Below are 230686 nucleotides of genomic sequence, written 5' to 3'. Positions count from 1 at the left end.
TCTGAGGGCGTCATCCGCGACCTGGTGGGAACCGTCTGGATTGATGAGGCAGATGAAACGATGGTTCGCGGCGAGGGGCACTTCCTCAACGACTTCAAGATCGGTGGCGGCCTTATCGCGGACGTTCACAAAGGGGCGGGCTTCAGCTTCCGGGCGCAGAAGGTAAACGGCGAAGTCTGGTTGCCGGCGCAGCTCGACGGCCAGGGTAATATCCGCGTCCTGCTGTTCGCCGGGATCAATGGCCGGATACACCTCGTAACCTCCGACTACCGCAAGTTCCGCGCTACGTCGAGGATTCTTGGCAGCAATGGCGTTATCGGACCGGATGGCCAGCCAGCGCCCGACCAATCCGCTCCAACCTCAACACCCGATCAGAGCGCGCCGCCGAAGCCAGACGAAACACCCAAGCCCTGAATCTGGTTATATGCCCTGTGGGCCTGTCAAACCACGAAGGGCGAAATGGGCAATGCTCTCAAGAGCCTGCCTCTCTGCTCCAGCCTTCGCAGCCACCTTCATCCCCGCAAGCGTCGCGCTCAGAAACCGCGCGGCGGCCTCTTCTTTCATCGTCTGACTGATCTCTTTTTCAACCTTCGCCCGGCGAAGCGCCTTCCGCAGCGCAGCATTCAATCGATCGTTTTCCAGATCGCCCAGCGAGCTAACCTCTGCATCAGATCGGCCGAACTCGCAGATCGCATTGATACCCATGCAGCCGACGACTCCCTCTCGCTCCGCCCTGATAGCGAAGGCAAGAAGCATCTTCTCGATTCCGGCGAGCGGGGAAGAGGTCTGTTCCAGATAGCCGATCTGCTCGCTGACACTATCGGCAATATAGCGACTAAATGCCTCCAGGTAGAGCTGTCGCTTGTCTCCATAAGTGTCATACATGCTCTGTCGGCTGATCTTCATCGCCCGCATCAGTTCATCGGTAGAAGCCGCAGCATAGCCTTTCTCGCAGAAGACTCCAATCGCCTTTTGCAGCGCTTCGTCGCGGTCGAACTCTTTCGGCCTGGCCATGATTCGTGTCTTCTCTCCGTGCGTGGCTGGAACGTGGCTGTAAACAGGGTATCTGCTCAGTGTGACGTCTCGCAGCCCTGAAGAGGCCGCGAGACATCACGCTGTATCGCAACTTACGCCAGATAACCGCCATCGATCGTCAGGCTTGCTCCCGTAATAAAGCCTGCTTCCGGCCCAGCCAGATAGGCGACCAGGCTGGCGACCTCATCGTCGGTACCAAACCGCTTGATCGGCAGCAGATTTCTGACGATATCGACATGAGGCCCATCCGCTGGATTCATATCCGTCGCCGTCGGCCCCGGCTGTATGTTGTTGACGGTAATGCCACGCAAGGCAAGATCAATGGCGACCCCGCGCACCAGACCCGCGACAGCCGATTTGGTCATTCCATAGACACTGGCACCTGGGAAAGCGGTTCGCTGGGCGACGACGCTCCCTACCGTCACAATGCGGCCGCCCTCGGTCATATGACGTGCCGCCGCCTGAATGCCTACAAAGACGGAACGCACATTGACCGCAAGCATTCGGTCCAGATCTTCCAGGGAAAACTGGTCGATCGTGCCCCGCAGCAGGATACCCGCATTGTTTACAAAGACATCTAGCCTGCCGAAGGCTTTCACCATCTGCTCAATCGCACCTTGTACGGCGGTAGCCTCCGCACTATCCGCCTGAATCGCCAGGGCTTTTCCTCCTGCGGCTTCGACAGCTTGTACCAACTTCGCTGCCTTCTCATGCGAAGCCGCATAAGTGAACGCGACAGTCGCCCCCTCTTTAGCCAGACGTCTCACAATCCCCGCCCCGATGCCGCGCGAACCACCGGTGACCAAAGCCACCTTGCCTGAAAACACTCCCGAACCAAGACTCATCCTTTTCTCCTCTGTAGAACTGAACTGGAATTATAGATAATTAAATCCAGAATAAGATGCAGGACTTTTCGATGAGAATGCCGACGCTGACATTCCCCTCTTCTATAAGGTTTTTAAACAGGAAAAGGGCAGCCGAAGCCGCCCTTTTCACAAAGTTAGTGGAATTCAATCTTCCGATACAGCTACTTCAAGCCGAAGCTTAGAGAGGCTGTACGTCGGATGCCTGCCAGCCCTTCGGCCCCTTAACTACGTTGAATTGAACCGCTTGACCTTCCTGCAGGCTTTTAAAGCCGTTGGAGTTGATGGCCGAGTAATGCACGAACACATCCTCACCGTTCTGCCGGCTGATAAAGCCGAAACCCTTGGCGTCGTTAAACCACTTCACTGTTCCCTGTTCCATATCTCGCAAATCCTTGTGTGATTGACTTTGACGCTGAATCCAAATGGGGCTCCGGCGGTGAATCTAATGCAGAAAGCCAATCTGTTTCAAACGATGGGGAAATGTTAGCACGACTGACAAAATTTCCACGTAAAAAATTACTGGGGTGTAATCCTGCACCAAAATTAGTGCAACTGAGGCTCTGCAACATGCGATCGAACGATCGCTTCAGCCGCCGCGAGCACCTCATCCAGCGTCATGGAGGTCGAATCGAGGATAATCGCGTCCTCAGCCGGCCTTAAAGGCGATTCAGCCCGGTTGCGATCCCGCTCGTCGCGTTCCTTCAGCTCACGAACCATGGCTTCCTCGGTGGTCGAGGCTTGTTCCGTGAACTTCGTCTGGACGGGGCCGCTCTGCCGGTAGCGGCGGTTGCCGCGAACCTCGGGAGCAGCGTCAAGGAAGATCTTGACCTCGGCATCGGGAAAGACGACCGTGCCGATGTCACGGCCTTCCATCACAACCCCACCCTTCTGTCCCATCAGGCGCTGCTGATCGACCATCCAGGCCCGCAGCCGCGGATGCACGGAGACCTTGGAGGCCGCAGCCGTCACATCGGCCTCACGCACACGCCGCGACACATCGACGCCGTCCAGGAAGACGCGATTGCCTTCCAATTGCGGTTCGAGCACGATACGCGTCTCGTCCGCCAGCGCAACCAGCGCGTCCTCGTCCTCAAAGCCAAGATCGTTATCGATGGCTTTGAAGGCGAGGGCGCGGTACATGGCCCCGGTCTCGAGGTTGAGAAACCCGAAGCGGCGCGCAAGATGCGCCGCCATCGTGCTCTTCCCCGCACCGGCGGGTCCGTCAATCGCGATCACGGGACGTTCGCGCTTCGGGGTGGGACTTTCGTTCATTGCTATTCCTCGGACTCCGGCTTACGAGCAGCAGGCTTGAAACCGCCTGCCCCTGCCGGGCGCTTGCTGAAGCCACCCGCAGGCTTTCCGCCGAACGGACGCTTGCCGCCAAAGGACGGACGTGGGCGATCTCCTGATCCGCCCTCGCGAGGCGTGAAGGGACGCTTGCCGAAACCACCTGGTTTGCGCGACTTGCTCTCGCTACGCTCCGGCTTGTGCTCCGGCCATGGACGGACCGGACGATCAGCCAGATCGCCTTCCTTGCGCGGGAACGGCCTCTTCGGCGCGCGCGGCGTGCTGTCACTGCCACCGTAGGCTGGACGCTCGGGGCGATCGCCTCCACCGTAGGACGAACCTGCGCCCTCATCGCGGCGAACATAAGGACGCTTCGGGGCAAATCCGCCCGGCTTGCTGGAGAAGTCCCTGGACTTACCAGCGAAGCCGCCAGACTTGCTTACATAACCACCAGGTTTACTATCGCCACGATCGAAACGTGGCTTCGAGAACGGACGATCTCCCGTGGGCCGTGGCGTAAAGCTCGGCTTGAAGCTGGGACGGGGGCTTGAGCCTTCGCCCTCATCGCGGCGGAAGGGCTTGCGATCTCCTTCGGGTTTGCGGAACTTCGCGAACGAGTCGCGTCCACCCGGCTTCTCGCCATAGCTGCGGCGAGGAGCATCCGAAGGCGCTGCGCCTTCGCGACGTGCATAGGGCTTGCGCTCTCCGTCCTGCGCAAAGCGTGGCTTGGCGGCAAAGCCTTCGCCACGGTCCTTGCGGAAGGCAGGCTTGTCGCCAAAGCTCTTGCGAGCCGGTCCACGGTCGGAGAAGCCGCCTTCACGCTTGGCAAAGCCTCCCGGAGCGGCTCCTTCGCGACGCACATAAGGACGCTTCGGTACAGCGCTGTCACCCTCTGCGCGAGGCGTAAAGCCCGCACGGTCAGGACGCGGCTTGCGATCCTCGCTCCACGGACGCGTAAAGCTCGGCTTACTGCCTGCAGAAGCTCCATCGCGGTTGAAGGGACGGCGTTCGCGATCCGGACGGTCGCCAGTGCGCGGCGTCGAAGGCCTGGCTCCACGGGTGCCTGTTCCACCCGATCCTCCGGCCCTCTCCCCAAAGCTGCGGGCAGGCTTGCCCTTGAACTCTCCGCGCGGCTTGCTGCCTGCGCTCGGCGTAAACCGCTTGATACGGCCTTCGCCTTCGAGGCTGGCTGCAGCAGCAGCGGCAATCTCTTCTTCCGTCGGCTCAGGCTTCGCGATGGCCGGGAACTCCGGCAGTGTGCCGGGGATATGCAGCAACGACTTCCCTTCGAGCACGATGGTTTCAAGCTGGCGCGACGACGTAAGCGCGTGCAGCACCTCGCGAATGCGCGAGCGTGCGGCCAGCGGCGAAAGGAACGTCTCAACCTCGTCCTCGGTCGCAAGCAGCGACTGGGCGAGATAGAGCGAGATCAGTGCGGAGAGCGCCTTCGGCTGGCCGGCGTTGATGCCCGCCTTGATGGCCTTGGTAAAGCGCCGTGTAGCAAGCTCCCAGAGCGTTGAGGCCTCACCCATCTGCGGCAGAGGAATTACGCGCAGCAGGGACCAGAGCTCGTTGAGCGTGCGCAGGATGGCGCCCTCGGTGACCTCGCGGCCAAGCTCTGAGGCAAGCTCGGCAGCGGTCATCGCACCGCGCTCGGCAAGCACCTCATAGACGCGCAGGCCCAGCGGCGAGACCTTGACCGCACCGGTCGTCGAGGGTGGCAGCTTCCAGGCCTTGTCGCCGCGCATGGTGAAGATGTAGCTGAAGATCTGTGCCGAGACGACAAAGTCCGGAAGCTCGCCCGGAATGCCGAGCAGGTTCAGGGGCAGCGCGTTGCCCTCGGAGACGAGCCGCACGAGGATCGTCCTTGCGGCTTCGATCTGCGCAGGGGTTGGGCCAACGTTGGACGAGCCGAGTGTGGCTTCGACGAACGAGGGAGCAGGCGTCGGCAGTTGCAGCGAACGCGGCGTGAAGAGCACGAGACCGGCCGTAGACAGCCACTCGCGCACGGCATCCAGTGTGAGCAGCGGCTCACCGGTTTGATGCCATACTTTGGCGCGAGCAGCGGTTAGCTGCTCCGCATTAAACTCAGGTGTTGAACTCAAGACGTACCCCTTTGTGCTGGCGGCGAGACTACCGCACACAGCAGAAACCTCCGTCGAGCGGAGGCCTATGACTACAGATCGAAACAACCGATCAGGAAAGACTGCGAAGCCGGAACATGAAATCGGCAGGAGCGGGCTAAACGCTACAGCTAAATCCGGCATGGGAAGCCTAGATACGCTGGAACGCCCGCTGAATGTCTTTTAAAGAATACCGCAATGCGATGGGTCGGCCATGCGGACAGCTCGTCGGATGCTCAGTTTTTCCAAGTTCTGTGAGCAACCAGTCGATTTTTGCCGGTTCCAGGGGCATATTAATCTTAATTGCCGCGTGACAGGCGATGGAAGCGGCGATACGCGTCCGCCTGGCCTCCTCGTTTTCGACCTGCTGCTCGCGCTCGGTTACAGCAAGAACCTCTTCGAGCATCCGCTCCAGTTCCCGGCCCTCCAGCCCTACGGGCGTGGCCTTTACCGCCAGGGTGCGCGGTCCGAAAGGCTCGGCCTCGAAGCCGTTGCGCTCCAGTTCCTCGGCAATCGCCGCAAAGGTGACCATCTGCTCCGGCAGAAGCTCGACCAGCACCGGCATCAACAGGCGCTGGCGCTGGACCTGCTCGACCTTACGTTCGCGAAGGATCTTCTCGAACAGGATGCGTTCATGCGCCACATGCTGGTCGACGATCCAGAGGCCCTCTTCGTTGGTTGCAAGGATAAACGAGTCGCGGAGCTGGCCAAGCGGCTTGAGCGTGGCCAGCGAGTTCAGGGTCGGTTGATGTTCAGAAGTTCCACCTGAGACCGCTACAACGCTGCTCTCTGCCCCCTCTACGGAGGGCCGGTCATAGCCCACGGACATACCCGAACCTTCAAAGCTCAAACGGCCCGGCGACGCGGGGACCACAGGGGCCCGCAGATCGAAGGATGCCGTGTCCTGGGGTTCGATAAAGGACTCACTTCCGGCAACGAGAGCCTGCAAACCTCCATTCGGAGCAAAGACCGCCGGATCGACTCCCGGCAGCGGGCTGACATCCACCAGCAGCGACGAAGCCAGCGTGGGAACCGAATTGAGTGCGGCAAAGAAGCTCGCGGCAGGACGGGCGTTCATCTGCGCCGTGCGCACCGCATCGCGCACGAAGTCATGCACAAAGCTGCCCTGGCGGAAACGCACCTCGGTCTTGGCCGGATGCACGTTCACATCGACCTCTTGCGGCGGCATCTCCAGGAAGAGCAGGACCACCGGATACGACGTGGGAGGAATGATATTGCGATAGGCCTCGGTGAACGCGTGCAGGATGAGGCGATCGCGAATCAGGCGTCCGTTGACGAAGACGTAGATCGAGTTTCGATTGAGCTTTTGCAGCTCCGGCTTGGAGACGAAGCCGGTCAGGCGAATAAAGCCGGGTTCGGGGGCCTCGTAGTCTTCCCCGCGCTTCCAGGGCGGCGGCTCGGGCAGGCCTGCACGCGAGAAGTCGAGTTCGGCAGCGACAGGGATGAGGCTCTCAAACGTCTCGCGGCCGAAGATTTGATACAGCCGCTCTCCCGCGTTGGCGACGGCCGGAGCGACGAGCAGCGACTGCGTTGAGGAGTGCAGCTCAAAGTGTTTGTCGGGATGCGCCAGCGCGTAGTGCGTCACCAGTGCGGCGACGTGGCCCAGCTCCGTCTGCTCGCTGCGCAGGAACTTGCGCCGTGCAGGCGTATTGAAGAACAGGTCGCGCACAGCAATGGTCGTTCCCGCAGGCAGGCCGGCATCTTCGACGCGCAGCAGGTTGCCGCCGGCAATCTCCAGCATCGTACCGACTTCGTCTTCGACAGCGCGAGTCTCAAGACTTACCCGCGCGACCGACGCGATGGACGGCAGCGCCTCGCCGCGAAAGCCGAGGGTGGAGATGGAGAGCAGGTCATCGGACGAGCGTAGCTTGGAGGTCGCGTGCCGTTCGAAGGCGAGCAACGCGTCGTCACGGCCCATACCATGTCCGTTGTCGACGATACGAATGAGCTTGCGGCCACCGGCCTCGATCTCGAGGCGAATGCGCGTGGCTCCAGCGTCGAGTGAGTTTTCAAGCAGCTCTTTGACTACGGATGCGGGTCGTTCGACGACTTCACCAGCAGCAATTTGGTTCGCTACCTGGTCCGAAAGTACGCGAATCTTTCCCATGGTTCGATTGTAGCCAGTCTGTCAGGAAAGCGTTCCTATTAGCTGATATTGGGTCAGTTTGAAGTTCGAGTTTTGCCCCCTTGCGGAGGTTCCCTCACTCGCCAATCGAACGAATCACTCTCGCTGGATTTCCTCCGACAAGGGTGTTCGGGGGAACGTCCCTGGTGACGACCGAACCCGCCGCGACGACCGAGTTCTCGCCTACGGTTACGCCACCGATGATGGTTGCACCCGCTGCGATCCACACGTTCTTCTCAATCACGATAGGCCTTCCGATGGTGGCGGCGCGGCGCAGAGAAGGTTCAAGGGGATGGCCCGCCGTAATGAGGCTCACGTTCGGCCCGATCATCACGTCGTCCGCGATGTCGAGGCCGCCAAGGTCATAGAAAGTGCAGTTCTGATTGACGAAGACATTACGACCGACGCGGATTTCGTCCCCACCGGCGGTAAAAAATGGGGGGATCAGTAAAAAGCTCTCGTCTACCTTCTTACCGATCAGTTCGCTGAACAGGGCCCGAACTTCGTCCGCGTCGTTGAACGTCAAGCGGTTCAGCGCCGCGGTGATCGCCATGGCTCGTTTGACGTTTGCCAACATGGCCGCCGATTCCGGCGTCCTGCGGTAAATGATCCTGGTGCGATCGTCATTCGGCATTCGTTATTTTGCTCGGGCTACAGTTTAGCGTGCGTTCGGTGCACGAGGGCAGCACCGGGATTCGCTGAATGTAGCGCAGAGGACGCGAAGGTCTCACGTCCTCTGCACAAAAGCTCTACCGATCGCCCACCAGGTGCAGCCGCATGAAGTTCGTCGCGCCGGTCTTCGTCGCCGTTCCGGCCACGATGCCCACCACCTGCTTCGACTTCACAAAGCCACGGGTTTCAAGGATGTCCTCGGCCATGTTCACGAGCTTGTCGGTGCCGATAAAGCGCTCGCACTGGATCGGATAAGTACCCCACAGAAGCATCGCGCGATGCACAACATTCTCGTCCGGCGAAAGCGCATAGATGGGCGCGTCGGGACGGTACTTGGAGAGCAGCCGCGCCGTGTTGCCGCTCTCGGTAAAGATTGCGATAGCAGCCAGATCAAGGTCCTGCGCCGAGTGGGCCATACACTCACAGATCGTCTCAGGTACAGTGAGCGCCTTGCGCGGGTGACGCAACACGGCCAGCTGCGGCTCCAGGTGCATCTGGCTTTCAGTCTCGGTGACGATCTTGTTCATCATCGCGACCGACTCCACCGGATACTTGCCGGCAGCGCTCTCCGCCGAGAGCATGACGGCATCGGTGCCGTCGTAGATGGCGTTCGCCACGTCAGAGGCCTCGGCCCTTGTCGGACGCGGGTTATCGATCATCGACTCCAGCATCTGCGTCGCCGTGATCACGGGCTTGCGATATTCCGCCGCGCGGCGGATGATGTGCTTCTGAATAGCCGGAACCTTCTCGGGCGGAACTTCAACACCGAGATCGCCACGCGCCACCATGATGACATCGGCAGCCTCAAGGATGCTGTCGAGATGATCGATGGCCTGCGGCTTTTCGAGCTTTGCGATAACCCACGCGTCATAGCCCAGCGCCGCGATGCGGCTCTTGACGTAGCGCACATCGTCAGCGGTCTGCACAAACGAAACGGCGATGGTATCGGCGCCCGCCTTGAGCGCGAACTCCAGATCGATCTCGTCCTTCTCGGTAAGAGCAGAAACCTTGATCGCAACGCCGGGAAGGTTGATTCCCTTCTTCTCACCCAGCATGCCGCCGTTGATGATCTCGGTTACGACATCCGCGCCCTGCAGTTCGAGCACGCGCAGCTCGATGAGGCCATCGGAGAGCAGCACCTGATCGCCCGGCTTCAGATTTTCCGCCAGCGTGGTAAAGACGGTGCTCACGCGCTCGGCGGTGCCGTCGATCTTCTCCGGCGTAATGGTCAGACGCTTGCCCGCTTCGAGCATCACCGGCTTGTGGTCCACCAGCGTTCCGGTGCGGATCTTGGGGCCCTGCAGATCGGCGAGGATGCAGATGGGCTTGTTCTCTTCGCGGGCGACCTTGCGCACCATCGCGATCAGTTCGCTCTTCTGCTCGTGCGATCCATGCGAAAAATTGAGCCGTGCCACATCCAGGCCTGCGCGCACGAGTTGGCGGAAGGTCTCTTCCGAACTCGAAGCCGGTCCCAATGTCGCGACGATCTTCGCGCGCCGCATGTTTTCACCCAAACCTGCGCCTAAACCACCACTCATAACAGCCATCTGCACATGTCCTTCCACCGGAGGCTCCTTGAAGCCCCGGCTTAATCCTTTTCTTGCCTGTCAGTCAGCCATTCTACCTGCCCGACGTGGTGCCTAGTTTGAAAGCCCGTCAACTGCGGCCTCGGGATCTGAATTTCTGCGATGCGCAACGAGCTGCGCATTGAACTCCGCGCCCGCCAGCACGCACAGAGCGATGATGTACAGCCAGAACATCAAAGCGATAGCCGCTCCCAGCGAGCCATAGACCCGCGAATAGTTGGCGAAGCGCGTGACGTACAGGCCAAAGATAAGCGTGGAGACGAACCAGAGCAGCGTCGCCACCATCGCCCCCGGAAGACTCGCACGCCAGCTCCAGTCCATACGCAATGCAAGCCAGTACTCGACATGCTGCCGCATATGCCGGCTCACGTCCGTGCCCAGGTGATAGATAACGGCAATAATGCCAACGCTGCCGGCCAGCGCGATCGCCCAGCGAAGGGTGAAAGCCAGGATATAGACCAGCACATGCTCTCCAGGGGGGAGCTCTCCGGCCAGCCAATGCGTGATCAGGTGACCGAAGACCACGAGCGCGCTGGCTGCGGCCATCGGCACCAGAGACAAGGGCACCAGCACCAGTGCACGGATCCGTCGGGGCCAGAAACTCGCCTTCGGAAGCGGCAGATTGTGCGCCCGGCGGAAGCCTTCCATCAGGGTCACCATGACATTGGCCGCACCGGTGATACTGACCAGAAGCGAGCCGAGCAGTGCCTGCGCCGTCTGCTGGTTTTTCTGCGTGGTCGCAAAATAGGCATCGAGCAACGGACTTACATTCGAGGGCAGGACACGATCGAAGAACAGCGCCATCTGGAAACGCAACGGCATGGTATCCGGGAGAAGAGTCACGATGGCCGCCGCTACGATCAGCCCTGGAAACAAGGTGACCATCGCCGAATAGGCCGTAGCCTGGGCGAGCGTCAGCACATCATGTTCGATGGACGCAGCAAAGGTGGCGCGCAGCAACACCCCGAACCGGAGTGCCCGATGCGTCGGCATGAGGCAGACGTTTCTCCACAAAACTCCGGCCATTCCAGCCGATGTGCGCGCCATGATGTTCCGTCGTTAACGCTTCCACTTTTCCAGAAAGGCAGTGAGGTCGGAAGACTGCATGTGGCGCATGTCCGCGAAGTCGCCAGTCGTCTGCGCGAAGAGCACTTTGCCCTGTTCGTCCACCACAGCCAGTGCGGGAACTCCTCTTTTCAGGGGCACGCCAAATCTCTCGGCGACGTCGAAGTTCGCATCGATACGGCCGATGTTGACGTTTACCTTGACGAAGTTCTTAGCCAGCAGGTCAGCGTTCGGGCTCTGGTGGAAGTAGATGTCCAGGACTTGGCAGTCGCCGCACCAGTCGCCGCCAAAGTCTATAAGCACACGGCGATGTGTGCGACGAGCCTCAGCCAGGGCCGCCTTGATATCGGCTGGAGCCGCTTCGATGGTGGGATAAATATGCTTCGCCGACATCTGAGCGTGAGCCGCGGCGGTAACCATGCCGCCCGTGCTCAGAAGTGCAGCCAAAACGACCGCTCCAAATGCCTTGCGCGTACCTGAAAGAAGAACCGACTTCGCCGTCATCGTTGCTGCTCCTTGGAAATATCTTCTCCATCATCTGCCAAAGTGGCGCACGGAGCAAAGGACAATGTCGTTTTCCCAGAACCTCGACTGGTTATGGAGAGCGTTTCGTCAAGGGCGCGGCTTCAGACATACCCGAAATAGATACTTGCCACTAGTATTTTTGAATACCAAACCAGTCTTTCCGCGTATCGTATCGGTATGACCGGTTCTCTTCGCGCTGGCTTGCTAGCCCTCCTCCTGCCCGCAATCCCCTTTGCGGCTTCAGCCCAAACAGCCGCAGCGCCATTAGCGCCACCGCCCGGTGGCTACACCTCTATCGAGGTTCTCTGGCCTGCTGGAGCCCCTGGAGCTCTCGGCACAACCGAGGAGGACGTCCCCAAGCTCTACTGCTATCCGGCAGCGGGAGACGGTCCGCACAGTGCGGTCGTCGTGCTGCCCGGCGGCGGCTATAAGCATCTCGTGATGGAAAAAGAGGGTGCCGCCGAGGCACGCTGGCTCAACGCGCACGGCGTCAGCGCCTACGTGCTGCAATATCGCCTGAGCCCGCGCTACAAGTACCCTTCGCCGATGCTCGACGGCCAGCGCGCCGTTCGCTTCGTGCGCAGCCACGCGACGGCGTGGAAGCTGCGGCCGGACGCCATTGGCGTCTGGGGGTTCTCGGCGGGCGGACACCTCGTGGGCTATCTTGCAACCGTTGACGATACGGCCAACCCCAGCGCTGCCGACCCGATCGACCATGCGAGCAGCCATCCGGACTTCGCCATCAGCAGCTACGGACGGCTCAGCCTCGACCCGAGCATCCCCGGCACCTTTGGGATGGAAGCTCTGACCGGCCCAGACGCCCCCAAGGAGCTGGTCGATACGCTCTCCCCCGTGCTGCACGTTACGGCCAAAAGCTCGCCCACCTTCCTCTATGCCAACGAGTCCGACAAGACCGTCAGCGCGCTCAATGCCACCTTGTTCTTCAATGCGCTGCTGCTCGCCGGTGTCCCGGCTGAGTTGCACGTCTTCGAACGCGGGCCACACGGTACGGGCATGGGACAAAACCTTCCTCTGACACCGGAGCTAGCCATTTGGCCCACCCTGCTGGAGCACTGGATGCAGGCTCATGGATTGATGGACAAAGGTCTTTAGGCTTTACTTGCTGCCCGCATAGTAGCCTTCACGCGTCTGCACGGTGAGCTTGCTCTTATTCTGCTGGCTAGCCATCTCCAGATCGATCTCGTGATACCCGTCTGAGGTTGCTGCCGTCTCTGGCGTAAAACCCAGCCGGTATTGCGAATGCAGCTCTTCGGCGATCTCCGCGTAGATGGCGTCTACGGTCTCTCTCTTCGACACCTCAAAGACGCGTCCACCGGTCTCACCGCACAGGCGCTCGAGGATCTTCTTGCCATCGACGGCGTGCGGCTCAGGCCCTCGGCTTCGTCCACCGCCACCATTGCCAGTACCGCCGCCAGGCCAGCCCCCGCCTCCCCCTGGGTAGCCACCCCCACCGGGATAGCCTCCACCGCCGGGAAAACCACCACCATGATGGCCTCCAGGATTCCCTGGGCCGTTATCGCGATGCGGCTCCTCGCCCTTGAAGTAGATCGCGTAAATGATCGTATCGGCGCGCTGAGCTGCCTCGATCGCCTCGGCAATCGACTCCTTGCTGTTGCGGTCGACGCCATCGGTAAGCAGAATGAGCGCGCGGCGCCCCTTCTGCCTGGAGGTTACCTCGTCCGCTGAAAGAAAGACTGCGTCGTAGAGAGTCGTTCCACCATGGGCGTGGCCGCTATCGTCACTGGTTGAAGAGGATGTTGACGGTGCTGTCGTATCAAGCTCTTTCAGCGCCTGCTTCAACCTGGACCGAGAGTCGGTGGGGTCCTGCAACAACTCCACTTCACGCGCAAACTGCACGATGAAAGCCTTGTCCGACTCGCGATTCGCGCTCGCGGGCGCAAGCATCTTGTCGAGGAAGGTGCCGCTCGCCGAGCGCTCGCTGTCGATCACCGTACGCTGGCTCTGGCTGGTATCGACCAGCAGTCCAAGCGTCAGGGGAACATCCGTGTCATGGTCGAAGTAGCGGATCGTCTGCGCCTTTCCGTCGACCTTCAGGGCAAAATCGTCTTTGCCGAGGCTCTGGACGAGCGCTCCATGCTTATCGCGAACCACCGTAGGAACAACCACGAGGCGGGCCTCGATTGACAAACTGGCGACCGGGGCAGAAGGCGTCGATTCTTGTCCGAACGCGCCTACGCACCCCGCCAGCAAGGCCATTCCGGTGAAAAGTCGCAGGGATTGCATGTACGTTTAGACGATCACGCTGCAAGCGGGTTTCAAAATAGGCCGATTCTGCCCGGATGACGAATGCACATGCGAATCTCCGCTAGCATCTTAGAAAGAGATTAAAAACAGGACAAGAGGTGGCGATGCGAAAGTTATTTGGTACCGATGGAATTCGTGCAGTAGCTGGAGAGCCGCCGCTGGATCGGCGCACGGTGCGCGCTGTGGGCGTGGCCCTGGCGACGAAGCTGAAGGATGAGGCTGCGGGTAAGCCGGTACACGTCGTCATGGGCATGGACACGAGAGAGAGCTGCCCGTGGATTGCGGCGACGATCGCCGCCGGATTGCGCGAGGGTGGCGCCGAAGTCGAGTCCGCCGGGGTAATCACGACCCCCGCCATCGCATTCCTCGCCCGGAAGCACGGGTTCAGCGCAGGCGTAGTGATCTCCGCCTCGCATAATCCCTGGCAGGATAACGGCATCAAGATCTTTGGCGGCGACGGCTACAAGCTACCCGATGCAGTAGAGCTGGACATCGAGGCCGAGATCGAGCGCGTGCTGGCAAGCAGCGCGACCGCTGCGCCTGCGAAAGAAGAACTCCCTGAGGTCAATGAGAGCTATCGCGCCGAGTACATCCGCTTCCTGCTCGAGGCGGTACCGGACATCTCTCTGGATAATCGCTCCGTCGTGATCGACTGCGCGAACGGCGCAGCCAGCTCGGTCGCTCCACAGTTGTTCGAGTCGCTCAAGGGAACGGTCGAAGTTACACACGCCTCTCCTGACGGCCGCAACATCAATGCGAACTGTGGTGCGCTGCATCCTGAAGTCGTCGCAGCCGAGGTGAAAACCCGCGGCGCGTCGATGGGGTTCACCTTTGACGGCGATGCCGACCGCGCGCTCTTTGCAGACGAGCACGGCAACGTCGTAAACGGCGATGCTGTGATGCTGCTCTGCGCCCGCGATCTGCAGGAGCGCGGCCTGCTTGCGGACAACCTCGTCGTTGCGACGACGATGTCGAACATGGGCCTGGAGGCTGCATTCAAACGCTCGGGAATTCGCATGCTGCGTGCTCCGGTTGGCGACAAATATGTCCTTGAGGAGATGCAAAACTCCGGTGCTTCCTTGGGCGGCGAGCAGTCCGGCCACATCCTGTTTCCAGCCAAGGCCACGACAGGCGATGGCTTGCTCACAGCACTGCTGGTACTCGATGTGGTGCATCGCTCGGGTAAGACACTCGGCGAGTTGATCGCCGATCTCAAGAACTATCCGCAGGTCATCCTGAACGTAAAGGTGCGCGAGAAGAAGCCGCTCGATTCCCTGACCTCGGTTGTTGTGGTGATTCAAGCCGCGGAAGAAGAGCTGAAGGACTCAGGACGCGTAGTCATCCGCTACTCCGGCACCGAAGCCCTGGCACGCGTGATGATCGAGGCCGAGAGCGAAGAGGCTATGCGCCGCCACGCCGAGGCGATTGCCGGAGCGATACGAGCAGAGCTGGGGATTTAGGCCCAGCTCAGGCGAAGATGACGGTCTTGTTCGCGTAAGACAGGATGCGGTGATCCAGGTGCCACTGCACAGCGCGGGAGAGCACCATACGCTCGAGGTCGCGGCCCTTCTGGATGAGGCTGGGAAGCTGATCGTTCTGCGAGACACGGGCGACATCCTGTTCGATGATGGGGCCCTCGTCGAGTTCCGCGGTGACGTAGTGGCTGGTCGCACCAATGAGCTTGACGCCACGGGCAAAGGCCGCATGGTACGGTTTTGCTCCTGTAAACGCGGGTAGAAACGAATGATGCACGTTGATAATGCGGCGCGGATAGGCATCCACGAACTCGGGCGACAGGATCTGCATGTAACGCGCGAGGACGACGAGGTCGATCTTGTGCTCATCCAGCAAGGCAAGTTGTTGAGCCTCTACCTGCGCCTTGTTCGCCTGCTGAACAGGCAGGTAGTGAAACGGAACATGATGGAACTCCGCCAGGGCTCGTGCACTCTCATGGTTGCTGACAATGAGCGCGAGGTTGCAACGGAACTCGCCGGTCTGGTGGCGGTGCAGCAGGTCGGCGAGGCAATGCAGATACTGCGAGACGAAGAGGCAGACGTTCTGCGGCGCATCAGCTAACTCGATACGCCAGTTCATCTGGAACTGCCGTGCGAGAGGTTGGAAGGCCGTGCGGAAGCTGAGTTCCTCGAAGCCTGCAGCCTCGGTGGCGAACTCAACGCGCATGAAGAAGAGGCCCAGCTCGGCGTCCTGATGCTGATCGGCGTTGAGGATGTTGACGTCGTACTGCTGGACAAGAAAATTGATGATAGCCGCGACAAGACCCTTGCGATCAGGGCAGTCGATGAGGAGCGTAGCGGTCTTGGTCATGGAGTTTAAGGGCTCGCCTAAAGGCTACTAGATGTCATGACCGATACCAAAAGAGGTGCGGCTTTGGCAGTAAGTTCATGTGTGGCCCTATGACGCGCGTTCGGAGGAATTTTGAGAGGAAAGATCTTTGAAGTGCAGCTCGCCCGATTACCGAACGTGACGCCTCGTTCGTACTCTCGCTATTCAAGAGAATTGCTTGAAGCCAGAACTTATCCCGAAATCAGGCGTCAGGTGCGCGATCTAGAGCTAATCCCCTGATGTTCGAAGATTATCCTTCCAACTTGTCAGCCAAATCGCGCAGCCCCCAGGCAAATCGTTCGTCGGAGAGTGGATGAACCGCCTCGTGCTCGGGATGATTCATGACATCCTCATATTTCTGAAATAAGATTGCAAAGCCAACGCTTCGAACCTGTCTTTGGTAGCAAACCTAGAGACATCCTCTCTGTTGTAGCTACAGAAGGTTTGTACGATCACGAACATGTCAATTACACGACACACCAAAGCAGCTTCGCGCATACGCAGCAGCCACGTATGAATAGATCTGAACACGTAATGCAGGCTGAATATCGTGTATGTCACATGATTCCAATCCACGGCTTTGATTAGCAAATTCAATCTTCATCAGGAGAACCAATCGTGTCTTTCCAAACTCCAATCACCATTCGAACGATCATCGGCAAGATTGCAGATGGGAAATACGCATTACCCTCTATCCAACGTGAATTTGAATGGAAAACAGTTCAAATCGAAAAGCTGTTTGATTCCGTCATGAGGGGATACCCAATCAACTCATTTCTTTTCTGGGAGGTTCCGCCATCAGACAGCAGCAAATTTCAGTTCTATCGTTTTCTCACTCATTATCATGAAAAGACAGCGAGACATAATCCTCCGTTTACTACGAGTGGCGACCATACCTTCACTGCAGTATTGGATGGCCAACAACGTCTCACCTCACTTGTAATTGGACTTACAGGATCCTATGCAGCCAAGCTCCCGAATAAGCGACGCTCGAACCCAAATGCGTATCCCAAGGAAGTGTTGCATCTGGATCTACTAAATCAAGTCGCCGTGAATCAAGATGAGGAGATGGAGTATGCCTTTTATTTCATGAAGCCCGAGGAGGCGGTGAAGAACTCCGACGAATATTGGATATCGGTTCCGGAACTTTTCGAAGCCGTACCCACTCTTTTTCAGGCAATGGAAGTGATGCAACGTCCTGAGATCCATGGAGCTTCCACTGAAAGACGAGCACATGCACAGAAATCGCTCGCCTGCTTTGTTCAAACATTCAGCAGCGATGCTGTCATCAACTACTTTCTAGAGAAACAGCCCAGCCTTCACCGTGTCCTCGACATCTTTGTTAGGACGAACAGTGGAGGCACCCGATTAAGCTATTCCGATCTTCTTCTATCAATGGCTACTGCGTCTTGGGCCGGACAAGATGCGCGTCAGGAAATTTTAACGCTTGTGGATGATTTGAATTCAATAAATGAAGACCTTAGCATCGACAAGGACTTCGTTATGAAGTCGTGCCTAGTATTGGGAGATGTGGACGATGTGAAGTTCAAAGTTGACAACTTTACCGCTGCAAACTTGAGCAAGATCGAAACAGAGTGGCCACATATAAAAACAGCACTTCATCTAACCATTTCGCTGGTAAATCTTTATGGATTTACAAATCGATCTCTTCTATCAAATAACGCGCTCATTCCGATTGCATACTACTTGAAAAAACGAGGTGCAACACCTAGCTATTTAACGTCGGCTTCGGACCGTGCTGATCGATCAGAGATTTTACGGTGGCTATCTGAGGCACTCCTTAAAAGGCTTTTCGGAAGCATGGGCGACACTATACTCGCAACTATGCGACAAGAAATCACCAAATCAGATGAGCCACTGTTTCCCAAAGCGGCAATCGATCAGAGGATGGGTGAACTAAACCGATCGATGTTATTTTCGGATGCCGATATTGAGGCGCTATTGGATTACGGCTACAGCGATCGGGAAGCTTTCCTCATTTTAAGCCTCATAACTCCCGATAGCGTCGCCGGAATGCCGGTACACGTAGATCACATCTTCCCTCGCTCTCTGCTGACGACACAAAAGCTCAAGAGAGAAGAACTGCCGGAGGATATTGCGCGGCAAATCTCGGATGAAAGAGATTCGCTGGCAAATTTAGCTTTACTCGACAGCGTTATGAATCAAGAAAAGTCTGGTAAAGCATTTGAAGACTGGTTAAACCTTTTTTTCGGAGCTCCTGACAATCGGAAAAGGTTTTTAGAATCTCGTTTCATTCCAGATAAAGAACACTACACAGCAGGCGAGATCCTTTCGGTTTGGGAAGCACGAGAGAGCCTTTTACTCTCGGCCCTAAAAGTACGACTTCAAGCGCCCAAGATGTCACCCCTAGTAATCACCTAATGCTCTACATATCATTTAGTGTCGCGCCTACTATCACTGAGTTCAACATCGGCGGCAATAGGCATGGAAAGCTCTGCCGCCGACTCCATTTCGGTCTTCACCAATTTTGCATCGCATCGGCTTCCTCGACAACAACATCAACAGTTGCTGAATGAAGAAAATTCAAAGTGCTGAAAGCGTGATTTATAGGCGGCAACATCTATAGGTCAGCCCTTCAGGCCTCTGGATCCTATTAGCTCCGCAACCCAGAGCGTTGCCCTAGGCTGGGATATACCGCCCCTTCGGGGCTTGAGTCGGCTCGGGGCAGGGACCTGCGTTCTGTGCGATTCACGATCTTGCACACGTTGTATGAGCTACTTGATATCCCGCCAGTTATCTCCAAGACCTACCTCCGCAACGATGGGCACACTGAACTCAGCCGCCGATTCCATCTCGGTCTTTACCAGCTCCTGCATCTCGTCGGCTTCTTCGGGGACAACGTCGAAAAGCAGTTCGTCGTGCACCTGTAGCGTCATCAGCGAACGCAGATTGCGCATACGAATGGCGGCGTCGATGCGGAGCATGGCGATCTTGATGAGGTCAGCGGCGGTGCCCTGGAGTGGCGTGTTGACTGCCGTGCGCTCCGCGAAACCGCGCTGGTTGGGGTTGCGGGATTGGATGTCGGGGATAGGACGGACACGGCCGAAGGCGGTCTTTACCGCCTGGTCGCGGCGGACGGTTTCGAGTGTCTGCTCGATGAACGTCGCGACTCCCTTGTAGCGATCGAAGTAGCGTTCGATATAAGCCTTGGCGACCTTCTGGTCGATGCCTAACTGAGCGGCCAGACCGAACGGCGAGATGCCATAGACGATGCCGAAGTTCACCGCCTTGGCGCGGGCGCGAGTCTCCTTGTCCATCGTTGCGGCGTCGACCTCGAAGACCTCCGCGGCGGTGAGCGTATGGATGTCCTTGCCGGTGCGGTAGGCGTCGAGCAGCAGAGGGTCCTGGGAGAAGTGCGCCATCAGGCGCAGTTCGATCTGCGAGTAGTCCGCGGACATCAGCAGATTGCCCGGCGCGGCGATGAATGCCGCGCGGATCTCACGGCCCACGGCGGTGCGGATGGGGATGTTCTGCAGGTTGGGGTTGATCGACGAGAGACGGCCCGTCGCCGTGCCTACCTGGTTGAACGTCGTGTGGATGCGGCCGTTCGCGTCCGTCAACGACGGAAGCTGATCGAGGTAGGTGGACTTCAGCTTCTGCAACTGGCGATATTCGAGGACGATCGCCGGAACCTCATGGTGCTGCGCGAGGTCTTCGAGGATGTCCTGAGCCGTCGAGATCACCTTGCCCTTGCCATGCTTGGTGGGCTTGGGCAGGTCCATCTTGTTGAAGAGCACATCGCCAAGCTGCTTGGGAGAGTTGATGTTGAAGCGATGGCCTGAGCTGGCATAGATGCGCTCGGCCAGGTCGTCGATGGTGACCGCGAGGCGTGAACTCATCTCGCGCAGGAGGTTGCTGTCGACGCGAACTCCCGTCTGCTCCATCTGCAGCAGGACGGAGACAAGAGGGAGGTCGAGCTGTTCGTAGACCTCGGACAGGGTGGAATGCTCGTTCAGGGGAGAGGTTTCAGGGTTCAGGGCCCTGCGCCCAGAAGACGCGCTCGCTGGGCCCTGAGCCCTGGGCCCTGCGCCCTGCGCCTTGTCCGCGAAGAGCATCTCCGTGGTGATCGCGCCACCCAGCGCGGGATCGTCCTTCGGAATCACGTGCGTTGTGGGAACTTCGGCGAGTTGTTCGCCCAACGTAACGGCCAGGCGCGCGATGGCCGCGGCGGCTTCCGGCAGGCGCTTGGGATCGTTGGGATTGTCTTTCGTCGGCTGGTGCGTCAGTGCCCTGCTGGTCGTGCGTGCGGCCAGGTCGATGAGTGTATGTGAGCTGTGCGTCGGGTTGAGGAGATAGCTCTGCAGCATCACGTCGGTGATCGGCCCGGCAAGTGTGATGTCGTGCGGCTGAAGCGCGCGGAGCACCGCTTTGAGGTCGTGGACCTGCTTGGGTAACGCAGGGTCGGCGAGGGCTTCGCGTATACCGGGGGTGTCGAGCGAGACCTCGATGGCATGTCCAGCGGTGACGGCAAGACCGAGACGGCAGGCGGGGTCCTGGGAGGGTTCAGGGTTTAAGCCCCCGGGTTCAGAAGACGAGTCCTCTGAGCCCTGAGCCCTGGGCCCTGAACCCTCATCTGCTCCGAAGAGCGACATCGTCTGCGGTGGTTCGGGTTCGGATTCTTCAACCTCGGCGTTGGCGCTGGCATCGGCGGCGACCTCTTCTGCGATGGCTTGTGTCGTTTCGGCCAGGGCGATGGCGAGGCCGCGAGGTAGCTGGTTTGTAATCGAGCTGTGAGCTTCGAGGTCGCGAGCTACGAGAGAAGGTTCGCGGGCTTCGGCGAGAAGTTTTGCGAGGTCGTCCGTGGTGGCCTTGATGTTGTAGGTGACGGGGGTGGCGTCGACGTCGGGAGCGAGCTCTTTGAGCATCGTCGTGAACTCGAGCTCGGTGAAGAGCGCGCGGCAGGCTGCGTTATCGACCGGCTGCGTTCGCATGTGATCGAGCGAGAACTCGATGGGCACCGCCGTGTGAATGGTAACCAGCTCTTTCGAGAGCAGGATGTTGTCGCGGTTGTTCTGCAGGGACTCGCGGTAGGTCTTCTTCTTGACCTCAGCGGCGCGGTCAAGCGCACCTTCCACGGTGCCGAACTGCTGGATGAGCTCGACCGAGCCCTTGTCGCCAATGCCCGGCGCTCCGGGGATGTTGTCGATGGCGTCGCCGCGCAGCGCCATCACGTCGACTACGTGCGCGGGCGGAACTCCCAGCACGTTTTCGACCCCAGCCGGATCGAGGATGAGGTTGTCCTTCATCGGGTTGAGGATCGAGACGTTCTCGTTGACAAGCTGCATCATGTCCTTGTCTGACGAGACGACATAGACGTGATGGCCAAGCGCGGAGAGCTGGCAGCTCAGCGTGCCGATGACGTCGTCAGCCTCGAAGCCCTCGTAGAAGAGAATCGGGATGCGAAAAGCCTCAAGCGCGCGGCGGATGTAGGGTTGCTGCTGAATGAGGTCGGGCGGGGTCTCGGCGCGGTTGGCCTTGTAGCCGCCGTATTCGATGGTCTCGAACTCCTGCGTCTTGATGTTGAACTTCTGGACGTCCTTCATCTGCTTGGCCTGCTCGTTGCGCAGCAGAGGGGCGCCGACATCGTAGACCGCGGCCAGGTACTGCGGCTGGAAGTCCTTACGCAGCTTGTTGATCATGTTGACGAAGACATACGTTGCCGCCGTGGGGATGCCGGTGCGCGTGGACATCGGGCGCGAGCGCTGCATCGCGTGATACGCACGGAAGATGAAGGCCATCGAATCGAGGAGGTAGATAGGCGGTTTGTCGGTCTTGTTCGGCATGGCGATTTCTTCTTTTGTCTGCATCACAGTCTCTTTATTGGATGCTACGTGATGAGCATGCAGTCGCCGTAGGAAAAGAAGCGATAGCGCGCCTCCACGGCGTGCGCGTAGGCAGCAAGCGCCTGTTCGCGACCGGCGAAGGCAGAGACCAGCATCAACAGCGTCGATTGCGGAAGGTGGAAGTTGGTCAACAGGCCGCCAACCAGTTTGAACTCCACCCCGGGAGAGAGAAAGAGGGCGGTGCTTCCCGAATGCGCGGCAATTTCGTTGCCATTGGTTTCACGGGCGATGTGCTCCAGGGTGCGCGTGGTGGTCGTGCCTACGGCGACGATGCGGCGGTCCTCGCGCCTGGCTCTCTGGATGGCTTCGGCGGTCGCGGCGGAGAGCGTATAGTGCTCGGCGTGGAGGCGGATGTCCTCTGTGCGTTCGACGCGGACGGGCTGGAACGTTCCGAGCCCGACGTGCAGTGTGAGGGTGGCGAGCTCTACGCCCCGCTCCCGGAGCTGCGAGAGCACCTCCGGTGTGAAGTGCAGGCCAGCCGTCGGCGCGGCGGCGGAGCCCTCGGCCTCGGTGCTGGTCAACTGCTGCGAGTAGACCGTCTGGTAGTGCTCGCGGTCTTCTGAAGTGTTGGGCTCCTGCTTGGAGCGATGAATGTAGGGCGGCAGCGGCAGGTGACCGATGCGCTCCAGCGCGGCGTGAAAGTCCTCGGCTGGATCGAAGCGCAGAGTACGCTCGCCGAACTCTCCGGCGGAGAGTACGGTGGCGCGCAGCAGCGGTGCGGTGGAGTCGTCCGGAGCGAAGAGAAGGGTCTCACCGGGTTGGATTTTCTTCGCAGGACGAACCAGCGCCGACCAGTCGTTATGGCCTTCAGCGGGGGCAAGGCGTTGCGTCAGCAGAACTTCGATGTGGCCGCTTGGCGCGGGGGAGTTGTGCTGGGTCGTGAGGCCGGCGCGGGTGGCAAAGAGGCGCGCGGGGATGACGCGCGAGTCGTTCATCACCAGCAGATCGCCCGGCTGGAGCAGCAACGGCAACTCGGCAAAGGTATGGTCGGCGAAATCACCGGTACGGCGATCCAGCGTCATCATGCGGCTCGTGCCGCGCACCGCAGGAGGCCGCTGCGCGATGAGTTCTTCGGGCAGGTCGTAGTGGAAGTCTGAGACAAGCATGGGGCTACTGCGATTGTAGGCGCGAGGTCATCGCGACCGCTTCGTCCAGGGACTGCTGCACGGGTGCGAGCTCCGGCGCGGTGTGCACGGGCCACGAAAAGGTCACGGTAGTGAAGGGTTTGGGGATCATGAAGCGGTCCCAGGAGCGCAGCTCCCAGGCGCGATCGGGCTGTCCGTGAAACGCACCGATCCAGTTCGCCCCGGTGAGCTCCGCGAGATGCACAGGCCCCGGCTTGGCGATGCGTGCAGGTCCCTTCGGGCCATCGGCGGTGAAGGCACAGATGAGGCCGTCGGTGTAGGCCTGCTGCATTCCGCGTAATGCCTGTGGGCCTCCGCGGGTGCTGGAGCCGCGGACAGCAACGAAGCCGAGCCGCTCGACGATACGCGCGATGAGCTCGCCGTCGAAGGAGCGCGAAATCAGGATCGCGATTCCCTTGTTGCGGAAGCGGTGCGCGCTGACCAGCAGCGCGCAATGCCAAAAGGCGAAGATCGTGGGGCCGGGGACGTCAATGCCGACAGGCGTGGCGGGAGCGTTGACGTCGCGATAGCGCAACGTCGCTCCCAGCAAGCGGATCAACGTTACCGCCAGCGGAGGCACAATCGCCAGTAGCAGACGTTGCTTTGGAGTGAAGACAGCCACGCAGATGAGTTTACTTGGAGGTGGTGGAGGAATGAATTCTTGGTTGCATTCGCATGCGGCGTGATCATCTCTCTAGCTTCGAAAGAATATGGAGGTCCCAAGCAGCGCGAAGCGCGTTCCCTGACGCTTCAGCGTCAGGGAGACGGAGGGAGCCGTAGCCTTTAGGCTACGGAATTAGAGGTTTAGCAGAGATGTGGCCTTTAGGCCCGGGCCTTCTTTCGGCTGCGAATAAAAGGCCCGGGGCTAAAGCCCAATTCTTGCCTGGCCTTTTATTCCGTAGCCTAAAAGCTACGGCTCCCTCCGCTCCGCGACGCTAAAGCGTCACGGTTTGCGCTTCGCGCCGTTGATGACAGGCGCGAAATGTATTGCTAGCTGTATTTCAGCCAGCGCAGGATTTCAGGCAGATTGGGCTTCTTGCCATACATGAGGATGCCGACGCGGTAGATGCGCGAGGAGACCCACAAAATGGCGAAGATCGTAGCCGACATCAGCACCACGGAGAGCCAGATCTCCCATGCCGGTACCTGTGTAAGCGAGATACGGAAGTTCATCAGCAGCGGGCTGCAGAAAGGAATGAGGGAGACCACACGGGCCAGGGTCGAGTTCGGCGCGCGGATGATCGAAAAGAGCATGACCATGCAGAATGCGAGCGGAAGAACCAGGAACATGTTGAGCTGTTGCAGCTCTTGTTCCGAGTTCGTCATGGCGCCGAGCGCGGCGGCAATACTGGAGTAGAGCAGGAACCCGAAGACGAAGTACAGCACAAAGAAGCCGATCTGTGTTGCGCTGATCAGTCCATGTCCCGTTGTCCCGATCAGGCTGGCCGCAAGACTGCTGCTGGAGAGCGCCCCCGCAGCAATCATCCAGATGCCTATTTGCGTGAGACCCACGGCACCTACACCCAGGATCTTTCCAGCGAGCAGTTCTTCAGGTTTGATCGTCGCCAGCAGAACCTCGAAGACGCGGCTGGTCTTCTCTTCGATGATCGACCGCGCGGTGTTCATGCCATACAGCATGATGACCATGTACATGAGGAAGAACAGCGTGTAGGCGGCGAAGAATGCCGTCGTCGTATTACCGCTGGCACTGGTATCGACCTTGACCGGGGCGACGAGCGCATCGATGTCGGAGCCGGCCATGCCCTTCGATTCAAGGTGCTCCCGCATCAGCACAGAGCCGAGGGCCGATTCGATCGCTCCCTGCGTGGCGATATCACCGGCAGAACGTGCTGTATAGGTGAAAGAAGGACGGTCTCCGGCGATCACCGGCGGCGTCACCCAGAGATAACCGGCAAGCGAAGAGGATTTGTCGTGCAGTTGGGCGTCAAGGACCGCGCGAGTCTCGTTGGAAGGCTGACTCAGGTCGACCTTCATGTCGCTGTCTTTGCCACCTTCAAGCTGATGCTTGAGGTCGGTACCGAGAGCGGAGTCGCTGGTGACGACAGCGATGTGCGACGAGGTCTTGGACTTCGACCCCATGTAGGCGCTGCCAAAGACCAGAGCCCCCATCAGCAACGGAATGAGCACCGTCGCAATGATGAATCCCTTGGTACGTACGCGCTCCAGGTACTCGCGCTTCGCGATCAGCCAAGTGTTATGCATCGACTCTGCCTCCTGCCTCTGCATCGCCGAAGCTTGCGCGGACGTTTTCGATAAAGATCTCTTCCAGCGTAGGCTCTATGACTTCAAAGCGATTGATGTGGGTGCCACGGGCGACGGCCTCGGCGAGAACCTGCTGGGCAACGGCTTCGTCCTGCACCTTGATCTCGGCGATGCCGGAGTAGTTCTTGGCCTCGACGATGCCGGGATGGCGAAGGAACGAATCGTCACCGGTGAAGACGATCTGCACGCGATTGCGCGGATAGTGGGATTTGATCTCGCGCATGCTGCCGGAGAGCAGCAGCTTGCCCCGTGAGATGAGCGCGATGGCGTCGCAGAGCTTTTCGACCTGGTCCATGCGGTGCGTCGAGAAGAGGATGGCCTTGCCCTCGCTGCGCAGGGCGACGAGGGTATCCATGAGCAGCGTCGCATTGACGGGATCGAGGCCGCTGAAGGGCTCGTCCATGATGACGAGGTCGGGCTCGTGCAGCAGCGCGGCGATGAACTGAATCTTCTGCTGCATACCCTTCGAGAGCTCTTCGGTCTTCTTCCCGATGGCCTCGGTGATCTCCATGCGCTCGCACCAGGCAAGTGAGCGCTTGCGGGCCGTGGCTTCGTCCAGACCATGAAGCTGGCCCAGGAAGACGAGCTGATCGATCACCTTCATCTTCTTGTAGAGGCCGCGCTCTTCGGGCAGGTAGCCGACGCGATGCAGCAGCGTGCGCGCAAAGGGCTTGTCGAAGAGGCGCACTGTGCCGGAGTCGGGCACGGTCATGCCGATCATCATGCGGATGGAGCTGGTCTTGCCCGAGCCGTTCGGCCCCAGCAGACCGAACATGGTGCCGGGTTCGATAGTCAGGGTCAGGCCTTCGACCGCGACTTTGGTGTCGTAGACCTTGCGGATGTTCTGGAGTTCAACGATAGGCATGCGGATGTGGCTAGTTTAGCGCAGGGATGGTGGGTAGCGCTCGAAGTACAGATAGGGCGCGGAGAAAACAAGAGGCGCGCCACATGGGCGCGCCTCTTGTTCTTGCAGATGGTTGTGTTTAGTTCTCGGCAGAGGGATCAGGCTGCTCGCCGGGACCACGCTCTTCGAGCTGCTTCTGCAGCTCTTCCTGCCGCTTGGCGCGAGCTTCGGAGCGCTTGGCTGCCTTCTCGCTTAGTTCCTGCTCGGCGCCGAGGAGCTCGATGAAAGCCATCTCGGAGGCATCACCCTTGCGGACGCCGGTGCGCACGATGCGGCTGTAGCCGCCGGGACGCGTGCTGTAGCGCGGGGCAACGATCTTGAAGAGACGGTCGACCGACTCAGGAGTCATCAGGTAAGCGAGCGCCTGACGGCGGGAGTGAACGCTGCCGTTCTTGCCGAGGGTGATCATCTTCTCGACGATGGGGCGGGTCGCCTTGGCCTTCGTAATGGTGGTGTGAACACGATCGTTCAGGATGATGGAGGTAACGAGATTGCGCAGAAGAGCGCGACGATGACTGGTGTTGCGGCCGAGTTTAAAGCCGCCATTACGATGACGCATTTTGATCTCCTTCGACCCGGACTTCTGCCCGGCTCGGAACTGCATACGAGGGATTAGGGATTAGGGACTAGGGATTAGGAAAAGCCCAAACTTCGCTCGTCAGAGGCCACGAAGAATTGACGCTATCATTTTGCCCACTTCGTTCGACAACCCCTCAGCGTTGTCGAGTGCCTGTGGACTTCCAAATCCCAACTCCCGTGCAATTACAAGTTGCGTTTGCACCTCTGAATTGGAGCCACGCGCCATGCCGAGAAACTGCTTATACTCGCCACGAGACATCCGCGCATAACCTTCTGCGATATTGCTTGCTACTGAAACTCCGGCTCGCCGGAGTTGACTGGAAAGGCCGTAAATCTCTTCTTTTGGAAAGCCACTCGTCAATTTGTAAACAGCGACGCTCATCTGAATAGAACGTTGCCACACGATGAGATCACGATATGATTCGCCCATTTTCGTACTGCTCCACTGAAAATGAAGGGACGGGAACAGGTTTTCTAATCCCTGTTCCCTAAGCCCTAATCCCTGCCTTTAGAAGTTTTCGGGCTCGTCGATATCGAGATCGTCGTCGTCCTCATCGTCGTAGCCGGCATAGCTGGCTGCGAGCGTTGCGGCCGGGAGAACCGAGGTCGGTCCCGGGACCGGGTTGCCCTGTTCGTCGATCTTCATGCCGAGCGAGAGGCCCATCTGAGCAAGGATTTCCTTGATCTCGTTCAGGCTCTTGCGGCCGAAGTTCTTGGTCTTGAGCATCTCGGCTTCGGTCTTCTGGATCAACTCACCGATGGTCGCGATGTTGGCGTTCTTCAGGCAGTTGTAGCTGCGCACCGAAAGCTCGAGCTCTTCTACCGAGCGGTTCAGGTTCTCGTTGCGAAGCAGCGGGCCGTCGTGATCGCCGGAAGCACCGGCCTCCATCTCCTCCTCGAAGTTGATGAAGATCGTCATGTGATCCTTGAGCAGCTTGGCCGAGAGGCCGAGAGCGTCTGCCGGGAGGATCGTTCCGTTGGTCCAGATCTCGAGCGTGAGCTTGTCATAGTCGGTAATCTGACCGAGACGAGCAGCCTCGACGAGGTAGTTGACCTTACGTACAGGCGAGTGAACGGAATCGACCGGAATGAAGCCGATGCCGAGGTCGCTGTCGAAGTTCTTGTCAGCCGAAACATAGCCACGGCCGCGCTTGAGGCGCATCTCCATGTCGATGCGGCCACCTTCGCTGATGGTGCAGATGTAGACGCTGGGATCGAGGATCTCGACGTCGGAGTCGGCCTCGATGGAACCCGAGGTGACGACACCCGCGGCATCGGCGCGGAGGTACAGGGTCTTGGGGCCATCGCCATTGAGCTTGAACGGGATCTGCTTCAGGTTCAGGATGATGTCGGTCGCATCTTCAACGACGCCGGCGATGGATTGGAACTCGTGCAGCACGCCTTCGATCTTGACGGCGGTAACAGCAGCACCTTCGATCGAGGACAGCAGGGTACGGCGCAGGGCGTTGCCGATGGTCGTACCGAAACCGCGCTCAAAGGGCTGAGCGGAAAATTTGCCAAAGGTGGGGGTCAGGGTCTCCGGATCGACAGCGAGACGCTTGGGCTTCTGAAAACCTCTCCAAAGCATGGGTGTTCCTTTCTTCGTTGCACCGCGAAGCATTTTGCGGGGCTAACGGTAGTGCGGTTGGTGTTGCAGACGTCCGGGTGATTCCCCACCCATCGCGCAAAGAACAGGCGATGAGTGGAGCACCCAGATTTGTGGATTACTTCGAGTAAAGTTCGACGATGAGCTGCTCGTTGACCGGCAGGTTGACGTCCTCGCGCTTCGGCAGGGCGATGATCTTGCCCGACAGATTCTCGCGGTTGGCATCGATCCAGCCCACGCGGTTCTGGCCGGAGAGGAAGTCCTGCGATGCTTCGAGCAGAACAAGCTTCTTGGAACCCTCGCGGATTGCGATCTCGTCGCCGACCTTGCACTGGAAGCTCGGGATGTTGACCTTGCGGCCGTTTACCTGCACGTGGCCGTGACGAACGACCTGGCGTGCCTGGCGGCGCGAAAGCGCGAAGCCGAGGCGGTAGCAGACGTTGTCGAGACGGGTCTCGAGCTGCTGGAGCAGGAGTTCGCCGGTGACGCCGGGGCGGTTCGCAGCCTTCTCGTAGTAGGCGCGGAACTGGGTCTCGAGCGTGAAGTAGATGCGCTTGGCCTTCTGCTTCTCACGGAGCTGCAGACCGTAGCCAACGACCTTCTTCTGCTTCTTGGACTGGCCGTGCTGGCCTGGGGGGAAGTTACGCTTCTCGACGGGGCATTTGTCGGTGAAGCACTTCGGGCCTTTGAGGAAGAGCTTGGTGCCGTCGCGGCGGCAAAGGCGGCAGACGGGTCCTGTATAACGTGCCATTTCTGTATCTCCTAAGTTGGGTGCTTCTGGTGTCGATCGCTTTACACGCTGGCAGCGCTTCGTCGCGATCCGGGATTGCAAGGGCTGAGGGCTTAGGGCCCAGGGTTCAGAAAACGTGTCTTCTGAACCCTGGGCCCTGGAACCTGAACCCAGTTCTTACACGCGGCGGCGCTTCGGAGGACGGCAGCCGTTGTGAGGCATCGGCGTGACGTCGCGGATCGAGCGAACCTCGATACCGGCGGCTGCGAGAGCGCGGATCGCGGACTCACGGCCGGAGCCGGGGCCTGCAACGCGCACATCGACCGAACGCAGACCGTGGTCGCGGGCCGCGTTGGCGGCGCCGACCGCTGCCTGCTGCGCGGCAAACGGGGTTCCCTTACGGGAGCCGCGGAAGCCGAGCGAGCCGGAGCTCTTCCAGCTCAGCGTGTTGCCGGTCTGGTCGGTGATGGTGACGATGGTGTTGTTGAAGCTCGCCTGGATGAATACCAGACCAAATGGAACGTTCTTCCGCTCGCGCTTCTTGAACTTCTTATTTTTGCCGACTTTTGCAGAGCCGGGCGCCTTGTTCTGTGACTTTGCCATGGCTTACTTAGTCGCTTTCTTCTTACCGGCAACGGTGCCCTTACGGGGGCCCTTGCGGGTACGAGCGTTGGTGTGGGTGCGCTGACCGCGAACCGGGAGGCTGCGGCGGTGACGGAGACCACGGTAGGACTGGATTTCGATCAGGCGCTTGATGTTGAGCGAGATTTCCTTGCGGAGATCGCCCTCAATGCCGCCTTCCTTCTCGATAACCTGACGGATGGCGTTGAGCTGGTCCTCGTCGAGGGTGCCCATCTTGGCGAGCGGATCAATACCCGCTGCCGTCAGAATGCGGAGGGCGCGGGGGTCACCGATGCCGTAGATATAGGTGAGGGCGATACGAGCCTGCTTGTTTCCTGGCAGGTCGACGCCGGCAATACGTGCCATGAGATTGCCTTTCGGTTGGGCTTCCAGACTGGCTGGGGAGCGGGGTTAGGGGTCATGCGGCTGACCTGATTGCTGTCTCCTCCGGGTTCATCGCAAGCCTTGACTTCGGCTAACTCGCCCGGTGGGGCCGCTAAAAACAGAGTGTAGAGAGTAGAGGATAGACAGTAGAGACTGCCTATTGCCACTCTTTTAGCCCTGGCGCTGCTTGTGCTTGGCGTTCTCGCAGATAACGCGAACGACGCCACGGCGGTGGATCACCTTGCACTTGTCGCAGATCTTCTTTACTGAAGCACGGACCTTCATTTGAATCCTCAGTTCTCAGTTAACAGTTGCCAGCTCTCAGAGAACGGACAACCTGCTGTTACTTGTAGCGGTAAACGATGCGGCCGCGGTTCAGATCGTAGGGACTGAGCTCGATGGCTACGCGATCGCCGGGGAGGATGCGGATGAAGTTCTTGCGCATACGGCCTGAGACGTGCGCAAGCACCTGGTGCTTGTTTTCGAGCTCGACCTTGAATAGCGCGTTTGGCAGGGTCTCGACGACCACCGCCATTACTTCAATTGCATCTTCCTTCGACAAACGCTCTCCTTCGATTGGGCCGTGAAGGCCCGATCTCATTGTGACCGCGAATCATTGCTTCGCGGCTTCCTATGCCTGTTTCGTGGGCTTCTGGTGCCTCCATCCAACCCCAATGGACAGACAGAGACGGCGGAAGGGACACGCACCATGTTTGAGTCTACCCGAAAACGGGGATTTGTGGAAGGAAGATCAGAGAAGGATTGAGTTTATCTTAGCGAAGATTCTGAAGATTCTTATCTTTCTGCTAGGCTGCAAGCCATGCAGACACCTCTCCGCCTGGCTTCCGTGCCGCTGCTTGCCCTTTTGTGCGTCCCGGTAGCGTCCGCCGCCCCCAAGATCCATACCGTGACACTAGGCGCCTCCCGGCGCGTGCCCTATACCCCTCCCGAGGCAAACCCGGACAACAAGAGCGAAGAGGCGACCACGTTGCGGGTCCGGCCCCTGCTGGTCGACACCACCCAGAAGGAGTGGACCGTCGGAGAGATCCACGACGTCACCGACCGGTCGTTCGTCGTGCGGAGGGCCCTGCGAATCAACGATTCCCTGCCCGGCGAAGCCCCGCGATGGACCTGGCAGCCCGGTCCGTGGCTCATGGTCGACCGCGTCACCGGCCACATTACCGCACTGCATCTGCCCGCGTTCGATCCGGCTGTTTCGGAGGCTGTATGGTTTCGCGACTATGCGGCCTACTGCGGCATCGCAACCACGGTCAGAAATGGGGGCCTGGTGGCCGTTGTCGCCGAACTTGGAGCACGCAAGGCTGTAGTTCAGAAGGTGATCGGGCCGTGGCCGCAAGCCAATGCACCCTACCCCGTGTGCACTGCCGCAAAGTGGCAGCGCACACCGATGCGAGCGACACTCCAGCTCACCGGCGGACAGGCGCTGACCTTTGATGTCGTCGGACTGAGTTCACTGGTAGAAGAAGGCGAAGCCGAGGAATAGAGAAAAAACCGGCGCGCTCACACATCGCTCCCCGCGATAAATTCGAAGCGACTAAGATGCGTTGACCCCGGCAAAGGTCGCTTGCGCCTTTCGCTATACGCCCAGCACGAGAAGAGATTGTGGGGGGTTACTGTAAAGGCGCGTTTTAATGAAGATTTGGGCGGAACTCCACAGGTCAGACGGGTTGACAAAGTAGTATCGTGGACGAAGCACGGGCAAAAGCTGTGGTGCGCAGAAGCGTAGCGCGCTCGGCCTGCGAAAGATCCCCTCCGGAACGAGGAAAGGAAGCAATACATTATGTGGAAACCGAACCAGACCGGCAGCTCAACCCCTTCAACCCCGGAGCCGGTACGTCCGGCGACGCCTACCGGCGGCGCAACGTTTGAAGCTGCACGTCCAGCATCCTCCGCAGCAGGCGCAATCCCTGCCGGCGAACAGGCAACGATCGGCAAGAGCCTTGTCATCAAGGGCGAGCTCTCAGGCTCCGAATCGCTTTATATCGACGGTAAGGTCGAAGGCACCATTACCCTCCCCGGCAACCGCGTTACGGTAGGCCGCAACGGACAGGTCGCGGCGAACATCTCCGCACGCGAGATCGTTGTACTCGGCAAGGTGCGCGGCAACTGCCAGGCCTCTGACCGTGTGGACATCCGCAGCGAAGGCTCGCTGACCGGCGACGTCATCGCCGCTCGCATCTCCATCGAAGATGGTGCCTTCTTCAAGGGCGGCATCGACATCCGCAAGCCGGGTTCCGAGGTCAAGGGCGGAGCAGCAGGTGCTCCCACCCAGGCAACGCTCGAGCCGGCTGGAACAGAAGCTTAACGATCCTGTTGTGCGCAAAGCCCCGGCGACGGCCGGGGCTTTGTCGTGTTTGCTCGCAATCGCAAGCGAAGATCGGCTGTCGCCTCGCGATGGCACGGCAGGCAGAGCGTGCGGAGGTTGTCGAGGTCGCACTGGCCTCCTCCTTCAGCGACAGGCCGAATATGGTCCGCATCCCACAGGGATCGACGAGTCTGAACAGTCTTGAGGCCCCAGACGGCAAGCGCCTCCACCCGCGCCTTGCCGCGACTGCGTTTGAGCGCAGCATACGCGGCAACAGTATCGGTACCGCAAGCCGTGCAGACACCGCAATCGCGAGCAAAGACCTGATCGCGCAGATAACCGGGGTCCGAGCGCAGCCTCCACTGATGCACGCAGTACTCCGAGCAGAAGGTACGGCGGCGGCGCGCGAGAATCTCCATCTGGCACCAGCGGCAGAGTGCCAGACCGTTCGGCCCCAGCGACAACGCAGCGCGTTGCGCTCGGCCGGCTTCGGAGAGGATTCGCGAGGGCAGCGTGGACATCGGTGAGGTTAAGAATACGACGTGGTCAGGCAACACAAAGGCCCTCGCAGTAGCGAGGGCCTTTGTGGAGACGACTGCAAGATTAGTTGATCGTCACCGTGAAGGGAGTAGATACCGTCGAGGCGGTTGTCCCACCGTTTCCTGTCACCGTGACGGTGTATGTACCAGCGCTGCTCTTCGAGGTAGATGATGTGGAAGACGATCCACCACCGCTACCGCCACCACAGCCGGAGAGCGATGCAATGCCCGCAAGCATCACCACGAATACAGCCAGGGAGCTGAGAGCTTTGCGACGGCGCAAGGAGGGGAAGAACAGCAGCATCGCGAGGAAGGCACCGCCACCAAGACCCCAGCGCTGCGCAAAATTTGCAGGGTCAATCTTCGCACTTGCCTGAGCAGTTGTCGACGTAATGGAGATTATCGAGGTGCCCGTACCACCTGCCGTAAGGGTGACACTCGCCGGAGCAGCGGAACACATTGGCTGGAAGGCTGCGGAGCTCGTTGAAATCGAGCAGGTGATCGCAACAGGACCAACAAAACCGTTGGTTGAAGTTAGCGTAAGAGTGTCAGAGTTACCCGTCGTGGCACCAGAAGTAAAGCTAAGCGAAGGTGCCGATGCACTGAACGTAAAGGTCGGGGCGGCGGGGGCTGTCACTGTAACTTTGATCGACGCAGTAACTGTGATCGCTCCATTGGAACCGGTAACCGTCACATTAAGAGCGCCGCTCGTGCCAGCCGTCGTATTGACGGTAAGTACGCTGGTCCCAGTTCCACCCAACGAGAGCGGAACCGAGGTGGGTGCCACGGCACAGGCGCCTGCCGCCGTCCCGCTGGTATTGGATACCGCGCAGGTCAAGGCTACGGCACCGGCGAAGCCATTCGTCGAGGCGAGCGTAAAAGTGTCAGTATTACCAGCCGTAGCACCGGCAGTGAGGCTAAGCGAGGGTGTCGCTGCACTGAGCGTGAAGCTCGGGACAGGAGGTGTTGTCACTGTCACCGTAATCGGCGACGAGGTAACGGTGATTGATCCACTGACGCCGGTAACTGTCACATTGAGAGTGCCACTAGTGCCAGTCGTCGTATTGATGGTGACCATGCTGGTCCCAGTTCCACCCGACGCGAGCGTAACGGAAGCGGGCGCTATGGCGCAGGTCCCCGCCGCTGTGCCGCTGGCAGTGGATACCGCACAGGTCAGGGCCACGGTACCTGAGAATCCGCTCAGTGACATAAGCGTTAAGGTGGAGGTATTGCCTGTCGTAGCTCCAGCAAGAAGAGTCAAGCTCAAAGGAGAAGGCGTAAGAGAGAACGAGGCGGGAGCTGGAGCGCCTCCCACTGCTGCTGCCGCCGTCAGAAAGTTGGCGACGTTGAGCGAGCCGAGACCGGTAGCCTCGTCGTAACCAGTACCGACTTCGAAGCCGGCCAGGCCACCCGTCAGCGTCGTGGGCCCCGGGGTACTGTTATTGCACATCGATGGCGTCGCCGTGGTGCAGCCCGTTACCCCCGAAGTGGCCACCGTTACGTCATTGAAAGCGCTTGGAGTAGCCGCCGCAATGGAATAGAGAAGCGGGTTGATATTGCCCTGGGCAACACCCAGTTTCGTATTCAGCAAAGCTGCAATGCCCGCCATAGAAGGAGCTGCAGCCGAAGTACCACTGAAGACGATGAATGGGATACCTGAGGATGACGAGACGCAACTTCCCTGACCGGCAGCGAAACAACCAAAATAGCCATCGTGATCGGCGGCCGAGAAAGCGACATCCGGCACATAACGGAACGAGCCGGATGGAACTCCTGTACCGACTTGCCAGCTAGGCTTGGCGATATAGACGCTTTCGCCGCCTCCACCTGCAGCGACCTCGTAGCCGGTCATGACGCCACTGCTGTTGGTAGCATCGGGCTCATTCCAGGCTCCCTCCGGGATGTAGGAAATCGCCGATTCATTGCCGGAATTGGAGTTCGTCGAAGACCAATATTTAGAGATGTCGGCAGCGTCGTTAAATTCGGTTCCACCGACGCAAGTCACATAGCCGCTGGCGCAAAGGGCGTTGATCCCCAGACTCTGCGGCGGGACCGCCGCGACGAAAGGCGTCTCGCAGCCTGCAGCGCCAGCATCACCAGCCGAGATAAACGTCGAGATGCCCAGGCCGGCAGCCGTCTGGAATTGGGTGTTCAACAGGTTCGTCTCTGCCTGGCCATTCGACGCCTCGCAGCTACCGAACGAGATCGTCATGACAGGATCGTGAAGCGTGTTGATGTTGTAAGCCATGGCAATATCGACGCCATCCTCGCTCTGGGTGCTTTTGCTGATAACGAGATCTACCTGCGCCCCGGGGGCGGTGCCGATGACACGCTGGACGTCCAGAGTGGCTTCCGACGCATCATCCGTGTTTGACGATCCTGGATCAGTACCCGCCAGCACGACGTTAGGCTGAACATTTCCCAGCCCTGCCAGGGTTTCGTAGTTGGAAATATCGGCAGCCGCGACGCGCGACCGGCCGATGACGGCGATGTGCTGTGGCGTGGAACCAATGGTCGCACCTGTATCGCCACCGCTGTAGACGCTTGCAATTCCATAGATGGTGGCAAAGTCATTGGGCAAAATATAATTCACGTTGTTCCCAACGTTTACCTGCGGCCGTGACGCAGTGGTGGCTGGCGACTGCCCTAATGACATCTTCGACTGCGGCGCATAATGCGCCTGCGTCAAACCATGCACCGATTGAATCACTGAGCTGAACGCCACCGGAATCGATGGTTCCGAGATGGCTGAGAATCTCGTCTCGGTCCCTAGGTTGAAGTAAGCGAAGCTGGTGTGGAAGACACTTGCAACAGCCGCAGTACTGCCCGTCAATTCCACGATGACGCGATTGGGCTGAACGGACACGAGCTTGAGCCCCTGTCCTGTTGCCCAGGAAGTGATTGCGTCCAGATCCGCCTGGGTAGGCCCATAGAGCGTGCCGATCTGCTGCGGCGTCAGCCACTGGTGATAATGCGGAGAGGCAGGATTCTGCTGGTCGGCGAGCAACTGCTCAAAGGCAGTCTCAACAGCAGGGTCCCGGCGCAGCACCAGGGAGATATTCATTGGGGCGCTGAGATCTACGGGAGTGGCTGTCTGCCGATTGGCTGTCGCCCAGGCCGGAATATGACCGGTGAGCTTTGTCTGCTGCGAGAGGTTGGCCTGCGCCGACACCCGGTTGGCCTGCGACATGGGTTGAAGCGCGGCTGCTGCGGAGTTTGCCGCTGTCTGGGCTTCCAGAGGGGCCTCCAAGGGGAGGCACAGCAAAGCGGCTAACAGCACAAACGCGGAAAACACCGGAGCGAGACTACGAAGATAAGGGCGCACAGTATCCTCTGGGAAGCCAGCACTGCAGAAAGCCAGCGACCGATTGAACTTTGGTCAAAGCATACGTTATCCACAACACGCGCGGAAACGGATTAATTGCTGAAACGGAGCAGATTTCATCGCGGTTAAATTTCTGCACCGATCACGTCACGCGTCATGGCTAGCAACAAGGACTGTAACCTCTGACGTGAAAAAGTCCCTCCATGTTTCACATCCTGTCTATCAGGACAGTCTCCCGCTCCGCGAATGGCCGTTATGATGGACGGTGGAGGGCTGCAATGTCCAGAATGGAATCGACGATGGTGAAGCTGGGGACGACTGCCCCGGCCTTCGAGCTGGTGGACGCGATCAGCGGCAAAGCGCTGGGCCGCGATGACATCTTCGCCTCAACCGGCGACGAGAAGCGACGCGGACTGCTGGTGATGTTCGTCTGCGTGCATTGCCCCTATGTAAAACACGTCGAAGCGGAGCTGGGACGGATCGGCCGCGACTATCTGGGCGAAAACGGCGAAGGTCCGATCGCCATCGCTGCCATCCAGTCCAACGACATCGTCGAGTACCCCCAGGACGGCCCGGAGTTCATGCGCGAGCAGGCGGCGCGCCTGGGCTGGAACTTCCCTTACCTGCTGGATGAGACCCAGGAGGTCGCCCGTTCCTACGAGGCCGCCTGCACCCCGGATTTCTTCCTCTTCGACGCGGATCTGAAGCTGGTCTATCGCGGACAGCTCGACGAGAGCCGCCCCCGGCGCGGAGACTTCGGCAACGATACGCCGGTGACAGGCAAGAACCTGCGCGCGGCCCTGGATGCGGTCGTCGCCGGCAAACGCCCTGACACTGACCAGCGCAGCAGCATCGGCTGCAATATCAAGTGGCGCGAAGAATAGATTCGTTCGTAACTTTCAGTACCCTAATCACAAGAAAGCTACAGGCCGCCTCATGGACGAAGTGCTCGAACAATTGAAAAAGGGTGTACGCCGGTTTCGGTCGGAGGTCTATCCGAACCAGGCCCACCTGCATGCGCAGGCTGCGATCAACGAACAGCGCCCCCATACGCTGTTTATCGCCTGCGCGGATTCACGCGTAAACCCCAATGAACTGACACATTCAGCCATGGGCGAGGTCTTCGTGACGCGCAACATCGGCAACATGGTGCCGGCGTATGGCGAGATGCTCGGCGGCGTCAGCGCGGTGATCGAGTACGCAGTGACCTCTCTGCGGGTGAGGCACATCGTGGTATGCGGCCATAGCGACTGCGGCGCGATGAAGGCACTGCTCAACCCGGACTCGGTCAAAGACATGCCTACCGTCAAGAGCTGGCTGACCAATGCTCGCGCGGCCCTCACGGTGGCAGAGACCATGCACACCAAGACAGAGTGGCGGCGCGAACTGCTCTCCGTGCTTGCGGAACAGAATGTTCTGTTGCAGCTTCAGCACCTGAAGACGCATCCGTCGGTGGCGGGGGCTATGGCGATGGGTGAGTTGACCGTCTCGGGCTGGCTATATGACATCGGCAAGGGGCAGGTGTCGATTGCCGAGGATGGCGAGCGGGGATTTACGGTGGTGGAGTAGGCGTAAGAACAAACAACGGTAGTGGTTTGCCGTTGTTTGTCCTCGTCGTTGCTTGTTTTTCGTCGTCATCCTGAGCGGTACGCGAAGGACCCCCGCATTCTGCACGATGCTCGTGGAGCGAACACCGCTGACGATCATGTGTTGCTACGTCTACATCATGGCCAGCAGTTTAAGCACCTGTGCTGGATGGGAGTACCTGGGCGAGAAGTCTTAGGTTGTCCTCTAATGATTTGTGGTGGTTCTGGCTGTTGGTGGTTCTGGGCGGCTGGGGTGGGGCCGAATGCGGGGGTCCTTCGCGTACCGCTCAGGATGACGGCGAAAAACAAGCAACCGCAACCGCAAAAGCAGATTCCCTGCGGGAATGACAACCAGAAAAGCAAGAACAACAGCAAAAGCAAAAACAGGCAACAGCGGTTCCGTGCCGCGGCTCCATATGGGTCGCGATTGACATCCGCGAGCGCCACGGATACGGTAGAAAGCAATGACCGTTCTTCTGCACCATCGTGGACAGCATCATCATCATGCGCAAAGCGTGTTGGCGGCTGTGTCCGGTGCGGTGAAGTAGCAAGAACGCACAATAGGACTACGAACAGGCCCGCTGACGCGCATATCGCGAGCGGGCTTTTTGCTGCGCCGCGATAGCTTCAACCAAGCACCAGATAGACAGCTTCAGCCGAACACAGAGGATGAGGAAGATGACGACAGTAGCAATCGATTTTGAAAAAGCCGGCGGCCTGGTCGCGGGCATCGTGCAGGACGCGAAGACCGGTGAGGTGCTGATGCTCGGCTTCCTGAACGAGGAAAGCTATAAAAAGACCACCGAAACAGGTTTCGTAACCTTCTGGTCACGTACGCGTTCGAAGCTGTGGATGAAGGGTGAGACCAGCGGCAACCGCCTGCGTGTTATCTCTGCCTCTACCGACTGCGACAGTGACGCGCTGCTGTTCCGCGTCGAGGTCGAGGGCGATGGCCTGGTGTGCCACGAGGGAAGCGTGAGCTGTTTTACGAAGCCCATTGCAATGGATGAGAAGTAGAAGCAGATTCCCTGCGGGAATGACAGAAAGAAAAGCAAAGGCAAAGGCGAAGAATCGACATGAGCAACAAACTGAAGCTTGGAATTCCGAAGGGCAGCCTGCAGGACGCCACCATCGCGCTGTTCGAACACGCCGGCTGGCGCATCTATGCCAGCGGCCGCAGCTACTTCCCTACCATCGACGATACGGAGATCGAGTGCATGCTCGTTCGTGCCCAGGAGATGGCCCGCTATGTGGAGCACGGCGCGCTGGATGCCGGACTGACCGGCAACGACTGGGTGCTCGAGAACCAGTCCGACGTCGAGCGGATTACCTCGCTCACCTACTCCAAGCAGTCCCGCACCCGTGTGAAGTGGGTGCTCGCCGTGCCTGAGGACTCGCCCTTCGAGAAGCCCGAAGACCTCGCCGGCAAGACCATTGCGACTGAACTGGTGGAGTTCACCAAGCGCTACTTTGCGGCGAAGAATATCCCCGTAAAGGTTGAGTTCAGCTGGGGTGCCACCGAAGTGAAGCCGCCGACCCTGGCCGATGCCATCGTTGAAGTGACGGAGACCGGAAGCTCGCTGCGCGCGAACCGCCTGCGCATCATCGAGACGCTGATGGAGTCCGAGACCCAGTTCATCGCCAACAAGGCGGCGTGGGCCGATCCCTGGAAGCGCTCGAAGATCGAAACGCTCTCCATGATGTTGAATGGAGCGATGGATGCACAGATCCAGGTTGGCCTGATGCTCAATGTACGCAAGGCCGATCTCGACAAGGTCATCGGAGTGCTGCCTGCGTTGAACTCGCCGACGATCTCGCACCTGCAGGACCCCGATTGGGTTGCGTTGAATACAATTCTCGATAATTCCCTTGTGCGCGATGTCATCCCTAAACTAAAGGCAGCCGGCGGCGCAGGGATCGTCGAATACCCTTTGAGCAAAGTAGTACTGTAATCACCCGAAAGGCATGCGTTGAAGATCGCAATTTGGACACTCGTCGTTTTGGCGGCCCTTACACCGGTCGTCCTGTATTTTTTTCAGCGCTGGCGGCAGCAGAAGGCCGAGCGTGAGGGCGTTGCGGTGTATGCCACGGTAATTTCAGTGGCGCCGATGAAGCGCTTCGGCAAGACTTTGCCCATCATGAAGATCGTGATGTGGATCCAGGAGCCGGGCAGCACCACCAGCCGCGAGGTGACGCTGAGTTCGCGGGTGGAACCTGGGCAAAAGATTACGGCGGGAGTACGCTTGGCCGTCGTGATCGACCCCAAGAATCCGGAACGCATCTATCCCGCGGGACCGGAAGCCGCGAAGCGCGTGGTCCTGACCGGTCCACGGCGCGAACGGCGGCAGATGCGTAAAGCAGGCTACAAGGATTAACGAGGCAGCATGAGAGTTTTGAAGACATTCGGCGAGAACGCGAAGGCTGCAGAGGATACTCTCCGGCAGCTTGAACAGCGCGGCGCCGCAAACACCGCAAAGGTGGATGGCGTTGTGCGCGAGATTCTCGCAGCCGTGCGCGAACGCGGCGATGTTGCGCTGCGGGAGTACACAGCTCGCTTCGACGGGCTGGCCGCCGAACAGCCGCTTCCAGTCAGCCGCGAGGAGATGCAGTCCGCGTGGGAGGCTACGAGCGAAGAGCTCAAAGCCGCCATGCGCCTGGCGCAGGCCAACATTCGCACGTTTGCTGAGAAACAATTGCCGCGCGCGTGGAGCTTTCGTCCCTCGGAGGGAATGGAGGTCGGGCAGATCGTGCGGCCTCTGGGTTCGGTCGGCTGCTACGTTCCGGGCGGACGCTATCCCCTGCCCTCGACGCTGCTGATGACCGTGACTCCGGCGCAGGTTGCCGGAGTGGAACGCATCGTGGTGTGCTCGCCGAAGCCCGCGAAGGAGACGATGGCTGCCGCTTATCTTGCGGGTGTGACAGAGTTCTACCGCGTCGGCGGAGCGCAGGCGATTGCGGCGATGGCCTTTGGCACTACGACGATTGCAGCCGTAGACAAGATCGTGGGACCGGGCAACCTGTATGTGACCGCGGCAAAGATTGCGGTCTCGCAGGAGACCGGCATCGACATGCCCGCGGGGCCGACGGAGATTGTTGTCACCAGCGAGAATGGCGACCCCAGCGGCATTGCGGCGGACCTGGTGGCGCAGGCCGAGCACGATCCCGAGGCGCTCGCTGTGCTCATCACCAGCAAGCACGAGTTGGCCGAAGAGGTCGCGCTCGAGACCAAGCGCCAGGCGCAGGGCAATGAGATCGCACAGGCCTCGCTAGCAGCGCAGGGATTTGCGTTCGTCACTAAGACCGTAGAGGAAGCTCAGGTGCTAACGAACCGGCTGGCTCCTGAACATCTGACGGTAGATGCGGGCGCCGACCTGCGCTGGGTGAAGAATGCCGGCTCAGTGTTTGTGGGTCATCACACACCACAGTCCATGGGTGATTACATCAGCGGGCCGAATCACGTATTGCCAACCGGCCGCAATGGCCGCGTTCGCGGCGGCTTGAGCGTGTTCGACTTCGTAAAGGTAATCACCGTACAGCAGTACACGCGCGACGCGTTGCGCGAGGTCGGCCCGCACACGATCGCGCTGGCCGAGGCAGAAGGTCTAGCAGGGCACGCCGAGAGCGTGCGCGTGAGGATGCGGTAGAGCTAGGGATTAGGAAGGCAAGGGCTAAGAGGATGGCTGTGTTGACGGAAACTGAGAACAAGGCAAGTGTTGCAGGGACTGTTCCGCAGCCGCGCGCTGCCGTGCTGGCGATGCCGGAGTACCACCCTCCGCTCGCAGGCCGCGATGCTCTGCGGCTGGACTTCAACGAAAACACCCTGGCACCGAGCCCCCGCGTGCTTGAGAAGCTCCAGAAGCTGACGAGCGAAGGACTGACGATCTATCCCGAACGGCAGCCTGTCGAGAAGATCGCCGCAGCCCACTTCGGACTCAGCGTGGATCAGGTGCTGCTGACCAACGGCGTCGACGAAGCGATTCACCTGATGGCCTGCGCGTTCCTCGACGAGGGTGATGAGGCGCTGATCTGCACACCGACGTTCTTCATGTATGACGTGTCGATCAGCATGATGACCACAGGGCTACGCAAGGTGCAGACCGACGATACTCTTGCCTTCCCCTTCGAACGCTTTCTGGCGGCGATTACGCCGCGCACCAAGCTCATCATCGTAGCTTCGCCGAACAATCCGACCGGCGCAACGATAAGCCGCGAGCAGTTGCTGGCGATTGCCGCCGCCGCTCCTCAGGCGGTGCTGATGGTCGATGAGGCTTACTTTCACTTTCATGGCGAGACGACGATGGGTGACATCGGCAGCGTGCCGAACCTGATCGTCGCGCGCACCTTCTCGAAGGCCTATGGGTTAGCGAATCTGCGCATCGGCATGGTAGCGGGCGATGCGCGGCTGATCGGATTTCTGCGCAAGGTGAGTTCCCCCTACAACGTGAACGGCGTAGCGCTTGCGGTGCTGCCTGAGGCGCTTGCCGATGAGGACTACCTGAACTGGTACATCCTCCAGGTACACCAGGGCCGTGAGCGAATGTACACCGCGCTCGAAGAACTCGGGGTGCGGACCTGGCCGAGCGCCTCGAACTTCATCCTGATGGATATCGGGCCGAAGCACAAAGAGCTCGTCGCCGCGATGCGCCGACATGGCGTGCTGCTGCGCGACCGCTCCACCGACCCGGGATGCGATGGCTATGTGCGCATCACCATCGGCACGGAAGAGCATGTAACACGCGGCATCGCAGCGTTACGCGCGTCGTTGGCGGAGATTGGCTGGACGCCGGCAGAAGGCCGCGCGCGCGCATGAGTGACCTGAACCTACAGCGAAAGAAAGTCATCCTGCTGGCGGTCGGTGTAGCGTGCATGAGCGGAGGATTTGTGCTTCTCAGGTCTGCGCTTCCTGGAGATTATCCGAAGCTCATGCTGGTGTGTGTTGCCTTCATCGTAGTCGCGTTGTTTTATACGATCTGGGAGTTTGTGAAGTTGAAGCGGAGTGAGAGATGAGTGATCTGGTAAATGAGTTGGGTGTCGCGCCGGTAAGCGACGAACGCATTGGCGTAGTGGAACGCAATACGACGGAGACGAAGATCTCGCTACGGCTCAACGTCGATGGACAGGGCAGCTATACGGTTTCGACGGGCATTCGCTTCTTCGATCACATGCTTGAGCTGTTCACACGGCATGGCGGCTTCGACCTGCAACTGAAGTGCGTGGGCGATCTTGATGTCGATCAGCACCACACGGTGGAGGACGTCGGCATCGCTCTGGGCGAGGCCTTTGCGGAGGCGCTTGGCGACAAGAAGGGCATTCTGCGCGCGGGATACTTTGTCATGGCGATGGATGAGACGCTCGCCGTGGCTGCGGTCGATCTCTCGGGCCGCGTGGCGTATGTCGTCGATGACCAGGTGACGGTGCCCGTTGTCGGCGATCTGCAGAGCGAACTGGTTGCGGATTTCTTCGATGGCTTTGCGCGCGGGGCGAAGGCCAATGTGCATGTAAAGACCATGTATGGGCGCAGCAACCATCACAAGATCGAGGCGATCTTCAAGGCATTCGCACGGGCGATGCGGGGAGCTTGTTCGCGGGATGAGCGGATGAGGGAGTTGCTGCCGAGCACGAAGGGGCTGCTGTAAAGATGATTGCAGTCATCGACTACAAAGCGGGCAATCTGACCAGCGTGGTCAAGGCACTGAAGCATCTTGGCGCGGACGGCATTGTTGTCACTCAAGATCCCGCTGCTGTACTGCGCGCGGACAAGATCGTTCTTCCCGGCGTCGGCCATTTTCAGTCGACACAACTGCTCGCCGACCTCGGCCTGACTCAGGCGACACGCGAAGCCGTCGCCAAGGGCACGCCGTTTCTTGGCATCTGCGTGGGGCTTCAGTGGCTGTATGAAGGTTCCACCGAAGCGCCGGAGACAGCGGGGCTCGGGCACTTTGGCGGCCAGTGCGAGCGCTTCCCTGCTGTCTTCGAAGGCGCGGAGCTGAAATCGCCGCATGTGGGATGGAACTCGCTCGAGAATGTGCGCGAAGACTCGCGGCTACTGGCAGGCGTTACTCTGGGGAGCTTCGTCTACTACACCCACTCGTGGCGTGCCCCGGTATCGGCAGACACCGCTGCGGCTACGATGTACGGTGGCGCGTTTACCGCCGCAGTCGAACGCGGCAATGTAATGGGCGTACAGTTTCATCCTGAGAAGTCGGCTGAGACAGGACTGCGCGTACTGCAGAACTTTCTCGCGCTGTAGCATCGAACCGGCAACACGTTCGCAGGAGGCACCTCATGATTACCGACACAACCCACGTCTCGCAGGGCACAGTAGAAATGGTGAAACCGGACGCAGCGGCAAACTGGACCGGCATGGAGTTGCTGCCGTTCGAGATTATCGCAGAACGCTTCCTCGATATCGAACATGAGAGCCAGACCGCAACCCTGACCGTCAGCTTCGGCAAGCCCTTTCACATCGAAGGCAAGGGTTGGGCGTGCCCCTACCGCATCAGCGCGCTGGGCCGCGAGCACATCACGCCCGCCGGCGGCGCGGACTCCGTGCACTCCATCCAGATGGCGATGTATATGGTGCACAACGAGCTCAGCGGCATGGCCCGGCACCACAAGATGAGCTTCCTCGGAACGGACGACTTCGGTTTCGGCCGCGTCGGCGGCAGCGAGGCCGCGGCGGAGAAGTGTCCGGTTGTGGGCATGAGTGTGAATTCGTGATTTGTATGGCTGCCAACCAAAAGCAGATTCCCTGCAGGAATGACAAAAAGAAAAGCAAAGACGGGATTTCATGCTGACTAAACGCATCATCGCGTGCCTGGATGTACGAGGCGGACGCGTCGTAAAGGGTATCCAGTTCGTCGATATCGTCGATGCGGGCGACCCGGCGGAGCTGGCGCATCGTCATGCGGCAGCAGGGGCGGATGAGATCGTGCTGCTCGACATTACAGCGACCCATGAAGGCCGCGGCACGCTGCTCGATACGGTGAAACGCACAGCCGCCTCGCTCTTCGTGCCCTTCACCGTGGGCGGAGGCATTCGGTCGGCGGAGGATGCAGCGGCTGTCTTCGATGCGGGCGCGGACAAGGTCAGCATCAACTCGTCCGCCATTGCACGGCCGGAGTTGATCGGCGAGATTGGCTCCAGCTTCGGCGCACAGGCAGTGATCGTCGCGATCGATGCCCGCCGAGGGGAGCATGGCGTAGAGGATGCCGAGGTGTATGTCAGCGGCGGACGCAAGGCGACCGGCTTGCGCGTCGTCGACTGGGCGCGGGAGGCTGAGCAACGGGGTGCAGGCGAGATCCTGCTGACCTCGATGGATACCGACGGCATGCGCAACGGCTTCGACTGCGAACTGACGCGGCTCGTGTCGGAGGCTGTGCAGATTCCGGTGATCGCCAGTGGTGGTGCGGGCTCAGCTGCGCACTTTGCCGAGGTGTTCAAAGCAGGTAAGGCCGATGCGGCACTGGCGGCGAGTATCTTTCACTTTGGGATTACGGATTCGCGGGCTCTCAAGGCAGAGGTTGCAGCGGCAGGGGTGCCGATGCGGCTGCCGTGTTAAGGCAAACTGCAAACGCGGAGTGCGCGAAGGACGCTAAGTTTGCGCAGAGTTTACTTTGCGTTAACTTGGTGTACTCGGCGCACGCTGCGTTTGCAGTTTGTTTCCGTCTACACTGAAAACATCATGCTGATTCCTTCGATTGACCTGATGGGCGGGCGCATTGTGCAGCTCGTGCAGGGTGAGAAACTCAAGCTCGCCTTCGACGACTTCGACTACTGGATCGAGCGCTTCTCCAAGTACCCGACCGTGCAACTCATCGACCTCGACGCAGCGATGCGGCAGGGCGACAACCGTGAGCTGATCGAGATGATCTGCAAGCGCCTGCCGTGCCAGGTAGGCGGCGGCCTGCGCACGCCGGAAGACGGACAGCGGCTGCTCGATGCCGGGGCGAAGCGGGTGATCTATGGCTCTTCCCTCTTCAACAGTGAGGGCGTGGATAAAGTCTTCGCGGCCAGCCTGAAGAAGGCGCTCGGTGAAGACGCTCTGTGTTTTTCCGTCGACACCAAAAACGGCAAGGTTGCCGTGAAGGGCTGGAAGGACTCGGTCGACCTGACGCCGGAAGAGGCTGTGACGTGGCTTGAGGATTACACCTCAGCCTTCCTCTACACGCACGTCGACACCGAAGGCACGATGCAGGGCTTTCCGATGGACGTCGCCGCAGTGCTGCGCTCTACGACTGCCCGGCAGCTCATCGTCGCCGGAGGGATCAAAGAACGCGCCGAGGTCGATTCACTCGATGCGATGGGTGTGGATGCCGTGGCGGGGATGGCCGTGTATTCGGGGGCGATGGAGGCTTAACGCTGCGAAAGGACAAAGGGCCGACGACACAGCGATGAGTCGGGCCTTCAGCCCTCAAATATCGTAGTGATCCTTGTACCTGGGGCGTTGCCCCAGGCTGGTATGAAACGGGCCTTTGGCCCTCCACAGACACTACGTCGACTGTGAAGCCGCTCAGTTGTCATCGCCACCGCCGACAATCGCATAGTACCCCTTGCGCGCCTGCACCTTCGCATCTTTCCCGCAGTCGATGTTGATCTTACGGAACTTGCCATCGGCGGCTTTGTTCTTGGGCGTATAGCTGACCAGGTACTGGGTGCGCAGCTCGTCCTGGATCTGGTCGAAGGCCTCTTCGAGCTTCTTGCCGTTGTTCCCGACGTTAATGACTCGACCGCCGGTTTCACGGGCCAACTGCTCCATCTGACCATCGGCATTAAACCCGTAGCTGAAGTTCGCGCGGTCCGCGATGAGGATGACGTAGAGGATCGCGTTGGCCTTCTGGGCGGCCTCCGTCGCGCTCTTCAGCGTCTCCTGCGATCCCTGATCGCCACCATCGGTCAGCAGAACAAGGATCTTGCGGCCGGTCTGCGACTGCAGCTTGTCGTGTGCGGCCAGGTAGACCGCGTCATAGAGCAGCGTGCCGCGCGGGTGGCTCGTCGGGAACGGGCCGCCACCGATTCCGGGAACGCCGGCGCTCGACGAAGCCGCATTGATGGAGGCCTTGTCGATGGCGCGCTTCAGCTCATGAGCGCTGTTGGTGTAGTCGGAGAGCAGGTCGACGTTGACGTCGAAGGAGATCAGAAAAGCCTCATCCTTCGGCTTTAGCACCTCGCTCAGGAAGCGCGCGCCCGAGTCCTGTTCGAGCGGAAGCACGTTCTTCTGGCTTCCGCTGGTGTCGAGCAGGATGCCGATCGTCAGGGGCAGGTTCTTCTCCTGCGTAAAGTTCTTGATCGTCTGCTGCTGGCCGTCTTCCCAAAGCCCGCAATCCTGCTGGTGCAGGCCCGTGACATAGCCTGACTTGTCGCGCACGGAAAAATAGAGGTCCACCAGGTTGACGTTGACCTTGAGGGTCTGGGTCTCAGGGTTCTGCTCCTGCTGGGCCGGCGCGGTGCTCGCCGGCGGCGGAGCGTCCGGCGAGGGGGCTTCCTGCGCGTGGAGGCCCGGCGCACAGGACAGGAGTGCGAACGACAGAGCGGGGATAAGACGCAGCCATAGGGGTCGCATAGGGCTATTAAACGCCGGTTTAGCCTTTTTGGGCGACTAATCTGGCCACCGCCGTCCCAATCGGATATTCCGGACGGAGAGAAGCACAACACAGGGAACCTCTTGTGCGTCTATAAGAAGTGTGGCCAAACATAGCAGAGGAGCGCACACACTGGTAGTCTCAAAGGGTGTGCCTTCGGCCCATCGGCCGCGGGGAACCGTGTTCAAGAAGAGGTTGACCTTAATGGTGTTCGGCAAGCAAACAGTTTGGGTAGGGGCGCTAACGGTTGCGCTGGCGGGCTTTGGCCCTGGTTTTGATCTCGCGATATGCGCTCAGAACCCACAGCAGAGCACTCCAGGTACGCAGCAACAGAACGTCCCGGATGCACCGCGTCCTCAGACCCTGCCGCAACTCAACACGATTACTCCGGTTGTGGCCCTGCCGGACGCTCCTCCGCCGGAGCAAACGTCTACCACCGAGGCTCCAGCCAGCGACGGACAGAAGGCTGTCGGCAGCACCCTGCCCTCTTCGCCCACGTCCGGCACACAAACGCCTGCCGACGACGATAACGCAGGCGCACCGCCACCAACGCTGGGTGAGGGTTCCATTCCCATGCTCCGTGTGCACGTTAACTTCGTCCAGCTTCCCTTCATCGTCAAGGACTCCAAGAACCAGTTGGTTCCGGGCCTGACATGGCGCGATGTGCGCGTCTATGAGAACGGCCTGCGTCAATCGATGCAGAACTTCTCAAGCGACCCCCGGCCGATGTCGGTAGCTCTGGTCATCGATCAGAGTGTCACCTTCGACACCATGAACAAGATCAACAACTCACTGCATGCGTTGCAGGATGCCTTTGCGCCCTACGACGAGGTCTCGGTCTTTACGTACAACAACGGCGTGAAGGAGCAGACAACCTTTACAGCGGCGCAAAGCGCGAGGCTGGGCGTGATCCTGGAGAGATCCAAGGGGCCTGGTCGTGATCCGAACATGAACTTCGGCAGTGCCCTCGACCAGACCACGGTGAAGAACAACCAGGCGGTCGATCCCCAGACGAATCGCGGCTCCCATGGCGGCATCATTATCAGCAGCGCGCCCAAGGAGTTCCACACGCTGCTCGACGCGATTCTCGCTGCGGCGATTGAGACGACCCGCGCGGACAAAGAACGGCTGCGTGTCATCTATGTCATCTCCGACGGCAAGGAATACGGTAGTACCGCAAAGGAAAAACAAGTCATCAATTTCTGCCAGACCAACAATATTCAGGTCTTCGCGACCCTCGTAGGCGACTCTGCGGTTCCGGGATTCGGCTTCATCGATCGTATTCATCTGCCCATGACCATGCGCGATGACATTCTGCCGCGCGTTACCGCCCTGACCGGCGGGCAGACCGATCCTGAGTTCCGCCAGGGCGGGATCGAAAGAAGCTTCGCCAACATCGCCAAACAGGCGCGCACCCAGTACACGGTCGGCTACTACAGCCACGAGCCGATTCTTGACGGTAAATTCCGCAAGACGGAGATTCGGGTGTCGAAGCCTAACCTGACAGTGATCTCCAAGGACGGCTACTATCCAACCCCCAGGAACAGCGCCCCCTTGCCGGTCACTCCTACAGCCACACCGTAGGCCAGATCGCTATAATTACAAGACAGGTTTCGTCAAAGGCGCGGCTTCAGCCGTGCCTTTGACGTTTTAATGGGTAGTCGCTGGACAAGTTTTAAACGGAAGACATTTCAATGAACTGGAACATACACAGCAATGCCTTGATCGCGCTGGCTTCGGCATTGGCCTGGGGAGGCGGAGACTTCTCCGGCGGTATGGGAGTCAAAGCTGCCGGAGGCTCGACTCGCTCGACGTTGCGGGTCATCCTGATGTCCCACTCCGTCAGTTTTATCGTGCTGGCGTCCATCATCCTGCTGCGCCATGAGCCGATACCCCACGGCGCTCTGTTGGGCTGGGGCGTGCTGGCCGGTGTCGCGGGCGGAATCTCTCTGACAGCGTTTTATATTGCGCTTTCACGTGGAGAGATGGGGGTTTCAGCCGCCATCAGCGGTCTCCTGGCTGCTGCCATTCCGGCGCTGGTTTCCAGCCTGCTGGAAGGTGCGCCCGGCACTCTGCGGATCGTCGGATTTGCCCTTGCGTTTATCGCCATCTGGGCAATCGCCGCGGGGCCTTCCCCCGAGGACTCCGGCCGCAGCACACTGAGCCTCGCTATCCTTGCCGGCTTGGGCTTTGGAGTGTATTTCGTCGCGCTGCGCATGGCCAACCCGCTCGGCATCTTCATGCCGATGGCGCTGGCCCGCATCGGCAGTCTCTCTACCTGTGGCCTGACGCTGATGGCACTACGCCTGAGCGGAGGCAAGGAAGACGGAGGCGCGAAACGGCTCCCCTCCGCCGCTATCCTGTGGGCCCTCTCCGTAGCGCTACTCGATACTGGCGGGAACATGCTCTTTGTCGCTGCGACGCGTCTCGGTCGGCTGGATGTGGCCGCAGTACTCGCTTCGCTCTATCCGGCGTCGACGATCCTGCTGGCGGCATGGCAACTGCACGAGCGGCCTACGCGGCGGCAGCTTGTGGGTATGGCTGTGGCTGTAGCTGCCGTGGTGATGGTCAGTATCTGAGGACCAGCCTGGAGAGATGCTTATCTCTGACATCGAAAGGCCTTGACGCAGAGGGCGCAAAGAAAAGAGGCAAGTTTCGCAACGGCAATCGTGGCGGAACTTGGCTCTTTTCTTTGCGTTCTTTGCGTCAAGGTTCCTACGGCTGCTTACGTCGCCTTGGTCGCGTCTACGGCGGGAGCGTCTTTGCTCTTGCGATTCTTGCGGGCCTCGACCTTCTTTGCAGTCGAATCCGCGCTTTCTTCCGTGAGCTTGATGCCGGACGGGTCGAAGGTGGGCTTCGGATACTCCAGCTTCAGGCCCTTCATGGCATCGACCAGAATCTGCGAGATCGCCACGTTGCGATACCACTTGTTGTCCGCCGGAATCACGAACCAAGGCGCATGCTTGGGGCTCGTATGCTGGAGAATATCTTCGTAGGCGTCGACGTATTTCGGCCAGAACTTTCGCTCGGCGAAGTCAGCGGGCGAGAGCTTCCAGCGCTTGCCGGGCGTATCGATGCGCGCCTGCAGGCGGCTGGTCTGTTCCTCGCGCGAGATGTGCAGGAAGAACTTGAGGATCACGACCTCGTTATCGACCAGCGTCTGCTCCCACCCATTGATGTTGTCCATGCGGCGGCGCGCTGTCTTTTCTCCGATCAGGCCGTGGACGCGCGGAGAGAGCACATCCTCATAGTGCGAGCGGTTGAAGATGCTGATCATGCCGCGCGGCGGCGTCTGTGCCTGGCAGCGCCACAGAAACTCATGACGAGCCTCCAGCGGTGTCGGCACCTTGAACGAGGCGACATCGCAGCCCTGCGGGTTGATCCCTGAAAAAATGTGCCGGATCGTGCCGTCTTTGCCGGCGGTATCCATGCCCTGCAGGACGATCAGCACCGCCCTGGACTGCGAGGCGTAGAGGACGTCCTGAAGGGCGTCGAGCTGCTCGCGATGTTTGGCCAGAACAGGCTCGGCGGCGTCTTTATCGTGAAAGTCGCCGGTTTCGCTGGTGGATAGATGCGAAAGCCGCACTTTGGTGTGCGGCTTTACAAGATAATCAGATTTTAGCTTCATAAATCGCTACGCTTCCGGATGCTTAGGGCAGTCCCATATACATAACGAACAGATTGAGGCCACCGTCAAAGCAGATGAACGAGGAAATGGCGTGACAGAAACGACTCCGCCATGAGGCTTCCTTCGACCCCTGTTTACTTGGGGGTCTCTTCGACCTTAGGAGTAGGAGTAACGGTGTGAACGGCATCCGCGGGCTTGACGTCTGCTTTCGCATCGTCCGTAATCCCCTTCATGCCCTCTTTGAAACCGCGCAGTCCTTCGCCAAGACCTTTGCCAAGCTCCGGCAGCTTACGACCGCCGAAGAGGAGGACAGCGACCAGGGCCACAATGATCAAGTGCCAAGGTTGAAAGATCTCCATATTGATTCTCCATTCGCCACACGCCGGTAAGACGTGTGAAAGCACCTCCATTGTCGCACGAACCTGTAGTCTTTGCTGGGGTATAGACAGGTTCTGACGTTCCCGGAATCCAGCTCTTACAGGAACATCAACGCCAATGCCCGGGCGCGTCCGGATCATGAAGCCGGTGTCGAGGATAACGCTCAACAAACTCGAAATTGTAGGAACTCAAGGGGATTCGCCTTTCCTTCTCAGTATTGGAGGTCAAAATCACCCATCCTGACGCGATGAACTTCCTGTCTCCAACTTCGTTTTTTATCACCTCAAGCCAGAGATTCTGTACCGTGCTTTCATCCAGTCCCTCGGCTCCAGCACTTGCGTGGGCCTCGAAATTTGCCTGCCACGAGGGATCATTGTCCACCACAACATGCCATCCGACAGGGATCTCCGCCAGACTATCGAATGCCCCGGCAGCCAAATGGACTTCCAGGCCGATCACTCGCGCACCTTTAGGGATCGGAAGGTCCTTCAATACCAGGCCACCATGTCTCTGCGACGGTATACCCTGGGAGACCGCCAAACCCGAAGCCCCAAAGAGAAACATCAGAGCCACAACGATCATTCCCTGCTCCCATTTCTTCACTTACAGCCTCCTGTACCGACCTGCGCCTGTGTTCCTCGTCCGCAACAAAACGGCGGATAAGCCTGCCCCGCCATAGCCTTCGCTGGATACAATCCGCAGGATTCGCCGCAAACCATGCCCGGCGTTATATCCTTAGACGGACGCACCGCGAAGGCGCGCACCTGAGATAACAGCGCGCTCCGGCGCCAGCAGCAGAGGACAATCTTCCACGTGACGAATCAAACAGCTTCATCCACGCGCCGCTGGCGCACGCCGATAGCGGCGTTTGTTCTGGCAGGAACAGGCCTTTTCAGCGCCATCAGCTTGCAGGCGCAGGTCGCCGCCCCTGGAACCAAGGCCATGAGCTCAACCTCAGCCATCACGGCTCCGGCGCTGGCACCGTCTACCGGACCGGTCTACAACAACAAGTGGGAGGTCTATGGCGGACTGAGCTACAGCAATGGCCAGGCCGGTCAGGCCCTGCCCAAGCACTACAACATGGGTGGCGTCGAGGTCATGGGCACCTACTGGCTCACCCGCCATCTGGGCGCCGTCGGAGACTACCGCATCCAGGCCGGAACGTCCCCCGTCAGCCCCCAGGCATCCGTCTTCGGGCTCAATCGCGTACTCGTGTATCAGAACATCTTCAGCGGCGGCGTACAGTGGCGCGGCTTCAAGAACCGCTATGCCGCCATCGACTACCACGCGCTCGCCGGTGCGACACACGGAACATTCGATACGGCCATTACCGGTTATCCGCCACCGCCGGGCGGTGGACAGGTTCCCACCACAGCTACCGCAGGGCTTTATTCCAATACCACCAGCCCCTATGGCGCCGTGGGCGGCAGCATCGACTTCAACTATGCTCCCCGCGTAGCTGTACGTATCCAGCCCGATCTCATCTTCGAACATTTCGGAACCGAGACCCGCGAGTTCTTCTCGATCTCGGCGGGATTGGTCTATAAGTTCGGAAAGCGGTAAGAGCAGAGTGGCAAGTGATAAGTGACAAGTGGTAAGTCACAAAGCAAAAACTGAGCGGCGCGGAATGATGATCATTCCGCGCCGCTTTTGTATTGCTACTTGTCACTTATCACTTGCCACTCTGCTCTTACCAGCCTTCGCTTACCTGCATGAAGTCCGGTGAGACCGGGTTCTCGTAGACCGAGTAATCACGCGTGACGACGGTGAGACCACTGGGCGTAACGAAGTAGTTTTTCTTGTCTTCGACCGGATCGTAACCGATCACGGTGCCGTCCGGAATATGTACGTCGCGGTCGATGATGGCGTGACGAATGCGGCAGTGGCGGCCCACATTGACGTGCGAAAAGATGATGCTGGAATCGACATCCGCATAGCTGTTCACACGGACATCTTGCGAGAGCACCGAGTTGCGCACCACCGAACCCGAGACGATCGAGCCGGCGCTGACAATCGAGTTGATCGCCATACCCGTGCGGCCCGGCTCACCAAAGACGAACTTTGCCGGCGGGTATTGATAGGCGCGGGTGCGCATCGGCCAAGCCTTGTCGTAGAGGTTGAATGTCGGGGCCACGGCGGCGATGTCCATGTTGGCCTCGTAGTAGGCTTCCAAGGTTCCCACATCGCGCCAGTAGAGAGCGCGCTGCTTGTTCTCATCGACGAAGTTGTAGGCGTGCACCTTGTAGCGCCCGAGCAGCTTCGGCAGGATGTCGTGGCCAAAGTCATGCTTGGAGTTCGGGTCTTCGGCGTCCTTCATCAGTTCGGGAATCAGCACGTCCGTGTTGAAGAGGTAGATGCCCATCGAGACGTCGACCATGTCGGGATTGAAGGGCGACCGGATGTTGGTCTCCTTCGGCTTTTCGACGAAGCCCTTGACCTCGCTGTTCTGCGCCACCTCGACGACACCGAACGAAGAGACCTGATTGGGGTTCACCGGCAAGGTGGCAATCGTGACGTCGGCACCCGATTCCGCATGCTGCTGCTTCATCAGCGCGTAGTTCATCTTGTAGATGTGATCGCCGGAGAGGATCAGCACATACGTGGGCTCTTCCGAGCCGATGGAGTAGATGTTCTGAAAAACCGCATCGGCCGTGCCCTGGTACCAGCTCTTGGAGACACGCTGCATCGGTGGCAGGATCTCGATGAACTCGCCCAGCTCGCTGGCCACTACAGGGCCCCAGCCTTCGCGAATATGGCGGTTAAGCGAGAGCGCCTTGTACTGCGTCAGGATGTAAACGTGGCGAAGATCGGAGTTGATGCAGTTCGAAAGTGTGATGTCGATGATGCGATATTGACCTGCAAAAGGAACCGCCGGTTTGGCGCGGTCGCGAGTCAAGGGGAAAAGCCTCTCGCCGGCCCCCCCAGCGAGTAGTACACCCAGCGTATCTCTCATGTAGTCCCTTACCTCTTCAAAATGCGTGCACAGCCGTTAGACGCAAAACAGGCCACGAGTCTAGCACACGGTCAAAACACTGAGGTAGATGCGGTTATACACCGTTGGTTGTATCGCCGCCGGCGCCCGATTCATGCTCTTCCGTTGTGATGCGTAAAGACTTGAGGAAGGTTAGATCGTTGCGCGTAAAGGGACCATGCGCGGCTTCGTTGCCTTCATCGCCTTCGGCAACCTCATCGTCGTCCTCAACCTCGTTCAGGCCGATGGTCGCTTCCAGCATCAGCAGCACGTCGAAGCCCTGCTCACGGATCTCACGAACCACACCCGCGATCGCTTCCGATTCAGCTACCGACTCATGAATCGCCTCGCCCAGTTTTTGGATAAGGTCTTTAACCTGTTGATTCAATGCCACCTCCCGGCTTTGTTCAGAACGCCCTGACCACGCACCGGGTATTCCCAATCGAATGATTGTCGGGAACGGCAGCTGCGGGTGCCACTGCCCTCAAGATTACGCTGATGTCGGCGGTGTCGCAAAACAAGATTGCGGAACGCTGTCTAAATCTCCGGGTCCTGGATCTCTGAGTCCTGGATCTCTGAGTCCCGGCCGTCGTCATGCTCTTCCCAGGCCTCTTCAAGCCGATGCGCCAGATCTCGTACAGGCTTTACGCGCTTCGGACCCAAAACCAGGAAGCCAACGGTGGCCGCGCACAGTCCTCCTACCACCCAGACCCACTTTTTGACGCTTCCCGTACTCTCGTCTTCCTCTTCCGCAGGCGCCATGTCTCTAGGATGCCAGAGAGGACAGCTTTGCTTCGCAAGTTTTCAAAGGGCCGCGATACACTGGGGCCATGGATAGGGTTCGCCTCGGTCGCGCTCTTGGCTATGGTGCGCGCCACGCCACAAAGACGTTGATCAGCGCTGTCGATGCCGCCACAGCACCGAATCCCTCAGGTGCAGCCTCTCAGCAAACAGCACGGTCCAATCCTGAGGCCACCACTCCACGGCCCTCCCCAATAGCCCAGGCGGCACAGGCCTATCGCAACGTTGCCGAAGTCCAAAAAGTAGCCAAAACACAGGCTCGCGGGCTAGGACGGTCCGTACTAACGCCGGTAAAACGGTTTTCCAGCGTTCTCTGGCTGGAGGTGACAGGTACCTTCTTCGCCCTGTTTGCGTTGGTCCTGGGTCAGAGCGTGTGGCGGCTGCGAGACAGCTTCAAGGCATCTGCAGGCTCGTCGGAAGCGCATAAGGCCTACTTCTATCTGCTCCTGTTCCTGGTCTTTGCGTACTTTTCGATCAGCAGCTTTGTGCGCGCGAATCGCCGGCAGAAAAGGTAGAACCCCACGAAGTTCTACCTTCTGACTCCGCGCAGCGGATTGAGAAGGCTGACTCCCGGAAAATGCTTTTCATTGTCTGTAACGACAACACAATCGTTTGCTTCCGCGATGGCTGCAACCACCATGTCGAACCCACTTCCAGGCTGTCCAGCCAATGTGCCTTCCGCCATGAGTCGGCCCCAGACAAGAGCTGCTTTCTCGTCAAAGGGCAGTACTCGTCCGGCAAAAAGTGCCTGAGGCCCCTCCGGTCCTGTAAACCATTCTTCAAGCTCTCGACGCTTTTTCCCGGCCGGCTTCGCCAGAACACCGCGGCGAATCTTAGCCAGGCTCAAGGAAGAGATAAACAGGTCGTCATCCGCCTGCTCCGACATCCACTCCAGCAGCGATTGCGATGGAGTGGGCTTCGTAACGTTGCTGATGATGTTTGTGTCGAGCAGGTACCGCGTCATAGATCGACTTTTCTGCCGGAATCGAACGGACGCTCAACCTCTAACTCCACCCCTACCAAAGGGGAGCGGCGAAGAGCCGCGAGAATGCCACCCTTCTTCCTGGGAGTATCGGCGACTGTCCGCGTCACTTCCACTCGAATGCGGTTTGCCTCCGGGTCATCCTGGGCAAGGCGTTTTGCGAGAGAACGAATCAGATCACGATCGGCTTCGAGTCCGAGTACCTCGAACCTCGCAACTCCACGCTTACGGAGGCGGGTACGATAGTTTTTAATCGCTCGCTTCTGGGCTGTATTGCTCATGCGGCTTCGCCTCCTTCCTATACCCTGTAATATATCCGGCATCACGATCCTCTCGCAAGGATTTGCTATCGTAGACAGTTGCCTCGCACCAATTGCCCCTACTGGTGCATCCTAAGGACAGACATGATGACGACAGAAACGCCTTCCGCCCTCCGCCGTACCGCCCTGCACGCCACCCACCACGCGCACAAGGCGCGCATGGTCGACTTTGGCGGTTGGGATATGCCCGTTCAATATCGCGGACTGATCGAAGAGCACATGGCCGTACGCACCGCGGTGGGCCTCTTCGACGTCTCGCATATGGGCGATATCCAGCTGCGCGGACCGAACTCGCTCGCCGCCGTGCAGAAGCTGCTGATGAACGACGCCAGCAAGCTCCAGACCGGGCAGGCCCACTACTCCGCGATGCTGTATCCGAACGGGACGTTCGTCGACGACGTGGTGCTGCATAAGCTCGGCGACAACGACTACCTCATCGTCATCAATGCCGGCACCCGCGAGAAGGATGTGCAGTGGGTACGGCAGGTGATCGGCGGCATGAGCGGCGTCCACGTCAACGATTTTTCCGACTACTACACTCAGTTAGCGATCCAGGGCCCGAAGGCCGAAGCCACCCTGCAGAAGCTGACCGGCGTCGATCTCTCGACGATCAAGAACTACTGGTTCACCTGGGGACAGGTCTGCGGCTGCCACAACGTGATGATCGCGCGCACCGGCTATACCGGTGAGGACGGCTTCGAGATCTACATCCCCTCCGACGAACCGACCAGCGCGCGCGTCTGGGGTGAGGTGCTCGCCGCCGGTGAGGAGTTCGGCATCATCCCCTGCGGGCTTGGAGCTCGCAACACCCTGCGGCTGGAGTCGGCGATGGCGCTCTACGGCCATGAGATCTCCGACACCATCAACGTCTTCGAGGCGAATCTGGGCCGCTACTGCAAGCTCGACAAGGACACGGACTTCGTCGGCCGCGAGGCGCTGCTCGAGGTTCAGAACAGCGGCGGCCCGTCGCGCAAGCTGGTCGGCCTGGAGATGGTCGACCGTGGCATCGGACGCGATGGCTATCCCGTCGCCACCCTAGACGGCACCAAAATCGGTGAGATCACATCGGGCTCGCCCGCGCCGTTCCTCAAGAAGAACATCGCCCTGGCCTATGTGCCCGTCGCCTATACGGAACCCGGCACCGAGCTCGCGGTCGAGATTCGCGGCCAACTGGTGAAGGCACAGGTTGTGCCGACACCCTTCTACAAGCGTCCCAAACCAGCAGCACCAAAGCTTTAACATTCTCCCCTGAACCGGTACACAGCCCATAATCCTCTACAATCTTCTTCGGAGAACCCTCAAATGTCCTATCCCGAAAACTACCGCTACGCGAAGTCTCACGAATGGCTTGAAGTCGATGGCAAGACCGGCATCATCGGCATCACCGACTACGCGCAGAGCTCGCTGGGCGATATCGTCTTCGTCGAACTGCCCAAGGTGGGCGACAAGCTTGATGCTGGCTCCCCCTTCGGCTCGGTGGAGTCCGTCAAGGCCGTCAGCGAACTCTATTCGCCCGCAGCCGGCACCGTCACCGAGATCAACGAGGCGCTCAACGACGAGCCGGAGACCATCAACACCGACGCGAACGAGACCTGGATCATCAAGCTGTCCCTGACCGGCGACGAATCCGATGACCTGCTCTCCGCAGCCGACTATGAAAAGTTCGTCGCTGAAGAAACCGGCCACTAGACCCGCAACCCACCGGGTGCCCAGGTCTCGACTCTGAGGCGTGGGCATCGCAGGATGCTCACGCTCCAGAAAGACCCCATGCGCTATCTTCCAAAATCTCCCGCCGACCGCACGGAAATGCTCGAAGCTATCGGCGTCTCCTCCATTGAAGCCCTGTTCGAGACGATTCCCGCCGAGTACCGCCTGAAGGGCGATCTCAACATCCCTCGTCAGCACAGCGAATCAGAAGTGCTCGACCGCTTTCGCGCCTTTGCTGGAAACGTCGCGAGCGGCGATGTGGCGGTTCTGGCCTCGCAGCCCGCCAGCAAGCAGTATGCGAGCTTTCTCGGTGCGGGTGCCTATCGTCACTATCGGCCCGTAGTCATCGATTCTCTCGTGCAGCGCGGCGAGTTTCTCACCAGCTACACCCCCTATCAGCCCGAGATCGCCCAGGGCACGCTGCAGGCCATGTTCGAGTTCCAGACGATGATCTGCGAGCTCACCGGCATGGAGATCGCCAACGCTTCGATGTACGACGGCTCGACCGGCGCAGCGGAAGCGGTGATGATGGCCGTGCGCGTGACGGGACGCAATGGTGCGGTCGTAGCTCGTACGGTGCATCCCGAGTACCGCGAGGTGCTGCACACCGCAACCCAGCACCAGGGCATTCCTGCGACTGAAGTCGGCTACGTCACCGAGACGGGCCGCGTCGATCTCGCTGCGCTCGATGCCGCGATCACCGACGACACCGCCTGCGTGCTGATCCAGTCGCCGAACTTCTTCGGAACGATTGAAGACGTTACGGCCATCGCTGAGATCGCGCATAAGAAGGGCGCGCTCCTCATCGTTTCTATTGCTGAGGCTGTCTCGCTCGGCATCGTGAAGGCCCCCGTAGAAGCGGACATCGTCTCGCTCGAGGCGCAGAGCTTCGGAGTGGCTGTGGGCTTTGGCGGACCGTACTGCGGCGTCATCGCCTGCAAGGAGAAGTTCCTGCGCCAGATGCCCGGCCGCCTCGTCGGTGAAACCAAGGACAAGAACGGCAAGCGCGGCTTCGTGCTCACCCTCTCGACACGCGAGCAGCACATCCGCCGCGAGAAGGCGACCTCGAACATCTGCACCAACCAGGCGCTCGTCGCCCTGATGACGACGATCTTCCTTACCGTCTACGGCAAGCAGGGCCTGCGTGAACTCGCCGAGCAGAACATTGCGAAGGCTGCCTATCTGCGCGACACGCTGACCAAGGCCGGAGCGAAGCCGCTCTTCACCGGGCCGAGCTTCAACGAGTTCGCGATCAACCTGCCGGAGAGCGCCGAGACAGCCAACACCAAGCTACTCGGCAAGCAGATCATCGGCGGTCTTGCACTGGCGAAGTGGTATCCGGAGCTGGGCGACAAGGCGACCTTGTGGTGTGCGACAGAGTTGACGACCAAAGTGCAAATCGACGCGGCTGCGGCTGTCATTTAGGGATCGTAAGGGGATAGTTCAGCGTAGAGCTACGAGTGAACCAGCTATGAGGGTATCTTGCTCAGCCCCTCATAGCTCTACGCTGAACTTATCCCCTTCACACATCATCACGGAGACCGCACCATGGACATCACCACCATCGAAGGACAGGAACTAACCGCCGTCGAGTTCGTCGCCGACTACGTCCGCCTGCGCTTCGACGGCCCGTTGTTCACGCTCTATGACTGGCCGCACGTACTGCTTGCGGACTTCAGCATTGCGTATGGTGAGCCGGAGTATCGCAACGCCCTCTGCGCGCAGATCGGCGAGACCGTTGCCAAGGCTGCGCTCGAAGAGATGGAGTCGCTGACGATTGAATTCGAGAGCGGCACAGTGATTGCGCTGAGTCTGCGCGAAGAAGATTTGGATGGGCCGGAGGCTGGAAGTTATTCGGTGGACGGCAGCGGCGAAAATGCAGAAGATTTTTAACATTCAGTTTCGAGATATGAGTTGCGAGTAAAAGGCAGGAAACATGGCAGATAAATTTGTTGGCACCCCTATCAAGGCGACCACGCACGTCAATCAGAACGAAGACCTGATCTTCGAGAAGTCCTCGTCCGGCAAGAAGGGCTATCGCCTGGCACAGCTCGACGTGCCCGCGATCGATGCCGCTTCCCTGCTCGGCGCGGCCGTGCGCACGGACGACCTGGGCGCGATGCCCGAGTTGAGCGAGATCGAGATCATTCGCCACTTCACGCGGCTCTCTACGTGGAACTACGCCATCGATCTCGGCATGTATCCACTGGGCTCCTGCACGATGAAGTACAACCCCCGCATCAATGAAGCCGTTGCCAGGCTTGAGGGTCTGGCCGAGGCGCATCCCTATCAGCCCGAGTCGCTGAGCCAGGGTGCGCTGGGCATCATGAAGCTGCTGTCCGATTGCCTCATCGAGATCACCGGCATGGACACCATCACGCTGCAGCCCGCGGCCGGCGCTCACGGCGAGTTCACCGGCATTCTGCTGGCCCGCGCCTATCATCAGTCGCTGGGCAATCCGCGCAAGAAGGTGTTGATTCCCGACTCCGCGCACGGCACCAACCCTGCGACGGCAGCGGTCTGCGGCTACCAGGTCGCGAACCTCAAGTCGAACGCGCAGGGCATGGTCGATCTGGCCGAGCTTGAGCGCATGGTCGATGAAGACGTTGCCGCCCTGATGCTCACCAACCCTTCGACCATCGGGGTCTTCGAGAGCGACATTCACAAGATCGCCGACATCCTCCACGCGAAGGGCGCCCTGCTCTACATGGACGGCGCGAACATGAACGCGCTCTGCGGCAAGACGCGCCCCGGCGACTTCGGCGCGGACGTAATGCATCTGAACCTGCACAAGACCTTCTCGACGCCGCACGGCGGTGGTGGCCCGGGTTCGGGACCAGTCGCCTGCAAGAAGATCCTCGAACCGTTCCTGCCGACGCCCGTAGTCAAGACCAATCCCGATGGATCGCTGGGCCTCGACTACAACCGTCCGCAGTCGGTGGGCCGTGTGCGTGCGTGGTACGGCAACTTCGGCATGTTCATTCGCGCGCTGGCCTACATTCTCGCCAACGGCCCTGACGGCCTGCGCCAGACCACCGAAGACGCTGTGCTCAACGCAAACTACATCCGCGCCAAGCTCGAGGGCACCTTCGAGCTGCCGTACAAGTCGCCGTCTCTGCACGAGGTCGTCTTCAGCGACAAGCTGCAGGCCAAGAACGGCGTCAAGACCGGCGATATGGGCAAGCGCCTGATCGACTACGGCTTCCACGCCTATACGGTCTCGTTCCCTCTCGTGGTCAACGGCGCGATGATGATCGAGCCGACGGAGAGCGAGTCGCGCGAAGAGCTCGACCTGCTGATCGACGCGCTGAAGCAGATTGCACGCGAGGCGGAGGAGAATCCTGAGCTGGTGCAGAATGCGCCGCACTCGACGCGCCTGCAGCGTCTCGATGAGACTACCGCCGCCCGTAAGCCGATCCTGCGCTGGAAAGCCCCCGTGGCCTCCACACAGTTGACGCCTGATTCAGCGGCGAAGGAGTGGTAGTCCTCCCCTGCTTTATCTTTACGCTATGTATTTGAGAAACAAAAAGCCTGCTCACCCGAGCAGGCTTTTCTGTTTCCATTGATCGCTGTTATTTTGCAGCTTCGACCTTCACCCACTCGTCGGTGTTCTCCCACTTCACATGCAGCTCGGTCGAGTTCCTCTTGGTCTTCTCGAAACCGATGCTCATGGACTCCTGCGGTGCCGCCAGGTGGCTGGCCTGCATCGGCGTGCGTCCGAGGTCCTGCTCCTGGTGGTACTCCGTTCCCCACTGCCCGTTCTGCTTGTTGATGATCAGCTGCCACGGCGTCCCCGGTGCGGCTGGCAGGCTGTAGATCGTATAGGTTCCGGCAGGAACGTCGAGCGTACCGATCTTCAGATCGGTGGCCGTCACAAGGGTCGTCGCCGGGTTGGCACCGGTACGCCAGACTTGGCCGTAAGGAACGAGATCACCCATGATCTTGCGGCCACGCATCGCGGGCGAGTTGTACTTGATGGACACGGTCTTACCGGCGAGGGTTGTCTCGGCGGTGGCCGCAGGGGAGGCAAGAGGTTTTTGGGCCACACTCACGAGGGTGAGCGGAGCAAGAGCAGCGGCGAGGAGGGCGGTACGAAGAGAGATCATAGTAAGCCTATGCTACGCTTAAGACACGCGCCCGTAGCTCAGCTGGATAGAGCGGCAGCCTCCGAAGCTGTAGGTCAGAAGTTCGAATCTTCTCGGGCGCACCATTTCCCTCAAAATTCAATCAGCGCCACGCGTCTACCGTGACGACGCGCCTGCCCTCACGGGCGAAACGCTCTAACAGCACCGCCGTAGCTTTCACGGTGCTGCTGCGGTCTGCGCCCAATGCGCGGTCGTAGCCATCGTGCAGAAGGATGTTCGCCCCGACGCCGCGACCTTGGATACTGGCCAGCCCCATCTCTACTCGGCTCACGATGCCATCAACGCCAATCGGCTCCCAGTCGGAGCCCATCACGTTCCACTGCACCGTCGTCAGGCCAAGTTCCCGGGCAAGGCGCATGACTGCAGGACGGCGGGCTCCGTGGGGTGGACGGAAGTAATGGACCGGCGCACCCAGCGCGTCTTCCAACGCCTCGTTGCAGGCGCGAAGCTCTTCCCGAATGACTTTCTCAGACTGCCAGGCAAGCCACGGGTGCGTCTCGGTATGGTTGCCGATGAGATGCCCCGCAGCCTGCACCTCGCGAACGATCCCGGGCCGTTGCCGCACAAAGCGACCGATCATGAAGAAGGTCGCGCGGGCATTGTGACGTGCCAGTACCTCCAACAGCTCGCCGGTCGCGGCATCGTTCGGACCGTCATCGTAGGTCAGAGCTACTTCGTTCGGATTGTTTCCCGCGATCAGCGTGCGACCGAAGAGCTGGGACTTCGGTCGCAGCGCGGCGTTGGCCACGGCATAGGCTGCTGTGGCCGCTACGGCTGCGCCGAGTACCAGTTCTTCAGGTAGGGTTGGAGCCATCACGATTACTTCTTCAGTAGCGCGAGGACCTCTTCGGCGTGGCCTTCGGGCTTGACCTTATGGAAGACGTGCAGCAGCTTCTGATCGGGTCCGATGACGAAGGTCGTGCGCTCGACGCCGGTGACCGGCTTGCCGTACATCGTCTTCTGCTTGACCAGATCAAAGCGGTTGACGATCGCCTGATCGGCGTCGGCAAGCAAGGGGTATTGCAGGTCATACTTTTCCGCGAACTTCTTCTGCGCCCTAACAGTGTCGCGTGAGATGCCGAGGACGACCACACCGGCCTTCTGGAGCTTGGCAAAGTGATCGCGGAAGCCGCAGGCTTCGATCGTGCAGCCTGGCGTGTCGGCCCGTGGGTAGAAGAAGAGCACAACGGGCTTGCCGCTGAAGTCGGTGAGGTTGACGATGTTGCCGTCCTGGTCGGGCAGGGTGAAGTTTTCTACGAGCTCGCCTACTTGCGGTTGCATGATGAATCTCCTCAAGGACTATGGTAGCGCGGGACGTTTCTCCACGGCCATGATTGCTGTTGCCTTCGGCGGAGTAGCGGCCTTTAGGCTGCGGTATAGGTTGAATAAACGGATGGGCTTTAGCCCTGGGCCTCTCTCCTGTGCGAGCAAGATGCCCAGGGCTAAAGCCCAATGAATTTCGTGCTGGCTTACGCGGCCTAAAGGCCGCTACTCCGCCGAAAACAATAGCAAGCAAACTAGCTATCGGCCAACAGAGCGAAGTGCAGCCGCCAGCACAGACACGCCCCGTCGCAACTCTTCGGGATTGCAGCCGGCAAACCCCAACAACAAACCAGGCTTCAGCGGCTGCTTAATGGAAAACTCCGATAGCCCAATCATCTCCAGCCCAAGCCTCCTGGCCTGCTCTGCTGCGACTTTGTCCGAGGTCCCCGTCTTCAGCCACGCCACCGTCTTCATGCCTGCGGCGGCGTTGGTTACATCGAGCAAGCCGTCCAGATGCTCGTCCGCGGCTTCCTTCAACACGGCCATTCGTTCCGCATAGATCTGGCGCATCTTGCGCACGTGATGGCCGAAGTGTCCTTCCGTTATGAACTCGGAGAGGATTGCCTGGTCGAGCGTCGGAGGATGGCGGTCCACCAGCGTTCTTGCCGCTTCAAAGGCGCCGACCAATCGTTGAGGTAGAACCAGAAACCCCAGGCGCAACGCATTGAAGAGCATCTTGGTGAATGTTCCGACATAGATCACAACACCGGAGCGATCGAGGCTTTGCAGCGCCGCCACCGGACGCCCGAAGTAGCGATACTCCGCATCGTACTCGTCCTCAACGATCCAGGCTCCCGCCTCGGCGGCCCATTGCAGCAGCTCTATACGGCGGTCGGCAGACATCGTTACTCCCAACGGAAACTGGTTCGCCGGGGTCACGTAGGCCATCTTCGCTCGCGGTGAGAGCTTGCGTGCTGCTGCCACGTTGAGCCCATCCTGATCGACAGGCACAGGGACGATGCGCGCACCTGCCGCACGCAGCGTCTGCCATGCTCCGGGATAGCCGGGGTCTTCCATCCAGACGGAATCGCCGGGGTCCAGCAGGAAGCGGCCCAGCAGATCCAGAGCCTGTTGCGCACCCGAGGTCACGATGATCTGCTCCGGCGTGCATCGCACACCGCGCGAGGAACCAATGTACTCGGCGATCGCTCGGCGAAGCGGCTGGTAGCCTCCGGCACTGCCGTGACCGTACAAGGAGCGCGGAGCCCGCCGCAGCACTCTCGCTGCCGTACGCGCCCACAGGTCGGCCGGGAAGAGATCGATAGCAGGCTCGTAGGCCCGAAAGGCTTTGCCCACCGAATGAGGCGCAGGCATCACCACCACATCTTTCAGCTGCGCCTGGGCACGCTTGCTCAGCGTGGCCGTTGATTGCGGTAAAGCAGGGACGGGCTTGCTGCGGGAGGTTGGCAGTGGACCATCCGGCAGGCCGGTTGCCACGTAGGTTCCGGAACCCACCTCCGTACGGATGTAGCCTTCGGCCTGCAACTGGTCGAAGGCCGTGATCACTGTGCCGCGTGAGAGCTCGTACTGCACGGCCAGGCTTCTGGTGGAGGGCAATCGAGTACCGGCCCTGAGACGGCCATCCAGGATCGCCGCACGGAGCTCGGTGTAGAGCCAGCGCCAGAGCTCCTTCTGGTTCGTCGAGGGATGGAGCGATAGATCCTGAAAGGTTTCCATCTTTGGCATCGCTGGATAGACACTCCGTTTCTTTTTCGACCAAGTGGACTAGCCAATATTTCAATTATGGACCTTCCTGACGGTCCACTTCCTGGCTATTCTGACAATGAAAGGAATCCCTGACATGAAATCGAGATTGGAACCCCAGAAGACCTCGCCCGCAGCCTACAACGCAATGCTCAACCTGGAGATGTTTATCCGGAAGTCCTCCAAGCTGGAGCCTTCGTTGCTTGAGTTGGTAAAGATGCGTGCCTCCCAGATCAACGGATGCGCCTACTGCATCGACATGCACTCGAAGGATGCTCGCGCGGAAGGCGAGACCGAGCAGCGTCTCTATGCACTGTCCGCGTGGCGCGAGACGCCGTTCTTCACCGACCGGGAACAGGCGGCTCTGGCGTGGACCGAAGCCGTGACGCTGGTTGCCGAAGGCCATGTGCCCGATGAGACCTATGAGGAGGCCAGGCAACGGTTCTCCGACGAAGAGCTGGTCAATCTCACCTTGGCGCTCATCACCATCAACGGATGGAATCGTATCGCCATCGCGTTCCGCATGGTGCCGGGCGAGTACCAGCCGGCTCCGCGCAAGGCAGAGGAAGGGAAATAATGAAGCGCATTCTTCTCTTCTTACTGGCGGCAGGAACCCTGACGGCCCAACAGCCAAAGATCACTCCGCTCCTGTCGAAAGACCTTACCGGCATTCCCGGCAAAGAGGGTGCAATGATCACCGTGGAGTTTGCGCCTGGCGAGGTCGATCCCGTTCATCGCCACAATGCGCAGGTGTTCGTCTACGTGCTCGAAGGCTCCGTGGTCATGCAGGCCAAGGGCGGAAAGGAACAGACGCTCAAGCCGGGCGACACGTTCTATGAGTCGCCGGAGGATGTACACCTCGTCGGACGCAACGCCAGCAAGACCAGGCCTGCGAAGTTTCTCGTGTTCTTCGTCAAGGACAAAGGCGCTCCGTTTCTGATACCCGTGAAGTAAGCCACACAACTGCCCCGGATCGGGGCCCATCCATTCCTCAGAACCCTCAGAAGGAGAGAAAGATGAATATCTTTGTCGCTGGTGCAAGCGGAGCGATTGGACAACCTCTCATTACGGAACTGGTTCGCAAGGGACATACCGTCACTGGTATGTCCCGCTCCGAGGCCGGAGCCCGTAGGTTGCGTGAGATCGGCGCAGCCGCTGCCATGGTGGATGCGTTCGATGCGGCTGCCGTTGAGTCGGCGCTACGGCAGTCGAGGGCTGAGGTCGTCATCGATGAGCTGACTTCCCTGCCGAAAGATCCGAGGGACATGCCCTCCTATCAACCCGGGGACCGCAAACTGCGGCTGGAAGGCGGCGGCAACCTGCATCGCGCGGCGCTGGCCTGCGGTGCGCGACGCTACCTGCAGCAGTCGACGGGATTCTTTCTGAAGGCTGGCGAAGGCCTGGCAGATGAGTCTGAAGGACTGGCCCTTGATGCGAGCCCGGACGTGGCTCTCAGTGCGCAGACCTATACCACCCTGGAGGCGCGTGTGCTCCAGCCCGGTGCGATGGAAGGTGTCGCGCTGCGCTATGGGTTCTTCTATGGGCCAAACACCTGGTATCACCCGGATGGCGGGGCGGCAGAGCAGTTGCGGCAGCAGCAGCTCCCTCTTATCGGCAAGGGGCAGGGCCTGTGGTCCTGGGTGCATATCGAAGATGCAGCACTGGCGACGGTCGCGGCTCTCGATTGCGAGCCGGGGATATACCACGTGGTAGAGGACGATCCTCCGCCGATGAGCGTGTGGCTGCCCGCATTTGCGAAGTCTGTTGGCGCTCCGCCACCGGCGCGCGTGACAGAGGAGCAGGCACGGCAGTCTGCCGGAGAAGATGCTGTCTACTACCAGACCAGGCTGCGCGGAGCTTCAAATGCCAAAGCGAAGCAGGTGCTTGGATTCAAGCCCCGGCGGCTGGAGTGGCTGTAGGTAAGATCAGGGCTTCCATCTACGGAAGATGAGGGAAGCATTGGTTCCGCCAAAACCGAAGGAGTTAGACATCGCATACTCCATCGGCACGGAGACACCCTTGTCACGAACGAGGTTCAGCCTGATGGCTTCATCGAGCTGCTCGATGTTCGTGGTGGGGGGCGCCATCTGATCCCTCAGGGCCAGCACCGTAATGCCGGCTTCGAGACTTCCCGCGCCGCCCAGCAGATGTCCTGTCATCGACTTGGTAGAGCTTACAAGCAGTTTGTCTGTATGCTCTCCAAAGGCCTCGGCGATGGCACGGGCTTCAGCGCGATCGCCAAGCGGAGTCGAAGTGGCGTGGGCGTTCAGGTACTGGATATCGCTCGGCTTTAGCCCTGCACGCTCGAGGGTGAGCTGCATCACTCGCCGCACGCCACGCCCGTCTTCCGGCGGAGCATTGGTGTGGAAGGCATCGGAGTTCGCGGCGTAGCCAACGAGTTCCGCGAGGATCGTTGCGCCGCGAGCCTGAGCACTCTCCAGCTCTTCGAGAACCAGTACCCCGGCGCCTTCTCCCGTAACGAACCCGTCCCGCTGTTTGTCCCAGGGGCGGGATGCGGTCTCTGGCTTGTCATTGCAGGTTGAGAGCGCTCGCATGGAGGCGAAGCCTGCAATCGAGAGGGGCGTCACCGCAGCCTCGCTGCCGCCGCAGATCATGACATCCGCATCGCCACGGCGGATGATGTGCCAGGCCTCGCCAATGCCGTGCGCCCCGGTAGTACAGGCTGTGGAGCACGTGAGATTTGGCCCCTGGGCACCGTACCTGATGGAGATCTGCCCCGACGCCAGGTTCGCGATAGTGGCGTTGATGAAGAAGGGCGAGACACGATCGGGGCCGCTGGCAAGGAGCTTCGCATGCTCGCGCTCGATCACCTCGAACGAGCCAATACCGCTGCCGACGTAGACCCCTACGCGCTCCGCATTCTCTTCTGTGATGCTCAGGTCAGCCTGCGTCAGGGCAAACTCCGCGGCAGCCATCGCAAACTGGATGAACCGGCCCATCTTCTTGATGTCTTTGCGATCGATGTACTTCTCCGGAACAAAGTCCTTTACCTCACCGGCAATCCGGCAGGCAAACTGGGAGGCATCGAATAAACGGATCGGTGCAATCCCCGATTCGCCCTTCAGTAAAGCGGCCCAGGTCTCCTCTGTGCCGATACCCACCGGACTTACGAGACCCACCCCTGTTACGACGACACGGCGTTGCTGATTCATATCGATTTCCTTTTCATACGACTGGAACAAGTGCATCAGTAGGAGTACTCAAAATCAAGATCTTTACGGGACGGCTTTAACCGCACTGGCCGATAGACGATCCATCGCGCCATCCAATGTCTTGCTGAGTGATTGCACTTCAGCTTTGCCCAATTGCTGCTCAACGCTTTGCTGAGCGGCGTGCCAAAGTGGTCTTGCGTCCGAGAGAGTTTTTTCACCGGCCCGGGTCAGGCACAAAGATTTGGCTCGCTTGTCGTCCCCTTCCTCAATTTCGATGTAGCCGAGCTTTTTGAGAGGCAGGAGATTGCGGGTAAGCGTTGTACGCTCCATCTGCAGAACATCGGCGAGTTCGGAGATGGAACTCCCTTGCATCGCGGCGAGAGTGGCCAAGATGCCAAATTGTCCGATGCTGATCCCCACAGGAGCCAGGAAATGATCGTAGGTGCGAGAGATCAGCCGTGCGGTCTGTCGCAGACGATAGCAGATGCAGCCCGGATCACCAGGGTGTAAGGGCATTCATCAATCTCCCAAGAATGATTGTATGCGTGTAATTACACGTATGTCCATGCGCCCAGACGGACGAAAGATGAGAGGGCAACGACAAAGGCGTCGCGAAGACGCGACGCCTTTGTCGTTTCTACGGTACCAATTAGACCAGCACGCCCTCGCGGACTTCGTCATCCACAATCACCTGATCGCTCGCAGCGACCGAGGCCGACTGCGGGAAGTAGGCGTTCGAGACATACTGGCCCAGTTGGCGATGCGTATTGAAGAAAGTGCCGTTGATCGCGATGCAGTGGCGGCGAACCTCAGCCCAGGCAGCCTTGTTCGCATAGAGAGGAGCGACAGAGTGCTCGATCTTGTAATAGAGCAGGCTGGCTTCCGCCGCCTCATCGTCGCAGTCCGGAATAGCCCAGCCGGTGATGTTCTCCGCGCAGCCTTCGATCCACCAGCCGTCGAGCACGCTCAGGCTGGGAACGCCATTCAGCGCCGCCTTCATGCCGCTGGTGCCGGAGGCTTCATAGGGCCGCAGCGGTGTGTTCAGCCATACATCAACGCCACCCGTAAGCTGCTCGCCCAGGTCCCAGTCGTAGTTTTCCAGATAGAGGATGCGCAGCTTCGAGTTGTTGATCTTCGCAGCGGCCGTAAAGACATCGCGAATCAGTCCCTTGCCGGCGCTATCCGCAGGGTGTGCCTTGCCAGCAAACAGGATCTGCAAGCCACCAATCTTTTCGGCGATCTCGACCAGCCGCTCGGGTGAGCGGAAGAGCAGGCTCGCACGCTTGTAGGTGGCTACGCGGCGGGCAAAGCCGAGCGTCAGGACCTTAGGATCAAGCTCAACGCCAGTGCGCTGTTTGACCGTCGCAAACAGACGTTGCTTGCCGAGCGCATGGGTCGCGTCGATGACCGCGGGAGCGATGCCGTAGACCGAGCGGAAGTACTGGTTATCGTGACGCCATTCGGGAACTTCCTTATCCAGAAGCGCCTGGAAGGGCTGCGAGAGCCACGTTCCGGCATGAACGCCGTTGGTGATCGAGTGTACCTGGTAGCCGGGAAACATCTTCTGCGAGACCTTGCCGTGCTGCATGGCGACACCGTTGACGTAGCGCGAGAAACGCAACGCCAGATAGGTCATGTTCATCAGGCCGTCGTGCAGACAGCCGAAGCGTTCGATGGCCGAGGCGCGGTCATGGCCCAGCACCGCAAACATCTGGTCGAGACCAAACTTGTCATGGCCCGCAGGTACCGGCGTGTGCGTGGTGAAGACGCATTGTTGGCGGATCGCTTCGGCGTCGGCCTCGGTGGCATCGCGGAGCGGAGCGCCGTTCAGGCGCTCTTCAAGGAGGCCGATCGTCAGCAGAGCGGCGTGGCCCTCGTTCATGTGGCAGACCTCGGGCTTGCAGCCAAGTGCGTGCAAAAGCTGCACGCCGCCGAGGCCGAGGATCGTCTCCTGGCAGAGGCGATAGTAGGTATCGCCGCCATAGAGATGGTCGGTCAGCTTGCGGTCCCAGGGGTCGTTGCCTTCGATATCGGTGTCGAGCAGAAAGACCGGGATGATGTGGCCGGTGACGCCGACCACGTCGAAGCGCCACGCGCGGACCGTAACCTCACGGTTCTGCATGGTGACGACAATCTCCTGGCCGACGGAAGGCAGGGTCGTTTCGGGCGACCAGATGACATCGCTCTCCGTCTGCTGACCGACTCCGTCGAGGTGCTGCTGGAAGTAGCCGTGGCGGTGCACCAGGGAGACGACAACCATGGATACGCCGGTATCGGCAGCAGAACGCAGGGTGTCCCCTGCCAGCATGCCAAGGCCTCCGGAGTACGTCGGCAGAGATTTGGAAAGTGCAATCTCCATCGAAAAGTAAGCGATCTTGCGTTCGGCGAGATCAATGGCGGGGGCGGGGGTGGCAATACGGGAAGAGGCGGAAAGATTCATTCGGAAGGAGGAGTCCTTTTCTCAACCGGGCAATCATCCCGGCGGCAACAACAACGATCAGGAATCGACAAATGCCCCTCCGGTCCAGCCTGCGTGGAGTAAGTAAGCAATCGTTTGACCGCTGATAGTGCTTTGCCTCTTAAAGACTAGCAAGAATCGGCCTCCCGGGCAGAAAAATCGTGGGTTCCGAGGCAGATTCAGGTTTGTGGAAAAACAGTCAAAAATAGGGTCAGGAGGCAGCCGAACCGACGGTGACCATCCCAAACTTCATCGCAAAACCAAGAAGGAGGGCCAGTACGAACGCCAGGGTGCTGAGAGCCCCGGAGCTGCGCAACCGCTTCCGGGCGGCTGCAATGGCAAGAATGACCAGGTAGAGCGCGATCATCAAAAGCAGGCCGTCGAGCACGAAATCGTGCGTGGCGCCAGCGCCCATCTTCCACATAGGCAGAATATTGAACACCGGAAGAAACGACCCGACGCCGAAGACGGCCAGCAGCAGGATCGTTTGCAGCACTACCGAAATCGCTCGTTTCAACAAGGGACTCTCCTTAGGGTCGTGATTTCCACGAAATATCTGGCCGGTGCGACACAAGTTTAGCGCATGAGCTAGTGGATAGAAGCTTCAAAGAGAGCGAATCGGCGTTCCAGTTCCCATTGTTCGGCGGCACGCTCGCTCGACTTCAACAGCACGGCACAGGCAGAGGTGGGATTGCTGATGGAAGTGATCGATGCAGCACAAGCAGCCTTGCGTCGCGTAAAGCTATCGGGCGCCGCCCAGAGGCTTTCTCCGGCGAGAAAGGCGTGCTCCAGCGAGGTGCGTGCCATCTGCTTGAGGTCGACATAGGTTAGGCCCTGCTCTTCCGCACCCTTCACGTACTCGTGCGTGAGGTCGATGCGGCTGACGCCTTCGTCGTCAGTGGAGAGCGCGACAGGCACATGCGCAGCGCGGTAGGCAGCGAGGGGATGGTCCGTCCGGGTGAGACCGAGAATCACATCGTTGGAGGTCAGGTTGATCTCGACCATGACGTGTTTGTCCGCCATCTCTTTCAACAGGGCGGAGGGATGATCTTCATAAAGCACATCCATACCGTGGCCGATGCGCTCCGCATGTCCGAGGTCGATGGCCTCGCGAATGTGGAAGCGCAGGCCATCCGGTGTCACCATGCCGGGAGCGATCTCGCCGGCGTGTAGCGACAGGCGAACCTTCGGATAGACCGAGTGCAGATAGTCAAGCATCTGCATCTGGAGGTGGTAGTCCTGCATGGAGACACGGCCGTCCTCCGGCATCACAAAGTTGATGCCGACGACATCCGGATCAGCGCTTGCGACTTCAAAACCGAGAAGCGTCTGGGCAAAGACCTGCTGGGGAGGAAACCCGCGCAGGACCTGGTAGAGCCAGTGCGTCTGGATCGTGCAGGGATCATGTTCCATCCCCTGGATCTGCACAGGGTTGGGCTGCGCGCCTTCACATCCCTCCATCGCACGACGTGCGGATTCCGCATCGGCAAGCTCTTTGCTGTCGACGCTAACCTCATCGCGCACACCGCCGGAGAGGAGGTCGGTGCGGAGCTTGGCGAGCTGTTGCGGAGTAACGGTCTTCTCTGCTCCCTCGGGCCAGCCGAGGTTATAGCCAAGTGTCGCAGCGTGGGTAAAGGTTGGGGTCTGCATCACCTCGAGGTACTGCTCGTTCTGCACAGCGGCACGCCTGACAACCTCATCCAACCACTCACCTGCATGAGAGCTATTGAGACCGCGAAAGTGATCGAAGGTGGAAAAGAACTGGTCGTGTCCACTGATCCCGGAGCTAGGGACAAAGCTGCGCATGGAGAAGGCATCGATGAGAGCGTCGTAGAGCTTCTGGTCCTTGAGCGCGGACGACGCAGGAAGATTGCCTGGGCCGCAAGGGGCGTCCTTCCCTGTCGCGGACGGCGCGAGCGCCAAAGCTTTGGGATCGACGCAAAGCCCCTGCTTGACGGCCTCGGCGATAAAGGTCTCCGCATAAACCGCGCCGGAGAGATGCATATGAAGATCGGCGCCTTTGGGCATCGGCTTGAGAAACGCATAAAGCTCCGGAGCTCCAAGCTTCTTTGCGGCCTCAAAGGCACGCGCAGTCCGGGCTTCGGAAGGCGTGAGCGGAGAGCCTGTCTGTGCAAACACGCCGCTACCGGCAAGGGCTGAGCCAAAGGCAAAGAGAACGGAGAAACGGAGCAGCCTCTGGATAGGGCTGTTGCAAAAACTCATCATGCCGGATGTACCTCGTCAGGGATTTATCGTACCGCGAAGACCGGGGAAAAAGATTTTGCACTTATCGAGGTTGGCGCGAGACGTAAGTCATTGGTATACTGGCCTTCGACGTTCTCGAAAGCCACACGCGGTAACGCAGTTGGTTATTCCCTCCCCACCTCAGGCAGGCGAAGTCGAAACGCACGAGCTTAACGGGCGCACTTGGCAGCCCGATAGGTGTTCCAGTGCCAAGGCCAGATAGCTCAGTGGTAGAGCGCGGCCCTGAAAAGGCCGGCGTCGGCGGTTCGATCCCGTCTCTGGCCACCACATTCTAAAGCACTTAGCAGCAACCAGAAAGTTAGTGTTTTAGCAGTCCGAACAATATCCGAACATTGCTATGCAATGCCCTGTTGTTCGGCCTCTTCCTGCTCTGTTTTCCTGTTCAACATGTTCCAGATCACCTTAGCCGTGTTGCCAGTTTTGGCGATGTGCGCGCGGCCCAGCTTGGCATAACGCTCGGTCATCTTAAATGTTCGCGTGACCGAGAATCTTCGCCAGTTCGTAGAGATCGCCGCCGTTCATCATGTATCAGGACGCGAAGGTGTGACGCAGATCGTGGAACCAGAAATCCCGAATCTTCGCTCGCTTGAGCAGGTCATCGAAACTCCCTTCCAATCTCTGACGCTTACTCTTCGGTCCACCCTTCGGCGGGAAGATTCGTTCCTCATCTATCACCGCCGGATATCGCCGAATCTCCGCGGCGAGTTCCGGAGCCAGAGGAACGTAGCGCTCCTTGCCCTTCTTCAGCTTTGCCCGGACTGCGATCAGACCTTCGCTGTACTTCACGTCGGACCATAGCAGCCGGTGGATCTCGGCGGAGCGCATCCCCGTCGATACAGCGATCAACACGATAAGCCTCATCCGAAGATTCGTCCGATTAGGGTTTTTGGTGCCCTTCTGAAGCATACGATCGTCCAGCTCAAGCTTCAGGCGGTAGAGCTCCTCTGCCGAAAGATACCGTTCTCTTGAATCGTCCGGGCGGTACATCTCGATCAGGTCGGCTGGATTCCGGTCAATGCCGGTTTCCTTGGACCAGAGCGTCGAAGCCTTCTCCATCATGTGGTGCATGACGTTGAAGTGCCGCACTGCCGTATTATCGGCAAGGCCGCGCTTGCCGGTAAGGTTTTCGTACCAGCGCTGGACGGCGACGCCGTCCAGCTCACGCACGAACTTCCGCCCCAACTCGGATCGAATCCCTTCCACAATGCTCATCTCGCGATCTGCCGAAGCTTTCTTGCTTCCGTAGTGCGTCCAGTAACGACCGATTAAGTCGGACATCCGATAGTTGATCTCCTTCTTCACGTCGAGGTGCCGATTTTCGTCTCGCGTCGACATCTTTTTGCGCGAGATCTTTCGTGCCAGATCTCTACTGCCATGAACCGTCTGGCTTTTATTTCGCCCTCCTTCCCTCCAACGAACCTCGTACAGCTCTTCATCCAACTTGTGTACAGACATTTCGCTTCTCCTTTAGTCGATGGTTTCGATTGAGTGCTGCTCGATATAGCGCTCCAGCGCCTTCACATCGAACCGCAACGATCGACCAACCTTGACGCAGGGAACCTCCCGCAACCTGGACTTCTTGTAGACCGTGTCCACCTCGATTCCCAGGTATTGAGCTGCCTCCCTGACGTTCAGGAGCCGCTTGGCAATGACTCCATTTGACACCTTTTCTGTCGATTTTTCGTGCATCATATTTGCCGCACCTCGGGGTTTATTCAGCAGGCGACGAGTCGAATTCCCTGCGACTAGACCGACGATAGGGTGAAATTAAGGCCCCGATTATTACCTTTCGCAACGCATGATTCCATCCAGAGCAATAATCCAGAACCACACTTTGTTGCGTTCCGACCACAGAATCGGAATTTAGGCGACTTGCTCTCTCTCACCGCCTGCGCGATGATCAACTCAACGATGAGCAGCGCCCCCACCAATCCGCCCGGAGGCCCGCCACTCATCCCTCCACTCTGGACCGAAGAGAAGGACTGGATCGTATTCATTACGTTTTTGCCCAGACATCATCCAGAGGTATTAGCACGAGCAACTGAGGCGATCGGCTACATGCTGGGATATGCTCAGATGACGAATACGCGCACGTTGGCTCTGTCAGGAGATCCGCAAGGCGATGCATACGAGCTACTATTCTCTTTCTCCTCTCCAAAGAACAAGGCTGAATTCCTTCATCTGCTGCGATCGAGTCGCAAGACAGAGTTCGAAGAGGAAGAGATTCTCGTACCTACTCAGCGGGAAATCGAAGCTGCAGAACCCCTTGGACGCGTCCTTCCCAAAGATGTCATGCAAGAGGTCACCATCATCGCAACCGATCTGTTCGCTGGACATAACAAGACCATCCAGTAGCTAAGTAGCCCTATCGCTCACTTTCGTACTGGAATCCTCCGTTCTGATACTTCTCTTCAGCGCGCGATTGTCGATACTGATCCCCCCGTTCCATGCCCCTTCCATCGCCCGGACACTGCTTCGGGCCTCTACCGCCGCCCTGCGGACTGCGCGTGTTCTGCTTCGGACTAACGGTCCCCCTGCGGGTTTCGGGTCCCTCCAAAACAATCTTCTGCAGAGAACGCAGAACATTCTTTCGGCCCTCCCCAAAATGCACCCGCTTGCCTTGGGAGGCGGGTCCCTCGCATCGCTTCGCGTGGTGTGTCCCGAGCGCCTTCAGAGGCAAGGGACCAAGAGGAAATTCCAGAACTGACAACCACGAGCGCAGCAAGCCCACAGCTGAGCAGCTTCAGCAACCAGATCCACCATGACGACTGCATCGAAGTCATGCGTCAGATGCCCACAAACAGCGTGGATTTCATCCTTACCGATCCGCCGTATCTCGTGAACTACCGCGACCGCACAGGGACCACTGCACAAGCGCAAGGTGGAAAGCTTGGCGACGATTCTGGAACGCACGACCGAAGCCAGCATTGCTGACTGGTATGAAGAGGTAGAAAAGGAAGATGCCTTAATGGCACTTCCTCTCAGCCGCGAAGAGCGTTGCAAGCATCTGCCTCAGGTCTTCCTTGACTTGGCAAGGCGTCTGCAAGTCTTTAAACCACTGGGCACCAAAGAACTGAAATCAGAATCTGCCTCGAATCATGGGTTGGAACGGCGCCGACAGGGATACACCGCAGCGATGATGGTGGAAGAGAGCCGCATTCTCCAGGTAACGATCTTCCATACACTCCAGAAAAATCTAGGCACCATCGACTTCAGCATCCTGCTTCTCGGCATCATGACGATTGCCGATGAGGTGGACTCGCAGTTGAGTCAAGCGATGGCAAGCTATATCGCGGAATCCATCCAAGATGAGTTGCCGACGTAAAACTATTTGCTCAATCGCTAGTGGAGGCGTGTCCTCGTCTCCGCGAGAATCTCGTGTGCAAATTCCTCGTCGTTGACCGCACGAGCAAGGATCAAAGCTCCGGTCATGGACACATACCAGTGGATCGCATCCCCACGAGCAGAGCGCCGAGACTTCCAGGGGAAATAACTCGACAACTTCTGAACGACATTAGACAATCCGCAAAGACCTGGGCCTCCACGATCTCAAAAAGGCAGGCACCCCATCTCCGCAAGACTGTAGCACCAACCGAAATAAAGAGCTTGCGTGTGTCTTTTGCGACTACCGTTCCCATTCGCTGCACGTCCAAAACATGGTTCATCGCGATGTTCCACATCGAAAAGAAGTTTGAAGCGGAACTCACCCTCCGAAAAGGTGAACCCCGCCCACTACATGCAGAATATTCCTAGAGAGGGTCGAATTCTGTTTGCAACTTGACGCTTTCATACAATGTCGGGGTCCTAGTCCTCGATCAGACTGGCGAAGGAGATTGTATTTGCCGTCCCCGATAATGTCGACTGCGGACTGCAAACGTTCCTCTCACACTCGCTGTTGAGGAGGCTGCCGCAAACTAGCAGAGGTATCTTCCTTAGCTACGGAGAGCGTTGCCCTATTACCCTGTAGCTATGCAAGTGCATTCTGACATGGTGCGCACAGTAGCCTTCGTCAATATCCGTTTGGCGGATGGCAGACTCGTGCCGAAGGGCACCGCATTCTTCACCGGGCACCTTGACCGCAAGACAGCGAAATTCCGTCTTTATGTCGTGACTGCGAAACATGTATTAGACATGATTCGAGACAGGACATCGGTCGATACGGTGGTCCTGACTTTCAATGGGAAGGAAGGAAAGGAAGAGCGGGAGTTTCCATTGAACGTCTGGCACTATCATTCCGGGCGCGATGGCGAAGTCGTCGATGTAGCGATTGCCCGATTCGAGTACCAAATGCCTGACGCGAGCCGGCCCTATCTAACGAATCCGCATGAGATGCGCTGCTGGATGCCGGAAAACATTTTTACAGTTAGTGTTTCGAGTCGAGCGCACATCTTGCCGGGACACGAAGTCGGGCTCACGGGACTATTTGTTCATCATCAAGGTTCCGAGAAAAACATCCCGATTATTCGCGTCGGCAGCATCGCGGCGTTGCCTGATGAACCCATCCGCACGAGAATGGGATTGATGACTGCATTTCTAGTGGAGGTTCGCTCTCTGGGCGGGCTCAGTGGTTCCCCTGTTTTCTCTACAGGAAGCGATGGCCGCATTAGATTGATTGGTTTAGTACATGGTCATTTCGATCAGCGGACAAGCGATATCGATGGTGTATCCGAGGATGCAGGTTCTCCCTTTCAAGAGGAACGCATCAATGCGGGAATCGCTATCGTCGTACCGGCAGATCGTATCCGGGAAGCATTGAAACCTCTGGTTGAAGAGGATTTTGCGACGTAGTCGAGGCATGGTGAAGAACCCGCTTCCCATGACAGTCAGCCTACTAAAGAAACTGACACGTTATTCGCCCGCCGAGCAAACCCGGATCTTTCCAAGCGTTGAAAGGCAGATCCTCATACAGTCAATGAGTTCTAATACCCACAAGCCCGACTAATAACCTGCTCTGCCCCGATAGGGTGCCGGAGACCACACGTTGCCCCTTGCCGCGCTCAGGATTCGCAGCCCCTAAGTGCTACTTTAGTTTGATGAATTGTTATCTTTCTCCTGTACGACTTGGGATCTTTTTGCTCGCCGCTTGCGCGGCCGGCGCTCTCGCCCAAAGCGGCAACCCCGCCCCCATCAAGCCCCTCGCCACACACGATCCTCGCCTCATGGATTTCTACGCCAACGCTACCAACACACAGGCCTTTTACTATTCCGCCATCCACACACAGGCCCCGAGTGACGTCGCCCTCTCCCCCGATGGAGCCACCGTCGCCTGGACCCTCGGCGATGACAAAAGCTTTGCCCTCCACCTCACCCTGCTCGCCCATCCTGATATGGCAGCCGAGAAGATCGTATCTCCCACCGATGTGGGGTCCTGCTTCAATACAAGTCCCGTTTGGTCACCGGACTCCAAGATCCTCGCCTACACCAGCACCTGCACCACCGAAAACACTGCAAAATCAGGGGATGCCCAGGCTCAGCTCTTCCTCTACTCCGTAGCTACCGGCCAGTCCCGCCAGCTCACCCACCTCACCGGCATTTTCCAGGCACCCGTCTGGGCCCCGGACGGCAAGTCTCTCGCCTTCCTCTTCGTCAAGAACGCCACCCGCCAGTCCAGTCCGCTCGCCCCCATAACCCCCTGGTCCGGCGTCATAGGCGAGGACGGCATCGAAGTCCAGCGCGTCTACTCCGTCGACACCACCACCGGCCAAGGCGCTTGGCTCACCCCCACAACCTTGCACGCCTACGAGTTTGACTTCGCCCCCGACTCCAAACACATCGCGTTCACCGCCGCTACTCCGCCCGGCGATAACAACTGGTGGATCGCCAAGCTCTTCACCATCGCCACCACCGAGAACTCCGTCCCTCAGGTCGCCTTCGATCCCAACACCACCTCCACTGCCATGCATGGATTGCAGATGGCCATTCCCCGCTTCTCTCCCGACGGCAAGCGCATCGCCTTCATCGGCGGCCTAATGTCCGACGAGGGTGCCAACGGCGGCGACATCTGGGTCGTGACCCCGAAGAACGACGACAACACCGCCCAGGACATCACCCCCGACATCGACGGTTCTCCCTCCTTCGAAATCTGGCTTACCAAGAACACCCTCGGCCTCGTCGAAAATCGCCGCGGCCATACCCTCCTCACCACCTACGACGCCGACAAGCAAGCCAGGATACCCGGCCATGTCCTCGACCTCGGTGAGGTCATCCTCGGCGGTTTCGGCCTAGGTGGCGAAGCACCCCTCTCTGTCTCGCACAACGGCGTCCTGGCCTTCGTCAAGAGCGGCCACGAGACCCCCGCCGAGCTCTGGGCCGGCCCCGGCACCGCCCTGCGCCAGATCACCCACCTCAATAACCCCGGCGCCCCTCACGCCCACATCGAGTCCGTCGAGTGGACCAACGAGGGCTTCCACGTCCAAGGATGGCTCACCTACCCCTCAAACTACGACCCCACCAAGAAGTACCCCGTCCTCGTCCAGGTCCACGGAGGTCCCTCCTCCACCGTTCCCACCGGATGGGGCCGAAGCCTCTGGTCCGAGCTCGGCTTCTTCGAGTTCGAGCCCAACCCCCGTGGCAGTTTCGGTCAAGGCGAAAAGTTCGCCGCCGCCAACCGCAAGGACTTCGGCTACGGCGACCTTCGCGACATCCTCAGCGGACTTGACGCCGTGGAGAAGCAGGTCCCCGCCATCGATTCCCATCGTGAAGCCATTACCGGCTGGAGCTACGGCGGCTTCATGACCATGTTCGCCGTCACCCAAACCAACCGGTTCAAGGCCGCCATCGCCGGTGCCGGCATCTCCGCCTGGCAGAGCTACTACGGCGAAAACTCCATCGACCAGTGGATGGTCCCCTTCTTCGGCAAGACCGTCTATGACGATCCCGCTGTCTACGCCAAGAGTACCGCCATCAACTTCATCCACAACGTCAAAACTCCCACCCTGATTCTCGTCGGCGACCGCGATGGAGAGTGCCCCACTCCCCAGAGCTTCGAATTTTGGCACGCGCTCCGCGCCCAGGGCGTCAAAACCCAGCTCATCGTTTATCCCAACGAAGGTCACCTCTTCGAGAACCCCGACCATCTTCGCGACCGCAGCGAACGCGTTCTGCAGTGGCTCAACAAGTACATGCCTGCCCAATAACCCTGGGGCATCTTCACCCCAAAAAAGGGGCACCGGAGGTGCTCCGTTGCCCCTTTTCTCATGCCGCGGTGAGACGAAGCAGTTGAAGATGCCGACGCTGCAGCGCTTGGGCCGTTTTAGTCACCGGCGAGTATGGCTGACAGTGGGGATTTGCGGTCCCCGGACAACACCGATGGGTTGCGTGGGAACGGGCCGATTCCAGATGGGGTTCTTGATTCGGAATACGTGGGGAAGACAGATCCGGGTGATCCGGTGTTATCGCCAATAAACGCTGACCTGCACGATAAGAAGAGTTCGAGGCATTCCATAGATGACGGCGGCATCGAGATCGTCATCAGCATTCTTGTTCCGTATGCAACCTACCTGCTTGGCGCTCGGATGAGGGTATCCGGTGTCATTGCAGTGATTGCGTGCAGCATGTACATGAGCCGGAAGAGCGTTTCGTACATGACTCCTGGCGTACGGCTTCAGGCAACAGCCGTATGGGATGCCCTGACCTTTATTTTGAACGGCATTGTGTTCGTCCTCATCGGCCTTCAGTTGCCGTATGTCATGGGACAGCTTCATGGAATGAGCCATTCCGTGCTTCTCCGATACGGCATAGGTTTCAGTTTGGCCATGATCGCAGTCCGTATGCTCTGGGTCTTCGGCGAGACATACTTTTCTTATTGGCTGCAGCGTTGGGTGCAGAAGGTCGATGTCGAACTTCCGAATCCCGGAGCTACCTTCATCATCGGCTGGGGAGGCATGCGTGGTGTGCTCTCACTGGCAGCCGCAGTCTCCCTGCCATACACTCTCCCACAAAGAAGCATGATTATTTATCTGGCATTCTGTTTGATCTTCGCCACTCTTGTGATTCAGGGCCTGACCATGCCCACGTTGATTCGCCTATTAGGGTTGTGCGGTGCGGAATCTTCACGTAAAGAGGAACAGGAAACTCGGCGAGTACTTCTTCGAGAGGCTGTTGCTCATCTGAGCCGCAGACGCGCTAAGAAGAAAACTCAGTCAGCCATGTTCAGCGAACTCATTGCCATGTACCAGAGAAGGCTCGACGCACTTCCAGCGGAGAATGAAATAGAACCTGCGGGTAACGTGGATTATTCCGAGCGAAAAGCTGCCATGATCGAAGTGCTTCAAGTCGAGCGAGACTCCCTCATTCGATTGCGCGACGACGGGCAAATCAACGAGGAAGTGCTACGCACACTTCAGTACGAACTGGACCTTACTGAGAGCCGCATTCACACTGCGGCCACGTTAGAGCGTTGATTCTCCCGCTCGGAAGATATCTCGTCCAGTCTGTGTATTGGAAACCTAATGTCCAATGCCACAATGAGCCCGAAAAGCCTCTCCCCGAAGATCGGCGTAACATGATAGGCCGGTACTGCACCTACTTCCATGGGGATGCATGCGATGGACACATTGGCTCTCAAAAAGATAGCGTTCGACCGGATTCTAGTCCCCAGCGATTTTTCCGAGCTTTCGATGCTCGCCCTGGAATATGCCAAGAGCATTGCCCGATGCTATAGCTCGCAAATTCTGCTTGAAAATGTGAGCCAACTCCCCAGTGGATACGCCCCATCCGAAATGCCCTGGGTGGACCTCGACATGGTGCTTGAAGGGATGCGCCAGAGCGAACAGAAGCTGGAAGAGCATGACACCCAACTGCGTGCTGAAGGATTTGCGGTGCAGACGATTCTGTCTTCAGGATCCTTACAGGATGAGATCGTCGCTACGGCGCACGACCGGAAGCCCGATCTGATGGTGCTCGGCACACATGCGGCGAAAGGCGTTGTAAGGCTGTTTTACGGTTCCAACGCCGAAGCCCTTGTGCGTCGGGTCGACTGTCCCGTACTGGTGGTCGGCCCTAAAGTTCAGCCAGTGAAACAGCCTGTCTGGTCGTTGCGCGATGTCCTTTGCGCCAGTGATCTGAATCCCGGCTCGGCTCGCACTCCCGCCTTCGCCTGTGTGCTCGCCGAAGATCATCATGCGGCCTTCACGCTTCTGCACATCGAGAATCCTGAGCGAGCAAGACACGTGCAACCACTCGATCCGGGACCGTTTCAAAACGCACTGGCAAGAGTCATGTCCGCGGAGCAGAGACTCTCCGGGTGCGATCCGATGAAGAGCCTGCAAATAGTCGTCTCTCGCAAAGAGCCCAGCTCTGAGATTGTTGGGTTAGCGCGGGAACGGGACTCGGATCTTATCGTGATGGGCGCGCACAGCGCAGCAGAGAAAGCAGATCACCTGCTGCGCGGCCTTATTCCCAGTGTGCTGGCAGAGGCGGTATGTCCGCTACTGCTACAGCATCATCCGTAGAATGCCCGCCCCAGGCGGAAACTCCATAGGCGTGCAGGACATCTTGCAGGGTCACGATGCCTTCGAGATTGTGAATATTTGTGCGGCTGACTACAGGCAGCATCGCCATCCCTGTAGATCCCATGCGGGCGAGAGCCACATCCAGCGATTCATCGACGTGAATGTGAAGAAAATCCTGAGCCTTGATCAAGGAGTCGAGCTTGCGGTCTGCGCCCGCACCCCGCTCCCCATCGAGTTGCGCAAGGCTGGCCACCCCGATGACCCCGCTGGAATCCAGTACGGGACAGGATTCCAGCGCAGAGGATTGCATCACCGTAAAAGCCTCCTGGATCGTCATATCCGCGCGCAGTAACTCGCCCGCAGGCCGTATGGCCGCACTGACCAGCCGTTTGCTGGACCCCAGGTTCCGTGCCGCCGCCGGCAGATGGATGCCGTCCTGCGCGGTCAATGCCTCATAGATCGATTCGCGTTGGAATTGGGACGCGATGAACAGGCTGACAAGATTTGCCAGCATCAGCGGAACAATGACCGCGTAGTCCTGCGTCATCTCGAAGATGATCAGAACCGAGGTCATCGGAGCGCGCACAACTCCGGCAAAGACCGCGCCCATGCCGACCAGCGCATAGGCTCCGGGCGTTGCCGTCAAGGCCGGCAGCAGATGATGCGCCACCGTCCCCAGTGATCCTCCAAGCATGGCTCCTATAAACAAGGCAGGGCCGAAGATGCCTCCAGCATTGCCCGAAGCGTAACTGGTTGTGACGGCGAAGAGCTTCAACACAACGAGTAAAAGCATCAGCTTGAGGGCGATACCGTTGTTGAGGGCCTGACCGACATAGAGGTATCCCACGCCCAGAACCTGGGGCACAAACCATCCCATCGCGCCGACCATCAATCCTCCGGCCAGGGGATGCAACCATGTAGTTTTATAAGGCAAGCGCAGAAAGGCTGCGCGCATGCCCAGCAGCAATCGGGTGAAAGCCGCTGAGACCAATCCGCCGGCCACGCCCAGCACCGCGTATAAGAGAAACTCAATCGGGCTCACCAATTGATATTCCGGAACCCGGAAGAGCGGATGATTGCCCAGGCAGGCACGCAGCACTACCCAGGCCGTTGCCGAAGCCAATACGACCGCCGCCATGACCGGTGCGTTCAGGTCGCCCATGATCTCTTCGAGGGCAAACAGCACAGCGGCGAGCGGCGTATTGAAAGCCGCGGCGATGGCGGCTGCCGCCCCCACCGGGATCAGCTTCTTCACCGTTTCAGGACTCAGCCCAAGCATGCGTCCAAGCACGGAGGCGATACCGGCGCCGACCTGCACCGAAGGACCTTCGCGTCCCAGCGGGATGCCGCTGGCCAGTGTCACGGAGGTGCAGAAGAACTTGCCCAGCACCGTACGCAGAGTAATGCGTCCGTCGCGTGCAAACAGTGCGGTCTTGGTCTGCGGAACGCCGCTGCCACGGGCGTTGGGAAAGAAGCGATAGAGCAGATAACCAATGCCAAGCGATCCTACCACGGGGAACAAGAGCCGCCGCCACGCAGCCCCGCCGGCCGGGTAGAGGTGCATGCCGAAGCGCTCAGTACAGAGGATGAAGGCGACGACCGCCAGGCCCGTCAGCGCGCCAATCACAACGGCCAAAATCAATAACACCTGATCTTCAGCCTGCCGCAACCTGGACCAACGAATCACAGGAAAAATCCCGACAAATTCCACTTTGAATGCAAACTGTTATTCATAGCGGCTGAACGCTCCATCAAAAGCATACATCCGATATCGGTCGATACTTAGTCCATTGGGGTATTCTACGGCGCGCAGTTCTCCGATCCTTTCATCATCCGGCGGGTAATTCCGCCAGGGCTTTGAGGAGTAGTGCTCTTATTTACTTGCAACCAGGACGACGCTCGAAGATCTTGAATTTGACGATTTTCGGTTCGACTTTGTGAAAGGTTTGGACCTTGAATGATCGGCCTTCTAGCAAAGTACCAGTACAAAAAGAAGGACGGAAGCGAGTTCACCTCGTTTGTCATTAGAGAACATTGGTCCGGTCCAGATGTTATCGAGAACTGGCTTGATGGAGTTGCCGCAATGAATGACCGGTAGCCAGATCGCCGCTTTCGATTTCCCTTTGCGATACAAGCTCAAAGATTTATGCGATACCCGAATTAAGACCTTCGCAACCTTCCGGATGGGGGCTTCGTATCGGCCGGACGTCCCTTCAACGCCGTTACGTTCAAGGAAAATCACGATATGGGCGGTAACGAAGTTGTCAACGACAAGATGCTCGGGCATTCCTTCATCTCACGCAGGACGGCTATCATCCTGGTGTCGACCTTCTCCGTGGTCGCGTTCTCCATTCTCGTCTGGGCAACCTCAATGGGCTGGCTCCTGCAGCACCCTCTTCCGGTGGAGCAGGACGCAGCCTAAGAAATCCTGCGTCATGCTCTTCAGCAGTTCGAGGCAGATTAGGCGCGGACAGCCTGAAAGAACGGCCCGCGCCTGTCCGCTTACCCGTTCTGGTTCTCAGCCTCCGGGCTGATCGTCCTATAGCTGACGTTACCCTTCGACCACACAGTCAACAGGAGGTCCTTCCCGGCACTATTGCCGTGGATCTCACCGAGAAACTGGTTTGCTGACGACGCCGGCTGGCGGTTTACTTCCAGAATCACATCTCCCGGTTGCAGGCCTGCGTCTTCCGCTGGACTCGCAGGACGCACACTCTGCACGACCACACCATGCAGTTGGTCAGGAGCGTTGATCTGCTGGCGCGTCTCTGCTGTCAATTCGCTGACCGACAGACCAAGTTTGCCGCTCTGCAGACCGCTGTCCTCCCCATGACCTTGAGCCACTTCCCTGTTGGCTTTGAACTGCCCGACCGTGATGTTTACCGTCATGGACTTACCGTTACGCAGGACACCTAACTCGATCTTCGTGCCCGGAGTGTCTTCGCTGACCGCAACCTGCAAGGCGCTGCCATTGTTGATCGGTTGACCATTCAGTTGATGAATCACATCACCTTGCTGAATGCCCGCACGGCTTGCCGGGGAATCCTGTGTCACCTGCGATACGATCGCTCCAGATGCATCCGGCAGATTAAAGAAGTGAGCGTTGTCTGGAGTCACGTCATTCATGCTGATCCCCAGATACCCGTGGTCCACCTTCCCGTGCGCGATCAATTGCGCTGTAGTAGCCCGCGCAATTTGCGCTGGAATGGCAAAGCCTGCGCCTGCAAACGAGCCGTCATTTGAGATGATGAAGGTGTTTATGCCTACGAGTTCTCCGTGGGCATTTACCAGCGGTCCACCCGAGTTACCGGGGTTGATAGCCGCGTCCACCTGGATATAGCCGCCCGGTTTCCGCGCATCGTCCGAGTATGGATTAGGACGATTGACCGCGCTCACAATACCGCGCGTCACTGAGAATTGGAAATATCCAAAAGGGCTTCCGAATGCGAGCACTGTTTGGCCCGGCTGCAACTTGCTTGAGTCTCCCCAAGAAATAGCGGGCAGGTTGGTCGCGTTCACCTTTACCACGGCGAGGTCAGTCAGCTTATCGACACCGACAACTTTGCCAGTCAACACGCGCCGGTCGTGAAGCGTCACCTTGATCTGCGTCGCGCCATCCACTACATGGTTATTCGTCACGATGTAGCCGTCCGGCGAGATGATGACACCACTTCCGATACCGTGCTGAAGTTGCGGCTGCTGTGGAGCCTGCATCCCACCACCCTGTCCGAAGAATTGCGCGAAGCCCGGGGGCACCTCCTGCTGTCCCTGTGCGGAGGTCTCTTCCTCGGAACCACGTGAAGTCACCGCAATATTGACTACTGCGGGTGTTACTCGAGCGGCAAGGGTCTCCATCGCAGTATCGAGCGACGTCAACGCAGCTACGCTGTGATCGTCCAATGGCGATGCCGTCACTGTAGAGGCATGAACACCGTAATGAGTGCTGAAAAGTGCGATCCCGAGTACGGTAGCGGCACATAGGGACAGTGGAAGGAAAGAGCGCTTTGCTCTTTCTACTAATTCATTAGTTGCAAGTGGCATGGGAAGCTCCATAAAGACAGGTTGGGGTTAGAGTTGAACGATTAGCCAGCCGCCACGTATGGGCAAAGCGGCGTAAGTGAATTGAGAATCTTCTGCCACCGCCCACCGAAGGCGATGCGAGTCGAGCCTCTCTTCGCGAACAATTGCGATCCTCTGGAAGGGGGCCTGTCTGTTCTCCCGTTTCACGACATCGCGCAAACGGGTCTGAGGCACTCGCCGCTTTCTGCTGGAAGTTGTCATGTCTTTGCATGGCATGAGCGCTTTCACGAGCGTTGGCCGAGCGAAACCGGTGTAGGCTGATGGCCTGTTTGCAGGCTCAATCGAGTCCGACGCCACTAAAGCATCGGGAGTTCGGAACGTGAGGATTGCCGGAACCTGCACACAAAGCACGGAAACCCCGGATACCACGGCCAGAATTAACCCCGCCGAAGCCACACTCCACCGTGACTTAGCGCTGCGTTGCGAGGGATTTAGGATGCGATCCACCCTCAGTTCCAACTCGGAACGGTGCTGTCCAGCACCCAGCGCGAGCAGCATGCTCCGCCGCATCAGTGATTGCTCCGCCAAATTCGTAAGACAAGTGGCATACGCCTTGCTGCTTCCAGTGAGCCGCAGGACACCATCGTCGCATGCCAGTTCGCGTTCGACACACAGTCGCCTCTCTAGCCAGAGCAGCGCAACGTTCAGCGGGAAGACGACCAGAGTCAGCTTCTGGAACAAATTCGTCCAGTCGTCTCTGCGCCCGAGGTGCTGCATCTCATGCAGGATGATTTGCCTGATATCCGCCGGCGACATCTCTTCGCCGAATACAGACGGCAGGAGAATCCGAGGTCGGAAGAAGCCAACGACACTCGGCACGTCGACATCCTCACAGGAACACAGCTCCGCGCTCCTGCGCGACCAATAAGCGGCCTTCCCTTGCAGCAAACTGGCAAGTTCAGCATCTGGCTTTATTACGCGAGCGTTCTTCGACAACAGGTGCAAACGCCACGCGCTATGCACTAATCGGGTCGCACGATAAAGCGAAGCTGCTGCCCAGGCCGTGCATATCAAGAAAGCCCACGCCATGGAAATGTGCATCCCAAGGTCAATCCCCGCCACTTTGGGAGACTGGTTGGTAACGATGGAAAAGAATGGCAGAATGGCCGCTACTCCAAAGACCGCCATCCATATCAAAGCACGCACACCAGTTCTCAGAGCTGGCAGAAGCCGCAGACACACTGCGGTCAACAATGTCAGTAGGCCGCCTTCCCACAGTGAGGTAAATATTGCGGTCGACAGAAATGCCGCTACGTGCGCCACAGACCCAATACCGGGAAGCTCCATCACTTTTTCCCCCTCGGCGGAAGGCTCGGCTCGTCACCAGGAAAAACATCCGCCGCTTCGTCAATAGCTCGTCGCAGTCGCAGCAATTCTTCCGAAGTCACATCGCCATCTCCCAGCAGCGAAAGCAGCAACGATTCCCGTGAGTTGCCGAAGAAACGCTGCAACACATGCCGCACCTCGGATCGGCTTGCTTCGCTTTGCGCAACACAGGGGACATAGAGAAACGCCCGCCCTTCCTGGCGGTGGGTGACGTACCCCTTCTTCTCCAGTATCCGAATGGTGGTCAATACAGAGGTATAAGCTAGCGGAGTCGATTCCGAAATCGCGGACACGATGTCCGCTACCGCGCACTCCCCGCGCTCCCACAGCACGCGCATCAGCCTCAGTTCGGCTTCGGTAAGCGTGATGGAGCGCTTTGGGGGCATCGAGTAGGCCGTCCTTCGAGTGGAGCGGTTCAGCTCTCCACACTATCCAGACGTTCGACTAATTGATTAGTTAGCAAGCACGGAATTGCGTAAGGATTATTCCTTGAGAGTCCGGAGGCGTCCGACATTGCTTCCTTGAAGCCACTCTTGATGAGCCACCAGTTCATCGGGTAAACCGTAGCATAACCGACGATCATTGCGATTTGCATCATCAGCCAGAATCGCGGATGGGATTTGACAGATGTCGCTCCTCACACATAGGTATGAGCGGATTTGGCCTGCCGACGTGCATTCAATACTTGGGCTCGATCACCAGGCTCGGCAGGTATCCGTCGGCTATTCATCTCTCATTAATACAGCAAGAGACGATAAGCCTGCTTGGATGACAACCGCTAGTCATTTACGTCTACGGCCTTAAGCGCGTTCGCTTTTCGTGGCCGTGCTTCGCATTCTGCTTTGATCTTCTCGTATTTTCTCTGGAGTTCATCCAGCTCTAGATCACTCAGATTCTCGATGTCGATCATCTGATCACGAGCCTTATCAATGGCACGGATAAGCTCGTTGAGCTTTAAATTGATTGCTCGTGCGTCTCGATTTTGCGTGTTCTGGATGAGAAAAACCATAAGGAAGGTGACAATGGTTGTGCCGGTATTGATGACCAGTTGCCAGGTATCGGAAAAATGAAAAATAGGGCCCACGGCGGCCCAAACCACGATCACCAAACCCGCTCCGGCGAATGCCCACTTCGATCCCAGCCACCCGGAAGCATGCGCCGCGAATTGTCCGAACCAATCGTTCGTGGTTCTTACTTGCACCTCAATAGGTTGTTTATCCATATTTGTCTCCTTCGAACTTACGACCGATCCACATGCCATTATTTCTGGCTATGAAACCTGCTTTCTCCTGGCCTGGCAGGAGTGACTCATTGACACCTGCTATTTGTACAGGAATCACAGAGCTCCTGATTAATCCCAAGAAGCCGAAGACCAACAAAGAGAAGTATTCAGCCAAAAAGAGCAAAGAGGATGAAGCCAAGGCAGCCCCATCGCTCTAGACCTAATCCAATTTCGCATCGACGCTGTCGAGGGCAAACCAATCATGGGCGCATCCGAGCGTTTCACCCGATAAACGGGTCACGCGATATTACCCGAATCATCAAATACGAGGAGACACTATGGGACACGGAATTATCGCTTGGATCATCATTGGTATTGTTGCGGGCTTTCTCACAGGGAAGATCATGAAGGGCTCGGGTTTTGGAGTCCTGGCGGATATGGTGATTGGACTCATCGGCGCCTTGATCGGCGGCTTTATCTCTTCACACCTCGGGCTCGGGGGCGTTGGAGAGCACGGGCTTATCATGAGCATCGTCATTGCAGTTGTTGGCGCGGTGATCCTCACGTTCCTCCTCCGGCTCATTACAGGAAATAAGTCCGCCGAACTTTAGCCGAATGCAGACAGCCAAGCTACGCAAAATTGCAGCTGGTGATTGGAAGCAACATTAAGTCGATCGTATAAGCATCAAAGAGGGAGCACCTTCGTGCGTGGGGCAGTATATCTCTCGTTCCGCGCGCGGAGAGTCCCTAAGAACAGGACTAGACGATTGACCCGAAGCTCCGTTGCCGATTGGCTGCTCGCCGACATTCGACTTCCGAAAGGCGTTCATAGCGCGCCATCTCCAGAGCACGTCTGGTGGCGCGTTATGTGCCTCACCGGTGTCGATTATTTCTCAACTCTTGGTTATCAGCCTGGCATCGCCTTCCTCGCTGCTGGAGTTCTTTCTCCAATTGCGACCTTCGTCCTTGTCCTTGTCACTCTCTTCGGGGCCTTACCTCTCTACAGCCGCGTTGCTGGCGTCAGTTCCAACGGACAGGGCTCGATTGCAATGCTGGAAAAGCTCTTCCCTAAGTGGGGAGGCAAGGCATTCGTTCTTATTCTGCTCGGCTTTGCGTCCACAGACTTCATCATCACGATGACCCTCTCCGCCGCTGATGCTGCTGCACATTTCACCCACAATCCCTACGCTCCGCGCGGGCTTTCCAGCCAGATGTTTGTCACCCTGCTGCTGCTCGCCATCCTCAGCGCCATCTTTCTCAAAGGCTTCAAGGAAGCCATCGGAATCGCAGTCGTGCTGGTCAGCGTGTACCTGCTTCTCAACGCTGTCGTAACCGCTGTGGCGCTCATCGCCCTCTTTCATCATCCGGAGGCCCTGCCAGCCTGGAAACATGCCGTTTTCGGCAGTCATCCCAACGTGCTTGGCATGATCGGCATCGCGCTCTTGCTCTTTCCCAAGCTGGCGCTTGGACTCTCCGGCTTCGAAACCGGCGTCGCCGTCATGCCGCTTATCGCAGGTAAGGATCTCGAAGATCGAATCCGTAATACGCGCAAATTACTCTCCACCGCAGCCATCGTCATGAGCATCTTTCTCATGCTGACGAGCATAGTCACGACCATGCTGATCCCGGCAAAGGCCTTCGCAGAAGGCGGAGAAGCTAATGGCCGTGCCATAGCCTATCTTGCCCATCAATATCTGGGAAATGGATTCGGTACTCTCTACGACATCTCAACTATCCTCATCCTCGCCTTTGCGGGTGCCTCCGCGATGGCCGGACTCCTTAACCTCATCCCCCGCTACCTGCCTCGCTTCGGCATGGCGCCGGAGTGGGCACTTGCGTCCCGGCCTCTGGTTCTCGTCTTTATGGGTACGGCGGTCGCTGTCACTCTTGGATTTCACGCAAACGTCGACGCCCAAGGGGGAGCCTACGCCACTGGCGTCCTTGTACTGATCACGTCGGCGGCTATTGCTGTGACCATACACGTCTGGGCCAGGAAGGTCCTCCGATTCGCCTTCGCGTTCATCACCGCGATCTTCATCTACACCACTGCCGTGAATATCATCGAGCGGCCCGAAGGAATCAAGATCTCCTCGTTTTTCATCCTCGCGATCATTGTGACATCCGTTCTCTCTCGCGCGATGCGCTCGACGGAACTGCGCATCTCCGAGGTGATCCTCGAGCCTACAGCTACAGCGCTTCTCTCAAAGGATGAAGACCAAATCATCCGACTCATCGCGCGCAGCCCCAAACACGACGACGACAAGAACTGCATACAGGAACTTGATGAGTTGGATGCCTTCGTACGCACGCGCTACGGAATGGATCCAACCGAGTGTCTTTTCTTTCTTGAGATCGATCGCACAGACGCCTCTGAGTTTGAACACTGCCTTTGCGTCGAAGGTCGTCAAGTCGGTCCGCACAGGATTCTTTGCGCGAATAGCCCTGTCGTGGCCAACTCCATCGCTGCCCTTCTGATCCATCTGGAGAAGACCACCGGACATACGCCTCATGCTTACTTCAAATGGAAGGAGGGCAATCCGGTCGCTAACATCGTTCGTTTTATCTTTCTAGGCGAGGGCGATACCGCCCCTTTGACTCATGAGGTTCTGCGAAGAGCCATTCGCGATCCAGCCCGGCGGCCCATCATTCACGTCAGCTAGAACTCTCCGGCCACCTAGCCTATTTGCGAAGACTCCGTGGACTCGGATTCCTGAATGCCTGACACCATCGTGTAACGGATCCGCGCCATACCAATGACCTGCGGACTATAGCCAGTTCTTGAATAATGTGTTCATCCCATCTGAAAGACCAGTTCCATATTCCTTGCTGTCCGCAGGCTAACTTCGCCCTATATTCACGCGACGTTCATGCGTTGCCAATAGTCGCAGGCATCGAATCAAGGACGAGGCAAACGCCACGGCCACATCGATCGACACCAGGCAGACTGATTTCTCCGAGATGGATAATGCGGGGATCTCCAAAGAGCATTGGAAGATCATGTTTATCTCAGGAGTTGGCTTCTTCACCGATGCCTACGATCTCTTCGTTATTGGCGTTGTCATGGCGCTGCTGAAACCCATGTGGCATGTCGGCAAAGTGGAAGAGGGTCTGGTTGAGTCCACGGCTTTGCTCGCCGCAGCTATCGGTGCGCTCCTCTTTGGTCGAGTTGCGGACATGGTCGGTCGCAAGCGGATCTACGGGGTCGAAGTCTTGGTTCTCGCCGCAGGCGCAATTGCCTGCGCATTCTCCCCGAATATCTGGTGGCTCATCGGCTTTCGTTTCATTCTCGGTATCGGCATCGGCGGTGACTATCCCGTCTCCGCGACAATCATGAGCGAATATGCCGGCAAGGCCCATCGCGGGATGCTCGTCACCCTGGTCTTCGCGATGCAAGCCGCCGGATTGATCGTCGGTCCTCTTTTCGCTGCGGCTCTGCTCTCCACTCATCTCTCGCATGACACCATCTGGCGCATTCTGGTGTCTTTCGGCGCTCTGCCCGCCCTAGCCGTCTATGGTGCGCGTCGTCATCTCAAAGAATCGCCCCGTTTTCTGAAAGCTGCAGGTCATGAAGAGGATGACTCCGGAAAACTGAAGAAGTCAGAGCATTTCGATAAGAAGACACACTCGGTCTCCTTTTGGGACGGCTTCCACCGTCTCATCGATAGCAGGATGGTTCTCTTCCGCTTGGTCGGTGCAAGTGCTGCTTGGCTCCTGATGGACTTTGCCTACTACGGCAACACTGTTTCCAGCCCGCTCGTGCTCTCGGCCCTTGGCAGCGATCACACGATCCTGCAGAAGACTCTGACTCAACTCGGCATCTTCGTTGTCTTCGCGGCGCCCGGTTATGCGGTTGCGGCGCTAACGATGGATAGGCTTGGCCGCAAGACGATCCAGGGCCTCGGCTTCGGCATGATGGCGGTGACCTTTGGCTTGCTCACCCTGATTCCCAGTGTCGAGAAGCTGATGTATCCCTTCCTGATTATCTATGGCTTCAGTTACTTCTTTACCGAGTTCGGCCCGAATGCCACTACCTTCGTCTACCCCTCAGAGATCTTTCCGGTAAAGGTCCGAACTACCGGTCATGGTATCGCTGCGGCCATGGGGAAGATCGGTGGATTCGTCGGAGTCTTTACCTTCCCGTTCTTTATGCAATGGCATGGCCTGCCCGCTGCCGAGGGTGCGGCAGCCATCGTCAGTGTCCTGGGATTGGCGGTCACAGTCTTCCTGCTGCCCGAAACCAAAGGGAAAAGCCTTGAGGAACTCTCTGAAGAGCCTTCCACTCCGATGGAAAAGGCGGCCGCCTAAGAGATCGGCTATCGAAATCGCGCCTGCTGTTGGGATGTCCTCTTCACTCGTTCCTTGATCTGCCGAAACCTCAGAAACTCAGAAAGCCAAATCATCAATCTCTGCGTCGACCCTTACCAATATTTAAGGCACGCGCCGGCCGGTTTCATGCTCAACTGTCACCATGGCCGTATTGTGGAGCCTCCGAGGATTGTCCTGGCGAGAGTTGGCTAAGCGAACGTGTCGCAACAGTTGGGAGCATGAAGTTTTCGGACAAGCAGCACGACTCGCATTCTACTATTTTCTGAGCATTTTCCCGGCCCTCCTGCTATTGCTCGTCTTCCTGAATTTGCTTTCCAGCACTGGATCCGCACTGCGTAACACGCTCCTGGATTACATTCAGCAGATCGTTCCTCCGGGAGCTTCGGCCCTGCTCACAAAGACCGCTGGGGAACTGAACTCGAGAGCCACCATAGGGGCGGGTGCTCTATGGGCAGTCCCAAGCGCAGCCTGGCGATCTTCAATAGCACCTGGGCAATGATGGTCGGCCTGAACAAGGCATATGGAGTTAAAGAAGAGCGCCAATGGTGGAAGATTCTGGCCATCGGCTCGGCACTGACGGTGGCGCTGGGAGTGATGGGACTGATGTCGCTCGCGGCAATGCTTTATGGCAGCCGTGCCGGAGCTTCCATCGGTCGACGGCTGGACGTGCATGCTCCCTCCGTTTTCTGGCATATCACGCAATGGTTCGTGGTCGTACTACTGCTCTTCTTTTCATTCGCTTCGCTTTATCGCTTTGGGCCAAACTTAAAGGATCGCAGATGGCAATGGAGTACACCGGGAGCAGTTGTAGCGGTCGTGTGGTGGGTCGGTTCCATACTGTTTCTTCGCATCACTCAGGAGTCTTTCAGCTCCTCCCAGAGAATCTATGCGGGAATGAAGCCAGTAGCTGCGCTTCTGTTGTGGCTATATTTCACGGGCTCAGCCATTTTTATTGGAGGCGAGACTAATTCTGAAATCGAGAAAGCTGCGACGGACGCGGGCGACTCTGACGTAAGGAGACCGGGGCAACGGCGCAGCGGTGGGAACGAATCCGCATAGGCATCGCATGCCGGGAGTTGCAAGCTCTATGGCGCCAAAGCGAAGATAGAACCTTGGATGGTGCGGGAACTCCGCATAGCCTTGCTATGAATCTCTAGCTTATCGTGTTGTTTGTTCCGCCGCGCCACAAGGAACAGCCGCATGCTCAGACCGCTGATCGCACTCAGCCGGCATCATATCGGTATCTACGCTTGAGGTACAACAATGCAGGAAGTTGCAGGCAAGGAAGCGTTCGGAAAGCCAGGAATCAAACCTCGTTGGACACGCAGCAACAAGGCAGGTATCGGCAATGCATATTCCGCCTCCAGCCATCTCTGGTTCACGATCTGGAATGGCATTGTCACTGAAACCTATTACCCTACTGTGGACCGTCCCCAGCTTCGCGACCTCCAGTATCTGGTTACTGATGGCAAGACCTTCTTTCATGAAGAGAAGCGCGATCTCACCGTCAGGATGGAGCGCATCTCTGACCATGTGCTCGGCTATCGCTGCACCAATGCAGACGCTGACGGCCGCTACACCATCACCAAAGAGATCATCGGCGATCCGCATTTACCCTGCCTTCTCCAGCGGACCCGCGTCAATGGCCAGGACAAGACGTTTCTAGCAAACCTCAGGATCTTCGCTCTATGTGCCCCCCATCTTGAAGTCGGCGGTGCCGGAAACAACGGTTATATCGCCTTTGCCAACGGCCAGCGCATTCTGATGGCGCGGAAGGGAAATACGTGGATGGCGATGGGCGCGACCGTTCCCTTTACGCATCTCTCCTGTGGCTACGTCGGCGCGAGTGATGGCTGGACCGATCTCCACGACAACTACAAGATGGACTGGGAGTTTGATCGTGCCAGTGATGGAAATATCGCCCTCACCGCAGAGGTAGACCTTGGCAAGACGCAGGAGTTTACGCTCGGCCTTGCGTTTGGGAACAGCGAGCACCGCGCTGTCGCCAATCTGCTGCAGTCTCTCGGCATACCTTTCGACGATCACCTGGCGAGGTACAGGAAGCAATGGGATGAGACCGCCTTGCACCTCAGGTCACTCCAGAGTACGTCCTTCGATAAAGGGAATCTCTACAACAGCAGCTACAGCCTCCTGCTCGCGCACGAGGATAAGTCCTTCGCCGGCGCTCTCATCGCAGCGCTCGCTATTCCCTGGGGAGAGGCTAAGGGGGACCACGATGAGGGCGGCTACCACCTTGTCTGGACGCGCGATATGGTCCATAGCGCAACCGCTCTGCTCGCCGCCGGCGATACCGCGACCCCGCTCCGCGCGCTCATCTACCTTGCCGTCGCGCAACTGAGCGATGGCGGCTTTCCGCAAAACTTCTGGGTCAATGGAGATGCTTATTGGAACGGTGTCCAACTCGATGAAGTTGCTTTCCCCATCATTCTGGCGTGGCATCTTCGCGGCGAGGATGGGCTGGCCGACTTCGATCCATTCAACATGGTCAGCAAGGCCGCTGCCTATCTGATCCGCAACGGCCCAGTCACGCAACAGGAGCGATGGGAAGAGGCTTCCGGCTACTCACCCTCCACGCTCGCCGCGAACGTCGCCGCTCTCGTTTGCGCATCGAAGTTCTTCCGCGAGCGCGGCGACGAGGAAACCGCGACCTTCGTCGAGGAGTATGCCGACTACCTTGAGTTGCACATAGAAGACTGGACCGCAACCGCGACAGGCTCTCTGGTCGAAGGCACATCCTCGTACTACATGCGGATTCTGCCGGAGCAGGTTGGCCAAAAACACCCCGCCGAAGACAAGGAATCCCGCGGGCTGCACATCGCCAATCATGCCTCCGGCGAGCAGAGTGACTTTCCCGCCCGCAATGTCGTCGATGGAGGCTTTCTGGAATTGGTCCGCTACGGTATCCGGAGCCCGGACGACCCCACGGTACTCGCCACCCTGAAGGTGATCGACACCGTGCTCAAGACGGACACCCCTGCCGGCCCAACCTGGCACCGCTACAACCATGATGGCTATGGTCAGCAGCAGGACGGCAGTCCCTTTACCCAACATGGTGTGGGCCGCGTATGGCCTCTGCTCAGCGGAGAGCGCGGTCACTATGAGCTCGCTGCCGGCCGGAGCACCGAGACGTACATCCGCACCATGGAAGATCTTGCTTCAAAGACCGGCCTCCTCCCTGAGCAGTCCTGGGACCAACCCGACCGGCCTGAAATCTACATGTGGCTCGGCCGGCCCACAGGTTCGGCAATGCCACTGATGTGGGCTCATGCCGAATACATCAAGCTTCTTCGCTCCACAGCGGACGGCAAGGTCTACGACACGATTCCCGAGGTGGCGGAACGCTACCTCGGCACGCGCGGCAAGAGAAAGCAGCTCGAGGTCTGGAAGCCGAGCCGCCATGTGCGCTTTATGCGCCCTGGCGAGGTCCTTCGCGTGCTGGGTGACATCGCATTCACACTCCACTGGTCCAGTGACAACTGGGAAACCACTCGGAACACACAATCGGCTAAGAACGCCCTCCAGATTGACTATGTTGATCTGCAGGACGTCACCACTTCCTCTGGCGTCTGCATCCGCTTTACTTTTCTCTGGGCTGAGAATAACCACTGGGAAGGGCAGGACTACGCAGTCACTGTACAGTGATCTGCATGCCACAATACCCGTGGATGGTCGTGCCACCTGAAACGGAGTTGGCTGGTGTGGCAGGAGCAATTCTTTGAGCAAGACTGTAGCCAAAGCCGATCAACGTCCTTCCATATCGACTCCGCGATCGGCATTCGAGCGCAACTGGCGCTTGTATATCTTCGAAGGCATCGAACTCGCGATCTTCATGATCTCTGCGTGTGTCTTTACCGTCTTTCTCGATAATCCCTCCTATCCGGCAGTCCATCTTATTCCGAATCCTGCCTTACGCCGCCTGCTGATGGGAATCGCAATGGGGATCACAGCAATCTTCATCATCCGCTCCCCCATCGGGAAGCGGTCCGGCGCACACTTCAATCCCGCGATTACGTTGACTTATCTTCGACTTGGCAAGATCGATGTATGGAATGCCTTCTTCTATGTGGCGTTCCAGTTTATGGGCGGCGTATCTGGAGTGGCAGTTTCAGCCATCGTGTTGCGCAACAGCCTTGCCGATCCGAGCGTGGATTACGCGGTTACATCGCCTGGGCAATATGGAACCGCAGCCGCGTTCTTGGCGGAATTTTTTATGGCGACGCTTCTCATGGGAGCCGTTCTCTGGATCTCAAATCGACCAGCTATCGCGAATTACACCAGTTACTGCGTCGGAATCCTGATCACACTGTATATTCTCGTCTTCGCCCCAGTATCTGGTTTTAGCATCAACCCCGCCCGCACCACCGGGTCGGCCGTCTTTGCCGATGTATGGACTGCAGAGTGGCTCTATTTCATCGCGCCGCTGCTCGGCATGATGATCGCGGCTGAGATCTACCTTCGCATCTACGGCGCGGATCGAATCCTCTGTGCAAAGTTACATCCTGATCCGAAATATCCGTGCCCGTTTCTCTGCCATTATCCATTGCATCGCCACGGGCCCGAGCCGCCTATGGAAGCCTGATACGCACCTCGCCACGCTTCAGATCTTCTTTTGAGAGAAAGGGCTGACATAGGCCTGGATAGGCGGCAGAGTTTTAGCTGTTCTTAATCCAGGAGAAGTCTCGGCTTGCATCTAACTGTCATGGCAATCGAATACGACGCGATCATCATCGGTACCGGAGCAGGTGGTGGAACCCTTGCACTGCACCTCGCCCAGGCCGGCAAGAAAATTCTGATTCTTGAACGCGGCCCCTTTATGCCGCAGGAAAAGCTGAACTGGGATACATCTGCGGTTTTCCTCGACAATCGCTACCACACGAAAGAGACATGGCAGGATAAGGACGGCAAGGAACTCCATCCCCAGCAGTCGTATTTCGTGGGCGGGCAGACAAAGGTCTACGGAGCTGCCATGTTCCGGATGCGTGCCGAAGACTTCGGCGTCATCCAGCACCAGGGTGGCATCTCTCCTGCGTGGCCGATCTCTTATGCCGATATCGAGCCTTACTATACCCGCGCCGAAGAACTGTTCCACGTCCACGGCGATCTCGGCACCGCACCCTCCGTACCTGGCGGATACGGCTCCTCCTTCGATCCCACCGAGCCCTTCCATTCCAAAAGGTATCCCTATCACGCATTCGCGAATGAGCCGCGCATGCAGTCCATCGAAAACGACGTTCGCAAACTCGGAGTCAACACTTTTCCAATTCCTCTGGGACTCAAGCGCAACGAATCTGATCCATTCGCCTCGAAATGCGTCCGCTGCGACACCTGCGATGGATATCCCTGCCTCGTTCACGCGAAGTCGGATGCCGACGTCAACTGCATTCGGCAGATCATGCATCTGCCCAACGTTACCCTGATGACAAACTCACGCGTTACACGCCTGCTCACCAACGCCAGCGGAACCGCAGTCACCGCGGTTGAAGTCATCCACTCCGGCTCTGTAAAATCTGGCGGCTCCGAACAGGAATTCATTGAATCCGATGCGCCTGCGGCATCGAGGAACGGCAACACCGCGATCTACACCGCAGCTTTCTTCGCCGTGTGCGCCGGCGCCGTCAACTCCGCGGTCATCCTGCTGGCTTCCGCCAACGACAAGCATCCGACCGGTCTCGCCAACCGTTCCGATCAGGTAGGACGCAACTTTATGTATCACCAGGCGGATGCCCTGCTCGCCATCTCGACCGACCGCAACGAGGACAGTTACACAAAGACCTGGGGTACGAATGACTTCTATCTCAGGGATTCCGACTCGAGCTATCCGTTCCCCCTCGGGCAGGTGCAGCCGGTTGGCAGCTTCCACTTCGAGATGATGAAGGGAGACGCGCCGCCTCTCACTCCCGGCTTTGTCCTGGAAGGAATGAAACACCATGCCGTGCCATGGTGGCTCACAACGGAAGATCTTCCCGACCCGGATAATCGGGTCACACTTCACAACACGACCCCGCTCTCGGTTGAAAACCGGCAGCCCGGCCTCGCTGGAGCCCATCCCGCAGGGGATACGGGCCGCACCAACGAGGCGGAGGCCGTGACGGACGCTGCGCCCAGGCGAATCCAACTCTCTTACACACCAAACAACGTCAAATCATTCGACCGTCTCAAAGATCGCTGGGTGGACGTTCTCAAGAAGGCTGGCCACGCAGCTACTTCTGTACCGCTCCACGCTTATTTCAAGAAGCGCATTCCGCTTGAGGGTGTCGGTCATCAGAATGGCACTTGCCGCATGGGCAGCGATCCCTCTATCAGCGTCCTCGACCCGCACTGCAAGGCCCACGACCTCGATAACCTCTATGTTGTCGATGCATCCTGCTTCGTCTCAGCAAGTGCTGTGAATCCATCGCTGACTATCATCGCTAATGCCATACGAGTAGCGGATCATCTGCTGTCAGATCGCCTTAAGTAAAAGATGCGCACATGCATGAAGAAATGCGAACCGAGACCTCACCTATGTTGGTGTAGTTTCTCGTTATCATCGCCTTGACGTTTACAAGAGCGCGCTCTCCGCTACTCCACCTTCCGATCATTGCCGCTATTGACTTTGGAAATGATGATTTTTGCGGAGTTAGCGGTGATAGGAAAAGTGAAATCGTGAGGGTCGTAGAAGTCTTAAGCTTGCAAAGGGCATCTGACCACCAGTGAGGTGATTTGTGAAGATCGGTTATCTAGGCAAACAGGACTCGTTTGCGGTGGAAATGTTGAGACAACTAAAGGCTAAAAATCCGCAGGACGACTTTTTAGCATGGCTGCCAAGCGAGAGGGCCCCGGCGATGGATTTGGAGGTGCTGCTTGCGATCGGCAAGGTGAGCGCCGCAGAATTGGAAGGGCAAACAAGGCTGGGTCTGCTGCAGACTGCCTCTGCGGGGTACGACGGGGTGGATGTAGAGGCCGCGACGAAGGCTGGGATCTGGGTGGCTTCTGCGCCGACAACGAAGACGGGCAACGGAGAGTCGGTTGCAGAGTTTGCAGTGCTATTGATGCTGGCAGCATCTCGCCGGCTGAATGAGTCATTGACGTACACACGGGATAGCGCGCTGGATCGTCCGGAGAAGCCAGAGATGAATATGGCGCTCTACGGCAAGACGATTTGCATCGTAGGGCTTGGGGGGATTGGGGATTTGCTGGTAGAGCGACTGCGCGGATTTGGGATGGTGCTGACCGGCGTAGACAAGTATCCAGAACATGCACCGGGAGGAGTGAAGGCATATGGTATCGATGAGTTGAAGTTCGCGCTGGCAAGTGCGGACTATGTCATTCTGGCGATGCCTGGGACAAAGGAAAACGAGAACATGATCGACGCAGAAGTGCTGGCGGTGATGAAAAAGGGTGCGGTGCTAGTGAATGTCTCGCGCGGAATACTGGTAGAAGAGTCTGCGCTGCTGGCAGCGGTGAAGAGTGGCCACCTTTATGGGGCAGGGTTGGACGTTGTGAAGGATGAGCCAGTGAAGCCGGGCAATCCGTTGCTGTCCGACCCGCGGATCCTTGTAACACCGCATATTGCCGGATCGACGGATGTAATGCTGGAGGGGACAGTGAAGTACCTGAGTGAGGTGCTGGCTAAATATGGAAAAGGCGTACGGCCAGAGGGCACGGTAAATGAACCAAAGGAACCACGGATATCTTTGCGCAAGAAGGCGTGACTGCCTCCAACGGCTTAATTGGCATGGTAAGGAATGAGATCATGGCGCCCCCTCCTCAGCACCTCGAACCTCGCCCTGCTCGCTGTCGGTGGATTGCGTCTGGCTCTTCCCGAATCGCTGCTCCTCACCGTTGTAGGACTGCTGTTGATTCCCTCGGTCTAGTCCCGTCAGCGTGGATTGGACGATCTCAATAAGGTCCTCGGGTATGTCGTAACGAGCGTCGTTACGATAGATATGATCTGGTGACTTTATTTGCTCGTGGCCGCGCTGCCTTCGCACAAAGAAGCTCCCCAGGATCTGTTGCGCTCGGCGGCGGCCTTGTGGATCACAAATATCCTCGTGTTCGCCTCGTGGTACTGGCGGCTGGACGCAGGCGGTCCCCGCGCCCGTGAATTGCGTGGTACGCACACTGATGGAGCATTCCTGTTTCCGCAGATGACTCTCAACCAGCAGGCCAGGGTGGCCATGGGGGAGCAAGGCTGGAGCCCTAACTTTGTGGACTACCTGTTTCTCGCCTTCAACACCAGCACCGCATTCTCGCCAACTGACTCGCCGGTTCTCTCGCGATGGGCCAAGGCTCTAATGATGGTGCAGTCGCTGATCTCTTTCGCAACCGTGGCGCTTCTGGCTGCCCGCGCCCGTCAATATTCTGTAGGACGATCCACCGCCGATGACCATGGATCTCATTTAAATCACATGTAACAACAACAGGACGAGTACGACCAGTACGATCAGGCTAAGACCACCTCCACCGTAGTAGCCAAGCCCAGGCCCCCAGGCGATAACCGCCAAAACCGAACACTAACAAAAGCACAATCAGCAAAATAATCATAGCGATCTCCAGTTAGAACACGTTCGGACGATACCCATCGCGACACGAAAACATGTCTTTCCATATGTGATGCGCCATCCTGCGTAGAGTCTGTTCCTAATTGCTCACAATTTTCCACTGGGATTGCCATATGAATATACGGAATGTATGAAGAAATCTATCTTCATGCCCCATGGAATTGAGGAACTTGATTTTTTGCTCGTGGTCATCGCTATGCCAGCTTGACGCGTCTGGCTGCCCAAACCGTGCAAAAGGCCACAACACGTCCAGAGGGTTAACTGTGATGCCGCACGGTTGACCTATATCGGAAAGTCGGCGGTCAGACCCGCGCCGATCGATACGATCTGGGGTCCTGAAGGCGAACAATATCTGCAATTCCTTATATCGACATATCGCATCCGGGTCTATATGCATCTCACTTAGACGAGGTGTCATATGAACAACGAACATGTAAAAGGTGCAGCGGAAAAGGGCGAAGGCAAGGTCAAGGAAGTAGTTGGCCATGTTACTGGCGACAGGAAGCTCGAGAATGAAGGTAAGGTAGATCAGGTCAAAGGCGCCGTCCACAGCGCGGTAGGAGATGTGAAGGACGCTGCCAAGAAGACCTTTCAAGGGGATTAAGTAAACACTGCGATTAGACATCGGAGTTTTGCATTGGCAAGACGGAGCCGCTCTTATTACAACGGGCGGCTTCGCTGCGTGGCGTTCAAGACTTAATTTGCGAGCTTCAATTAGCACTAAGTTCTCCGCGCCGTAATTAGGCAAAGCCATACAACCTCGGTCGGGCATGCGACAAAGCGTACGCCTTAGATAGCTGGGGGCACTCGGACACTCGTCTGCGACCACTTGGAGGTATCGAATGGCGCTGGCAAGGGTTTTAGTTGTTGACGATAACGAAGCGATCCGTTTGAGCCTCTGCGCCATTCTTGAGAATCACGGTTTCGATGTCACCTGTGCTGCCGACGTTAGTGAAGCGCTCAGATACATCAGTTCACACAAATACATGTCCTGCTGAGTGATTTACATATGCCGTAACGTTGCTCTTGAGTGCATTCCCAGAGATGTCCGCAGCCGCCAACGCGATCCTCATGCAAACGGACGAGATCCTGGTCAAGCCGATGAATGTCTCCGATCTCCTTGACGCGATCACGCGACAACTCGTCAAGGGACCGCTCCACAAGCGCAAGGTCGAAACGCTGGCCACCATTCTCGAACGTACGACCGAGGCCAGTATCGCTGATTGGTATGGAAGCATAGAGAAGGAAGACACCTTGATGGCAGTTGCTCTAACCCGCGAGGCACGCTACAAGCATCTGCCTCACTTCCGTGATCTTGGAAGACGCCTACAAGCCTTTAAGCCCCTCGGCACCAAAGAACTGAAGTCCGAATCTGCTTCCGATCATGGGTTGGAGCGGCGCGGACAGAATACACGGCCGCGATGATGGTAAAGGAGACCCGCATTCTTCAGGCGACCATCTTCCATACACTTCAGAAAAACCTGGGACGATCCACTTCAGCGTCCTGCTTCTGGTCAGGATGACAATCGCCGACGAGGTGGATTCTCAGTTGAGCCAGGCGATGAAAGCTACATCGCGGAGTCCGTTCATGCCTTACCCTCCTGAACGGCCGATCTGGCAGTAGTCGAGCCGAGACAAGATCTTAAGTCGCCTTGTGTGCATGGAGTGCGGCGCGAACTTTTTCGACGTGGGTCCCGTGACTACGGATAGCTTCGTGGAGTTGGTCGCCTGTGACATTGAACTCTTTAGACCAGTAGGCGATGTCGGAGGCCGTCTTGGGGTTGATCTCTTTTGAGTCGTGTGGGCCTTTGATGTGGTCTTCGTGGACGATATGAGGTTCGTGGACTTTAGGGGCGTCGTGGTGCTCAGACATACGTGTTCCCTCATTTTAGGTTCTCGTTAGATGGATGAGAAACGGCTGGGCGAAGATGTATACCAACAGTGGATTCGTGGATTGATAGCCAGAGGAGTTGACTGAAAGAGCGCCCCGAGTTGTGCCGGTGCACCTATCCTGTTGTCGCTGACGGAGACCAGTATCAGCGACGACAAGTGAACTTTTGTCTACTGATTACTGATCGAAGCTGAACTCAAAGGTCCAATAAGGGGATTTTTTTCGTGTAATCAGTGGCGTAAGAGTGTGGTCTGTACCATCTGGTTTCAATGAGTTGCGTGACCGAGCTCCACGAACAGGAAAGGCCCTGGTATGTCGGACGCGGGCAGTTCACACGCTGTGCGAGGATGCCGGCGATGTCGCTACGACCAGTCTGATCGAGAACTGGATTGATCAGGGGCAGAAGCGAAGCTGGTTTCTCTTCGAATCCTCGCTCTGTAGATAGGTGGAATCGAACCTAGATTTACACGGATTTATACGGAACCATCGGAGTTAGTTCTAGTTTCCTACGCCAATCCGAGATAATGGGAGTATGGCGAGCAGAAGGCGATAGCAGAGCAAAATTCGGCCAAAAATCTTGTCGTCCACGGGACAAACTGGCCAGCAGGGAGTCAATTTCATCGAGGGGGTTCTCTTGAAGATGGGCTCCCGCTGGACGGCCAGCGGACCGAACGAAGTGGGGATTGATGGTTACATCGAGCTCTTCGACCCCGCTAAGCGAGTCCCTTTGGGCCTGAATCTGGCCGTACAAAGTAAAGTTGTCTCGTCCATCCGTGATGCCGTCGACGAATTCCGTTATACCTGCGATCCGAGTGATTTGCAGTACTGGCTTAAAACCAATCTTCCGGTGATTCTGATCGTTTCCGATCCAGAGACGCAGCAGGGCTACTGGGTTTCCATTCCCGAGGTTTTCCGGGACTGGAAGCCCGGCGACAGCACCTCCATTCTTTATCGAAAAGAACAACACCGCTTTAGTACGGCGTCCCTGTCGGAACTCGTGCGCGTGGGCGCACCGAAGGGAGGGTTATACCTTCCGCCACGGCCCACTGCCGAACGTCTTTGGAGCAACCTACTTGCGATTGAAGGATTGCCCGCTGTGGTCTATGTGGCGGCGACGCAGTATCGGGACCCCACGGATATATGGGAGATTCTGAATCGGAAGAAGATTCACCCCGCGTCCGGATGGATTATTTGGGAGAAGAAGCTTGTCAGTTTCGAAGATCTATCGAACTCGGATTGGGACTCTATCTGCGAGCCTGGAACGGTCGAAGGGTTCGACACCGTGGAGTGGTCGGAGTCTGACGATCCCGAACGGACGCGCCTCTTCGTCCAATTGTTGAACAAGACGCTGCGCGCACAGGTTGACGCCCGTCTGCGGTTTTGGCCGAAGGACGACTGCTTCGCGATGGTTGGGGAAAAGCGAAAGCAATCCTACAAATCGCTCAAGCGGACGAGTGGCCTGAGCGTCGTTTCCCCATTCAGCAGCAAGGCCAAGGATGGAAGGGTCTTCCACTATCGTCGACACCTTGCCTTTCGCGGGCAATTTCGCTTTTTGGACGGTGCCTGGTTTCTTGAGGTCACACCGACCTACCGCTTCACCAGTGACGGTTTCAAACGTGACATGTTCCACGAGTCGCGATTGAAAAAGATCAAAGAGATCGAGGGAAATCGCGCCGTGCTGAGTTGCGTGCTCTTCTGGGCAAACCACCTTCAGCCGGAGGACGGACTCTTCGCCGGTCCTCAACCGCCCATCATATTCGGCGAGTTGAAAACGATCAATGTGAACATCGGAGTGGAGGACAAGTCCTGGCAGCAAAATGATCCAGACACGGCGGCGCTCGACCAGCAGAGCAGCTTGCAGGGCCTCTTGCCGATGGAGATTCCGATGGGAGAGGCCAAATGAAATTCGAATTCTTCGATGAGCCTGAACTCGAATTTGGCAATGGCGGCACTCATGTGGACATTCGCTATGGCCTCATAGAGCACGGGCCATTGGATCTCGGCGAGGCGACCGCACCGCAGCAGATCCGCGTGGGACTTGTCGGAACGGCAGAGAGCGTGGCCGCTGTGCGGGCATGGTTCGAAAAGTGTGAAGCCGGGATCGACGCCAAGAAAAGCCGTCTTGGGAATCTCTTTCCGCCTTTTCCGGGTTTTCGCGAGGATACAGCGTTCCGCTCGCAATTGATGTTTCACGACCGCTGGACTTCGACGATTCGTCAACGGGAGATCGACCCGCTGCTCCAGACGCCTGGGAGTCCTACCCTCGTACAGGACTTCGTCAAGCTTTTCATTGAACACGTGAATGCTGTGCGTGAAAGCGGTGGGCCGATGGTCATCGTGTGCGCGCCACCCAAAGATGTTCTCGATGCGGTTGATGCACGGGTCTCGCGTAAGGTAGACGCACAGGAGCAGGATCTGGATGAAAGCGCGGAGGCGACGGAAACAGACGTTCCGAGCCCCGCTTTCCATGACCTGTTGAAGGCCGAAGTCATGCGGGTTGGCGTGCCAATTCAGATGATCCGTCCTTCTACCTATGGCGGACAGGCGAAGCGCAACCCGAAATCAAGGGCCAGCTCTTTGCCTTTGCAGGATGAGGCGACACGAGCATGGAACATTCACGCCGCACTCTACTACAAAGCAGGGGGAGCTCCGTGGAGATTGCTGCGCAATCCGAGTGAACTGACGACGTGCTTTGTAGGCATCAGCTTTTATCGGAGTCTCGACGGGGACCGGATCATGACGTCCGTCGCTCAGGTCTTCAATGAGCGGGGGGAAGGTGTGATCGTCAAAGGAGCGCAGGCAGAACTTGATAAGAACGATCGGCAACCCCATCTAAAGAAGGAAGATGCCAAAGCGTTGCTAAAGAGTGCGATCGCTGTATATCGCAAGGAACATCACACTAGTCCGGCTCGGCTTGTGGTGCACAAAACATCGCGACTGACGGCTGGAGAGATGGAAGGCTTTCGCAGTGCTGCGAACGAACACGACATCGAATCGGTCGAAATGATTAGTGTCAAGCCTTCGTTCACTAGGCTTTATCGAGAAGGGACGTATCCTCCGCTGCGAGGCAGCTTCCTGAAGCTCCAAGAAAACAGTGGTCTTCTCTACCTGCGTGGAAGCGTTCAGTTCTTTGAAACCTATCCGGGGATGTATGTTCCAAGGCCGCTCGAACTATCCGTGACAAAGGCTGAGACGAGCGTCGAACAGATCGCGCGAGAAATGTTGTCGCTGTCGAAGCTGAATTGGAACAACACCCAGTTCGATGGAGGAGAGCCCATCACGTTACGAGCAGCCCGCCGCGTCGGAGATATTCTGAAGTGCATTCCGGAGAATGGCATCATCCTGCCCAGCTTCCGTTTCTTTATCTAATCCTATGACTATCCCTCTTTCCGATGCGGAGTTGGGCGCGAGGTTGGACGCCCGGAGGCAGCAAGGCGCTTTCTTGTGCCCATGAATCCGGTGGAAGGCGCCGCTCACAATCAATGCCACGAGAATGCAGAAGCCTACGTGCGACAGCATGTGGACTTCCAAGTAGTTCGAGGCTGGTTGATTGAAGATTTTGACAGCTTTACTTACTTCAACGCACACAGCGTCGTGCAAGACCCGTCTGGTGAACTCTTCGACCCAACGCCGATGAGGCAGCATTGCCGCTTCATACTGCATGAAGGCGATGAGGAGGAATTTGCCCTGCAACGTCACAATCGTCGGCGTATCCAGTACCCGGCCGTTGAACTGGACTGGCATGATCTGGGCACCCCAGTTGAAGATGATCCGGTGTATTGATATCGCAGCGAAGTGAAGCTGCTAAGCAGCGACTTGATTCGTCGGGGGGACTTTGCCGAAAATTCAACATTCGATTCCGATTTACCACCCCATGCAAATGCAAAATGTTGGAGCGGGAACCGCCTGCACTCTCACGATTGCGCGTTTCGAACGTACCGCTTTGCACGGCCGAGAAATTACATCTAGATTTCCGATGATCGCGAGCGTTCTTCCCGTGGGTCAGACTATGAACATCCGGTCAAGCCCCGACGGATTAGACGATGAGAACGCGAACATCATTGTGTTTTATGAGTCGATCTCTGGAGATCGATACTGCAGCACTTATTACACCGATGAAGAAGGCCCAATCCTCAACTACGAGGACAATCCCTGGTTTTGGCCGGATTAAACGAAGCGCAAGCCGAATACCGCGTGGAACAAGCGTTCACATCCCAAGATTGTTATCTACCGCTACAGCAACCTCCTGCTCGGATCCGAGATACCTTTCTGTCGTTTGAATCGAGCTGCCCTCCGCTGGAACTTGATTTGCTGCAGATCACCGCCGCTCTTTCAGCAAATCTTAGCGCAGGTCCGGCGGAGATCGTGGGCTCCGAACCGCTCAATCCCAATCTCTTTCGCTGAGTGCTCGATCACTGAACAGACCGACCAGTCGCTCAGACTCTTTCCTACCTTCCCGCCCTTGGAGATGGACCGCAGCAGTCTCCCTTCTTCGATTCCCCCCGTAGTCATCCAGGCATTGATTCTTTGATTGGCTGCGACCGTCCGAATGCGCCTTCCTCTCCCCTCAAGATCCGCCAGAACCCAGCGGCCTTCCCTAAGCTGGATAGTCTCAACCTCTAGAGTGGCCAGCTCGGGGCTTCGAACCGCCGATCATCGTCGTTTTTTCGCAAGCCAGCCTCGGGTGGACGACCAAGCGTTTTACGATCCAGTGGGTCCTGTAACGAGAAAAATCGATATACTTTGTCGTGTTAAAGCGCGGTTGGTGTCGTTCAATTCCAATGAGTTGCGTGCCGTTGTCGAAATGGCACAGAAGAGGTCATCAGTTTGATCTAGTGCCCACCATAACCAGAGGAATGGCTAATCCTAAGTTCTCCATCCCGTTCTAAAGCCGAGCGCTCTGTTAAGCGCAAATGGACCACAGCTGATTGCTCCGAGGTTTTGGCATACGTCGGGAACCTTACGATTGGCTCGCTGGGCCGATGGCCGTGATACTTCGGTCCTAACGACCGTTCGTTTTGCGGGATCTGCCAGCGCATATGCAATCAGAAAGGGATCACGTCCGATCTTCTCAACTTCGTCGTCGCTCAAGTCAGCGGCGTAGCCTGTGGAGACGACATGCTGCACCAGAGCAACATCAACGAGTTCATCGAGCAACAAAGCTGACTCAATCTCAGGAATGCAGATCCAGTCGAGCAGAGGATCATCATCCTTTCGTCCTGCCTTTATCTCTTCCATGATTTCGCGCGGAATCTTTAGCCGGTTAGACTCTGCCTGATGATGTACCCAACTCCAGAATTCTGGAACCTGATCAAGAGGATAATAGGTGCTGTTTGCGGTAATCAGGACGTTCGCGTCGAGGAGATAGAGCACTTACCGACCACCCCGCGTTCCGGCAGTGTAGATCAAGGGATCGACATTGCGAGGCTTAACACCGAGTACCTGGCTCGCCCTTGTGTATGTGAGAAATCCCTCGGCAAGCGAGTTCTTCACAAGATCCACTACGGCATGCCCTAGCCGATGTCTCTTCACAACGTAGTAGCTTGGGCCGCCCTCTTTTTTCTCTTTACTCGCTGGCTGCGCCTGCGCCGCATTCCATTCGTCCGCGTAGTGTTTGTCCAGCTCTCGCCATCTGACCTGAGTGATAATGTCCACGCGAAGAAGCTTGTAGGCAACCATCGCCCGGCTTATCTTCCGGCTAGTGGCGAACTGTGCGATCGCCCCAACAGTCTCGTCCAGAGAAGCACGACGCAGAAAGCGCAGGCCGGCCATTTCGGCCTCGGGCAACAGCATCTCCCCGGCCACACTATTGCAATAAACTTCGATTCGAGTGTCGGTATTGCCGCCACTCACGCCCGTCGTCCCAAGCCACAAATGCGTCAACTCGTGCAGTGTTGTAAAAGCCCATGCCACCGACGCGTCTTGGTCATTGACGACGATAAAAGGCGCGACCGGGTCCGCGATGGCATAGCCTCTGAAAACACCGCTGGGAATGTTCGTGTGATGGCTTCCCAGGTTGCCGAGCAGCAACACGAAGGCACCAGATGCCTCGACCTTTTCGCGCAGGTAGCCGAATGCCGCTGGCACATTCGCCTGCCTTCTGAATTCGTCGAGTGAGAAACCTAACCTGACTGTCATGCGGCGCGCCAACTCGACGGGCGAAATATCCATCGTTACCGATGAGACATAATCAACCCTCTTCGGATCTGCTTGATCGAGCAAGTCCTTAATGATTCCTTGCCGCCCGCGAATGTCACGGATCAGGGCATCAAGCGTAGGATCGTACTCAGTGGGGTTGGCACCGGGAGCCCTCCGAAAGTCCTGGCCCCGATCGCTTGTACGCGGCGGCTCGCTGAGATAAAAAACGAGCAACGACCGGTGATATACCCGCGCCATGTTCAGCAGAACACTACGCGACGGCTCCTCCGTCCCCGCCTCCATGGCTTGCAAGCGCTCTGCCGCGGTCCGTTCCTGAGTGTTCTTGAATCCGAGAGCGTGAGCAGCCTCATCGACTGACAAACCAGCCGCTTCGCGAGCCCATATCAGGATGTGGGGATTAAGTGCCATTTCTTTCTGATCCTAGCTTATCGAGAGGTAAAGACGACAGCGTCAATGATTCGCTTGTCGGGAGGCTTGGACCACATATTGTGGTCCAGTTGCGGCTCGTTTTCGTGTTCCCAGTGGCGTAGAGTGCGGCGTAGAGTGCGGTCTGTACGAGCCATCTTCAATGATTAGATTGGCGCGTTGCCCCAAAAGGCTCCGAACAATACCCGAACGTCGTAAGGTAGAAATGATCCGATTTCGTCCTAAGTGATCCTACACCCGCGTCGCCCTAAGCTACTCGTGCTCAGCAACTTACGCTAGTTCTAAGAGGCTTAGATACTTTGCCAAGCAGCCCTGAAAAGGCCGGCGTCGGCGGTTCGATCCCGTCTCTGGCCACCACATTATAAAAGACTTAGCGGAAGCCAGGTTTGGCTCCATATTAGTTCAAGACACATAGAGGACACATCTGCGATATCACGTGGGACCACTAGGTACCACGTGCTCAAGCTGAGCGTCCTATCTTCTTTTGCGCAACCTCACTCTCTTCCCTTTCTGACTGCGGTTCCAGCTTGCTCAACCGCTCGCCATGGAGAGCGGTTGATTGTTCCTGCCGTCTTAGGTGCCCTCTTCTCTTTTATGTCTAGAGGTTTTATGAGCATCGTTGGCGGTTCAACTCGTCGCATGAAAACCGTTTGGTTGTGCTCGCTTGGATTTATATTCGGCGTACTCTACTGCATCGCTTGGCAGGACAAAATTGCTTGGCTCTTCGGTTGGGCGGAAGCATGGAAAGCGCTTGCTGTTGTCTTCGCCATCGGGTCGATCTATCTCTGTAGGCGGCTGTTGCTCAAGCAGTCAGCGCAATCTGAATCCCAAGCTCAATGAAGCCATAGGCCATCTCTTCGGAGGCGGCCTTGCAGCGTCTGTGGACGCGTCACCGCCGTCCGTGGCAGCCCTGAAATCCTCTCCTGATCCAGCATGAGAAAGAGCACGCTGCTTCGCATCGGGAGTAGGGTGACACATCACCCACAACGGGAGCTGCTGAAATGACCCTTTCAGTGAGTACATATCCTTCAGTTAGAAAGTTGGCCTATCCGGTGAGTTGATTTTCGGCAGCCTCAGAGCTATTCGACTGCCGTCTGCGTGACCGTTCACCCCATAGTTGCTGAAGGAAGATGGCCAAGACCACGAAGACCAGAGGCTGGGTCTCGAGACGAAAGCGCATGTTCTCGCCCACCTCCAAGAGATTGCTCACCAGGAAGACATAGCCAATGGTCACCGACATCACCATGATGATCAGTTTGCGATGCGGGCTGTTGCTCCACATCGTCTGACGCCGCAGGGAGAGAAGAGCGGCGAGCACGATGAAGTAGGAGACAATGGCTCCCACACATATGCTCTGCAGCCGCGTCTTTACAGTCGCATGTCGCGGAGGCGGCGGCGCGCTAAGAATTGAGTACACCTCTGGCGGAATACCGAAGATGTTGCAGCAGAGGCGTCGTGTAGCGTGATCCAAGTTGACCACCGCAGCGTACTTAGCTGCATTGTCATCTTTTCTGTTAATTAAGTAGTAGTCGGAGGATGGTCTGAAGTAGTCGAAGACAGCGACGGCCACACCGAAGAAGTAAGGTTTCGGATGGTGGCGGATGAGAAAGGAAACGTCGCGTGCCTGAGCATCGTGCATGCGCAACATGGCACGGGAGTTCCAGTTGACGTCTCCACCAGTCTTTTTCACGATATCGTCCAGCTGTGGACTGCTACTTGGCTTTGCCTGCCAACGATCGCGCAGCCACGCTGCGAGATCCTGGTCGGAAACGATAGCCAATGGGAAGGTAGAAATTTTCCCTTCTTGACTCCAGCGTTCGAGGGATGGGTCGTTGCTCTGCCAATGCTTGGCAAGGCTGAAAGGAGCCCAGGTCGAGGATGTAAAGTGGTGAAACACGATGTAGTTTTTCACCGGCCAGAGTAGGGAAAGACAGATGCCGATGAGAGCTGCACTGAGGATGCGAGGTCTGGTGTTCTTCAAGTTCCACCAGAGAACGGCCAGTACAGCAAACATCCAGACCCATTGGTACGTGGAACGCACTAGGGTAAGGCAGACCATTAGACCTACCAACGACCAAAGAGCGAGGCTAGACCGGCTGCGTACAAAGCAGACGATTGCAAGCGTCAGTAAACAAAGCAGGGCGTAGCAGAGCTCTGAGTAAAGGGCGTCGAACTCATAGGTAATCTCAGTTGGATTGAAGATCAAGAGAATACCTACAGAAAGAGCCAGGAGGGGAGATATCTCAAGGCCGATCAAAGCAAGATAGATTGCCAGAGTGGCAGCGAGTGCAAGAAGCAACTGCGCGCCAACGATCACGTACCCATAGTGTAATCCTGCAGCCTTCTCGGCCAAGCCGACAAGTATGTTGAGCGCGGGAGGTTGGGAATGCAGCAGGTAAAGGCTGCGTAGAAGATGATGCTGCAGTAGATCCAGATCGAGCAGTTGCCAGAGACCAGTTGCCTCGTTCGTCGGATATCTTATTCCGGACATCCATACCCAGGTTCGAGTGGCAATGAAGACAAATGCGAGAAGCGCAATGTGGCTATATTTCACTTGCGATTTACGGAGAAATAATTTCATTCAAATATATGTCCGACCCTCAAAGTCTTCCCACACGATACCCATCCCTTTAGTGCTGAGTACATCCCACTCGGCACAAGCGTCCTTTGTTCGTGCCAAGTCGAAGAGCGACGGCTATGCGGAGGGATGCGGGTCGGGAGTTGCGGGTACCGGCTGGACTTGCGCAGATAGGTATTGTTCTATCCGGTCCAGTCGGCCGGCCCGCTGCAACTCCTGTTTCTCCTGCTTGTCCTGGACGTCGCGAGATCCCGTTTGAATCTCTAAGTGTTGCTCAGTTTTACCCGCGACCTACTGCTTCCGCCAACCATCAAACCGCTCGCGAAGCGTTTGCGCTCGGCTCGCTACGATTGTATGCTGAGTCGCATGGCTCGGTCGAATCCAAAGAGTATTCAGGAACTCGAAGCGCAGAAAAAGCGATTCGGGAAGCCTTCGGCCTCCTCCATCGGGTGAACGTCGCGACACTGAAGGTTTTCGACAAGCTGCGCCTCCAGAACTTCCGCGTCGGTCATCTCGCGGATGAGTGCGGGAATGGTTTCCTTCCCGGCCAGCAGAGAGGCACAGTAGCGCCGCGCTCCGAAGACGATCTGCAAATGCTCTTCCTTCGGTCGGGCAAGAATAGCCTGATAGATGCCGGATTTGCGAACGGTGTCCGCGAGTTCTTTCAAGTCGTCCTCGTCAAAATGCTGGCGAGGGTTCGTGGGAGATTCCACAAGCAAGGAAAGTTAGTGAAAACCCCTCAAAAACCTCACTCGCTCTCTACCCGTAATCGCCCGCATCCGAGGATCTAACTCCGGCGCCTGGCGCGCACTCCCATTGAGGTAGCGGGCATCAAGCAGGTTACGAATGGGCTGAGGAACACAACATCTCAGATGAGGAGCATCTGCGAGGAGGCGGGCGATCATTCCAACTCTCCATCATTTGCTGAGGGCTGCCTGGTTCGCTTCAGAAGACGATGGGGTGGTAGCCAACTGCCAGCAGGCTCGTTATAGAAGATGACAAAGCAATGACAAGCATCTCCAGTGTTTGCGTTTAGCTTGTTGTAGTACATTCAATTGCCGAATTCCTTAGATAACGCGTCGGTTCCAGGACCTTACGTGGCGAAAACACGCGATGGCAGAAAGTTTAGAGGAACCTGAATTCGCATGAAGGATTTTGATTTGCTTTTGCAAGGACGAGTATTTCGCTGTGGCGTCCTGGTTCTGCTGACACTCATTCTTCGGATAGCAAGCGCATCAGGCCCCTACTATGTCGATGCCTTTCGTCATATCCACTCCATCGAATCCGGAGTACTTGTCATCCATGCTCCCGGCTACTTTTTATTCAATGCAGTAGGCTTCTTTCTCTCTCACTTGCTGCATGTCTCACCTGGGAGTGCGCTGCAAGTCCTGAACATAGCCTTAAGCGCTTCAGGAGCTGCGGTCTTCTACCTTCTTGTGTCACGATTAGCCATTCCATCCCCTTTTTGGCTCGCTCTGGCGTATGTTTGTCTGCCAACCGTTTGGTTCTCGAGCGACATACATAGCACTTACGCCACCATGACGTTCTTTGCTCCTCTGCTTATTCTTGTTGTGGAGTGTGAGCAGGCTTTCATCTGGGGATGCATGATCTGGGCCGTGATGACAGGATTTCGTCCCTCCGATGGTGTCTTTGTACTTCCGTGGATGGTGCTCCAGGCTCTCCGGTTTCCCTTGAAAAAAACGGCTGATTGGTATCTCGGTCGCAATCCCTATTGTCGCGGCCTGGTGGATTCCGACAATGGAGCGCATTCGCGGCAACCTGGTCTCACCGTTAAGCTCTTCTGGCGATCAGGTACATAGCCTGGCCCAGGGTGTGTTGAGCGGGCAGTTTGGCATACATGCTCTCGTCAATGTGTTCCACGCTTTTGCCGGAACGATCATGACCTGGGGTGTGCTACTACCTTTTGTATGCCTCGGGATGGCCGCATTCATTCGGAACCCTGTTGCGCGCAGTATGACTGTATTTCTTGTGCCGGGTGCGGCCTTCTTTTTTCTCTATTTCATCTCTGACGGACTTTACTTTGCCTATGTGGCTGCGGCGGGGATGGTGCTCGCAGGAGTGTCCCTTGCAAGATGGCCTCCAAGGCAAAGGCAAACCGTTTATGCGGTCGCTATCTCCGCATCAATGCTTTTTATGATCTCCGCACGGACTGCTGATGGAAAAAGATCCCAGATAAGGGCCGTGGCTGACGCCTATTTCCTGAAGTATTCCATACCTTCGCTCAAAAGACAGAAAGACCCGAGGTTGGCTAGCTTGCTGGAGAAGTGTCACGACAGTTCGGTGCTGGGTATATGTAAGTAATGACTTAAGCCAGCAAGCCGACGGGGTGTAAGTCTCAACCGTATTCAAATCGGTTCCTTGGCTGAAGCTGCTTATGTCTATTCCTTCGTTTATTCCACCGGGATGAGCACTGTGTCATCGGCGAGAAGCGTTGCGGTTGCGCCGTACCTTGGCGGCTGTGAACATGGCGGACTGAAGCTGCCCATCTGAAGGTGAGTAATATCGATATCTGTGACAACTCTTCTTATTCTGACGTGTTAAGTTAGACAGGTTTTAAGCCTTAGGTGGCCCAATCATGCGTAGTTTTTTACCTCGTCCGTTTCTCCTTGGAACGCTGGCCCTTCCTCTTCTCACTGGTTGCGGTTCAAACGCTCCTTCCGGCTCCGGCGGCCTCACCGGAAATACAAACGTCACGCTTCTGGTCTCCAGCACCGCTAATGATCGTTTCCCGTCTTTCGGCATGACGATCCGCAGCCTTACGCTCACAAACAAGTCCGGCAAATCAGTCTCGCTCATCAGTTCAGCGGAGCAAGCTGAATTTATCCGCTCCAATGGCACAGCCGCCCCTCTTCTCATCGCCACCGTGCCTCAAGACGTCTATACCTCTGCAACCATCACCCTGGATAATCCTTATTTCTCATTTGTAACTCCCGATCCCGATGGCGGCATCGTGGATGAAACCTTCACTTTGGGGGGCAGGTCGAAACTCCCGCCGTTGCTATCCAGGCACCCATCACAATTACCGGCGACACCATGGTGCTCGATCTCAACCTGTTGGCAGCTCAATCCGGCACTTACGACGGAACCCTAACCGGCGTCGACACCATAACGCCCGCCTTTCAGCTAACCGCTGTCACGATCGCAAGCTCTCCCATCTCCGCACAAAACGGTAAACTTTCCAATCTCAGCGGAGACATCACAGCGCTATCCGGTACTACCTTCACCACGTTGTTACCTGGGACAATTCCCACCAGCGGCGGTATCGGCTCCTCGTATCTGCAAAGCACAACCAATGCACCGATTACAGTCGCCACCAACAGCAGCACCATCTTCCAGGGCGTCGCCAATCTCGCCGATCTTGCTGCGGGCTCACTGATCAACTTCGACGCTGCCATCCAATCCGACGGCACGCTTCTCGCCACGCGCGTCACGGCCTACGATCTGCCTGCACAGAACCTGGCCACCGGAGCTATCACCAACATCACCCCTACGCCTCCTGCTGGTGCATCCCCTCTTTTCGGCCTCGACCTCCTGGAACAACAAGGAAGCTATCTCTCCGCAAATCCAATCGGCCCTCCAGTCTTCACACTTAACAACGCAACCTTTCAGACTGCGCCGCAGATTACAAACGTCTCCTCTCTTCCCTTCACTGCCAGCTTCAGCCTCGCTAGCCTGATTCCGGGCCAGGAGGTCGCCGTCAGCACCGCTACCTTCTCTACCGCACCAGGCGTCTTTACCCCCGCCCGCACCGTTACCCTCGTGCCCCAAACAATCGATGGCAGCATTGTTTCTATTTCTTCCACCGGAAACTTTACTGTTTACACCTTGGCACTGAGTTCCCTTGACCCGATTCCCATCGAGGGCGGTCCATCCTTCGTCACAGCCTACGTCGCACCCGATGCCCTTCTTCTTAACACATCTTCCCCGGCGTTGAATAGCCCATTGCGTTGCACTGGACTCCTCTTCAATGACAATGGCACGTTACGTATGGACTGTAAGCAGGTAAATGATGGTGTTACTCCTTGAAGCCATACCCACCCCACAAAAGTAAATAACCGCACGGCCCTCCCCCAAAGCCGTGCGGTTCGTCCTGTACTTGAGCAGATATCTGTGCTGCAAGCTTAGCCTGTGCGATTCTGTCGAGATAGCGTAGACGCTTTGCGCGATGGAGATTCGAGGGTTCATAGTGCGTAGAGCGGCAACCTAAAAGAAGTCGAAGAGTGCCAATGATCACCGAATACTGAATCAATATTCGGCAGGTACAAGCGAACGGTCTTTCTCGGCCAGTATGCATAGAAGATATTCGCTCGAGCAATCTCCCAATCTGGCAGGTAAAATCGCGACATTGCATGGAGGTTCAACCTTTGAAATGGCTTCAGCTATTAATTCTGTTCGCCCTGACTTCGCAGGGGGCGAAAGCTAACGCCGAAGTTCGCCTCCCACACCTCTTTTCCGATCATGCTGTCCTGCAACGCGATCGTCCGATCCACGTGTGGGGTTGGTCGGCCCCCGGTGCGCACCTGGTGGCTCACTTCCATCAACAACAGGTTGCGTCGATTGCAGATGCCGGCGGGATATGGAGTCTCTATCTGCGCTCTGAGAGCGCCGGAGGGCCGTATGTCCTAACGATTACAGGCGACGGCGCGGATGTGGCAGTACACGATCTCCTGGTCGGAGATGTGTGGATTGCGTCCGGACAAAGCAATATGGAATTTCCGCTGCAAGGGTTCGGGCCAGACACGCCCCTGAAGAATCAGGAAAACGAAATTGCTGCCGCCACACAGCCAAAGTTGAGGCTGCTCCGGCTCGAGCATAAGAGCAATGACTTTCCACTCGCTGATCAACAAAACGTCTGGACGCTTTGTACGCCCGACACCGCGAGATATTTTTCCGCTATCGCTTATTTCTTCGGACGCGATATCTCGCATCAAGAGAACGTTCCAATCGGATTGGTAGACACGACCTGGGGAGGAACCCCCGCGGACTCCTGGATTTCACTGAACACGCTTGGCTCCAATGCTCAGCTTCTGCCTGCGTTCCTTAGCAGAGCCCATTTTGCCGACGAGCAAAGAGACCTCAACGCGATCCTTGCCTCGGAAAAGGCCGAAGACGAAGCGGCTCAGCACGCAGGCAAGCATCTTCCGAAGCACCCATGGCATCCCGCTGAGGAAGCATGGGTGCCGGCAGGGATATACAACGGCATGATCTCCCCGCTCGCGCCGATGACGATTAGGGGGTTCCTCTGGTATCAGGGCGAATCGAACTCCGCACATGATCGCGCTCCTTATTACAAATCTCTGTTTTCGGCGTTGATCGGAGACTGGCGGAGTCACTTTGCACAAGGTGATCTTCCTTTTCTCTACGTGCAGATTTCGAGTTTTGATTCTCCATCAGAGGATTGGGGTGCTGTCCGCGATGCACAGCGCCGGACGCTCGATGTCGCCAACACGGCCATGACCGTTACGCTGGATATCGGCGATGCAAAGAATGTCCATCCCAGCGATAAACAAACGGTTGGAGCACGTCTGGCTCTAACTGCTAGGCACCTGGTGTATGGTGAAGCCATTCTCTCGACCGGGCCGCTCTTTCGAGAAGCTACCAGGGAGAGCAATCCAGATGGATCGTTCAGCATGCGCGTTTGGTTCGATCACTCGAAGGGACTCACGTCCAAAGGAAAACCACTCAGCGCATTCGAACTCGCGGGGCCTGACCGCCACTTCATCGCCGCAACGGCACGTATCGATGGAGAGACCGTCCTTGTAAACGCGCCAGAAATCCTTCAACCTATGTATGTTCGTTTCGGATGGTCCGGTGTGGTGGACGGGAATATCTACAACTCAGCCGATTTACCGGCGTCAACATTCTCTTCCGAATTAGCTCCGTAGAGATGGCTAATATTGACTGGGCACTTCAACTACGGATATGCAAGATGATCATAAGAGGCATCGCCTGCAGTACCACATAGAACACCGCCGTTTTAATTCTGGAGAGGCCCTTGAACTTTTCTGTTGTTTCCCGTTGCACGATGATGACTGGATTACTGATGTGCGCTGCGTTGCTCACCGTAAACGCGTCCGCGCAGCGCGAACCAGCAGTGCCGCTCGTAACGCATGACCCGTACTTCAGCGTGTGGTCGATGACAGACAAGCTTACCGATGGCCCGACGCGACATTGGACCGGCACCGAACAGCCCATGCGTGGATTACTGCGCGTGGATGGAAAATCCTATCGCGTGATGGGAGATAGTCCGCGTGAAGTGCCCGCAATGAATCAGACAGCGATGGAGATAACGCCCACCCACACCCGTTATTCATTTGAAGGTGCGGGTGTGCGATGCGTGCTCACCTTTCTCTCTCCATTACTGCCAGACGAGCTTGATGTCATGGCACGACCGGTAACGTATGTCACATGGGAAGTATCTGCGACGGATGGTGCGAAGCACACAGTGGAAGCGTACCTGGATGTAGACTCGCGAATTGCGGTCAATTCACAGGACCAGTTTGTAGTTTGGGGGCGATCCGCAGCGAAGGGATTGCAGGTAATGAGCGTTGGATCTCAGGAACAGCGTGTATTGAATCGCAGCGGCGATAATCTGCGTGCCGACTGGGGCTATTTTCACCTGGCTATACCCACGGACGAGCAAGCAGCAAGCGCGATGAGTAGCGACGCGGTGAGGTCATTTGTCCATGACGGCACCTTACCGGAGGAAGACGATGTGAGGATGCCACGCGTACCGACGGATGGCGCGGTGCAGCTTGCAGTTGCCTTCCCCATGAATGTATCCGGAACGCATCCGGTAGAACGGCATGTGCTACTGAGTTTTACGCAGGATTATGCGATCGAGTACCTGAATCGCAGACTGCGGCCGTATTGGGCAAGAGATGGCAAGACGAGCGGAACGATGTTGGCCGAATCCGAACGTGACTATGCAGCCGTGGATGCGAAAGCGGTGAGGTTCGACAAAGAACTGGTTGCCGACATGGAGCGCGTGGGCGGCAAAGACTATGCGCGATTGACAACACTGGCCTACAGACAGACGCTGGCCGCAAATGGATTCGCTGCGGATGTGGATGGCAGGCCACTGCAGTTTCCGAAGGAAAACTTCAGCAATGGCTGCATCTCAACCGTAGATGTGCTGTATCCGTCTGCGCCGTTCTTTTTGTTCTTCAATCCTGCATTACTCGAAGCGCAGCTTAAACCGGTGATGGACTATGCTGCGAGCGGACGGTGGCGGTGGCCCTTTGCGCCACATGATCTCGGGCAGTATCCCCTGGCAGATGGGCAGGTGTACGGTGGCGGCGAGCGTACAGAAGAGGATCAGATGCCCGTCGAAGAGAGCGGCAATATGCTGATTATGATCGCCGCAATGGGTCGTGCCCAGGGCGATATGCACTTTGCCAAAACGTATTGGCTGCTGCTGACAAAGTGGGCCGAGTACCTGAAGGAGAAGGGATTTGACCCGGAGAACCAGTTGAGCACGGACGACTTTGCCGGGCATCTGGCACACAATGCAAACTTGTCGATCAAAGCAATTGATGCACTGGGCGCTTATGCCGAAATGGCTCAGGAACTAGGCCATACAGATAAGGCAAAAGCTTATGCCGGCCTGGCAAAGACAATGGCGGCACAATGGGAAACGATGGCGCAGGAAGGCGACCACTACAAACTGGCTTTCGATTCGAGCGGTACGTGGAGCCAGAAGTACAATCTGGTGTGGGACAAGGTGCTGCGACTAAATCTGTTTCCAACCAAGGTGCGAGAGACAGAGCTCGCCTTTTACGCGAAGCACATGAATCGCTACGGGCTGCCTCTGGATAGCCGCAAGACTTATACCAAGCTGGATTGGGAGATATGGACAGCAACGCTGGCGGATTCCCCGCAGCAATTTGAGAGTTTTACCGCACCTATCGCAGCTTGGCTGGACGATACGCCATCACGAGTTCCGCTGACGGACTGGTATGACACACTGAGTGGAAAGCAGCAGGGCTTCCAGGCCCGCTCGGTAGTGGGCGGGGTTTATATGAAGGCTCTGAGCGACGATGTGCTGGCAAAGAAGTGGCGTAACCGCGCGCAGTCTGGGGCATCTGTCTCGCATCTGCAGTAGTAAACCAATTGGAGAACAAGAGTGACCGACAGTCGATCAGCGACGTCTGCAGATTCCGACGGAAACATCCATGAATCAGCTATGTCTTCTTCGAAGATGATTCAACAGCCATCCCAGGAAAGATCCTCGGGCCGCAGCTATCGCATCGAGTCACTTGACGTCCTTCGCGGTCTCTTGATGCTGCTCATGGCGATCGATCACACACGCGACTATTTTTCGAACGCGGCCATCGACCCCGCCGACCCGATCCACTCCTGGCCTGCATTGTTCTTTACCCGCTGGATCACCCACATCTGCGCGCCTGGCTTCATTCTGCTTGCCGGTACCAGTGTTTATCTCCAGCGTCAGCGCAAGAGCGCTGCAACGCTCACCCGCGCTCTCATTCTGCGCGGACTATGGTTGATTGTTTTTGAAATCATAGTAGTAAGTTTCGGTTGGTCGTTCGGTTTCGGACTGCCGATTCTCCAGGTCATCTGGGTCATTGGTGTCAGCATGATCGCGCTGGCCGGGCTGCAATGGCTGCCTGTAGCTGCGGTTGGCGCATTCGGAGCGATCGTGATCTTTGGCCATGATCTTCTCGATCCCGTTCGTGCCGAGAATCTGGGACATTGGTCAAACGCCTGGCACCTCCTCCACGAGCGCGGAGTGTTGACCTTTCACGCGCATCCTGTCGCAGTGTATGGATATCCCATTATTCCCTGGGTGGGAGTGATGGCTCTCGGTTACAGCTTTGGCTCGATCGTTGCGAAGAATCCAGAGGCAAGACAGCGTATTTCACTCGTGGCCGGAACAGCGAGTCTTGGGCTCTTCGCACTCCTCCGCTTCACTCACGGCTATGGTGATCCCGGGCCAGTTTTTGAGCACCTTGGAACGCCGGGCCACACCGTGATGTCATTCCTCTCGGTACAGAAGTATCCACCCTCGCTCCACTACCTGTTGGCGACACTCGGAGTGGTGCTGGTGCTTTTCGCTCTGTTTGACAAAGTGGTCCTTGCCGGCCGGTTGGACCGCTTCCGTGCGTTCCTGAATGTCTACGGCCGGGTTCCGTTTTTCTTTTACATCGCCCACATCTTTGTCATTCATGCTCTCGCACTCGTTGTGGCACGCATTACGAACCCCAACTGGCGTTTCTGGATTACACCGGATGCCGTCTTTACGCGCCACTTCGACGGTTGGGGTTACTCTTTGCCGGTTGTCTATTTCATCTGGATGTCGGTGGTGTTAGCGCTCTATCCCCTGTGCGCCTGGTTTAGCCGCCTTAAGGATCGGAAGCGTAGTTGGTGGTTAGCTTACCTTTAAGGGTTTCGCATACTGCTCTTGGAAGCAGGGTTCACAGCCATCTAGTTTTTTATGCGCGATGCGAGAATGCTGTTTTTCACCGCGCTACCGCTCATGTTATTCGTTCCGAGAAGCACTTCGAAGTGCGGAATTTTGCCATCTGATTGACGTATCTGTTTCAAGAACAGCAGGAGTTGGGCGTCATCAGATACAAAATCCAAGGCAGATTCTGTGCCAGCAATCGTTGTGCCTTCAAGGATCAGGACGTTGCCGTTACCGCTCAGGTTGGGCAAATAAGCGACAACGCCGTAAACCTGGTGCTGCTTGTCAGTCTGAAACGAGTCCCATTGCCTGGGCTCATCTCCCTTGGGCGACCGATTGAGCACTGACGTCTTTTTATTCGCCCGATCATAAGAGTAGACAAAGTTCATGTCGCGCTCAAAGAGCTGGACCCAGGGATTGGCTTCCGGTGCTCCGCTGAGAATGATATTGCCCAGCTTCAAGTCATTGGGCCTTAGATCGCGCGTGTATCGTACCCCGAGTTTGCTCCGCTCGCTTTGCGAGATTTGAGAGAAATACTGGACCATTTCGACGTCGATCATCGATGTATACCGTCCGCGAGCTATCCCCAGCGCCTCTATCTGAAGTGGTGTGGCGGTTGGTGGGATCGTCGTCCTGTAGTCGCCGCTAAGATACTCCGCCAGGCCAACGTCTCGCTTCATTAATCCTTGCCAGACCACCAAATTGCTATCAGCCAGGACCAGAGTCGTTGGCTGGTCTCCGGCAAACATCAGGCTCCAGAATGGGTGACCGGCCGAGTGAATCGGTTGCACCTCCCTGGGAGCAATTGTCATCTTAAGCAGCAGCGCCAGAACTGTTATTGCAAGCACAACGATCAGGCCCCACATCAGTCCAGCGCTTCCGATACGTCGTTTTTCGATTCGCACCGGCTCTGCGAACGAGATCACCGGATCTGGCATGGGCGTCGGAGCAGGAACAACTACCTCTTTTTGGAGCCGCGGTTCGAAGAAGGGGACATAGCCACCTCTGGGAATCACGATCCTGATCGGCTCAGCTGCTCCCTCGCCGTCGAAGTAGAGGTCGAGTCTCTGCCGAAGGCGGCTCACCTGTGCTCTTACGATGCCATCGTTCGCGGAGTCGTAATCACGCGCCCTGCCGAAGACAGCCTCGCCAACATTCTGCTCGCTGAGTTCATCCGCCCTGCCGTCCAGTGCAACATCGCAGACATATAGAAGCAGACTCGAAAGACGTTCGGTCTTCGAGAAGGGCGCGGACGCAACGACACGGCCGACCAGCTCACGGCGAGAATCCGTCTCTGAAGCCCCGGAGTGAGTTTCCTCTTTATCAGCGAGAATCATGGCAACCTACAGAAATTGTAGTTAAGCAGGCTCATGTAAACCCCGCGTAAACAGGATTGAAACAGTCTATTCACTGTATCGGTTACATCCATGCCGGAACCAACCTTCGCATTTTCAGCGTGTTATGTCCTGTATCGGGGGTGTTGCAGTGATTTCCCGGCGAGTTGCAGTGATTTGCTTTGGTAGGTGCGAACGATGGTGCTAATCCTATGCGAGCTGACGAGTTGAGACATCTTGCAGGAATTGATCTCGCATCAGACGCGGAGCCAACAGGTAGCAGACTGACCGAATTGGTACATCCGGAATTCCCACCAACCATGCTTTAGGAGAGAGTGACGTGATCCGTAATCTTTGCTTCCAGCTTCTATTCTTGTTCGCAGTATTTCCTGTTGCGTCTTTCGCACAGGCAAATGCTGTGGACGCCGCCGTAAACGGCTACGTCTTAGATCCCTCAAAGAGCGCGATCTCCGGCGCCCATAATACGCTCACCAACGTCAGCACCGGTATCTCTCAAGCGGTGACGACCGACGAAAAGGGCTATTATCGCTTTCCCCTCGTGCCGGTAGGAGTCTATCGCCTGGTCACCGTCGCTGACGGATTTCAGACGCATACGCTGGAAGGCATTGTCCTGAGTGTAGGCCAGGAGGCCCGGCTGGATATCCCCCTTGTTGTTGGAAGCACCTCGCAGACGGTCCAGGTTGAGGCCGGAGCAGACATCCTTGACACCGGAACCTCAACGGTAGGTGCCGTGCTCGATCGGAAGGAGATCGAGAACCTGCCGATTCTCTCCCGCCAGGCTTACAACTTCCTGCTCCTCTCTCCCGGCGTTATTGGCATGCCGACCAGCACGTTTTCGACGACCCAGTTCACCTTCGGCGGAACGGAGCGCTCGCAGTGGAACCTCGATGGTCTCGATGACACCCAGCATGGCGGGAACAGGCAGATTCGCCTCATCATCGTCACTCCGGAGGCGATCGCGCAGACACAAACACTGGCCAACGGCTATTCTGCCGAGTTCGGCAGAGCTGCCGGAGGTCAGGTTAACGTCCTCTTGAAGTCCGGCACCAATCAGTTTCACGGCTCGGCACTCGGGCAATGGCGTCCCACCGACCTGCAGGCGATCCCCACGCTCGCCACCGTCCAGCCCAACCGTAGCTGGTATGACGAAGCCTTTACCCTGGGCGGCCCCATCGTCAAAGACAAGCTCTTCTTCTTTGGGCAGTTCGAGAACAACCCCTATACCCTTCCGAACGCGATCACGATCACTCCGGCCAGTGCCGCCGCACTCGCTTTGCCCAGCAACGAGATTGGTACTGCTCCTTTCGGAGAGACCTACCGTACGCTCGTTGGCAAGGTGGACTACACCCTGAACTCGAAGAATAGTGGCTATGTCCGCTATGCTCGTTTCACGAATCATCAGCCAAATAACGACAGCGGCCTCGCCATCGTCGACCGTGGCTCCTATTATGTTGACCACCAGAATGGTGGCGGTGTCCAACTCGCTACCGTTCTTTCCAGCAGCCTCCTCAATGAGCTGCGCTTCGGCACCATCCAGCGCGATACTGGAGATTTTCCAGTAGTCAACAACTCCCCTGCGGGGAATGTTCTGATCAACATTTCGAGCGTTGCGAACATTGGGTTCAGCCCACTGACTACAACCACCACCACCGAGCGCAGCACCAGCGCGCTCGACAACCTGACGTGGACGCACGGACGGCAGACGTTGAAGTTTGGTGGTGAGTTCGATCACGAACTCTTTGCCAACCTCTCTGGGACTGCTCCCACTTTTACCTTCAGTGGTCTGGCCGCACAGAACGGGCGCCCTGCTGTAAGCGCACTCAACCAATATCTCAACACCGTTGCCGGTGCAGTCGATCCGGCGACAGGCTTACCCTACACCTATACCAACCTCACCTCTTACTCTGGCAATCCAGAGATTCGGATCGCATTCAACTTTGTGAATGGATTCGTGCAGGATGAGATTCGCATTACTCCTAACCTGAATATCAACGTGGGCGCACGCTACGAAGTAATCCTCTTTCCTACCTTTGATGCTCTTGCGCCTTATCCGCTTTCGCGTAGCGTCCCCAACGACTACAAAGATATTGCGCCGCGGTTCGGCCTCACCTGGTCTCCGTTCGGCAGCCATAAGACCACGGTGCACGCGGCCTATGGCATGTACTACGACGTGCCCGGCTTAGGAACTTTCTACAATGCCGCGCAGGTCAACGGCCATCGCCTGCTCAACTATCTCGTGACTGGCAGCACCCCGGGGTCGCCGACGTTTCCGAATGTTCCACAATTCAACGGCGGCGCATTTGAGGTCCCTCCCAGCATTACGGCCTTCGATCAGGACTTCCACAACGCCTACCAGCAGCAGGCCAATCTGCAGATCCAACAGGAGCTTGGCGCCAACTTTCAGCTCACGATCGGCTATCAATTCGCAGGTTTGCGCCACGGGCTCTACTATGCGGATACGAACCTTACTGAGACCGGACAGACACTGGCAGATGGACGACCGATCTTTGCCGGCACTGCCAAGCGCCCGAACCCCAACTTTGGCGCCATCAACCTGATCCACTCCGGGACGACCTCCAACTTCAACGGGGGCTTCCTTACCCTGCAGAAGCGGCTTTCAAACGGCCTTGAGTTCACCGTCAACTACATGTACTCGCATGCTCTTGACGACAATATCGGAGAGGGTGGAAGCATCAGCGATCCTACCAATCTCCGTCGCGACTATGGCAATGCCGACAGCGATATACGCCACAACCTCGTAATCCAGGGACTGTATCAGCCCAAATTGGCCGCCCCCTCTCTGCACTGGCTCAACGGTTTTGAGCTTTCAACGATTACCTATATAAACTCCGGCTTCCCTATCAACGTGACCGCAGGCACAGATCTTAACAACGATGGAGTCGTCAATGACCGGCCACTCTTTGAGAGCCGCAACAGCGTCTATGGCCGGGGATTCTCTCAGGTGAGCGCACAGATCAAACGTTACTTCGATATCGGAGAGCGCATTCATATGTCCGCGTTCATCGGAGCAGAGAACCTGCTGAACACCAACAATCTGAACTGCAATACGACCACCGGCTGTACTGGTGCCGTAATCAGTACAGCGAACTCAAGCGACTTGTTTCGAGAGACGGCTGCGGGCACCTCCCGCAATGTTCAACTAGGGGCAAGCATTAAATTCTAAAGTAGCGTGGAGGCTACCCTGGCAACTCGGTAGCCTCCACGCTCCATTTCGTTCCGATGATTCGGAGGAGACTTCAGCGGCCCATGCATCTGCGTCATCTTCAGATTTGTTTTCTCGCCCTGGCGATTTTCACTCCCCACAGCTTCGCGGAAGGCTCTCCAACGAGAAAGCCGTTAACTCTGCATGCCGCCATCCAGGACAAGAACTTCTACCTTCTGTCACTTTTTCAGGCGAACCCGAGACTTCGCGGCGCATTAGCGTCAGACAAGACGCTCAGCCAGATCAATTCGACGCGACAGCAGCGTCTCAGACAGGCGCTGCAAACGTGCCAACAGAAGCCAGAGTGTACGTTCCAGGCTCTTGTCTGGACCGACGAAGAAATTCACACCGTTTCACTGGCTCTTGCTCAGATTGATCGCAGCAACCGGCAGGTCCGGAAGATTCTTGACGAAGAACTACGAGCGAGCGGTGCCTATGAACACTACCAGGCACAAGATGGAGAAGGCCTTGTTGCGAGTGCATGGGAACTCTGTGCCCGTGGGCTCAATGAGGTGCTCACCGTTTATGGGGAAGGCGTTCGCCCTCGTTATCCAAGAATCGATTCCCTCTCCTTTGATATACACTCGGCTGATTTCCAGCAGCGCACAGCCTCGCTAACAGAGCAGTTATCGAACGAAACGCCGGAGCTCTTCTTTGAGTCCTCTCTCACGGCTGGACTGCAATTGCTCGCGATGAACCATCGCGATGAGGCAGGCCGTTTTGAACCTATGGAAGAAAGCGTCAATCGAGCGGCGGTGCAGGCTCTCCGGTCGATTCACTGGGACAAGTACGCCTACTCGGTCATTGTCGTACCCGGCGAAGGACCGGAAGATCCAAACGTTCCCCTCGCTGAGATTGGCCGTAAGCGGACTGCTTTGGCCGCCGAGGCGTATCACGCGGGCAAAGCCCCTTTCATCCTTGTCTCGGGGGGCTACGTTCATCCATCTCAGACACGCTTCTCAGAGGCTATAGAGATGAAGAAAGCTCTTCTGAGCGACTATCATGTGCCAGAAGAAGCGATTCTTGTAGATCCGCATGCTCGGCACACTACGACGAATATGCGCAATGCCGCGCGTGAAATCTACCGATACGACATCCCGATGGACAAGCAAGCCCTTGTCGTCAGCGATCCCTTACAAATCACCTATATCCAGAGTCAATCATTCGCTGATCGTTGTCGCTCCGAATTAGGCTATGTGCCGTATCAAATCATCACACGGTCCTCGGATACCAGCATTATCTTCCTGCCAAAGGTTGAGTCGCTGGAACAGAACCCTATGGATCCACTTGACCCATAGCAATTGTTTTCCCGCCTGTGAAATGTCCATCCCTTTCAGGTGTTACAAGCCCGGAACCATCCGGAATCACATGCCTCGCCAACACAATCACTGCCTGTATCTGGTCCTCGTTCGTCGCAGTACTCTTCTGTGCCCATGCTGGGTGAAAAAAAATAGAAAGGCAAACAGAATCAAGCTGCTCGCTTGGCTTTTGATATCGGTCCAGAGACAAAAATTCGGACGGAGCTTCTGCAGACAAGGTAAAGCTGGAAACATCCGCGACATAACCTCTCAGTGGCTCGGAGCCGACGCCGCTGGTGCGGCCGGACGAAGATCCTTCTCGTACTGCTTCAGATAGGGGGACAAATCCTCATACTGATCGGTAGCGATAAAGTTCACTCCTGCGGCGATAGCAGCCTTCCATCTCAGGATGACAGCTTCCTTCGAGCCAAAGTTGTAATACCCTCCCCACCCCTGGTCGTCCCCAGATTTGAAGCCATCGAGAGTATAGAAGCGGGTCCAGTAACCGAGTTGGTGAGCGTGATCGACGAGAGCGCGCAGGCGCGCGTCATCTGCCTGCGTCCAATCCCCCGCATGATTCTGTCCCCCCTCTTCGACGGGATACCAGGAGCTGTTCACCCATCGCCGGTAGTTGGTGGGGCGCTCCGTAAGTAGCTGTTCAGGAGGGGTCATAACGGCCCAGTGCATCAGCTCCTGCATCGGCATGCTTTTGGGGTTTACAGGATCATGTGCCGAGCCGAAGATGCGCAGCTTAGCGCCGACCGGCACCTGGTCGTAGAACACCTTCTGTTGATCGTCGGAGGCTTCGGTAATCGCCAGAATAGGCCTCCGCTCAATCGGAGAGAGCTGGTGAGGATCATCCGTCTTGACGGCGGTGGAAAGCCACGGCTCGTATTCGCCCAGCAACTGCCAGACGGCATTCAGAATCGCCGGCTGGTTATCCTTGAAATCGAAGTGCAGGACAACGAGCGGCCACTCCTTCTTTTTATTCTGAGCAATTGCCTTCTCGATGACAGGCCGAACCTGCTCAAAGAAATATTCGCGTAAGGTTGGCTCCTGGCCGGTGGGCTTGGGCGTATGCGAGACGACGACGCGGCCTTTCCCCGTCGCTGGATCTACATACCATGCCAGGTCCTGCTCGATAGAAACCGGAAATCCCGATCGCAACGCACGCTGTACCCGGTCGCTCCAATGCCCCTCATAGGGATAGCAGTTATGCGCATCCAGTATCGGCCGGTTGTGATTCAGAAAGTCCAGATCAGGGCCCTGCGCAACCGCCGTCGATAAAGTAGCAGCCATTCCTATCCACGCAAAGAAACACAGGTATTTTCTGAGTGACATCGTAAAACCCTTTTCTGCCATGAACTGGCATCCTAAGCTGGCTATGTCTCTAACCGATTCTGCAAAAAACAACGGTGCCAGTGTGTAAAGTAACGCTGATTGGCCCTTTGCTAGAAGGACAACCGCAGAGCGAACTGCATGAAGCGTGGATCGCCTGCAAGCGATGTAATCGTGCCAACGCCACTGTCGGTTAAGGCGGAATCAGGTTGCGAGAACAACACGCTGTTCGTGAGATTGAAGACCTCCCAACGGAACTGGAGCTTCGTCTCTCGATAGAGAGTGAAATCGCGCGTCAGAGAGAAATCAAAGACGTTCGTATGGGGTCCACGTAAAGTATTCGTGCCTCCATCGCCGTAGGGGTCGGAGCTTGAGGGTAACGACCATGCCGGGGAGGTGTTCGGAGAGAGCGCCTGGCAGGCCGCAGTCGGAGTGTAGAACCAGCAATTCGGGCTTCCAACGATCTTCGGTTTGCCGATGAGATTTGGAAGCGACGTCGCATTGCCATTCGTGTCAACGAGATCAGAGAGATTTCCCCCCGAGGTGACGGTAAAAGGAAGACCTGCTGAATAGGTATAGATACCGGACGTCTTCCAGCCTCCAAGCAGTTGAGATCCCACACCACGTGAAAGGAACGGCTTACCGTGACCAAAGGGCAACTCATAGAGGTAAGACGCGACAAGACGCTGCGGCACATCGGAACCGCTCAACGCATTCGTGAATGTCTGCTCGTAGGTGGTGCCTGTGTTCTTCGACCAGGTATAGGCCACTTCAAGCGACAAGCCACTCGAGTAGCGCCGCTGCGCGGAGACCTCGAGGCCGTTGTAATTCCCGACTCCATTCGCCCGAGAATATTCCAGATAGCCGAAGTTCGGATACGGCAAGGTGGTTGTCCCGCGGATGTATTGGTTTAGGTCCTGGATCACATCGAGGTGTGACGATTTGGTACCCACGTAATCGGTAGTCAATACCACCTTTCCAGGCAGTTGACGCTGGAAGCCGAAGCTCCACTCCTGGGAATAAGGGGTGGGTGAAGCTTGCTCCATCGCATGGATATGGAGCTGCGAATAGTTCAGATTGGCCGGACTGAGAGTGTCGGCAGGAAATCCCTGCTGGAGGAGGAAAGCCGGCTGGAACGCGGTCAAATTTGGGTACGCGGTTGATTCGATGAGATCCGGCGGGTTGAGAGCCAGTTGGTCTTCACTGCCGGCACGTTTGAACAGGAGATAGTAGAGGCCGTATCCGCCGCGAATCACGGTCTTATCGTCAGGAGAATAGGCTACGCCGAGACGCGGAGCGAAGTCGTGATTGTTTACCTGAACCAATGAGCGTTGCGACAGAGACCCAGCGGAAGCGAAGAGCAGCGACCCGGCACCTGCGGGGTCGAAGTTAGCTAACTGGTTTTTCGCCGAATAGGGCGGTGTGGCGAAGTCATAGCGCAGGCCAAGGTTGACCGTCAGTTTCGGCGTGACCTTCCAATCGTCCTGAGCGAAACCCGAAATCATCCAGAGACGCTGATCGACGAAGTAGACATTCGAGAGACCGCCTTCGTAGACCAGTCCAAGCAGCCCGTCGGCATAGGCCGAACCGTTTTTTGGAGTAGCGCTTTCGGCTGAGAAGATGCCAGCGAAGGCCAGGCCTCCGTTCATGTAATCCTCATCCTGATAGATGTTGCGCATGGGCGCGCGCAGGTCTCCACCGAAGCGGAAGAAATGCTTCCCTTTGGTCCAGGAGACAGTGTCTGTGTACTGAAATTGCTGCGGGACCTGCTGCTTGGGCAGATAAGCTGGAGACCCGATAGTGGCATTATTGTCAGAAACGTATTCGGTGATGCCAATACCGCCTGCGGTAGCCGGATTGTTTGGAACTCCCGGAATATACTCGTCAGGGCTGTTGAGTCCGAAGGGCTGCTGCCTGTCTTGAGAGAAGTTCCGGACGAATCCGAAACGGAAATCGTTAGTAAGCGCGGGACTGAGGGTGCGGGTCCAACCCAGCGCTATCGACCACGACTTCAAAGTGGAGTTGCCCCACGAAGAGGTGGAGCTGCCATCTGCGATACCGCCAAAATCTCCACCGACATCGCGGATTCGGTTGGAACCCGTGTAGCGGACGAAAACAAGGTCCTTGCTGCTCGGGTTCCAGTCCACTCGCGCGTCATAGCTATCCGTGTTATCGATGATCGGAGCCGTTCGCGCATAGTTATTGAAATCACCAGGCAGATTCGGGAGCGGGAAAGCATTGAGGATCTTTGCCCCGAAAGGATCGAAGGCCGCGGATGGAATCGTGTTATTCAGGAAGGGTTTGCCGGTGGAAGGATTGTACAAAGTCGCATAGGTGACGTTGGGAGCACCGGCCGCCGCGGCAGCCGCGCTGGTGAAGACGCCGGCGCGCTCATTCGCCAGCGGAACGGTGGAGATGCGATTCACACCCTGGGCGATGCGGGTTCCTTCGTAATTGAAGAACCCGAAGAGCTTGTCCTTGATGATGGGTGCACCGAGGGACCCGCCGAACTGGTTCTGGTCCAGTTCAGGCTTTGCGATATTTTCCTGATGGCTGAAGTAGTCGTTCGAATCGAAGATCTTGTTGCGCAGATATTCGAAGAGGAGGCCATGATATTGGTTCGTTCCACCCTTGGTGGATACGTCCACCTGGCCGCCGGGGCTGCGACCGTAGACCGCCGTATAGGCGTTGCTGATGAGCTTGAACTCACTGATTACGTCCACCGAAGGACGTGCCGCCGATGCAGAAAGTTCCTGCAGATTCTCGGAGAACGTATTGTTGTCGATGCCGTCGAGGATGTAATCGTTCTGCTCATCCCCGATGCCATGGATAACGAAGAGACCGGTGCTACCCGATACGCTGCTCCCGCTCTGCTGAGTGAAACGCTGCATCTGGACGCCTGGCATCAGACGAATCAAGTCATCCCAGTTACGTTGATAAAGCGGAGTCCCCACGATCGTCTGGTTATCGATAACCGTACCGATCGAAGCATCATCGCGAGATAGCTGCGGCTCTTCCACGGTGACATCCAACTGGGTCGTTCCGCCCGATACTTTAAGACGAAAGTCCTGCCGGCCGTCTTCCGAAGGGTCAAGCAGCAGTGAAACTTCCTGCTGCTGAAATCCCGATTGATTCGCAGAAACTCGATAATGGCCTACCGGAAGCCCCACAAAGGTGTAGTAACCCGAACGGTCCGTCGCTTTGGTACGAGATACCTGTGTATCGATGTTGGTTTCCGTGACCTCTGCGCCGGCCACGATTGCCCCGGAAGGATCCGTGACCCGCCCCGAGAGAGACGCTACGCCTGCCTGTGAAAACATCTTGAGAGGGAGTGATAAAAGACAAAAAGCAAACGCGCAAGAGCGGAATCGTGAAGCGATCATCGAGCACTAACCTATAGGTGGTGGGCTGGATAGCTACATTGATAGGGCAGGGCGATTGCCCTGCGGGACCGGCGATGATCCCACCCTAAGTCATCCAGAGTTCGACACCTGTGCAAGACACCGTATATTAACGTGCCGAATGTTTCACTTTAGGAATTAGTTCAGTTGGCTCAAGAGTTTATGCGTTTGTGAAAACTCGATGACCATCCGAAAACCGCCCAGGCGCTACGAGTGGATTGCGTCCGCTCTGGCACACCAGCAATCAAATCTGGCGGCAACGAATGTTTCAGCCTTTCATCCGGGCTTCGATGCTCCCTATCCGTCGTTCCATCCAGAGACGCAGGAGCCGGTTGGATGCCACCAAAGGCACCGAGGCCGCCATGATTCGGTACACGTCGCCCCGCCGGATCTTTGAAACCTTTGCCGGGTCCAGCCAGTGATCGTTGGACACAAGCAGCAACAGGGTCTCTAACCCAATAAGGATTGGCCACAAACAGGCCAACCGTAGCCGTACCGCGAATGCTGGAAGACAGAGCGTGTATTCGATTGCTTCTCGAAAGTTCTCGAGGGCCTTTTCCACGAGCTCGAATAAGAGCGGCCGTGCGGGCAGGGATGTTTCCGGTAACAGAAGATCTTGCGGACTTAAGCCGAATCGATCGAGCATTGTGGATGGCAGGTAGCAGCGTCCGATCCGCAGATCTTTGCCGCAGTCTCTGAGGACATTCGTCATCTGTAGCGCTTTTCCGAAACGAATCCCACGGCTCAACACGGCCTCAGGGTTGCCGGCAAACGTGCCAGGCACATGCACAAAGGTCATCTTCGTCCAGAACTCCCCCACACATCCGGCCACCATATAGGTGTATTGATCCAGTTCGGAGAACTCCCGAAGTGCGACGATCCGCCCTGACGCCTCATCAGGAAAGGTACGCAGGTCGAACTCCATCCCCTTCGTAAGAGTGGTGACGATATCGCGCACGGCTTCTCGATCGGACGGACTCAATTGAGAGAGCACCGTCAGTGCTGCTCCAAGTGATTCGAGCAGGACCTTTTCGTCTGAATCTGCCTGTTGAGAGCCAACCTCCGCCGACATGCGCTCAAGCGCTGCTTCATCGGGCACTCCGTTCACTTGATTGCGAAGGGACAAGAGTAGCTCCATTCGCTGTCCCGGAGAAATCAGTGAGGTATCGGCGATGGTGTCCGCGGCTCGTGCCAGGAGATACGCAAGGCCAATCGGATCACGCATCCCTGCAGGAAGCACGCGCAGGGTGATGTAGAAAGATCGCGAAACACCTTTCAGGAGGGGGCCGAGAAGCACGGCACGAGCTGGATTAGACATGAGTTCTGGTGGCCATTCCTTCATCCATTCTACCGGTAGACCAAGTTGAACGAAGCGACGACAGAAAGGGCCGTTTAGAGTAACCCTGCCATTATTTTGCAGCCGGGAGAGCGAAGTACATCCAGCTCCATTGGACCAACTGCGATACGACAATTGCATGTCAGCGAACTGGCTCACATGGCTGCAGGGCGCAAGTGTTCGATGCGGGCAAAAAAACGGAGAGGCTGCCATTTCGCAGACCTCCCCGATCTTCCGGCACGATGTGTTTTGGCTGGCTTGTGCGCTCTAGAAGGATAGTTTGAGAGCTAGTTGCACAAGGCGAGGATTGTTGACGGTGGAGTTGACCGCGCCGAACGGAGAAGTATTGGGTATCGAAGCACCAGCGGCTAAAGCCGAACCAGCGCTGATATCGTTTACGGGCATTCCATACTGCGGATGGTTGAAGAGATTGAAGAACTCGGCTCGGAAGTTCAAACCCATGTTCTTACGAGGCAGCGCGAACTGCTTGATGAGGGAGAAGTCCGTGTTGACGAAATCCGGCCCTACAACCGGAACTCGTGCAGCATTCCCTAGTTCGCCAGCAACGGGAGAAGTAAAGCAGGCCTGGTTGAGCCACTGATGCTTGCTGTGATCTGCTTTGTAGGGATCGCAACCGGCCACCTGGTCAGGACGGTTCCAGTTGTTACTATCACCACCATTGTCGAAGAAAACACCTGAGTTGTTCGAGGTGTCGATCAAGGGGACGGGGAATCCCGAAGAGATTCTTTCGATAAGCGTCACCTGGATGCCGCCCAGAAAGGTATTGGTCAAGCTGTTCCAATTGTTACCGAACTGCTTTCCACGGCCGAAGGGCAGATCATAGATGACACTGGCCGTAAAGCTGTTATCGAGATTGATCTGCGATAGGGACCAGTCCAGGTTTTGCCAGTTCGGAAGAGGAAAGTAGGGAGCACTCAGTTCAGAACCCAGGCCGTCGCTCAACCCGTTGTCATAGGTGCGGGAGTAGGTGTAAGCCACTAGGGCGTAGAGGCCATACTTCGGGGTCTTGGTCTCCGCCTTGATCTGAAGCGAGTCATAGTTGGCCTTACCCACATCGCCTATCAACAAAATGGCATTCCCCGTGGCATAGGACGGTATGTAAGGTGCTCCGCTGGGAAGGCAACCGAGCGTGTAGCCGGTCACCGTGCCGCATCCGGACGGACTTGCTGTGTTGAGATCGTTGCCGAGCATCAGGATGTGGGTACCGCGGGAACCGGCATAGCCGGCGGTCAGCACAAGGTTGCCGAACAACTGGCGTTCGACGTTCACGTTGAATTGCTGGACCCGGCCCAGTTTGAGGTTGGTGGGTTCATAGGTGAACGCACCCTGATAGGTAGAGACAGTGGGCGGCGTTGGAAGAAGTTGAAACCCACTGGAGAGACTGATGCCGGACGGCGTTTGGCTTCCTCCTGCCACAGAGGCGCAGTAGGAGGTTGCAAAGGCGCAGCCGGCGCCGGTGAAGTTGTCGGATTCGCCCAGGAAGGGCGGGTTCTGCCACAGGCCTTGTGCGCCCTGGCTCCAGGCAGAGTCGTGATAGAGCGAGTAGCCGGCGCGGAGCACCGTCTTCTCGCTGCCCAAAACCTTCCAGGCAGCACCGATGCGGGGCTCGAGGGCTGTCCAGTCCATGTTGATGCCCGCCGACGGGCCCACGCCATTTTGATTAGCAACGAGCAGTTGACCAGTAGGCGCAATGTAGTCGGCCATACGCCCATGCTCTTCAGTAATCGGAGTGGTCATGTCCCAGGCCAGGCTAAGGTTGAGCGTGAGAGAGGGCACAACCCTCCAATCGTCCGCGATAAAGGGGCGATAGATCTTCCAGCGGCGGCCGGTGACGGCTCCATCGTAGGTCTGGTCATGAATGGCTCCACCCGTGAGGCCGAGCAGGAAATCGGCCTCCGAATTGCCGGGGATGGCACAATTAGCAGCGCTCGAGGAAGTACATAGGCTTGAGGGCTCGGTGGTAGCGGTGAAGTTACCGCCGTTGCCGATAAGCCAGAAGCCATCTCCGAAGGCCTCCGAGCCCACGTTCATCTGATTGGCGCGGAAGTCGAGTCCCATTCTGAGGTCATGTTTGTGCAGGATGAGATCAAATGAATCTTTGAAAGAGTAGATGTTCGTTCCACCCTGGAACGGAGAGAAGCCGCGGTCGCCGAGGGCCCAATAGCCGCCGTTTGTAAATTCTGTCGAGGTCAGCCCGCAGCTGTAAGCGCCGGCAGCGCAGGTAGAGCCGCTGCCACATCCGAGATTGGCACCAGGAATCCCACCGGGAACGATCGTGTTTGAAGCACACGTCCCCGTGCCTTGCGACAAAATGTAGTCGAAGATGCGGTTGTAACCAAAACTAGCCTGGTTGAGCATCTTAGGCGAGAACACGTGGGTTTCGCTGAGGGCGACGTTACGTGCGTGGTTGGCGATCCGCTGATTGCTGCCGAAGGGGTTGGCTTCAGCAAATCCCGGAGCGCCACCCGGCACATAGGACGTGGCCTGATCGTAGCTGAAACGAGCGAAAGCCGTATCTTTGCTCGAAAACGTCTGGTCCAGACGCGTATCGAACTTGGTTTCGTTCAGGCTGCGCACGGGCTCGTTGACATAGTTGTAGTTCTGACCGGGATTATTGGCATTCGGTATGGGGTACAGGTTGATCATCGCCTGCCCGATATTGTTGATCAGGCCGGTTGGAATCTTGCCGCAGGGGATGCCTTGGGCCTGGCTTCCATCGGGATTGACAGGTAACGGAGCCCCAGACGCGTTGCACTGGAAATAAACGTTGGGGTATATGGCCGGATTCGTGGACGCGCCTATCATATTCGGGTTGACGATTCCAGGGACCGCTTGTGGTACCCCGGCTATGTTGACGGTGGCGGGACGGCCATAAGCGTCGTTGGAGAAATCACCGGAGCGCATAGCCAGCGAAGGCACCAGGCCTGTAAAGGTAATGCCCTCCCGTTGATATTTTTGTTCGCCATCCACGAAGAGAAAGGTCTTGTCCTTGCGAATGGGGCCACCGACTGAGCCGCCGAATTGGTTCAGGTTGAACTTAGTGGGAGTGGTTGCAAAGTAGTTCCTGGCGTCGAGGTCGGTATTGCGCACAAATTCGAAGAGCGACCCGTGAATGTCATTGGTACCGGACTTCGTGGTGACCAGTACGGTCGGGCCTGCGCGGGTGCCGTATTCGGCTGAGTAGGTGTAGGTCAGAACCTTGAACTCCTGAATGTCGTCGATCGAGGAGTAGATGCCGATACCGCCTGAGGTGAGCTCATTATTGTCGACACCATCCAGTATCCAGTCGGTGCTGTTGGGGCGCGAGCCACCCACCGATAAAGAGAGGGGGCCGCGTGCCGCCACTTCACTGTCAGCACCAGACACGAAGAAGCTGTTGGGGTTCGTTTCTGCCGTAGCGCCTGAGGTGAGTGTGGCCAATTGAACAAAATTGCGGCCATTCAAGGGAAGCTGCGACACCTCCTGCGAGGTGATGACCTGACCGAGAGAGGAATTGCCGGTCTCGACAACGACCGCGTCACCGCTGACGACCACCGTGGTGTTCACCGTGGCGGGTGAGAGCGAAAAATCCAGTTCGCGGGCTTCCTGGACCTGGAGCTGTAGCTCTTTGGAGACAGCGCTTTGAAAGCCTGCCGCGTCAACGCGTACGGTATAGCCCCCGACGGGGAGCAGTGGGATCAGATAGTGTCCGGCACTGTCCGTCTTGCTCACACGAGTGAGGCCGATAGCCTGAGAAACCACGGTGACGTCAGCCCCGGGAACACTCGATCCGGATTTGTCGAGAACATTCCCGGAGAAACTTCCAGCGGCCTGACCGTATAACGGTAACGAGCTCATCAGCACGATGAAGCAGAGGATAAGGAGGAAAAAGGCTTTGCGAATCTTTGTGCCGGCAGCGGCTTCTACCGATTGGGAACACTCTGCCGAAAACTTCATATGCTTCATGGTCTAACCCCCTGAGGCGCCTCGGTTGAGGTGGAGTGACTGCGATATATTGAAGGCTCGATATAGTGAAGGTTCGACTGTACGAAGTTGTTAACAGAAAGTCAACGCATTTCCTCGGTTGCAGCACAGAGGCCGTGGAGCGCGTGCATTAAGGATGCTCCTCAAGATCCGCACCCTTCCCTATCTTTCTGGAGACGGCAGAGGCGCGCCGGGAACGATAGCTTCGCGACGTTTGTTCTGAGGCAGATACGATGAAGTAATGTTTGAGAAGCGCAGTTCCGGTGCAGTTCAGATTGATCTGGAAACCGGGGAGCGTGATCCACGTTTCCGCCTCTTCAGCGCATCAGGCGGAAATTTTATGGCGGGTGGGATTACACAATCGTGAGTTCGATACCTGCTTCACGAATCGCTCTTGCATCTCTTTCCGGAAGCTGACTGTCGGTAATAATGTGATCGATCTCGGAAGCCGCCACGATCAAGGAGAGGCTTCTCCGGTTAAACTTGCTGGAGTCACAGACCACCACGACCTTCTCCGCAGCCGTCACCATGGCACGGTTGACACGGGCCTCAAGAACGTTCGGCGTCGTGAGGCCGGTCTTTAAGTCGAAGCCGTCAACACCGAGAAACACAATGTCTGCATGCATTTCCTTCAGGACGTCGTCCGCAAGAGGACCTACGACCGATAAGGAATTCTTACGCAATGTGCCACCAATCATGATGATTTCGAAGTCACTCCTGGCCAGGTCCGCAGCGATATTCAATGCATTGGTAATTACCGTAAGGTGCCTCAGCGAAGAGAGTGAACGAGCTATCTCCGTAGTGGTTGTCCCTGAATCAAGAATGATGCACTGGCCTTCGGAAACCATCGCCGCTGCGGCCTTCGCAATCTTCACCTTTTCATCGTGGTAAAGCTCTTCTTTTTCCTGAATCGTTGGATCGGATAAGGCTCCAGCGTGGGACGGCAAGGCTCCGCCGTGAGTTCTGATCAACAATTCCTTCGCTTCGAGATAGTCGAGGTCTTTCCGAATCGTGATCTTCGAAATATCAAGATCGTTCGACAACTCCTCGACAAGCACGCGACCCTCGCTTTGGATCAAGGAAAGGATATGCTGCCGGCGCTCCTCGATGAGCATGGGCGCTTTCGCTTTTTTCTTCATCATCATCAATTTCTAATCGGCACTCTGATTCGAAATGCTATAGCTCTCAACGAAAGAAGATATAACGCGATTGCTCTAGCCGATTCGTATTGCGAGAAGTGTAGCAAACTGATGGGTAAATTGAGCACTTTATCAAAGACTACGGAGCCGCCTGCGGTGGAAATCAATGCACCGCTTGCCTCTTGAAGACACTTATATATGAGCAAGTACGAACAATTCATCCTTGGCTGAATCTAAGTGTCTGAATCGGTATCCAATCCCAACAGCTTCCAGTCAGAGAACATTGAGATTTACCTCAGCTCTGAACCGAGATTTCTGAAGCGGGAGAACGAAGTAGTAAGAGAAGGCACGCAGTAGCAACTAACGGCAGCAGACCCGCTATGAAGAATGCTGGCGTATAGGAGAATCGGTCGATCGTGAGCCCCACAATAGCCGTGAAGCCGACACCAGCGATACCCGCCGCTAAACCACTTAGTCCTGTGACAGTTGCGACGATGTCCTGGGGAAAGAGATCCGAGGGCAGTGTAAGCCCCATCGTGGCCCACGCCGCATATCCCCAAAGAGCTACGCAAATCAGTGCCAAGGCAACGTAGGGATTATGAGCCCTTGCTGCGGGTATACCGGCGAGAATAGGCAGGCAGCTTACCAAACAAACCGCAGTCCTGGCGCGCACAATCGAGAGGCCACGACGAATACAGTATCCCGATAAGAAACCACCGGTGAAATTACCGAGGTCCGCAGCAACGAATGGCAGCCATGCAAAATAGGCAATTTGTTTCAGGCTAAATCCGCGCACATCACTTAAATATTGCGGCAGCCAGAATACATAGAACCACCAGATAGGATCGGTCAGCGCGCGCCCGAGAACGATAGCCCAGACGTTTCGATTCTTCGCCAGACGAAGCCAACGTTGCAGTCCCAGTTCCTGAGATTTCGAAGGCATCTCTTGCCCAGCCCGGATGAGATCAAGCTCCGGCTGTCCAACCCTGGGGTGACGATCCAGTGGATGATAGACAAGAAGCCACGCAATGAGCCACAGGAATCCAAGCAGTCCTGAGAAGATGAAAGACCATCTCCAACCGAATTCAATTGCGATCCATGGTATGACCATCGCCGCCAGCGCTCCTCCCACGCTGGACCCGCTATCAAAGATGGCGACTGCGACACTGCGTTCCTGGCTTGGAAACCATTCTGCTACCGTCTTGCTCGCACCCGGCCAGTTCAATCCCTCGCCGATCCCGAGCATAAAACGCAGAGCCATAAAACTGAAAACAGAACCGGCGAAGCCCATCATCATATTGACGAGAGACCACCAAATCACCGCGACAATCAAGCCAATACGTGTGCCAACCGCATCCAGAAAAATGCCGCCAACGAGCCAGGTAAGAGCATAAGAGATCTGAAACGCTCCAATGATCTTCGCAAGATCAGTGTGGCTGAGATGGTATTGCGCCGCAATAACAGGAGACAGTACCGAAAAGGTTTGACGGCTGATGTAGTTGATTGCCGTGGAAAAGAAAAGTGTCCAGACGATCCACCATCTCGTCCGCCCGACAGCACGTGTCTTTCTCGGCTCCGGTACTGAGTGCTGTTTGATCCATGCCGTCATCAGGCGATCCTCAACACAGAAGAACAGGTCTGTGTGTTGTCCTTTCTGTCCTAACTCCACCGTCTACATGAGCGGCAAATATTCACGACAAGATTCGCTTGTTGGCATTAGTTTTTACCACTTGATCTTCTCAGCAAGAGGGCAAAAAGTCGGTCAATTCAGAGGCGGAGTCGTTATCTAGGTAGATTGTCACGTCAGGATGTGTGCGAAGAATGGTAGCGGGACATGCGGTCGAAATCTCTTCTGTCAGCGAGCGCCGCATGATGCTTGCCTTCCGGGTGCCCGGCACCGAAACGATCAATTTGGGAACGCGAAGCATGGTTGGAATCGTCAGTGTAACGGCCCGTTCTGGAACGTCGTTGGCCGTCTTGAACCAGCCCTCTGCCGTTTGCTGGATACGGCACGCCTCATCCAGCTTCACGACCTTCACATCCAGAGGGTCATTGAAATCTGCAACAGGAGGATCGTTGAACGCGAGGTGCCCATTCTCTCCGATGCCCAGCAGACAAAGTTGTGGATTCGCAGCTCGAAGTTTTTCAGTGTAGGAACGGCAAACCTCGTCCAGGTCAACAGCGGTCCCATCGACCTCATTGAACTTTCCAATAGGCACCTTATCGGTCAGATTTTTACGTAGATAGCCACGAAAGGAAGCCAGATGCTCTATAGGAAGTGCGACGTACTCATCGAGGTGGAAGCCGGAAACTTTACTCCAGGGCAATCCGTCGATTTTCGTTAGTGCGTCGAGTGTTGCAAGTTGCGAGGCACCCGTAGCGAAGATGACCCCCATGACGTCTTGAAATAGTGCGAGTTGCTTCATTGCCTCCGCAGTGGCATGGGCAGCAGCCGCACCCATCGACTCACGCGACGGGTAAACCTCCACATTCATGGTTCCAACCTTAAAGCGTCTGATTGTATCGATACGGGCTTGAGTACTCACTCTTTAAACTCCTCTGGATGTGACGGAATGGGGTTGAAAGCTCAACCCGTGACAGGTCAACTATTCGAAAGTAGGTGTAGCTGCATCAGTTCTGCCATTCCGGCGAAGCCAATAAAGTCCAAGTCCGAGGGCGATCCACGTGAAGCCCAGAATCTGGGCATTTCTACCCAGGCTGAGCCAGATGAAGGCACTCACAATAAGGCCTGCAAGCGGTATGGTCGTTCGGAGCAGGACTTTCTCTGTCGAACGGAAGCGATAGTGGATGAGGGCAGCGGCATTGACACCCATGAAGGCAATAAAGGCACCGAAATTAAGCAACTCGGCGCCGCGCTCGTAGGTAAGCACAAAAACTCCAATAAGAGTAACGGCTCCCACTAAGAGCACATTGTTGCGCGGAATCGAGTTTTTTGGATTGAGTGCACAGAAGAACCGTTGTGGCAGAGCACCACCACGCCCCATTCCGTAAAGAAGACGTGCGGCTCCGAACTGAGCGGCGACTCCTGAGCCTAGATTGGCAATTAAGAGAGTTGCATTGAGTAGCTGAAAAAGAAAACTGCCACCTATGCGGCGCGCGACGTGAACGTAGGCAGTATCCACCTGCGCATCGGGGAAAGGCCCGTGGTACGGCCATGCGAGTTGAGCTACGTAGACCTCCCCGGCCGAGAGAACGCCAATAATCAGGCAGGTAAAAACAGTTGCGAGCATGATGTTACGGCGTGGATTCTCAACTTCCTCGGACATGGTAGAGATTCCGTCAAAGCCGATGTAAGTCAGAACAGCAATGGACGTTCCGCGAAGAAGGAGTGACGGAGAAAAAGCGGTTGGATCGTAGAAAGGTGTCAGCCATTGACCGCCAATTGGACGGGCAATAAGGGCAAGGTAGCGGATGGCATACGCAAAAAAGACCACAACAACAAGGCTCATGCCGATGGCGAGGATGGCATTCACTTGTCCTGAAGCCTTAACGCCACGCAGATTGAGTAATGTAAACAGCAATACAAAAGCGACAGCCCAGGCAGCGTAAGGAATATTAGGTAGAACATTAGCAGCCGCAGCGCTACACCAGATGGCGCAGATGATTGGATTCAGAAGATAGTCCATCAACATGGACCAGCCCACCACATAGCCGGCAAGAGAGTTAATCTCCCGTCCTACATAGGTATAGGCTGAACCTGCACTGGGATAGATGCGCGCCATACGGCCATAACTGACGGCCGTGAAGAGCATGGCGACCATCGCGATAAGGATTGTCGTAACCACATGCCCGCGCGCTACGTTGTTGACAACTCCGTAGATCCCCATGGGTGCAGTGGGTTGAATAATGACAATCCCATACACGATGAGATGCCAGAGCTTAAGCGATCGCTTCAGTTGAGGGGCCGGCACATCGGCTTCGAGGGTTTGCATCGTGATCGCTTTCAGGACATGAAGATAAAATACTTCTTTGCGTAAAACAGTTTCAATTGTGCTTACAGAAGCATTCCCTCGAATAATCGAATGAGGCGTCTATCAAGCCGGAGAAGTTGAACAAATCACTATTGCTTTGGTTCTGCCTCTTCCTCAAAACGCCGTTGACGTGCCGGTACAAATTTGGTCGCGACAGACCCAGTCGTCTTCACCGTAAATGTCTGGACATCCGGTTGAGGTGCAAAACCCGAGCACCGCAGACCTACTGTATAACTCCCCGCATGCGTATAGCTATGGGTTGTCTTCACTCCGGCTACAGTGATGCCATCACCAAAGCTCCAAGAACAATTTAGGATCGGGTTGCCCGCGTCTTTGGCGACCGCGCTAAAGCTCATAGGCTCCCCGGTCTTCCCCGAAGGCGCTACTGTTGCGTTGACCATAGGGGCCTCTGCCGGAATATCTGTATTGATGATTTTGAAGACACGAACCGAGTGAGCTGGCTGTTTTACATCGAGCGAAGCAGAGAGAGACGTAGAATCGCTCGGCGTAGTCAGAACTTCGGAGACTGTGTAATTCGCCTTCGGATCGAGCCCAAGAGCGGCTCGCGTAAGGCTATGTGACCGGGAGATCTCCGACCAGTTGAACACGGTAACGATAGACTGATGGCGTGTTTGCTGCAGCTCAAAAATGCTGGGTTGCAGATCTAGAGGATCGTACGTCATGAGGTCCAAAGGCACAGACGCACGACCCAGGCGCGCCATGTCGAGCAGATCACGGTTTTCTACCAATGCCAGACGATCCGGAGCTTCGCCTAGCGTCGGGAGATCGTCGCCAATCTCGTACAATCCACCAGACACAGCAGAGAGCACGATCGAGATCTTCGCTTCATCGAGCGTGAGTTGCTTCGTCCCACCATGCCAGTGCTGATCATCAACAGTCTGTGTCGAGACGGAGAAAGCATCAGGATCAGCAAGGAAATAGTTACGATTCATATAGTAACGCGCAGCTATACCAGTAGCCGCGTCTTTACTGGAGGAAAAGGTATGCCCGGTGTCCTGTGAAATGCGGCCGGTATCAACCAGGCCAACGGGGTTGAGGAGTTCGCAACCATCCTTATCAAGCAGCACATTGGGGCCGACAGCATCGCGAATTGTCTGGATGCCGATGCGTTGAGCCTCTAGTGCAGTGGTCTGGGGAACGTGATAAAAACCCTCAATAGCGCTGTCTTCCATGAAGTCCAATTTGATGTAGCGGAGACCCCACTCCCTTGTCAGCTTGGAATAAGTCGAGTGAAGATAGGCCTGCGCCCCTAAGTGGGTTGTGTCCAGGGCATAGAGATGATCGAGACTATTGGTAACGAAACCAATATGGATCGGCTCACCTTGTGCATTGTGAACAAGCCACTCTGGATGATGGGTATAAACCCAGGAGCGCTCCGATACTTCGAAGGGAGCCGTCCAAATGCCTGGGGTGAGTCCCTCATTGATGACCTTATGCTCCAGGGAGCCCATACCTTCAGGGAACAGTGATGCATCCGGCGTAGCGTATTCTCCGCGCGCAAACTGATAGCCCTCGTCGATGTGAAAGAAGTCATAACCCAGAGGCTTAAGGTGTTGAGAAAGCCACTGCGCATTGGTCAATGCAGTCCCCTGGTCCAGCCCAAAATAGTAGGCAGTCCAACTCCACCAGCCGATAGGCGTGGGTGCGGTCACAAGCGCATGATGGATGTCACGGATCAGATGAGCATAGGTTTCAAGCTGGCCATGATAATCCGTGCTAACTCCGAAAAGCATCCGCTCTGACGAGAGCTCACCACCTTGAGGCACACTAAGACTGAGCTCCACACGGTCCTTTTCAGAAGAACGGTGCAGGGAGTTTTCAATGAGAAGCTCGGTCGTTCCCGTGGAATCGACCTCGTAGGCATTCATGACACCAGCCGGGGCCATGTGAAGTCGAAGAACGCTGAGGAACTTATTGGAGGTAAGAGCACCGATAAACCAGCTCTGCTTGCTCTGCTGGTTATAGAGAAGTTGGACACCAACCGCACGGTGGACATTTGCCTTAGCGTCACTGAGATCGTGAAGCTGCATAGCGGGGCGGTCTTCACTGAAGCTATCGTTTAAGACGCGATCGGCTGAGGCCGACCCACCAAGAGTGATGAGGTCTCCTTTTAGACCACCTTCTTTACCCTGTTCCGATTCGAGAACACGTAAATCTTGAACTTCGATCGCATGACCTGTCGTATTGTGCGCCGTGAGCTGCATGTCGCCGAAAGGCGAAGCATCATAAGTCCGGAGCGATAGCAAAAGATCTGGAGCATCAGTGCGCCCAGTGTATTGAATGGTGACTAGCCTGCCGGCGCCGAGTTCACCATTTGCAATCTTAGTACTGACAAAGTGTTTTGGATAATCTGCGGCATGAAGCCATTTTCCATTGACCTTCGCCGCAGCCGTCGCCCGAAGAATAGGCACCGAGATACCTGGCGCACTGATGGAATAACTGCCATCGGTTGCATCCGGTTTCAACTGTAGCGACACGGCCTGCTGTTGCGCGCTTGCTGTGAATGCGAAAGGAATGGCGAGAGTTAGACCTAAGATGCGATAAAGATTTGCCTGCTTCATTTGACACTCGTTTCGTTTGAGAGACCAGTGATGATCTGATAGTGATGATGTCTTTTGACGGGATCTTCAACCTCTTGAAAAATGCAACATAAGACTGAATTATCGACACGCGTTATACAAGAAATTGAACCTTTGAGACCACATCGGATAACCATCTGGCCAACCTGCGCTGATCGGTTATTGGTCTGCAATACCGGGAATCCATTTAACTGCATTGCCGTGGTAGATTTTTTTGACGACTGAATTCGGTAAAGCCAGTCCCTTCAATCGGCGACCGCCATATTCGACTGTTTGATCAGTTGCCAGAAATCTCCAATCGTTGGCATAGGAAACCTCGGCCCTGGACACCCACGTACCGACTTCCGTTTCCGGGTAGATTGTATTATCTGTGCCATACAGCAGCCGATCTTGATATTTGGTTATAAAAGCAATTGCTTTTTCGCGGGGTAGCAGCATTAGATAGGGCATTCGGCCCGCAAGATCCACTGTGAAATTTGGGTAGCGGTCAAAATGCTGGGCCACCTGATCGATATCTGCTTCCATGCTACCGAGATGAGCCCCGACCACCCGCAGATCAGAGTTCATCTCGAGGAGATGATCACGCGCATCGAGTATTTTCTGTTTCGGCGGTGCATCCTTGATGTTGTACATATACCACTGCGGATTGTTTTTGAAGTATGAAAAATCAGGTGCACTCGGATTTGGCGCGGCCCAGGCCGTATTGGGGTCTCCAACGTGTGTGACCAAGGTCTTGTGGTGAGACTCTATATCTCTGTAGATCGGCTCCAATAATGAATTGTCAGGGAGGATATAGTTCCCTTTCGAATCTTTGACCTCCATCCCAACGTTCTTCCAAACCTTTACCGCAATTGCACCTCGAGCAAAACTTTCGTTGAGTTGATGGATGGCAGCTTCTGTAAAGCCAGGTTCGCTAATCAAATAGGGGTCAAATGTGGTGCAAACCGACACATGCCCGCTACTTTCTCTCGCCACCTCAAGCACATCATTATTTTCTTTTGTCAGATCTTTCCGTTCAGCGTTGCCGTTGTCTGAAACGTCCACAATATCGAGAGTATGCAGGTGAAGCTTGCGCAACATCTCGAATAACAGCGGATCGCTCTTGTAGATATGAGTGTGTATATCGATCGGTTCAAGTGCAGTAAATCGCAGAAGCTCGACTTCGCTAAAATCACGATTCACTGCCTTAGCTGGATCAGGCTCCACCTGTGTATGCAGATCGGGTCGTGATGTGCTGGGAATAGCCGATTGGGATGCGCCCGTAACCTTTCCGGAGATACTGGCTGATGGGAGCCGTGCAAAGGAAGGAGAAGTGCTCAGGGCAAGAACTAAGAGCGGGAAGAAAAGCGATCTACAGCGCACGATTCCTCCATGGGCATCTTTGCTCGTTCTGTATCGATTGCGATCTACACAAATACTTACAAGTTCCAAGCCCGTATTGAGACCTACTTGATGTTCTGTTTGTATCTTTTTAGATTTTTTAAAATCCAAGTGTCAACCTGAAACTTATGAAGATCTCTGAAGCTACCAACTTATAACTTGTCTTCTTGGTCAGACAAACGTGAATGATGAGCGGAACACAGAACCCAATTCGGGAGTAGCAGCAATCATTACCGCACTTCAAACTATCGCTCTAATCCGTTAGTGCATTACCTTATTACGGCTGAGACGGTGGATCAGTCTCTAACTAACGGGCTGGTCAGCTATTTCTTCAGTTTTCGGATTCCAGTAAAGCTTTTTTCCACTCCAATAAGATTGTGCGGCCATAATGACCACGATTGCATGAGAAAATCCGTGATTGACATTTGAGTTGGGCTCAGTTCTCGCCTGCATCGCTTTGAACCAATTCGTAACATGAACCACGCTATCGTCTCCCGGTCCTTCGGTATCTGCAGGTTGTGCACCGGCGACCCGTACTATTTCCTCTTTATCGGAAATAGGAGCAACGATCGGCAACCTGTCTGCTTTTACAGATCCCGCATATTCGTCTCTACCACCTTCGCGACTTACCGAAAATAGCGAGGCCCCTTCTCCTCCGTAGTTCACGATTGTGCCATCGCGCCCTTGTATTCGAGAAAAGCTACGGAAGCTGTTTCCAAATACTGTCTTGTAGGTATAAAGAAAGCCTTTTGGGTAAGTGACGGCCGCTACACAGGTGTCCGCATTCTCCCGACCGTCTTTCCATGCGAAGACTCCACCATTTGCTACGACGCTCTCCGGATACGTTTCGTCCGTCCAAAGGTGTACCAAGTCGCTGCCGTGGCTCATCCACTGGTCGAATATTCCCGAAGAAAAGTCCTTATAGAGACGGAACTCTAAATAGGTGTGCGGATCAAAGGGCCGGTAAGGTTTACCTAATAGCCATCGTTTCCAGTCTGTGTCCTCCTCCCGGAGCTTCGACTTTCGATCGAACATCCACTTGCGCCACTCCATGTTTCTGTCTTGTTCCATCTCAGCGGATCTTCCCGTATCCATAGGGACAAAGCGCCACCGTTCCTCATTGACATTCCACTCCTGTTCAATGTGAACGATACTTCCGATACGGCCGGAGCGAATAATGTCGCGAACGGCCAGTTGATACGGCTCGCTTCTGTGCTGTGATCCTACCTGGACCACCTGCTTGGAAGCCTTTACGGTGTCTCTCGCCTCTTTAGCCTCCGAAAGTACATTGGCAAATGGCTTTTCGACATAACAATCTTTGCCCGCTTTTACGACCTCTACACAAAGTTTGGCGTGCTGAAAGTCGCCTGTAGCGATCATGACCCCGTCAATATCTTTGCGATTAAGCATGTCTTCGGAGTACTTAAAAGATTGCGGCTCCAGATTGAAGGCCTTTTTGACCTGTGCAGCGCGCCGCTCGCGCGCCAGACTCCAGATGTCACACACTGCCACAGTTTCGACCGGCATTCCTTTCGAAGCCAATCGGACCATGTTGACATGTCCCTCGCTGCGGTCTCCACAGCCCAACTGAGCGATTCTGATTTTATCGTTCGAACCAATGACTCGCGCATATGAGCTTGCAGTCATGCCAGCCGAGGCAATCGCTACCCCAGCTTGTTTAACAAACGTTCGTCTGTCTACTAGCGGAAATAATTTGTCTGTCACAAACGATCCTTTACCCGGCTGGATTGCATCTTGAAACATGCAATGGTTTTAGTTAATTAGAATCAAAGCCCCTGGGAGTCTCCCAGGGGCCTCAGGATATTGGCTCAAAACATGATCTTCAGGGCCATTTGAAGAATGCGAGGATCTTGGGCCGACGTAATTTGGCCGAAGCTACTGTCTGTCAAACCGCCATCAGGCATACCGAAGTTCACATTATTTAGAGAGTTATAGAATTCGGCTCGGAATTGCGCTGAATATCGTTGATTGACTTTGAAGGTTTTGAGCAGTGCCAGATCCAGATCGAAATACCTCGGTCCGCGCAGTGCGTTTTTACCTGTATCGCCAAAAGTACCAATTTGGTTAGGCGCGAACGCAGATGTATCAAACCATTCATTGATCAGTTGCGAGTGTGAACGGCCGTTGCTCAATACGGCCTTTTTGATACTTGAGACAGTTAGATCTGCTCGATCAGCTCCAACCGAACTGAAGGAATTGTCGTCATCACTGAAGACTGTGAATGGAAATCCTGATTGCCAAGTTGCAATTGCCGACAAATTCCAACCATTGATTACATTTGAAACGAGCCCCTTCACAGGTATCGCAGGAAAGTCGTAATTTCCGGAAAATTTGAACACTTTATTGGCATCGCCTGCATCGGGGCCATAGTCAAAGTAGCGCCCACAGCTACAAGTGTTCGTCGCCAGTCCGCCGGGCTCTCCATTAGGACCGAAATCGTCGAGCGCTCGGGACCAGGTGAAATTCGCGAGGAAAGAGAGGCCCTTGCTGACGCGCTTTTCCAAAGATAACTGCAATGCGTTGTAGTTGCTGTTCACTCCGGAGTTAATCGAATCGACAAATCCAAAGGATGGATACAGCCGACGTTGTTGGACATTTGCTTCGGTGGATTGACCTGGAATGTAAATCGCCGGATTTAGCTGAAGAAGTCCTGCCTCCTGGTCGCCGGTTCCACCAAGATGAGTCCCCTTCACGCCCATATAGGCCACACGTGCCAGCCAACTTGCACCTAATCCTCTTTCGAGCGTCAGGTTCGTCATGAGAATCTGCGGAAGTCTATAGTGACTCGAGAAAATTTGAGTAAAGGATATATTTTGCGGGAATGTGGCAGTGGGACCAGGATTGGAAGGTCCAAATTGTCCGGGAAATGGATTTGCAACTCCCGCGCTTCCATAGGGGTTAGTAAAGTTCACTGCCGTCAGATTGACGATAGGTGCGAAGGGCGGAATCCCAACGACATCTTCAAAGGCAACGAGGTTGGGAGACTGATAGTAGTATCCAACTCCGCCCCGGAGACTGGTCTTCCCGTCTGCCGTAAGTTGAGAAGCAAATCCGAAGCGTGGTCCCACATTACCGAGGTTGTTATAGATAGAGGACTGCGGACAACCCGCATCATGATCGCTTCCTCCAAAGATAAGGCCTGTAGGCGCATTCGGAAAGCGCACCGATTGCGCTCCTGGCAGAAAACATCCCACTCGCCCTTCGCTATCCTTGTAGGGGATGAAGGGATCCCAACGCAGGCCAGCACTCAAGGTGAGGCGCGGGCTTACGCGCCAATCGTCTTGAACGAATGCGCTCCAGTTGATTCCGGTGAAGTTGAGATACAGGCCACCTCCCTGAGTGAAGCTGGATACATTACCCGAAACGAAGTCGGCCACGTTATCGCCCGTGAGACTGTTGTCGAAGGTGTAATTACCATCTGCTTGATAGGAGTTTCCCATCGGTGCACGAACCCGTACGGCTTCGCCACCAATCTCGATCTGATTGTTGCCCCTTATGACCGTGAGTATTTCGCGAAGCGATTGGTCTCCACGGTTCCACGTTCCAGTTGCAGGCTGTTGGCCAATCGAAAAATTACCGCTGATATCAATATTTAATGTTGGCTTGAAGTTGGTCGGCTGTGCGATCTCGGCACCCGCGTCCGCAATACTAAATGGTGCGGGTGACAATGTTGTGCCTGTTTGACTTGTATATCCGAAATAGCTATTCAGCAAAACGTTGCTGGAAATCGTATAGATGTCCACTACACTAATGTGTTTAAGTGCGAGATTTTGCGGCGTTTCCGTGTTTCCAGCCAGGATGTTAGTCGTCGGCGGCAAGATAACGGGAATCCGGTAATTCAACTGAAAATAGTGCCCGCTCAAGTGGTGCTTACCTGTGTTGTAGTCAGCCTTGATCAGGAACTCATCAGTGTCTTGAACGAGGGGCGCACCATTGTAGGTCAGTTGGCGGCCGGGGCCATTGGGAGCTGGGATATGTTGAAGAAGATAGGACGCGACCGTGTCGACCGGAACCTGATTATTGTTGTACGGCGCTCCCGTGGCCGGGTTCATCAACTGGGTGCCAGGCAGGAGATCTGAAAAATCTCCTGTCCGCTCGGCCATAGTCGGCACAAACGCGATCTGTCCATTGTTGGCCGTGTTGGTCCGCGTTCCTTGATAGGATCCAAAGTAAAATAGCTTTCCTTTGAGGATCGGCCCCCCGATCGTTGCTCCAAATTGATTTTGCTTCAAAGGATTTGGTGAAGTAGCGAAATAGTTCTTCGCATCCATTGCGTAGTTGCGGAGATATTCAAAAACATCTCCATGTATCTGATCGGTCCCCGACTTAGTCAGAATGTTGACCACTCCGCCTGTCGCATTTCCATAAGCAGCGCTAAGGTTATTGGTCTGAACATTGAATTCCTGAAGCGCGTCAGGACTGGGGAACGGAAGGTTTGTGTTGATGTAGGTATCGTTGTAGTCGACGCCATCTAGCAGATAGTAGACGCCATTGGCGCCGCCACCGTTGACCTTGGCATATTGCTCGCCTGGGAGAACGCCGCCTTCGCAGTCTGCACCGCAATTTTGGGTCGAAACATTCACAGCGCCCGGCACCAGGAATACGAGCTGTTGAGCCTCGCGGCCATTCATGGGCAAGCTTTCCATGCTCTTCTGATTGATCAACTGTCCGACTGCGGCATCTGAAGTCGTAACCAGAGATGAATTCTCATTGACAGTCACATCTTGAGTGACTGTTCCGACTCGTAACGTAATATTTTGGTTAGCCGATTGACCTACCGTCAGAACAATGCCGTGTTGAACGTACGTGTCAAAGCCGGCCATCTGAACTGTAAGCTCATAACTACCGACAGGGAGGCTTGGAAACACATACTCGCCCGAAGTTCCGGTTTTCACCGTCAGCTTGTAGTCGGTTGTGACTTGCTTGACGGTCACCGTCGCCCCTGCAACTGCGGCTCCCGAATTATCGACTGCGTTTCCAGCAAGTCGCGCAGTCGTATACTGAGCCGACAATGATCTCGTGAACAGCAACGATATCGCTAGGAAGAGCGAAAGCACGAGAAGGGATTGTGACGGCACCCTCCTCAAATTTTGAAATCTGCTTACCATTCCGCTGGTTTCTAATTTCATTGCGTTCCCTCACCGAGCTTATTTTTTGCGGCTGCTAGATTTTTGGTTGAGACCTTAACTCAGGTTGAGCATTAGCTTTTCCTGCCCCTGCAATTACGTTTAATATCGTTGATAGTCATTTATGATCGTTTTACCTTCCAATGTCAAGAGGAGATGAAGACAATAAGCTCTTTTCGGTAGAAATTTCTTGCTCCGCAACCGCGACTTTGATTTGGCGAGCCAGTTTTTCGTTGAATTTTAGAGTCGCTTTTTAAGCGCAGCGAAGAGCCTAATGGTCTTATCAGCATGGCAAGTCGATTTTGATCGGACTAGACAGGCAAAATGGCTGGAGTGAGAGGTTCTTCGAGGTCCCCTCTTAGCTGCTGGCGCAATCTCAGCAGAGATCGCCACGGCAGCCTGGAAACAATGCATGGAATTGGAACCTGTCTTCGACTTGCTACAAGCTATGCGAGTTTGACACACCCGTTGCTTTGAGCAGCTTCGGAATGTCTATGCCTTGGCTGCAAGCCGAAGCATAGGCATTTGTTATATCTCCGATAAGATTAACGATCAAAGAAACTCGATCGCTCGCAATCTCCTGCTTGCCCAGCCGCCAGTACTGTATTGGCAGGTAACGAACTGGACATGCTCTCAGGAATCTTTATTCACGAAAGATTGCAGGCTGCATTCTGGATAGCCGCCAAGCCGATTTACCTGGCCGTTGGTCGCTTTAACCAATACCAACAATCCTGCAATCTACTGCTTGTTCAATCGCCACACGAGTCGCCCCCTGTGTGCATGTACGCAGAACAGGCCCAATAGATGGCGGCTAGAATGCCACCCTTTCGTTAGGCAAAGCGCAACTGAAGCAAAGAAGACACGGTCTCTAATAGATCCTGAACTTTTGTACGACTCGATTAATCACACCACCCGGGCTGGGCGAGTCTGGCTTCAAATCACGAGCCACCGAACAGTACAGACCAAGGAGTTGGCCAAACATCACGTCCAAAATCGGCCGGTACGCATCAGCGACATCAGCTTCTACGGAAAGATAAGACTCGCAGTAAGGCTCGATTTCAGCATGCGTCGAAGGAACTCCCACTGCGATTCGCTCCGCAGCAATCCCCTTTTCTCCGATCTCTCGCAGCAAATCTCTCGCGTACCCAACTTTACGAGCCTCACCGGAGACAAAGCATACAAAAAGCGTCTCTGAGTCTAACGCCGCCATAGGTCCATGCCGAAGCCCAAGCACAGTCTGCGACATTGTCTTTACCTGGCCCGCCGTCATTTCCAATACCTTCAATGCGGACTCCCGAGCAATGCTGGCAAGCGATCCGATGCCAACCATGCAGACGCGAGAGAATCCAAGTAACGAAGTGCGTTCTGCCTCTTCTTCGGCGCGCGACAAAAAGCTCTGACCAGCAGCCACTAACCGCTCGACAATCTCCGAGTATTCCTCGATCGACCACGCATGTCCCAGGCATTGCCCCATCACGATCATGTTCGTAAAAGAGCTTGTCATCGCCAGACTGCGATCATTTACTTCGTCGTCCAACACCACCACGCACGACAGTTCGGCAGCTTCACAAACTTCAATCAGCCGGGCTTGAGCATTGCAAGTCACAATCAGGTGGGCAATCCGCGGATGCAATCGGACAGTCTGCTCTACAACGGCCACAGCCTCCGGCGAATCCCCTGACCTGGAGAACGAAATGAAGAGATATCTGCGCCCTGAAACAATGTAGTCGTCGAGGTTGGGCAGCAGTTCCGTGCTCGCACACACCAACACCTCGCAACTCCACTGCTGACGCAGCAGCAGTTCTAATGCCTGACCAATGTAATCCGAAGTTCCGGCTCCGGCCAGCACGATAACCGGTCGCAGTTCTAACTCATCTCGCAGTCCAGCTTTCTCTAAAAAGCTGCAAATCCGCGTCTGATGCTCTTTGAATATCTGTAACGTTTTCTTCCACGTATTAGGCTGCTGGGCAATCTCACGGGGAGTATAAAGTAGCCCGCGAGCTTTCTGCTCATCTACCGGTAAATCAACAAAATCTAAAAGAGATGTCACGCTAATCCTCTACACCGCACGTTTCGCACACGAAACTCGACAAATAGAAACAAAACACAACGAATAGTAACACAAAAGGTCCGAAGGCAATTGCAACTAATGATAGATCTATTATGTTTGCTACTCATTCGGAGACGCGCCCCAAAATGGGCGCTATCAAAAGGCATGTGATCGCATCGATCTTATTGCGTGAAAGCTCCTTCCACTAATAGCCGTCACTGATACGAATTTTCCCTAAGCTGTACCAGCCATCTATTCCGCGGCCCTCGATTGCCAACTGTATCGCGGGCAAGAACGTCACAGGATCCAGGAGTGCGACGCTTATTTGATATTCTCCGGCTGGTAGATCGCTTGGTACGAAGACAGGGTCTTCAAATACCGCATCCCCAGGAATCCACTTGCGCACTTCCGCATCGGTCCGGATCACTCTCGATTGGTTTGGCGAGCTCAGCCGAAACGCCAATACAAATGGCCGGTAGACCGGGGCGACCCCTTCATTGACCCACCATGTTTTTAAATGAAGCGCCTCACCGGCTCGAGCTTGTGTCTGCCACTCTCCTCGCCTCAAGACAAAGCGATACCCCATTTTTCGTTCGAGGTCCTCGAATTCTTTTCGCCACAATTGTGGAATGGCGCTGGATTTCACATTGATCGTACTCACGTGCCAGCGCAATGCTTCGCTGAGGATATAGTGCGCGTCCCAACCGTTCCGAAACCACGACTCAGGCACACCACAGGTCTCCATCGAAATAGGTGCCGATCTCCACACATCCTGAATGCCTGTCTCCGCAATCTCTTCGGGATATTGATCCAGCATCTCCGGCTCATGTTCCTTCATGTCACCGAGACAGTCGAAGCGCCAGCCTGCCCCATGGGAAGTTCCATACACCAGGGCTTCAGGCTCATCAAAGTTCATCAAGAGTTGAGTCTTATGAAACGCTTTGAAGTAGATGTCGATCAATTTTTTCTGAATCGGAAATTCGGGCATGTAGCTACTCCATCCTTCGCCCCAATAACCCACCGTTGAGATATCCACACTCTCCAGATCAGGGTGGCCATCATAACGTCGACCGGCCTCGTTGATCAAAGCACTCCAATATTTGAAATACAACGGATCACTAAAATCAGGCTCCCATATATTTCCATCGTTCGAGTTCGCGCGCCGCGCACCCGACTCGCGATACCACTTTGGCAATGGGTGTTTTGGATCATATGGCATGAGACGAATCGCGAGCCGCTGTCCGTGCCGTCTAGCTTCAGCAAGTGCAAGATCGATGATCTCCCAGCGAACTTTGCCTTGCGCCGGTTCAAGCGTTGCCCAATGCCACCGCACGTATGCAACAGAGGCGCCAGGAAAATCCGGTTTTTTCGCCTCGGATTTCAGAGGACCCACAGGCCCTTCCTCGGACCAGGTCACACCAGGATTCAACGAATCGCCGTTGTATCTCTGAAAGGTCTGAATCCCCATACCAGGATTGATCAGGATCTCATGAGTCTCTACCGGCCTTACAACAGTTGTAACTTCCTGTGTAAAACCAACAAAGGAGTTAGCTGCAAATGCCACGAGGAGCACCGCAGCGACCTCCCAAAGCGGTCTTCTTTTCGAGCTCTGCAAGCCTCTCATCGATAACTCCACCAATCTTTCGGAGACCGACAGCAAACGAACGCGTACCGAAAACTTTACAAGTTCCCAGACGCCGGGAGCATCTCGAACCAGCAGCGCAACCTCAAAAGGGGAAACTCTACGCTTGCAGCGCGATGGCGGAGACCTTCCTCTGCTGCCACTTCCCTCGCGTAAAGTCTGGAAAATCTTCCGGTTGGCTGCCGCGACTTACTGAGGAGACACTAAGCGGAGCCACAGCCGACCAGGCCGCGGCATCGTACACATCCATATCCGGGGGCAAGCCCTCTTTGACACATTGCAGCAAGCGATAGAGCATGATGTAATCCATGCCACCATGGCCCCCGATTTTTGTGGCTGTTCCTCCCTCCCGCTGCCAGAGAGGATGCGCATACTTCTTCCATGCATCAATGGATCCCCAGGACTCATCGCTGTTTTGGCCATCGAAGTAGATACGCGCAGGATAATCTTGAAATATGCCTTTGGTGCCGGCAATCATATTGACCCGATCATAGGGATGCGGTGTCGAGACAGTATGTTTAACTGTGATGGTCAGCCCATTCGCCGTCTTGATCAGAGAAGTATTCATATCACCGGTCACATAGCGTTCTGCCATACGCGGATCGCCTGGCTGTAAATGTTCTTTGCGATATTCATCGAATGATCTTTCCCTGCTGCTCATCGAGACAATATAGCCAAACCGGTCTCCACGCTGGATTCCCATGTAGTTCGCGACCGGGCCCAATCCATGCGTAGGATACAAATTCCCATTGCGCTTGGTGTGTTCGGCGCGCCGCCACAAGCCTTCGCCTTCATCGGAGAAAAGTATCTGGCGAAGGTCGTGTAAATAAGCACCCTCCCCATATAGAAGGTCACCGAACACACCGTCATGAGCCATGCGCAACACGAGCGTCTCGTTGTAGCCATAGCAGCAGTTTTCAAGCATCATGCAATGCTTGCGCGTCTCTTCCGAAGTGCGGACGATCCTCCAGCAATCCTCGATCGTATCTACTCCAGGAACTTCAATAGCGACGTCCTTGCCGTGTTTCATGGCAAAGATCGCCTGCTCAGCGTGCCAACTCCAAGGCGTTGCAACCAATACGAGATCGATGTCATTGCCCGTGAGCATGCTCTCGTAGTCATGAGGCCCATGGGTATAAAGTCTGGGCTTCGGCTGCCCTGCTGTAGCGACCAGCGAGGCAGCATGCTCCGCCTTTGCCGGAACAATATCGCATAAAGCAACGACTTGCCCATCTGCTGCAAGCAGGTTCCCCAACAAGGAAGTTCCGCGCCCGCCCAAACCGATCAATGCGATGCGAGGGTTTCGCTTCTCAAAGGGAACATCGATCATGGTGCGATGCTCGGTCTCGCTTTCAGCGTGTGCAAGGGGTGCCACGCTGATGCTCGCCGCGCTCGCCGCGGCTATCTGGACGAATCTGCGCCGCGTCCATGATTCGAGAGTCGGTTCATCCATAGTCATTTGAAATTCCTCGATCTGTAGATTGTGCGTCTTTACTCTTGATCGGAAACACGGGGATAAGTATGTTGGCGAATCGAAAGCAGGCTTCAAAGGCTAGCCATCACAGAAGCTCATACCCCTCTGCCATGAACGACAGCTTAGTGGGCAGAATCGGCACTGTCAAGATTTTTCGACGAAAAACGAAATAAAATGATTGAAATCGACTTAAAACATTGCCCATTATGCCTGCCTTATATTACCTTTCTGGTATCCGCAGAAAACTCTGCCGGGATTTGGATACAAAGTTTCCGGAAGTGATCTTCCACAACTGTTTGATTTTTTGATCCGAACAAGAGGCAAGCATGAGTGAATTGGGCACACCTGCAACAGGACCGCAACAGCGTAATTCTGCGGTCGATGCATATCGCGGTTTTGTGATGGCACTTATGCTCGCTGAAGTCTTTCGCTTTGCCTTTGTCGCGAAGTCCTTCCCCGATAACTTGTTGCTGCATATCCTGGCTTACAACCAATCGCATGTCGAGTGGACGGGCATGAGTCTGCATGACATGATCCAGCCGTCCTTCACCTTTCTCGTGGGGGTTGCGCTGCCCTATTCACTGCGCAGCCGGCAACGCAAAGGAGAAAGCTTTAAATACATGCTGGGTCATACCATTTGGCGGAGCTTTCTACTCGTCGCACTTGGTATCTTTCTTCGTTCCATTCACAGCACGGCGACGAACTTCACCTTCGAAGATACGTTGACCCAGATCGGACTGGGCTATACCTTCGCTTTTTTAGTGGCGCTGCGCCCTGCTCGCTGGCTATGGATTACGCTAGGAACAGTTCTCTTCGGCTACTGGCTAGCCTGGGCTTTATACCCAGTCCCCGGCCCCAATTTCCCATATAACTCCGTTGGAGTCCCGCCTGAATGGCATCAACACCTCTTCACAGGCTTCATGTCGCACTGGAATAAAAACAGTAACCTCGGACAAGCCTTCGATGTATGGTTTCTCAATCTTTTTCCCCGCCCCACTCCCTTTGTGTTCAACGACGGTGGATATCTAACACTTAACTTCATCCCCACGCTTGGAACCATGCTTCTGGGTCTTGCCGCAGGGCGCTGGCTTCTTGACGCTACCCCCAAGATTCCGTTTAAAAAACTTTTGCTTGCGGCCGCGGTGTTACTCGGCAGCGGTCTTCTATTTCACTTCGCCGGAATCTGTCCTATCGTGAAGCGCATCTGGACACCTTCGTGGACTCTCTTCAGTGGTGGCATGTGCTTCCTCTTTCTCGCCGCCTTTTCATGGGTTGTCGATGCGAAGAAACAGTACCGCCTTGCATTTCCGTTGATCGTCGTGGGGACGAATTCAATCGCCGCCTATTTGATGTCCTACTTAGCCGATAACTTCATCCAAAACAGTTTCCGCATCAACCTTGGGGAGTCCGTGCTGAATATATTCGGGAGCAATCTGCAACCGATCCTGCTCGGCGCACTTACGCTCGGTACCTATTGGATACTTCTGTTCTGGATGTTCCGAAAGAAGATCTTTGTTCGCATATAGGCTAAACATCCCTCTTTTCAGGGTGCTCTGTTTCATTTCCTAGCTCGATTGCCTTCTGGCCTTCAGATGAAGGCCAGAAGGCAATCGAAACCAATGAGGACGAATGCAGCAGTTGGTTGCTAACCCAGCCCGCAATCACAACCTTCACTCATGTCAGTGCGATTCTTGAGTGTTGTTGCCTATGTAGGTGACGTGCCAGACGGAGCGGGAGCCATCGTCCGTAACGAACATGCTGCCATCCTGAGCGATCGTGATGCCTACAGGCCGCCCCCAGACCCCACCGTCCTTCGTGACGAATCCGGTAAGGAAATCTTCGTAGGTGCCGTCGGCCTTGCCATTGTGCATGGGGATGCGAATGACTTCATAGCCCGCGCGATTGGCACGGTTCCAGCTTCCATGCTCAGCCGCGAAAGCATCGCCGAAATACTCCCGCGAAAAGCCTGAGGGGTTGGTGTAGAAAATCATCTCTAAAGAGGCCATATGAGGCTGTACGAGGACATCCGGGACGATGACTTTGCTGGAAAGGTCTACGCGCTTGCAGGAACCACCGTCAGGTGAGATTGCGGCAGCCTGCTGTTTGGCAGCAATGCCGTCGGCACAGGGTGCGGGGAGCCGCGGGTCGGAATGGGAACCGATGTAGTACCAGGGCCATCCGTAAAAGCCGTCTTCTTTCACGGAAGTAACATAGTCCGGGACCAGGTGGTTGCCAAGATTATCGCGCTCGTTGGTCGAGCACCAGAGCTGGCCGGTAGTCGGGTTAATGGCCTCGCCAACGCAGTTGCGTATGCCCGATGCGTAAACTTTGAGGAATTTGCCTTCAGGGGTGAACTCTAGAACGTCGGCGCGGTGAAACTCCTTGGAAGAGGTATCGGGGTTATCAATATTTGAGGCAGATCCTACGGAGACGAGCATCTTGCTCCCATCAGGAGTGAAGACGATATCGCGGGTCCAGTGGCCACCGCCGCGGAGCTGGGCGAAGCCGGGGAGCTGAGCGATGACCGTTTTCGCCGGGCCGGTAGCAACGAGGTCACCAGACTTGTAGGGGAAGCGAACGACGGAATCGGTATTGCCGACATAGACCCATTTGGGGTTAGGTCCAGCGGGGTAGAAGTTTATCCCGAAAGGCAAGTTCAGGCCGGTCGCGAAGGTAGAAATGGTTTTGGCTTTCCCATCGGGGCCAACTCCACGGAGAACGAAGATTTTATCGCCATGCGAATCGGACAGGAAGATGTCGCCATTGGGAGCGGTGCGGAGCAGTCTTGGCTCACGGAAGGTGCTACGCGCAACAGGAACAGCGGCTGGCTTGTGATCCTGCGAAGAGGAGGCCGCAGTCGGCGTGAAATCGCCGCCGGCATAGAGGGTAACTTTGAAGCCGGCAGGTGCTATAGGCCACGCGTCTTTCGGCCGGGGGATGAGGTGCGGACCATTATCTACGGCTTCTTTAGGAGCGGGTGCGGGGAGATCGGCAGCGGTAATTTTACGGCGCACGCCAGGTTGCTGCTGGTTCCAATCGGCAAAGGCCGCCTGGCCGGTCACGACTTGTTGGGCAGCGGCAGGGATAGCGGACGAGGCAATCATGGCGACGGCGACAATGACCTTAATCATGGTGGGCTCCAGTTGATCGTAGATACAAGGTTAAAGAATGGACAGAGGGTTCCCGCCCGGCGCCGTGAAGCTCTCGCCGCCGGGTTGAGAACGCCTCAACGAAGCTGCGGAAGAAGTTTCAGAGCGTTTTCGCGATAGACCTTTCGTAGAACATCCTCCGGCAGATAGAGCCCATAGATATTCCAGCGGCCCTGGCGCGAGGCGTGCGTGGGATATTCAAAATACTCATCGTCCGTTTCAAAAAATCGGTAGTAGAGCCGATACATCTCGATCTCCGGCACAAGATCTGCGCCAAAGAGAATACGGTCGGCGTAGCGTAGGAAGAACTTTCTTGACGAGTAGGGCTGACGCCCGAGTTCGGAGGCGCGTGCGCTGATATCGACGAGCACATTGGGGCAGGAGTCCAGCATGGCTGAAACTCGTTGCAGATCTTCGCTGTTCTCGGCAATGTGAGCGCCGACGAAGGTTGTGTTCGGATGCCTCTGGAAGACGCGATCCCGTTGTTGCAGCAAAGCATCTTTGCTGTACTGCGCGCCGTAGAATCCCCAGTCTGGATGAGCGGCGAGTTCCTCATACCTCTCGTTGTTGGCATCGATTGGCAGGAAGAACGCCTCAGGATCGCCGAGGTGAACCATGACGGGAATGCCGAGAGAACCAAGCCGCTCAAAGACAGGTGCGAGGCGTTCATCGTCGATGCGAATCAGTTCCCCACTGGCGTCACGCACTGTCAGTCCAAGGTCCTTCCAGAATTTGAAGCCAACGATACCGTGCGCCACAAGCCGGTCGATACGCTCCATCGTAAGCTTGATAAAGCCTGAGAAATCCGGTGAATCCGCACCGTTCCAATCCATCCAGCCAATCGTAGAGAACCGTTTCGCATCGGCGGTGCGATAACGTTCGATCTGCTCTACGGCTTCGTCGCCGACCTTCATCGTGATGTTAACGATGTGTTCGATGTCACAGGCATCCATAATCTTCAAGACCTCTGCCGGATCTTGCGCGTCGAGATGATTGTGGTAATCGATGACAGAACAGCGGGGGTGATGAACTTCATGCACGACGTTGTGCAACATGCTGCGCGGGTGAAATTCGCTGATGGGCAGCGATACATCCGCCTTAGCCGAGACCATCGCGATAAATTTGTCCTGCGCATTCGATTCTGACATGCTTGTCTCCTCAAATCCCCTGGGAACCAGGAGCCATTTCCCTGACCGCCAAGCTTCTTCTTGCAGCGCTTCAAATGCAGAATTGAATTGTAGAACGAAATATAAAGACATTTCTATATATTTCGTTTTATTATGAACACTCTAAAAGTTCGTGAAGGTGAGGCGTTACTCTATGATCCGCTTCGATTACTCCTGTGCTGCTGTGCTCCTGGCGATCGCCACCGCTCCAGCTATGTTGCCGCAAACGTATGACGTTGAAGCTGGCATGTTGCGGACCAGAGTTGCCGTGCATAACGGACGCTTCGATGGTGTGTCCGTAACCGACACCACCTCCGGACGAAGCTTCTCCATGAAGGAGGCGTTCGTCCTCGTGATGAAGGACAGGACGGAGCTACGATCAACAGAGATGCAGGTCTCACGCATCCCGGAAGCTGCCAGCGTGGCCGACCCTCACCTGGCGCTGCGCAGGACTTCGGACAAGGTCGCCAGGACGGAGGCGTGCTGGCAGTTCACCTCGACCGCGTCGTCAGGCAGCTTTGCCTGGTGCCTGAATGTTCGCCCGGGCAGCAACTATTTTCGTGAGTTACTGCGAATCTCAGCAGGCAATACAGACCTGCCAATCGCCGAAGTGCGTCTGCTGCAGTTTGCCGATGCGGGTGCCAAGGTTGACGGCTCGGTGAAGGGTTCGCCTGTTGTGGATGGCAATCTGTTCTTTGGGTTCGAGCATCCGCTGTCGGTCAGTGCGATTGACGGTGGCGTTGTAAGGACCTCTCTGTTCCGTGATCTCCCGCTCCGTGCAGGACAGGCGATTACCTACTCGGCGGTCGTCGGAACCTCGCAGCCGGGACAGATGCGACGTGCGTTCCTGGCTTACCTGGAGAACGAACGGCCACGGGCGTATGAACCGTTTCTGCACTACAACTCGTGGTTTGATCTGGGATATGAGAACCGCTTTGATGAGGCGGGAGCTATGGACCGCGTAAACGAATTTGGCCAGCATCTGGTGGTGGAACGACACGTGAAGCTCGACTCCTTCCTCTTCGACGATGGGTGGGACGATCCGAAGACGCTGTGGGGGTTCAATTCGGGTTTTCCGGACGGCTTCAAGAAGACCGGTGAGACGGCTGCGAAATACAACGCAGGCATTGGCGTATGGCTTTCCCCGTGGGGTGGTTATGCAGAGCAGAAGCGCGAACGCACTGCCTATGGCCGATCCCACGGCTTCGAAATTCAGAACGACGGCTACGCGCTCTCTGGACCGAAGTACTTCGACCGCTTTGAGCAGATATGCCTGGAGATGGTGGACAAGTACCACGTCAACCAGTTCAAGTTCGACGGTACGGGAAATGCCGATGGTGTGTTTCCGGGCAGCGCGTTCGACAGCGACTTCGACGCAGCGATTCATCTCATCGAACGGCTGCGAAAGGAGGAGCCGGAGTTGTTCGTCAACCTGACGACAGGAACGACCGCCTCACCGTTCTGGTTGTTCTATGCAGACTCAATATGGCGCGGCGGCGAGGATCATGACTTCTCCGGAGTGGGTGATTCGCGCCAGCGCTGGATTACCTACCGCGATGCGCAAACGTACAAGAACATCGTAGTCAAGGGACCGCTCTTCCCACTGAACTCGCTGATGCTGCATGGCATCATCTATGCCAAACAGGCGAAAGACCTGACGACCGATCCGGGCAATGACTTTGCCGACGAGGTTCACTCTTACTTTGGAAGCGGTACGCAACTTCAGGAGATGTACATTACGCCTGAGCTGCTCACCGAGGCCAACTGGAACACACTTGCCGAGGGTGCGCGCTGGAGCCGGGCGCACTCGCAGACACTGAAAGATACGCATTGGATTGGTGGCGATCCGGACAAACTGGAGGTCTACGGATGGGCGGCGTGGACTCCGGAGGCAGGTATCGTGACGCTACGAAACCCCTCCACGAAGCCCCAGCACTACAGCCTGAACCTTGCGGATACCTTTGAGCTGCCCAATAAGAGCAAGACTACCTACAAGCTACACAACGCGTGGAGTTCCGGCAGAAACTCACACTTCGGAGAGCAGCGGACAGTACAAAGCGGCAAACTGCTGGATGTTGAGCTGGCGCCGTTCGAGGTACTGACACTTCAGGCTGATCCGCTTCGCTAGAGCCTAAACAAGAGTGAGATTGATCCCGGCCGAGCGGAGCGCATCAGCAGTTGCAGACGGCAAGCCGGAGTCCGTAATGATGTGGTGGATTGCCGTGGCATCTACGATTTTGGATAGGCTGCGCCGGTTGAACTTGGTCGAGTCACATACGGCCACCACCAGCGAGGCAGCCTTCACCATGGCACGATTGACGCGTGACTCCATGACATTTGGTGTCGTAAGACCAACCTCAAGATCAAAGCCATCGACACCGAGGAAGAGGATATCGGCATACATCTCGTGCAGCATATCTTCTGCCAGAGGACCGACGAGGGAGAACGAGTTCTTACGCAGCGAACCGCCGGTCAACAGCACCTCAAAGTCGGTATCACGGAGTTCGCTGGCAACGTTGACTGCGTTCGTGATGATGGTCAGATGCGAGAAGCGCCTGAGAGCCTTGGCGACAGCCGTCGTGGTCGTGCCGGAATCAAGCAGAATGCACTGCCCCTCTTGAACCAGGTTGGCAGCGGCGGTGGCGATACGCAGCTTCTCCTGCGAATGACGCCCTTCTTTCTCCCGCAAGGAAGGATCAGAGATGGCTCCGTTACTTGGGAGTAGAGCGCCACCGTGAGTGCGCTGCAGCAATCCCTGACTCTGGAGATGGTCGAGATCCTTGCGAATGGTGATGCGCGAAATCCCGAGGGAGTCTGAGAGCTCTTCGACAAGTACGCGGCCGTGCTTCTGGGCCAGCCCTACGATATATTGACGGCGCTCTTCGATAAGCATTTCGGAACCACGTTCGGCCCCCGGAAGCATTACGGATCTTGCCTCAACGGATGATTTTTTTGACGGCATATGTGCCTCTACCCTGCTTGTTGCTCAACGAAGACTACATGCCACCTTATCTAATTGCAATTGGAAAGGGAATTCGAAGGAAAATATTCCTAAAAATTACTGAATCGCACAGGCTGCAGCATAGGAACGCAGTACATCACGGATATGGTCAAGGACGAGCGACTCCGGATCTCCGGAAATTTGTTTCTCCCTCAGGCGCAGATACTGCGCGGGCAGATAACGGCTCAACAGACTCTCAGGGATCTCCACAGAGGCAAGATTCGTCATGAGACGGTCGACAGCGTTCACAATCTCAGGATATCCCCAGTAGTAACGGACGCGATCACTATAGCTATAGCGGCGAAGCAATTTCTGCTGCTCGGGAGTTCCCGCATAGTAAGGCAGCCAGTTGTCCGGCTCGCTCAGCATGATGCGCTCGATCGCTTCGCTCAGTTGTGATCGACGCGACTCGCTTATGAGCTGGCATTCAATATCTTCAAGCGCTTCAAGCGCCTCTCGCATTGCAAACGTCACTCCGGGCCCCACCTTGAGTATGGCGAATCCGTCATCGACAAGCTTCGGGTAAGCGGGAGGGAGCTGATAGTCCGTTGAATGCGCCTCAAAGACGATAGATTCCGGCTGAGTGCGCAGCCATGCAGTGAGCTGCGCAGCCTTTGCGGAGTCATAGTTCACCACAGCATCGTGATCGAACTCTACCCCCGGCTGTACTACAAGAGCGATGACGCGCTCCCACACACCCGGAAGTTCCCGCTCAAAGATCTGTTTATGGACTGCGAGAGTGTGGGAGGCTGCCTCGGTCGATGTTGCGGGGAGATCATGAACAGAGTGCGTAGCCCCGCCCGGGACAGGAACCTCCGTACCGATGACGTACACAGGATGATCTCCCGCGACATAGGCAGACTCAGCCGCCTTGCATAGCGCGGCGGCACGGTGTGCAACCAGTTCATCTGATGGCGGGCCAGGGTCGTCTTTACAAGCCATACTGGCGTCGAGATGAATTTTTGTGAACCCCGCCGCTACGTACTCGGCCACCATTGTCTCGGCATGAGCCATGGCCTCTGCCGCTGGCAGTTTGCGCCAGGGGTTAGGCCCCAGATGATCTCCACCGAGAACAAGCTTCGTTTCGTCAAATCCAGCGGCCCTTACATGGTCCAATACAAAATCGCGGAACGCAGCGGGGCGCATCCCGCTGTAACCGCCAAACTGGTTCACCTGGTTGCTCGTCGCTTCCACCAACAAAAGCGAGTCGTCGTGGGCTGCCTGCTCTGCGGCCGCACGAATAACCCAGGGATGTACGGAACATACCGAATAGATTCCAGAGGGAACGCCGCTGCGCTGCTTCAGAAGATGCTGGTGAAGAACACGAGACATAAAAGCCCCCTAGTAGATACGAAATTTCTGAACAACACGGTTGATGACACCACCAGCGCTCGGTGAGTCCGGTTTCAGCTGATGGGCAATCGAGCAATACAAGCCAAGAAGCTGTCCGAAGAACACGTCCAGGACCGGCCGATACGCATCGTCTACGTCAACCCTGATCGGAAGATAGAACTCACAATCAGGAGAGAAATTCTCCTCGGCAGACAAGGGACCCACAGCGATGCGCTGGGCAACGAGGCTCTTTGCGCCAATCTCCCGCAGCAGGTCGCGAGCATATTGCGCCCGACGCGTATCTCCAGACACAAAACAAACGAACAGTGTTTCTTTGTCCAAAGCGGCCATGGGACCGTGACGCAGACCGAGCACTGTCTCCGACATCGTCTTGATCTGCCCTGCGGTCATCTCCAGCACCTTCAGTGCCGACTCCTTCGCAACGCTCGCGAGGGACCCGCCACCGACAAAACAGATACGCGCAAAGTGATGCTTAGCAATTGCTTCCGCCTGCCGTGCCGCACTCGACAGAAGGTCGTCGCCGGCAAGCACCAATTGCTCAAGCAGCGGCTTATAGCTTGCGATCGACCACGCGTTGGCAAGGCACTGCCCCATAACGATCATGTTCGTAAAGGAACTCGTCATCGCAAGACTACGATCGTTCACCGCGTCATCCAGAACGATGACATAAGCGTGATCCACGCCCTCGCACAGAGCTGCCATACGCGCCTCTGCATGGCAGGTAACGACGATGTGCGAGATACTCGGGTAGCGCTGAAGCACTTGCTCCAGAACCGCCACCCCCTCGGGCGAATCCCCTGAGCGCGAAAACGATATCCAGAGGTATTTACGGCCGCGAACAATATACTCATCCAGGTTTGGCAACAGGTCTGTGCTCGCCACTGCAGAGACTTCGCAGCCCCACTTGGAGCGCAGGAGAGATTCGAGGGCCTGAGCGACATAGTCCGAGGTACCAGCGCCGATGAGCACGACTGAAGGACGATCTTCAACCGAGGCACTCACACCAGCTCCATCCAGGAAGGCGGCAATCTGCGCCTGGTGCTGTTCGAAGATGCTCAGTGTCGTTCGCCACGTGTTTGGCTGCTGGGCGATTTCGGCAGGAGTGAAGAGCAGGCCCAGAGCTTCCTTCTGTTCAAACGGTAGATCGACAAAGCTCGAGAGAGCGGTCAAAATCAGAACCTCACAATAAAACACCCAAAGGGGCGAAATCGAAACTTAAACTAAGTAATAATAACATGCAAGAATCAAATGAGAACATCGAAACAATAGAGGTCGAAATGAACGCAAACTCCAGGAACAGCCATCAAAAACCGTTAGATATTTGCATCGTGGGAGAAACCAATCTGGATCTGGTCCTTTATGGACTCCCGGAGGAGATGCCCGTCGAGCGGGAGCTCCTTGGCAGCGGGTTCGAAATGACCTTAGGGGGGTCCTCTTCGATTCTGACGCACAATCTAGCCGTCCTTGGCACTCAGGTGGGATTTGTCAGCGACGTCGGGAACGACGCTATGGGAGACATCGCCCAGGGCTACCTGAAAGGAAGCGGCGTTGACCTCTCACACTTCCGGCAGAAAGCTGGGGCGAAGACGGGGGTCACCCTGCTGCTTCCCCATGGGAAAAAGCGTCACATTCTGACCTATCCTGGGGTTATGTCGGAACTGAGGGTAGAGGATCTCGACTTCGCCTATCTGACCTCGGCCCGCCACTTTCATCTCTCGTCCCTGTTTCTACAGACTGGCCTCCATCCCGGCCTGCCTCAACTCTTCGACGACCTTAGATCCGCTGGGTTAACCGTGTCGCTCGATACGAACGACGACCCGACTGGCGCCTGGCATGGCGTTCTTGATCTGCTACTGGATAAGGTAGACATCCTACTGCCCAATGAGGACGAACTCCTTCAGATCGCGGACGCCTCCACCACAGAACAGGCGCTCGATAAACTGGCGCCACGCCTGCCCTTGATTGTCGTTAAATGCGGCACTCGCGGTGCTCTTGTGCAACGAGGCAAAGAGCGGAAGTGGGTTCCTCCGTGCGTCGTCGAACCAGTCGACACGATCGGCGCGGGTGACAGTTTTAATGCCGGGTTTCTGAACGCGTGGCTTGCAGGAGAAGACCCCATGCGCGCGGCTGCCATGGGAAACCTGACAGGAGCGCTCTCCACACTGAGGCCTGGTGGCGTAGAGGCACATCGTGATGTTTCGCTACGAACGCAGTTCCTCGGCACGCACGCCCTCTCCTAACGATTTCGAGAGGGCGCAAAAACTACACCGGCTCATGTCGAGGGAGGGTGCTGAGTGGTGCCGGATAGTAAGAGAGTTCGCCTACGAGCGGGCGGACGTAATCACGGAAGGAACTTGTTACTGCGAGCGCATCGTTGCTGAGCCAGTCTGCGGGGATCTCGCGATGCGACCCTCCGGCCTCGCTCAGTGGTACTAGTTTGAAAGCGTGCTCAGATCGGACGTCAAGCGGGCACAGGGCTACCATCTTATCGGTTTCACCGGCAACTAGAGCACGAACGCCTGCCCGGCCAACGAGCTCCGCATCCTCCAGGTCCCGCCTGGAAACCTGTGCCGTACAGGATCTGCCGATCAGTCCGGGCTTTTCGCTGCGGCAGCGGATTCCCAGGCTCTCTCCCACAACACCGGACAAGTACTGCGCCACACCACCAATCAACGGACGATTCGATGAACTGTATTGAGAGGCGTTCTTCTGCTCAAAGACGCGGCTTCCATCCACATACTGGACACCTTCGGAGATGACGACAACCGCCCAGCCGATTCGGCTGACTACGTTGTCAAGATCGCTTAAGAACGCCTCCAGTGAGAATGGAATTTCCGGGATATAAACAAGGTGTGGAGCATCGTCCGCATCGCGTCTCGCAAGCGTCGAGGACGCCGCCAGCCAGCCGACATCCCGGCCAAGAGTCTCGAAGATCGAGACAGGTTGCGGAAGCGAACGAATATCCATACTCAGATCGAGCGTGGATTGCGCTACAAACCGAGCCGCGCTCGCGAAGCCTGGGCAGCGATCGGTCGCGGAGATATCGTTGTCAATCGTCTTTGGAATCCCAATGATCTGGATATCTAAATTCAGCTTCCGGCAGAATCTTCGGAAGAGATCCGCGCCCCTCATGGTGCCATTGCCTCCCATGAAGACGAGATATCGAATACCGAATCGCTGCAGGTGCTCGACGCTGCGCTCGAGGTCCTGTTCCGATGGTTGGAAACGGGATGAACCCAGAGCAGCCCCAGGGCTGTTCCGAAGCGACAAAAGATCACCCGGCCCCAGATGACTCAAGCCGACAATATCCGCGGAGGATAGACCTTTCATACCGGCTCGGGCTCCGTAGATCTCCCCAATGCGAGATTGGTGAAAGCTTTCCCTGATGATGCTCGCAAGACTGGCGTTGAAGACAGCAGTAGGGCCACCTCCCTGGACGATCAATAGATTTTGAGCAGACATTCGATGTTCCTCCAGGGCGGCCTGAGATGATTCTTTTCGGTCCTTATTGAAGTCTAGGACTGACTGTATCTATTTTGCTATTCGGGCCTGCGAGTGCGAGGCCTGGACCGTCGTAGATAGGAATTCAAGAAACGCGCGCGTCTTCGGTGCGAGGTATTGGCGCGAGGGATAGTAGGCATACAGGGGAAAACGTTCATCCTCCCAATCCGGAAAGAGGTTCACCAGCCGTCCGCTCGAGAGATGGGCGTCCACGCCGAGTTCGAGAACTTGAGCGATCCCATATCCTGCCACACACACAGCGTGCATCGTTGCGACGTCACTCAGCATGAGCTGGCTTTGCGTCTCAACCTTGATCTCCTTCCGCCCTCTACGGAATGCCCACTCGAAGGGACGGCCCGTCTCCGGGTCTCGAAAATCAATCATCCGATGCCGTTCCGCGACCAGTTGCTGTGGGTCGGCAGGGTGGCCGTGTTTCTTCAAGTAGCCGGGCGAGGCCACGGTAAGAACTCTCGTGTCCAGCAATCTTCGGGCGACAAGCGTGGAGGGGCGCGGCTCACCGAAGCGAATTCCCAGATCGTATCCCTCCGAGATCAGATCTCCGAGGCCCTCCCGCGTAACCATGTCCACCTTAAGCTCCGGATAGGCTTTGAGAAATTCACTGAGTTGCGGGCCGAGAATGAGCTGCGAGAAGTAAGGGTCCATGTTGACGCGGAGTCTACCCCGGACGGTCACTTTACCTTCGGCCAGAGCGGAGGTGGCGTCTTCGAGCGCCGACACAATCGGGCCAATGGTCTCGTAAAACCGCCTGCCTTCGTCCGTAAGGGAGACGGAGCGTGTCGTCCGTTCCAGGAGCCGGACTCCAACCTGCGCCTCGAGCCGAGCTACTGCACGGCTGATGCCCGGCTGGGAGACGTTCAAGGACCTCGCCGCGGCCGCGAAGCCGCCCGATCTCACCACAGCTGCAAGGGCGCTCACGCCATTCAGAAGTCGATCATCGAAACTCATGCACTTATGCTAATTGGTTATAAGTGAAATGCCGAGAAGATTAGTTCCGAATCAATCCCCGTGAGTCAGATAGTAGGAAGCAAGGAAAGGGAGGTAAGGAACATGGCAATTCATAGAACATGGGCGGTGCTGCTCGCTGCAGCAATATTGGGCATAAGCGGTCATGCGCAGGTGCCGGCACATCAGGGACTTACATTCAACGGCGACGGCGCGTTGCGTAATCACCAGATTCATTGGCCGAAAGGGTTCGAGCCCAGGCAGGCGGACCTCTTCGCGCACAATGAGATCGACATCCAGGCCGGATGCGAGGTTGCTTTCTCCAATCTTGTCGATGCAGAGGCTTGGCCCTCGTGGTACTCGAACTCGAAGGACGTCAAGGTCTTGAATACACCGGATCATCGGCTCCGGAAGAACGCGCGAATCTCGTGGGAGACCTTCGGATTCCACATCGAGAGCCGCGTGTGGGAGTTTGAGTCGAATAGCCGCCTCGGATGGTTCGGAGACGGTAAGGACGTCCAGGCTTATCACACATTCTTTCTTACCAAGACCCCTGAGGGGTGCCACATCGTCACGGAAGAGGTTGTGAAGGGCCCCGGTGCCATTCAGTTCCGTGAGCAGCAACCGAACGCCATGCACGAGGGGCATCAGCTTTGGCTGACGACCTTGAAGGACCGGTCGGAAAAGCACTAACACTCGTAACAAATCATTTTCAGAGAGGAAGGAGCAAGACTATGGCACGCATATTCATCACCGGATCTTCTGATGGACTCGGCAGGATGGCAGCGGAGTTGCTGATTGAGCAGGGTCACAGGGTCGTCCTGCACGCCCGAAGCCAGGCCCGCGCCGACGAGACAAAGAGGAACGTCCCACAGGCGGAGGCGGTTGTTATCGGCGATCTCGGCACCATTGCCCAGACTCGGAAGGTTGCAGAACAGGTCAACGCGCTCGGCACGTTCGACGCCGTCATCCACAACGCTGCAGTCGGCTACAAGGAGCCGAAGCGAATCGAGACGGAAGATGGTCTCCCACATGTCTTCGCGATCAACACGATTGCTCCCTACATCCTGACAGCCCTGATCTCGAAGCCGAAACGACTCATCTATCTCAGCTCCGGGCTTCACCGGAACGGCGATCCAACCCTGGAGGACCTGACATGGAAGGCTCGCGCATGGGACGGAGAACAAGCCTACTCCGACACGAAGCTACACGATGTATTCCTCGCCTTTGGCATCGCACGACGTTGGCCTGGAGTCCTCTCGAATGCACTGGAGCCAGGCTGGGTCCCGACGAAGATGGGTGGCGCCGAGGCAACAGATGATCTGGATGAGGCACATCGCACCCAGGTTTGGCTGGCTGCAAGCGATCAACTTGAGGCACTCGTAACTGGAGAGTATTTTTATCACCTGAGAAAGTGGGGTACCCTTCCAGCGGCCCACGACGTTGCCAGGCAAGATCGGCTGCTTGCAATCTGTGAACGCCTAAGCGGTATCGCTCTGCCTGAGTAGCAAGCTTGATACGAATCTTTTGGTGACAGACACCGCTTCGGTTGGCCGATGTCACCCATAACAACGATAGGAACAAGGAGATCAACATGTACGCAGTCATGGGAATCACAGGGAAGGTAGGCGGTGCCGTTGCGAGCACTCTTCTTGCAAAGGGCGAAAAGGTTCGAGGGATCGTAAGAAATCCCGAGAAAGCGGCAGAGTGGCAGAAACAAGGTGTGGAGCTTTTCAAAGCCGACTACGACGACGTGGATGCGCTAACGGCAGCGTTCACCGGTGTCGCTGGCGTGTTCGTAATGGTCCCTCCAAACTTCGCACCAACACCGGGCTTCGCCGAGACCAAGGCAACGTTGAAGGTCCTGCATGAGGCACTCTCAAGAGCTCTGCCGTCGAAGGCGGTTTATCTTTCATCCATCGGAGCGGAACAGGCCAGCGGATTGGGTTTGATCACGAGCTCTCATCTTCTCGAAGAGGCGATGGGCGATCTTCCGATCTCTCATGCCTTTCTGCGCGCCGCCTGGTTCATTGAGAACTCAGCCGGCGACGTAGAGAGCGCGCGGAATGAAGGCAAGGTCCTGTTTCAGCTCCATCCGCTTGACCGGAAGTTTCCTCTGATTGCGACTGCGGACATCGGCAAGGCAGGTGCGGAGACGATCACCCAGAGTTGGACCGGAATTCGCCATATCGAAGTTGCGGGCCCCGAGGCCTACAGTCCACTCGACATCGCAGAGGCTTTCGCGGATGCTGTTGGACACCCCGTCGAGGCGATCGCCGTTCCCAGGGCGGAATGGGAGACGCTATGGGTCTCACAGGGAATGCCGGAGGGGCGGACGGCGCCTCGTGCGGAGATGGTCGATGCATTCAATTCCACGTGGATTCACTTTGGCGTACCTGGAACAGAACATGTGGATGGAACGACGTCGCTTCGCGAGGTGATCACTCAGCTCGTGACTCGCGGCTAACACCACTGTCCTCAATTCGACTGATCCCTCAGCTCTGTTGCGGGTGGCATCGACGATGCCACCCGCAACAGAGCTTTGCCACGAATCGGAAGATCTTAGTCGCGCCAATCCAGTTCGGCGAACTGCTTGGGACCCATGATGAGTCGTCCCTATCACGGTCATAAGAACAAACAACAATCGCGAATCACCTGTGAAGAGTCCAACGTAGCGTGAGGCACAAAAACACATCCGCTGGATGAGAGCCGCACCAGCAGTGCCGATTCTTGGTTTTGAAACGCACCGCAGGACTCAACAAAGAGGAAACAGGAGCTAGTATGTTCAATCGATTCGCCGTATTTACCACGATGTTATGTGCTGCCGCTCTGTCGAGCGCACCAAACTTACAAGCTCAGAAGTCTGGAGTAAAAAATATTGTCCTCGTCCACGGGGCCTGGGCGGACGGTTCGGGCTGGAGGGGCGTTTACGACAATCTTGTCAGGGATGGCTTCAACGTCAGCATCGTCCAGGAGCCGGAGACCACCTTCCAGGATGATGTGACCGCCGTGAAGCGTGTCCTCGCCCTGCAAGATGGACCGAGCATCCTTGTCGCGCACAGCTATGGAGGAGCCGTAATTACGGAAGCCGGCACGGATCCATCCGTTGCTGGATTGGTGTATGTTGCAGCGCACATGCCAGACGCTGGAGAGAACGAAGCGGACGACGGAAAGCGCTTCCCGAGTGACCTCAGCAAGTCTGGTGCGATCAAGAAGACGGCAGACGGTTTCACGTACCTCGATCCCACCCAATTCCATGAATACTTTGCAGCCGATCTTTCTGCAGAGCAGGCCGCTTTCATGGCGCGATCGCAGGTACTGAACGCAGCGGACAACTTCAAGGCAGTCATCACCAGGCCTGCATGGAGAGAAAAGCCGAGCTGGATGGTCGTCGCCGGGGCGGATAGAACGATCAACCCCGACCTCGAACGGTTTTATGCCAAGCGAGCTCATAGCCACACAGTCGAAGTCGCAGGCGCCAGCCACTCAGTCTACGTCTCGCACCCGAAGGAAGTCGCAGAGGTAATTGAGAGTGCGGCCCGTGCGGTTTCAAAATAGTTCGGACTCCGCAAGGAGTCCCCACAGCCGGAGGAACCAAGTGAACATTCTCGAAATTCAGTCCTCGCCAAGAGGCGAATCTTCCGATTCGATCAGCCTCACCCAATCATTTATCGAGGCGTGCAAATCCGACAACACCTCAATCGTTGTGGATACATTGAACGTCTGGCATGAACATCTACCGGAGTTCGATTACGAGGCCATTGGGGCGAAGTACAAAGCAGTGAAGCACGAAACGATGACGGCGGCAGAGTCCAACGCATGGGAGCAGATTCAATCGCTGATTAAACGCTTTCAGAGCGCCGATAGAATCGTTATAGGAACTCCAATGTGGAACTTTGGCCTGCCTTACAAGCTCAAACAATTGATCGATCTCGTAGCACAGCGAAACTATCTGTTCACCTACGACGGCAAACAGTACGGCCCTCTCTTGAACGTGGAAAAGGCAATCGTCGTCTATACACGCGGTTCACGTTTCCTGGAGGGCACTCCTATACCGCCCTCGTTGTTCGATCACCAGGCAACCTATTTGAACTTCTGGTTGCACCTTGTAGGTGTTCGAGATCTTCGGAGCGTAATTGTTGACAACGCGTGGAATCAAGATCGTCAGGAATCAGAAGTGAGCCTGGCGAAGGGCAAAGCGACTTTGGAACAACTGGTTGAGTGGTTTCTTAACTAGTCGCAGAGCCGGGGTTGCGCTAGAACGCGCCCTTTCATTTGGGGAGAATGTACCCCAGTAGCTCTTCCGTTTTACTGCCTTCGCACAGAGGATCGCCGCTTGCGAAGTGGCCACTACCGGTGGAGCACCGATAAAGAGGAGAGAGCACGAGACCCGCAACCGATTGCGCATACATGTATCCATTGATGCCAATGATGTGCTGTCCTTCGCAGTTCCCATCAAGCGAAAGAAAAAAATCCACGTCGCCGCGTTTACAGCTGTACAGGGCAACGGTGGCTCCCTGCTGTGGAGATTTGTAGACTTCGCCCAGCGTCTCCTCGATCGAAAAACCTCCCGCCGGATCGATCCAGCCCGTTGTGACATCGTGTGAGATGCCGTTCTTGTACCGCTTTAAGTCGTACAGCGGTGGCTCCTTAGCTGACCATGTGTACTTCCCTATGTCCCACGTGTTGACAGCGGCCTGTGAGGCGGCGGAGGCAGGGGATGCATTCCAGGGAATCCACATATTGGAGAAAGAAGGAAAGATCTGAAGAGTACCGCTGTCGTCCTGATACAAATTCCCAGAAGGATCGCGTGCGAAACCGGCACCGGAGATCATTTCATACCCGGTAAGATTGGTGTCGATCGTCTTCAACTGGAGCCAGCCCGTCTTGCCAGCCAACAAATCGTTCTGCGGGATTCTGTAGACCTGGAAGCCGTAAGAACCCAACTCCTGTACGTTTCCTGTTGTAGCCAAGCTGCGCGTGGGGAAGTTGAAAGAAGCATACCAATAGCTATCGGCTGGGTTGTAGGCTATGTTGCCCCAACTGGCAAGAGTCGGAGGAATGTTCAGCCCATTTGTGGTCAGCGTGCCGACGCTGCTGAAATGTACTCCGTCCGACGAGACGGTCTGCACATGACTATTCGGCGCCAGGGGTGGTTCGTCATCCTCGTAGAACAACCAGATAGCCTGTTTTCCATCTGAGTTATAAGGCACCGGCTGCGCCGGACCATAGACCTGCTGATTGGTTGTCGGGATCACCGGCGAAGGGTACTTCTTCCAGTGGATGCCGTCGTTGGAAAAAGCGGCGCCGATGCTGTTGTTAATACCTGCCACCTCGGCCGTCCCTACGTAATACAGTGCGTATTTATAACTTGCGCCATCTCCCAGTGGGTTCGTGAACGTGCCCTGTACAACCTGTGGGTTGCACGTATACGCCGAGTCCCAGGCTCCGGGCGTCTCAGCCAGCACGACCTCAGGCCCCACTTGTTGGCCGGTGTCGAGATTGATCGATTCATACTGAATCGTGTCCGTATTTTGCGAATGGTCGGCTGGGTTCTGGCCCTGACCACACCACCAGAACTGCTGTACATGGCCAACCTGAATGATGGAGGGCGAGTAGTCATATACGCCGGCGCGGCCGACCACTGCGTTTGCAGGTGTTCCACTCAGCGTAGAGCATCCGCCTAAACAAAAAAGCGCGCAGACAAGCGCCACAAGGGTTGCCGCAGATGCGATGCCTCGACGGCTGACCGACGGGAGTTCCTCTTTCGTCAACATTGTGTCGCCGGGAGCGAGGCAAAAGACAGGGGTGCACGCACCGGCTTCATAACGATTCAGAAGGAGCTTCATGTGGCAATTGTAGCGACCCACCGGGGTGGCTATTGTTACAGATTTCCAGAGCGACCGTTGGGTGTGGCGGCCCGGCCACCGGATCGGACAAACAAAGCTGAGAGTTTCTGCCAACTTATTTGATCCGGGCGGTGGAAGCATCGATGAAAGACAGAATCGCCACGGGTTCTTGATCGAATACCGGACCGACCGGATTGGCATTGCCATAGATGTCGCTTGTTTATGTAGACAAGCCAATAATCCCAGCCACACTTCGGCTTTTTGGAACCTATGCCTGCCGAGTTAGAGAAGCAGATCCCGAATCATGGCTTGAACGCCTGTGGGAGAGTGACGTTCGTAGTGTTTTTTGCGCCGAAGCACGTGTGGCCAGCGACGCAGCCGGCTGAGGTCGAGCAGCGCCGCGCTCGTACGGGCATGATCGACTTTGGCCTGGATCTGGCCTCGAATCTGAAGCAGCTTCCTCTGCAGATCTTCCGATGAATCAGCCGTGGCTACTCTGAGCAAATCTTCAAACAGCTCGGCAGACGCGCGGTAGTCTTTCTGATTGCGCTTGCGCGAGAGCGCGAGATAGCCGCCCAGACCGTGCTGCAGGATATAGCTCCGCTTTTGTGCTGAGGTAATGGGAACGCCGATCTTTTGATTCTCGTGGACACGATATGCCACAAGATGTTCAGGACAGGCCAGCAGCTTCCCTGCCTGAGCCATCAGGAGAGCCAGCCATGCATCATGCGGCCAGCTCGCAGGCATAAGCCGGAGCTCATCCTTCCAGGTCCGGCGAAAGGCGAAGGCCATGCCGGTGACCACGTTTCGCTGCAGCAGCACATCAACCGCGTGGCCAGAGCGCAGCCGTTTCTGATCCACGTCGCGAAAGCGAAAGCTCGCCCAAAGGTCCCCTGGAAGCTTATGGGACTCACGATCGATCAGGTCTCCGTTGCTGAAGATTCCCTCTGCCTCAGGATGGGCGCTGAAAAGTTCCCTCAGCCGCGCCAGCTTCTGCGGATACCACAGATCGTCCTGATCGGATAAGGCAATCACCTCTCCCGAGCAGAGCGAGATCGCCTTGGCGAAGTTGCGACTGTAGCCAAGGTTCTCGGCATTGCGCACAATACGAACCGGAAAGGGAGCATGGCGGGCAAACTCTTCCGCGAGAGAAAGAGTGTTGTCGATGGAGCCGTCGTCGCACAGGATAAGCTCATCGGGTAGCCGGTGCTGGTCGACGAAGCTCTGCAGCTGTTCGTTCAGATAACGTTCGCCGTTGTACGTACACATGGCAACGGAGATACGAAGAACCTGGTCGGATAAGGCGGGCTGGGTCTGGCTCATGGCAACACTAGGTATTCTAGAAGAATTATCCAACTACAGGGAGTTTCCGGTCGGGCGCGTCTAAGACAGGTGCGGTGCAGGGCCAAGGATCTGCCGTAAGCCTTGTCAAATTCTTCGCGGTGACGCAGAGGGGCGGTGTCCTTCTGCCGCTAGCGATCACAGTGTGCAGGCCAGCGTCTGGTCGTCGCTCAGGTAAGTGATTTTCAACACGAGATCACTCTCCTAATCGAAGGCGAGGGCATCGGCCAAAACCACTGCCTCCTCGAATCATCTGCAAAAGCGTGAGTTCTTGCCGATGAACAGGCGAGCCCCGAAGGAGTCGTCTAAACTATAGGTTTAGGCTGCATTTAGTGAGGGTGTGTCAATGACAGGTCAACAGAGGGTACTGATAATACAAGCACGCAATCTGGGGGACGCTGTTATAAGCACCGCACTAGTAGAGACCATTGCGCATGGCTTCCCTGCGGCGAAAATCGATGTTTTAACCAGGCCAGAGATTGCTCAGATATTCGCCCATAATCCTCATGTAGAGGAGATCATTACGGGCCGCCTTCCGATGAGCTCACTTCACGATTTTGGACTAAAGGCGGCGCTGGTACTCCCTGGTTTAATGAACAAGTTGCGTCGCAAAGGGTATACAGACGTTGTCAATCTTACGGGTGATTTCCGCGAGGAGTTTATAGGACGAGTTATCACTCGCAAGAACAACTGGAGTCCAGCGTGGGCGGCTGATCACCCATGTCGTAAAACAATTCGACCATCGATCATTCGCTTGGCAAACCGGCCTATAACCATCCCGAGTACTACACCCAATATCCATGACGCGGCAGCGATCATAGGAACGGCCGTGACCAGTGGGACGGCTCAAAAACCCGCGCTTTACACCCCCGGAAAAAAGAGGATCACCTGGAATCCTCTGGAGCGAGCGGTGGGAATTCATCCCATGGCAAGTCAACCCTGGAGAAGATGGGAATTAGAGAAATGGAACCTGGTCGCAAAGGCCTTAATCGAGAACGAGATCGACGTGCACGTATTCGGCGCCCCTTCAGAGGCAAAAGAACTCACTCAGCATTTTTGCCAATTGGATGCCTCCAGGATAAGCATCGTGACAGGCAGCCTTTCTAACTACTTTGCAGCAGTCTCGAGAATGCGCGTGTTACTCTGCCCCGACAGTTCTGCTTCGCACGTTGCCTACGCTCTGGGCGTCCCGACGATTTTATTAAATGGAGCTAACGACGCAACGGCGTGGGCTCCTCCCGGAAGTACGGTTCTAGCCGCTGGCCCGGGATTGAGCTGCTACCCCTGCTACAACCGGCCCACATGCTTCGGCGGTGCCGATGAATATGCGTGTGTTCGTCGGATCCAGATGAAGTCAGTACTTGAAACAGTCTGGGAAGTACTGGAGAGCACAGGCCGGGAATTTATCTCCGTTTTGCCACAAAACTCCCGAAGTTAGGCAGATGCTTCTCTTATCCTACAGAAACATTCGGGGTCTGAATAGCAATGGACACCTTGTCACAGGAAACTTCCCGCGCGGATTAGCTAGATAGCACGCTGTTGCAGATGCGTGCTCGCCGAGGATTCATCGCGCCGTCGCGTCGCCCATGTACGCCACGCAGCGATCCGCGCCTTCCTTGTCGTGAAGAGTCGCCGCCTCAACTCCAAAACGGTCCGCCTGCGAAAATCGGCGGCTTCAGGTGTAAACAGCTCTTTAAGAGCTCTAACGGAGAACCGCACGACGCGTTCAAACCGCGCGAGCGGCCCCATGTACATGTCCCAGAAGGCGCAGTCGTCCAGAAGAGAGGCATCATACCGCTGGATGCTCATGCGAGTTTGCTTATTATGTAAAGCGAAGTCATGCCCCATCGAGAGATCTCCGGAAATAAACACCTGTTTGCCGGAAGCGTGGAGGCGATGGAAGAGACTGGTGTCGCTGAGATCAAGCGGAAACATGAGATCATAGCCACCAATCTCACGAACGGCATTCACCCTCAAAACAGCTCCGGAATTGGCGGCATAGACCGCGCCTTTCCAGATACCTACAAATCCTCGAGGGAACAACCGGGGAATCGCTTTGAAGATGAAGTGAAAAGGCGACATAATACGGCCACCCGCAATCACCTGTGGAACGATCGCCCCAATCTTCTCTACCGGGCCTAACTTACAGGTGAGATCCGATATCCTCTTCAGAAAATCAGCTGGCAAAAGCGAATCCTGATCCAGTGTAAGCAGCCATTCGTATCCTTCCGCTTCGGCCAGCGCCAGCACGTGATTATAGGCCAGCGCTAATCCGGGGTTCTCAGGTGCCGATACGTACGATACTCCATCCGGAAGCTTTTCAATCTCTTGACCGCCGGGAGTGTTGTCCCAAACAACGATCTTCAAATTAAGTTCTTCTGAAGATACATTTTTCGCTGTAGCGAGAAGAGTTTGCAGTGTAGAAGACTTGCTTGGACAAAGCTTGTAAACGACAACTACCGCAAGCAGGCTGCTAGCTGACGGCCGTTGAATGTCGTTATCTGCGATACGCATCCATTCATTTTACTGCATCATGATAGCTCTTACGCGAGTCTGGACAGTCCTGGCCACATGCGCGTGGCCCCGATGCGCTCGTTCATGCTTTCGCCAAGAGAGTCATCGCGGTATGCTTTCTGGTATGGCCGCTCCGGCAGCACCCTTAGTAGCACGCTTGGATTTTTCGCCATTTCTGGAGCGCGGCTTTGAATTTCTTTTCGGCCTGTACGTCTTTCTCACGATCTCTCTGCCAAGTAGTTCGATGTACGGCATCAATCTGAAGACCCCGCTTTACGCTTTTATGCTGCCGATGGCGGTCTACTGCTACTTTCGCCGTGGCCAGGCTTCGCGCGGGAGTATCGTTCTGATGGTCATCGTCCCGACCACCATGCTGCTGTGGATGGTCCTTGGGCTCAGCCAGGGTATTGAGCTGGCCGGTGCTGCGCGCCAATACCTCGACATCTTTCTCACCTTCCTCACCTGCTGGCTTGTCTTTGTTTTCTGTGGACAGAGCGAGCGACAGTTTCTCCGCTTCGTGAAGATCGTTGTTTATTCTGAAGCTGCTGCTGCTCTGTTCAAGTTCGGCATCATTCTGTACGCCTTCCGCACCGGCGTGTCCATCACCGAAGTTGTCTCCTCTGTCGATAAGATCTTCGGCGTCGACCTCATGACCATGGATATCGGCGATCTCTTCGGGCGAATCCAGTTCATGTCGGATGAACTCGTCCCGCTCTGCATTTATGTGATACTTCGCTATCGCGACCGTCTGGGCCTCAGCAGCTTTCGCTCGGCCGTGTTGATGCTGCTGCTGTTTGTTTCAGTTCTGATAAGTTTTTCGCGTTATTTTTGGGGTTTTACCGCACTCGCATTTGTGCTTGGGCTTCTTGTGGGCAAAAAAGACCGCTTCACTCTCGTGCTCGCGTCTGCGCTGGGCCTGTCGGTTCTGTTGAGCCTGCCCTTTCTCATCGATCTTTACCAGCTCCGCTTCTCTGCCGATCTCGCCGGCGGATCAGACGACATCCGAGTCGAACAGATCAGGGCGTTGGTCCCTTTCTTTCAGGATTCGCCGCTCTGGGGACATGGTTTCGGTAGCTTTACCCATCAGGTAATCCGGTCGGATGACAATCCCTATACGTATGAAGTGCAGCTGCTAGCGCTGCTCGGCCAGCTAGGCATCGTCGGAATGCTGCTCCTGGCCCTGCTCACTGCTTTTTACTACCGGACACTGTGGTGGAAGAGTCAGGTTCGAACCCTCGAGCGGGTGAGCATCCTGCTTCTGCTCATGGCATGGATTGCCGGTGGTTTATCTAACCCGATTGTGTTTCTTCCGATTGCCGGCATCAACTTCGCCGCCCTGAGGCTGCTCGCCGAGTGGGGCGCAGACAGCCGGGTTGCAAATGCCCGCCCCCTGCGGTGCTCAGATGAAAAGCTCCACCGTCTACAGGCCGGGGAGAACCTGCGCCAGTCAATTCCCTGAAGATTGTCGCCATACTCGCTTTTATGTAAGCGTCCATGTTTGATGGCTTTGTTTCTTTTACGATAGCAGAGAAGCGCTTTCCCCTTAGGACCTGGGCGCCAGTAACCCAAAGCAGACTGCGGCACGGAAAGCGCAACTCAGAAAAGCAGGAGCCATGCACGGAACAATGCAGCAACCAACTCCCGAAGAGCCTACCTTCGAATCCTCCCTGCCAACCTCGCTGGAGCCCGAAGCGATCTCTTTTAACACAATGCTAAGCATTCTCTTCGCCGAACGCAGGACTATTCTGTTAAGCGGCCTGGTCACCTTCGTTCTGGCTGCCATCTTCGCCTTTCTACTGCCTAACACCTACAAAGCGACCACTTCGTTCGTGCCGCCCGGCTCCAACTCCGCTGGCGCCAGCTCTGCCGCCATCATGGGCCAACTCTCCGCTCTGGGCGCCGGCGGCCTCCTCGCCGGTAAAGGCCAAGGAGATCTTTACGTCGGCGTCCTCAAAAGCCACACCATTGCCAGGAACCTCATTCAGCGCTTCCATCTCATGGATGTCTATAAGGTAAAAAAAGAGAGCGTAGCTGAGACCATCCTTGAGAAAAACAGCACCTTCACCCTGGGGACCAAGGACCCCATCGTTATCATCAACGTCGTTGACAAGAGCCCCGAGCGTGCACGAGATCTCGCCAACGGCTACCTGGAGGCTCTGCAGTCGACAACGACCGGTCTTGCTCTTACTGAAAGCTCGCAGCGCCGGCTCTTTTATGAACAGCGCCTCGCCAAGGAAAAAGATGAGCTCGCCAACGCCGAGGTCGCACTCAAACAGACTCAGGAGAAAAGCGGTCTCATTGCGCCTGCTGGCCAGACCTCCTCAGAGATCCAGACCCTGGCTCAACTCCGGTCTCAAACCTCAGAGCGCCAGGTAAGGCTTGCTTCGCTGCTGCATGACGAGTCAGACGAGAATCCCGACGTAATCCGGCTCCGGAACGAGATCGCCAGCCTCCAAACCCAGACCTCTCAGCTTGAAAACGGCCAGGGGCAGCGCCAGTTCGGACGCTTCTCCACCGTTCAGGTCCCGGAACTCGAGCTGGATTACATTCGCAAAGCTCGCGACGTCAAATATCACGAGACGCTTTTCGACATCATCGCCCGCCAATATGAGGTCGCCCGCATTGACGAAGCAAAGGATTCGCCTCTTCAGGTCCTTGATCAAGCCACCGTGCCCGACACAAAATCCGGTCCACACCGCACAATTCTGTCGGCACTTGGCCTCATCATCGGTCTTGTCTTCGGCGCCGCCTGGACCTTGCTCAAAACTCTCCGTGCATCTGCGGTCAGACCATAGATACAGGTCGGCTCTGTTCATTAGCCCTGGTTGCCGCGGCTAGATCGCGGCAAAAGGCCTCGAAGGCAGAGATCGAACTGTCCCAGCCCTGGCCCTTACATTCGGCTCATGCGATTCGGCCGAACTTCTCTGGGGAACCCCATCCGTCGAGGTCTGAGCGAACTCTGGCGTTCTTCCACGCCTGAGCCACTATACTGGCTCAGGTAAACCAGCGGCTCAAAGTAAATTTGACTTTTTAGGATCGTGAATGAGCATCAAGCAAGCCCTCAAGAACACCATTCCCACTTCCGTCTTCAACTACATTAGGGATGTTCCCTGGGTGATACGGGACTGGACGACGAAGAGCCCCACTGGATGTGGCCCTATTCCGTCTTTAAAGCTAATGTTCGACGGACCTCGAGACTATGAGCTCTTTCTGAAGCAGGGGCGTGAGACGCTTGGATTTTACAAGAACATCGCCGGCATGAAACCCGATGATGCGATCCTCGATATCGGTTGTGGTATCGGCCGCAAGACAATTCCACTGCTTGACTACCTGAACAGCAACGCGCTTTATGTCGGCATGGATCTTGATCGGAGAGGAATCGATTGGCTGTTGCGCAATGTAACTTCGCAGAATCAGCGCTTCGTTTTCCTGCAACAAGATATTTATAACAAGTTCTACAACCCTAAAGGGGCTCTCATTCCAGGGAAACTGGTTCTGCCTTTTCCTGATGCATCGTTCGATATGGTGGTACTGTGGTCGGTCTTCACCCATATGTTTCCGGAAGACATCGCGCACTATATGTCTGAGATTACTCGTGTGCTTAAGCCTGGCGGGACACTCGCGGCGTCTTACTTTCTTTACGACGACGAGATCCTGGCCCGAATGCAGCGTGGCGAAACCAAGTCCAATTTCAACCATGTGCTGAAGGATTGCCGGACGACCAATCCGAACATTCCGGAAGACGCCCTTGCCGTCAGTCGGGACTGGCTACAGTCGGTTCAGGACCAGGTAGGCCTGCAAACTCAGCAGCTGCTGATGGGAGCCTGGTCGGGACATACGCCGCCTCAGGGTCTTGAAATAACAAATCACCAAGACATCTTGGTAGCGAAAAAGCGTTAGTAGCTCGTTAAAGCTGCTAAGTAGAGGTCAAGGAACCTCAAGACCTGAGAACCTGCGTGACGGAACATCCGTTACGCAGGTTTCCCTTTAAAATCGAACTCCGGCATGATAGGCGGCGCATATTCGTTCGCAGAACGTCATTGCGGGAAACTGCTTTAGTCGCCGGCAAGTGAAAGCGGAACGTCGGCGCGATGGTCGCGGTGGGTCTTCCACAGTCCGTAAATCGCCACATAGATGTGTGCGATCAGCACGCAGATACTGGCGGCAAAGGCGAGAAAGACCGCGTCACGCGTGTTCTTTATACCGACCGCCACAAGAAAGGCGATCTGCACCGTGATGAGGAGCCCCACCTCCAGGAACGAACCGGACCAGAAGACCCAGGTGCGGGCCCGGTTCATCATCCAGATCAGGCCCGCGATGTAGTTGATGGCGGCTGCCAGAATGACCCAGCCCAGCACATCGCGCAGACTGCTGTATTTGGGGCCGATCAGGAGCAGAAACGCCTGCGGCCATGCAAACGCCGCACAGACAATCGGCATCATGAGAAGACAGGCGAGACCGGTAAGCATCAGAAAGGTCGGCAGCAGGCGACGATGGTTCAGCCGGGCAATATAAGGTTCCACTACGATTAAGTTGAAGGTCGCTAGCACAGTAAAGACCTGGCCGATGCGACCGAGCGCGGCCACCTGCGCGATGTAAGCGGTCTGGCCGCCGAAGAGGCTAATCAGTATGAGGGTGATCTGGGCCTGAAAAGCGGCGAAAATCATCGCCGGCGCGGCCGGCATGATGTAGCGAATGATCTTCTTCTCGGTCGCGGAATCATCGCCGGCAGGCCAGTCCATCAGCGGCTTGGCCTGATGCGCAAAGTATTCAGCGGTCAAGACGGTCGTCAGTGCGGCGATGACCGCTGCAACCCAAGCGTTCAGGCCTCCGGTAAGCGCCAGAACTACATAGCTGCCGAGCCGGACGGCAGCCGCGAGCACCTGAAGCACGTAGTAGGAACGCAGCTTGCCATGCATGAAAAGCGGTGCGGCGAAGTAAGAAGCCTTGCCGCCGGAATAGAGCGTCAACAGCACAGAGAACAGAAGAATAGCCTGGACACTCCAGGACCAGTGCTGGCGATGCATCAGACCGAGAAACGCAAAGGCAGCAATGGGCGCGATCCCGAGGAAGGCGCGGTCACGCAGATGCTTCGCCGCGCGGACATGGCGACCGACCAGCGCGCGGTCATTTTTCCGGTCGCCCACCATTGGGACAATTGTTCCGGCAAAACCAAGATCCATTAGCGTCAGGAACATCGTCTGAAAGCCGCTAGTCAAGCCGAACTGCGCATACGACTGCGTGCTGAGATGCCGTACGAGAAAGAGGCCGGCCAGCAGCGTCAACGCCTGGGACGCCCCCTGCCCGAGCAGGAAGCTGGTCACGATACCCGTGATCCGCCGTCCCCGGATGACCCATGCGCTGCCGAGAAGCGCCGGTCCCGGGTGCAGCGGCGATAAGGCCGTTTGCTCCAATCCATCTTCCGGCTGCATCGACATCCCGCTTTCCATTCTATAGAAGCTGCTTGCGAAGACTATCAGTGGCCTGAGCCTGGTGCAGGCCCGCCTCATGATGCAGCAGTAGCGCCGGCTTGAGCAGCACATTCGGGCATTGGAAGCGTGTGAGGATGTCGGCAGCCGACCGTAGAACTTCCAAGCTAATGCCACGTTCTAGGATGCGCCTGCGCAGCCAGCCTTTCCAACTGGTGGAAGACGGAGCCGGTTCAAGCTCCGGCCAAGCACGAAATAACTGCTGCGTCGCGGCCCCTGCGGTCATCATGCGGCGGCATGACCGGACGACATCGGTGGGATGGATGTGCTCGCCCACCGCGTCCGGCAGAAAGTGCATCTCTAGTTCGCCACGACGCGCAAGACGATACCCAAGCTCGATGTCTTCCATCGCGGCATGCGTAAAGCTCTCGCTAAAGGGATTCGCATGCAGGAGCTCGGTCTTACCGGAAAGATTGCTGGTGTAGAAGTGCTTCCAGGTGGGCTGCTCCCCTCGGAGCAGATCGGGATAAGCGAACTGGAGATTGCTGCCCTCTTCCAGCCAACGCATAAAGGGCGTAACCGTCTGGCCTTCATATCCCCATCGACTGTAGCCCAGCGCGAAGGCGGATCGATGAGGAAACAATCGGTGGAAGGCGAGATGCTTCTCCACCAGATCCGGGCGGGCCATGATGTCGTCGCCGATGATCAGGCACACGGGTGAGGTCAGCAGTGAGATGGCGTGGTTCCGTGCACGGGCGGGTCCGGCGTTCTTCTGGCGTACATAGCGGAACCGGAGCGTGGTGCGCGCCGCATACTGCTCCAGTAGCAGAGGCGTCTCATCCGTGGAGCCGTCGTCCACCACTACGAGCTCGAAATCCTTCCAGGTCTGCGATTCCAGGTGCTCGAAGCAGCGCAGGAGCACATCACTGCGATTATAGGTAGGGATGGCGAGACCGATGGCCGGAACCGCACCGGCCTGTTCGGCTCGCATAGACTTTGCGCCAGAGTTTAGGGATGCAGACATCTCAAAAACCATTCTAATTGGCGAGCGACTACAGCAGTGAGCCGCCCGGCCAAGCGGATGTATCAGGCGAATCCCATTTCACTATAATAAGCACGATGTGCGCTTTCATAGGGAAACAGCGGGGAGCAGGCATTCCGTCGAGGCGCGGTAACTGCGAATCGGCCACATGACGAATGCAGGATTGCAGCAGCAGCGCAAGACAGAGGTGCTTGTCGTGGTGGTGCTGTACCGGCTGTCACCTCACGAGAGTCCGGCGTTTCAGTCACTAGTGCGAAGTGTTGACCAGGCCCCAGGGATACCAATCGCCTGTGTTGTGTACGATAACTCACCGGCTGCACACGAGCTTCCAGTAATCCCTTTTGCCTGTACCTATCGCCACGATCCCTCTAATCCCGGTTTGGCCGTGGCGTACCAGTATGCGCTCGAGCAGGCGGAACGGGAGGGCATTTCCTGGCTACTGCTCCTGGACCAGGACACAACAGTCACCGCAGAGTACTTAGCCGAAGCATTGCAGATGGCAGGTGACCTCAGGGAACGGCCAGATGTAGGTGCCATCGTGCCGAAGCTTGTCCAGGACGGCCAGGTTCTGTCGCCGCACTGGCCCTACGGGAGCCGGTCGCGGCAGAGTTTCGGCGACCGTTTCGGCCTTATAGAGCCGAACGTGCGCGTATATAACTCCGGGTCGCTGCTGCGTGTCGAGGCGGTTCGCGCGGCCCAGGGTTTCCCGTTGGATTATCCGCTGGACTACCTCGATCACGCGATGTTTGCGCGGCTGCAAATACAGCAACGACGAATATTCCTGCTCCATGCGACATTGCCACATCAACTGGAGAGCAAGTCCCAGGATGTGCACACGGCTCTTAAGAACTCCTTACGGTTGCGTGGGATACTGGCAGCCGAGACGCGCTTTTACCGGCAGTATGGGTCACGCTTCGACCAACTGCTGTTGCTGCGACGCCGTACCAAGCTAGCCTTCGGCATGTTGCGACGCATGGAACTCCGTTCCTTGGTTGCGCTGATCCGTTGCACGGTTTGATCGGCCCCGAGAACATGGCCGCCGCAAACAGCAGATTATGGCAATGAACCGATTCGATGCTATTTCAGCTGTAGATCACGGCGGCAGAGTTCCTAAACAGATTCAAAGTCCATAACAGACTCTAGCCCACCTCTTCACGCACCCAATGAACTCCCATATCGTTGAGTACCCGTCGAATCGCTTCAAGAAGTGCCTCTATCTCAACGACTGTAATCCGTCCAATGCTTCCAATGCGAAAGCATGATTCGTGGGACAATTTGCCTGGATAAATCGCAAACCCTGCGGTCCAAAGCTTTTCATAAAAATCCGCAAATCGGAATGCGGGGTTGCTAGAGTATCGGAACGACGTGATGATGAAGCTCTGATCCTCCTCCGCAAGATAGACCTCAAAGCCAATGTCCTTCATGCCTCGGCATAAGGCAATGTGGTTCGCCTTATAGCGCTCCCCACGTGCATGGACTCCACCCTCCTCATCGAGTTCATTGAGTGCCTGCTCGAATGCCAGTAGAGTCTGGATCGGAGGGGTGAAGCGAAAATGTCCATTCGCTTCCATACTTGCCCATTGATCATAGAGATCAAGACTTAGCGTACGAGCATGTCCCTTCGCTGATTCCAAAGCTCGGCGATTGACGAGAATAAAACCGAACCCAGGAACTCCTTCGATACATTTATTGGCAGAAGAAATCAGATAGTCGATATGTGAAGCTGCCATATCAATGGGGACCGCCCCAAAGCTGCTCATTGCGTCCACGATATAACTCGCGCCGGCACGATGCACTACGTGTCCGATCTCTTCCACCTGGTTCAGGATGCCGCTTGTCGTTTCACAATGCACCACCGCTACGTGAGTGATACCGATGCGAGAGGACAAATATTCTGCAACAAGTTCAGGAGTGAACTTTCTATTTTCAGCTACTTCGAAGACATCCAGCTCGATACCGTGCACTCGTGCTGTCTGTGCTATCCGTCTCCCATAAGCACCGTTGACCAGAACCAGCAGCTTGCCATCGCGGGGGATCGCGGAGGAGATCACCGACTCAACGACAAACGTTCCGCTTCCCTGCATGAGGACGCATTCATAGTCCTCATGCGAGTAGGGGCCCAGGTCGAGCAGGCGTGTTCGAATATTGCGGATAGTCGCCAGGAAATCGCGATCCAATGATCCCAGATCTCTGAGCATAGCCTCTTTGACCGTGGCGCTCGTGATCAATGGACCAGGGGTAAAGAGCAACTTATCTGGACTAGTTGGGTACATTCTGGTTCTCCTCCTCGTCTCCATCTCCGTAATTTCCATCACCGTAATTGATCGGCGGAGGAGGGATCATCGCAACTGTTTTAAGCGGCGCTGTGTACACTTTTTGTCCGCCCAGATAAGTTGCTTCAAGAGGAATGTCCTTGATCTTGTTCGGCGCAACCTGGTGGGGGTCCTTCTGAAGAACTACAAAGTCCGCCAACTTCCCTGGCGTGATCGAACCCTTCGTGTCTTCTTCAAAGGTGGCGTAAGCACCATCCAATGTCCAGACCTTGATAGCTTCATCCACACTGACCCGCTGCGCTTCTCCAATAAGACTTCCCTGATTGCTCGTGCGTGTAACCATATCCTGAATTCTGAGCAAAGGATCAGCCGCGGAGATGGGAGAGTCAGAATGACCGGCCACGGGAATACCCATATCAATTGCTGTGCGATAGGCATGCATCATCGAGAGCCGCTTTGGTCCGTAAGAAAGCAGAATATCTCCGTACTCCCACATGTACGAGTGAAAAACCAGGATGACACCATCCTTCTTTGCACGATCCAATAGCGCCTGATTCATTACGCTCGCATGCTCAATCCGCCAGCGGGCATCTGGACGAGGATTTTTTGCTTCGGCACGTTCAATGGCGGTAAGGACCATATCGATCTCGCGATCTCCATTGGAGTGCGTCGCAACCTGCCAACCGGCATCCCACCATTTTTGATAGTCCTCATCCAGCTTCTCTTGAGTACGAGCGGGCGGGATACCAAAATAGTCAGGACGGTCTGAGTAAGCCTCGCTAAGCCATGCAGTACGACCGCTCAACGAATTTCCCTGGTAGGTCTTGAGTGCTGTAATGCGTAGATGGTCATCACCAAAGCCGCGCTTTATACCGGCCCCCTGGAGCTTGTCGAACGAGTCCGCACTGAACATGAATCCAACACGCACCGGATTCCCGCGATCGCGCAACTGCTGCATGATCTGGAAGGAAGAGGGGCTGCCTCCCGCAATGCCTACGCTGGTGATTCCCTTGGCGGAGTACTGCCGAAAGCAATTCATATACCCCTTCAGCTCTTCGTCCAGCGGAATGGCTTCCCGGTTGGCGCCGCCCGTTCCGCGCCGGATAAGGCCACGAGCACTCTCACGAATTACACCGTTGGGCGTTCCATCGGCATCACGGTCGAGGGCGCCACCAGATGGGTCCTGAGTATCTTTTGTGACGCTTGAAGCTTCCAGCACAAAACTATTCACTGCGGTGATATGGCCTGAACCATGGGTAATCACAACTGGCTGCGTAGTGGATACTTTATCTAAATCATGACGGTTGGGATGACGCCCCAGCAAAACATCGTCATAGCCATATCCACTGATCATCGCGCCCGGAGGCGTAACCGCGGCTTGCCGCTTGAGTGCCGCGACAAGCTCATCCATCGTCTTCACTCGGTCGGCGCCTAGCCACACCCGGTAGTGCGGCGTGCCTTCCGCGAAGATGGCCTGCGGATGCAGATGAGCATCGTTGAACCCGGGCGTAACAGTCATTCCCTTGAGGTCGATGACCTTCGTCTCCGGCCCTTTAAGTTTCAGGATTTCAGCATTGGTCCCAACGGCCGTAAAGCGGCCATTGTCGAAGGCGAAGGCCTGGGCAATGGGATGGTCTTTGTCTACTGTAATCACGTTGGCATTGATAACGATCGTATCGGCCGCGAACGCGATATTCGAGATAAGTGCCAGCAATAAACAGAGCTTCTTGATCATAATTTCTCCTTTGCCTGGGACTAAAACGCCAGGCGCATGCTGAGCTGAACGTTACGCGGTGTATTGCTCTGGCTTAGAGTGGCTTCCTGACCAAAGGTCGAGGAAGTAAAGCTCGTTGTAGGTCCAGAGAAGGTCACATTGTTGAGAGCGTTGAACATCTCAGCTCTAAAGGAAAGCGTGAAGCGGTTGGACAACTGAGTGCTCTTTTCGAGCATTGAATCGAGGTCCCAGGCCGTAGGGCTATTTACGTCAGACAGGTAGCGATTCGCTGTGCCGAAAGAGTAGGTGGGCGTTGCCGCGAAAGCAGCCTTATTGAAATAGATACCTTTGAGCTTGATTTGGGGACCTCCCGGCGCCTTGTCGGAGACTCCGGGAACGATATTTGGACGGGAAAGAGTACTGGAACTGCCTGTGTTGGCGACGTCGGTATAGCTAACCGCCAATGGGCGTCCCGTATCGATCTGGTAGATGGCACTCAAAGCCCAGCCACCCACGATGTGTTTGACAAAGCCCTGATTCAAGAAAGCCTTTCCGCTGCCAAAAGGCAGTTCATAGCGCGTACTCCAGCGAAGCACATGAGTTTCGTTCTGGTCGGAACGAGATCTATCGCATCGCGGGCAATACGTGTCCGTAAGAGCGCCCATGGTACCGGCAACACTGGTCATCTCGCCTACGTTATCTATCGCCTTGCTATAGGTGTAGGCGAAGACAACTGCAAGCCCGTGCCTAAGCCGGTGCTCTACCGTCAATTGACCAGCATGGTACGTAGAATGCCCTACTCCGACACCGGTCGCTTCAAAGTTTTGATATTGCGGATGCGGGCGAAGCAACTGCATATTTTGAACTGTCGGTGTATTGATGCTGGAGACAGGATCGATAAGACCATAGAGCGGGTTCGGAACAAGGGTTAGCAGCTTAGAACCGAGTGCCAGGTCTGCATCTGGAAGTTGGTTCAACTGCTCGTTCACCAGAAGATGCACGCCTTCATTCCCGACATAAGCGGCTGTCACAACGAAGTCACCAGGCAGAGTGCGCTGGATATCGAATGACCAGTTTTCCTGGTAAGGAACATTCTGGTGCCGCAGGGGCCCTTCGACGGAATCGCCAACGTCGATGCCAAGTCCAGCCGCGTTACCGGCAGGAGCAGGAAGTCCGAGAGGAAAGGGATTGCCGAGTTGGAAGCCGGGGAGAGGCGTCTCCTTATCTGCTTCCGTGTCGACCGAAGTAGAAGTGCGTATTCCACCATCTGCATTCGGAAATTGCTGCCAGGCCGCGGCAGGATGGCGGAAGATGCCAAATCCGGCATGCATCACGGTCTTATCGTTAAGCCTGTAGGCAACGCCTATGCGTGGATCGAAGCTCGTCTTCTCCGGATTCTGCAACTGTCTGCTTGTGCCTCCCAGGCCGGGGATACCCACACCCCCTGTAAGCTTCAACGAGGGGACCTGCGCCTGGAGCGGTGAAACTGCCGTGGTATTCAGATAATTCAACAAGTTATTTTTCTCGACATCGCCGGTCTCATAGCTGTATCTGAGTCCGTAGGTAACCGTCAGACGGGGATTGACCTGGAATGCATCCTGGACATAGACGGCACGGTAATCGTGGACAGACTGCGTCTCCGGCTCATAGCCAGAGCTTACAGATCCATAACCAAGGAGCAGCTCCGCAACGCCGTTGCCGGAGTCTGTAAGCGCTGTAGTCGTGCCTTTGGTGAAGCCGTCCGTCAGGCCTGCTCCGCCACTGACTGACATCTGTTCAGGGTCCCAGAGTTGGGTCGGGTAACGCCGCCAGTCAAGACCGAACTTTACCGTGTGGTTCCCTTTGACCCACGTCATCGCAGCCGCATATTGGTAGACAGAAGAGAAATTCGCCTCGAAGGGATAATCATTTCCCAGCGAGCTATAGCCACCTACAGCCCCAGGGCCGCTAATGCTGATCGAGGGGGTCAAGTTCGCTGTGATCCCAGGAGCCACGCTACCGTTGAATCCAAGAGACGCTGGGCTCTTTAGAACCGTTTCCGCTCTGTTCGACTCACTGTGCGCCCAGGAGAAGTGGTGTTCGAAGATCAGGTTCTGCTTGATGATCCAGGTATGGTCCACAGTGATGTTCTTGCCTGGAATGCGGTCGTTTGCATCTTCAGGCGAAAGCCCATTGCCGAAGTAATCGTTGTAATTGATGTGGTTTGTGAAATCCGTTATATGTCCAAAGATGCTCTGGTGCTCGCTAAACTTATGGTCGATCCTGATATCGAAGCTATTATTATCGTCCGTCCCCGGAGCATTGGAGAAGAAGTTATCCAGATCGCTCCCACCCGTTCCAGGCCTGTTAGGAAGCGGGTAAAGATTGACGATCGCGACGCCGATTGGATTAAGGGGCGTTGTGATTTTATTTGCGTTAGGCGTGTTCGCATTTAGTTTCGTCCTGGAGTACCCAGGCCCTGCAGTGTTTGTGGTGCTGGGATCATAGATATCGATTTGATTGCCATTGGCATCTTTCGTTTGCGAAAAATCACCGGTTCTTTCCAGCGCTGTGGGCACAGTTCCCAGGAACGAACCGGCGCTGGTGTCCCGCAATCCTTCATAGGAAACAAAGAAAAAAGTCTTGTCACGACCGTCGTAAAGCTTAGGAATCACAACAGGGCCTCCAAGCGTAGCGCCATATTGGTTCCTGCTGAAGTGGCCTCGCGGAGTAGGAGTTGCGCTGTTGTTCGCGTTGTAGCCATTCGCGTCGAGATCTTCATTGCGGAAGAATTCGAAGACCGATCCATGCAGCCGATTGGTTCCCGAACGCAGGGCATAACTTACTAATCCACCGCTGGTACGCCCAAACTCCGGAGCGTAGGCGTCTGTATAGACGCGAAACTCCTGAACCGACTCCACTCCCGGGATACCTGCATCCTGGTTGTAGTAGGCGGTGGTATTGGTTGCACCATCGATCAGTACATCCGTAGTCGCGGACTTAGCACCATTGATACGAAAGGTGTTGGTACGGCTTTCGCTGGTTGAATCCTGACCGGAAAGTCCATCATCACCCTTCGTTACACCGGCGGCGAAGTCAATAAGCTGCAAGGGATTTCGAATATTAAGTGGGATGCTCTGAACAAAAGTAGGTTCAATAAGAAGACCGCGGTCAGCGCTACTCGTGTTCAGCTCCGGCGGAGTGCTCGTAACTTCTACTGTCTGCTGTACAGCGCCTACCTTCAACTCCAGGGTCAACACCTTGGATTCGCCCAGCTCCAGCGTGACTCCCTTCAAGATGGTAGAAGTAAACCCTTGAGCTATGGCCTTGACCTCATAGTGCCCAGGCACAACTGGGGGGAGGATAAAGTTACCTTTTGTGTTCGTTTTGGTTCGTGCCTGCACCTGGGTCTCAGTGTTCATCAAGGTCACTGTCGCGTCGCTTATCACCGCATGTTGAGGATCGACGACTTGACCGCTGACACTGGCGTTCTGCGCAAGAAGTGGCGAAGAAAGACCTATGAGTGCGAGGAGGTATCCAGTGAATCTTATATATCGCATTCCTTACTCCATTTATATCCGAGGTGAGTTGAAAGTAGCGTTGCCATGGTTTCTGTCAATCAATGCGAGATGAAGGTGTTGAATCTACCGGGCCCCTAACGGTTTAGAAACAGGTCTGAACCTTTTGCAAGTACTGCTTTTGCATTACAAAGAGGGAACATTGAGCGTTTGCCTTTAGAAGATCTCCTGCAAAGTGGGTTCAGTAAATCGATTAGTGGTCTGGGTAGCAGCCCGGAGGTTCCAGAGAGGAAGCAGGACAAGGCCCGCAAGGAAAGCTGTGCCCGCAAAGATAAAGAAGAGCCGGTCCCACCCGTAACGTTCACTGACAAAGACGACGAGGTAGGGAGAGACAATTGCCCCAAGATGTCCGATACCGTCAATCAGCCCTGTTGCTGTTGCTGCGGCTCTGGTCTCACCGACATCCTGGGCAGCGGCTCCGGAGAGCAAGGTATCTGGCCCGTAAGAAAGAAAGCCGGCTAATGAGATTGCCACCCCTATGCCAGCAAGCCCCGCATGTACAAACATTGGCTGGCAGAGCATGACAAAACCCAGGCCACCGAGCATGACGGCGGAGACAGGAGCTCGCCGCGATTGATTGAATTTGTCCGAGATATACCCTGCGGCAAGGGCCCCGGCGATGCCTACCAGTTCATACAGAGAAGAGAGGTACCCTGCAGTCTGTACTCCATAGTGCAGTTGCCGCACCATGTAGTAGGGCAGCCAAAACATAAGGGCATACCGGCAAACTTCCAGGAAGAAGTAGGAGATGCCGATCGTCCACAAAGAGGGTTTGCACAGCAGCATTCCCAGGTCGGTCCAGCTTGTCTGGCTTAGAGTTGCACGCCGTAAAATTTCGCGCTCGCCGGAGGATTTCCCTCCATCGGCAGGCGCATCGGAGACATTGAGGAAGAACACCGGAACAATCAGGGCGAGCAGCAACGCGGGAAACAGGAATCCACGGGCTCCCCCGAGCTGCGGCAATGGGGAATGCGGCGAGACGGACCAGGTGGCAAAGGTTGTTGCCAGAAATCCCCCAAGGACATAATTTGTTCCCCACCAGGCCATCACGACCCCGCGATTCTCATAACTGAACCAATTGGCCATGGTCTTGACGAGGCCTGACCATCCTGTGGATTGCCCCACCCCGTTAAGGCATGCAAACAGCAACAGCCAGATGACAGAGGCATGAAGACCCATCATCACGTTGCAGACGACGATCGTCAGCAGGCCAGCGCCGACGACTCGCTTCGGGCCGATTCTGTCGGATAGAAATCCGAAACCAAACTGTCCCACCGCATAGAGAAAGCTGTAGCCAAAGACAATATTGGCTAACTGATAGCTGTGCAGCCCCGCGACGACGGCAAGCAGGGGGAGAACGATGCTGAGATTTTTGCGGCACAAATAAAAGCCCGCATAGGTAATCCAGGTGACACCAAAGGTCTTTCGTTGACCGGCGGTCATGCTCATCAGGTCTGACTTCTTTCAGGTAGGCTCTACGCATTGAAGCGTCGCATGCATCCTCCCGGCTCGAAACGTTTGGCAGGTTCAGCAGGCTTCGTCTTACCGTTAGGCGAACCGTTACACCTGAATGACCGTCAATTGATGAGTAAAAACCGCTGCGATTTTCATGTTTTTTACAACCTTGTAATAGGCCCCCAATAAAGTACCTATATTGATAGGGACAGATCGTGGACATGCATAGCTACACGGAGATTCCACTTTCGGAGCTATCTCCCTACGCAACCAACTTTCGGGAAACTCTTCAAGCGGTGTGTGAAAGCCCCGCCTTCAAGACCAGCCCAAAGAGTTGCGAATTTCTACGGCATATCGTCAGTCGAGCTCTTAGCGGCGATACAGATGAATTAAAAGAACGCCTGATTGGCATGAGCCTTTTAGGCCGTGAAGCCACATATGACACAGGCTCCGACGCGGGCGTGCGCGTACGCGCGAATGATGTGCGCAAAAGGCTTGGAGCCTATAACAAGGTACAGATAGAAAATAGATTTACTCTCGATCTGCCATCCGGATCCTATGTGCCCCGTTTTCTGACAAGGGCTGCCTTATCCACCCCTATCGACACGGACAATGAGGTTGGGCAGGGTCGATCTGACCTGTACGAAGTACAAGTGCCACTCACGCTTCAGCAATTGGCCGCACCAACCTTTATTGCACTCTTCTTATGCATCGTCTGTCTTCGATGGCAGATAGCTCGAGAACATCCTTTTACGACTTTTTGGCAGAGTGTCTTTCAGGGCCATAGTGTCAGGCTCTATCTTCCGCCGGCAGAAAATAATGATGGACGTGAACTCGTCGCAATCAATGAAATTCAGGCGACGACGCCTCTACTTAATCTTGCCGGACAATTTCATGGGGAGTTAGACCTTACTGGGGAAGCTGCGGCCAGAGGAGAAGAAACTATAATCTCAATCGGCCCGATGGCCGAAGGTCCGGCTGACACAAAGAGTTCTCAAGCCTCGATGGATAGTGCGGCACCGTCTGACTCAAAACGGTTTACGATCGTCAACACCGCAAACGGCCGCCGGGTCTTCGATCGCATTGCGTCGAAGATATACCCCGTGCCTGGGGGCTCGGCAGCGTTGTTGACGATCTCAGCCAGACCGGTTCGCACCATACGAATTGACGGCACAGATGAAAGCTCCATCGACTCGCTCGTCAAACTGCTATGCGAGCGGGACACCTTTCCGGAAGGTCTGGCTGACGGTTTGTCAGATTCCCTTACTACCCAGGCCATCTTCCCCATGGGCTCATCCTCTCAGCCGATACTCTTTCGCGATGCGCCCCCTCAGACACAGACTCCTATAGGAAAGACACCATGAACATCGAGAAAGCCTTCTGGGCGCGATGGAGAGGGCGCGTCTTTATCGCAGCCTGGACGCTGTATGCAGGCTTTTATGCGTGCCGGAAAGATATGGGTACGGGCAAAGGCGCGATCTCTTCCCTCGCCGTTAGCCTGGCGTGCTTCGGAGGAATGTACGCCGTAGGTCAGTTAGTGGGCGGTTCCCTGGCGGACCGTATCGGCGCACGGCGTACAGCCCTGATGGGCGCAGGAATCTCTATAGCTTGCACAATCTTATTAGTCTGGTGCGATCAACCTGTTCTGGTCCTCTTGCTCCAACTCGGCAATGGATTTGGCCAGGGCTTCGGTTGGCCAGCCCTGCTCAAATTGCTTGGAGGTTGGTTCCGGGCTGGAGAACGAGATGTAGTACTTGGTTGGTGGAGCACCAGCTATATTCTTGGAGGCCTCCTTGCAAGCGCTCTTACCGAGTGGCTTGTTCTCAATACCGGAATGGCCACACACAGTGGTTTTCATCCCGCTTACCTTATTTCATCGGCGGTCCTACTGTGTTCGGCATGTTTCTTTCTGAAAGAGACCGCCCGCCTGCCTGTCGCACCTCTTGGAGTTGCTCCTGCACCGCAGCCCTCAGAGGCTGTAGTGCAGGACCGTCCATGGCGTCAGCTCCTTGCAAATCCTAGAATTCGTCTCATTGCAGCTATGTATTTCTTCCTGAAGATGACGCGTTATACCCTTCTCTTCTGGCTTCCCAACTACCTGATCTCAGATCTTGGTTACCGGACTGTTTCCGCGGAACATATGGCCTCCTACTTTGAACTCTTCGGTTTTCTCGGGCCATTGGCAGTGGGATATGCCGTTCAGCGCCACTTCGGCCGGCGCAGAATGACCCTTGGCGCCTGCATGCTCTTTGCTCTCGCCTTTATCTGCCTGATTCATCCCATGCTGGCGGGCAGCGGCGGTGCGGGACTGGTACTCTCCATTGCGCTAACGGGCATCCTGATTCATGGAGCCGACATCCTCATGTCGGGAATGGCTGTTCTCGATGCCGTTCCCCACGAGCTGCATGGACGAGCCTCGGGTCTGGTCAACGCCATCGGATCGATCGGCCAGGCGTTGTCTCCCCTGCTCATAACGGTTTACGTCTCCCATCTCGGCTGGACGAAGCTATTCGACCTCTTTGTGTTCTTTGCCCTTGTGGCTGGCACGATTTGCGTGTTCGGAGCACGCAAGGAAACGCAATTTACGTCCCGGCCTAACCGTTCAATCCTTGAGACTGCGAGTTCTCCGTTGTAGTCTCCGCACATGAAGAAACAAAATTCGGACATCCTTATCGGAACTGGCATAGCTTCAGGCCTCGGAATCACGGCACAGCCTCTGGACCTTCTATCCGGACGAGGTACGGCATGAACCAATCTCCTCGCATCCGCGCAATCATGCTCGACTGGGCTGGTACAACGGTGGACCATGGTTCTGTCGCTCCCGTGTTGGCCCTCACCACTCTTTTCGCACGCCATGGAATCGCTCTTTCGATGCAGGATGCAAGACGGGATATGGGATTGCTAAAGCGTGACCATATCCAGGCCATTCTCGCGCTGCCCAATATCAGTGCGGAGTGGAATGCTCTCTTTGGAAAGCAGCCTGGCATGGAAGAGGTCACACGCCTCTTCGCGGAGTTTGGCCCGGTGCAGATGGATATCATCACCCAGCACTCACAACTCATCGAAGGTGTAGTCGACACCGTAAAGAAATGGCAGGATCGTGGACTCCTCATCGGGAGCACCACAGGCTACACCCGTGCGATGTTAGCTCCGGTTCTTGCTCAGGCTGCTGCCGGTGGATATCGGCCAGAGGCTTCGGTATGCCCGGATGAAGTCGGTGCCGGAAGACCCGCTCCCTGGATGCTGGCACGCAATGCACAACTCCTCAACGTGTATCCTCCATCCTCCTGCGTCAAGATCGGCGACACCCTCAGCGATATTGAAGAAGGAAAAAACGCTGGAATGTGGACGATCGGATTGACCCGGACGGGCAACATGATTGGACTCGATGCCGTGGGCTTAGAGCAACTTCCGATCGCACAAAAAGAGAGTCTCCTCAAGCAAGCCTCATCCGAGATGCTCAAGGCGGGCGCCGACTTTGTGGCAGAGGACCTTTCCGCCTGCGATCAAATCCTGCCAGAGATCGAGGCAAGATTGCAGGCCGGCACCTAGCTCAAGCAAATAAACGAGAAGTGCGTTTACGAGGAAAACCAACCTTAGCAACGCATAGCGCTCTACCCGGTTACAACAAGTTTGTGCTCATGACTGCGAGGGTATGTCTTGCGCCAACATGGAGAATAAAGATGGTGCGTGTGGTCGCAGACACCTGCGACCACACCTCTAAGTTCAAATGAAGGTAAAGCTCGCTATGGCTGCCTAAACTGTTTCATCATCCACAGTTGCTGTTGGCGCGTTTGTCTTACCGATTCGATCCCATGCTCCCGAGCCGATTCACTGCTGTAACTCTCACTGGAACCGATGACCTCTCCATTCGCAGCTTTGAGATTAAAGCGAGGATGCCCGGATTTATCGGTTTTCCTCTCGTATCGTTCATCCTGAGGCGCATTCTTCTTTACCGACTCGACTCCATTCAGAGCCGATGCTTTTGCCTTATATAACTTGCTGGTGAGAATCGTCTCTCCATTCCCAGCCTTGAGATTGAAAAAAAAATTGCCCGTCGGAGGATTTCTTGATGACAAACTTGCCAGCCATTGCGTGCCCTCGTTTCTATAGTCGAGAATCAGCTTCGCTACTGCTTGTTGAGAAACAGTCTACACATCTTGCACAGACCCATTAAAGAATTTTTCTGGGAACAGCCGGGAGCGACATTCCAGAGTAGAGGTATCGATTGACTCTCATCAGGTCAATCGATGCCTTGCTTGCCGGAAGACGAAAATGACGGATTGCCTTCAATCACCATTGCCCCTCCCCCATACTCGTGTACACAGTGCACCGCCCCACTACTCTGCTGACAAAGTTCAACTTCCCAGAACTTAGAACTTCAAAAGTCGAGGTGAACGGCCGCCAGCGCGTGTTGTGTCCGCGCACCGGCAAACCGTTCGCCTCGTCCAAGCGCTCTTCCCTACGGCTGAAACCTCCACAGGTCGTTGAGGTTTCCTCAGATGTGCCTTAATCTCCACAGTTGAACACCTGTTGAACCTCACAGTTAGTTCTTTGACGGCAGAATAAACGTCTTTTCCTGCAGGAAAACCCCTATTCCCTGCAAACCTCTGGAATGTTTCATCCGTCTTCTTCTAAGAAGAGAGTGATGGAACGCGGAGGGGACAGATGTCCTGGATAGCCCACGCAGCCCCGACAGGTACAGTCACGTTCGATTGGATCGTGACTTCAATTCAGTCATTTCTCAGTAGCCTTGGCGTAACCCAGCACGGTCATACGGTGGCGCTCTGGCTCTTCTTTGCGGGTTGTGGAGTGTTGCAACTCTGCCTGAGCTTTTTGGTCTGTACGCCCATCGAGCGATACTGGCCGCTTACAAGCTGGTCCCCACGGAATCCGATTGCAGCCGATGTGGCATATGCCTTTTTCGTCCGCCTGGTACTCTTTCCGCTTGTCGCTTTTTTTGAGTACAGTTGGCTGCAACAGCAACTTGATCGATTCTTCCTGGCACATTCGATCAGTCCACCGTCGCTGACTGCGCTCGTGCCTGCATTGGCTTCGTGGCCACTCCTGGTCTTTTTCTTATACTTCGCCATCCTCGACCTTTCCGATTACTGGAGGCATCGCCTGTCTCACAGGTATGGCTGGTGGTACGGTGTCCACTCCGTGCACCATGCGGAAGATCAGATGACGTTCTGGTCTGATGAGCGATCGCATGTACTGGAAGACACGATCACTTACCTATGGCTGATCGTGGTGGGCCTGTTGATTGGTGTCCCGGCCTTTCAGTTTCCCTTTGTCATTCTTGGATTTCGACTTGTAGGGAGCATGGCGCACTCCAATACACGCATCGGCTATGGATGGCTGGGCGACCACATCTTTATCTCCCCTCGTTTCCACCGAACGCACCACGCATTGAAGGCAGCAGGACGACGCAGTTGCAACTTTGGGACCGCGCTCTCCTGGTGGGACATTTTGTTTAGAACGGCCAAATTCCATGACAGCACAGTCGAGACCGGCGACGCCGGAGCAGAGCCTGCGATGGTTACCGGCTCGTGGGGAGAACAGCAGGCTGCAGGCTTTCGCCGAATGGTTCGGCTGGCTCGGCGTGCCAGAAAAGCAGACGCAGCAAAGGTCACATCATGATCAATACCGAAGTATCGCCGTGGATAAGTCGAGCTCTTCATCATGGCGTCTTAGGCATCACACCGGAGGAGAGTTGGAAGCTCCAGGCGTATGAATCCTACAGAACGAAACTGCAAGCAGCGAACTTTCCGTGTTTCTTTGGACAGGCAGGTGAGATTCGCGGCGAGATGATCTATACCTTCATCTCAAAGCACTTCCCGCAACAGTTTGTGAGAGACATGCAGGAATTCGTCACGCTGCTGGACACAGCGGAGTATGAGCGTTGCAGCCTGGTCGCATTCTGCGAACCCGATCCAAAGATTACGACGCACGCCGCTTTTGTCGATCGCTTCTGGGGACTGTTGCAGATGCTTCATAAGCATGACCGTCACCCCGCGCTTGAGAGAACGCCGAATGATCCACTCTGGGAGTTCTCCTTTGAGGAATGCGAGATGTTTGTTGTAGGGTCATCCCCGACCTATATCCAACGCCGCAGCAGAAATCTCGGCCCCGGTATCGTGCTTATCTTTCAGCCCCGAAGACTCTTTATTGATCCCGCTACCTCCCAGCCCATCGCAGCCGACGTGCGCTACAGGATACACAGGCGGATGCTGGCCTATGACGAAATGTCTGTCCACCCGGACATAGGCTTTTATGGTCAACCTACCAATCGTGAGTGGAAGCAATACGCACTTCCGGATGACAATGCGCCCGAGACTGGAAGCTGTCCCTTTCACACTCGAAGGCCTTGAAATTATTCTTTTTGGCCCTTGACACATTCCTAAATCGGAATATATTGAGTCCATGACGCGAAAGGCCTACCCGACGGACGTCTTCAGCGCTATTGCCGAACCACGGCGGCGCGAGGTCATCACCGTGCTGTCTGATGGCCAGGAGTACGCCGTCAACGAGATCGTCCTGCGCATGAAGATTGCCCAGCCTGCGGTTTCCAAGCACCTGGGTGCCTTGCGCAAGGCCGGCGTGGTGACGGTGGTCAAACGCGGACAACATCGCATGTATCGCCTTAATGCTGCGGGCCTGAAGCCGGTGCACGATTGGGTGAAGGTCTTCGAACGCTACTGGATGCATCAGGTCGACCAGATCAAGCAGCGTGCCGAGCGCAAGGCGCTGGAACGAATGATTCGCCTGGACGAGGGCCCAAATCCAAAGGAGGAGTAATGGCAACCACTGTGAAGGAAGGCGTATTACACGCCTTCGAGATCATCAAGGAAGAGGAGATCGCGGCCCCCATCGAGATCGTCTTTGAGACGATCCTCGAACAGATGGGGCCGTTGAACTCCACTCCAGAAAAACCGATGCCGATGGTACTTGAGGCCTGGCCCGGCGGGCGCTGGTATCGCGACCTGGGCAACAATACCGGCCACTTCTGGGGCACGGTACAGGCCATCAAGACGCCATCGCTGCTCGAAATTTCGGGGCCGCTCTTTATGTCCAACCCTGCTGTCTCGAACATTCAATATCGCCTGACCGAAGAAGACGGAGTGACACGCATGCACTTTGTCCATCGCGCGATGGGCTGGGTGGGCGAGCAGGAGCACGGCGTGGACGGAGGCTGGAACCAGTTGATCAGACGTATCCGCACAGCAGCCGCGGAGCGGGCAGGCAGGTAGCCATGTGTCCCTTCTGTGCAGGGATTGCGGTATGGATTGCGGCGGGCGCTGTCTCGACAGGCAGTATTTCCGCGCTCGCCGTGGCGAAGTTCTGGAACCGAAAAGCGCGCAAGCGCGAACAGGGAGGAAGTCATGAACAGCAATGAGCAGATCGCAGCGATGAAAAAACCTCCGGTCGTTTCGGCTGAGGAGTGGCAGAAGGCGTGGCAGGAGATGCTAGTCAAAGAGAAGGAGCACACCCGCTTGCGCGACGCGCTGGCGGCGGCGCGGCGGCGGATGCCGTGGCTCGCGGTCGAGAAAGAGTATGCCTTCGAAGGTCCGCAGGGAAAGGTCTCGCTGCTCGATCTCTTCGACGGCCGGCGGCAGCTCGTACTCTATCGCGCCTTCTACGATTCCGATGTCTACGGCTGGCCCGACCACGCCTGTGTTGGTTGCTCGCTCGGCGCAGACCAGATCTCGCACCTCTCACACCTGCACGCGCGGGATACCACGCTGGCCTACGCCTCACGCGGGTCGCAGGAAAACATTGCCCGCCTGAAACAGCGCATGGGCTGGGACAAAATTCCCTGGTATACCCTCACCGACGGCTTCGATAAGGACTTCGGAGTCGACGAGTGGCACGGGCACAATGTCTTCTTCCGCGACGAGAACGACAAGATCTTCCGCACGTACTTCATCAACAATCGCGGCGATGAAGCCATGGGCAGTGTGTGGAACTATCTGGACGTCACGCCCTTAGGACGGCAAGAGGATTGGGAGGACTCACCGGAGGGCTATCCGAAGACGCCACGCTACAAGTGGTGGCGCTGGCATGACGCCTACGGCAACGAGGATGCCAGGTTGGCCAACGTGATCGATAACGCGGTAGTGACGCTGAAGCTGTAACTCTACCGGGTGCCCCCATCTGATGACGATTTCGGCAGATGGGGGCCCAGTTCCGACACGTGGACGATTGCCCCACTCATCAGAAGGGCTAGGCGTGTCATCCAATTGCTTCTACACCTAAATCGAACAGTGCAAACAGTTTGTTGAGGCGCAAAGCGGAAGGAATCTGCGCCCCACTCCTACGGCCTGGCTGAAGCCAGGTCCTTCTGGTTTCTTGCTACAAGAAGTTATTTGCACCGCTCGAATAGCAGTTTGATGACACGCCTATAGCAAATCTCCTGTAGGTGTATAGCGAAACCACGACGCTTTAGCGTCGCGGGACGGAGGGAGCCGTAGCCTTTAGGCTACGGAATGAGAGCCAGGCAAGAATTGGGCTTCAGCCCCGGGCCTTTTGTTCGCAGCCGAAAGAAGGCCCGGGCCTGAAGGCCACATCTTTCCCAGCCCCTGAATTCCGTAGCCTAAAGGCTACGGCTCCCTCCGTCTCCCTGATGCTGAAGCATCAGGGAACGCGCTTCGCGTTGTGCTGAACAGACCATCAATTCTTTAACTAATTAACGACCCACCACTCTAGAAAAGTACAGTGGAGAGATGAAGATCAGTCAGGCCACGGCGCTGATTCGCACACCCCTCATCGAATGGTCGCGACCGCAATCCTGGTGCGATCTTGGTTGCGGCAGCGGAACGTTCACAACCGCGCTTGCGCAGTTGCTGGCTCCCGGTAGCACGATTCATGCCGTCGATCTGGACCAGAGAGCGTTGGAGCGCATTCCGAATCAGTATGACGGAGTCGAGATTCGTAAGATCCTGGGAGATCTGCAGAGCCCGAGCCTCCGCCTTCCATCGGTCGATGGAATTCTCATGGCAAACTCCCTGCACTTCATTCAGGAGCAACACCTGTTTTTGAGAAGGCTTTTGTCCGTGACAGATCGCTTCCTGATTGTGGAGTATGAGCGATCCAGGCCGAATCCGTGGGGACCTTATCCGATCGGCTTCAAAAGGCTTCGCGAACTCTTCCGTGAGTCAGGAGTGGAGCGTGTGGAAAGACTGGCAACGCATCCATCGCGGTTTGGGGGCACGATGTATTCGGCCTTTGCCGAACAGTCAAGAGCGTAAAGTCACGTGTATCTCTAAGGCCTGACTACCGGCAAGGCCGGCTGGCGTATCCTCGCCGGTGGTCCAGGCCCCGGAGCCTACGCGTGGGAGCGGACGAGACGGTCGAGTTGTCCGATAGCGTGATCGAAGTCGCGATATCGCAGTTCATAGGCAGGAACGCCGGATAGTACCTGCACGGCCTCTTCATGGATCGCACGAATTTCAGCGATAGGATATAAATTTTCTCGAATGCGCTCTATCGCAGCACCATCGGGTAGCGGTGTCAGTTCCCCCGTCTCTGACGGCCCTCGCTTGAGGTAGACGATAAAGTCGATTTTCGCCTCGCTCGCTGTAATGAGCCCGGGCAACTCGGAGGTAGGAACTTCAATGGACGGTTTGCCCTCTGCCCGCGGAGTGAGTGCACGGCCTTCCAGCTCCGGAAAGAGTGTCTTGGCCGTCGGCCGAAAACGTACCTGATGCGAGTTGCCGATGACCCGGGGATCATCCGTGCCATGCAGAAGATAGCTGGCGTCGTCAGAAGTATAGGTCCATCCGGCACGGGCACAGGCATAGGACAGAGAAGACTTGCCGGCCCCGGAGTCGCCGCACAAAAGAATACCTCGCCCGTACCGGCTGACACAGGCTGCGTGCAGAGAGGTTACGGCTGACGAGCAGAGAAGAATGTACGCAGCGCCTTCAAGAAAGTAATAGCGAAGATACAAACTGTGACGTATCGTCGCCTGATTCAGCCAGACGGCGGCAAAGCCTGCTTTAAGATCGACGATAGCCTGATTGTCTGTGTCCGCCACAATCGAAAACAAGTGACGGTTAGCCCGGGAAACAGGCGTGGGAGGGCACTCGGAACCGCCTCCTTCACTAACACTGATGCGGAGCTGCACCACGGAGTTCATCTGCCGCGGACGAAGATATCCCCAGCTATCGTTAGCGGCGTCCAGAACGGCTTGCTCATTGGTGACGATCTCGACAGGAAAGCCAAGAGGATAAAAGACACCACGGAGCGGCAACTCCATATTGCAAAGGAGATCCTCCTCTATCGTGCCTGGCTTGGGAGCGATAGTCGCCTCGGGAGATCCCTGTTTAAGAAGTTCGGTCGTCAACAATTTTCCCTTCCTGCACCTGGCTGGTTGAAGCTGAAAACTTCCATCTTCTGCATACCGGTTGACTAACAAAGTGTAGGAAGGATGGGTGATTGGTTTGTCACCACTTTGTCCGCGCTTCGTCACCATTTCCACGAACGAATTTGCCTGGAAAGAGCCTTCAACTCACACCAAACATAAATGACAAACTCCTGACAATTCGTAGACACCGATGTGACACGCTCTTAACAGCGAAACGGCAAGATCTCAATAGAGGAGCGTCGTCTATATGCCCAAGAACTCCGTCTCATCCAGGAAAATCGTCTTCTTCTTCCCTTCCTTCGCTAGTTCAGAAGCAACGGCGCCTCTAGGGATCCTGGCTGTCGCAACCCCGCTCATACGAGCTGGCTTCGACATCGTTCTCATTGACTCCACCATCACCCCCAACTTCAAGCAGCGTGTGCTCGAAGAGGTTCGTGACGCCGTCTGCCTGGGCATCTCGCTCGTCACCGGTCCCATGATTCGCGAAACGGTAGAGATCGCGCGTGCGGTTAAGGAATGGAATCCTGATTTTCCCATCATCCTCGGCGGATGGCATCCCTCTCTTCTTCCCGACCAGACTCTTCAGGCTGACTGTGTGGACTACGTCGTTCGCGGGCAGGGCGAGGATGCTCTCCTTGAACTCGTGCAGCACCTCCAGAGCCACTCCGCCCCTGACCTCATAGCAGGTATTGGTTTCAAACGCGGCGGTAAGCTCATCATGACGCCTGAGCGCCCCCTCAAGCCACTCATGGATATGCCTCCCAAGGCTTATCACATTGCTGATTTCGATGCCTACGAGCGCGGCTGCGGCAAGCGTTGGGCCATGTATACCTCCTCCCTTGCGTGCCCATTCAACTGCGGATACTGCACGAACGCCGGTGTCTACGGCCGCAAGTGGAACGCCCTGCCGCCCGAACAGTTCGTTGAAGAGACGGTCGATCTCACCCGCCGCTATAAGTTGGAGATGTTGTGGGTGGTCGACGATAACTTCATGGTCGATCTCGACCGCGTACGAGGCATCGCAGAAGGCCTTGTACGCGAGAAGTCACAATTCAAGTGGAGCGTGCAAGCCACGACAAATATGGTCGCCCGCCTCTCACCTGAGGATTTGAAACTACTCCGCCGCGCGGGCTTGCAGCAGATCTGCCAGGGCGTCGACTCCGGCTCCCCCAAGATCCTGCAGTTGATGAATAAGACGTTCCAGGACTTCGACCAGATCTACGAGAGCGCCGCACGCTGTCTTGCCGCTGACATCCGGCCCTCCTTCAATATCATCTTCGCTTTCCCGGGCGAGGGCCTGACGGAACGCCGCGAAACCGTCAACTTTATGATGGACGTCTGCCGCCGCTTTCCTGGCGCCGAGTTCTGGACAAACATCTTCACTCCCTATCCCGGTTCCCCCATCATGAAGCGCTCCGAGGAGATGGGCATAGAAGTTCCCAAGACCCTCGAAGGCTGGGCTGACTACTTCCCGCGTTATACCCAGCTTCCCTGGCTCAAGGGCAAAGAGCATGAACGCCTCCAGATAACGCGCGATTATCTCCGTATCGCCTTCGACCGTATCCCCATCGCAACGGACACGCGCGGCCCCATCACCCGTATCGCTCAAAAGAGCCTCTCGCTTCCGGCCCGCTGGCGCCTCGACCACGATGTCTATAAGTATCCCGTGGAGATCTGGCTCAACAACAAGCTGAAAAAGCGCATGTCGACAGCACAAAAACCCGCTGTCGATGCCAAGCGCCTCGCCAAGACTCCTGCGGAGGCTGCATGTTAGAGGTCTCTGATCGAACCGTCGCTCCAAGCCAATGCCTGCTAACCCAGTCAGTACCCTGCTCACAGTCCCGCGTATAACATCGAGCAATAGCCAAACATAGAAAAGGAGAGCTTGATGCCGGACCTTCTGCTTACCCACGGTTATTTTCTCTTCGATGATCCGAAAGAGATCCAGATCATGAAGCCCTATGCTCCACTGGGGATTCTCTATCTATGTTCCCATCTGCGCGCGCGGGGTTTTGACGTCGATGTATTTGACACGACCTTCTCCAGCAAGCCAGACCTCATTCATCACCTGCGCACCGAGACTCCAACGGTGCTCGGCATCTATGCCAACCTGATGACGCGGACAAATGCTGTAGAGATCATGGCAGTCGCGCGCGAAGCCGGCTGGCGTGTCGTCGTCGGTGGTCCGGAACCTGGAGCCTATGCGCAGGAATACCTGGAGTCTGGCGCGGAATTCGTGGTCTTCGGCGAAGGCGAGGCGACCATGGAGGAGCTGCTGACTGCCCTGCGCGCACGCGCAGACCAGACGGACGCCGACTGGAGATCCAAGATCGCCGGGGTCGCATTCCTCGATGAGACTGGGCACTACCATCAGAATCCGCCACGGGCCCAGATCGCGGATCTTGACGCACAGCCGTGGCCTGCGCGTCACGCCATCGATCTTCATCGCTATGTCGATACCTGGCGTACCCATCACCAACAGGGTTCCGTCAACTTCATCACCGCCCGTGGCTGCCCGTATAAATGCCGCTGGTGCAGCCACCAGGTTTACGGGCAGACCCACCGCCGCCGCGATCCGCTCAAGGTCGTCGACGAACTTGAGTTCCTCCTCCATGAGTACACACCAGACATCGCCTGGATCTCGGACGACGTCTTCACCATCAACCACGAATGGATCCGCAAGTATGCAGGCGAGATGCGTCGCCGCAATCTACACATCCCCTTCGAGTGCATATCGCGAGCCGACCGGCTCAATGAAGAGATGCTGGATCTGCTCGCAGAGCTTGGCTGCTTCCGCATTTGGATCGGGTCCGAATCAGGTTCGCAGCGGCTGCTTGACTCCATGGACCGCGGCGTAAAGGTAGAACAGGTTCAACGCGCCATCGAGCAGACACGCGCACGTAACATCCAGAGCGGCATGTTCCTGATGTGGGGTTATGAAGGCGAGGAGATGGAGGACATCGAGGCGACCATTCATCATGTCAGCAAATCGAAGCCTGACATCTTCTTTACTACCGTCTCCTATCCCATCAAAGGCACACCCTATTACCAGCAGATCCAGAGCAAGCTGGTGCAACTCGGTCCGTGGGGCAAGAGTTCAGACCGCGAGATCAAAATCAAGGGTCGTCATTCCCGCGCCTATTATGCCCACGCAGACAAGCTTCTCCGCGACGAAGTAGCACTCGCCAAACTCACAGACGGCGGAGGGCAAGACATAGCCCTCATAAACAATCTCGCACAGAGCATTACAGACTCACGCCAGGGCCTTCTGGCTACGCAGTACGAGGTAGAGGCATGATAGCTTCTCCTCTCTCCACCACTGTTCATGCTGCCGGAGCCGCCTTCGACCGTCTCGCCCCCGTCTATGACGATAAGTTCACGGACACACTCATCGGTCGCGCTCAGCGCAGCTCTGTCTGGAAGATCCTGCTCGAAACCTTCCATGCTGGCGACAACATTCTGGAGCTGAACTGCGGCACCGGCGAGGATGCCCTTTTCCTAGCCCAGCACGACATCTCTGTCATGTCCTGCGATGCTTCGCAGGACATGATCACGCACGCCGAGCAACGGCTCAAAGCTCAATCCGTTCCGTTGCCCGTCGTATTCTGCCATCTCCCCACGGAGCGTATCAAGGAATTTGCTCCCGCCCGTCGCTTCGACGGTGTCTTCTCCAACTTCTCCGGGCTCAACTGTATTAAGGACCTCGCCCCTGTCGCCGCATCGCTCGCCCCTCTCGTCAAGGATGGGGACCGGCTCCTGCTCTGCTTCTCAACCCGTGTCTGTCTGACGGAGATCTTCTATTACCTTGCTCTCGGCCAGAAGAAAAAAGCGTTTCGCAGACTGAGCGGTCATACACAGGCCACCATCGACGGCGTCTCGCTCGATGTTTACTATCCGAGCCTCAAGCAGATCCTTCGTAGCTTCAGCCCGCACTTCCGGCTCCGCTCCACCACTGGAATCGGCGTCGCGGTACCTCCTTCTTACCTCGAACCATGGGCTCGCAACCATCCGACTGCCTTTCGGCTTCTTTGCCGTCTTGAATCTCTTCTCGCCCGTGTGCCGCTCCTGCGCAGCACAGGCGACCACGTCCTGCTGTGCTTCGAGAAAGTCTCGCAATGATCATCCTCTACCATCCCCGCGCCACGAAGCCACGCAACAGCCGACTGCCTCTGGCAGTGCTTGCCCTCGCCGCCGTCCTCGAAGGGAAGGTCGACTACGAGATCGTAGACGGCAACGCGGAAGACAATGCGACCCAACGCATTCTCGACCTCATCTCCACCCACAACGTTGAGCTTCTCGGCGTCTCCGCGATGCCCGGCCCCCAGATGGTCGCGGCCATGGAGACCTCTCGCGAGATTCGCAGGCTCCGTCCCGAGGTCCCTATCTGCTGGGGCGGCTACTTCCCTTCCATCTATCCCGACGCCGCGCTCAATGCCCGTTATGTCGATTACGTGGTTCGCGGCCAGGGCGAAGACACCCTTCTGGAACTCCTCGACGCCCTTCGCGGTAACCGCCAACTCGACACCATCAAGGGTCTCTTATACAAGGACGTCTTCGGCCTGCGCCGCGACAACGGTGAGCGTCCCATGAAGGGGCCGGACGAGTTCCCCTGGTCCCCCTTCCACCGCCTCCCCGTTGAAAAATACCTTCGCCCATCCTTCTTCGGAAAGCGAACAGCCGTACATCACGCCAGCATCGGATGTCCCTTCAACTGCAGCTTCTGTGGAGTTCACGCAGCCTACGGCAACAAGGAAAAGTTCGAGTCCCCCGAGCGCACCATTGCCATACTTACGCATCTCGTAGAGAACTACGGTGCGGACTCCGTCCAGTTCTACGATATGAACTTCTTCCTTCGCGAAGATAAGGCCCGCGAACTCTGCGACGGCATGGCCCATCTGAACCTTCGTTGGTGGTGTGAAGCCCGTGTCGACATCATGTCTCGCTATTCAGACGAGACATGGGCCTCCATCAAACGCGCCGGCTGCGCGATGATCTTCTTCGGCGCGGAGTCAGGCTCCGACTGGGTGCTTGAGGAGATGCAGAAGGGCATCACCACGGCTCAGACTCTCGAGATCGCACGCCGCACTCGCCAGTTTGGCATCATCCCGGAGTTTTCCTTCGTCATCGGCAACCCCAACGATCCCGACCGCGATACCCGCGAAACCCTGCGCTTTATTCGCAAGATCAAGCGCATCAATCCGGACTCCGAGATCATCATCCAGCATTACACTCCCACTCCTCAGCCCCATCAGGCCGGTGATGGCATGTATGGCAACATCGAGGTCCCCTTCCCCGATACCCCAGCGGGCTGGGCTACCGAAGAGTGGATGAACTTCACCCTTCGTATCGATACCAATGCCCCCTGGCTCAAGCGGAAGACCAAGCTCCTCATCGACAACTTCGAGACCGTCGTCGCATCCCGCTGGCCCACGGTCCAGGACATCCGGGCGCCTCGCTGGAGTCGTATCTTCCTTCAGGTGCTGAGCGCGTGGCGTTATACGCTGCATCTCTATAGCTTTCCGTTCGAGCTCCACCTCGCTAACCAGTTCATCGCTCTGCGCAGACCAAAACGGGAAAGTTTGTGAACACCGGCACACGTGCGCTCTTCAATGATTGGGCTGAGGTCTACGACACTCAGCCCAATCCCCTGCTTCTGCTCGAACAGCGCACGCTCCCTCCGATGATGCCGCCGATCAAGGGCCTTGATGTCCTCGACATAGGCTGCGGTACCGGGCGCTGGTTAAAGCAAATTGAGCTCCTCGCCCCCAGGACTCTCACCGGCACGGACGCCTCCGACGCCATGCTGGAAAAGGCACGCGTCACGCTCGCTCTCACCACCGCCCTCCACCTCAGTGACTCCACCACCCTGCCCGCCGCCGACGCGTCCACTGATCTTATCCTTGCCTCTTTCGTGTTGAGTTACCTCGCAGATCTGGATGCCTTCGCAGGCGAGTGCGTTCGTATCCTCCGCGTTGGCGGACACATTCTCCTTTCCGATATGCACCCTACAACGGCTGCACAACGCCATTGGATTCGCTGTTTTTATCTTGATGGCAAGCGCATTGAGCTTCCCGCCAACCCGCTCACCATGACTGAGATCATTGCCGCCTTTAGCCGTCGCGGCTTCGAACTCCTCACACTCAACGAACCCGCCTTCGCCGAACCCGAACGTCATGTCTTCGAGCAAACAAACAAGCTGGCGGAGTACCATGCGCTGCACGCCGTCCCCGCCATCTACCTCATGAAGTTTCTGAAAGTTGAGGGAAGCAGCGAATCTGATACGGAACTCGCCAACCGCACAGAGGGACGCGCGGATACCTTTGGGAAACCAGCTTCGGAGGTTACTCCGTCATTCGTCGATCGGCGTTTAAGACGATGAGGTGCATGAGGTAAAGGAAGCTGAGGACATCAGGCTGCAGTTCCTTTGAACGCTGCGATATCGCGACGAGGAGGCATCGCGAACATGCGAGAGTACTCGCGGCTAAACTGCGAGGGACTCTCGTAGCCGACCTGAAATGCGGCTGTCTCCACGTTTGCTCCAGAGGAGACCATCAGTCGCCGCGCTTCAAGTAACCGTAGCTGCTTCTGGTATTGAAGCGGCGTCATGGACGTGATTGCCTTGAACTGGCGATGAAATGCAGAGGGACTCATTCGCGCTATCGCTGCAAGCTCCTCGATGCGAACGGACTCCGCAAAGCGATCACGCAAATTATGAATTGCGCTGATGACTCGTTGCGTGTGGGGATTGGTCAGCGTCATCTTTACTACGTCACCGCCCTGTGGTCCTGTCAGTAGCCAATAGCAAATCTCGCGCATGATTGCCGGATAGAGCATCGGAATTGCCTTAGGCGTGCCAAGCAGGCGCACCATACGCAAAGCGCAGTCCGCAAGGGGTCCGTCGAAGTCAGCCACACAAACACCCCTACTCACCTTCGGACTCGCCGTTGGCGGCGCTTCTGTCTCATCGATGACCTCGCGCATAATCGCGAGGTCGAACTCAAGAATGATGCCCAGATACGGCTCGCTTGGACTTGCTTCGACGACGGTGCCAAACGCCGGCATCTCGACGCTCACCACCAGCGCTTGCCCGGCACCATAATCGAACCGCTGGTCGCCGAACATGGCGGACTTGGCGCCTTGAACAGTGATGCACAGAGCAGGCTTGAAGATGAGGTGGTTCGGACGTTTCTCGTGATCCGATCGAAGAATGGTAAGCCCTGCGATCTCCGTAACAAACGGGCTCTGCCCGGTCTGCGCGTCCGTGTAATGCTTGACCGCCTGTACCAAATCACGAAGCATGTTCGCCCTTACTCCTGGATCAACCCTAGGCTTCTTAGCAGGAATAGGCAAGAAAAGGGAGAGTTTCGGCATTCTCTTCTAAGCACGCTGAACCTATCCTCAATCACAGGAAGATATGAAGGAGCGGAGCATGGCAGCAGAAAACAACGCATTTCGCAGTAGAGCAATCGCTATCGTAACCGGTGGAAGCCGCGGACTCGGCCGCAATACTGTACTCAATCTCGCCGAACGAGGGGTCCACTCGATCTTCACTTACAACTCCAATCGTGCAGAAGCCGACAAGGTCGTCGCCAAAGCCAGCGAGTTGGGAGCCAAGGCCATTGCCTTGCAGCTTGACGCTGGAAAAATCGGCATTTTCGATCAGTTCGTGCTGAGAGTGAAAGACGCGCTGTCGGAGCTTGGCGCGGAAAGCTTCGACTTTCTGATCAACAATGCCGGCACTTCGCACCACGCCGCCTTCGACAAGGTGACAGAAGAAGATTTCGACGGCCTCTACAACGTGCATTTTAAAGGCGTCTTCTTCCTGACACAGAAGCTCCTTCCGCTGATCAAGGATGGCGGAAAGATTTTGACCATCTCGTCAGGCCTGACCCGCATCATCTATCCCGGCAGCTCCGCCTACGGATCCATGAAGGGCGCAGTTGAAGTTCTTACCAAATACATGGCGAAGGAATTAGGCCCACGCAGAATTACAGTCAACTGCATCGCTCCAGGAGCGGTCGCTACCGATTTCAGCGGCGGTATGGTCCGCGACAATCCCGAGGTCAACAAGCAGGTTGCGGCGATGACGGCGCTCGGGCGTGTAGGCATGCCGGACGACATCGGACCAATGATCGCGTCCATGCTTTCCGACGACAATCGCTGGGTGAACGCCCAGCGTATTGAGGTCTCCGGGGGCATGTCCATCTAACCAGGATGCCGCGGCTCGCCGAAGACCGTGACCACGGTCTTCGGCGAGGACATTCAGCAGACGACTACACCCGTTCGACTTGCAGACCAGCAATGCGAGACGATCGATCACGCAGACGATATCAAATGATCAAACAGAGATTGGATCAGGTTGCGTGTGCTTCTCTGCGACTGTTCTGCGCCAAGGATTCTCTGGGTAACTGCCAGACCGTGAGCGAGATTGATGATAACCGTAATGAAATCATCCGGCATCAATTTCGAAGAGACTTCAGGAGCTTTCACAAGGTCTCTGATGAGATCACCTCCGTCGCGAATCTGCTGCCGATGCGCTTCAACAAAGCTTTGCCGGATACGTTCGCTGCGAAGAGCTCCGACCTCGAATTCGGCACGGAGTACGATCCAATCGTGGTCCGTCATCAGTTCGGCGATGGCGTCCCGCATTTTCTTCAACCGTTTCTTCCCTGAAGGCTCCTCCTTCAGCAGAGACCGAAAGAAATCCAGCCGATGCGCCTGTTCCTCCTGGATGACAGCGACAAACAATTCCTCTTTACCGCCGAAATTGGAATACAGAGCGCCCCGAGAATAACCAGCATCCTCCGCGATCTTCTCCGCCACGGCACCGCCAAGCCCGTAACGCAAAAAGTGCTTGCGGCCCACGGCGATCAGTGCAGCGCGGGTCTGCGCCTGGCTCTCCTCTCGGGTGAGCCGCTTCCGTGTTTTTGCTCTAGTCACAGGCATTTGGTTCCTTGGCCCTTAGGTTGTTCCCGCAATTCATCAACTGTTTCTGAGGCCATATGCGAATGCTGCGGATGTCCGATCACCTTCACATCGCTCAGATTCCAGACTGGATAGAATGAACACTCTGCATCCAGATACACTTATAGCCTATCTGCAGAGCACTCGCCAACACCGGCTTCGTGGGCGAACATTCGATTCCGCCTCGTCGATACACTTCCACATTCTGGGACCTGTGCGAAGGACTGGAAGCGTCAAAACAATTGCATCACCAGGACGACTGCTATGCACACAACCCCGGCAATCGCGAGAAGTACATACAACAAATAGACCATCGGAATATCTTCAACGTCGTCTTTCATGCTGTTTCCTCCTTAGCCCTTTTGCGCAGATAAGGTGTTCGCAGAGCGGAGTCAGGACTACGTCACTCCGCGGCGGACAAGCACCAATCCCATGACGAGGCACCCGGCTGCGGTTACCCGCAACGTCGGCACGTAAGCCGATCCCAACCATGCAAGGTATGCAGGAGAAACATTCTGATTGATCTTCAGGAAGGTTCCCCAGACCCCTGAGACGATGCAGGCGACGCCTAGCACCAGGCAGACCCACTGCTCGATAGCAACAATCAGTTTGAAGCGGGAGTCCTTTCGCTCATCCTCTCCGTTCTTCCACATCCCTTGTCCGGCACTCGATGTGTGCTCGTGGTCGAAGCCCTTGGCAGCTCCACGAGAGTCGCTGGTGCCATCGTGAACCGCGGAAATGCCTTTGGCTGCCAATATTCCGCCTGCGCCTGAGTCAGCCATCATTGGACCCTCCAGCGATGCTTCTTTACATACAATACGCTTTCAGATACAGTTTGTTTTTGAATGACGAATGACGTTAACGGATGAAACTGCGATGGGAAGTCTATAGGCGCATGAACGGGTATCAACGGACGTAGTCGGTGTGCGGAAAATCGCTTCACTGGAAAGGAATGTAATGGCAGCAGAGGTCTCTAGTAGCGGGCAATGGAAACCTGATGTCAACCCGTGGCTCATCGCAGCGACGGTTGCGCTGGCTGCCTTCATGGAGGTTCTCGATACCTCCATTGCCAATGTTGCCCTTCCTCACATTGCCGGCGCGACCTCGGAGCCAGCACGAGTCAGGGAACCTGGGTACTCACCAGCTATCTTGTTTCCAACGCAATCATTCTGCCGGTTGGCGCGTGGGCATCGAGCGTCATCGGCCGTAAGAATTTCTTTCTGCTCTGCATTACGATCTTCACCGCCGCAAGCTTTCTCTGCGGTATTGCGCCGACACTTCCGATCCTGCTTTTGGCTCGTGTTCTTCAGGGCGTTGGAGGTGGCGGTCTACAGCCAATGGCGCAGGCCATCATGGCAGATTCATTTGAACCGAAGAAACGAGGCCAGGCCTTCGCGCTTTATGGCCTTGTCGCTGTACTTGCGCCTTCCCTCGGACCGACGATCGGCGGTTGGATTACGGACAACTACTCATGGCGGTGGATCTTCTATATCAACCTGCCGGTTGGCATTCTTGCCTTCTTTCTGGTGAGCCGGCTGGTTCAAGATCCGCCCTGGATCAAGGCCGACCGCTCCAACCTCAAGAAGCTGGATTACATCGGCCTGGGTCTGCTGACCGTTGCCATGGCCGGCATGCAGATCATGCTCGATAAAGGTGAAGAGAACGACTGGTTTGCCTCCAACTTAATCCTCACCTGTGGCTTACTGTTCGTTGCTGGGATGGCTGGCCTGATCTGGTGGCAGTGGCGTGCTAAGAATCCCATCATGAATCTGAGGCTTTTCAAGTACAAGAACTTCGCCATCTGCTGCCTGCTCATGATTCTGGTCGGCGGTGTCTTGAATGCTGCAACTGTACTTGAGCCGCAATTCCTGCAACAGCTAATGGGCTATACGGCAACCCGCGCCGGAGAAGCGCTCGCGGGCGGAGGTGTTGCCCTGCTCGTCATTATGCCTCTGGCAGGAGTGGCTACCGGCAAGTTCCCGGCAAGGAACATGGCTGCGTTCGGGTTCGCTTGTTTTGCCGGTGCGTTCTATTACACCTCAACGCACTTCACGCTGACGATGACCTTCGGTTTTGCCTCCTGGTTACGCATACTTCAGATGTTCGCGATTCCTTTCGCCTTCATCGCCATCACCAACGCAGCCTATGTCGGGCTTCCGAAAGAGGCGAGCAACCAGGTCTCGGGAATCATCAACTTCGTCCGCAACGTTGGCGGCAGCATCTTCATTGCTGCCACCGGAGCGATTGTCACCAACCGCTCACTCTTCCATCAGGCACATCTGCAGGAGTATATGCAACCTGGTAATCCTGCCTTCGTCAGCCGGATCAACGCACTTACCTCTTACTTCGGCGGAAGCGGGAAAGGGCCGGGGCCGGGCTTCATGGCACGAGCTGAGATCTATCAGGAACTCAATCAGCAGGCAGCCGCCATGGCGTATCAGGATATCTACCGTCTGCTTTGTTGGATGGCAATGGGCATGATAGCGTGCGCCTTCATTCTAAGTAAGAACAAGCCCGGTCAGGGAGCTCCGAAAGGAGAAGCAATGCATTAGCAATACACCGAGTTATTATGCCGTTCCAGTCAGGAGATAGGTCCTTATGTATGACGAAAAAACGAACTCAATTGTTGAAGCTCAACAAACATCTGTTGGGATGGTTGCCGATCTCTTGCTGACGGCAGAAAAGGAGTTAGGAGCTTTTTATGGGGCGATTGCTGGAAGGTATGGCTCAGATGAAGCGAGAAAGGCCGCACGCGATTGGATAGAAGAGGTAGAGACGATGGATTGGCCTATGGCAGGAACGATCCCGAACTGGCGCCATGTGTCTATCGTCGCCGCCGGCTGCCTGGCCTCCAGAGTCATCCAGCGTTCTCTAAATCCATGAGGATCAGAAACCTCGCAGTTGGCCCAGCCCGCTCGAGTATGAAAGCGTTGCAACTTTTTATCTTTGGCAGGATACTGCCTACACGATGGCCTCGGCGTGGACAGCTTCCCCCAGATCTCCATGGCTCACACTCTCTGCGACGAACATCGAAGCAGATGGAATAGCGCGACCACCGGTCGTGACCCAGGTGCGAGTCCAGACGCGGGCGACGAGACGCATCACGATCAGGACAACGATGGCGAGGCCGGCGTACAGAATGAAGCCTGCGCTGTAAGAGCCAGTGTGTTGTTTGGATTGACCCAGGAGGTTCGGCAGGATGCCGCCACCAAGGGCTCCGATCTCGCCGATCATGCCGCCCGCGACCGCCGTAGTAAGGGGCCAGCGTAGCGGGACGAGTTGGAAGGTGGCGCCATTGCCTGCTCCAAGAGCGGCAAAGCAGAGCATGAAGAGCAGGGTCGTCGCGAGGAGAGAGGGAGCAGTCATGAGGCCGAAGAGTCCTGCGACCGCAATGAGGAAGACGACCGAGAGAGTGGTGATGCCTCCGACGCGATCCGCGAACCAGCCGCCTACGACGCGGGTAAGCGAACCGGTGAGAGTTGCGAGTACGGTGAGGCTGCCGGCTTGAACCTTGGTGACGTGAAACTGCGAGTAGTAGAAGGACGGCAGGAAGGTGGCGAGGCCGAGGAATCCACCAAACGTGATGATGTAGATGAGATTGAAGACCCAGCCGTCCTTCTCGAAGAGGCAGGAGAGATGTTGCCGAAGAGTCTGATGCTCAATATCGGGCGGCTCTTTGGCGAGAACAATCATGACGATAAGTGGAAGAAGCATCATCGCGGCGGCGAAGCCATAGACCCGCTGCCAGCCGAAGTGCATCGCGAGGCGCGGAGCGAAGAGAGCGGCTAAGGCCGTACCGCTATTACCTGCTCCGGCGATCCCCATAGCGAGGCCCTTGTATCGCTTCGGGAACCAACCGGAGCCCAACGATAAAGCGACTCCAAAGCTGGCTCCGGCGATGCCCAGCAGGACTCCCATGGCGAGGACATCGTTGTAAGACTTAACGAAGAGGAAGCCAAAGACGAGTGCCAGTACGATGGCCGACATCTCTACAATGGCCGCCTTCTTTCTCCCGATGTATTGAGAGAGGACGCCAAGGGGGAAGCGCATGAAAGCACCGGCGAGGGTGGGGACGGAGACCATCAGACCGACCTGGGCAGGCGAGAGATGAAACTGCTCGGAGATGAAGGGCCCCATGGCTCCGTTAAGTACCCAGACGGCGAAAGAAAAATCGAAGTAGAGAAAGGCCGCGAAGAGGGTTGGCGGGTGGCCCGATTTGAGGAAGGCTTTCATGTTTGCCATGGCTTAGAGCAATCTCCTGTTACTGTGAAGTGGAATCGGGCGTACAGCACCGTTTTTCTGGGGAAAAACGGCCATAAGCGTTGTGGTTTCGCGATACACCTACAGGAGATTTGCTATAGGGTCGCTCCGTTAGAGATTTTTGGGTGACGATGCGTGCAGTTTGTGGGGGTTGAGGTTGGGAGGAGCGGGTCTTCTCGATATCTGTTTGCGCCGGTCGCGCATGGGTGTGCGTTCGATACGAACGGCGCATTGTTTGAAGTTGGGCTCGCGCGAGATGGGATCGAATGCGCCGAGGGTGACGATGTTGGAGTTGGTCTCGGCAAAGTGAAAGGGCATGAAGACCTGGCCGGGAGCGACGATGCCCGTGATGCGGAGTTCAAGGTCCGCGACAGCGCCACGACGGCTATGGACGGTGACCCGATCATGGGGCTTGAGGTCGAGACGCGCCGCGTCGGCAGGGTTGATCTCAAGCCAAGCGTTAGGCACCATGTTGTCGAGGAGCTCTACCTCTGCGGTCTTGGTGCGGGTGTGCCAATGCTCCACAGTACGGCCGGTGTTCAGGATGAAGTCGTATTCAGCATCAGGCTGTTCGACGAAGGGTTCGCAGGGCACGAGATGCAGCTTGGCTCGCCCATCGGCGGTGGGAAAGACGCCGTCACGATAGAGCGATTCCCCGCCCCACTGGATACCGTTGGCATCGTCGATCTGCTGCCACGAAAATTTGCTGTAGTCACACATGCGTCCCGCAGAGACGCGCTGCCACTCCTGATACGCATCGCCTGGAGTCTTCCAGTTGGGATAAAGCTCATCGCGAACTCCCATTTTTTCCGCCAGGGCGAGAAAGATATCGAAGTCAGGGCGAGCTTCGCCAGGAGGACGGACGGCAGGATTGGCCTTGGAGACACGCCGCTCGGAGTTGGTGTAGGTGCCTTCCTTCTCTCCCCAGATAGCGGCAGGCAAAACGAGGTCCGCAAACTCGCTGGTGGGCGTGGGGTGGAAGCCGTCCTGCACCACAAGGAACTCGACAGAACGAAGAGCCTGCTCGAGTAGCTTGTAGTTGGGGAAAGAGACAGCGGGGTTGGTGGCGATGAACCACAGAGCTTTGATGCGGCCCTGGACGGCGGCTTCGATGATATCGGGATAAGCAAGACCGCGAGCGGTGGGGATGCGGTCGACGGGGATGTTCCAGATGCGAGCGAGATCTTCGCGGTCCTGCGGGTTATCGAACTTGCGATAGCCAGGAAGCGAAGAGGTGAAACCACTCTCGCGAGTGCCCATGGCGTTGCACTGGCCGGTAATGGAAAAGGGAGCGGCTCCGGTGCGGCCGATGTTGCCGGTGATCAACGCGAGGTTGTTAATGGCGGCAACCGTAACTGCTCCCTGCGTGGAGTGATTGACGCCCATCGTCCAGCCGATGAAAGCCGCTTTGGCGCGGCCATAGAGGAGGGCCGTCTCGATGATCTGGGCTTCGGTAAGTCCGGTCACAGCGGATACGTGAGCGGGGGTAAAGGTGGAGACAAACTCTGCGAACTCGGCGAAGCCGTTGGTGTGCTGAGCGATGTACTCGGTGTCGATGAGGCCTTCGCGGATGAGGATATGAGCGATGCTGTTGATGAGGGCAATGTCGCCACGCGGCTTGATGGCGAGATGGATGTCGGCCATCATCGCGGTCTTGGTCACGCGAGGATCGACGACGACGAGCTTGCGCGGCTTGGTGCCGGGACTGCGATCAACACGATGGCAGAGGATGGGATGATTGTCGGCGATGTTGGCCCCAATGAGCAGAATGAGGTCGGCTTGCTCCATGTCAGCATAGGAACCCGGCGGCCCATCGGAGCCAAAGGACAACTTGTAACCAGAGACAGCGCTTGCCATACAAAGCGTCGTGTTGCCATCGTGGTTGCGAGTGCGAAGCCCAAGTTGGACAAGCTTGCCGAGCGTGTAGAACTCTTCCGTGAGTAATTGGCCAGTGCCGACGACACCCAGGGACTCGTTGCCATGGCGCGACTGGATATCGCGAAAGCGCTCGACCATGGTGTCGAGCGCTTCGTCCCAGGAGACGGGAGTAAGGACACCGTCTTTGCGCAGGAGGGGTTGTTTGGAGCGGCCGGGATTTTCGAGAATGTGGTGTTCGGAGAGCCCTTTAGGACAGAGCTTTCCGCGATTGACCGGATGATCGGGATTGCCGCGCACGGCAACGGCCTTATTGTCCTTCACACCGAGGAGCATGCCGCAGCCTACCGAGCAGTACCCACAGGTGGTCTTCACCCACTTGTCGGGGACTCGTGAGGTGGCGGTGTAGCCGAAGGTGGCATCCTTGGCGTAGGTGTACTTCTCGCTGCGGATATCGATGCCGACGAGGCGTTTGAACTGGGTGAGGAGAGGGCTCATGCGTGGACGCTCCTGACGAAGGTGAGTGCCATGTTGAGCGGCACGACGGACACGAAGAAGAGATAGCGCGCGGAAAGAACTCCGGCGAGCGCAGCGGGCAACGCGAGAAGAGGCATTCCCGCAAGAGAAAGCATGATGGCAATACCGATGAAGGCAAAGCCCACGAGGAAGGTGCCGCGCAGGCTGTCCGTGTTGAGCAACGATGCGGCTGCGCGATGCTCGTAGGTTTCAGAGTGATGGAGGCGAATCGCCCGGGTGATGTGGTTCAGCATCCAAAGAACAGAACAAAGAACCAGCGGCCAGAGGGGAAAGGATCTTGCGGTTAGCGATGGAGCGATGAAGTGGAGCTGCGGGATAACGCGTTGAAGGTTGGTGGCTCGAAGGAGTAGGGGAGCTGCCGCGGAGCCAAGTACCCCAGAGCTGAGAAGGAAATCAATGGGAGTGTGAAGCATGTTCCACGCAGGACGCGCAGGAACAAGATAGATGTAGGCGCTAGCCAGGATGCCGGCGATGCCGAAGACAGGCGCGCAGACCTTGAGGAACAACAGGACGATGGGCGCGATGGGGAGTAGGTGCAGGCTGTCAATCCACGTGGCTGCGGTGAGAGTGGCTAAGGCCCCAAAGAAAAGACCGAAGAGTAGTACCTCGCGAGAGAGCCAGGAGCGCCGCCACATCTTGAGAGCACGCCAGGCATAGGCGGGACGTCCGAGGTGAAGCACAGAGATGTTGAGCGTAAACGCAGTGAGCGCGAGGATGAGCGTGAGAGTGATGGGACCATCGTGATGGGAGAGCAGAGCAGCAACGAGAGTTCCCGCGGAGAGTTGGATGAGTGAGGTCATCCAGACAAGAGACCAGTGCGGATGCTCAGGACGGAGAGTCTCGATGTCGACACGTTCCAGGCTGGCTTGAGCGCCTTCCGGAAGAGTAATGCGAGTGGTCGAGATCGTGACGCCCGCATTGGGCATACCGGGTGCATTGCCGGCAGCATAGTCACTTCGCCACTCGAGTTGATCGACGATCTCGATTTCGATAGCGGCCTCAGGGCAGGCGTTAACGCAGGCCGGTTCGAGCCCATCGGTAAGACGACCGTGGCACATATCGCATTTGCCCACAACGCCGCGCTCCGGATTGAACTGTGGAACGGAGTAGGGGCAGTTCCAGACGCAGTACTGGCAACCGATGCAGGCGTCGGCGGAGTGCAGGACGATGCCGGTGATGGAATCCTTCGTGTAGGCGTCGACCGGGCAGCCCTTGATGCATTCGGCGCTGAGGCAGTGGTTGCAGCCCATGGAGAGATAGAAGCGGTCGGTATTGGGGTAGGTGCCGCCTTCAATCTCGCCGATGCGCCGCCAACGCAAATCCGGTGGCGTGTTGTTCTGCTCATTGCAAGCGACCTCGCAGGAGCGACAGCCGATGCACCTGGTCATGTCGAAGTGAAAGCGATATTGCTCACCCGGTCCGAGAGGCCGTGCCGGAATAAGGCTGGTCTTTACTTCCGCTGCAGGCGCAGGAAAGAACTCGATGCCGTTCTCCGTCAGACGCACGATAGCGTTCGTGGAATCGTTGTGCGCGAGTTCGTGCAGCGGAAGAGACATTCGGTTTCCTTTAGCTCAGACAGAGGTGCTAGTAGACGTCCCGGTGGTAGCGGTGCTGATCTTTGAGAGCGTTGACGTATTCAGAGGCAGCGTCCGCAGACAAACCGGATTGCTGCTCGACGATCGCATGCAACGTGGCATCTACATCTTTGGCCATGCGCGAGGCATCGCCGCAGACGTAGAGGCTCGCGCCTTCTTCGAGCCATTGATAGAAGGTCGCAGCCTGCTCGAGCATGCGGTCCTGAACGTAGATCTTGTGTTCCTGATCGCGGGAGAAAGCGAGGTCGAGGCGTGTGAGATGGCCGTCAGCCTGCATGGCAAGAAGCTCATCGCGATACAGGAAGTCGGTGGCGGCGCTGCGCTCCCCAAAGAAAAGCCAGTTGCGGCCGGTGTGGCCGAGAGCGCGGCGCTGATGCAGAAATGCGCGGAAGGGAGCGATCCCCGTGCCAGGGCCGATCATGATGATGGGCGCCGCAGCATCCGCAGGAAGACGGAAGCGTTTATTCGGCTGGATATAGACAGGGAGAGCCTCGCCCGTGGCCGTGCGATCCGCGAAGAGAGTCGAGCAGACACCGCCACGTTCGCGATTATGCGAGCGGTAGCGGACGACAGCGACGGTGGTGTGTATCTCCCCGGTGTGGGCGTAGGGACTGGAAGAGATGGAGTAGAGACGCGGGGAGAGACGCGGCAGCATGGCTACCAAATCGGCAGGATCGTGCAGAATGTGGGGGTAATCGTGGATAAGGTCGATGAGGCCGCGATCGTAGGTGTACTTTTCTAGAAATCCCTGCTGCTCGGGGACGAGGAGGCTGGTGAGCATGTGGCACTGCGCCGACTGCTTTCCGATCGTGGCGTAGGCCTCGATCATCTTGCGGGTCAGGCGGGTGATCTGGAGATGGTTGAGGAGCGCATCGTAGAGTTTGGTGGCTCCGGATTTCGGGAGTTGTATGGGAACCGTTCCGTTGAAGTTGAGCGCATGAAGAATCTCTTCGACGAGACCGGGGTCATTCTGGGGAATGACGCCGCAGGCATCACCGGCATCGTACGTAACGTCTGAGCCGCTGATGTTGAAGGCGAGATGGAGCGTGAGTTTGCTGGATACGTCGTGGGTGAGAGGGCGCTTATCGACAAGAGGCGCAAGGTAAGGGTTTTCGCGCGTATGCGTAACGGCGATAGGCTCCTCGACCTTGCTGGCAGAGGCGATCGAGGCAGGCGGCGCTGTGTGAACAGGGCGAGCGGAGGCCATGTCGTCGAGCCCGGCGTAGAGAGCCTGCTTCCATTGGGCAAAGGGCTCATCAAGATCAACGTCGCAGTCGATGCGGTTGGCGATGCGAACGCCGCCTAGTGCGGCGAGCCTGGTGTCGAGATCGATACCGAACTTGCAGAAGTGTTCGTAGCTGGAATCCCCCAACGCGAGCACGGAGTAAGAGAGGTTCTCGTAACAAGGAAAGTGTTCGAGGCAAAGCTGCTCGAAGAAAGGACGCACGGCGTCCGGTGCGTCGCCTTCGCCATAGGTGCTGGCGATGAAGATGGCATAGCGTTCGGCGATAAGTGCTGCGGGCGTATAGCCCTCAAGCGAGATCAGTGATGCGATGTGGCCCTTGGCTTTGAGGTCCTTGACGACCTTGCGGGCCAGCCCCTCGGCGGTGCCGGACTGCGAAGCATAGAACACCGCGATCTTCAACGAGGGCGGCACTTCCGCAGCCTGGTTCGTTGGCGCGGTGGAGTACAGGCCCGCGAGGAAGCCATTGAGCCAGCCACGCTGCTCAAGAGTGAAGGGAGCGTTGTCCGGAATCAATGGAACTTGATGGGACATTCGTTCAGTTCTCCTCATAAACGCAGAACGCCTTGAGCTCTTCGAGATCGTGACGGCGGGTGAAGTCTAGAAAAGACTCTTCGCTATTTCTCTTGCCGATATAGGCCTGAAAGAGGCGATCCATCACCGGAGACAGATCGGAGAACCTGATAGCAGAAATCAGCTCGCGCGCAATTCCCTGTTGCTGGTCCGTGCCTCCGCCGAGCAAGACCTGGTAGCCCTCTTCGCCGCCAACCTTGACGCCCATCAGGCCAATATCGCCGACGTAGTGCTGGGCGCAGGAGTGAGAGCAACCCGTGACGTGAAGGTTGATCGGCTGGTCGAGCAAGGGAAAGTTTTTGTCGAGCTGACGCGCAAGAGCGACAGCGTGCGTCTTGGTATCGGAGGCAGCGAAGCGGCATCCCTGGTTGCCCGTACAGGCGATCGTTCCACTAAGAACGGTGCCGGCGTTGTAGTTGAGACCGGCAGCGACTAGCGCATCCTTTGCCGCTTCGAGATGCTCGCTAGAGATGTTGGGGATCAGCAGGTTCTGCCAAACGGTGAGACGCAGTTCGCCGTTGCCGAAGCGGTCCGCTATATCGGCCAGCGCTCTCATCTGGGAGACAGGAAGCTGGCCGACGGGGATGGAGACACCGATGTAGTGCGTTCCGGACTGCGCCTGGGGATGAACGCCAATGTGGCCAGCCCGGTCGATGGGACGACGTGGTTCGCACTCGGAGGCCGGGACATGGATGAGCGGAAAGGCGAGGAGCTTTTCTGTCTCAGACAGGAACTTTTCTACGCCCCACCGATCGACCAGATACTTCAGCCGTGCCTTCTTGCGATCGGTGCGGTCGCCGTGCTGAGTGAAGACGCGGACCATGGCAGCCGCAACCGCGACCGTCTGATCGGGCCGCAAAAGCAGGCCGCAGTCGGTAGCAAACTGGCGGTGTCCGGTGATGCCGCAGAGCAGCACGCGGAAGTAGACACCGGCAGGAACGCTTTGGCCTTCCCTGACCTCGACGGCGATGAAGCCGATATCGTTGGTATCCGCAACGACGGAGATCGCGCCGCCATTATCGAACGCGATATTGAACTTGCGCGGCAGGAGGTACATGTCCGGCGAGTTCGAGATGTAAGCCTGCATCGCGTCGGCCAGCGGAGCGACGTCCAGCAACTCCTGCGGATCGAGGCCCGTCGTGGGCGAGGCGGTGATGTTGCGGATGTTGTCCGCACCCGCGCCGCGTGAGGTCATTCCAAGCGACTGCAGGCGGTTAAGCACACGGACGATATCTTTGGGCTGGAACTCACGGATCTGAAGGTTGCTGCGCGTGGTAAGGTCAGCCCGACCGGAGCCCCATTCCTCGGCCATCTGGGCCAGCCCGCGGAGCTGGTGGGTAAAGAGAATGCCGCCCGGGATACGCAGGCGAAGCATGAATGAATCCTGCGCGGGAGCAACGTAGAAGAGTCCGAAGTATTTGATCCGGAAGCGATCGTCGTCGGTGGGTGGCTCATTCCGGTTCGCATACTGCAGAAGCTTGTCCCAGAGGGAGAAGGGATCCTGCTCGTACTTCCAGCGTTCTTCGCGAGCGAGATCTTCAACCGGGGTATTGAACCAGAGAGGCTCAGTAGCCTGATTGGGGTCGCTGGTGATGCGGCCATCCGCGGTGTGGCCCACGAAGGGGGCGAGGCCGCGCTGGGCTACTCCCGCGAAGAAGCCCTGAAGGTACTCCTTCTGCTCACTGGTGAACTCAGCCGAATTGACGATGGCGCTCGTGTCCATACCCAAGGTCCTCGTGAAGCGGTCGTCCGTGCGCAGAGGCGCGGAGTATTCGTGCGGTTCTTCCTGTCGCAGAGAAGGGCAACGGAAAGAGGGCGCAAGCCAGAGTGCGTACAGCAGAGATCCCTGTAGGGATTGCTGATTACGATCAAGGCTCTTCGTGGAGCTTGGAATGTACGGGGTGTTCTAAGTACCGGGCACGTCGGAGTGCCGCAACGCAATCGAGAGGTCCGAAAGAACGGCTCGATGAGCAAAGTGTAGGGCAAATCGGGTGCCAATGCAAGATGGAGCTTGAAATTGTGGGGAAATGGCTGGCAAACAGAAGGATCCAAGTCTTTGCTTTGAAGGGGCGGGGCTTCAGCCCCGCCGTTGAAGTCGCTACGTGCAGAGGCTAAACAGGCTGCGGAAAAACTCTTAGATGGGAAGAGAGTTTTGATCTTTAGGTCCAAGGGCCCGTTTCATCACAGCCTGGGGTGGAGCGCAGCAGCGAGCGGTTTTTAGCTCGCTGCAAGCGTAGCCCCAGGTACAGGGCCATACGGGAAGCAGAGGGCTGTAAACCCGATTCATAGTGCCCGCACGATGAGTCGGGCTTACAGCCCTCTGCTTCTACTCCTGCGCTAACCTGGGGCGTCGCTCCCGGAGCCACCACGCTGTTGCGTGGTGACCCTGTTCGCTTTGCCCCAGGCTGGGATGAAACGGGCCGTTGGCCCTAAAGATCAAATGGAGATGTTTGCGCAGCCTGTTTAGCCACGGGAGGAAACGATTCCGGAGCAGTTCCATCAGCAGGGCTGAAGCCCCGCCCTTTCAAAGCAGAGCCCTGACCCCTTCAAACCAGCGGTCTGACTAAACCTGGAACGAAATTTGATACACGTCCTCGTCTTAACCGGACGTATCGCCTTCTATTGGCCGCTTCTCAGAGTCGCGTCTATCATCAGGATACGGACTCTCGCTCAACCGAAGATTCCGTGCATCGCCCAAGTGCGATGCACGGGTAAGAGCCTGGACTCTGACAACTACAAACGTGGAGGAAGCGTTGGCACATGCAAGCTTCAATGGACTTCGGGTACTGGCGCTGGAATCGCGTCGTGCCAAAGAGGTCGAGAAGCTGATCCTCACCTATGGCGGCGAGCCAATCGTCGTGCCCGCCATGCGCGAGGTGGGTCTCGAGTCGAACCAGCACGTACTGGATTTTGCTGCCCACCTGCTGGAAGGGCGCTTCGATCTCCTCATCTTCATGACGGGAGTCGGCGTGCGGGCGATGCTCGAGATCGTGCAGACCCGCTACGACCGCGAAGACTTTCTGGCTGCGTTGCGGAAGATAAAGATTGCAGTGCGTGGAGCCAAGCCGAACTCGGCGCTGCGCGAGTTGAAGATAAACGCCGATGTGGTCTCGGAGGAACCGAGCACCTGGCATGAGCTTCTACACGCTATTGAAGCCGCCTACGGCGAGGCGCTGGGCGATATGCGCGTGGCAGTGCAGGAGTACGGAGCCTCCAATCCCGAGCTGCTCGCAGAGCTCAGCAGCCGCACCCGTGAGCTGACCAAGGTGCCCGTCTATCAATGGGCGCTCCCCGAAGATCTGCAACCCCTGCGGGAGTGTGTGCTCGGCATTCTGAGCGGATCCGTTGATGTGGTGCTCTTCATGACGGCCGTCCAGGCGATTCACCTGTTTCGCGTGGCCGAGCAAATGGGCGTTCGGGACGAGTTGCGCGAGGCGTTGGGCAAAGCGGTTGTGGTCTCGATAGGACCTACGACCTCCGAAGAGCTCGCCCACTACGGCCTCGAGCCGGACTTTGAACCTTCGCGCCCCAAGATGGGCTTCATGGTCAACGAAGCAGCGCAATACTCTTCAGGGCTGCTGGTAAAGAAGCGAAACGGCGAGATGGAAGCGGTCGCCTCGCAGCCTGCAGTGGAAGGCGAAAGAGAGACAACGCCCGCTAAACAGGTGCGCCGTGTAGCTGTCTCCACTCCGACCATGGCAGGCTTTCGCGATGGACTCGCGGAGATGGACTTCCTGCACGAGATCAGTAGCCGCATCGCGGCGGCAGATTCGCTGCATCTTGTACTTGATCGTATCGTCGACTTCATCTCCGGCGTGATCCCCTGCGATTCCTGCTTCATCTATGTGCTCGAAGGCGAACAACTCGTGCTGCGTGCCTCCAAGAATCCGCACGCGGAACTTATCGACCACATCGGCGTCCAGGTGGGACAAGGCGTTACGGGCTGGGTTGCGAAGCACCGGCAACCTGTAGCGATCGCCTCCGCAGCCTCCAACGACCCCCGCTTCAAAGCCTTCAAGAACATCCCGGAAGATCACTTTGAAGCGATGCTGTGCACGCCGATTCTCTGCGCCGGCCGCGTGGTCGGCGTTATCAACCTTCAGCACCGCATGACGTACCGGCACACCACCGAGCAGATCAGACTTCTCTCTACGCTTGGGTTTCTCGTCGGCGCGGAGATCGAACGCGCCAGGCTGGAGTCGGAGAACATGCAGCTCACAGGACGACTCGAAACCCGCAAGGCGGTAGACCGCGCAAAGAGCGTACTGCAACGCGATCTATCCCTGAACGAAGAAGAAGCCTACCAGATGATGCAACGCGAGAGCCGCCAGCGCCGCAAGTCCATGCGCGAGATCGCCGAGGCAATTCTCCTGGCGGAAGACTTCAGGCGATCGACAGGATGAGCCTGCGCAAGCCAGGCGTCGTCACCTTAGGGTGTCATCCGCCTTTAGGGCCAAGGGCCCGTTTCATCCCAGCCTGGGGTGGAGCGCAGCAGCGAGCGGTTTTCAGCTCGCTGCAAGCGTAGCCCCAGGTACAGGATCAACTCGAAAGCAGAGGGCTGTAAGCCCGATTCATCTTTTGTGCAGGCACTATGAGTCGGGCTTACAGCCCTCAACTTCCAATCCTGCGCTAACCTGGGGCGTCGCTCCCTGAGCCAACACGCTGTCGCGTGTTGACTTGGATTCGCTTTGCCTCAGGCTGGTATGAAACGGGCCGTTGGCCCTAAAGATAGATGACATACCATCGCACAATCCTTTGTTCTAGACCATTTTACTTTTGGGTATAGATCTAGATACTTTTCAATTGTTTGGGTTTGGGTGATTGTTAGGAGATGGCGCGAGCGTATAGCGATGATCTTCGGCGCAAGGTGTTG

The 230686-nt window shown here is 56.6% G+C and carries 196 protein-coding genes, 3 tRNA genes and 2 pseudogenes (1 of these 201 cut by a window edge); 99 read left to right on the top strand and 102 right to left on the bottom strand.

Annotated elements, in window-relative coordinates:
• Positions 1-414, top strand: the final stretch of a protein-coding gene (locus tag HDF15_RS10205) for a hypothetical protein (protein WP_184255184.1). It extends 588 nt beyond the left edge of the window; only the last 414 of its 1002 coding nucleotides appear in the window; its start codon lies beyond the left edge, outside the window; it ends in the stop codon at positions 412-414.
• A gap of 6 nt (positions 415-420) precedes the next feature.
• Here the strand turns inward: HDF15_RS10205 and HDF15_RS10200 are convergent, their stop codons facing one another.
• The 10 genes from HDF15_RS10200 to HDF15_RS10155 form a co-directional block, all read right to left on the bottom strand.
• Complete coding sequence (locus HDF15_RS10200; RefSeq protein ID WP_184255182.1) at positions 421-1014, bottom strand: TetR/AcrR family transcriptional regulator; 594 nt, start codon at positions 1012-1014, stop codon at positions 421-423.
• 113 nt (positions 1015-1127) lie between these two features.
• Positions 1128-1880: a 3-oxoacyl-ACP reductase family protein gene (locus HDF15_RS10195; protein WP_184255180.1), complete on the bottom strand. Its 753-nt coding sequence runs from the start codon at positions 1878-1880 to the stop codon at positions 1128-1130.
• A gap of 199 nt (positions 1881-2079) precedes the next feature.
• Positions 2080-2280, bottom strand: coding sequence for a cold-shock protein (locus tag HDF15_RS10190; protein WP_013581125.1), 201 nt, complete (start codon positions 2278-2280; stop codon positions 2080-2082).
• A 164-nt stretch (positions 2281-2444) separates the two neighbouring features.
• A complete protein-coding gene (gene cmk, locus HDF15_RS10185; RefSeq protein ID WP_184255178.1) occupies positions 2445-3173 on the bottom strand; it encodes a (d)CMP kinase in 729 nt (242 codons plus the stop codon).
• A gap of 2 nt (positions 3174-3175) precedes the next feature.
• A complete protein-coding gene (locus HDF15_RS10180) occupies positions 3176-5293 on the bottom strand; it encodes a hypothetical protein (protein ID WP_184255176.1) in 2118 nt (705 codons plus the stop codon).
• 169 nt (positions 5294-5462) lie between these two features.
• On the bottom strand, positions 5463-7439 hold the full coding sequence (gene mutL / locus HDF15_RS10175) for a DNA mismatch repair endonuclease MutL (protein ID WP_184255174.1): 1977 nt from the start codon (positions 7437-7439) through the stop codon (positions 5463-5465).
• 94 nt (positions 7440-7533) lie between these two features.
• The gene (locus HDF15_RS10170) at positions 7534-8091 is read right to left on the bottom strand and encodes a sugar O-acetyltransferase (RefSeq protein WP_184255172.1); all 558 of its coding nucleotides are present in this window, start codon (positions 8089-8091) and stop codon (positions 7534-7536) included.
• A gap of 115 nt (positions 8092-8206) precedes the next feature.
• Positions 8207-9676, bottom strand: coding sequence for a pyruvate kinase (gene pyk / locus HDF15_RS10165; protein WP_260330988.1), 1470 nt, complete (start codon positions 9674-9676; stop codon positions 8207-8209).
• Positions 9677-9769: 93 nt separating this feature from the next.
• Positions 9770-10708, bottom strand: coding sequence for a YihY/virulence factor BrkB family protein (locus HDF15_RS10160; RefSeq protein ID WP_150110496.1), 939 nt, complete (start codon positions 10706-10708; stop codon positions 9770-9772).
• A gap of 66 nt (positions 10709-10774) precedes the next feature.
• Complete coding sequence (locus HDF15_RS10155; RefSeq protein WP_184255170.1) at positions 10775-11284, bottom strand: thioredoxin family protein; 510 nt, start codon at positions 11282-11284, stop codon at positions 10775-10777.
• Positions 11285-11482: 198 nt separating this feature from the next.
• Here HDF15_RS10155 and HDF15_RS10150 point away from each other — a divergent pair, with 198 nt between their 5' ends.
• A complete protein-coding gene (locus HDF15_RS10150) occupies positions 11483-12418 on the top strand; it encodes an alpha/beta hydrolase (protein WP_260330987.1) in 936 nt (311 codons plus the stop codon).
• 3 nt (positions 12419-12421) lie between these two features.
• Here HDF15_RS10150 and HDF15_RS10145 read toward each other — a convergent pair whose 3' ends face one another.
• Positions 12422-13570 (bottom strand): VWA domain-containing protein, encoded by a 1149-nt coding sequence (locus HDF15_RS10145; protein WP_184255168.1) that lies wholly within the window; start codon positions 13568-13570, stop codon positions 12422-12424.
• Between the two features lie 125 nt (positions 13571-13695).
• On the opposite strand from HDF15_RS10145, the gene glmM reads away from it, so the two are divergent.
• On the top strand, positions 13696-15051 hold the full coding sequence (gene glmM, locus HDF15_RS10140) for a phosphoglucosamine mutase (RefSeq protein ID WP_184255167.1): 1356 nt from the start codon (positions 13696-13698) through the stop codon (positions 15049-15051).
• Between the two features lie 7 nt (positions 15052-15058).
• Here glmM and purU read toward each other — a convergent pair whose 3' ends face one another.
• Positions 15059-15916, bottom strand: a complete 858-nt coding sequence (gene purU, locus HDF15_RS10135) for a formyltetrahydrofolate deformylase (RefSeq protein ID WP_184255165.1) — start codon at positions 15914-15916, stop codon at positions 15059-15061.
• Positions 15917-16552: 636 nt separating this feature from the next.
• Here purU and HDF15_RS26225 point away from each other — a divergent pair.
• Positions 16553-18337, top strand: coding sequence for a DUF262 domain-containing protein (locus tag HDF15_RS26225; RefSeq protein WP_184255163.1), 1785 nt, complete (start codon positions 16553-16555; stop codon positions 18335-18337).
• A gap of 353 nt (positions 18338-18690) precedes the next feature.
• Here HDF15_RS26225 and polA read toward each other — a convergent pair whose 3' ends face one another.
• From polA to infA, 13 genes are all read right to left on the bottom strand, one after another.
• Positions 18691-21783 carry a DNA polymerase I gene (gene polA, locus HDF15_RS10125; protein ID WP_260330986.1) on the bottom strand — a complete coding sequence of 1031 codons (3093 nt, stop codon included), beginning with the start codon at positions 21781-21783 and terminating at the stop codon, positions 18691-18693.
• A gap of 20 nt (positions 21784-21803) precedes the next feature.
• Complete coding sequence (gene queA / locus HDF15_RS10120) at positions 21804-22925, bottom strand: tRNA preQ1(34) S-adenosylmethionine ribosyltransferase-isomerase QueA (protein ID WP_184255161.1); 1122 nt, start codon at positions 22923-22925, stop codon at positions 21804-21806.
• Between the two features lie 4 nt (positions 22926-22929).
• Positions 22930-23565 (bottom strand): lysophospholipid acyltransferase family protein, encoded by a 636-nt coding sequence (locus HDF15_RS10115; protein WP_184255159.1) that lies wholly within the window; start codon positions 23563-23565, stop codon positions 22930-22932.
• 368 nt (positions 23566-23933) lie between these two features.
• Positions 23934-25166 carry an ABC transporter permease gene (locus tag HDF15_RS10110; protein ID WP_184255157.1) on the bottom strand — a complete coding sequence of 411 codons (1233 nt, stop codon included), beginning with the start codon at positions 25164-25166 and terminating at the stop codon, positions 23934-23936.
• Positions 25159-26091, bottom strand: a complete 933-nt coding sequence (locus HDF15_RS10105; RefSeq protein WP_184255155.1) for an ABC transporter ATP-binding protein — start codon at positions 26089-26091, stop codon at positions 25159-25161. Before HDF15_RS10105 ends, HDF15_RS10110 begins: the two co-directional genes overlap by 8 nt.
• Before the next feature lie 118 nt (positions 26092-26209).
• Positions 26210-26689: a 50S ribosomal protein L17 gene (gene rplQ / locus HDF15_RS10100; protein ID WP_184255153.1), complete on the bottom strand. Its 480-nt coding sequence runs from the start codon at positions 26687-26689 to the stop codon at positions 26210-26212.
• A 99-nt stretch (positions 26690-26788) separates the two neighbouring features.
• Positions 26789-27139: a four helix bundle protein gene (locus tag HDF15_RS10095; protein ID WP_184255151.1), complete on the bottom strand. Its 351-nt coding sequence runs from the start codon at positions 27137-27139 to the stop codon at positions 26789-26791.
• 78 nt (positions 27140-27217) lie between these two features.
• Positions 27218-28297, bottom strand: a complete 1080-nt coding sequence (locus HDF15_RS10090; RefSeq protein ID WP_184255149.1) for a DNA-directed RNA polymerase subunit alpha — start codon at positions 28295-28297, stop codon at positions 27218-27220.
• Positions 28298-28433: 136 nt separating this feature from the next.
• On the bottom strand, positions 28434-29066 hold the full coding sequence (rpsD, locus tag HDF15_RS10085) for a 30S ribosomal protein S4 (RefSeq protein WP_184255147.1): 633 nt from the start codon (positions 29064-29066) through the stop codon (positions 28434-28436).
• A 156-nt stretch (positions 29067-29222) separates the two neighbouring features.
• Entirely contained in the window at positions 29223-29648 is a 426-nt protein-coding gene (rpsK, locus tag HDF15_RS10080; protein ID WP_184255146.1) for a 30S ribosomal protein S11, read from the bottom strand.
• Positions 29649-29651: 3 nt separating this feature from the next.
• Positions 29652-30032 carry a 30S ribosomal protein S13 gene (rpsM, locus tag HDF15_RS10075; RefSeq protein WP_014264251.1) on the bottom strand — a complete coding sequence of 127 codons (381 nt, stop codon included), beginning with the start codon at positions 30030-30032 and terminating at the stop codon, positions 29652-29654.
• A gap of 189 nt (positions 30033-30221) precedes the next feature.
• Positions 30222-30335 carry a 50S ribosomal protein L36 gene (gene rpmJ / locus HDF15_RS10070; protein ID WP_013581269.1) on the bottom strand — a complete coding sequence of 38 codons (114 nt, stop codon included), beginning with the start codon at positions 30333-30335 and terminating at the stop codon, positions 30222-30224.
• Between the two features lie 58 nt (positions 30336-30393).
• Positions 30394-30612 carry a translation initiation factor IF-1 gene (gene infA, locus HDF15_RS10065; protein WP_014264250.1) on the bottom strand — a complete coding sequence of 73 codons (219 nt, stop codon included), beginning with the start codon at positions 30610-30612 and terminating at the stop codon, positions 30394-30396.
• A 258-nt stretch (positions 30613-30870) separates the two neighbouring features.
• Between infA and HDF15_RS10060 the strand changes: the two genes are divergently transcribed.
• Positions 30871-31554: a hypothetical protein gene (locus tag HDF15_RS10060; protein ID WP_184255144.1), complete on the top strand. Its 684-nt coding sequence runs from the start codon at positions 30871-30873 to the stop codon at positions 31552-31554.
• Positions 31555-31851: 297 nt separating this feature from the next.
• Entirely contained in the window at positions 31852-32376 is a 525-nt protein-coding gene (locus tag HDF15_RS10055) for a polymer-forming cytoskeletal protein (RefSeq protein ID WP_184255142.1), read from the top strand.
• Here HDF15_RS10055 and HDF15_RS10050 read toward each other — a convergent pair.
• Together HDF15_RS10050 and HDF15_RS10045 are read right to left on the bottom strand one after the other, a co-directional pair.
• Complete coding sequence (locus HDF15_RS10050) at positions 32373-32930, bottom strand: HNH endonuclease signature motif containing protein (RefSeq protein WP_260330985.1); 558 nt, start codon at positions 32928-32930, stop codon at positions 32373-32375. The genes HDF15_RS10055 and HDF15_RS10050 overlap by 4 nt on opposite strands.
• A 49-nt stretch (positions 32931-32979) precedes the next feature.
• Positions 32980-36240 (bottom strand): S53 family peptidase, encoded by a 3261-nt coding sequence (locus tag HDF15_RS10045; RefSeq protein ID WP_184255140.1) that lies wholly within the window; start codon positions 36238-36240, stop codon positions 32980-32982.
• A gap of 278 nt (positions 36241-36518) precedes the next feature.
• Between HDF15_RS10045 and HDF15_RS10040 the strand changes: the two genes are divergently transcribed.
• From HDF15_RS10040 to HDF15_RS09980, 13 genes are all read left to right on the top strand, one after another.
• A complete protein-coding gene (locus HDF15_RS10040) occupies positions 36519-37124 on the top strand; it encodes a thioredoxin family protein (protein ID WP_184255139.1) in 606 nt (201 codons plus the stop codon).
• Positions 37125-37176: 52 nt separating this feature from the next.
• Complete coding sequence (locus tag HDF15_RS10035) at positions 37177-37809, top strand: carbonic anhydrase (protein ID WP_184255138.1); 633 nt, start codon at positions 37177-37179, stop codon at positions 37807-37809.
• Between the two features lie 686 nt (positions 37810-38495).
• Positions 38496-38843 carry a phosphoribosyl-AMP cyclohydrolase gene (gene hisI / locus HDF15_RS10030; protein ID WP_083836625.1) on the top strand — a complete coding sequence of 116 codons (348 nt, stop codon included), beginning with the start codon at positions 38496-38498 and terminating at the stop codon, positions 38841-38843.
• Between the two features lie 59 nt (positions 38844-38902).
• Positions 38903-39778, top strand: coding sequence for an ATP phosphoribosyltransferase (hisG, locus tag HDF15_RS10025; RefSeq protein WP_184255137.1), 876 nt, complete (start codon positions 38903-38905; stop codon positions 39776-39778).
• Positions 39779-39796: 18 nt separating this feature from the next.
• Positions 39797-40201 (top strand): hypothetical protein, encoded by a 405-nt coding sequence (locus HDF15_RS10020; protein ID WP_184255136.1) that lies wholly within the window; start codon positions 39797-39799, stop codon positions 40199-40201.
• A gap of 9 nt (positions 40202-40210) precedes the next feature.
• A complete protein-coding gene (hisD, locus tag HDF15_RS10015) occupies positions 40211-41470 on the top strand; it encodes a histidinol dehydrogenase (RefSeq protein ID WP_184255135.1) in 1260 nt (419 codons plus the stop codon).
• A gap of 32 nt (positions 41471-41502) precedes the next feature.
• Positions 41503-42636 (top strand): histidinol-phosphate transaminase, encoded by a 1134-nt coding sequence (gene hisC, locus HDF15_RS10010; RefSeq protein ID WP_184255134.1) that lies wholly within the window; start codon positions 41503-41505, stop codon positions 42634-42636.
• Positions 42633-42833 carry a hypothetical protein gene (locus tag HDF15_RS10005; protein WP_184255133.1) on the top strand — a complete coding sequence of 67 codons (201 nt, stop codon included), beginning with the start codon at positions 42633-42635 and terminating at the stop codon, positions 42831-42833. The genes hisC and HDF15_RS10005 overlap by 4 nt, the downstream gene beginning before the upstream one ends.
• Entirely contained in the window at positions 42830-43462 is a 633-nt protein-coding gene (gene hisB / locus HDF15_RS10000) for an imidazoleglycerol-phosphate dehydratase HisB (protein WP_184255132.1), read from the top strand. The genes HDF15_RS10005 and hisB overlap by 4 nt, the downstream gene beginning before the upstream one ends.
• Before the next feature lie 2 nt (positions 43463-43464).
• Positions 43465-44076 (top strand): imidazole glycerol phosphate synthase subunit HisH, encoded by a 612-nt coding sequence (gene hisH / locus HDF15_RS09995; RefSeq protein ID WP_184255131.1) that lies wholly within the window; start codon positions 43465-43467, stop codon positions 44074-44076.
• A 35-nt stretch (positions 44077-44111) separates the two neighbouring features.
• Positions 44112-44546: a DUF6968 family protein gene (locus HDF15_RS09990; RefSeq protein ID WP_184255130.1), complete on the top strand. Its 435-nt coding sequence runs from the start codon at positions 44112-44114 to the stop codon at positions 44544-44546.
• A 70-nt stretch (positions 44547-44616) separates the two neighbouring features.
• Positions 44617-45387, top strand: a complete 771-nt coding sequence (hisF, locus tag HDF15_RS09985; RefSeq protein WP_184255129.1) for an imidazole glycerol phosphate synthase subunit HisF — start codon at positions 44617-44619, stop codon at positions 45385-45387.
• 123 nt (positions 45388-45510) lie between these two features.
• Entirely contained in the window at positions 45511-46185 is a 675-nt protein-coding gene (locus HDF15_RS09980; protein ID WP_184255128.1) for a HisA/HisF-related TIM barrel protein, read from the top strand.
• 153 nt (positions 46186-46338) lie between these two features.
• Here the strand turns inward: HDF15_RS09980 and HDF15_RS09975 are convergent, their stop codons facing one another.
• Positions 46339-47388 (bottom strand): VWA domain-containing protein, encoded by a 1050-nt coding sequence (locus tag HDF15_RS09975; protein ID WP_184255127.1) that lies wholly within the window; start codon positions 47386-47388, stop codon positions 46339-46341.
• A gap of 223 nt (positions 47389-47611) precedes the next feature.
• Here HDF15_RS09975 and HDF15_RS09970 point away from each other — a divergent pair, with 223 nt between their 5' ends.
• Both HDF15_RS09970 and HDF15_RS09965 read left to right on the top strand, forming a co-directional pair.
• Positions 47612-48991: a VWA domain-containing protein gene (locus HDF15_RS09970; protein ID WP_184255126.1), complete on the top strand. Its 1380-nt coding sequence runs from the start codon at positions 47612-47614 to the stop codon at positions 48989-48991.
• A gap of 110 nt (positions 48992-49101) precedes the next feature.
• Entirely contained in the window at positions 49102-49986 is an 885-nt protein-coding gene (locus HDF15_RS09965) for an EamA family transporter (RefSeq protein WP_184255125.1), read from the top strand.
• A 146-nt stretch (positions 49987-50132) separates the two neighbouring features.
• On the opposite strand, the gene HDF15_RS09960 is transcribed toward HDF15_RS09965, so the two are convergent.
• From HDF15_RS09960 to HDF15_RS09950, 3 genes are all read right to left on the bottom strand, one after another.
• Complete coding sequence (locus HDF15_RS09960; RefSeq protein ID WP_184255124.1) at positions 50133-51035, bottom strand: polyphosphate kinase 2 family protein; 903 nt, start codon at positions 51033-51035, stop codon at positions 50133-50135.
• Between the two features lie 134 nt (positions 51036-51169).
• Positions 51170-51394, bottom strand: coding sequence for a twin-arginine translocase TatA/TatE family subunit (locus HDF15_RS09955; RefSeq protein WP_184255122.1), 225 nt, complete (start codon positions 51392-51394; stop codon positions 51170-51172).
• Positions 51395-51521: 127 nt separating this feature from the next.
• The gene (locus HDF15_RS09950) at positions 51522-52016 is read right to left on the bottom strand and encodes a hypothetical protein (protein ID WP_184255120.1); all 495 of its coding nucleotides are present in this window, start codon (positions 52014-52016) and stop codon (positions 51522-51524) included.
• A gap of 210 nt (positions 52017-52226) precedes the next feature.
• On the opposite strand from HDF15_RS09950, the gene HDF15_RS09945 reads away from it, so the two are divergent.
• Complete coding sequence (locus HDF15_RS09945) at positions 52227-52976, top strand: hypothetical protein (protein ID WP_184255118.1); 750 nt, start codon at positions 52227-52229, stop codon at positions 52974-52976.
• Between the two features lie 127 nt (positions 52977-53103).
• Here HDF15_RS09945 and glgC read toward each other — a convergent pair whose 3' ends face one another.
• From glgC to HDF15_RS09930, 3 genes are all read right to left on the bottom strand, one after another.
• Complete coding sequence (gene glgC / locus HDF15_RS09940; protein WP_184255116.1) at positions 53104-54366, bottom strand: glucose-1-phosphate adenylyltransferase; 1263 nt, start codon at positions 54364-54366, stop codon at positions 53104-53106.
• Between the two features lie 94 nt (positions 54367-54460).
• A complete protein-coding gene (locus HDF15_RS09935; RefSeq protein ID WP_184255114.1) occupies positions 54461-54772 on the bottom strand; it encodes a hypothetical protein in 312 nt (103 codons plus the stop codon).
• A gap of 149 nt (positions 54773-54921) precedes the next feature.
• Positions 54922-55146, bottom strand: a complete 225-nt coding sequence (locus HDF15_RS09930) for a hypothetical protein (RefSeq protein ID WP_184255284.1) — start codon at positions 55144-55146, stop codon at positions 54922-54924.
• A 68-nt stretch (positions 55147-55214) separates the two neighbouring features.
• Here HDF15_RS09930 and HDF15_RS09925 point away from each other — a divergent pair, with 68 nt between their 5' ends.
• Entirely contained in the window at positions 55215-55700 is a 486-nt protein-coding gene (locus HDF15_RS09925; protein ID WP_184255112.1) for a hypothetical protein, read from the top strand.
• Positions 55701-55714: 14 nt separating this feature from the next.
• Here the strand turns inward: HDF15_RS09925 and HDF15_RS09920 are convergent, their stop codons facing one another.
• Positions 55715-56149: a type II toxin-antitoxin system VapC family toxin gene (locus tag HDF15_RS09920; protein ID WP_184255110.1), complete on the bottom strand. Its 435-nt coding sequence runs from the start codon at positions 56147-56149 to the stop codon at positions 55715-55717.
• Complete coding sequence (locus HDF15_RS09915) at positions 56146-56448, bottom strand: hypothetical protein (protein WP_184255108.1); 303 nt, start codon at positions 56446-56448, stop codon at positions 56146-56148. The genes HDF15_RS09920 and HDF15_RS09915 overlap by 4 nt, the downstream gene beginning before the upstream one ends.
• A gap of 126 nt (positions 56449-56574) precedes the next feature.
• Between HDF15_RS09915 and gcvT the strand changes: the two genes are divergently transcribed.
• The 5 genes from gcvT (at position 56575) to gcvPB (ending at position 61678) form a co-directional block, all read left to right on the top strand.
• Positions 56575-57726: a glycine cleavage system aminomethyltransferase GcvT gene (gcvT, locus tag HDF15_RS09910; RefSeq protein WP_184255275.1), complete on the top strand. Its 1152-nt coding sequence runs from the start codon at positions 56575-56577 to the stop codon at positions 57724-57726.
• A gap of 63 nt (positions 57727-57789) precedes the next feature.
• Positions 57790-58176 (top strand): glycine cleavage system protein GcvH, encoded by a 387-nt coding sequence (gcvH, locus tag HDF15_RS09905; protein ID WP_184255106.1) that lies wholly within the window; start codon positions 57790-57792, stop codon positions 58174-58176.
• Between the two features lie 78 nt (positions 58177-58254).
• A complete protein-coding gene (gene gcvPA, locus HDF15_RS09900) occupies positions 58255-59619 on the top strand; it encodes an aminomethyl-transferring glycine dehydrogenase subunit GcvPA (RefSeq protein ID WP_184255104.1) in 1365 nt (454 codons plus the stop codon).
• A 123-nt stretch (positions 59620-59742) separates the two neighbouring features.
• Positions 59743-60087 (top strand): hypothetical protein, encoded by a 345-nt coding sequence (locus tag HDF15_RS09895; RefSeq protein WP_184255102.1) that lies wholly within the window; start codon positions 59743-59745, stop codon positions 60085-60087.
• 43 nt (positions 60088-60130) lie between these two features.
• Positions 60131-61678: an aminomethyl-transferring glycine dehydrogenase subunit GcvPB gene (gcvPB, locus tag HDF15_RS09890; RefSeq protein WP_184255100.1), complete on the top strand. Its 1548-nt coding sequence runs from the start codon at positions 60131-60133 to the stop codon at positions 61676-61678.
• An 88-nt stretch (positions 61679-61766) separates the two neighbouring features.
• Here gcvPB and HDF15_RS09885 read toward each other — a convergent pair whose 3' ends face one another.
• Positions 61767-62300, bottom strand: coding sequence for a DUF2911 domain-containing protein (locus HDF15_RS09885; protein ID WP_184255099.1), 534 nt, complete (start codon positions 62298-62300; stop codon positions 61767-61769).
• A gap of 27 nt (positions 62301-62327) precedes the next feature.
• Between HDF15_RS09885 and HDF15_RS09880 the strand changes: the two genes are divergently transcribed.
• A tRNA-Arg gene (locus tag HDF15_RS09880) sits at positions 62328-62404 on the top strand.
• 17 nt (positions 62405-62421) lie between these two features.
• Here the strand turns inward: HDF15_RS09880 and HDF15_RS09875 are convergent.
• The 3 genes from HDF15_RS09875 to HDF15_RS09865 all read right to left on the bottom strand — a co-directional run bounded on the left by HDF15_RS09875 (position 62422) and on the right by HDF15_RS09865 (position 65348).
• Positions 62422-63153 carry a polysaccharide deacetylase family protein gene (locus HDF15_RS09875; protein WP_184255097.1) on the bottom strand — a complete coding sequence of 244 codons (732 nt, stop codon included), beginning with the start codon at positions 63151-63153 and terminating at the stop codon, positions 62422-62424.
• 5 nt (positions 63154-63158) lie between these two features.
• Entirely contained in the window at positions 63159-63620 is a 462-nt protein-coding gene (bcp, locus tag HDF15_RS09870) for a thioredoxin-dependent thiol peroxidase (RefSeq protein WP_184255095.1), read from the bottom strand.
• 240 nt (positions 63621-63860) lie between these two features.
• Positions 63861-65348 (bottom strand): PLP-dependent aminotransferase family protein, encoded by a 1488-nt coding sequence (locus HDF15_RS09865; RefSeq protein WP_184255093.1) that lies wholly within the window; start codon positions 65346-65348, stop codon positions 63861-63863.
• A gap of 115 nt (positions 65349-65463) precedes the next feature.
• On the opposite strand from HDF15_RS09865, the gene HDF15_RS09860 reads away from it, so the two are divergent.
• From HDF15_RS09860 to HDF15_RS09850, 3 genes are all read left to right on the top strand, one after another.
• Entirely contained in the window at positions 65464-65943 is a 480-nt protein-coding gene (locus tag HDF15_RS09860) for a carboxymuconolactone decarboxylase family protein (protein ID WP_184255091.1), read from the top strand.
• On the top strand, positions 65943-66320 hold the full coding sequence (locus HDF15_RS09855) for a cupin domain-containing protein (protein ID WP_184255089.1): 378 nt from the start codon (positions 65943-65945) through the stop codon (positions 66318-66320). The genes HDF15_RS09860 and HDF15_RS09855 overlap by 1 nt, the downstream gene beginning before the upstream one ends.
• A 62-nt stretch (positions 66321-66382) precedes the next feature.
• A complete protein-coding gene (locus HDF15_RS09850; protein ID WP_184255087.1) occupies positions 66383-67285 on the top strand; it encodes an NAD(P)-dependent oxidoreductase in 903 nt (300 codons plus the stop codon).
• Between the two features lie 6 nt (positions 67286-67291).
• Here the strand turns inward: HDF15_RS09850 and fabF are convergent, their stop codons facing one another.
• The 5 genes from fabF to HDF15_RS09825 all read right to left on the bottom strand — a co-directional run bounded on the left by fabF (position 67292) and on the right by HDF15_RS09825 (position 73223).
• Positions 67292-68539: a beta-ketoacyl-ACP synthase II gene (fabF, locus tag HDF15_RS09845; RefSeq protein WP_184255085.1), complete on the bottom strand. Its 1248-nt coding sequence runs from the start codon at positions 68537-68539 to the stop codon at positions 67292-67294.
• A gap of 63 nt (positions 68540-68602) precedes the next feature.
• Positions 68603-69055, bottom strand: coding sequence for a MarR family winged helix-turn-helix transcriptional regulator (locus HDF15_RS09840; protein ID WP_184255083.1), 453 nt, complete (start codon positions 69053-69055; stop codon positions 68603-68605).
• Between the two features lie 133 nt (positions 69056-69188).
• Positions 69189-70979: an alpha-glucan family phosphorylase gene (glgP, locus tag HDF15_RS09835; RefSeq protein WP_184255081.1), complete on the bottom strand. Its 1791-nt coding sequence runs from the start codon at positions 70977-70979 to the stop codon at positions 69189-69191.
• A gap of 229 nt (positions 70980-71208) precedes the next feature.
• Complete coding sequence (locus HDF15_RS09830) at positions 71209-71514, bottom strand: hypothetical protein (protein ID WP_044177817.1); 306 nt, start codon at positions 71512-71514, stop codon at positions 71209-71211.
• 71 nt (positions 71515-71585) lie between these two features.
• Positions 71586-73223 (bottom strand): adenosine deaminase, encoded by a 1638-nt coding sequence (locus HDF15_RS09825; RefSeq protein WP_184255079.1) that lies wholly within the window; start codon positions 73221-73223, stop codon positions 71586-71588.
• Positions 73224-73454: 231 nt separating this feature from the next.
• Between HDF15_RS09825 and HDF15_RS09820 the strand changes: the two genes are divergently transcribed.
• Positions 73455-73529 (top strand) — tRNA-Phe (locus tag HDF15_RS09820).
• A gap of 68 nt (positions 73530-73597) precedes the next feature.
• Here the strand turns inward: HDF15_RS09820 and HDF15_RS25855 are convergent.
• The 3 genes from HDF15_RS25855 to HDF15_RS09810 form a co-directional block, all read right to left on the bottom strand.
• Complete coding sequence (locus HDF15_RS25855; protein ID WP_260330984.1) at positions 73598-73726, bottom strand: hypothetical protein; 129 nt, start codon at positions 73724-73726, stop codon at positions 73598-73600.
• A 64-nt stretch (positions 73727-73790) separates the two neighbouring features.
• Positions 73791-74717 (bottom strand): site-specific integrase, encoded by a 927-nt coding sequence (locus HDF15_RS09815; protein ID WP_184255077.1) that lies wholly within the window; start codon positions 74715-74717, stop codon positions 73791-73793.
• 12 nt (positions 74718-74729) lie between these two features.
• The gene (locus HDF15_RS09810) at positions 74730-74954 is read right to left on the bottom strand and encodes a helix-turn-helix domain-containing protein (protein WP_184255075.1); all 225 of its coding nucleotides are present in this window, start codon (positions 74952-74954) and stop codon (positions 74730-74732) included.
• 180 nt (positions 74955-75134) lie between these two features.
• On the opposite strand from HDF15_RS09810, the gene HDF15_RS09805 reads away from it, so the two are divergent.
• From HDF15_RS09805 to HDF15_RS09780, 6 genes are all read left to right on the top strand, one after another.
• Positions 75135-75617 carry a hypothetical protein gene (locus tag HDF15_RS09805; protein ID WP_184255074.1) on the top strand — a complete coding sequence of 161 codons (483 nt, stop codon included), beginning with the start codon at positions 75135-75137 and terminating at the stop codon, positions 75615-75617.
• 535 nt (positions 75618-76152) lie between these two features.
• On the top strand, positions 76153-76587 hold the full coding sequence (locus HDF15_RS09800; RefSeq protein WP_184255072.1) for a hypothetical protein: 435 nt from the start codon (positions 76153-76155) through the stop codon (positions 76585-76587).
• Positions 76588-77249: 662 nt separating this feature from the next.
• Positions 77250-78050 (top strand): hypothetical protein, encoded by an 801-nt coding sequence (locus HDF15_RS09795; protein WP_184255070.1) that lies wholly within the window; start codon positions 77250-77252, stop codon positions 78048-78050.
• 284 nt (positions 78051-78334) lie between these two features.
• Positions 78335-80398 carry a S9 family peptidase gene (locus tag HDF15_RS09790; RefSeq protein ID WP_260330983.1) on the top strand — a complete coding sequence of 688 codons (2064 nt, stop codon included), beginning with the start codon at positions 78335-78337 and terminating at the stop codon, positions 80396-80398.
• Between the two features lie 132 nt (positions 80399-80530).
• Positions 80531-81664, top strand: a complete 1134-nt coding sequence (locus HDF15_RS09785; RefSeq protein WP_221314364.1) for a sodium:proton antiporter — start codon at positions 80531-80533, stop codon at positions 81662-81664.
• A 144-nt stretch (positions 81665-81808) separates the two neighbouring features.
• Positions 81809-82714, top strand: a complete 906-nt coding sequence (locus HDF15_RS09780; protein WP_184255066.1) for a universal stress protein — start codon at positions 81809-81811, stop codon at positions 82712-82714.
• Here HDF15_RS09780 and HDF15_RS09775 read toward each other — a convergent pair.
• Positions 82656-84362 (bottom strand): chloride channel protein, encoded by a 1707-nt coding sequence (locus HDF15_RS09775; RefSeq protein ID WP_221314363.1) that lies wholly within the window; start codon positions 84360-84362, stop codon positions 82656-82658. The two genes, HDF15_RS09780 and HDF15_RS09775, sit on opposite strands and share 59 nt — an antisense overlap.
• 597 nt (positions 84363-84959) lie before the next feature.
• Here HDF15_RS09775 and HDF15_RS09770 point away from each other — a divergent pair.
• On the top strand, positions 84960-85136 hold the full coding sequence (locus HDF15_RS09770) for a hypothetical protein (protein WP_184255062.1): 177 nt from the start codon (positions 84960-84962) through the stop codon (positions 85134-85136).
• Between the two features lie 80 nt (positions 85137-85216).
• On the opposite strand, the gene HDF15_RS09765 is transcribed toward HDF15_RS09770, so the two are convergent.
• The 5 genes and pseudogenes from HDF15_RS09765 to HDF15_RS09745 form a co-directional block, all read right to left on the bottom strand.
• The gene (locus HDF15_RS09765; protein WP_184255060.1) at positions 85217-86755 is read right to left on the bottom strand and encodes a Do family serine endopeptidase; all 1539 of its coding nucleotides are present in this window, start codon (positions 86753-86755) and stop codon (positions 85217-85219) included.
• Between the two features lie 27 nt (positions 86756-86782).
• A complete protein-coding gene (locus tag HDF15_RS09760) occupies positions 86783-87823 on the bottom strand; it encodes a M56 family metallopeptidase (protein WP_260330993.1) in 1041 nt (346 codons plus the stop codon).
• 257 nt (positions 87824-88080) lie between these two features.
• Positions 88081-88506 carry a BlaI/MecI/CopY family transcriptional regulator gene (locus tag HDF15_RS09755; RefSeq protein ID WP_184255056.1) on the bottom strand — a complete coding sequence of 142 codons (426 nt, stop codon included), beginning with the start codon at positions 88504-88506 and terminating at the stop codon, positions 88081-88083.
• 29 nt (positions 88507-88535) lie between these two features.
• Positions 88536-88727: pseudogene (locus HDF15_RS09750) on the bottom strand (DUF4396 domain-containing protein); the annotation flags it as partial.
• A 171-nt stretch (positions 88728-88898) separates the two neighbouring features.
• A complete protein-coding gene (locus HDF15_RS09745) occupies positions 88899-89342 on the bottom strand; it encodes a low affinity iron permease family protein (protein WP_184255052.1) in 444 nt (147 codons plus the stop codon).
• Between the two features lie 338 nt (positions 89343-89680).
• Here HDF15_RS09745 and HDF15_RS09740 point away from each other — a divergent pair, with 338 nt between their 5' ends.
• The 11 genes from HDF15_RS09740 to HDF15_RS09695 all read left to right on the top strand — a co-directional run bounded on the left by HDF15_RS09740 (position 89681) and on the right by HDF15_RS09695 (position 102085).
• On the top strand, positions 89681-89953 hold the full coding sequence (locus HDF15_RS09740) for a GlsB/YeaQ/YmgE family stress response membrane protein (protein ID WP_184255050.1): 273 nt from the start codon (positions 89681-89683) through the stop codon (positions 89951-89953).
• A 156-nt stretch (positions 89954-90109) separates the two neighbouring features.
• Positions 90110-92002 (top strand): amino acid transporter, encoded by a 1893-nt coding sequence (locus tag HDF15_RS09735; RefSeq protein ID WP_184255048.1) that lies wholly within the window; start codon positions 90110-90112, stop codon positions 92000-92002.
• Positions 92003-92339: 337 nt separating this feature from the next.
• Positions 92340-93647, top strand: a complete 1308-nt coding sequence (locus HDF15_RS09730) for an MFS transporter (protein ID WP_221314362.1) — start codon at positions 92340-92342, stop codon at positions 93645-93647.
• Positions 93648-93810: 163 nt separating this feature from the next.
• Complete coding sequence (locus HDF15_RS26440) at positions 93811-94167, top strand: YhjD/YihY/BrkB family envelope integrity protein (RefSeq protein WP_409254874.1); 357 nt, start codon at positions 93811-93813, stop codon at positions 94165-94167.
• Positions 94116-94727, top strand: a complete 612-nt coding sequence (locus HDF15_RS09720; RefSeq protein ID WP_184255042.1) for a YihY/virulence factor BrkB family protein — start codon at positions 94116-94118, stop codon at positions 94725-94727. Before HDF15_RS26440 ends, HDF15_RS09720 begins: the two co-directional genes overlap by 52 nt.
• A 204-nt stretch (positions 94728-94931) precedes the next feature.
• Positions 94932-97331 carry a glycoside hydrolase family 15 protein gene (locus tag HDF15_RS09715; RefSeq protein ID WP_184255040.1) on the top strand — a complete coding sequence of 800 codons (2400 nt, stop codon included), beginning with the start codon at positions 94932-94934 and terminating at the stop codon, positions 97329-97331.
• Positions 97332-97404: 73 nt separating this feature from the next.
• Entirely contained in the window at positions 97405-98268 is an 864-nt protein-coding gene (locus HDF15_RS09710; protein ID WP_221314361.1) for an MIP/aquaporin family protein, read from the top strand.
• Positions 98269-98373: 105 nt separating this feature from the next.
• A complete protein-coding gene (locus HDF15_RS09705) occupies positions 98374-100149 on the top strand; it encodes a GMC oxidoreductase (protein WP_260330982.1) in 1776 nt (591 codons plus the stop codon).
• Between the two features lie 364 nt (positions 100150-100513).
• Entirely contained in the window at positions 100514-101383 is an 870-nt protein-coding gene (locus HDF15_RS09700) for an NAD(P)-dependent oxidoreductase (RefSeq protein WP_184255038.1), read from the top strand.
• A gap of 33 nt (positions 101384-101416) precedes the next feature.
• Positions 101417-101545, top strand: a complete 129-nt coding sequence (locus HDF15_RS25845) for a hypothetical protein (RefSeq protein ID WP_260330981.1) — start codon at positions 101417-101419, stop codon at positions 101543-101545.
• 96 nt (positions 101546-101641) lie between these two features.
• Positions 101642-102085, top strand: coding sequence for a hypothetical protein (locus HDF15_RS09695; RefSeq protein WP_221314360.1), 444 nt, complete (start codon positions 101642-101644; stop codon positions 102083-102085).
• Here HDF15_RS09695 and HDF15_RS09690 read toward each other — a convergent pair.
• Positions 102071-102175 carry a DUF3309 family protein gene (locus tag HDF15_RS09690; RefSeq protein WP_311733073.1) on the bottom strand — a complete coding sequence of 35 codons (105 nt, stop codon included), beginning with the start codon at positions 102173-102175 and terminating at the stop codon, positions 102071-102073. The two genes, HDF15_RS09695 and HDF15_RS09690, sit on opposite strands and share 15 nt — an antisense overlap.
• A 475-nt stretch (positions 102176-102650) precedes the next feature.
• Here HDF15_RS09690 and HDF15_RS09685 point away from each other — a divergent pair, with 475 nt between their 5' ends.
• Complete coding sequence (locus HDF15_RS09685) at positions 102651-102836, top strand: CsbD family protein (RefSeq protein ID WP_184255036.1); 186 nt, start codon at positions 102651-102653, stop codon at positions 102834-102836.
• Positions 102837-103276: 440 nt separating this feature from the next.
• Positions 103277-103657: a hypothetical protein gene (locus HDF15_RS25840; RefSeq protein ID WP_260330980.1), complete on the top strand. Its 381-nt coding sequence runs from the start codon at positions 103277-103279 to the stop codon at positions 103655-103657.
• Positions 103658-103874: 217 nt separating this feature from the next.
• Here the strand turns inward: HDF15_RS25840 and HDF15_RS09675 are convergent, their stop codons facing one another.
• On the bottom strand, positions 103875-104105 hold the full coding sequence (locus tag HDF15_RS09675; RefSeq protein ID WP_184255034.1) for a DUF3606 domain-containing protein: 231 nt from the start codon (positions 104103-104105) through the stop codon (positions 103875-103877).
• Between the two features lie 595 nt (positions 104106-104700).
• On the opposite strand from HDF15_RS09675, the gene HDF15_RS09670 reads away from it, so the two are divergent.
• The 4 genes from HDF15_RS09670 (at position 104701) to HDF15_RS09655 (ending at position 108294) form a co-directional block, all read left to right on the top strand.
• Positions 104701-106026 (top strand): DUF4365 domain-containing protein, encoded by a 1326-nt coding sequence (locus HDF15_RS09670; RefSeq protein WP_260330979.1) that lies wholly within the window; start codon positions 104701-104703, stop codon positions 106024-106026.
• Positions 106023-107492, top strand: a complete 1470-nt coding sequence (locus HDF15_RS09665) for a hypothetical protein (RefSeq protein ID WP_184255030.1) — start codon at positions 106023-106025, stop codon at positions 107490-107492. Before HDF15_RS09670 ends, HDF15_RS09665 begins: the two co-directional genes overlap by 4 nt.
• Before the next feature lie 81 nt (positions 107493-107573).
• Complete coding sequence (locus tag HDF15_RS09660) at positions 107574-107906, top strand: hypothetical protein (RefSeq protein ID WP_184255028.1); 333 nt, start codon at positions 107574-107576, stop codon at positions 107904-107906.
• A 226-nt stretch (positions 107907-108132) separates the two neighbouring features.
• On the top strand, positions 108133-108294 hold the full coding sequence (locus HDF15_RS09655; protein WP_184255026.1) for a hypothetical protein: 162 nt from the start codon (positions 108133-108135) through the stop codon (positions 108292-108294).
• A 695-nt stretch (positions 108295-108989) separates the two neighbouring features.
• On the opposite strand, the gene HDF15_RS09650 is transcribed toward HDF15_RS09655, so the two are convergent.
• Both HDF15_RS09650 and HDF15_RS09645 read right to left on the bottom strand, forming a co-directional pair.
• Positions 108990-109496: a DUF4411 family protein gene (locus tag HDF15_RS09650; RefSeq protein WP_184255024.1), complete on the bottom strand. Its 507-nt coding sequence runs from the start codon at positions 109494-109496 to the stop codon at positions 108990-108992.
• Entirely contained in the window at positions 109497-110690 is a 1194-nt protein-coding gene (locus tag HDF15_RS09645) for an XRE family transcriptional regulator (RefSeq protein ID WP_184255022.1), read from the bottom strand. It lies immediately after the preceding gene.
• Between the two features lie 305 nt (positions 110691-110995).
• Here HDF15_RS09645 and HDF15_RS09640 point away from each other — a divergent pair.
• Positions 110996-111065 (top strand) — tRNA-OTHER (locus HDF15_RS09640).
• Positions 111066-111317: 252 nt separating this feature from the next.
• Positions 111318-111548 (top strand): hypothetical protein, encoded by a 231-nt coding sequence (locus tag HDF15_RS09635; protein ID WP_184255020.1) that lies wholly within the window; start codon positions 111318-111320, stop codon positions 111546-111548.
• 205 nt (positions 111549-111753) lie between these two features.
• Here HDF15_RS09635 and HDF15_RS09630 read toward each other — a convergent pair whose 3' ends face one another.
• On the bottom strand, positions 111754-113199 hold the full coding sequence (locus tag HDF15_RS09630; RefSeq protein WP_221314359.1) for a hypothetical protein: 1446 nt from the start codon (positions 113197-113199) through the stop codon (positions 111754-111756).
• 479 nt (positions 113200-113678) lie between these two features.
• Positions 113679-113999: a ParB/RepB/Spo0J family partition protein gene (locus HDF15_RS09625; protein WP_184255015.1), complete on the bottom strand. Its 321-nt coding sequence runs from the start codon at positions 113997-113999 to the stop codon at positions 113679-113681.
• Positions 114000-114431: 432 nt separating this feature from the next.
• Between HDF15_RS09625 and HDF15_RS09620 the strand changes: the two genes are divergently transcribed.
• The 7 genes from HDF15_RS09620 to HDF15_RS09590 all read left to right on the top strand — a co-directional run bounded on the left by HDF15_RS09620 (position 114432) and on the right by HDF15_RS09590 (position 122710).
• Entirely contained in the window at positions 114432-115106 is a 675-nt protein-coding gene (locus HDF15_RS09620; RefSeq protein WP_184255013.1) for a hypothetical protein, read from the top strand.
• Positions 115045-115608: a hypothetical protein gene (locus tag HDF15_RS09615; RefSeq protein ID WP_184255011.1), complete on the top strand. Its 564-nt coding sequence runs from the start codon at positions 115045-115047 to the stop codon at positions 115606-115608. The genes HDF15_RS09620 and HDF15_RS09615 overlap by 62 nt, the downstream gene beginning before the upstream one ends.
• A gap of 274 nt (positions 115609-115882) precedes the next feature.
• Positions 115883-116398 (top strand): hypothetical protein, encoded by a 516-nt coding sequence (locus tag HDF15_RS09610; protein ID WP_184255009.1) that lies wholly within the window; start codon positions 115883-115885, stop codon positions 116396-116398.
• Positions 116341-117333: a DUF5666 domain-containing protein gene (locus HDF15_RS09605; RefSeq protein ID WP_184255007.1), complete on the top strand. Its 993-nt coding sequence runs from the start codon at positions 116341-116343 to the stop codon at positions 117331-117333. The genes HDF15_RS09610 and HDF15_RS09605 overlap by 58 nt, the downstream gene beginning before the upstream one ends.
• 338 nt (positions 117334-117671) lie before the next feature.
• Entirely contained in the window at positions 117672-119192 is a 1521-nt protein-coding gene (locus HDF15_RS09600; RefSeq protein WP_184255005.1) for a sialate O-acetylesterase, read from the top strand.
• 143 nt (positions 119193-119335) lie between these two features.
• On the top strand, positions 119336-121411 hold the full coding sequence (locus HDF15_RS09595) for a glutaminase domain-containing protein (RefSeq protein WP_409254875.1): 2076 nt from the start codon (positions 119336-119338) through the stop codon (positions 121409-121411).
• Between the two features lie 81 nt (positions 121412-121492).
• Positions 121493-122710 carry a DUF1624 domain-containing protein gene (locus HDF15_RS09590; protein ID WP_184255001.1) on the top strand — a complete coding sequence of 406 codons (1218 nt, stop codon included), beginning with the start codon at positions 121493-121495 and terminating at the stop codon, positions 122708-122710.
• Positions 122711-122751: 41 nt separating this feature from the next.
• Here HDF15_RS09590 and HDF15_RS09585 read toward each other — a convergent pair whose 3' ends face one another.
• Positions 122752-124068, bottom strand: a complete 1317-nt coding sequence (locus HDF15_RS09585; protein ID WP_184254999.1) for a hypothetical protein — start codon at positions 124066-124068, stop codon at positions 122752-122754.
• 337 nt (positions 124069-124405) lie between these two features.
• Here HDF15_RS09585 and HDF15_RS09580 point away from each other — a divergent pair, with 337 nt between their 5' ends.
• Positions 124406-127270 carry a carboxypeptidase regulatory-like domain-containing protein gene (locus HDF15_RS09580; protein WP_184254997.1) on the top strand — a complete coding sequence of 955 codons (2865 nt, stop codon included), beginning with the start codon at positions 124406-124408 and terminating at the stop codon, positions 127268-127270.
• A gap of 83 nt (positions 127271-127353) precedes the next feature.
• Positions 127354-128607, top strand: a complete 1254-nt coding sequence (locus tag HDF15_RS09575; protein ID WP_184254995.1) for a YdcF family protein — start codon at positions 127354-127356, stop codon at positions 128605-128607.
• Between the two features lie 270 nt (positions 128608-128877).
• Here HDF15_RS09575 and HDF15_RS09570 read toward each other — a convergent pair whose 3' ends face one another.
• From HDF15_RS09570 to HDF15_RS09500, 15 genes are all read right to left on the bottom strand, one after another.
• Positions 128878-129906, bottom strand: coding sequence for a hypothetical protein (locus HDF15_RS09570; RefSeq protein WP_260330977.1), 1029 nt, complete (start codon positions 129904-129906; stop codon positions 128878-128880).
• Positions 129907-130058: 152 nt separating this feature from the next.
• The gene (locus HDF15_RS09565; RefSeq protein ID WP_260330976.1) at positions 130059-133265 is read right to left on the bottom strand and encodes a TonB-dependent receptor; all 3207 of its coding nucleotides are present in this window, start codon (positions 133263-133265) and stop codon (positions 130059-130061) included.
• Positions 133266-133614: 349 nt separating this feature from the next.
• On the bottom strand, positions 133615-134664 hold the full coding sequence (locus HDF15_RS09560) for a phytoene/squalene synthase family protein (RefSeq protein ID WP_184254992.1): 1050 nt from the start codon (positions 134662-134664) through the stop codon (positions 133615-133617).
• A 285-nt stretch (positions 134665-134949) separates the two neighbouring features.
• The gene (locus HDF15_RS09555) at positions 134950-138648 is read right to left on the bottom strand and encodes a carboxypeptidase-like regulatory domain-containing protein (protein ID WP_184254991.1); all 3699 of its coding nucleotides are present in this window, start codon (positions 138646-138648) and stop codon (positions 134950-134952) included.
• Between the two features lie 371 nt (positions 138649-139019).
• Complete coding sequence (gene agaR, locus HDF15_RS09550) at positions 139020-139811, bottom strand: transcriptional repressor AgaR (RefSeq protein ID WP_184254990.1); 792 nt, start codon at positions 139809-139811, stop codon at positions 139020-139022.
• Positions 139812-140100: 289 nt separating this feature from the next.
• Positions 140101-141474, bottom strand: coding sequence for an MFS transporter (locus HDF15_RS09545; RefSeq protein ID WP_311733072.1), 1374 nt, complete (start codon positions 141472-141474; stop codon positions 140101-140103).
• A 70-nt stretch (positions 141475-141544) separates the two neighbouring features.
• Positions 141545-142351: a glucosamine-6-phosphate deaminase gene (locus tag HDF15_RS09540; protein WP_184254989.1), complete on the bottom strand. Its 807-nt coding sequence runs from the start codon at positions 142349-142351 to the stop codon at positions 141545-141547.
• A gap of 60 nt (positions 142352-142411) precedes the next feature.
• A complete protein-coding gene (locus tag HDF15_RS09535; RefSeq protein ID WP_184254988.1) occupies positions 142412-143758 on the bottom strand; it encodes an APC family permease in 1347 nt (448 codons plus the stop codon).
• A 128-nt stretch (positions 143759-143886) separates the two neighbouring features.
• The gene (locus HDF15_RS09530; RefSeq protein ID WP_184254986.1) at positions 143887-146379 is read right to left on the bottom strand and encodes a PKD domain-containing protein; all 2493 of its coding nucleotides are present in this window, start codon (positions 146377-146379) and stop codon (positions 143887-143889) included.
• Positions 146380-146556: 177 nt separating this feature from the next.
• Complete coding sequence (locus HDF15_RS09525) at positions 146557-147888, bottom strand: amidohydrolase family protein (RefSeq protein WP_260330975.1); 1332 nt, start codon at positions 147886-147888, stop codon at positions 146557-146559.
• Between the two features lie 192 nt (positions 147889-148080).
• On the bottom strand, positions 148081-149502 hold the full coding sequence (locus HDF15_RS09520) for a Gfo/Idh/MocA family protein (RefSeq protein ID WP_184254984.1): 1422 nt from the start codon (positions 149500-149502) through the stop codon (positions 148081-148083).
• A gap of 104 nt (positions 149503-149606) precedes the next feature.
• Positions 149607-152927, bottom strand: a complete 3321-nt coding sequence (locus HDF15_RS09515) for a TonB-dependent receptor (RefSeq protein WP_184254982.1) — start codon at positions 152925-152927, stop codon at positions 149607-149609.
• A gap of 865 nt (positions 152928-153792) precedes the next feature.
• Positions 153793-154974 carry an SIS domain-containing protein gene (locus HDF15_RS09510; RefSeq protein WP_184254980.1) on the bottom strand — a complete coding sequence of 394 codons (1182 nt, stop codon included), beginning with the start codon at positions 154972-154974 and terminating at the stop codon, positions 153793-153795.
• Between the two features lie 205 nt (positions 154975-155179).
• Complete coding sequence (locus HDF15_RS09505; RefSeq protein WP_184254979.1) at positions 155180-156598, bottom strand: DUF4832 domain-containing protein; 1419 nt, start codon at positions 156596-156598, stop codon at positions 155180-155182.
• A 118-nt stretch (positions 156599-156716) separates the two neighbouring features.
• Entirely contained in the window at positions 156717-157946 is a 1230-nt protein-coding gene (locus HDF15_RS09500) for a Gfo/Idh/MocA family protein (protein ID WP_260330973.1), read from the bottom strand.
• Between the two features lie 470 nt (positions 157947-158416).
• Here HDF15_RS09500 and HDF15_RS09495 point away from each other — a divergent pair, with 470 nt between their 5' ends.
• Positions 158417-159616, top strand: coding sequence for an acyltransferase family protein (locus HDF15_RS09495; protein WP_184254977.1), 1200 nt, complete (start codon positions 158417-158419; stop codon positions 159614-159616).
• A gap of 153 nt (positions 159617-159769) precedes the next feature.
• Here the strand turns inward: HDF15_RS09495 and HDF15_RS09490 are convergent, their stop codons facing one another.
• Complete coding sequence (locus HDF15_RS09490; RefSeq protein WP_184254975.1) at positions 159770-161221, bottom strand: sorbosone dehydrogenase family protein; 1452 nt, start codon at positions 161219-161221, stop codon at positions 159770-159772.
• 95 nt (positions 161222-161316) lie between these two features.
• Positions 161317-162387 carry an amidohydrolase family protein gene (locus HDF15_RS09485; protein ID WP_184254973.1) on the bottom strand — a complete coding sequence of 357 codons (1071 nt, stop codon included), beginning with the start codon at positions 162385-162387 and terminating at the stop codon, positions 161317-161319.
• A gap of 172 nt (positions 162388-162559) precedes the next feature.
• Here HDF15_RS09485 and HDF15_RS09480 point away from each other — a divergent pair, with 172 nt between their 5' ends.
• Positions 162560-164533 carry an enterotoxin gene (locus HDF15_RS09480; RefSeq protein ID WP_184254971.1) on the top strand — a complete coding sequence of 658 codons (1974 nt, stop codon included), beginning with the start codon at positions 162560-162562 and terminating at the stop codon, positions 164531-164533.
• 3 nt (positions 164534-164536) lie between these two features.
• Here HDF15_RS09480 and agaR (HDF15_RS09475) read toward each other — a convergent pair whose 3' ends face one another.
• The 3 genes from agaR (HDF15_RS09475) to HDF15_RS09465 all read right to left on the bottom strand — a co-directional run bounded on the left by agaR (HDF15_RS09475) (position 164537) and on the right by HDF15_RS09465 (position 167929).
• Positions 164537-165298, bottom strand: a complete 762-nt coding sequence (agaR, locus tag HDF15_RS09475; protein ID WP_260330972.1) for a transcriptional repressor AgaR — start codon at positions 165296-165298, stop codon at positions 164537-164539.
• A gap of 165 nt (positions 165299-165463) precedes the next feature.
• A complete protein-coding gene (locus HDF15_RS09470; protein WP_184254969.1) occupies positions 165464-166738 on the bottom strand; it encodes a D-tagatose-bisphosphate aldolase, class II, non-catalytic subunit in 1275 nt (424 codons plus the stop codon).
• Positions 166739-166747: 9 nt separating this feature from the next.
• Positions 166748-167929, bottom strand: a complete 1182-nt coding sequence (locus HDF15_RS09465; protein ID WP_184254967.1) for an SIS domain-containing protein — start codon at positions 167927-167929, stop codon at positions 166748-166750.
• A 158-nt stretch (positions 167930-168087) separates the two neighbouring features.
• Here HDF15_RS09465 and HDF15_RS09460 point away from each other — a divergent pair, with 158 nt between their 5' ends.
• Positions 168088-168999, top strand: coding sequence for a sugar kinase (locus HDF15_RS09460; RefSeq protein ID WP_311733071.1), 912 nt, complete (start codon positions 168088-168090; stop codon positions 168997-168999).
• Between the two features lie 22 nt (positions 169000-169021).
• Here the strand turns inward: HDF15_RS09460 and HDF15_RS09455 are convergent, their stop codons facing one another.
• The gene (locus tag HDF15_RS09455; RefSeq protein WP_184254963.1) at positions 169022-170221 is read right to left on the bottom strand and encodes a diphosphate--fructose-6-phosphate 1-phosphotransferase; all 1200 of its coding nucleotides are present in this window, start codon (positions 170219-170221) and stop codon (positions 169022-169024) included.
• A 69-nt stretch (positions 170222-170290) separates the two neighbouring features.
• Positions 170291-171226, bottom strand: a complete 936-nt coding sequence (locus HDF15_RS09450; protein WP_184254961.1) for a LysR family transcriptional regulator — start codon at positions 171224-171226, stop codon at positions 170291-170293.
• A 102-nt stretch (positions 171227-171328) separates the two neighbouring features.
• On the opposite strand from HDF15_RS09450, the gene HDF15_RS09445 reads away from it, so the two are divergent.
• The 5 genes from HDF15_RS09445 to HDF15_RS09425 all read left to right on the top strand — a co-directional run bounded on the left by HDF15_RS09445 (position 171329) and on the right by HDF15_RS09425 (position 175460).
• Complete coding sequence (locus HDF15_RS09445) at positions 171329-171916, top strand: hypothetical protein (protein ID WP_184254959.1); 588 nt, start codon at positions 171329-171331, stop codon at positions 171914-171916.
• A gap of 41 nt (positions 171917-171957) precedes the next feature.
• On the top strand, positions 171958-172731 hold the full coding sequence (locus HDF15_RS09440) for an SDR family NAD(P)-dependent oxidoreductase (protein ID WP_184254957.1): 774 nt from the start codon (positions 171958-171960) through the stop codon (positions 172729-172731).
• An 86-nt stretch (positions 172732-172817) separates the two neighbouring features.
• The gene (locus tag HDF15_RS09435; RefSeq protein ID WP_184254955.1) at positions 172818-173690 is read left to right on the top strand and encodes an NmrA family NAD(P)-binding protein; all 873 of its coding nucleotides are present in this window, start codon (positions 172818-172820) and stop codon (positions 173688-173690) included.
• Positions 173691-174004: 314 nt separating this feature from the next.
• A complete protein-coding gene (locus HDF15_RS09430; RefSeq protein WP_184254953.1) occupies positions 174005-174781 on the top strand; it encodes an alpha/beta hydrolase in 777 nt (258 codons plus the stop codon).
• Positions 174782-174821: 40 nt separating this feature from the next.
• Positions 174822-175460 carry an FMN-dependent NADH-azoreductase gene (locus HDF15_RS09425; protein WP_184254951.1) on the top strand — a complete coding sequence of 213 codons (639 nt, stop codon included), beginning with the start codon at positions 174822-174824 and terminating at the stop codon, positions 175458-175460.
• A gap of 34 nt (positions 175461-175494) precedes the next feature.
• Here the strand turns inward: HDF15_RS09425 and HDF15_RS09420 are convergent, their stop codons facing one another.
• Entirely contained in the window at positions 175495-177000 is a 1506-nt protein-coding gene (locus tag HDF15_RS09420; RefSeq protein ID WP_184254949.1) for a hypothetical protein, read from the bottom strand.
• A 354-nt stretch (positions 177001-177354) separates the two neighbouring features.
• Positions 177355-178395 (bottom strand): glycosyltransferase family 2 protein, encoded by a 1041-nt coding sequence (locus HDF15_RS09415; RefSeq protein WP_184254947.1) that lies wholly within the window; start codon positions 178393-178395, stop codon positions 177355-177357.
• Between the two features lie 364 nt (positions 178396-178759).
• On the opposite strand from HDF15_RS09415, the gene HDF15_RS09410 reads away from it, so the two are divergent.
• A complete protein-coding gene (locus tag HDF15_RS09410) occupies positions 178760-179851 on the top strand; it encodes a glycosyltransferase family 9 protein (RefSeq protein ID WP_184254946.1) in 1092 nt (363 codons plus the stop codon).
• An 86-nt stretch (positions 179852-179937) separates the two neighbouring features.
• Here HDF15_RS09410 and HDF15_RS09405 read toward each other — a convergent pair whose 3' ends face one another.
• A complete protein-coding gene (locus HDF15_RS09405) occupies positions 179938-180927 on the bottom strand; it encodes a glycosyltransferase (protein WP_184254944.1) in 990 nt (329 codons plus the stop codon).
• A gap of 112 nt (positions 180928-181039) precedes the next feature.
• On the opposite strand from HDF15_RS09405, the gene HDF15_RS09400 reads away from it, so the two are divergent.
• From HDF15_RS09400 to HDF15_RS09390, 3 genes are all read left to right on the top strand, one after another.
• Positions 181040-182386: an O-antigen ligase gene (locus tag HDF15_RS09400; RefSeq protein WP_184254942.1), complete on the top strand. Its 1347-nt coding sequence runs from the start codon at positions 181040-181042 to the stop codon at positions 182384-182386.
• A 166-nt stretch (positions 182387-182552) separates the two neighbouring features.
• Positions 182553-183722 carry a GumC family protein gene (locus HDF15_RS09395; protein ID WP_184254940.1) on the top strand — a complete coding sequence of 390 codons (1170 nt, stop codon included), beginning with the start codon at positions 182553-182555 and terminating at the stop codon, positions 183720-183722.
• A gap of 247 nt (positions 183723-183969) precedes the next feature.
• The gene (locus HDF15_RS09390; protein ID WP_184254938.1) at positions 183970-184827 is read left to right on the top strand and encodes a class I SAM-dependent methyltransferase; all 858 of its coding nucleotides are present in this window, start codon (positions 183970-183972) and stop codon (positions 184825-184827) included.
• Between the two features lie 155 nt (positions 184828-184982).
• Here the strand turns inward: HDF15_RS09390 and HDF15_RS09385 are convergent, their stop codons facing one another.
• Together HDF15_RS09385 and HDF15_RS09380 are read right to left on the bottom strand one after the other, a co-directional pair.
• Positions 184983-186365 (bottom strand): lipopolysaccharide biosynthesis protein, encoded by a 1383-nt coding sequence (locus HDF15_RS09385; RefSeq protein WP_184254936.1) that lies wholly within the window; start codon positions 186363-186365, stop codon positions 184983-184985.
• A 13-nt stretch (positions 186366-186378) separates the two neighbouring features.
• Complete coding sequence (locus tag HDF15_RS09380) at positions 186379-187347, bottom strand: glycosyltransferase family A protein (protein ID WP_184254934.1); 969 nt, start codon at positions 187345-187347, stop codon at positions 186379-186381.
• Between the two features lie 199 nt (positions 187348-187546).
• On the opposite strand from HDF15_RS09380, the gene HDF15_RS09375 reads away from it, so the two are divergent.
• Entirely contained in the window at positions 187547-188416 is an 870-nt protein-coding gene (locus HDF15_RS09375; RefSeq protein ID WP_184254932.1) for a hypothetical protein, read from the top strand.
• Between the two features lie 121 nt (positions 188417-188537).
• Here HDF15_RS09375 and HDF15_RS09370 read toward each other — a convergent pair whose 3' ends face one another.
• The 4 genes from HDF15_RS09370 to HDF15_RS09355 form a co-directional block, all read right to left on the bottom strand.
• Positions 188538-189671, bottom strand: coding sequence for a 2-aminoethylphosphonate--pyruvate transaminase (locus HDF15_RS09370; protein ID WP_184254930.1), 1134 nt, complete (start codon positions 189669-189671; stop codon positions 188538-188540).
• Positions 189658-191406: an amidohydrolase gene (locus HDF15_RS09365; protein ID WP_184254928.1), complete on the bottom strand. Its 1749-nt coding sequence runs from the start codon at positions 191404-191406 to the stop codon at positions 189658-189660. Before HDF15_RS09365 ends, HDF15_RS09370 begins: the two co-directional genes overlap by 14 nt.
• Before the next feature lie 20 nt (positions 191407-191426).
• Positions 191427-194924 (bottom strand): carboxypeptidase regulatory-like domain-containing protein, encoded by a 3498-nt coding sequence (locus HDF15_RS09360; protein WP_184254926.1) that lies wholly within the window; start codon positions 194922-194924, stop codon positions 191427-191429.
• Between the two features lie 174 nt (positions 194925-195098).
• The gene (locus HDF15_RS09355; protein ID WP_184254924.1) at positions 195099-196391 is read right to left on the bottom strand and encodes an MFS transporter; all 1293 of its coding nucleotides are present in this window, start codon (positions 196389-196391) and stop codon (positions 195099-195101) included.
• Positions 196392-196612: 221 nt separating this feature from the next.
• On the opposite strand from HDF15_RS09355, the gene HDF15_RS09350 reads away from it, so the two are divergent.
• From HDF15_RS09350 to phnX, 3 genes are all read left to right on the top strand, one after another.
• On the top strand, positions 196613-197761 hold the full coding sequence (locus HDF15_RS09350) for a hypothetical protein (protein ID WP_184254923.1): 1149 nt from the start codon (positions 196613-196615) through the stop codon (positions 197759-197761).
• A complete protein-coding gene (locus HDF15_RS09345) occupies positions 197758-199032 on the top strand; it encodes an MFS transporter (protein ID WP_184254921.1) in 1275 nt (424 codons plus the stop codon). Before HDF15_RS09350 ends, HDF15_RS09345 begins: the two co-directional genes overlap by 4 nt.
• A gap of 110 nt (positions 199033-199142) precedes the next feature.
• Positions 199143-199949 carry a phosphonoacetaldehyde hydrolase gene (gene phnX, locus HDF15_RS09340; protein ID WP_184254919.1) on the top strand — a complete coding sequence of 269 codons (807 nt, stop codon included), beginning with the start codon at positions 199143-199145 and terminating at the stop codon, positions 199947-199949.
• A 204-nt stretch (positions 199950-200153) separates the two neighbouring features.
• Here the strand turns inward: phnX and HDF15_RS09335 are convergent.
• A pseudogene (locus tag HDF15_RS09335) lies at positions 200154-200489 on the bottom strand (YegP family protein).
• A gap of 576 nt (positions 200490-201065) precedes the next feature.
• On the opposite strand from HDF15_RS09335, the gene HDF15_RS09330 reads away from it, so the two are divergent.
• From HDF15_RS09330 to HDF15_RS09305, 6 genes are all read left to right on the top strand, one after another.
• Positions 201066-202040, top strand: a complete 975-nt coding sequence (locus HDF15_RS09330; RefSeq protein WP_184254917.1) for a sterol desaturase family protein — start codon at positions 201066-201068, stop codon at positions 202038-202040.
• Positions 202037-202771 (top strand): YqcI/YcgG family protein, encoded by a 735-nt coding sequence (locus HDF15_RS09325; protein ID WP_184254915.1) that lies wholly within the window; start codon positions 202037-202039, stop codon positions 202769-202771. Before HDF15_RS09330 ends, HDF15_RS09325 begins: the two co-directional genes overlap by 4 nt.
• 52 nt (positions 202772-202823) lie before the next feature.
• Entirely contained in the window at positions 202824-203198 is a 375-nt protein-coding gene (locus tag HDF15_RS09320; protein WP_184254913.1) for a helix-turn-helix transcriptional regulator, read from the top strand.
• A complete protein-coding gene (locus HDF15_RS09315; protein ID WP_184254911.1) occupies positions 203198-203650 on the top strand; it encodes an SRPBCC domain-containing protein in 453 nt (150 codons plus the stop codon). Before HDF15_RS09320 ends, HDF15_RS09315 begins: the two co-directional genes overlap by 1 nt.
• Before the next feature lie 132 nt (positions 203651-203782).
• A complete protein-coding gene (locus tag HDF15_RS09310; RefSeq protein ID WP_184254909.1) occupies positions 203783-204535 on the top strand; it encodes a DUF899 domain-containing protein in 753 nt (250 codons plus the stop codon).
• 588 nt (positions 204536-205123) lie between these two features.
• Entirely contained in the window at positions 205124-205648 is a 525-nt protein-coding gene (locus HDF15_RS09305; RefSeq protein ID WP_184254907.1) for a trans-aconitate 2-methyltransferase, read from the top strand.
• A gap of 77 nt (positions 205649-205725) precedes the next feature.
• Here HDF15_RS09305 and HDF15_RS09300 read toward each other — a convergent pair whose 3' ends face one another.
• On the bottom strand, positions 205726-206745 hold the full coding sequence (locus HDF15_RS09300; protein ID WP_260330969.1) for an HPr kinase/phosphorylase: 1020 nt from the start codon (positions 206743-206745) through the stop codon (positions 205726-205728).
• A 268-nt stretch (positions 206746-207013) separates the two neighbouring features.
• Here HDF15_RS09300 and HDF15_RS09295 point away from each other — a divergent pair, with 268 nt between their 5' ends.
• The 5 genes from HDF15_RS09295 (at position 207014) to HDF15_RS09275 (ending at position 213145) form a co-directional block, all read left to right on the top strand.
• A complete protein-coding gene (locus HDF15_RS09295) occupies positions 207014-208540 on the top strand; it encodes a B12-binding domain-containing radical SAM protein (protein ID WP_184254903.1) in 1527 nt (508 codons plus the stop codon).
• 114 nt (positions 208541-208654) lie between these two features.
• Positions 208655-210064: a B12-binding domain-containing radical SAM protein gene (locus HDF15_RS09290; RefSeq protein WP_184254901.1), complete on the top strand. Its 1410-nt coding sequence runs from the start codon at positions 208655-208657 to the stop codon at positions 210062-210064.
• The gene (locus HDF15_RS09285; RefSeq protein WP_184254899.1) at positions 210061-210885 is read left to right on the top strand and encodes a class I SAM-dependent methyltransferase; all 825 of its coding nucleotides are present in this window, start codon (positions 210061-210063) and stop codon (positions 210883-210885) included. The genes HDF15_RS09290 and HDF15_RS09285 overlap by 4 nt, the downstream gene beginning before the upstream one ends.
• The gene (locus tag HDF15_RS09280; protein WP_184254897.1) at positions 210882-212351 is read left to right on the top strand and encodes a B12-binding domain-containing radical SAM protein; all 1470 of its coding nucleotides are present in this window, start codon (positions 210882-210884) and stop codon (positions 212349-212351) included. Before HDF15_RS09285 ends, HDF15_RS09280 begins: the two co-directional genes overlap by 4 nt.
• Positions 212348-213145 carry a class I SAM-dependent methyltransferase gene (locus tag HDF15_RS09275; RefSeq protein ID WP_184254895.1) on the top strand — a complete coding sequence of 266 codons (798 nt, stop codon included), beginning with the start codon at positions 212348-212350 and terminating at the stop codon, positions 213143-213145. Before HDF15_RS09280 ends, HDF15_RS09275 begins: the two co-directional genes overlap by 4 nt.
• 29 nt (positions 213146-213174) lie before the next feature.
• On the opposite strand, the gene HDF15_RS09270 is transcribed toward HDF15_RS09275, so the two are convergent.
• Complete coding sequence (locus tag HDF15_RS09270) at positions 213175-214065, bottom strand: AraC family transcriptional regulator (protein WP_184254893.1); 891 nt, start codon at positions 214063-214065, stop codon at positions 213175-213177.
• 130 nt (positions 214066-214195) lie between these two features.
• Between HDF15_RS09270 and HDF15_RS09265 the strand changes: the two genes are divergently transcribed.
• Entirely contained in the window at positions 214196-214975 is a 780-nt protein-coding gene (locus tag HDF15_RS09265; RefSeq protein WP_184254891.1) for an SDR family NAD(P)-dependent oxidoreductase, read from the top strand.
• A 107-nt stretch (positions 214976-215082) separates the two neighbouring features.
• On the opposite strand, the gene HDF15_RS09260 is transcribed toward HDF15_RS09265, so the two are convergent.
• Together HDF15_RS09260 and HDF15_RS09255 are read right to left on the bottom strand one after the other, a co-directional pair.
• A complete protein-coding gene (locus tag HDF15_RS09260; protein WP_221314357.1) occupies positions 215083-215631 on the bottom strand; it encodes a TetR/AcrR family transcriptional regulator in 549 nt (182 codons plus the stop codon).
• Between the two features lie 497 nt (positions 215632-216128).
• Positions 216129-216515 carry a hypothetical protein gene (locus tag HDF15_RS09255; protein WP_184254887.1) on the bottom strand — a complete coding sequence of 129 codons (387 nt, stop codon included), beginning with the start codon at positions 216513-216515 and terminating at the stop codon, positions 216129-216131.
• Positions 216516-216737: 222 nt separating this feature from the next.
• Here HDF15_RS09255 and HDF15_RS09250 point away from each other — a divergent pair, with 222 nt between their 5' ends.
• Together HDF15_RS09250 and HDF15_RS09245 are read left to right on the top strand one after the other, a co-directional pair.
• Positions 216738-218282, top strand: coding sequence for a DHA2 family efflux MFS transporter permease subunit (locus HDF15_RS09250; protein WP_311733070.1), 1545 nt, complete (start codon positions 216738-216740; stop codon positions 218280-218282).
• A gap of 46 nt (positions 218283-218328) precedes the next feature.
• Positions 218329-218613 (top strand): hypothetical protein, encoded by a 285-nt coding sequence (locus HDF15_RS09245; RefSeq protein WP_184254885.1) that lies wholly within the window; start codon positions 218329-218331, stop codon positions 218611-218613.
• Between the two features lie 78 nt (positions 218614-218691).
• Here the strand turns inward: HDF15_RS09245 and HDF15_RS09240 are convergent, their stop codons facing one another.
• The 5 genes from HDF15_RS09240 to HDF15_RS09220 form a co-directional block, all read right to left on the bottom strand.
• The gene (locus tag HDF15_RS09240) at positions 218692-219972 is read right to left on the bottom strand and encodes a NarK/NasA family nitrate transporter (RefSeq protein WP_184254883.1); all 1281 of its coding nucleotides are present in this window, start codon (positions 219970-219972) and stop codon (positions 218692-218694) included.
• A gap of 129 nt (positions 219973-220101) precedes the next feature.
• Positions 220102-222363: a molybdopterin oxidoreductase family protein gene (locus tag HDF15_RS09235; RefSeq protein WP_184254881.1), complete on the bottom strand. Its 2262-nt coding sequence runs from the start codon at positions 222361-222363 to the stop codon at positions 220102-220104.
• A complete protein-coding gene (locus tag HDF15_RS09230) occupies positions 222360-223958 on the bottom strand; it encodes a DmsC/YnfH family molybdoenzyme membrane anchor subunit (protein ID WP_184254879.1) in 1599 nt (532 codons plus the stop codon). Before HDF15_RS09230 ends, HDF15_RS09235 begins: the two co-directional genes overlap by 4 nt.
• A 28-nt stretch (positions 223959-223986) precedes the next feature.
• Positions 223987-225774 carry a sulfite reductase flavoprotein subunit alpha gene (locus HDF15_RS09225; RefSeq protein WP_184254878.1) on the bottom strand — a complete coding sequence of 596 codons (1788 nt, stop codon included), beginning with the start codon at positions 225772-225774 and terminating at the stop codon, positions 223987-223989.
• Between the two features lie 4 nt (positions 225775-225778).
• Positions 225779-227536 (bottom strand): NirA family protein, encoded by a 1758-nt coding sequence (locus tag HDF15_RS09220; protein ID WP_184254876.1) that lies wholly within the window; start codon positions 227534-227536, stop codon positions 225779-225781.
• A 1030-nt stretch (positions 227537-228566) separates the two neighbouring features.
• Here HDF15_RS09220 and HDF15_RS09215 point away from each other — a divergent pair.
• The gene (locus HDF15_RS09215) at positions 228567-230216 is read left to right on the top strand and encodes a uroporphyrinogen-III synthase (protein ID WP_184254874.1); all 1650 of its coding nucleotides are present in this window, start codon (positions 228567-228569) and stop codon (positions 230214-230216) included.
• Positions 230217-230686: the final 470 nt, after the last annotated feature.

Origin of the sequence: Granulicella mallensis, assembly GCF_014203225.1 — a bacterium.
GTDB classification, from domain to species: Bacteria; Acidobacteriota; Terriglobia; order Terriglobales; family Acidobacteriaceae; genus Granulicella; species Granulicella mallensis_A.
Note: the sequence above shows the minus strand (reverse complement) of the source record. Positions and strands in the feature narration are given on the sequence as shown.

What these genes read in the sequence shown, in the direction of transcription:
- HDF15_RS10200 (WP_184255182.1), bottom strand. Translation starts at nt 1,014, where the DNA reads ATGGCCAGGCCGAAAGAGTTCGACCGCGACGAAGCGCTGCAAAAGGCG.
- HDF15_RS10195 (WP_184255180.1), bottom strand. Translation starts at nt 1,880, where the DNA reads ATGAGTCTTGGTTCGGGAGTGTTTTCAGGCAAGGTGGCTTTGGTCACC.
- HDF15_RS10190 (WP_013581125.1), bottom strand. Translation starts at nt 2,280, where the DNA reads ATGGAACAGGGAACAGTGAAGTGGTTTAACGACGCCAAGGGTTTCGGC.
- cmk (WP_184255178.1), bottom strand. Translation starts at nt 3,173, where the DNA reads ATGAACGAAAGTCCCACCCCGAAGCGCGAACGTCCCGTGATCGCGATT.
- mutL (WP_184255174.1), bottom strand. Translation starts at nt 7,439, where the DNA reads ATGGGAAAGATTCGCGTACTTTCGGACCAGGTAGCGAACCAAATTGCT.
- HDF15_RS10170 (WP_184255172.1), bottom strand. Translation starts at nt 8,091, where the DNA reads ATGCCGAATGACGATCGCACCAGGATCATTTACCGCAGGACGCCGGAA.
- pyk (WP_260330988.1), bottom strand. Translation starts at nt 9,676, where the DNA reads ATGGCTGTTATGAGTGGTGGTTTAGGCGCAGGTTTGGGTGAAAACATG.
- HDF15_RS10160 (WP_150110496.1), bottom strand. Translation starts at nt 10,708, where the DNA reads ATGCCGACGCATCGGGCACTCCGGTTCGGGGTGTTGCTGCGCGCCACC.
- HDF15_RS10155 (WP_184255170.1), bottom strand. Translation starts at nt 11,284, where the DNA reads ATGACGGCGAAGTCGGTTCTTCTTTCAGGTACGCGCAAGGCATTTGGA.
- HDF15_RS10150 (WP_260330987.1), top strand. Translation starts at nt 11,483, where the DNA reads ATGACCGGTTCTCTTCGCGCTGGCTTGCTAGCCCTCCTCCTGCCCGCA.
- HDF15_RS10145 (WP_184255168.1), bottom strand. Translation starts at nt 13,570, where the DNA reads ATGCAATCCCTGCGACTTTTCACCGGAATGGCCTTGCTGGCGGGGTGC.
- glmM (WP_184255167.1), top strand. Translation starts at nt 13,696, where the DNA reads ATGCGAAAGTTATTTGGTACCGATGGAATTCGTGCAGTAGCTGGAGAG.
- purU (WP_184255165.1), bottom strand. Translation starts at nt 15,916, where the DNA reads ATGACCAAGACCGCTACGCTCCTCATCGACTGCCCTGATCGCAAGGGT.
- polA (WP_260330986.1), bottom strand. Translation starts at nt 21,783, where the DNA reads ATGCAGACAAAAGAAGAAATCGCCATGCCGAACAAGACCGACAAACCG.
- queA (WP_184255161.1), bottom strand. Translation starts at nt 22,925, where the DNA reads ATGCTTGTCTCAGACTTCCACTACGACCTGCCCGAAGAACTCATCGCG.
- HDF15_RS10110 (WP_184255157.1), bottom strand. Translation starts at nt 25,166, where the DNA reads ATGCATAACACTTGGCTGATCGCGAAGCGCGAGTACCTGGAGCGCGTA.
- HDF15_RS10105 (WP_184255155.1), bottom strand. Translation starts at nt 26,091, where the DNA reads ATGCCTATCGTTGAACTCCAGAACATCCGCAAGGTCTACGACACCAAA.
- rplQ (WP_184255153.1), bottom strand. Translation starts at nt 26,689, where the DNA reads ATGCGTCATCGTAATGGCGGCTTTAAACTCGGCCGCAACACCAGTCAT.
- HDF15_RS10095 (WP_184255151.1), bottom strand. Translation starts at nt 27,139, where the DNA reads ATGGGCGAATCATATCGTGATCTCATCGTGTGGCAACGTTCTATTCAG.
- HDF15_RS10090 (WP_184255149.1), bottom strand. Translation starts at nt 28,297, where the DNA reads ATGCTTTGGAGAGGTTTTCAGAAGCCCAAGCGTCTCGCTGTCGATCCG.
- rpsD (WP_184255147.1), bottom strand. Translation starts at nt 29,066, where the DNA reads ATGGCACGTTATACAGGACCCGTCTGCCGCCTTTGCCGCCGCGACGGC.
- rpsK (WP_184255146.1), bottom strand. Translation starts at nt 29,648, where the DNA reads ATGGCAAAGTCACAGAACAAGGCGCCCGGCTCTGCAAAAGTCGGCAAA.
- rpsM (WP_014264251.1), bottom strand. Translation starts at nt 30,032, where the DNA reads ATGGCACGTATTGCCGGCGTCGACCTGCCAGGAAACAAGCAGGCTCGT.
- rpmJ (WP_013581269.1), bottom strand. Translation starts at nt 30,335, where the DNA reads ATGAAGGTCCGTGCTTCAGTAAAGAAGATCTGCGACAAGTGCAAGGTG.
- HDF15_RS10060 (WP_184255144.1), top strand. Translation starts at nt 30,871, where the DNA reads ATGCAGACACCTCTCCGCCTGGCTTCCGTGCCGCTGCTTGCCCTTTTG.
- HDF15_RS10055 (WP_184255142.1), top strand. Translation starts at nt 31,852, where the DNA reads ATGTGGAAACCGAACCAGACCGGCAGCTCAACCCCTTCAACCCCGGAG.
- HDF15_RS10040 (WP_184255139.1), top strand. Translation starts at nt 36,519, where the DNA reads ATGTCCAGAATGGAATCGACGATGGTGAAGCTGGGGACGACTGCCCCG.
- HDF15_RS10035 (WP_184255138.1), top strand. Translation starts at nt 37,177, where the DNA reads ATGGACGAAGTGCTCGAACAATTGAAAAAGGGTGTACGCCGGTTTCGG.
- hisI (WP_083836625.1), top strand. Translation starts at nt 38,496, where the DNA reads ATGAGGAAGATGACGACAGTAGCAATCGATTTTGAAAAAGCCGGCGGC.
- hisG (WP_184255137.1), top strand. Translation starts at nt 38,903, where the DNA reads ATGAGCAACAAACTGAAGCTTGGAATTCCGAAGGGCAGCCTGCAGGAC.
- hisD (WP_184255135.1), top strand. Translation starts at nt 40,211, where the DNA reads ATGAGAGTTTTGAAGACATTCGGCGAGAACGCGAAGGCTGCAGAGGAT.
- hisC (WP_184255134.1), top strand. Translation starts at nt 41,503, where the DNA reads ATGGCTGTGTTGACGGAAACTGAGAACAAGGCAAGTGTTGCAGGGACT.
- HDF15_RS10005 (WP_184255133.1), top strand. Translation starts at nt 42,633, where the DNA reads ATGAGTGACCTGAACCTACAGCGAAAGAAAGTCATCCTGCTGGCGGTC.
- hisB (WP_184255132.1), top strand. Translation starts at nt 42,830, where the DNA reads ATGAGTGATCTGGTAAATGAGTTGGGTGTCGCGCCGGTAAGCGACGAA.
- hisH (WP_184255131.1), top strand. Translation starts at nt 43,465, where the DNA reads ATGATTGCAGTCATCGACTACAAAGCGGGCAATCTGACCAGCGTGGTC.
- HDF15_RS09990 (WP_184255130.1), top strand. Translation starts at nt 44,112, where the DNA reads ATGATTACCGACACAACCCACGTCTCGCAGGGCACAGTAGAAATGGTG.
- hisF (WP_184255129.1), top strand. Translation starts at nt 44,617, where the DNA reads ATGCTGACTAAACGCATCATCGCGTGCCTGGATGTACGAGGCGGACGC.
- HDF15_RS09980 (WP_184255128.1), top strand. Translation starts at nt 45,511, where the DNA reads ATGCTGATTCCTTCGATTGACCTGATGGGCGGGCGCATTGTGCAGCTC.
- HDF15_RS09975 (WP_184255127.1), bottom strand. Translation starts at nt 47,388, where the DNA reads ATGCGACCCCTATGGCTGCGTCTTATCCCCGCTCTGTCGTTCGCACTC.
- HDF15_RS09970 (WP_184255126.1), top strand. Translation starts at nt 47,612, where the DNA reads ATGGTGTTCGGCAAGCAAACAGTTTGGGTAGGGGCGCTAACGGTTGCG.
- HDF15_RS09965 (WP_184255125.1), top strand. Translation starts at nt 49,102, where the DNA reads ATGAACTGGAACATACACAGCAATGCCTTGATCGCGCTGGCTTCGGCA.
- HDF15_RS09960 (WP_184255124.1), bottom strand. Translation starts at nt 51,035, where the DNA reads ATGAAGCTAAAATCTGATTATCTTGTAAAGCCGCACACCAAAGTGCGG.
- HDF15_RS09955 (WP_184255122.1), bottom strand. Translation starts at nt 51,394, where the DNA reads ATGGAGATCTTTCAACCTTGGCACTTGATCATTGTGGCCCTGGTCGCT.
- glgC (WP_184255116.1), bottom strand. Translation starts at nt 54,366, where the DNA reads ATGAGAGATACGCTGGGTGTACTACTCGCTGGGGGGGCCGGCGAGAGG.
- HDF15_RS09930 (WP_184255284.1), bottom strand. Translation starts at nt 55,146, where the DNA reads ATGGCGCCTGCGGAAGAGGAAGACGAGAGTACGGGAAGCGTCAAAAAG.
- HDF15_RS09925 (WP_184255112.1), top strand. Translation starts at nt 55,215, where the DNA reads ATGGATAGGGTTCGCCTCGGTCGCGCTCTTGGCTATGGTGCGCGCCAC.
- HDF15_RS09920 (WP_184255110.1), bottom strand. Translation starts at nt 56,149, where the DNA reads ATGACGCGGTACCTGCTCGACACAAACATCATCAGCAACGTTACGAAG.
- HDF15_RS09915 (WP_184255108.1), bottom strand. Translation starts at nt 56,448, where the DNA reads ATGAGCAATACAGCCCAGAAGCGAGCGATTAAAAACTATCGTACCCGC.
- gcvT (WP_184255275.1), top strand. Translation starts at nt 56,575, where the DNA reads ATGACGACAGAAACGCCTTCCGCCCTCCGCCGTACCGCCCTGCACGCC.
- gcvH (WP_184255106.1), top strand. Translation starts at nt 57,790, where the DNA reads ATGTCCTATCCCGAAAACTACCGCTACGCGAAGTCTCACGAATGGCTT.
- gcvPA (WP_184255104.1), top strand. Translation starts at nt 58,255, where the DNA reads ATGCGCTATCTTCCAAAATCTCCCGCCGACCGCACGGAAATGCTCGAA.
- HDF15_RS09895 (WP_184255102.1), top strand. Translation starts at nt 59,743, where the DNA reads ATGGACATCACCACCATCGAAGGACAGGAACTAACCGCCGTCGAGTTC.
- gcvPB (WP_184255100.1), top strand. Translation starts at nt 60,131, where the DNA reads ATGGCAGATAAATTTGTTGGCACCCCTATCAAGGCGACCACGCACGTC.
- HDF15_RS09885 (WP_184255099.1), bottom strand. Translation starts at nt 62,300, where the DNA reads ATGATCTCTCTTCGTACCGCCCTCCTCGCCGCTGCTCTTGCTCCGCTC.
- HDF15_RS09875 (WP_184255097.1), bottom strand. Translation starts at nt 63,153, where the DNA reads ATGGCTCCAACCCTACCTGAAGAACTGGTACTCGGCGCAGCCGTAGCG.
- bcp (WP_184255095.1), bottom strand. Translation starts at nt 63,620, where the DNA reads ATGCAACCGCAAGTAGGCGAGCTCGTAGAAAACTTCACCCTGCCCGAC.
- HDF15_RS09865 (WP_184255093.1), bottom strand. Translation starts at nt 65,348, where the DNA reads ATGCCAAAGATGGAAACCTTTCAGGATCTATCGCTCCATCCCTCGACG.
- HDF15_RS09860 (WP_184255091.1), top strand. Translation starts at nt 65,464, where the DNA reads ATGAAATCGAGATTGGAACCCCAGAAGACCTCGCCCGCAGCCTACAAC.
- HDF15_RS09855 (WP_184255089.1), top strand. Translation starts at nt 65,943, where the DNA reads ATGAAGCGCATTCTTCTCTTCTTACTGGCGGCAGGAACCCTGACGGCC.
- HDF15_RS09850 (WP_184255087.1), top strand. Translation starts at nt 66,383, where the DNA reads ATGAATATCTTTGTCGCTGGTGCAAGCGGAGCGATTGGACAACCTCTC.
- fabF (WP_184255085.1), bottom strand. Translation starts at nt 68,539, where the DNA reads ATGAATCAGCAACGCCGTGTCGTCGTAACAGGGGTGGGTCTCGTAAGT.
- HDF15_RS09840 (WP_184255083.1), bottom strand. Translation starts at nt 69,055, where the DNA reads ATGCCCTTACACCCTGGTGATCCGGGCTGCATCTGCTATCGTCTGCGA.
- glgP (WP_184255081.1), bottom strand. Translation starts at nt 70,979, where the DNA reads ATGAATCTTTCCGCCTCTTCCCGTATTGCCACCCCCGCCCCCGCCATT.
- HDF15_RS09825 (WP_184255079.1), bottom strand. Translation starts at nt 73,223, where the DNA reads ATGATGAGTTTTTGCAACAGCCCTATCCAGAGGCTGCTCCGTTTCTCC.
- HDF15_RS25855 (WP_260330984.1), bottom strand. Translation starts at nt 73,726, where the DNA reads ATGACCGAGCGTTATGCCAAGCTGGGCCGCGCGCACATCGCCAAAACT.
- HDF15_RS09815 (WP_184255077.1), bottom strand. Translation starts at nt 74,717, where the DNA reads ATGTCTGTACACAAGTTGGATGAAGAGCTGTACGAGGTTCGTTGGAGG.
- HDF15_RS09810 (WP_184255075.1), bottom strand. Translation starts at nt 74,954, where the DNA reads ATGATGCACGAAAAATCGACAGAAAAGGTGTCAAATGGAGTCATTGCC.
- HDF15_RS09795 (WP_184255070.1), top strand. Translation starts at nt 77,250, where the DNA reads ATGGTGCGCACAGTAGCCTTCGTCAATATCCGTTTGGCGGATGGCAGA.
- HDF15_RS09785 (WP_221314364.1), top strand. Translation starts at nt 80,531, where the DNA reads ATGGCTGACAGTGGGGATTTGCGGTCCCCGGACAACACCGATGGGTTG.
- HDF15_RS09780 (WP_184255066.1), top strand. Translation starts at nt 81,809, where the DNA reads ATGGACACATTGGCTCTCAAAAAGATAGCGTTCGACCGGATTCTAGTC.
- HDF15_RS09770 (WP_184255062.1), top strand. Translation starts at nt 84,960, where the DNA reads ATGGGCGGTAACGAAGTTGTCAACGACAAGATGCTCGGGCATTCCTTC.
- HDF15_RS09765 (WP_184255060.1), bottom strand. Translation starts at nt 86,755, where the DNA reads ATGCCACTTGCAACTAATGAATTAGTAGAAAGAGCAAAGCGCTCTTTC.
- HDF15_RS09760 (WP_260330993.1), bottom strand. Translation starts at nt 87,823, where the DNA reads ATGGCGTGGGCTTTCTTGATATGCACGGCCTGGGCAGCAGCTTCGCTT.
- HDF15_RS09755 (WP_184255056.1), bottom strand. Translation starts at nt 88,506, where the DNA reads ATGCCCCCAAAGCGCTCCATCACGCTTACCGAAGCCGAACTGAGGCTG.
- HDF15_RS09745 (WP_184255052.1), bottom strand. Translation starts at nt 89,342, where the DNA reads ATGGATAAACAACCTATTGAGGTGCAAGTAAGAACCACGAACGATTGG.
- HDF15_RS09740 (WP_184255050.1), top strand. Translation starts at nt 89,681, where the DNA reads ATGGGACACGGAATTATCGCTTGGATCATCATTGGTATTGTTGCGGGC.
- HDF15_RS09730 (WP_221314362.1), top strand. Translation starts at nt 92,340, where the DNA reads ATGTTTATCTCAGGAGTTGGCTTCTTCACCGATGCCTACGATCTCTTC.
- HDF15_RS26440 (WP_409254874.1), top strand. Translation starts at nt 93,811, where the DNA reads ATGGCCGTATTGTGGAGCCTCCGAGGATTGTCCTGGCGAGAGTTGGCT.
- HDF15_RS09720 (WP_184255042.1), top strand. Translation starts at nt 94,116, where the DNA reads ATGGGCAGTCCCAAGCGCAGCCTGGCGATCTTCAATAGCACCTGGGCA.
- HDF15_RS09715 (WP_184255040.1), top strand. Translation starts at nt 94,932, where the DNA reads ATGCAGGAAGTTGCAGGCAAGGAAGCGTTCGGAAAGCCAGGAATCAAA.
- HDF15_RS09700 (WP_184255038.1), top strand. Translation starts at nt 100,514, where the DNA reads ATGGATTTGGAGGTGCTGCTTGCGATCGGCAAGGTGAGCGCCGCAGAA.
- HDF15_RS25845 (WP_260330981.1), top strand. Translation starts at nt 101,417, where the DNA reads ATGAGATCATGGCGCCCCCTCCTCAGCACCTCGAACCTCGCCCTGCTC.
- HDF15_RS09685 (WP_184255036.1), top strand. Translation starts at nt 102,651, where the DNA reads ATGAACAACGAACATGTAAAAGGTGCAGCGGAAAAGGGCGAAGGCAAG.
- HDF15_RS25840 (WP_260330980.1), top strand. Translation starts at nt 103,277, where the DNA reads ATGTCCGCAGCCGCCAACGCGATCCTCATGCAAACGGACGAGATCCTG.
- HDF15_RS09675 (WP_184255034.1), bottom strand. Translation starts at nt 104,105, where the DNA reads ATGTCTGAGCACCACGACGCCCCTAAAGTCCACGAACCTCATATCGTC.
- HDF15_RS09665 (WP_184255030.1), top strand. Translation starts at nt 106,023, where the DNA reads ATGAAATTCGAATTCTTCGATGAGCCTGAACTCGAATTTGGCAATGGC.
- HDF15_RS09660 (WP_184255028.1), top strand. Translation starts at nt 107,574, where the DNA reads ATGAATCCGGTGGAAGGCGCCGCTCACAATCAATGCCACGAGAATGCA.
- HDF15_RS09655 (WP_184255026.1), top strand. Translation starts at nt 108,133, where the DNA reads ATGAACATCCGGTCAAGCCCCGACGGATTAGACGATGAGAACGCGAAC.
- HDF15_RS09645 (WP_184255022.1), bottom strand. Translation starts at nt 110,690, where the DNA reads ATGGCACTTAATCCCCACATCCTGATATGGGCTCGCGAAGCGGCTGGT.
- HDF15_RS09635 (WP_184255020.1), top strand. Translation starts at nt 111,318, where the DNA reads ATGAGCATCGTTGGCGGTTCAACTCGTCGCATGAAAACCGTTTGGTTG.
- HDF15_RS09630 (WP_221314359.1), bottom strand. Translation starts at nt 113,199, where the DNA reads ATGTCCGGAATAAGATATCCGACGAACGAGGCAACTGGTCTCTGGCAA.
- HDF15_RS09620 (WP_184255013.1), top strand. Translation starts at nt 114,432, where the DNA reads ATGAAGGATTTTGATTTGCTTTTGCAAGGACGAGTATTTCGCTGTGGC.
- HDF15_RS09615 (WP_184255011.1), top strand. Translation starts at nt 115,045, where the DNA reads ATGGAGCGCATTCGCGGCAACCTGGTCTCACCGTTAAGCTCTTCTGGC.
- HDF15_RS09610 (WP_184255009.1), top strand. Translation starts at nt 115,883, where the DNA reads ATGCGTAGTTTTTTACCTCGTCCGTTTCTCCTTGGAACGCTGGCCCTT.
- HDF15_RS09605 (WP_184255007.1), top strand. Translation starts at nt 116,341, where the DNA reads ATGGTGCTCGATCTCAACCTGTTGGCAGCTCAATCCGGCACTTACGAC.
- HDF15_RS09595 (WP_409254875.1), top strand. Translation starts at nt 119,336, where the DNA reads ATGACTGGATTACTGATGTGCGCTGCGTTGCTCACCGTAAACGCGTCC.
- HDF15_RS09590 (WP_184255001.1), top strand. Translation starts at nt 121,493, where the DNA reads ATGTCTTCTTCGAAGATGATTCAACAGCCATCCCAGGAAAGATCCTCG.
- HDF15_RS09585 (WP_184254999.1), bottom strand. Translation starts at nt 124,068, where the DNA reads ATGATTCTCGCTGATAAAGAGGAAACTCACTCCGGGGCTTCAGAGACG.
- HDF15_RS09575 (WP_184254995.1), top strand. Translation starts at nt 127,354, where the DNA reads ATGCATCTGCGTCATCTTCAGATTTGTTTTCTCGCCCTGGCGATTTTC.
- HDF15_RS09570 (WP_260330977.1), bottom strand. Translation starts at nt 129,906, where the DNA reads ATGGCTGCTACTTTATCGACGGCGGTTGCGCAGGGCCCTGATCTGGAC.
- HDF15_RS09565 (WP_260330976.1), bottom strand. Translation starts at nt 133,265, where the DNA reads ATGTTTTCACAGGCAGGCGTAGCGTCTCTCTCGGGGCGGGTCACGGAT.
- HDF15_RS09560 (WP_184254992.1), bottom strand. Translation starts at nt 134,664, where the DNA reads ATGTCTAATCCAGCTCGTGCCGTGCTTCTCGGCCCCCTCCTGAAAGGT.
- HDF15_RS09555 (WP_184254991.1), bottom strand. Translation starts at nt 138,648, where the DNA reads ATGAAGCATATGAAGTTTTCGGCAGAGTGTTCCCAATCGGTAGAAGCC.
- agaR (WP_184254990.1), bottom strand. Translation starts at nt 139,811, where the DNA reads ATGATGATGAAGAAAAAAGCGAAAGCGCCCATGCTCATCGAGGAGCGC.
- HDF15_RS09535 (WP_184254988.1), bottom strand. Translation starts at nt 143,758, where the DNA reads ATGCAAACCCTCGAAGCCGATGTGCCGGCCCCTCAACTGAAGCGATCG.
- HDF15_RS09530 (WP_184254986.1), bottom strand. Translation starts at nt 146,379, where the DNA reads ATGAAGCAGGCAAATCTTTATCGCATCTTAGGTCTAACTCTCGCCATT.
- HDF15_RS09515 (WP_184254982.1), bottom strand. Translation starts at nt 152,927, where the DNA reads ATGAAATTAGAAACCAGCGGAATGGTAAGCAGATTTCAAAATTTGAGG.
- HDF15_RS09505 (WP_184254979.1), bottom strand. Translation starts at nt 156,598, where the DNA reads ATGAGAGGCTTGCAGAGCTCGAAAAGAAGACCGCTTTGGGAGGTCGCT.
- HDF15_RS09500 (WP_260330973.1), bottom strand. Translation starts at nt 157,946, where the DNA reads ATGATCGATGTTCCCTTTGAGAAGCGAAACCCTCGCATCGCATTGATC.
- HDF15_RS09495 (WP_184254977.1), top strand. Translation starts at nt 158,417, where the DNA reads ATGAGTGAATTGGGCACACCTGCAACAGGACCGCAACAGCGTAATTCT.
- HDF15_RS09490 (WP_184254975.1), bottom strand. Translation starts at nt 161,221, where the DNA reads ATGATTAAGGTCATTGTCGCCGTCGCCATGATTGCCTCGTCCGCTATC.
- HDF15_RS09485 (WP_184254973.1), bottom strand. Translation starts at nt 162,387, where the DNA reads ATGTCAGAATCGAATGCGCAGGACAAATTTATCGCGATGGTCTCGGCT.
- HDF15_RS09480 (WP_184254971.1), top strand. Translation starts at nt 162,560, where the DNA reads ATGATCCGCTTCGATTACTCCTGTGCTGCTGTGCTCCTGGCGATCGCC.
- agaR (WP_260330972.1), bottom strand. Translation starts at nt 165,298, where the DNA reads ATGCTTATCGAAGAGCGCCGTCAATATATCGTAGGGCTGGCCCAGAAG.
- HDF15_RS09470 (WP_184254969.1), bottom strand. Translation starts at nt 166,738, where the DNA reads ATGTCTCGTGTTCTTCACCAGCATCTTCTGAAGCAGCGCAGCGGCGTT.
- HDF15_RS09455 (WP_184254963.1), bottom strand. Translation starts at nt 170,221, where the DNA reads ATGTCTGCTCAAAATCTATTGATCGTCCAGGGAGGTGGCCCTACTGCT.
- HDF15_RS09450 (WP_184254961.1), bottom strand. Translation starts at nt 171,226, where the DNA reads ATGAGTTTCGATGATCGACTTCTGAATGGCGTGAGCGCCCTTGCAGCT.
- HDF15_RS09445 (WP_184254959.1), top strand. Translation starts at nt 171,329, where the DNA reads ATGGCAATTCATAGAACATGGGCGGTGCTGCTCGCTGCAGCAATATTG.
- HDF15_RS09440 (WP_184254957.1), top strand. Translation starts at nt 171,958, where the DNA reads ATGGCACGCATATTCATCACCGGATCTTCTGATGGACTCGGCAGGATG.
- HDF15_RS09435 (WP_184254955.1), top strand. Translation starts at nt 172,818, where the DNA reads ATGTACGCAGTCATGGGAATCACAGGGAAGGTAGGCGGTGCCGTTGCG.
- HDF15_RS09430 (WP_184254953.1), top strand. Translation starts at nt 174,005, where the DNA reads ATGTTCAATCGATTCGCCGTATTTACCACGATGTTATGTGCTGCCGCT.
- HDF15_RS09420 (WP_184254949.1), bottom strand. Translation starts at nt 177,000, where the DNA reads ATGTTGACGAAAGAGGAACTCCCGTCGGTCAGCCGTCGAGGCATCGCA.
- HDF15_RS09415 (WP_184254947.1), bottom strand. Translation starts at nt 178,395, where the DNA reads ATGAGCCAGACCCAGCCCGCCTTATCCGACCAGGTTCTTCGTATCTCC.
- HDF15_RS09410 (WP_184254946.1), top strand. Translation starts at nt 178,760, where the DNA reads ATGACAGGTCAACAGAGGGTACTGATAATACAAGCACGCAATCTGGGG.
- HDF15_RS09405 (WP_184254944.1), bottom strand. Translation starts at nt 180,927, where the DNA reads ATGCGTATCGCAGATAACGACATTCAACGGCCGTCAGCTAGCAGCCTG.
- HDF15_RS09400 (WP_184254942.1), top strand. Translation starts at nt 181,040, where the DNA reads ATGCTTTCTGGTATGGCCGCTCCGGCAGCACCCTTAGTAGCACGCTTG.
- HDF15_RS09395 (WP_184254940.1), top strand. Translation starts at nt 182,553, where the DNA reads ATGCAGCAACCAACTCCCGAAGAGCCTACCTTCGAATCCTCCCTGCCA.
- HDF15_RS09390 (WP_184254938.1), top strand. Translation starts at nt 183,970, where the DNA reads ATGAGCATCAAGCAAGCCCTCAAGAACACCATTCCCACTTCCGTCTTC.
- HDF15_RS09385 (WP_184254936.1), bottom strand. Translation starts at nt 186,365, where the DNA reads ATGTCGATGCAGCCGGAAGATGGATTGGAGCAAACGGCCTTATCGCCG.
- HDF15_RS09380 (WP_184254934.1), bottom strand. Translation starts at nt 187,347, where the DNA reads ATGCGAGCCGAACAGGCCGGTGCGGTTCCGGCCATCGGTCTCGCCATC.
- HDF15_RS09375 (WP_184254932.1), top strand. Translation starts at nt 187,547, where the DNA reads ATGACGAATGCAGGATTGCAGCAGCAGCGCAAGACAGAGGTGCTTGTC.
- HDF15_RS09370 (WP_184254930.1), bottom strand. Translation starts at nt 189,671, where the DNA reads ATGTACCCAACTAGTCCAGATAAGTTGCTCTTTACCCCTGGTCCATTG.
- HDF15_RS09365 (WP_184254928.1), bottom strand. Translation starts at nt 191,406, where the DNA reads ATGATCAAGAAGCTCTGTTTATTGCTGGCACTTATCTCGAATATCGCG.
- HDF15_RS09360 (WP_184254926.1), bottom strand. Translation starts at nt 194,924, where the DNA reads ATGCGATATATAAGATTCACTGGATACCTCCTCGCACTCATAGGTCTT.
- HDF15_RS09355 (WP_184254924.1), bottom strand. Translation starts at nt 196,391, where the DNA reads ATGAGCATGACCGCCGGTCAACGAAAGACCTTTGGTGTCACCTGGATT.
- HDF15_RS09345 (WP_184254921.1), top strand. Translation starts at nt 197,758, where the DNA reads ATGAACATCGAGAAAGCCTTCTGGGCGCGATGGAGAGGGCGCGTCTTT.
- phnX (WP_184254919.1), top strand. Translation starts at nt 199,143, where the DNA reads ATGAACCAATCTCCTCGCATCCGCGCAATCATGCTCGACTGGGCTGGT.
- HDF15_RS09330 (WP_184254917.1), top strand. Translation starts at nt 201,066, where the DNA reads ATGTCCTGGATAGCCCACGCAGCCCCGACAGGTACAGTCACGTTCGAT.
- HDF15_RS09325 (WP_184254915.1), top strand. Translation starts at nt 202,037, where the DNA reads ATGATCAATACCGAAGTATCGCCGTGGATAAGTCGAGCTCTTCATCAT.
- HDF15_RS09320 (WP_184254913.1), top strand. Translation starts at nt 202,824, where the DNA reads ATGACGCGAAAGGCCTACCCGACGGACGTCTTCAGCGCTATTGCCGAA.
- HDF15_RS09315 (WP_184254911.1), top strand. Translation starts at nt 203,198, where the DNA reads ATGGCAACCACTGTGAAGGAAGGCGTATTACACGCCTTCGAGATCATC.
- HDF15_RS09310 (WP_184254909.1), top strand. Translation starts at nt 203,783, where the DNA reads ATGAACAGCAATGAGCAGATCGCAGCGATGAAAAAACCTCCGGTCGTT.
- HDF15_RS09305 (WP_184254907.1), top strand. Translation starts at nt 205,124, where the DNA reads ATGAAGATCAGTCAGGCCACGGCGCTGATTCGCACACCCCTCATCGAA.
- HDF15_RS09295 (WP_184254903.1), top strand. Translation starts at nt 207,014, where the DNA reads ATGCCCAAGAACTCCGTCTCATCCAGGAAAATCGTCTTCTTCTTCCCT.
- HDF15_RS09290 (WP_184254901.1), top strand. Translation starts at nt 208,655, where the DNA reads ATGCCGGACCTTCTGCTTACCCACGGTTATTTTCTCTTCGATGATCCG.
- HDF15_RS09285 (WP_184254899.1), top strand. Translation starts at nt 210,061, where the DNA reads ATGATAGCTTCTCCTCTCTCCACCACTGTTCATGCTGCCGGAGCCGCC.
- HDF15_RS09280 (WP_184254897.1), top strand. Translation starts at nt 210,882, where the DNA reads ATGATCATCCTCTACCATCCCCGCGCCACGAAGCCACGCAACAGCCGA.
- HDF15_RS09270 (WP_184254893.1), bottom strand. Translation starts at nt 214,065, where the DNA reads ATGCTTCGTGATTTGGTACAGGCGGTCAAGCATTACACGGACGCGCAG.
- HDF15_RS09265 (WP_184254891.1), top strand. Translation starts at nt 214,196, where the DNA reads ATGGCAGCAGAAAACAACGCATTTCGCAGTAGAGCAATCGCTATCGTA.
- HDF15_RS09255 (WP_184254887.1), bottom strand. Translation starts at nt 216,515, where the DNA reads ATGATGGCTGACTCAGGCGCAGGCGGAATATTGGCAGCCAAAGGCATT.
- HDF15_RS09245 (WP_184254885.1), top strand. Translation starts at nt 218,329, where the DNA reads ATGTATGACGAAAAAACGAACTCAATTGTTGAAGCTCAACAAACATCT.
- HDF15_RS09240 (WP_184254883.1), bottom strand. Translation starts at nt 219,972, where the DNA reads ATGGCAAACATGAAAGCCTTCCTCAAATCGGGCCACCCGCCAACCCTC.
- HDF15_RS09235 (WP_184254881.1), bottom strand. Translation starts at nt 222,363, where the DNA reads ATGAGCCCTCTCCTCACCCAGTTCAAACGCCTCGTCGGCATCGATATC.
- HDF15_RS09230 (WP_184254879.1), bottom strand. Translation starts at nt 223,958, where the DNA reads ATGTCTCTTCCGCTGCACGAACTCGCGCACAACGATTCCACGAACGCT.
- HDF15_RS09225 (WP_184254878.1), bottom strand. Translation starts at nt 225,774, where the DNA reads ATGTCCCATCAAGTTCCATTGATTCCGGACAACGCTCCCTTCACTCTT.
- HDF15_RS09220 (WP_184254876.1), bottom strand. Translation starts at nt 227,536, where the DNA reads ATGGACACGAGCGCCATCGTCAATTCGGCTGAGTTCACCAGTGAGCAG.